The 230686-nt window shown below is 53.5% G+C and carries 196 protein-coding genes, 1 tRNA gene and 17 pseudogenes (2 of these 214 running past the window's edge); 104 read left to right on the forward strand and 110 right to left on the reverse strand.

What is annotated here, in order from left to right:
- From NL510_RS20320 to lafA, 16 genes are all read right to left on the reverse strand, one after another.
- A protein-coding gene (locus NL510_RS20320; RefSeq protein WP_253379782.1) for an aminomethyl transferase family protein crosses the window boundary here: on the reverse strand, positions 1-194 show its start. 967 nt of this gene lie to the left of the window's left edge; the window shows 194 of its 1161 coding nt (coding positions 1-194); its start codon is at positions 192-194; its stop codon lies off the left edge, out of view.
- A gap of 28 nt (positions 195-222) precedes the next feature.
- A complete protein-coding gene (locus tag NL510_RS20325) occupies positions 223-504 on the reverse strand; it encodes an acyl carrier protein (RefSeq protein WP_253379784.1) in 282 nt (93 codons plus the stop codon).
- Between the two features lie 11 nt (positions 505-515).
- On the reverse strand, positions 516-1073 hold the full coding sequence (locus NL510_RS20330) for a 3-hydroxyacyl-ACP dehydratase FabZ family protein (RefSeq protein ID WP_253379786.1): 558 nt from the start codon (positions 1071-1073) through the stop codon (positions 516-518).
- A 3-nt stretch (positions 1074-1076) separates the two neighbouring features.
- On the reverse strand, positions 1077-1832 hold the full coding sequence (locus NL510_RS20335; RefSeq protein WP_253385040.1) for an SDR family NAD(P)-dependent oxidoreductase: 756 nt from the start codon (positions 1830-1832) through the stop codon (positions 1077-1079).
- Between the two features lie 20 nt (positions 1833-1852).
- On the reverse strand, positions 1853-2221 hold the full coding sequence (gene acpS, locus NL510_RS20340) for a holo-ACP synthase (RefSeq protein ID WP_253379807.1): 369 nt from the start codon (positions 2219-2221) through the stop codon (positions 1853-1855).
- Between the two features lie 17 nt (positions 2222-2238).
- Positions 2239-3861 carry a ShlB/FhaC/HecB family hemolysin secretion/activation protein gene (locus NL510_RS20345; protein ID WP_253379809.1) on the reverse strand — a complete coding sequence of 541 codons (1623 nt, stop codon included), beginning with the start codon at positions 3859-3861 and terminating at the stop codon, positions 2239-2241.
- Positions 3862-3947: 86 nt separating this feature from the next.
- Positions 3948-7337 (reverse strand): two-partner secretion domain-containing protein, encoded by a 3390-nt coding sequence (locus NL510_RS20350; RefSeq protein ID WP_253379811.1) that lies wholly within the window; start codon positions 7335-7337, stop codon positions 3948-3950.
- A 732-nt stretch (positions 7338-8069) separates the two neighbouring features.
- On the reverse strand, positions 8070-9062 hold the full coding sequence (lafU, locus tag NL510_RS20355) for a putative lateral flagellar export/assembly protein LafU (RefSeq protein ID WP_253379813.1): 993 nt from the start codon (positions 9060-9062) through the stop codon (positions 8070-8072).
- Between the two features lie 2 nt (positions 9063-9064).
- Positions 9065-9928 (reverse strand): flagellar motor stator protein MotA, encoded by an 864-nt coding sequence (gene motA / locus NL510_RS20360; protein WP_253379815.1) that lies wholly within the window; start codon positions 9926-9928, stop codon positions 9065-9067.
- A 28-nt stretch (positions 9929-9956) separates the two neighbouring features.
- Positions 9957-10673: a FliA/WhiG family RNA polymerase sigma factor gene (locus NL510_RS20365; RefSeq protein ID WP_253379817.1), complete on the reverse strand. Its 717-nt coding sequence runs from the start codon at positions 10671-10673 to the stop codon at positions 9957-9959.
- 20 nt (positions 10674-10693) lie between these two features.
- The gene (locus tag NL510_RS20370; protein WP_253379819.1) at positions 10694-11158 is read right to left on the reverse strand and encodes a flagellar basal body-associated FliL family protein; all 465 of its coding nucleotides are present in this window, start codon (positions 11156-11158) and stop codon (positions 10694-10696) included.
- A 7-nt stretch (positions 11159-11165) separates the two neighbouring features.
- Entirely contained in the window at positions 11166-12305 is a 1140-nt protein-coding gene (locus NL510_RS20375; protein ID WP_253379821.1) for a flagellar hook-length control protein FliK, read from the reverse strand.
- Positions 12302-12616 (reverse strand): flagellar protein FliT, encoded by a 315-nt coding sequence (locus NL510_RS20380; RefSeq protein ID WP_253379823.1) that lies wholly within the window; start codon positions 12614-12616, stop codon positions 12302-12304. The genes NL510_RS20375 and NL510_RS20380 overlap by 4 nt, the downstream gene beginning before the upstream one ends.
- Positions 12617-12620: 4 nt before the next feature.
- Positions 12621-13013, reverse strand: a complete 393-nt coding sequence (fliS, locus tag NL510_RS20385; RefSeq protein ID WP_253379825.1) for a flagellar export chaperone FliS — start codon at positions 13011-13013, stop codon at positions 12621-12623.
- Between the two features lie 32 nt (positions 13014-13045).
- A complete protein-coding gene (gene fliD / locus NL510_RS20390) occupies positions 13046-14365 on the reverse strand; it encodes a flagellar filament capping protein FliD (RefSeq protein ID WP_253379827.1) in 1320 nt (439 codons plus the stop codon).
- Between the two features lie 202 nt (positions 14366-14567).
- Complete coding sequence (lafA, locus tag NL510_RS20395; RefSeq protein WP_253379829.1) at positions 14568-15473, reverse strand: lateral flagellin LafA; 906 nt, start codon at positions 15471-15473, stop codon at positions 14568-14570.
- 594 nt (positions 15474-16067) lie between these two features.
- Between lafA and NL510_RS20400 the strand changes: the two genes are divergently transcribed.
- A complete protein-coding gene (locus tag NL510_RS20400) occupies positions 16068-16772 on the forward strand; it encodes a transcriptional regulator (protein ID WP_436299142.1) in 705 nt (234 codons plus the stop codon).
- A 288-nt stretch (positions 16773-17060) separates the two neighbouring features.
- Here NL510_RS20400 and NL510_RS20405 read toward each other — a convergent pair whose 3' ends face one another.
- The 12 genes from NL510_RS20405 to NL510_RS20460 all read right to left on the reverse strand — a co-directional run bounded on the left by NL510_RS20405 (position 17061) and on the right by NL510_RS20460 (position 27081).
- Positions 17061-18062, reverse strand: a complete 1002-nt coding sequence (locus tag NL510_RS20405; RefSeq protein WP_253379830.1) for a flagellar hook-associated protein — start codon at positions 18060-18062, stop codon at positions 17061-17063.
- A 69-nt stretch (positions 18063-18131) separates the two neighbouring features.
- Complete coding sequence (gene flgL / locus NL510_RS20410; protein ID WP_253379832.1) at positions 18132-19061, reverse strand: flagellar hook-associated protein FlgL; 930 nt, start codon at positions 19059-19061, stop codon at positions 18132-18134.
- Between the two features lie 14 nt (positions 19062-19075).
- Positions 19076-20452, reverse strand: a complete 1377-nt coding sequence (gene flgK / locus NL510_RS20415; protein ID WP_253379834.1) for a flagellar hook-associated protein FlgK — start codon at positions 20450-20452, stop codon at positions 19076-19078.
- 86 nt (positions 20453-20538) lie between these two features.
- Positions 20539-20853, reverse strand: a complete 315-nt coding sequence (locus NL510_RS20420; protein WP_253379836.1) for a rod-binding protein — start codon at positions 20851-20853, stop codon at positions 20539-20541.
- Positions 20853-21974, reverse strand: coding sequence for a flagellar basal body P-ring protein FlgI (locus tag NL510_RS20425; RefSeq protein ID WP_436298650.1), 1122 nt, complete (start codon positions 21972-21974; stop codon positions 20853-20855). Before NL510_RS20425 ends, NL510_RS20420 begins: the two co-directional genes overlap by 1 nt.
- A gap of 14 nt (positions 21975-21988) precedes the next feature.
- Positions 21989-22654 (reverse strand): flagellar basal body L-ring protein FlgH, encoded by a 666-nt coding sequence (gene flgH / locus NL510_RS20430; protein WP_253379838.1) that lies wholly within the window; start codon positions 22652-22654, stop codon positions 21989-21991.
- A gap of 69 nt (positions 22655-22723) precedes the next feature.
- On the reverse strand, positions 22724-23509 hold the full coding sequence (gene flgG, locus NL510_RS20435; RefSeq protein WP_253379840.1) for a flagellar basal-body rod protein FlgG: 786 nt from the start codon (positions 23507-23509) through the stop codon (positions 22724-22726).
- Positions 23510-23539: 30 nt separating this feature from the next.
- The gene (locus tag NL510_RS20440) at positions 23540-24277 is read right to left on the reverse strand and encodes a flagellar basal body rod protein FlgF (protein ID WP_253379842.1); all 738 of its coding nucleotides are present in this window, start codon (positions 24275-24277) and stop codon (positions 23540-23542) included.
- A gap of 11 nt (positions 24278-24288) precedes the next feature.
- Positions 24289-25491 carry a flagellar hook protein FlgE gene (gene flgE, locus NL510_RS20445; RefSeq protein ID WP_253379844.1) on the reverse strand — a complete coding sequence of 401 codons (1203 nt, stop codon included), beginning with the start codon at positions 25489-25491 and terminating at the stop codon, positions 24289-24291.
- A gap of 26 nt (positions 25492-25517) precedes the next feature.
- Positions 25518-26300, reverse strand: a complete 783-nt coding sequence (locus tag NL510_RS20450; RefSeq protein WP_253379846.1) for a flagellar hook capping FlgD N-terminal domain-containing protein — start codon at positions 26298-26300, stop codon at positions 25518-25520.
- Positions 26300-26731 (reverse strand): flagellar basal body rod protein FlgC, encoded by a 432-nt coding sequence (flgC, locus tag NL510_RS20455; protein ID WP_253379848.1) that lies wholly within the window; start codon positions 26729-26731, stop codon positions 26300-26302. Before flgC ends, NL510_RS20450 begins: the two co-directional genes overlap by 1 nt.
- A 2-nt stretch (positions 26732-26733) precedes the next feature.
- A complete protein-coding gene (locus tag NL510_RS20460) occupies positions 26734-27081 on the reverse strand; it encodes a flagellar basal body protein (RefSeq protein ID WP_253379850.1) in 348 nt (115 codons plus the stop codon).
- Between the two features lie 82 nt (positions 27082-27163).
- Between NL510_RS20460 and flgA the strand changes: the two genes are divergently transcribed.
- The 10 genes from flgA (at position 27164) to NL510_RS20510 (ending at position 37884) form a co-directional block, all read left to right on the forward strand.
- Complete coding sequence (gene flgA, locus NL510_RS20465; protein ID WP_253379852.1) at positions 27164-27934, forward strand: flagellar basal body P-ring formation chaperone FlgA; 771 nt, start codon at positions 27164-27166, stop codon at positions 27932-27934.
- A gap of 96 nt (positions 27935-28030) precedes the next feature.
- Entirely contained in the window at positions 28031-28318 is a 288-nt protein-coding gene (flgM, locus tag NL510_RS20470; RefSeq protein WP_253379854.1) for a flagellar biosynthesis anti-sigma factor FlgM, read from the forward strand.
- Between the two features lie 15 nt (positions 28319-28333).
- Entirely contained in the window at positions 28334-28762 is a 429-nt protein-coding gene (gene flgN / locus NL510_RS20475; RefSeq protein WP_253379857.1) for a flagellar protein FlgN, read from the forward strand.
- A 136-nt stretch (positions 28763-28898) separates the two neighbouring features.
- On the forward strand, positions 28899-29843 hold the full coding sequence (locus tag NL510_RS20480) for a lysine-N-methylase (RefSeq protein ID WP_253379859.1): 945 nt from the start codon (positions 28899-28901) through the stop codon (positions 29841-29843).
- 47 nt (positions 29844-29890) lie between these two features.
- On the forward strand, positions 29891-32452 hold the full coding sequence (locus NL510_RS20485; RefSeq protein ID WP_253379861.1) for a glycosyltransferase: 2562 nt from the start codon (positions 29891-29893) through the stop codon (positions 32450-32452).
- Positions 32453-32481: 29 nt separating this feature from the next.
- The gene (locus NL510_RS20490; protein WP_253379863.1) at positions 32482-33558 is read left to right on the forward strand and encodes a glycosyltransferase family 2 protein; all 1077 of its coding nucleotides are present in this window, start codon (positions 32482-32484) and stop codon (positions 33556-33558) included.
- Positions 33555-34670 (forward strand): DegT/DnrJ/EryC1/StrS family aminotransferase, encoded by a 1116-nt coding sequence (locus tag NL510_RS20495; protein ID WP_253379865.1) that lies wholly within the window; start codon positions 33555-33557, stop codon positions 34668-34670. The genes NL510_RS20490 and NL510_RS20495 overlap by 4 nt, the downstream gene beginning before the upstream one ends.
- Complete coding sequence (locus NL510_RS20500; protein ID WP_253379867.1) at positions 34667-35935, forward strand: ATP-grasp domain-containing protein; 1269 nt, start codon at positions 34667-34669, stop codon at positions 35933-35935. Before NL510_RS20495 ends, NL510_RS20500 begins: the two co-directional genes overlap by 4 nt.
- A gap of 2 nt (positions 35936-35937) precedes the next feature.
- Positions 35938-37137 carry a sulfatase-like hydrolase/transferase gene (locus NL510_RS20505; RefSeq protein WP_253379869.1) on the forward strand — a complete coding sequence of 400 codons (1200 nt, stop codon included), beginning with the start codon at positions 35938-35940 and terminating at the stop codon, positions 37135-37137.
- Complete coding sequence (locus NL510_RS20510; RefSeq protein WP_253379871.1) at positions 37138-37884, forward strand: class I SAM-dependent methyltransferase; 747 nt, start codon at positions 37138-37140, stop codon at positions 37882-37884.
- Positions 37885-37903: 19 nt separating this feature from the next.
- On the opposite strand, the gene NL510_RS20515 is transcribed toward NL510_RS20510, so the two are convergent.
- From NL510_RS20515 to NL510_RS20550, 8 genes are read right to left on the reverse strand one after another with little or no spacing between them, the layout of a single operon-like run.
- Positions 37904-38299, reverse strand: a complete 396-nt coding sequence (locus NL510_RS20515) for an FAD synthase family protein (RefSeq protein WP_253379873.1) — start codon at positions 38297-38299, stop codon at positions 37904-37906.
- Positions 38296-38739, reverse strand: coding sequence for a flagellar export protein FliJ (gene fliJ / locus NL510_RS20520; RefSeq protein ID WP_253379875.1), 444 nt, complete (start codon positions 38737-38739; stop codon positions 38296-38298). The genes NL510_RS20515 and fliJ overlap by 4 nt, the downstream gene beginning before the upstream one ends.
- Before the next feature lie 2 nt (positions 38740-38741).
- On the reverse strand, positions 38742-40082 hold the full coding sequence (fliI, locus tag NL510_RS20525) for a flagellar protein export ATPase FliI (protein ID WP_253379877.1): 1341 nt from the start codon (positions 40080-40082) through the stop codon (positions 38742-38744).
- On the reverse strand, positions 40075-40785 hold the full coding sequence (gene fliH, locus NL510_RS20530) for a flagellar assembly protein FliH (RefSeq protein WP_253379879.1): 711 nt from the start codon (positions 40783-40785) through the stop codon (positions 40075-40077). Before fliH ends, fliI begins: the two co-directional genes overlap by 8 nt.
- 3 nt (positions 40786-40788) lie before the next feature.
- Entirely contained in the window at positions 40789-41805 is a 1017-nt protein-coding gene (locus NL510_RS20535) for a flagellar motor switch protein FliG (protein WP_253379881.1), read from the reverse strand.
- The gene (gene fliF / locus NL510_RS20540) at positions 41783-43441 is read right to left on the reverse strand and encodes a flagellar basal-body MS-ring/collar protein FliF (protein WP_253379883.1); all 1659 of its coding nucleotides are present in this window, start codon (positions 43439-43441) and stop codon (positions 41783-41785) included. The genes NL510_RS20535 and fliF overlap by 23 nt, the downstream gene beginning before the upstream one ends.
- Positions 43442-43445: 4 nt before the next feature.
- Positions 43446-43796: a flagellar hook-basal body complex protein FliE gene (fliE, locus tag NL510_RS20545; RefSeq protein ID WP_253379885.1), complete on the reverse strand. Its 351-nt coding sequence runs from the start codon at positions 43794-43796 to the stop codon at positions 43446-43448.
- 36 nt (positions 43797-43832) lie between these two features.
- Positions 43833-44819 carry a sigma-54 interaction domain-containing protein gene (locus NL510_RS20550; protein ID WP_253379887.1) on the reverse strand — a complete coding sequence of 329 codons (987 nt, stop codon included), beginning with the start codon at positions 44817-44819 and terminating at the stop codon, positions 43833-43835.
- 523 nt (positions 44820-45342) lie between these two features.
- Between NL510_RS20550 and NL510_RS20555 the strand changes: the two genes are divergently transcribed.
- The 8 genes from NL510_RS20555 (at position 45343) to NL510_RS20590 (ending at position 51919) form a co-directional block, all read left to right on the forward strand.
- Positions 45343-46209 carry a FliM/FliN family flagellar motor switch protein gene (locus NL510_RS20555; protein WP_253379889.1) on the forward strand — a complete coding sequence of 289 codons (867 nt, stop codon included), beginning with the start codon at positions 45343-45345 and terminating at the stop codon, positions 46207-46209.
- Positions 46202-46573, forward strand: a complete 372-nt coding sequence (locus NL510_RS20560; RefSeq protein WP_253379891.1) for a FliM/FliN family flagellar motor switch protein — start codon at positions 46202-46204, stop codon at positions 46571-46573. The genes NL510_RS20555 and NL510_RS20560 overlap by 8 nt, the downstream gene beginning before the upstream one ends.
- Positions 46570-47328 carry a flagellar type III secretion system pore protein FliP gene (gene fliP / locus NL510_RS20565; RefSeq protein ID WP_253379893.1) on the forward strand — a complete coding sequence of 253 codons (759 nt, stop codon included), beginning with the start codon at positions 46570-46572 and terminating at the stop codon, positions 47326-47328. Before NL510_RS20560 ends, fliP begins: the two co-directional genes overlap by 4 nt.
- Positions 47328-47600 (forward strand): flagellar biosynthetic protein FliQ, encoded by a 273-nt coding sequence (locus NL510_RS20570; RefSeq protein ID WP_253379895.1) that lies wholly within the window; start codon positions 47328-47330, stop codon positions 47598-47600. The genes fliP and NL510_RS20570 overlap by 1 nt, the downstream gene beginning before the upstream one ends.
- Position 47601: 1 nt before the next feature.
- Positions 47602-48384: a flagellar biosynthetic protein FliR gene (gene fliR, locus NL510_RS20575; RefSeq protein WP_253379897.1), complete on the forward strand. Its 783-nt coding sequence runs from the start codon at positions 47602-47604 to the stop codon at positions 48382-48384.
- Positions 48374-49513, forward strand: coding sequence for a flagellar type III secretion system protein FlhB (gene flhB / locus NL510_RS20580; RefSeq protein ID WP_253379899.1), 1140 nt, complete (start codon positions 48374-48376; stop codon positions 49511-49513). The genes fliR and flhB overlap by 11 nt, the downstream gene beginning before the upstream one ends.
- Positions 49497-51590, forward strand: coding sequence for a flagellar biosynthesis protein FlhA (locus NL510_RS20585; RefSeq protein ID WP_253379901.1), 2094 nt, complete (start codon positions 49497-49499; stop codon positions 51588-51590). The genes flhB and NL510_RS20585 overlap by 17 nt, the downstream gene beginning before the upstream one ends.
- 74 nt (positions 51591-51664) lie before the next feature.
- On the forward strand, positions 51665-51919 hold the full coding sequence (locus tag NL510_RS20590; protein ID WP_253379903.1) for a hypothetical protein: 255 nt from the start codon (positions 51665-51667) through the stop codon (positions 51917-51919).
- On the opposite strand, the gene NL510_RS20595 is transcribed toward NL510_RS20590, so the two are convergent.
- From NL510_RS20595 to NL510_RS20610, 4 genes and pseudogenes are all read right to left on the reverse strand, one after another.
- Positions 51916-52677, reverse strand: a complete 762-nt coding sequence (locus tag NL510_RS20595) for a C40 family peptidase (protein ID WP_253379905.1) — start codon at positions 52675-52677, stop codon at positions 51916-51918. The genes NL510_RS20590 and NL510_RS20595 overlap by 4 nt on opposite strands.
- Before the next feature lie 85 nt (positions 52678-52762).
- Positions 52763-54003 (reverse strand): annotated as a pseudogene (locus NL510_RS20600) (IS256 family transposase).
- 348 nt (positions 54004-54351) lie between these two features.
- Positions 54352-55038, reverse strand: a complete 687-nt coding sequence (locus tag NL510_RS20605) for a YrhA family protein (RefSeq protein ID WP_253379907.1) — start codon at positions 55036-55038, stop codon at positions 54352-54354.
- Between the two features lie 9 nt (positions 55039-55047).
- Complete coding sequence (locus NL510_RS20610; RefSeq protein WP_253379909.1) at positions 55048-56163, reverse strand: DUF8093 domain-containing protein; 1116 nt, start codon at positions 56161-56163, stop codon at positions 55048-55050.
- Positions 56164-56758: 595 nt separating this feature from the next.
- Here NL510_RS20610 and NL510_RS20615 point away from each other — a divergent pair.
- From NL510_RS20615 to NL510_RS20660, 10 genes and pseudogenes are all read left to right on the forward strand, one after another.
- Positions 56759-58636 (forward strand): autotransporter outer membrane beta-barrel domain-containing protein, encoded by a 1878-nt coding sequence (locus NL510_RS20615; protein WP_253379911.1) that lies wholly within the window; start codon positions 56759-56761, stop codon positions 58634-58636.
- Positions 58637-59028: 392 nt separating this feature from the next.
- Complete coding sequence (locus tag NL510_RS20620) at positions 59029-60327, forward strand: Fic family protein (protein WP_253379914.1); 1299 nt, start codon at positions 59029-59031, stop codon at positions 60325-60327.
- A 353-nt stretch (positions 60328-60680) separates the two neighbouring features.
- Positions 60681-61166: a helix-turn-helix domain-containing protein gene (locus NL510_RS20625; RefSeq protein ID WP_253379916.1), complete on the forward strand. Its 486-nt coding sequence runs from the start codon at positions 60681-60683 to the stop codon at positions 61164-61166.
- Positions 61167-61168: 2 nt separating this feature from the next.
- A pseudogene (locus tag NL510_RS20630) lies at positions 61169-61708 on the forward strand (hypothetical protein); the annotation flags it as partial.
- Positions 61687-62139 (forward strand): annotated as a pseudogene (locus tag NL510_RS20635) (TIGR03759 family integrating conjugative element protein); the annotation flags it as partial. The pseudogenes NL510_RS20630 and NL510_RS20635, both read left to right, overlap by 22 nt.
- Positions 62115-62648 carry a lysozyme family protein gene (locus tag NL510_RS20640; protein WP_253379920.1) on the forward strand — a complete coding sequence of 178 codons (534 nt, stop codon included), beginning with the start codon at positions 62115-62117 and terminating at the stop codon, positions 62646-62648. The pseudogene NL510_RS20635 and the gene NL510_RS20640, both read left to right, overlap by 25 nt.
- Positions 62645-63052, forward strand: a complete 408-nt coding sequence (locus tag NL510_RS20645) for an integrating conjugative element protein (protein WP_253379923.1) — start codon at positions 62645-62647, stop codon at positions 63050-63052. Before NL510_RS20640 ends, NL510_RS20645 begins: the two co-directional genes overlap by 4 nt.
- Positions 63049-65081: pseudogene (gene traD, locus NL510_RS20650) on the forward strand (type IV conjugative transfer system coupling protein TraD). The gene NL510_RS20645 and the pseudogene traD overlap by 4 nt, the downstream one beginning before the upstream one ends.
- Complete coding sequence (locus NL510_RS20655; RefSeq protein ID WP_253379925.1) at positions 65044-65310, forward strand: hypothetical protein; 267 nt, start codon at positions 65044-65046, stop codon at positions 65308-65310. The pseudogene traD and the gene NL510_RS20655 overlap by 38 nt, the downstream one beginning before the upstream one ends.
- Complete coding sequence (locus tag NL510_RS20660; protein WP_253379927.1) at positions 65310-65993, forward strand: TIGR03747 family integrating conjugative element membrane protein; 684 nt, start codon at positions 65310-65312, stop codon at positions 65991-65993. Before NL510_RS20655 ends, NL510_RS20660 begins: the two co-directional genes overlap by 1 nt.
- A 150-nt stretch (positions 65994-66143) precedes the next feature.
- Here NL510_RS20660 and NL510_RS20665 read toward each other — a convergent pair whose 3' ends face one another.
- A complete protein-coding gene (locus NL510_RS20665) occupies positions 66144-67466 on the reverse strand; it encodes a leucine-rich repeat domain-containing protein (RefSeq protein ID WP_253379929.1) in 1323 nt (440 codons plus the stop codon).
- 252 nt (positions 67467-67718) lie between these two features.
- On the opposite strand from NL510_RS20665, the gene NL510_RS20670 reads away from it, so the two are divergent.
- From NL510_RS20670 to NL510_RS20750, 17 genes and pseudogenes are all read left to right on the forward strand, one after another.
- Complete coding sequence (locus NL510_RS20670) at positions 67719-68030, forward strand: integrative conjugative element protein, RAQPRD family (RefSeq protein ID WP_253379931.1); 312 nt, start codon at positions 67719-67721, stop codon at positions 68028-68030.
- The gene (locus NL510_RS20675; RefSeq protein ID WP_079793123.1) at positions 68027-68260 is read left to right on the forward strand and encodes a TIGR03758 family integrating conjugative element protein; all 234 of its coding nucleotides are present in this window, start codon (positions 68027-68029) and stop codon (positions 68258-68260) included. The genes NL510_RS20670 and NL510_RS20675 overlap by 4 nt, the downstream gene beginning before the upstream one ends.
- An 18-nt stretch (positions 68261-68278) precedes the next feature.
- Positions 68279-68605, forward strand: a complete 327-nt coding sequence (locus tag NL510_RS20680) for a TIGR03745 family integrating conjugative element membrane protein (RefSeq protein ID WP_253379933.1) — start codon at positions 68279-68281, stop codon at positions 68603-68605.
- Positions 68606-68608: 3 nt separating this feature from the next.
- Entirely contained in the window at positions 68609-68962 is a 354-nt protein-coding gene (locus NL510_RS20685; protein WP_253379935.1) for a TIGR03750 family conjugal transfer protein, read from the forward strand.
- Positions 68959-69585 carry a PFL_4703 family integrating conjugative element protein gene (locus NL510_RS20690; protein WP_253379937.1) on the forward strand — a complete coding sequence of 209 codons (627 nt, stop codon included), beginning with the start codon at positions 68959-68961 and terminating at the stop codon, positions 69583-69585. The genes NL510_RS20685 and NL510_RS20690 overlap by 4 nt, the downstream gene beginning before the upstream one ends.
- Complete coding sequence (locus NL510_RS20695) at positions 69582-70370, forward strand: TIGR03749 family integrating conjugative element protein (protein WP_253379939.1); 789 nt, start codon at positions 69582-69584, stop codon at positions 70368-70370. The genes NL510_RS20690 and NL510_RS20695 overlap by 4 nt, the downstream gene beginning before the upstream one ends.
- On the forward strand, positions 70367-71419 hold the full coding sequence (locus NL510_RS20700; RefSeq protein WP_253379941.1) for a TIGR03752 family integrating conjugative element protein: 1053 nt from the start codon (positions 70367-70369) through the stop codon (positions 71417-71419). Before NL510_RS20695 ends, NL510_RS20700 begins: the two co-directional genes overlap by 4 nt.
- Positions 71419-71808 carry a TIGR03751 family conjugal transfer lipoprotein gene (locus NL510_RS20705; RefSeq protein ID WP_253379943.1) on the forward strand — a complete coding sequence of 130 codons (390 nt, stop codon included), beginning with the start codon at positions 71419-71421 and terminating at the stop codon, positions 71806-71808. Before NL510_RS20700 ends, NL510_RS20705 begins: the two co-directional genes overlap by 1 nt.
- Positions 71808-74311, forward strand: a pseudogene (locus NL510_RS20710) (conjugative transfer ATPase). The gene NL510_RS20705 and the pseudogene NL510_RS20710 overlap by 1 nt, the downstream one beginning before the upstream one ends.
- Before the next feature lie 431 nt (positions 74312-74742).
- On the forward strand, positions 74743-75417 hold the full coding sequence (locus tag NL510_RS20715) for a hypothetical protein (RefSeq protein ID WP_253379945.1): 675 nt from the start codon (positions 74743-74745) through the stop codon (positions 75415-75417).
- 1 nt (position 75418) lies between these two features.
- On the forward strand, positions 75419-75766 hold the full coding sequence (locus NL510_RS20720) for a hypothetical protein (RefSeq protein WP_253379946.1): 348 nt from the start codon (positions 75419-75421) through the stop codon (positions 75764-75766).
- Between the two features lie 2 nt (positions 75767-75768).
- Positions 75769-76247, forward strand: a pseudogene (locus NL510_RS20725) (Hcp family type VI secretion system effector).
- Between the two features lie 249 nt (positions 76248-76496).
- Complete coding sequence (locus NL510_RS20730; RefSeq protein ID WP_253379948.1) at positions 76497-76835, forward strand: NIPSNAP family protein; 339 nt, start codon at positions 76497-76499, stop codon at positions 76833-76835.
- Between the two features lie 185 nt (positions 76836-77020).
- Positions 77021-77953 (forward strand): TIGR03756 family integrating conjugative element protein, encoded by a 933-nt coding sequence (locus tag NL510_RS20735; protein ID WP_253379950.1) that lies wholly within the window; start codon positions 77021-77023, stop codon positions 77951-77953.
- A 2-nt stretch (positions 77954-77955) separates the two neighbouring features.
- Positions 77956-79324 (forward strand): annotated as a pseudogene (locus NL510_RS20740) (integrating conjugative element protein).
- The gene (locus tag NL510_RS20745) at positions 79321-79578 is read left to right on the forward strand and encodes a hypothetical protein (RefSeq protein ID WP_253379952.1); all 258 of its coding nucleotides are present in this window, start codon (positions 79321-79323) and stop codon (positions 79576-79578) included. The pseudogene NL510_RS20740 and the gene NL510_RS20745 overlap by 4 nt, the downstream one beginning before the upstream one ends.
- Positions 79575-81056: pseudogene (locus NL510_RS20750) on the forward strand (conjugal transfer protein TraG N-terminal domain-containing protein). Before NL510_RS20745 ends, NL510_RS20750 begins: the two are co-directional and overlap by 4 nt.
- Before the next feature lie 44 nt (positions 81057-81100).
- Here the strand turns inward: NL510_RS20750 and NL510_RS20755 are convergent.
- The gene (locus NL510_RS20755; protein ID WP_253379953.1) at positions 81101-82009 is read right to left on the reverse strand and encodes a hypothetical protein; all 909 of its coding nucleotides are present in this window, start codon (positions 82007-82009) and stop codon (positions 81101-81103) included.
- A gap of 56 nt (positions 82010-82065) precedes the next feature.
- On the reverse strand, positions 82066-83055 hold the full coding sequence (locus tag NL510_RS20760) for a restriction endonuclease (protein ID WP_253385044.1): 990 nt from the start codon (positions 83053-83055) through the stop codon (positions 82066-82068).
- 198 nt (positions 83056-83253) lie between these two features.
- Between NL510_RS20760 and NL510_RS20765 the strand changes: the two genes are divergently transcribed.
- Positions 83254-84087 (forward strand): site-specific DNA-methyltransferase, encoded by an 834-nt coding sequence (locus tag NL510_RS20765; RefSeq protein WP_436298670.1) that lies wholly within the window; start codon positions 83254-83256, stop codon positions 84085-84087.
- On the opposite strand, the gene NL510_RS20770 is transcribed toward NL510_RS20765, so the two are convergent.
- Positions 84076-84920, reverse strand: a protein-coding gene (locus NL510_RS20770; protein ID WP_253376809.1) for an IS5 family transposase whose coding sequence is annotated in 2 segments (ribosomal slippage) — positions 84076-84575 and positions 84575-84920 — 846 coding nt in all. Because the reading frame shifts where the segments join, the coding sequence is not laid out codon by codon here. The genes NL510_RS20765 and NL510_RS20770 overlap by 12 nt on opposite strands.
- A 73-nt stretch (positions 84921-84993) precedes the next feature.
- Between NL510_RS20770 and NL510_RS20775 the strand changes: the two are divergent.
- Positions 84994-85695 (forward strand): annotated as a pseudogene (locus NL510_RS20775) (DNA methyltransferase); the annotation flags it as partial.
- 11 nt (positions 85696-85706) lie between these two features.
- Positions 85707-88415 (forward strand): DEAD/DEAH box helicase, encoded by a 2709-nt coding sequence (locus tag NL510_RS20780; protein WP_253379955.1) that lies wholly within the window; start codon positions 85707-85709, stop codon positions 88413-88415.
- Positions 88416-88562: 147 nt separating this feature from the next.
- Here the strand turns inward: NL510_RS20780 and NL510_RS20785 are convergent, their stop codons facing one another.
- Genes NL510_RS20785 through NL510_RS20795 form a run of 3 tightly spaced genes read right to left on the reverse strand, consistent with a single transcriptional unit; the run spans position 88563 to position 89912 of the window.
- Positions 88563-88841, reverse strand: coding sequence for a DUF1129 domain-containing protein (locus NL510_RS20785; RefSeq protein WP_253379957.1), 279 nt, complete (start codon positions 88839-88841; stop codon positions 88563-88565).
- Positions 88842-88855: 14 nt separating this feature from the next.
- Positions 88856-89158 carry a hypothetical protein gene (locus NL510_RS20790; RefSeq protein ID WP_253379959.1) on the reverse strand — a complete coding sequence of 101 codons (303 nt, stop codon included), beginning with the start codon at positions 89156-89158 and terminating at the stop codon, positions 88856-88858.
- 55 nt (positions 89159-89213) lie between these two features.
- On the reverse strand, positions 89214-89912 hold the full coding sequence (locus tag NL510_RS20795; protein ID WP_253379961.1) for an HNH endonuclease: 699 nt from the start codon (positions 89910-89912) through the stop codon (positions 89214-89216).
- Between the two features lie 619 nt (positions 89913-90531).
- On the opposite strand from NL510_RS20795, the gene NL510_RS20800 reads away from it, so the two are divergent.
- The 4 genes from NL510_RS20800 to NL510_RS20815 all read left to right on the forward strand — a co-directional run bounded on the left by NL510_RS20800 (position 90532) and on the right by NL510_RS20815 (position 94667).
- The gene (locus tag NL510_RS20800; protein ID WP_253379963.1) at positions 90532-90825 is read left to right on the forward strand and encodes a hypothetical protein; all 294 of its coding nucleotides are present in this window, start codon (positions 90532-90534) and stop codon (positions 90823-90825) included.
- A gap of 85 nt (positions 90826-90910) precedes the next feature.
- Entirely contained in the window at positions 90911-91822 is a 912-nt protein-coding gene (locus NL510_RS20805) for an ArdC family protein (protein ID WP_253379965.1), read from the forward strand.
- Positions 91823-92131: 309 nt separating this feature from the next.
- Positions 92132-93751 (forward strand): MobH family relaxase, encoded by a 1620-nt coding sequence (mobH, locus tag NL510_RS20810; RefSeq protein ID WP_253379967.1) that lies wholly within the window; start codon positions 92132-92134, stop codon positions 93749-93751.
- A complete protein-coding gene (locus tag NL510_RS20815; protein WP_253379969.1) occupies positions 93741-94667 on the forward strand; it encodes a tyrosine-type recombinase/integrase in 927 nt (308 codons plus the stop codon). The genes mobH and NL510_RS20815 overlap by 11 nt, the downstream gene beginning before the upstream one ends.
- Before the next feature lie 149 nt (positions 94668-94816).
- Here the strand turns inward: NL510_RS20815 and NL510_RS20820 are convergent.
- The 4 genes from NL510_RS20820 to rraB all read right to left on the reverse strand — a co-directional run bounded on the left by NL510_RS20820 (position 94817) and on the right by rraB (position 97000).
- Positions 94817-94901: transfer RNA gene (locus NL510_RS20820), tRNA-Leu, on the reverse strand.
- Positions 94902-95008: 107 nt separating this feature from the next.
- Positions 95009-95740, reverse strand: a complete 732-nt coding sequence (locus NL510_RS20825) for a topoisomerase II (RefSeq protein WP_253379971.1) — start codon at positions 95738-95740, stop codon at positions 95009-95011.
- 9 nt (positions 95741-95749) lie between these two features.
- Positions 95750-96529 carry a tRNA isopentenyl-2-thiomethyl-A-37 hydroxylase MiaE gene (gene miaE, locus NL510_RS20830; RefSeq protein ID WP_253379973.1) on the reverse strand — a complete coding sequence of 260 codons (780 nt, stop codon included), beginning with the start codon at positions 96527-96529 and terminating at the stop codon, positions 95750-95752.
- Positions 96530-96574: 45 nt separating this feature from the next.
- Entirely contained in the window at positions 96575-97000 is a 426-nt protein-coding gene (rraB, locus tag NL510_RS20835) for a ribonuclease E inhibitor RraB (protein WP_253379975.1), read from the reverse strand.
- Positions 97001-97120: 120 nt separating this feature from the next.
- Between rraB and argL the strand changes: the two genes are divergently transcribed.
- Both argL and argF (NL510_RS20845) read left to right on the forward strand, forming a co-directional pair.
- The gene (gene argL, locus NL510_RS20840) at positions 97121-97195 is read left to right on the forward strand and encodes a putative translational regulatory protein ArgL (RefSeq protein ID WP_253385045.1); all 75 of its coding nucleotides are present in this window, start codon (positions 97121-97123) and stop codon (positions 97193-97195) included.
- On the forward strand, positions 97165-98169 hold the full coding sequence (argF, locus tag NL510_RS20845; protein ID WP_253379977.1) for an ornithine carbamoyltransferase: 1005 nt from the start codon (positions 97165-97167) through the stop codon (positions 98167-98169). The genes argL and argF (NL510_RS20845) overlap by 31 nt, the downstream gene beginning before the upstream one ends.
- A gap of 40 nt (positions 98170-98209) precedes the next feature.
- Here the strand turns inward: argF (NL510_RS20845) and NL510_RS20850 are convergent, their stop codons facing one another.
- A complete protein-coding gene (locus NL510_RS20850; protein WP_253379979.1) occupies positions 98210-98662 on the reverse strand; it encodes a YhcH/YjgK/YiaL family protein in 453 nt (150 codons plus the stop codon).
- Between the two features lie 672 nt (positions 98663-99334).
- Between NL510_RS20850 and arcA the strand changes: the two genes are divergently transcribed.
- From arcA to ridA, 9 genes are all read left to right on the forward strand, one after another.
- Complete coding sequence (arcA, locus tag NL510_RS20855) at positions 99335-100555, forward strand: arginine deiminase (RefSeq protein ID WP_253379981.1); 1221 nt, start codon at positions 99335-99337, stop codon at positions 100553-100555.
- Positions 100556-100565: 10 nt separating this feature from the next.
- Complete coding sequence (arcC, locus tag NL510_RS20860; RefSeq protein ID WP_253379983.1) at positions 100566-101477, forward strand: carbamate kinase; 912 nt, start codon at positions 100566-100568, stop codon at positions 101475-101477.
- 26 nt (positions 101478-101503) lie between these two features.
- Positions 101504-102508 (forward strand): ornithine carbamoyltransferase, encoded by a 1005-nt coding sequence (argF, locus tag NL510_RS20865; RefSeq protein WP_253379985.1) that lies wholly within the window; start codon positions 101504-101506, stop codon positions 102506-102508.
- A 47-nt stretch (positions 102509-102555) separates the two neighbouring features.
- On the forward strand, positions 102556-103959 hold the full coding sequence (locus NL510_RS20870; protein ID WP_253379987.1) for a YfcC family protein: 1404 nt from the start codon (positions 102556-102558) through the stop codon (positions 103957-103959).
- Positions 103960-104021: 62 nt separating this feature from the next.
- A complete protein-coding gene (locus NL510_RS20875; RefSeq protein WP_253379989.1) occupies positions 104022-104501 on the forward strand; it encodes an arginine repressor in 480 nt (159 codons plus the stop codon).
- Between the two features lie 100 nt (positions 104502-104601).
- Entirely contained in the window at positions 104602-104706 is a 105-nt protein-coding gene (locus tag NL510_RS20880) for a pyrBI operon leader peptide (protein WP_253379991.1), read from the forward strand.
- 34 nt (positions 104707-104740) lie between these two features.
- A complete protein-coding gene (gene pyrB / locus NL510_RS20885; protein ID WP_253379993.1) occupies positions 104741-105673 on the forward strand; it encodes an aspartate carbamoyltransferase in 933 nt (310 codons plus the stop codon).
- Between the two features lie 12 nt (positions 105674-105685).
- Positions 105686-106147 carry an aspartate carbamoyltransferase regulatory subunit gene (gene pyrI / locus NL510_RS20890; RefSeq protein WP_253379995.1) on the forward strand — a complete coding sequence of 154 codons (462 nt, stop codon included), beginning with the start codon at positions 105686-105688 and terminating at the stop codon, positions 106145-106147.
- Between the two features lie 73 nt (positions 106148-106220).
- Positions 106221-106607 carry a 2-iminobutanoate/2-iminopropanoate deaminase gene (ridA, locus tag NL510_RS20895; RefSeq protein WP_253379997.1) on the forward strand — a complete coding sequence of 129 codons (387 nt, stop codon included), beginning with the start codon at positions 106221-106223 and terminating at the stop codon, positions 106605-106607.
- Between the two features lie 48 nt (positions 106608-106655).
- Here ridA and NL510_RS20900 read toward each other — a convergent pair whose 3' ends face one another.
- Positions 106656-106871 carry a hypothetical protein gene (locus tag NL510_RS20900; RefSeq protein ID WP_253379999.1) on the reverse strand — a complete coding sequence of 72 codons (216 nt, stop codon included), beginning with the start codon at positions 106869-106871 and terminating at the stop codon, positions 106656-106658.
- Positions 106872-106991: 120 nt separating this feature from the next.
- A complete protein-coding gene (mgtA, locus tag NL510_RS20905) occupies positions 106992-109700 on the reverse strand; it encodes a magnesium-translocating P-type ATPase (RefSeq protein ID WP_253380001.1) in 2709 nt (902 codons plus the stop codon).
- A 383-nt stretch (positions 109701-110083) separates the two neighbouring features.
- Between mgtA and treR the strand changes: the two genes are divergently transcribed.
- From treR to NL510_RS20925, 4 genes are all read left to right on the forward strand, one after another.
- Positions 110084-111031 (forward strand): trehalose operon repressor TreR, encoded by a 948-nt coding sequence (treR, locus tag NL510_RS20910; RefSeq protein WP_253380003.1) that lies wholly within the window; start codon positions 110084-110086, stop codon positions 111029-111031.
- A 125-nt stretch (positions 111032-111156) separates the two neighbouring features.
- Positions 111157-112575, forward strand: coding sequence for a PTS trehalose transporter subunit IIBC (gene treB / locus NL510_RS20915; protein ID WP_253385047.1), 1419 nt, complete (start codon positions 111157-111159; stop codon positions 112573-112575).
- A 50-nt stretch (positions 112576-112625) separates the two neighbouring features.
- Positions 112626-114281, forward strand: a complete 1656-nt coding sequence (treC, locus tag NL510_RS20920; RefSeq protein WP_253380005.1) for an alpha,alpha-phosphotrehalase — start codon at positions 112626-112628, stop codon at positions 114279-114281.
- Positions 114282-114415: 134 nt separating this feature from the next.
- On the forward strand, positions 114416-115162 hold the full coding sequence (locus NL510_RS20925; protein ID WP_253380007.1) for an oligogalacturonate-specific porin KdgM family protein: 747 nt from the start codon (positions 114416-114418) through the stop codon (positions 115160-115162).
- 8 nt (positions 115163-115170) lie between these two features.
- On the opposite strand, the gene NL510_RS20930 is transcribed toward NL510_RS20925, so the two are convergent.
- Positions 115171-115830 (reverse strand): MurR/RpiR family transcriptional regulator, encoded by a 660-nt coding sequence (locus tag NL510_RS20930; protein ID WP_253380009.1) that lies wholly within the window; start codon positions 115828-115830, stop codon positions 115171-115173.
- A 179-nt stretch (positions 115831-116009) separates the two neighbouring features.
- Between NL510_RS20930 and NL510_RS20935 the strand changes: the two genes are divergently transcribed.
- From NL510_RS20935 to nrdG, 5 genes are all read left to right on the forward strand, one after another.
- Positions 116010-117413 (forward strand): PTS fructose transporter subunit IIC, encoded by a 1404-nt coding sequence (locus tag NL510_RS20935; protein ID WP_253380011.1) that lies wholly within the window; start codon positions 116010-116012, stop codon positions 117411-117413.
- A gap of 10 nt (positions 117414-117423) precedes the next feature.
- Complete coding sequence (locus tag NL510_RS20940) at positions 117424-120021, forward strand: glycoside hydrolase family 38 N-terminal domain-containing protein (RefSeq protein ID WP_253380013.1); 2598 nt, start codon at positions 117424-117426, stop codon at positions 120019-120021.
- Between the two features lies 1 nt (position 120022).
- On the forward strand, positions 120023-120595 hold the full coding sequence (locus NL510_RS20945) for a PTS sugar transporter subunit IIA (protein ID WP_253380015.1): 573 nt from the start codon (positions 120023-120025) through the stop codon (positions 120593-120595).
- A gap of 370 nt (positions 120596-120965) precedes the next feature.
- A complete protein-coding gene (nrdD, locus tag NL510_RS20950) occupies positions 120966-123104 on the forward strand; it encodes an anaerobic ribonucleoside-triphosphate reductase (RefSeq protein WP_253380017.1) in 2139 nt (712 codons plus the stop codon).
- Between the two features lie 4 nt (positions 123105-123108).
- Positions 123109-123573: an anaerobic ribonucleoside-triphosphate reductase-activating protein gene (nrdG, locus tag NL510_RS20955; protein WP_253385049.1), complete on the forward strand. Its 465-nt coding sequence runs from the start codon at positions 123109-123111 to the stop codon at positions 123571-123573.
- 32 nt (positions 123574-123605) lie between these two features.
- On the opposite strand, the gene NL510_RS20960 is transcribed toward nrdG, so the two are convergent.
- From NL510_RS20960 to NL510_RS21000, 9 genes are all read right to left on the reverse strand, one after another.
- The gene (locus tag NL510_RS20960; RefSeq protein WP_253380019.1) at positions 123606-125516 is read right to left on the reverse strand and encodes a BglG family transcription antiterminator; all 1911 of its coding nucleotides are present in this window, start codon (positions 125514-125516) and stop codon (positions 123606-123608) included.
- Between the two features lie 95 nt (positions 125517-125611).
- Positions 125612-126352 carry a 2-dehydro-3-deoxy-phosphogluconate aldolase gene (dagF, locus tag NL510_RS20965; RefSeq protein ID WP_253380021.1) on the reverse strand — a complete coding sequence of 247 codons (741 nt, stop codon included), beginning with the start codon at positions 126350-126352 and terminating at the stop codon, positions 125612-125614.
- Positions 126349-127467 carry a DgaE family pyridoxal phosphate-dependent ammonia lyase gene (locus NL510_RS20970; RefSeq protein WP_253380023.1) on the reverse strand — a complete coding sequence of 373 codons (1119 nt, stop codon included), beginning with the start codon at positions 127465-127467 and terminating at the stop codon, positions 126349-126351. Before NL510_RS20970 ends, dagF begins: the two co-directional genes overlap by 4 nt.
- A complete protein-coding gene (locus tag NL510_RS20975) occupies positions 127451-128584 on the reverse strand; it encodes an amidohydrolase/deacetylase family metallohydrolase (RefSeq protein ID WP_253380026.1) in 1134 nt (377 codons plus the stop codon). The genes NL510_RS20970 and NL510_RS20975 overlap by 17 nt, the downstream gene beginning before the upstream one ends.
- A 42-nt stretch (positions 128585-128626) precedes the next feature.
- The gene (locus NL510_RS20980) at positions 128627-129268 is read right to left on the reverse strand and encodes a DUF4310 family protein (protein ID WP_253380028.1); all 642 of its coding nucleotides are present in this window, start codon (positions 129266-129268) and stop codon (positions 128627-128629) included.
- 13 nt (positions 129269-129281) lie between these two features.
- Complete coding sequence (locus NL510_RS20985; RefSeq protein WP_253380030.1) at positions 129282-130058, reverse strand: DUF4311 domain-containing protein; 777 nt, start codon at positions 130056-130058, stop codon at positions 129282-129284.
- A 22-nt stretch (positions 130059-130080) separates the two neighbouring features.
- The gene (locus tag NL510_RS20990; RefSeq protein ID WP_108367487.1) at positions 130081-130380 is read right to left on the reverse strand and encodes a DUF4312 family protein; all 300 of its coding nucleotides are present in this window, start codon (positions 130378-130380) and stop codon (positions 130081-130083) included.
- A gap of 2 nt (positions 130381-130382) precedes the next feature.
- On the reverse strand, positions 130383-130745 hold the full coding sequence (locus tag NL510_RS20995) for an SFCGS family glycine-rich protein (RefSeq protein WP_253380032.1): 363 nt from the start codon (positions 130743-130745) through the stop codon (positions 130383-130385).
- 10 nt (positions 130746-130755) lie between these two features.
- Positions 130756-131094: a glycine dehydrogenase gene (locus NL510_RS21000; RefSeq protein ID WP_253380034.1), complete on the reverse strand. Its 339-nt coding sequence runs from the start codon at positions 131092-131094 to the stop codon at positions 130756-130758.
- A 345-nt stretch (positions 131095-131439) separates the two neighbouring features.
- Here NL510_RS21000 and NL510_RS21005 point away from each other — a divergent pair.
- A pseudogene (locus NL510_RS21005) lies at positions 131440-131592 on the forward strand (Hok/Gef family protein); the annotation flags it as partial.
- A 71-nt stretch (positions 131593-131663) separates the two neighbouring features.
- On the opposite strand, the gene cybC reads toward NL510_RS21005, so the two are convergent.
- Both cybC and pmbA read right to left on the reverse strand, forming a co-directional pair.
- Complete coding sequence (gene cybC / locus NL510_RS21010; protein WP_253380036.1) at positions 131664-132050, reverse strand: cytochrome b562; 387 nt, start codon at positions 132048-132050, stop codon at positions 131664-131666.
- A gap of 40 nt (positions 132051-132090) precedes the next feature.
- Complete coding sequence (pmbA, locus tag NL510_RS21015; protein ID WP_253385051.1) at positions 132091-133443, reverse strand: metalloprotease PmbA; 1353 nt, start codon at positions 133441-133443, stop codon at positions 132091-132093.
- Between the two features lie 95 nt (positions 133444-133538).
- Between pmbA and yjgA the strand changes: the two genes are divergently transcribed.
- Complete coding sequence (gene yjgA, locus NL510_RS21020; RefSeq protein ID WP_253380038.1) at positions 133539-134090, forward strand: ribosome biogenesis factor YjgA; 552 nt, start codon at positions 133539-133541, stop codon at positions 134088-134090.
- A 38-nt stretch (positions 134091-134128) separates the two neighbouring features.
- Here the strand turns inward: yjgA and NL510_RS21025 are convergent, their stop codons facing one another.
- The 8 genes and pseudogenes from NL510_RS21025 to mpl all read right to left on the reverse strand — a co-directional run bounded on the left by NL510_RS21025 (position 134129) and on the right by mpl (position 168082).
- Positions 134129-136249 (reverse strand): peptidase domain-containing ABC transporter, encoded by a 2121-nt coding sequence (locus NL510_RS21025; protein ID WP_301308578.1) that lies wholly within the window; start codon positions 136247-136249, stop codon positions 134129-134131.
- A 48-nt stretch (positions 136250-136297) separates the two neighbouring features.
- Positions 136298-161572 carry an Ig-like domain-containing protein gene (locus NL510_RS21030; RefSeq protein ID WP_253380040.1) on the reverse strand — a complete coding sequence of 8425 codons (25275 nt, stop codon included), beginning with the start codon at positions 161570-161572 and terminating at the stop codon, positions 136298-136300.
- A 9-nt stretch (positions 161573-161581) separates the two neighbouring features.
- On the reverse strand, positions 161582-162853 hold the full coding sequence (locus NL510_RS21035; RefSeq protein WP_253380042.1) for an HlyD family type I secretion periplasmic adaptor subunit: 1272 nt from the start codon (positions 162851-162853) through the stop codon (positions 161582-161584).
- Positions 162850-163455, reverse strand: coding sequence for a TolC family protein (locus NL510_RS21040; RefSeq protein WP_253380044.1), 606 nt, complete (start codon positions 163453-163455; stop codon positions 162850-162852). The genes NL510_RS21035 and NL510_RS21040 overlap by 4 nt, the downstream gene beginning before the upstream one ends.
- Positions 163445-164185, reverse strand: coding sequence for a TolC family protein (locus NL510_RS21045; protein WP_253380046.1), 741 nt, complete (start codon positions 164183-164185; stop codon positions 163445-163447). Before NL510_RS21045 ends, NL510_RS21040 begins: the two co-directional genes overlap by 11 nt.
- Before the next feature lie 2 nt (positions 164186-164187).
- On the reverse strand, positions 164188-165633 hold the full coding sequence (locus NL510_RS21050) for a MotA/TolQ/ExbB proton channel family protein (protein ID WP_253380049.1): 1446 nt from the start codon (positions 165631-165633) through the stop codon (positions 164188-164190).
- Positions 165634-166319: 686 nt separating this feature from the next.
- Positions 166320-166451, reverse strand: a pseudogene (locus tag NL510_RS21055) (hypothetical protein); the annotation flags it as partial.
- Positions 166452-166708: 257 nt separating this feature from the next.
- Positions 166709-168082 (reverse strand): UDP-N-acetylmuramate:L-alanyl-gamma-D-glutamyl-meso-diaminopimelate ligase, encoded by a 1374-nt coding sequence (mpl, locus tag NL510_RS21060; protein WP_253380052.1) that lies wholly within the window; start codon positions 168080-168082, stop codon positions 166709-166711.
- A 196-nt stretch (positions 168083-168278) separates the two neighbouring features.
- Between mpl and fbp the strand changes: the two genes are divergently transcribed.
- Entirely contained in the window at positions 168279-169277 is a 999-nt protein-coding gene (gene fbp, locus NL510_RS21065; protein ID WP_253380054.1) for a class 1 fructose-bisphosphatase, read from the forward strand.
- Between the two features lie 17 nt (positions 169278-169294).
- Here fbp and NL510_RS21070 read toward each other — a convergent pair.
- From NL510_RS21070 to ytfQ, 5 genes and pseudogenes are all read right to left on the reverse strand, one after another.
- Positions 169295-169387: pseudogene (locus NL510_RS21070) on the reverse strand (methyl-accepting chemotaxis protein); the annotation flags it as partial.
- A 187-nt stretch (positions 169388-169574) separates the two neighbouring features.
- Positions 169575-170576 carry a galactofuranose ABC transporter, permease protein YjfF gene (gene yjfF / locus NL510_RS21075; protein ID WP_253380056.1) on the reverse strand — a complete coding sequence of 334 codons (1002 nt, stop codon included), beginning with the start codon at positions 170574-170576 and terminating at the stop codon, positions 169575-169577.
- Positions 170563-171588, reverse strand: coding sequence for a galactofuranose ABC transporter, ATP-binding protein YtfT (ytfT, locus tag NL510_RS21080; RefSeq protein ID WP_253380058.1), 1026 nt, complete (start codon positions 171586-171588; stop codon positions 170563-170565). Before ytfT ends, yjfF begins: the two co-directional genes overlap by 14 nt.
- A gap of 10 nt (positions 171589-171598) precedes the next feature.
- The gene (gene ytfR, locus NL510_RS21085; RefSeq protein ID WP_253385053.1) at positions 171599-173101 is read right to left on the reverse strand and encodes a galactofuranose ABC transporter, ATP-binding protein YtfR; all 1503 of its coding nucleotides are present in this window, start codon (positions 173099-173101) and stop codon (positions 171599-171601) included.
- A 53-nt stretch (positions 173102-173154) separates the two neighbouring features.
- Positions 173155-174111 carry a galactofuranose ABC transporter substrate-binding protein YtfQ gene (ytfQ, locus tag NL510_RS21090; RefSeq protein WP_253380060.1) on the reverse strand — a complete coding sequence of 319 codons (957 nt, stop codon included), beginning with the start codon at positions 174109-174111 and terminating at the stop codon, positions 173155-173157.
- A gap of 309 nt (positions 174112-174420) precedes the next feature.
- Here ytfQ and ppa point away from each other — a divergent pair, with 309 nt between their 5' ends.
- The gene (gene ppa / locus NL510_RS21095) at positions 174421-174951 is read left to right on the forward strand and encodes an inorganic diphosphatase (RefSeq protein WP_253380062.1); all 531 of its coding nucleotides are present in this window, start codon (positions 174421-174423) and stop codon (positions 174949-174951) included.
- A 109-nt stretch (positions 174952-175060) separates the two neighbouring features.
- Here ppa and NL510_RS21100 read toward each other — a convergent pair whose 3' ends face one another.
- From NL510_RS21100 to tamA, 3 genes are read right to left on the reverse strand one after another with little or no spacing between them, the layout of a single operon-like run.
- The gene (locus NL510_RS21100; protein ID WP_253380065.1) at positions 175061-175405 is read right to left on the reverse strand and encodes a gamma-glutamylcyclotransferase family protein; all 345 of its coding nucleotides are present in this window, start codon (positions 175403-175405) and stop codon (positions 175061-175063) included.
- 2 nt (positions 175406-175407) lie between these two features.
- Positions 175408-179184: an autotransporter assembly complex protein TamB gene (gene tamB / locus NL510_RS21105; RefSeq protein ID WP_253380067.1), complete on the reverse strand. Its 3777-nt coding sequence runs from the start codon at positions 179182-179184 to the stop codon at positions 175408-175410.
- Positions 179181-180914, reverse strand: a complete 1734-nt coding sequence (tamA, locus tag NL510_RS21110) for an autotransporter assembly complex protein TamA (protein ID WP_253380069.1) — start codon at positions 180912-180914, stop codon at positions 179181-179183. The genes tamB and tamA overlap by 4 nt, the downstream gene beginning before the upstream one ends.
- 223 nt (positions 180915-181137) lie before the next feature.
- Between tamA and msrA the strand changes: the two genes are divergently transcribed.
- Positions 181138-181779: a peptide-methionine (S)-S-oxide reductase MsrA gene (msrA, locus tag NL510_RS21115; protein ID WP_253380071.1), complete on the forward strand. Its 642-nt coding sequence runs from the start codon at positions 181138-181140 to the stop codon at positions 181777-181779.
- Here msrA and NL510_RS21120 read toward each other — a convergent pair whose 3' ends face one another.
- Positions 181780-182838, reverse strand: coding sequence for a LacI family DNA-binding transcriptional regulator (locus NL510_RS21120; protein WP_253380074.1), 1059 nt, complete (start codon positions 182836-182838; stop codon positions 181780-181782).
- A 191-nt stretch (positions 182839-183029) separates the two neighbouring features.
- On the opposite strand from NL510_RS21120, the gene NL510_RS21125 reads away from it, so the two are divergent.
- The 8 genes and pseudogenes from NL510_RS21125 to NL510_RS21160 all read left to right on the forward strand — a co-directional run.
- A complete protein-coding gene (locus NL510_RS21125; protein WP_253380076.1) occupies positions 183030-184181 on the forward strand; it encodes a Gfo/Idh/MocA family protein in 1152 nt (383 codons plus the stop codon).
- 16 nt (positions 184182-184197) lie between these two features.
- Positions 184198-185376 carry a Gfo/Idh/MocA family protein gene (locus NL510_RS21130; protein ID WP_253380077.1) on the forward strand — a complete coding sequence of 393 codons (1179 nt, stop codon included), beginning with the start codon at positions 184198-184200 and terminating at the stop codon, positions 185374-185376.
- A gap of 2 nt (positions 185377-185378) precedes the next feature.
- Positions 185379-186446 (forward strand): Gfo/Idh/MocA family protein, encoded by a 1068-nt coding sequence (locus NL510_RS21135; protein ID WP_253380079.1) that lies wholly within the window; start codon positions 185379-185381, stop codon positions 186444-186446.
- Between the two features lie 11 nt (positions 186447-186457).
- Entirely contained in the window at positions 186458-187510 is a 1053-nt protein-coding gene (locus NL510_RS21140; protein ID WP_253380082.1) for a Gfo/Idh/MocA family protein, read from the forward strand.
- 48 nt (positions 187511-187558) lie between these two features.
- On the forward strand, positions 187559-189106 hold the full coding sequence (locus tag NL510_RS21145) for an MFS transporter (RefSeq protein WP_253380084.1): 1548 nt from the start codon (positions 187559-187561) through the stop codon (positions 189104-189106).
- Positions 189107-189248: 142 nt separating this feature from the next.
- Positions 189249-189559: pseudogene (locus NL510_RS21150) on the forward strand (hypothetical protein).
- Position 189560: 1 nt separating this feature from the next.
- A complete protein-coding gene (locus NL510_RS21155) occupies positions 189561-189719 on the forward strand; it encodes a hypothetical protein (RefSeq protein ID WP_253380086.1) in 159 nt (52 codons plus the stop codon).
- A gap of 44 nt (positions 189720-189763) precedes the next feature.
- A pseudogene (locus NL510_RS21160) lies at positions 189764-190207 on the forward strand (transposase); the annotation flags it as partial.
- Between the two features lie 316 nt (positions 190208-190523).
- Here NL510_RS21160 and NL510_RS21165 read toward each other — a convergent pair.
- Positions 190524-190661 (reverse strand): hypothetical protein, encoded by a 138-nt coding sequence (locus tag NL510_RS21165; RefSeq protein ID WP_253380089.1) that lies wholly within the window; start codon positions 190659-190661, stop codon positions 190524-190526.
- 174 nt (positions 190662-190835) lie between these two features.
- Here NL510_RS21165 and NL510_RS21170 point away from each other — a divergent pair, with 174 nt between their 5' ends.
- Positions 190836-191234 (forward strand): hypothetical protein, encoded by a 399-nt coding sequence (locus NL510_RS21170; RefSeq protein WP_253380090.1) that lies wholly within the window; start codon positions 190836-190838, stop codon positions 191232-191234.
- A gap of 20 nt (positions 191235-191254) precedes the next feature.
- Here NL510_RS21170 and NL510_RS21175 read toward each other — a convergent pair whose 3' ends face one another.
- On the reverse strand, positions 191255-191608 hold the full coding sequence (locus NL510_RS21175) for a hypothetical protein (RefSeq protein WP_253380092.1): 354 nt from the start codon (positions 191606-191608) through the stop codon (positions 191255-191257).
- Positions 191609-191660: 52 nt separating this feature from the next.
- On the reverse strand, positions 191661-191792 hold the full coding sequence (locus tag NL510_RS22820) for a hypothetical protein (protein WP_301308579.1): 132 nt from the start codon (positions 191790-191792) through the stop codon (positions 191661-191663).
- Positions 191793-191965: 173 nt separating this feature from the next.
- Between NL510_RS22820 and NL510_RS23120 the strand changes: the two are divergent.
- The 5 genes and pseudogenes from NL510_RS23120 to paeA all read left to right on the forward strand — a co-directional run.
- Positions 191966-192064, forward strand: a pseudogene (locus tag NL510_RS23120) (IS6 family transposase); the annotation flags it as partial.
- 203 nt (positions 192065-192267) lie between these two features.
- Positions 192268-192415, forward strand: a pseudogene (locus NL510_RS21180) (ISKra4 family transposase); the annotation flags it as partial.
- Positions 192416-192499: 84 nt separating this feature from the next.
- Positions 192500-195229, forward strand: a complete 2730-nt coding sequence (locus tag NL510_RS21185; protein WP_253380094.1) for an AarF/UbiB family protein — start codon at positions 192500-192502, stop codon at positions 195227-195229.
- A gap of 451 nt (positions 195230-195680) precedes the next feature.
- A pseudogene (locus NL510_RS21195) lies at positions 195681-195752 on the forward strand (hypothetical protein); the annotation flags it as partial.
- Positions 195753-195959: 207 nt separating this feature from the next.
- Positions 195960-197297 (forward strand): polyamine export protein PaeA, encoded by a 1338-nt coding sequence (gene paeA, locus NL510_RS21200; protein ID WP_253380096.1) that lies wholly within the window; start codon positions 195960-195962, stop codon positions 197295-197297.
- A 73-nt stretch (positions 197298-197370) separates the two neighbouring features.
- Here paeA and NL510_RS21205 read toward each other — a convergent pair whose 3' ends face one another.
- A complete protein-coding gene (locus NL510_RS21205; protein ID WP_004387562.1) occupies positions 197371-197577 on the reverse strand; it encodes a DUF1107 domain-containing protein in 207 nt (68 codons plus the stop codon).
- 324 nt (positions 197578-197901) lie between these two features.
- Between NL510_RS21205 and NL510_RS21210 the strand changes: the two genes are divergently transcribed.
- Complete coding sequence (locus tag NL510_RS21210; RefSeq protein ID WP_253380098.1) at positions 197902-198459, forward strand: YtfJ family protein; 558 nt, start codon at positions 197902-197904, stop codon at positions 198457-198459.
- Here NL510_RS21210 and cysQ read toward each other — a convergent pair.
- Positions 198453-199193, reverse strand: coding sequence for a 3'(2'),5'-bisphosphate nucleotidase CysQ (gene cysQ, locus NL510_RS21215; RefSeq protein ID WP_253380100.1), 741 nt, complete (start codon positions 199191-199193; stop codon positions 198453-198455). The two genes, NL510_RS21210 and cysQ, sit on opposite strands and share 7 nt — an antisense overlap.
- Before the next feature lie 190 nt (positions 199194-199383).
- Here cysQ and NL510_RS21220 point away from each other — a divergent pair, with 190 nt between their 5' ends.
- Positions 199384-201327 (forward strand): bifunctional 2',3'-cyclic-nucleotide 2'-phosphodiesterase/3'-nucleotidase, encoded by a 1944-nt coding sequence (locus tag NL510_RS21220; RefSeq protein WP_253380102.1) that lies wholly within the window; start codon positions 199384-199386, stop codon positions 201325-201327.
- Between the two features lie 39 nt (positions 201328-201366).
- On the opposite strand, the gene NL510_RS21225 is transcribed toward NL510_RS21220, so the two are convergent.
- Positions 201367-201747: a winged helix-turn-helix transcriptional regulator gene (locus NL510_RS21225; protein WP_253380104.1), complete on the reverse strand. Its 381-nt coding sequence runs from the start codon at positions 201745-201747 to the stop codon at positions 201367-201369.
- An 84-nt stretch (positions 201748-201831) separates the two neighbouring features.
- On the opposite strand from NL510_RS21225, the gene NL510_RS21230 reads away from it, so the two are divergent.
- The 3 genes from NL510_RS21230 (at position 201832) to NL510_RS21240 (ending at position 204626) form a co-directional block, all read left to right on the forward strand.
- Complete coding sequence (locus NL510_RS21230; protein WP_253380106.1) at positions 201832-202680, forward strand: SDR family oxidoreductase; 849 nt, start codon at positions 201832-201834, stop codon at positions 202678-202680.
- An 80-nt stretch (positions 202681-202760) separates the two neighbouring features.
- Complete coding sequence (locus NL510_RS21235) at positions 202761-203585, forward strand: AraC family transcriptional regulator (RefSeq protein WP_253380109.1); 825 nt, start codon at positions 202761-202763, stop codon at positions 203583-203585.
- 75 nt (positions 203586-203660) lie between these two features.
- Complete coding sequence (locus tag NL510_RS21240; protein WP_253380111.1) at positions 203661-204626, forward strand: DMT family transporter; 966 nt, start codon at positions 203661-203663, stop codon at positions 204624-204626.
- Here NL510_RS21240 and NL510_RS21245 read toward each other — a convergent pair.
- The 3 genes from NL510_RS21245 to bamJ all read right to left on the reverse strand — a co-directional run bounded on the left by NL510_RS21245 (position 204623) and on the right by bamJ (position 208860).
- Positions 204623-206272 (reverse strand): methyl-accepting chemotaxis protein, encoded by a 1650-nt coding sequence (locus NL510_RS21245; RefSeq protein ID WP_253380113.1) that lies wholly within the window; start codon positions 206270-206272, stop codon positions 204623-204625. The genes NL510_RS21240 and NL510_RS21245 overlap by 4 nt on opposite strands.
- Positions 206273-206523: 251 nt before the next feature.
- Positions 206524-207930: a D-serine/D-alanine/glycine transporter gene (gene cycA, locus NL510_RS21250; protein WP_253380115.1), complete on the reverse strand. Its 1407-nt coding sequence runs from the start codon at positions 207928-207930 to the stop codon at positions 206524-206526.
- Between the two features lie 309 nt (positions 207931-208239).
- Positions 208240-208860 (reverse strand): BamJ family beta-barrel-assembly machinery protein, encoded by a 621-nt coding sequence (gene bamJ / locus NL510_RS21255; RefSeq protein WP_253380117.1) that lies wholly within the window; start codon positions 208858-208860, stop codon positions 208240-208242.
- A 231-nt stretch (positions 208861-209091) separates the two neighbouring features.
- Between bamJ and NL510_RS21260 the strand changes: the two genes are divergently transcribed.
- Positions 209092-209706, forward strand: a complete 615-nt coding sequence (locus tag NL510_RS21260) for an OapA family protein (RefSeq protein WP_253380119.1) — start codon at positions 209092-209094, stop codon at positions 209704-209706.
- Between the two features lie 36 nt (positions 209707-209742).
- Here the strand turns inward: NL510_RS21260 and NL510_RS21265 are convergent, their stop codons facing one another.
- The 5 genes from NL510_RS21265 to rpsF all read right to left on the reverse strand — a co-directional run bounded on the left by NL510_RS21265 (position 209743) and on the right by rpsF (position 212267).
- Positions 209743-210678: a DMT family transporter gene (locus NL510_RS21265; protein ID WP_253380121.1), complete on the reverse strand. Its 936-nt coding sequence runs from the start codon at positions 210676-210678 to the stop codon at positions 209743-209745.
- Positions 210679-210829: 151 nt separating this feature from the next.
- Positions 210830-211279 (reverse strand): 50S ribosomal protein L9, encoded by a 450-nt coding sequence (gene rplI, locus NL510_RS21270; protein WP_253380123.1) that lies wholly within the window; start codon positions 211277-211279, stop codon positions 210830-210832.
- Positions 211280-211318: 39 nt separating this feature from the next.
- Complete coding sequence (gene rpsR, locus NL510_RS21275; RefSeq protein WP_002210155.1) at positions 211319-211546, reverse strand: 30S ribosomal protein S18; 228 nt, start codon at positions 211544-211546, stop codon at positions 211319-211321.
- Positions 211547-211550: 4 nt separating this feature from the next.
- A complete protein-coding gene (gene priB / locus NL510_RS21280) occupies positions 211551-211865 on the reverse strand; it encodes a primosomal replication protein N (RefSeq protein WP_253380125.1) in 315 nt (104 codons plus the stop codon).
- 6 nt (positions 211866-211871) lie between these two features.
- A complete protein-coding gene (gene rpsF, locus NL510_RS21285; RefSeq protein ID WP_119935816.1) occupies positions 211872-212267 on the reverse strand; it encodes a 30S ribosomal protein S6 in 396 nt (131 codons plus the stop codon).
- A 343-nt stretch (positions 212268-212610) separates the two neighbouring features.
- Between rpsF and yjfY the strand changes: the two genes are divergently transcribed.
- Positions 212611-212886, forward strand: a complete 276-nt coding sequence (gene yjfY / locus NL510_RS21290; RefSeq protein ID WP_253380127.1) for a DUF1471 family protein YjfY — start codon at positions 212611-212613, stop codon at positions 212884-212886.
- Between the two features lie 227 nt (positions 212887-213113).
- Here the strand turns inward: yjfY and NL510_RS21295 are convergent, their stop codons facing one another.
- The 6 genes from NL510_RS21295 to ulaA are packed head-to-tail and all read right to left on the reverse strand — an operon-like array spanning position 213114 to position 217521.
- On the reverse strand, positions 213114-213800 hold the full coding sequence (locus NL510_RS21295; protein ID WP_253380129.1) for an L-ribulose-5-phosphate 4-epimerase: 687 nt from the start codon (positions 213798-213800) through the stop codon (positions 213114-213116).
- Complete coding sequence (locus NL510_RS21300) at positions 213793-214653, reverse strand: L-ribulose-5-phosphate 3-epimerase (RefSeq protein WP_253380131.1); 861 nt, start codon at positions 214651-214653, stop codon at positions 213793-213795. Before NL510_RS21300 ends, NL510_RS21295 begins: the two co-directional genes overlap by 8 nt.
- Positions 214654-214662: 9 nt before the next feature.
- On the reverse strand, positions 214663-215313 hold the full coding sequence (locus NL510_RS21305; protein ID WP_253380133.1) for a 3-keto-L-gulonate-6-phosphate decarboxylase UlaD: 651 nt from the start codon (positions 215311-215313) through the stop codon (positions 214663-214665).
- Positions 215314-215325: 12 nt separating this feature from the next.
- Positions 215326-215793 carry a PTS ascorbate transporter subunit IIA gene (gene ulaC, locus NL510_RS21310; RefSeq protein ID WP_253380135.1) on the reverse strand — a complete coding sequence of 156 codons (468 nt, stop codon included), beginning with the start codon at positions 215791-215793 and terminating at the stop codon, positions 215326-215328.
- A 9-nt stretch (positions 215794-215802) separates the two neighbouring features.
- Complete coding sequence (gene ulaB, locus NL510_RS21315) at positions 215803-216108, reverse strand: PTS ascorbate transporter subunit IIB (protein WP_253380137.1); 306 nt, start codon at positions 216106-216108, stop codon at positions 215803-215805.
- A gap of 12 nt (positions 216109-216120) precedes the next feature.
- A complete protein-coding gene (gene ulaA / locus NL510_RS21320; RefSeq protein WP_253380139.1) occupies positions 216121-217521 on the reverse strand; it encodes a PTS ascorbate transporter subunit IIC in 1401 nt (466 codons plus the stop codon).
- Between the two features lie 360 nt (positions 217522-217881).
- Here ulaA and ulaG point away from each other — a divergent pair, with 360 nt between their 5' ends.
- Positions 217882-218946 (forward strand): L-ascorbate 6-phosphate lactonase, encoded by a 1065-nt coding sequence (gene ulaG / locus NL510_RS21325; RefSeq protein ID WP_253380141.1) that lies wholly within the window; start codon positions 217882-217884, stop codon positions 218944-218946.
- Positions 218947-219057: 111 nt separating this feature from the next.
- Positions 219058-219813: an HTH-type transcriptional regulator UlaR gene (gene ulaR / locus NL510_RS21330; RefSeq protein ID WP_253380143.1), complete on the forward strand. Its 756-nt coding sequence runs from the start codon at positions 219058-219060 to the stop codon at positions 219811-219813.
- Here the strand turns inward: ulaR and yjfP are convergent.
- Positions 219810-220532: an esterase gene (yjfP, locus tag NL510_RS21335; protein ID WP_253380145.1), complete on the reverse strand. Its 723-nt coding sequence runs from the start codon at positions 220530-220532 to the stop codon at positions 219810-219812. The two genes, ulaR and yjfP, sit on opposite strands and share 4 nt — an antisense overlap.
- A gap of 137 nt (positions 220533-220669) precedes the next feature.
- Here yjfP and bsmA point away from each other — a divergent pair, with 137 nt between their 5' ends.
- The 3 genes from bsmA to NL510_RS21350 all read left to right on the forward strand — a co-directional run bounded on the left by bsmA (position 220670) and on the right by NL510_RS21350 (position 223526).
- Complete coding sequence (gene bsmA / locus NL510_RS21340; protein ID WP_253380147.1) at positions 220670-220999, forward strand: biofilm peroxide resistance protein BsmA; 330 nt, start codon at positions 220670-220672, stop codon at positions 220997-220999.
- Positions 221000-221135: 136 nt separating this feature from the next.
- Positions 221136-221423: a DUF1471 family protease activator YjfN gene (gene yjfN / locus NL510_RS21345; protein ID WP_301308580.1), complete on the forward strand. Its 288-nt coding sequence runs from the start codon at positions 221136-221138 to the stop codon at positions 221421-221423.
- 171 nt (positions 221424-221594) lie between these two features.
- Complete coding sequence (locus tag NL510_RS21350) at positions 221595-223526, forward strand: methyl-accepting chemotaxis protein (RefSeq protein ID WP_253380154.1); 1932 nt, start codon at positions 221595-221597, stop codon at positions 223524-223526.
- Here the strand turns inward: NL510_RS21350 and NL510_RS21355 are convergent.
- The 6 genes from NL510_RS21355 to NL510_RS21380 all read right to left on the reverse strand — a co-directional run.
- On the reverse strand, positions 223523-225145 hold the full coding sequence (locus NL510_RS21355) for an isovaleryl-CoA dehydrogenase (protein ID WP_253380158.1): 1623 nt from the start codon (positions 225143-225145) through the stop codon (positions 223523-223525). The two genes, NL510_RS21350 and NL510_RS21355, sit on opposite strands and share 4 nt — an antisense overlap.
- Positions 225146-225301: 156 nt before the next feature.
- Positions 225302-226033 carry a 23S rRNA (guanosine(2251)-2'-O)-methyltransferase RlmB gene (gene rlmB / locus NL510_RS21360; RefSeq protein WP_253380160.1) on the reverse strand — a complete coding sequence of 244 codons (732 nt, stop codon included), beginning with the start codon at positions 226031-226033 and terminating at the stop codon, positions 225302-225304.
- Positions 226034-226098: 65 nt separating this feature from the next.
- Entirely contained in the window at positions 226099-228540 is a 2442-nt protein-coding gene (gene rnr, locus NL510_RS21365) for a ribonuclease R (protein WP_253380162.1), read from the reverse strand.
- A gap of 38 nt (positions 228541-228578) precedes the next feature.
- Positions 228579-229004 (reverse strand): nitric oxide-sensing transcriptional repressor NsrR, encoded by a 426-nt coding sequence (nsrR, locus tag NL510_RS21370; protein WP_253380165.1) that lies wholly within the window; start codon positions 229002-229004, stop codon positions 228579-228581.
- 179 nt (positions 229005-229183) lie between these two features.
- The gene (locus NL510_RS21375) at positions 229184-230482 is read right to left on the reverse strand and encodes an adenylosuccinate synthase (protein ID WP_042713442.1); all 1299 of its coding nucleotides are present in this window, start codon (positions 230480-230482) and stop codon (positions 229184-229186) included.
- 101 nt (positions 230483-230583) lie between these two features.
- Positions 230584-230686, reverse strand: the 3' portion of a protein-coding gene (locus NL510_RS21380; RefSeq protein ID WP_253380167.1) for a DUF2065 domain-containing protein. 95 nt of this gene lie beyond the right edge of the window; the window shows 103 of its 198 coding nt (coding positions 96-198); its start codon lies off the right edge, out of view; its stop codon occupies positions 230584-230586.

The following is a 230686-nucleotide window of genomic DNA, read 5'->3' on the forward strand; positions in this document are numbered from 1 at the left end:
TAATTCACCAGGGCCCAGGCATCATCACCCATCACGCTAATAATGGACATATGTGAATAATCCACGAGCAGTGCGTTTTCGCGTACGGCTTTATATTCTACCATCGGGTCATGATAGGCTGAGGGTACAGAGTGATTGTTATAAACACGCATCACCGCGTTGTGCTGCAAATGCAGATCGTACAAAGACGTCATAACGTGATCCTGTCAGTGAAATATTTAATTAGGCATTCAGTTTTTGAAGAATAAAGGTGGCAAGGCTGTTGATACTTCTCATATAAGAAGGGTCATCGCTTTCACCGACTTTAATGCCGAACACTTTATCCAACATCACCACAATTTCAGTGGCGTCGACGGAATCGAGTTTTAACCCGTTGCCAAACAGCGCAGTGTCATCGTCAATCTGTGACTCCTCACGCTGGATATTTAAACGCTGGATAATTTCCTGTTTGATGGTACGCAGCACTTCCCTGCGTTGTTGAATCGTTTCTTTCATTGTTGACATGGTTTTTTCTCTCACAGAGGGTGTGTTGTTTCACGGTAATTAATAATGGTGCCGTGGCTTATCAGCCTTTTGCCTACGTGCGCCGATACGGAATAGTGTTTGAAGCCGTTGGCATCAGAAAAGGCTAACTTGCTCGTGACTTCCAGGGAGTCACCAGGGTACGCGATATCCTTAAACTTCAGGTTTTGCGCTGCCAGCACGCCGCGTACCTGGGCACGCCGCGCACGAATAATCGCCAGCATCTCGTCCGTCGCAATATGGGCATGAATGTCGCGCAGCGACGTCAGCGCGTCGTTAAACCGGGCCTGATAGATATCGCAAATATCGGTTAGAAATGAGAGATACTCGCTGGCCTGACCAAATATTTCGGCAATAATGACCCCTGGCATAATCGGGTCGTCAGGGAAATGCCCTTGCAGGTAAGGCTCGTTATAGGCGATGTGTTTCGTCACCTTCACAAAACCATGCTCGCCGTATTTAAAATCGTCAATACGATCGACCATCAACAGAGGCTGACGCCAGCCGCCCATTTCCAGAAAGATCTTTGAGGGAATAACGTATTTGGACATAGATCACCGCATAACCAGGCCGCCATCGATAACGATGGTTTGACCGACGATATAGCTGGAAGCAGAAGAGCTTAAATAAACGATGGCGTTCGCCACTTCCTCGCATTTGCCCAGGCGACGCAGCGGAATGGTGTTAGTGACACTGCGCACCACTGTACGGGACACTTTCTTTACCATTTTTGATTCAATCATTCCCGGCGCAACGGCGTTCACGCGAATACCGTATACGGCGAGTTCTGCAGCCAGCGTGCGGGTAAAACCGAGGAGCGCGCCTTTAGAAGCACTGTAATTCGCCTGTCCTGTGCTCGGAATAAGGGCAGCAATGGAGGCGACATTTATAATCGCCGGGCTTTCGGCTGAGCGAAGCAGCATCAGCGCCTCTTTAGTCAGGCGGAAGGTGCTGAGCATGTTGATATCCATCACCTGGCTAAAATCCGCGAAGGTCATCGAGGCAAACAGGCTATCTTTTACCACTCCGGCGTTATTCACCAGAACGTCGAGCTTTCCGGCTTTTTCTGTCAGATGCGCACAGAGCGCAACAACGTCCTGCGGATCGGCAAGATCGCACGGGATGAGCGAAAGTTTGCCCCCTGCCGGATGGTGCGCTTTTAACTCGGCTAAGGGCGCGGCATTGGATTTGTACAGGGCATAGACATCACACGCCTGCTCCAGAAACGTCGCGCAGATCGCCAGGCCAATATCCCCGCTGGCGCCGGTCACCAGAACCGATTTTTGCTTAAGGTCGTTATATTGATACATATCATTCACAAATAATTTGATTAATAAAGGATGACAATCGCTATCGCATGAGTCTGGCAATGTGAAATAGTCAGCGAGTGGTTAGCGAGCCCTTTTTCCATTAGCAAACCTTTTATCCGTTCGCTGAAATTAAACTGTGGGCAACCGTAATCGTCGTGCGTCACTTCGACATCATGAAAAGTAATACCATGGCGAAAACCACACCCGAGGGCCTTTACCGCCGCCTCTTTTGCCGCCCAGAAACCGGCCGCACGTTCAACGTTTGGGTCATCAAGGTTTATCTTTATCAATTCTTGTCCGCTATAGACCCGGGACAAAAAATCAATTTTTCCGTTATCTATCGCCCGATTAATTCGCGTTACCTCAACGATATCCGTACCGATGCGCATACTGGTTTTCATCCTTGTTATAGCTGATATGAAATATTGAAGTTAACGTTAAGCTTATCGACATCCATGCGGCCCGGATATTTAACGGGTGCGGACAGGGAGGTATCCCAGGTCAGATTTTTTACATTGCCCTGTAACCCCACCGCGGATCCGGCGAGAAACTCATCGCCATATACGCTGTCCTTTTTTATCTGCCCGATGTCGAACCCAACATAATAATTGGCATTAATACTATCCAGCGGATAATAGAGCGTATTTTGCAGGTAATAACCGCTGTTCCCGTTCAGGCCAACGCTATTTTCAAACCCACGCACGTTCCAGCGCTCTCCCAGGGTCATTTGATCCTGTAATGTGAGATCTCGCGGCGCGTATTGAGCATAAAAAGTCGTGCTAAAAATACGCTTTCCAAGCTGGCGCGAATAACTGCTCTCCAGATTAAAAATCTGGCTCACCGGGCTGACATCGCCATACACCATATCCGGTGTTTTTTCAGCACCAAACCAGGTGACAAAACGCTGCCATGACAATGTTGAATCCCAGTAAGCGTTATTCAGTTGCTGTTTATAGTTAACGCCCAGCCTGATGTTATCCATATTGCGTTTTTGCAATACCAGTTCCTGACCGTCAATTTTATACCCGGATTTGCGACGGATGAGCTCAGCATTACTGATCACTTTACGGGTTTTATCCCGGTATAAGGTACGCGCGGCTTTTGCGCTCAAGTAATCACTCTTACCGACATACTCCACGGCGGTATAATTAAGCGGAATGGTCTGGCGTGACGTGCTGCTGCTATAGAAAACCGAATAGTTCCAGTAACCCACAGGAAGCGCGTAGTAACCACTCACACTCTCGTACTGCCCCGTTGTGCTGCGTGTTCCGGCCAGATAAAACAGGTCACTCAGTTGCGCCGTGTTGTATAAATAGCCCACCACCGAGGTCAGGTATCGCCCTGTCTGTTTGTCACCCCAATTACTGTAGCTCGCTCTCAGGTTCCAGTTTTTGCTGCGATCGGTAGAGATGCGCACCGTGCTGTAGCCATGCCGGGTACCGGGTTCGATATTAATTTTTACATTGGCGTTCGGTACCTGCTGCAGGTTCTCCAGCCCCTGTTCAATATCGCGAATATTAAGGATATCCTCTTGCTTAAACGGCAATATCCACGGGTTTACATCATCGGCCTCAACAAGGACTTTTTCGATTCTCCCCGCCTCAACGTTAAGCGTCAGAGTACCAGAAGCGATATTTTGTGATGGCAGAGTAATGCGGGTGGTGATATATCCAGCATTGATATAATAATCCTGCAACGCGGTAGTAATTTTCACTACGCCACTACTCCCGACACAACGCCCCAGGATCTCCTTTTTAACTGCCTGGTCGGTTTTATGCCTCAGAAAATCGTTTTCAAGCTTCAGCGTATTAATCCTAAAGCAGTTTTCCTCTTCTGGCAGGTCGTCCAGTTTGAAAACTTTTCGATCGGTACTGGAATAGACATCCTGGCGTTGCACTTTCTGTTCTTTAAATGCACTTAAATCGGCATTATGTTGCTGCTTGATAAGCTGATTAATATCATCCTCAGCGTAGCTACAGGAACCCACCAACAATAATGACAGCGACAAGATTTTGAATCGTAATTCCATTTACTTTCTCAAAAAAAGGCAGCAGGGTCTCATCCTGACCTGGTGTTAACAGAAGATAGCTACTGCCTTTTGTTACGGCTTAAAAATTAAATACCGACAACTGTCCCGGTATTGGTGACTTTATTGGCGTTTAATTCCATGCCCGTTAACCCACCTAATACCGCGTCTTTGCCGCTATTGGTCACGTTATTCGCCGTGACGGCCGCCACGCCATAGCTGAGCATGTTGAGGTAGTTATAGAGATTGCCGGACGTTTTTGCCGTCAGGGTATAATCACCCACAATATTGCCGCGGTTATTAATGTCTTTAACAGCATTAATCACGATATTCTGCGCAAGAATATTGCTTTTCGTGTTGTTGGTGACATGTTTTTGCGTATCGATGTTAAGGCGTGTTCCCGCAACAATGTCCTGGAAGTTTTCAACCCCATTGAGAGCATTAATTGCCAGCGCATTGTCTGCAGAGAGCGTATTACGGTTATAGAGCACACCTTTCTGAACATTGATATTCAGCGCGTCTTTGCTGCTGATCCAGCCATAGTTGGTGAAGCTGTTATCCACATTCAGCGTCAGGTTCTTATCTGATGCAATTACCCCCGTCGCGGTGTTATTTGCCATGCTCCCATTGCTGGCGTTGTAGAGCGTACCTGCCGTGATGTCCAGGTTACCCGCGCTCCAGGTCGTGGCATAGTTGTTGTAAAACACACCGGCAGCGTTGATGATCGCATTGGCACCGCTGGTCAACATTCCCCAGGTATTATCCAGATTGCCTTTCGCTGAGACAAGGCTGAGATCGCCCGTTACGGCGGTGATATTTCCGCGGTTGTTACTAACGTTTGCGGTCGTCGCCAGCGTCATATCGCCGTTCGCTTTAAGGGTCGCATTATTGTTGTTAATGCTGTTGGCGCTGATGGAGACATCGGCCTCGCCCCTCATGGTGAGGTTATTATTCAGATTACCGTTCGTTTTCACGATCAGGTCTGATTGGCCTACAATATTACCCCGGTTATTAATGTCATTAACCGCAGTGATGGTGACGTTATCCCCCACCATATTACTGTTACTGTTGTTGGTGACATGGCGCTGGGTGGTAATCGTAAGATCGCCTCCGGCCGCAGAGATATCTTTGAAGTTTTCCACGCCATTCAGCGCGCTGAGAGTCAACGATTTTTCGGCAGCCAGCGTATTACGGTTATAGAACACGCCTTTAAGAATGTTAACTGTCGCATCGCCCAGGCTACTGATCCAGCCGTAGTTATTGACGTTGTTATTAACATTCAGAACCAGATCTTTGTCTGTGGCAATAATACCCGTCGCGTTGTTATCAATTAACGTGCCACTGCTATAGTTCTCCAGCGAAACGGAATCAATATTCAGGTTGCCCGCAGCATAGGTTGTCGCGTAGTTATTATAGAACACGCCACCGGATTTGAGGCGAGTATCTGCCCCACTCACCAGTAATGCGCGGGTATTATCAATATTCCCTTTGGCCTGCAGAGTCAGCGGGCCATTCTCGGCAATAATGCGGCTGGTATTGTTATAGATGTGGTTCCCGGTAAGGGAAACCCCCTCTTTACCGATCATTCCCCCCGTCTGCTGAGGCATGCCGAAGTAGAGGCCAAATGCGCTACCGAAGTTATTACCGTTACGGTTATCAATGTTGTTTTTGGCATTGACGGTCAGGGTTTTATTCGCCACGATCATCGCGGTGTTATTATTCACCTCAGCGTTGGCGTTGATATCAATATTCTGCCCCATCATAAAGCCACCGTAATTATTTACGGCATTGGCTCCCAACGCGACGTCACCCTCTTCAGAGCTGAAAACACCAATGTAGTTGGTGATATTGCCCGTCGTCGATACGCTGATACCGCCTTTACCCGAGAGGCCGCCGTTGTCGTTACGCAGGGAACTCCCTTTCGCAATCACTTTGGCAGACGAGTTCAGCTTACCCGCGTAGTTATCAATGGCACCGTTACTTTCCAGGGAGATATCGCCATTCGACGCCATCTGCCCACCGTTGTTATTGATGCTATTCGCCGCAATCTGCACGCCCTTCTCGGCAATAATCCCTAAAGAGTCATTGCTGGACGTATCCGCCGTTTTGGTCGTACCGTTGTTCAGGGTTCCTTTAGCGGAAATTTTGGTGTAACCCCCGGCAGAACGGAGCAAGCCTTTGGTGTTATCGACGTTCCCGGCACTGACGACATCCACATTACCGAGAGAATCAACTAACCCGCTGTTGTTGTTAATGACGCTAGACTCCAGGCCGACATAGCCACCTTTGATTTGACCGTTGCGGTTATTCAGGGTGCCGGTTTTCAACGCCACGATACCCGCTTCGATACCGACGGTGGTCCCTTTTCCTGAGTTGGTCAGAGTAGCGTTATTGGTATCAACCGCCAGCGTGCCAGCAGAGGCCAGTTTACCGTTGGTGTTATCAATAGCACCGCTGTTGATGTATAGATCGCCGGAGGTGGAAATATTGCCCGCGCGGGTATTCACCAGATTATTTTTGTTGGTATCCAGTGCAATAGACCCTGTGGAAGCAATGGCCCCCGTGGTGTTGTTAAGTGCGCCGTTGGTCTTAATATTTATCTGACCAGAGGTTTCAATGCGCGCGTTGCTGTTCAGCAACTGGCCCTTCGAGTCAATGTTCACCCCGTCCACACCAGCCGAAATCAGGCCCAGGTTGCGCACGCCAACGCCGTTTTCAGTACTGACAAGGTTGATTTTTTTCGCGTACATACCGCCAAGGGCGGCCACGTCAATGCTGTTGGTATTGCGTGAACCCGTTGCAGTAACGGTACCCGTCACCTGGCCTGCGGAGTTAACGTAGTTATTGCCCGCCACCACGTTCAGTTCGCCAGCCGTCACCTTGTCGTTGACCACCACGTTACGCGCCAGAATCTCGGTCGGGCTGGTGGTGTTCAATTGGCCCAGCGTGATGCTGCCGCCTTTAACGGAGTAGCCTGCCACTTCGCCGTTTTGAATGTCGGGCGTACCGGTCGTCAGCGTCAGTTTTCCGGCGTTAATCGTCCCTCCGCCGTTCACCGTGATGCCGTTAGGGTTGGCGATAATCAAATCAGCTTTATCGCCTGCAATCTCCATCATCCCGTTGATGGCGGTAGTATTTTTAGAGGTCACTTCGTTAAGAATGACTTTCGCCGTGCCGGAGGCCAGGTTGCTGTTACCTTGAATGTTACCGCCAAGCGTAGTGTTCGCGCCGGTCGCGCTGTTATTAAAGATCAGGCCATTCTTATCAACGTTGAGCTTATCGTAAACGTTATGGGAAAGACCTTTATCGTTGGCGGTATTGATATTAATAACCGGTACGTTGTTCGCGGCGCCGACAACACCATTTTTCATACTGATGTCAGCGGCCTGCGTAACGATGGGCAGCGCTAACAGAACCGCAGCCGCAACCGGATGCCACTTCATTTCGAAGCGCGAAGTGCTATTTTTTTTACTATTCATAATAAGCTACTCTTATAACGGAATAATTATATTCATGTTGAAACGTAACATCACTACTCTAAACCACCCTCTCATTTCCCTTGACGAATAAACCTCCTTTGCTCCCTGTTGTGTCTAATTCAGAATTGTAGAGTTAGTATTGAACATAGTTTTGAACTTGCTGGCACCGCATTATCTGCACCTGAACTGACAGCATTAACGTTATGCCGCGCCAGGTGAATGCATTTTCCGTCCCGGAAAATGTCGCCAGTCATAAATATCCGTCATAAGCATGGGGAATTGCACCGGCATCGACATATAAATACTTACGCCAATGCCTGTTATGCTGCACTTCACCGGAGATGTAGTGAAACCTAATAACTTCCATTTGAAGGTCATTCTAACGGCTTTTTTTCAATTGGCAACATTCGCACGTTGCTATTTTGAGCAAAAATCAAATCGCGAATTTACATTGCGGAGGATAATTCTTATATATATTTCAGAATTAAGTTTATATGGCTAATTAATACCAATAAAATTGCAATATCAAGCAAGAAATACAACAGGAATATACTGAGAAAAATGCCGGATAAAATGTCAGGAAAACGTTTTTTTTATATTGTGCTAAGAAAGGTCAGAACAATCCGATTGGACACAGCAAGCCGCGCACAAAACGCTGCAGGAGCTGACCGCAGGCGCGGGTTTTATACGATGAGGCGCGCGGGTGGCCAGGCCCGCGCAAGCGAAGCGTTTTTACCTGTTAACCAGGCTGTGCCGCTGAGAGATAATCTGTTGCTGCTTATCGATTTTGTCCACCAGCGGCCGGACAACTTTCTCTCCGTGCTGGCCAAAATATTGATATAGCGTGTCAGAGGCGCTCCGGGTCAGGACCATAATCTCAATGCGGCGGTTGCCCGCGCTTTCCGGATGATCGGCATCAAGCAGCATCTGATCCGCCATCGCACTGACCTGCATCACCTTATCCTCCGGCATCCCCGCCAGCTCCAGTACCCGGCGCGCCGACAGCGCCCTGTCACCCGAGAGGTTCCAGTTGTTATAAATATTGTTTTTATACGCCATTGCATCAGTATGGCCGGTAATGATGATTTTGTTGTCCAGCGAATCAAATACCGGCGCGAGCTCATTCAGCAGCGAGCGGAAGAATGGCGTGATCCTGGCGCTGCCGCGCTCAAACATGTTGCGGTTCTGGTCGTCTTTGATCAGCACGCGCAGCCCCTGAGGAACAATCTCCATCTCAAGGTTCGTTTCCATGTGCGCCTTACGGGCAATAGACTCAATGCTGGTCGCCAGCTCGCCGAGTTCGGTCGCCGATTTTTTCTTCAGTTGCGCCGTTTTCTGATTCACGTCCTGGGCCTTTTTCGCCGTCTCCTCGCTGACTTTCGCCACCTCTTTCGGCGTGGCTGCATTCTCAGGCAGAATACGGCCGCCGTTTTTCCCCTTCGCGCCCGGCAGTATCGGATCTTTGCCAATTTTGTTCAGCGATCCCAGCCCGCCGCCTTTGAAAATCGACTGACCATGTAGCGCCGCCACGATGTTTTCGCGATCGGATTTGCTGACGCTGTTCACAATCCACAGCGTCATGAAAAGCGCCATCATCGCCAGCGTAAAGTCAGCGAACGCAACCTTCCACGCGCCGCCGTGATGCCCACCGTGATTCTTTTTGATTTGACGCCGGATAATGGTGGTTTTCGCCCCACGATCGCGACGGTTCGCCGCCTTTCTCATGCTTATTCCTGCTCCAGCATCGCATTTACCCATGCATCAAGGTTGGCGAAGGTTGGCTTAGAGGCAAGATGCAGAAGTTTACGCCCGGCATCTACCGCCAGCAGGGTCGGTTTACCGCCCGCCTGCGCGACCAGCACCGTGCGGACGCACTCCAGCAACGAGTGTTCAGCCCGCGCCTGCTGCTCCATTGAGTTCGCCAGCGGATCCATCAGGCAATAACAGAAAAAAACGCCGAGAAAGGTTCCCACCAGCGCCGCAGCCACCTTCAGGCCGATCAGCGCGATAGAGCCATCGATGGACTGCATGGTGATAATGATCCCCAGCACCGCCGCGCAAATGCCGAACCCCGGCATGGCCTCAGCGGTACGCTGCAGCGAGCGCGAAGGGGCAAGCAGTTCCTCTTCGACCGTATCCAGCTCCTGGTCGAGGATCCCTTCCAGCTCGTGGGCATCGATTTTCCCCATCGCCATCAGACGGAAGTTATCGGCGATAAACGTCACCAGACGCTTTTGGGTCAGCACCAGCGGGTACTTCATAAAGATGGTGCTCTCTTCCGGCTGTTCAATATGCTGATCCAGCATCCGCAAACCACCGTTCTGTACCATCTCCAGCAGTTCGTACAGGCACATTAACAGTTGGCGCTGAAATTCCGGTCCCATCTGCTTTTTGCTGATCACACCCTTTATCTGGTGCGCGATCTCTTTCAAAACATGCTTCGGATTACCGATAATCATGGCGCCAAAACCGGCGCCAAGAATGATAACAATTTCCGCTGGCTGCCAGATGGCAATTAACTGCCCGCCTGCTTCAAAATAACCGCCAAAGACACAGCCTAACACAACCAATAAACCTAAAACCTTTTGCATTTAATCCTCCGCAAAATAATTCGCATTGTTAATCTGGATATAAACAATCACGAATTTTCTGCGTGATTTTTTTATTCATTTGACAAATTCGGGCCTCAGTCAGCCCCAGCACCAACGCGATCTCTTTTAAGTTCATGTCGTGTTGGTAATACATTGAGAGCACCAGCCCCTCTTTTTCATTTAGCTGTCCGAGGGCATAGCGGAGCATCTCCTGGGTGACGAACTGTTCTTCAAGCCCCCTGCCTTCCAGCAGTGAAATATGCCCTTCACCGCTCAGCAACGCATCGAGGCTTGCCAGCGTCTCTGCCCCTTCAAGCTGCTGAAATTCGAGATATTCCTCCGCCGTCAGCCCCGCCTGCGACAGCTCTTTCCACTCCGGCTCCCGCCCGAGTTGTTTGCGCAGATCGCGAATAAGATCTTTGATGTGATGGAACTTTTGCCGCAGTTGCCGGGGTCGCCAGTCGAGGCTGCGCAGTTCATCGAGGATCGCGCCGCGGATCCGTTGCACGGCATAGCCCGCAAAGCCTTCATCCGGCATGCCGTAGCGTCGAATAGCGTTGAGCAACCCGATTAACGCGGTTTGCTCCATATCCTGCCGGTCAATGACGCAGCTACACTGCGGCGCAAGCTGGCGCACCACTTTTCGCACCAGCGGCAGGTAGGCCTGTAAATAGTGGCTCTCCTGCTGCGGCGACAGCACGGGGGTCGCGCTGAATTCTTCTGACTCGTAAGCGTCCTGTAACATGGTTTTATCTGACCTGCCGCTTACTGAAATACAACTTTTTTCACCAGAATATCCTTATAAGGGGCGACGATTTTGCGCACCTTTAACTCTTTTTGCATCGCCTCGGCGAGCTGATTTCTCATTTCGGATATTTTCATTGAACGTATTTCTTCATATTTCATTTCAGAAAGCCGTTCCACCGCGATACTCTGGTACAGGGGTTCCTGCTGCTTAATCTGCTCTGACTCTTGTTCATTGTTCGCCACCATGACAAGTTCCGCCGACAAATAATGATCGGTGCCATCATCGTCATGAAACGTCACAATCGTCTCCTGTAAAGAAACGAAGAGGCTTTTGCTCTGATCCCTGTTGTCATCTGCCTCGTCATGCGCTGCGGCAGCGGTTTTTCCATTTCCCGCGAAGTGATAGACCCCCCAGCCGGTCGCCCCACCGACCATGACGGCCATGAGGGAGCTGATCACACTCGCTATAACAATTTTCTTCATTTTATGTTTACACTTTGATTAGGACGTATTCGTTCTGTAAATGTTGAGATTCATCACTCAGCGATAAGGCTGACATCACCTCCTCCTGTTGATGGCCTGATTGTTGCTGTTGCTGTGATTGCCCGTCAGAGGAGACCTGCACGTTCACCTCCATAAAATTCTGCGCTGTCAGATGCTGGCGTAAGTCGTGGCTAAACTGCTGTAGCGAGCGGCACACGTCGCTCTGGCTGGCGCCGATATGCACCGTCAGCTTGCCGGCATCCAACTGTACGGCGATCTCAAGCTTGCCCAATGACGGTGGATCAAGGCGGATCGTTGAGGTTTGCTGCTGTTGCCCAATCTGAAACTGAATACGATCTTTGAGCAGTGCGGTCAGTTTCTCGCCCAGCTCATCAGGGGACATTTCCGTTAGCGGTGAAACGTGCGCGGAGATCACGCGATGGCTTACTGGCGTGCCGATCGCTGGCGTATTGTGTGGCGCCACGCTGCTCAGATTCTGAACCGCTGGCGCGGCGCGCTCGCTTTTCTTTATTACCTGTGGCCGGGAGGCGATGTGCTCATCCGCCGGTTTAACCCGCCCGGCACTCTGCTGTGAGGGTGACGGTTGCGCGGGGAAAATGGCCCGTACGTTTTGCGTGAAGAGAGAGGCAAGCGCCGCCTGCTGCTCTGGCGTCGCCTGCGCCTGCAGCACCGGCTGATTCAGGGTAACCAGCAGGCCCTGCAGCGCTGGCGGCAGCGATAAAACATCGGCCGGTTGTTGCGCTGCGTCCTGTCCCTTCTGCGCCAGTGCGCTGGCCCACTGACGCAGGCCAGAGGCATTCGCCACGCCGGATTGCGGCTGCGCCGTAGCCAGCATGGCGACCCTTTCGCCACCCGGGCGCGGCGTAAGCGCTGCCGGTTGCGTCTGCAGGGCCGGCGTGGGGAGCAATAACGCCAGCAGCGCCTGCATTACGGCGGGGTCGTTCTCCCGATCGCGGTTTGCGTGCTGCGCCTGCTGTTGGGTGATTTTCGCGCCATACAGCCGTTCGGCCGCCTGCGGCAGTGAAAATGCCCCTGCGGCTGGCGCCGCGTTGAGCGCAGGCACCGCGCCATTTTCCGCTACGATATCGGTTAACGAGCCGGGCGCGGCCAGTAATACAGAGTTCATGCCTTCTCCGAAATGAGATTAACCATCGAGTACGCCAGCACGCCTTCCTGATGCTGCTGGTGTTTATCCATGCGTTCTTTGAGCAGCGCCGCACGCTGGCTGCGCCGCTCAATCAGCGCGGCAAACGCAGCGCGCAGCCTCTCCTTAACCGCACGCAGTTCCGTCTCTGACGTTTCCAGCGCTTCATAGCGCGCAAACTGACGCATCACCTGCTGGTGCAGCGCAGGCAAACGACGCCAGCGCTGCTTGTCGAGGGCTTCGTTCATCGCGTCGATCAACGCATACAGTTGGTGTTGGCTGTGCTTGTCCATCGCCTTAACCCAGCTTTTCTGCCAGACCTTCCCAGCCTTCACGCAGGTTGGTCAGGATGACGATTACTTCATCGATTTTTTCCAACGACAGTTCGCCGCTGGCCTCATACAGACGGTAGACGCAGTGGTCATACAGCCGGGAGAGATTCACCACCAGCTCGCCGCCGGTTTCAAACTCCAGCGAACTGGTCAGGGCATTGAGAATATCGATGCATTTATTAATGCTTTGCGCTTTCTTCTCGAACCGTTTGTATTCAATATGACTTTTGGCGCGCTCCAGCTCGTCCATCAGGCCGGAAAAAAGCACCAGGACCAGCTCCAGGGGCGATGCCGCCGCGGTGCGGGCAGCGAGATCGATCTCTTTGTATTGCGAATAACCGTCCTGCGTGTCGTACATTTTTAGTCTCTTTCTTTATGTCATTCCGTGGCTTACATAAACGCAGCCATGCTCGTTTTCATGGTGTACACCTCGATCAAGGTATTGGTGTACTCCTCCACATAGCGCTCATAGTTGGTGTTGTAGGTCTCGGTTAAGCGATCGGCCTGGTCCTGAATTTTATCCTGCTGATCGTCAATGTTCTGTTGGCGCAGAGTGAGAATGCCGTCGCTGGAATTGAGGTAGCTGTCCATCAGGTCGTCCATTTGCGCGACCATGCTGTCGTCGCCGACGAAGATTGAGGTCAGGCCGTCCGGATTTTCTTCCATTGCCTCATTAAACCGATCGGAGTCGATCTGCAGGTGACCGCTGGTATCAAGGGTGATGCCGTAGTCCACAATCGACACGCCGTTGTACGTCGCGTGGGTCAGGTCGTCGAGCTGGCTGGCGAGCGATTTCAGCCCCGAATCACCGGCGAAAACCCCCGCGCTGGTGCTGTCGCTGCCGTTGGTGGTCAGTGAATCAACGGTATCTACCAGGGTGTTATAAGCATCCACAAAGGTCTGCACTTTCGCTTGGGTGCCGCTGGGATCTTCCGCCACGGTAAAGGTGGTAAGCTCATCATCCGCAGAGGTAACCTCGGTAAAGGTCATGGATACGCCGGGCACCACATCATCAAAGGTATTGCTGCTGTTGGTTATGGCCGGTCCCGTGGCACTGCCGAGATGGACGATCGCATCTTGCGCGTTCGTCATCACGCTGTACGTCGGTGCGGTCGGGTTGGTATCGGTTGAGGGATCGTGATCGGCCACGGACACGGAAAATGCGCTCTGCGCGCCGGTCGTCTCCGAGGTCAACATAATGGTGGTCGTACCATCGGTTTTGACCAGCGCTGCCGACACGCCCGGATTATCATCGGAGTCGTTAATGGCGTTAACCAACTCGCTGGCGTCGATATAACCATCGCCGTCGCCGTTTGCATCGGCGGTGGAGAGGTCGATATCCATGGTGCTGTCGCCCATGGTCAGCTCGAAGGTCCCGGTGGCGGAATAGGCGTCATCGCTCAGATTGAAGGTGGACTGCTGCGCCTGCGCCAGTTGCTCCACGTAAAATGAGTAGGTGCCAGCCTGCGCCTGAGAGTTGGCAGTAATGGTCGCGGAGTCACTATTTGACGTCGCCGAAAACGTCACCGGGCCATCGGTATCGCTGTTCAGCGCATCAATAGCCGTTTGAAAATCGGTCAGGGCGGAATTTAAGGTATCCAGCCCGCTGCTTTCCGCGTCCAGTTCCGACTGCTTCTGCTGCAGACTCGCCGCCTGGGTGGCGACATCGGCATAAGCAATCTCTTGTGCGATAGTTCTTGGGTTAATCATGAATGACTCCGTGCGTCGATAGCGATTAGTTAGCAACAACTATGCCAACTCGTTAAAGCACATTAAATCAACAGGTTAAAAACAAAGCGGAAAGGTAATTTCCGCAAAGAGGAAACGTTTCCTGACGTTCTGCTGCCGCAAAAAGCACAACACCGCCAGACGGCGGTGTTGTGCTGTGCGTGATTTCACCGCGAAGCAGGCATTACTGCAGCAGGCTGGAAACCATGCTGGACATGCTGTTGGACTGTTTGAGCATGGTGATGCCGGTCTGCATCAGAGCCTGCTGTTTAGTCATGTTGGACGCTTCCGTCGCGTAGTCGGTATCCATGATGTTACCGATAGCGACTTCCGTATTGTCCTGCATGCTGGTCAGGTTATTAGCCGTATCGTTCAGACGGTTAATAGATGCACCCAGCTTGGACTGGATTTTGGAAACATCATCCATTGCGGTAGAGATGGTGGTGATCATCGCGTTCGCAGAGCCGGAAGCCGTCAGCTCGGTGCCGCCGGAGATGGTGCTGCCGTCCGTCTGGTCAGACTTAAAGGAGGCGCTCACCGCTTCCAGATCATCAACCAGGGAGCCCAGTTGGCTGGAGATGTCGACGGTCATGGTGTCTGAAGACTCCGCGCCGACCTGGAAAGTAACCGCGCTCTGGAACAGACCATCTTTGCCGGTGTTGCTGGTGCCGGAAACGCCGAACAGGTTGGTGCCGCCGTAGGTGGTGTTCTGCAGCATGTCGGACATCTGCTGGCCCAGTTCGTCGAACTCGTCCTGCATCGCCTGCAGGTCATCGTCGCTGTAGGTGCCGTTCGCTGCCTGAGTAGACAGGTCTTTCATGCGGCCCAGCACGTCAGACATTTCATCAAACATGCTGTCAGCGGTCTGCAGCATGGCAGTCGCATCGTTGATGTTGCTCAGCGCAACGCCCATACCGCTGGACTGTGCGGTCAGGCGGTTAGCAATCTGTTTGCCCGCGGCGTCATCAGCAGAAGAATTAATGCGATTCCCGGTCGCTAAACGTTCCATAGAAGTAGACAGGGAAGAATTACTTTTATTGATGGCATTAACCGCTGCCATTGAAGCGTTATTGGTATTAATAGATAACATGGTACTGCTCCTTGGGATTACTCGTTATTGCTTCGATACCCCCATAAAAACGGCCCACGAATGCGAAAACTTAACGACGGAAAAAAAAATTTTTCGACGCCAGCGTGAAAACCTGTATTGCCTGACAAAAAGTGGCGATGCCACAAATAGCCTGGATTTTTACAGCGCGTAGAAAAACATTTATATCCTATTGATAAAAAAGAGATTTAACATCTAATGGAAAGTCAATTAAGATTAAATTAAAAGATTATTCGTAATATCTATCGTACCTGCACGGGTGGGCGTCTGTCCCCATTAATCACCTGAAATAGCTTAAGATTATCCTTAAGAAAGACGATTTAATATCCAACTCAAGGCTTGGGTTTTACATTCAGTTGCAAATAGTGTGTGCATTTGTATTGTTAGTCTCAGATTGTTTAGCTACATTTCCAATCCATTTTGAATGACCTTAAAAACACAATAAAAATTAATGTCGTGCTTAAGTTTTTGAATAGCACAAAAAGACACGTCGGCTGGCTTAACAATTTTTTAATACACTGGTTTTAGCGGTGTGATATTAAGGATATTATGAATATTACACAGGTAGATAACTCAATGATCATAGTAGTCAATAAATGGCGAATGGTTCCTTCACTCAATGCGTTAATCCATTGTGAAACGGGAGAAACGCGTCGCCTCGGTGAATACCATTTCATTCTTTTAGAAACGTTAGCTAAAAATGCGGACACCGTTTTAGCCCGCTCTTATTTGATGACGGAGGTATGGAAAAACCGCATCGTCGGAGGAAATAGCCTGCCGACCGCCATTCATGCTCTGCGCGTTGCCATTGATGACGACGGAAAGCAGCAAGAAATCATTAAGACTATCCCGAAGAAGGGCTATCTTTTTAATAAAAATTATCTGACGCTGGAATTCCCCGCCGCCCAGGCGGAAACGCTCGATGAAACAACCGCAACAGCTAAAGAAGAGAGTAGCATGCAGGCCCAGGAGGCGCCGGAAACCGCGAGTGCGGCACCACGCCAGGAGGAGAACGTTATCGTTGAGGCGGAGAAAATTAAACGTCGCTACCCCCCATTCCTCCTTCCCGGAATAGCATCTATCTTATTGATAACCATGGCATTAATCTTTTTCGCCATGCCGTTAATCACCTCCCCCTCGCCCGATGCTCCACAGCTGGTGAAAGAAAAGTTCGACAACGTCAGCCACATTGCGGCTTACCATCTTTATACCACCGCGCCAAATAAAAAAACGGCCCGCATTAGGTGCCCGGCATATTCAACCCGTATTGCAGCACATTAATGCATTATTAGTCGCACGTAATGCTAAAATCGAACTGTACTATAAACTGGCGATGAGCTCATTCACCGTCGATATGGTCATCAAAACCCCGTGCAATAGCAGCAGGCAATTAGCCTTGAATTTCGAAAACTGGCAAAACAAAAACAGTGAAATGAATACGGTTATGTATCAGGAAGTAGAAAAATTGTTAAAGGAATTACCTCAGTGCCAATAACAGTGACGCTCCGCTCCGGATAAGAAACAGTCTTATTGTTATTTACTCCTGAATTCATTTCTCAGCGGGAGGGATTAGCGCAATAAACTGCGCACGGTTTGCCCTGATATCCGGGCCTGACCCTTCACCGCCTGCGCCAGGATATGATAGTTATGGTTAGCGTTATCCAGCACGCCGCCCAGTGTCGTCGACGCCTGTATCGCGCTGTCCGCCTGCGGGAAACGGGCCATGTTATCGATCAGCTGGCGGGCTTTCTCCTGCTGAACGGCCATCTGCGCACGCTGTTCGCCAATCGTATCCAGCGCCTTCTGTAGGCTATCGCCTGCGCGGGTTGTACCCTGACGCACGCTTTGCAGCACGTCGTCCGCAAGCGATGGTTCGGGGAAGGTTGTCAACGGCGTAAAAGCTGACGGCCTGGCCCCCTCTTCATGTACGCTCAGCGTCTGCGCGATATGCGGCCACGACGTTTCAGCGCTCGAAAAGGTGACGCTCCCCTGTCGCGCATGCACCTGAATACCGACCCGGCGCAGGGCGTTGCCCATCATCACGTTGTACTGCCCGGCGTCAACCTCGTCCCCCACCGACACCGCCGAAAGCAGCGTGCGACGACCATCGGACACGCTGAACATGCACGCCCCCGATGACGGGTTTTGCATCCGCTCCGCCAGCGCCGGGGCGTGAAACATGACGCGCGCCTCCCCCTGAAGCACCGGTTTGAGCTGCCTGTCGACCGACTGCCCCGCCAGCGCCACGCGTAGCTCCAGCATGCGGGTAATGTCCCTGGCGTTCTGTTGCGCCCCCTGCCCACCGCGATGCGCGACGTGGCGATAGTTCATCAACTGCTGCTCGAGCTGTGCAAGATAGCCATCGGCCTGCTGCAGCGTCGTAATTTGGTCGTTAAGCTGAACGCTGTAACGCTGCGGCCGGGTGGCGATCAGCGGCGAAGCCGGATAATCGCTCGCCACAGCAGAGGGTTTTTGACGAACGGGGGCATTCTTCGCGACGGCGTGCTGCCCAACGGAAGGATTTAGCGCTCCGCCAGCGGAGAGGGAGGTTGTGTTTAAGCCGACCTGCATAGTATTCCTGATGATTGCTTACGCACGAAGGCAGCCGCCCGGCTGGACCGCTGCCCTGGTGTTAATGGGTTAAAGCACGCTAAAGAGGTTGAGTTCACTCACTTTGGAGTAGGTTTTTAGCGTCGCCTCCATGGCCATCTCCAGCCCGGTAAATGTAATGGAGGCCGGGCCGTAATCGAGATCGCTCAGCGAGCCGATGAGTTGATCGTTCGAGGTCGCAATATCGCTCTGCGCGCCGCCCAGCATAGACATGGTGTTCTGCGTCTCGCCGAGAGTGGCAATAGAGGCATTCAGCGCATCCGAGGCCTGATCAACCACATCAACGGCGCTGGAGATATCGCTCTGCACCTGCGGGTCCGATGGATCCAGCGTTGGATCCTGTAGCTCCTGAGAGAGCGAATTAAGGGTGTTGAGTACGTTCAGGTTACTGCCAAAGAAATCACTTACCGCCACGTTGGTATCCACCTCTACGCCGTTTGACACCGTGCTCTGACGATGATCGCTGTTCCCCTGATAGCGATAGCTGTCTGTTACGCCGTCGCCATCATCATCCACTGCGACAATCGGCGGCTGGTCGTTGATCGTACCGCCAAAAACGTAGTGACCATCTTCATCCTGATAATTGAGCGCCGCGACCATAGACTCGGTCAATGATTCAATATCCTGCCCGAGGCTGGAGAGCGAATCGGCGGTATTGGTGCCGTTGGCAGCCTCCAGCAGGTCATCGCGCACGGACAGCAGGGCGTTATTTACCCCGTCGAGGATCGACTCCTGCTGGCTCATCCCCGCCGACGCGGAATCAATATTGCTCTGATACTGCTCAATCGCCGACTGCTGACGGTTGAGCTGGGTAATGCGGGTAGAGGCGATTGGATCGTCCGACGGCAGCAGAATGCTTTTGCCGGTCGCCATCTGGGTCACCACATGGGCCAGATCGCCTGAGAGATCGTTAAAGCTTTGGTTCATTGAAACATAAGTTTGTTGTGCGGTTACACGCATGTTCGCTCTCCCGGTTAGCTACACATTTCCAGGACAGAATCGAAAATCTCTGCCCCTGCGGAAATGACTTTCAGATTGGCCTCATAAATCTGCTGATAGGTAATGAGGTTCACCGCTTCTTCGTCCATGCTGACGCCGCTGACGCTGCTCTGCTGGTTCTGCGCTTCGGAATAGACGTTCGCCGCGGCCTGGGCTTCCGTCTGGTTCTGCTGGCTGTAGATGCCAATATTGCTGATAATCGACGAGCAGGCTTCCCCCACGGTTACTTCGCCGAGGTTAGCTATCTCCAGCGGTTCGGTGGAGATAGCGATCAGCGCCTGCAGGTTATCGCTGTTGCCGCTTTCGTCCGGCGAGCTGGAGAAGGCCAGCTCGTCTGCGGTGATGTCCGGGTTAACCTTCAGCGGCCCCCCGGCGGCGTTCGCGTCATAAATAAACAGCGGCTCGCCCGGATTACCATTCAGATCGTAACCCTGAGCAAGCTGGTCGTTCACCGCGTCGGCAAACTGTGATGCCATGCTATTGATCGTGTCCGTTAACGGCGTCAGAACCTGATTCTGATAGTCAAACAGCGCCCCCAGCGAGCCACCTGTATCGGGGGTCAATGAGGATGTCGTACCGGCAAACGTCAGTGACATGCTTTGGCTGCCGTCAGCGTTGGTGCCAAGCTCAATTGTCGAGGACTGCTGGCCGCTGACTAACGGCTGGCCGTTCTGTAGCGTGACGTTATAGTTGCCTTCATCGTCAATGTTGACCTGCACGTCCATAATGCCACTCAGTTGTTCCACCATCTGGTCGCGGGCGTCATACAGCGCCGAGGCATTGTCGCCATTGGCTTCTGCCTGCGCGATCTGCTGGTTGTAGCTGGCGATGCCGCTGGTAAGCGTATTCACCTGCGCCACCATCGCCTGTTCCTGGCTGACAATCTCATCGCTCTGGGAGGAGATGTAGCCCAGCGTATTGTCGATACGCATCGCCAGCGCGCCGGACTCGCTAAGCACCTGCTCGCGCAACGCGGCGTCGTCCGGGCTGGTGGTCGCTTCGTTCAGCGCCGCGAAGACGTTATCAAAGCCGCCGCTCAGGCTGCTGTTTTCATCGCTCAGCACCGTTTCCAGCTGCGTCAGATACGCCTGCTGGGTGCTGTAGTAGCCATAATCGCTGGCGGCGTACCACACCTGGTTGACCTGGTACTGGTTGGAAACCCGCCGGATGCTGTCAACCTGCACCCCGTTGCCCGCGCTGTTCGGCGAACCGCCGCTGGCGCCAATGCTGCTGATCACCGCAACCTGACGGGTATAGCCGTCGGTCATGGCATTGGCGGTATTTTGCGCCGTGACGTTTAGCTCCACCTGCGCCGTTGAGGCACCGCTGTAGCCAATGTTAATCATGTCCATCAAAAAATCCTTGCCGGTATACCGTTAATAACCTTTTCGCTTAAAAGCGGCAAAAACGGGCGCGTTCTTAAGTCGCCGGGTCGCTATTACCCCTTGCTGTGCTGCCCGGAGAGCTGTTTAACGATCATCGCCGCAATACCAATGCCATGCTGCTGCGCCAGCGTGTTGCATAGCTGGTCGTCGTAGAAGCCCTGCATCATGCGCACCGAATCGCTGTTAAACGGGTTGTCTTTCGAATCGAAAATTTCGTTGGTCTTACGCATCTCTTTAAGCATATTGCGTAAGAAGATCGCCTCGAACTGCTCGGCGGCCTTCTGCATATCGTTACTGTTGATTTTCGGCCCCATCAGCGCATCGCCTCCCGTGGTGGCGCCGCTGTGGCTGACCTTAAGCTGGCTCATCAAATAACCTCCAGGTCGGCGTCCAGCGCCCCGGCTTCATGCAACGCCTGCAGGATAGACATAATGTCGTCCGGGGTAGCGCCGAGGCTGTTCAGCGCGTTAACCAGGGTTTTCAGGCTGCTGGATTCGGGCAGCGTGACCACGCCTGGACGCGGATGATCAACCGCGATATTGCTCTGCGGCGTGGCGGCGGTGCGCCCGCCAGCGAAGGCGTTTGGCTGGCTGACGTTGCTGGTTTCGTTAATGGAAACCGTCAGGCTCCCGTGGGAGACCGCCGCCGCGTGCAGCGCGATGCCATCGCCCATCACCACAGTGCCGGTACGTGAGTTAAAGACCACGCGCGCACGAACCTTCTCGGCCTGCACCTGCACATCATCCAACTGCGACATAAACGCAACCCGTTCGCCTGGACTTGTCGGGGCGCGCACCACAACGTTGGTCGAGCTTTGCGCAGTGGCAATGCTGCCAAAGGCGGCGTTGATCGCCCCCGCGATGTGGTTCGCGTCTTTAAACGAGGGGCGCTTCAGGTTGAGGGTGATGGTGTCGCCCATCTGGAAATCGCTGGGAATTTCCCGCTCCACCGTTGCGCCGTTGGGGATCAGCCCGGCCGTCGGGGTGTTGACGGTAACGCTGGAGCCGCTGGCGCCGGTGGCGTTCATGCCGCCCACCACCACGCTACCCTGCGCGAGGGCATAGACTTCACCATCCGCGCCGTGCAGTTGGGTCAAAAGCAATGTCCCGCCGCGCAGACTTTTGGCATCGCCAATGGACGAGACGGTGACATCAATGGTCTGCCCGCGGGAATACATCGGCGGCAGCACGGCGCTGACCGCCACCGCCGCAACGTTCTTCACCTTCGGGTCGATTTTACTGGGCAACTGGACGCCAAACTGACGCAGCATGTTGGTGATGGTCTGGTTGGTAAATTTAACCTGATTCTTATCTCCGGTACCGTCCAGACCGACCACCAGGCTGTAGCCCACCAGTTGGTTCTCCCTGACACCCTGAACGTTGACCAGCGACTCCAGAGATTGCGCCCGCGTTAGGTCTGGCAGCGCCAGCATCAGGGCGATCGTGACGTCGTACAAGGTTTGCACCCAGCGCCCGCTTGTGTGTTGCATCTCAAACTCCTGCGTTAAATCGGGAACAGCGGATGGTTAAACAGCCGTGTCAGCCAGACCGCCGCGTTGGCGTCGCTCAGCGCGCCGCGACCGGCATATGAAATACGCGCATCGGCGATACGCTGAGAGGAGACAGAGTTGTCGTTTTGAATATCATCGGCGCGGACCAAGCCGCTCAGGCGGATATACTCATCTCCCTGGTTGAGGGTCAGCCACTTCTCGCCGCGGATCTCCAGAATGCCGTTGGTCTGTACCGCGTGTACCGAGACCGTGATCTCCCCGCGCAGGCTGTTCTGCTGCTGCGAGGTGGCACTGCCGTCAAAGTCGCGGTTGGCGTCGATGGAGCCGGAGAGGTTTTTCTTGCTATGGCCGAAGACGGTCGGCACGCCAATATCGACGGTATTATTCTTACCGAAGTTGGTTTTCGCCTGCTTGCTGGACTGGGTGGACTCTTCGAGGATAACCGTCAGAATATCCCCCACCCGGTAGGCGCGGCGATCCGCCGTCAGCGACCAGTTATATCCGGTCTCAAACACCCCCCCGGCGCGCCCCGCTGCCGGTGGCGGCGCTTCGGTTTTCGGGGGGGCAAAGAATTCGTCATTTTTTTTGACTAACAACGTCGGTGATTCACACCCGCTCAGCAGGGGGATCAGCGCCATTAGCCAGAGATAATTTTTCACGTTTTGCCTGTTTACTGATTACGTTTTGCCGGACGACGCAGAACGCCGCCCGGTATTTGCGTGACTGCGTTACAACGTCTGGCTGATGAACTGCAGCATGTCGTCCGCTGCGGAGACCATCTTGGCGTTCATCTCGTAGGCGCGCTGGACGGTGATCATCGCCACCATTTCATTGACGATATCGACGTTAGAGCCTTCCAGCGCGCTGTCCTGCAAGGTGCCTAGCCCGTCTTCACCGGGTACGCCTTCGGTCGGCTGGCCGCTGGCGGCGGTTTCCAGGTACAGGTTGTCGCCTTCGGCGGTTAGCCCTGCCGGGTTGGCGAAATTGACAAGCGTCAGCTGGCCCAGCTCGGTCGGGTCGCTGTCGCCGGGCAGGATCGCCGTCACCGTGCCATCCTCACCAAACGCCACGTTGGTTGCCCCCGCCGGGACGTCAACCTCCGGCTGAAGCGGTAGCCCCTGCGAGTTGGTTAACACCCCATCGGCATTGATCTGCAGATTGCCGTCGCGGGTGTAGGCGGTATCGCCATTGGCCTTCTGCACCTGCAAAAAGCCCTGTCCCATAATGGCGACGTTCATGGCGTTGTCCGTGGTTTCCACATTGCCTTCGGTGAAGGTTTTCTGGGTGCCGACAATGCGCACGCCGCTGCCGAACTGCATGCCGGTCGGCATGATGTTGTTCTGGTCGAGCATCGCACCCGGCGCTTCCTGAGTCTGGTAGAACAGATCCTGGAACATCACGCGGTCGCGCTTAAAACCGGTGGTGTTGACGTTCGCGATATTGTTGGCAATCGCATTCATCTCGGCGTCCTGCGCCGAGAGGCCAGTTTTACTGATCCATAACGCTGCATTCATAATGCTTTATTCCCGATTAAAGGCCGCGGCTCAGGAGCCGCGTAACAGTCGATTACCGGCATCGCTGAGATCCTCAGCGGCTTTCATCATCTTGATTTGCGTTTCGAACTGACGGTTCATGGCAATTGAGGTCATCATTTCGCTTACCGCGGACACGTTGCTTCCCTCGAGGAAGCCGCCGCTCACCTTGATATTCTCGTCGCGCTGCGCGGGCAGGCCGTCGGCCGTCACCAACATTCCCTGCGCGTTTTTCGCCAGGTTATTCACCGGAATATCCACCAGCTTCAGACGGTCGATATCCATGGTGGCGGTGACATCGCCGTCGTCCGGGGTGACGGAGAGCGTGCCATCGCTGCCAAAAGAGGCGATGGCGTTCGGCGGCAGGACAATCGGGCCGTTGTCACCGAGCACGGGATGGCCGTCAATGGTCAGTTGCCCCTGGTCGTCCTGCTGGATATTGCCGTTGCGGGTATAGACCTCGTTGCCCTGCGGGTCTTCAACGGCAATATAGCCGCTGCCCTGGATAGCCACGTCCAGCGGACGTTCGGTTTTTTCCGCCACGCCGGTACTGTCATTAACGCCGCTCGGGCTCTCCTGGGCGAGGAAACGGGTGGCGAATCCGCTCCCCTCAACCTTGTCATTGCTTGCCATCGCCATATCGGCACGAAAGCCGTTGGTGTTGACGTTAGCGAGGTTGTTGGCGCTAATTTGCTGCTGATACAACGTCTGCGTGGCCCCGCTCAGGGCGGTATACATCAAGCGATCCATTCGTCTGCGCCTTACATCGCCTGGAAGAGTGCGTCGTCAAGCTGCGTACTGGTGGAAATCACCTTGGTATTCGCCTGATAGTTACGCTGGGCCGTCATCAGCTCCACCAGCTCGGTAGTGATGTCCACGTTGGAGCTTTCGAGCATGCCGGATGAAAGCGTGCCGCAGGAGCCTGCGCCGGGCACGCCAATCAGCGCGCTACCGGATTCGCCGGTCTGTATCCAGGCCGTACCGCTCACCGCTTCCAGGCCGTTTTCATTCGGGAAGGTCGCCAGCACAATCTGCCCCTGCAGCATACGTTCGCCGTTGCTGTAGGTGGCGTAAACGCTGCCATCGCTATCAACCTGCACGCCGTTCTGTGTTGCAGATGCATAGCCATTCGCCGAGTTGGTGGTGACCGAAAAGTCAGAGCCGTACTGGGTGCAACTGCTGTAATCGAAGGTCAAATCGATCGGGGCGGCCTCGCCCGTGTCGAACTCGACGGAGACGGGAGCCGTAGGCGACGTCAGCTTGCCGGTGTTCGGATCAAAGGATAAGGTCAGGGCATCGGCACCGCTCTGCGGTTGTCCATCAAAGCTGTATTGCACTTCCCAGGTGTTATCACCGGTTTTGGTGAAGTACTGGCTGACGGAGTGCTCATTGCCCAGCGAGTCATAAACAGTGGTGGTGTAACTGTCGGTGTAAGAGGCGCTGTTGGTCGGATCAAACGACACCGTAGAGCGATCGATAGTCTCGTCGCTGGCGTTAAAGTTGGCGGTGAAGGTGAGGTTGTCGGACGCCTGAGCCGGAATATTGCCGGTCTGGATCTGCAGGTTGGTCACTGTCCCGGTTTGCAGCGTGCCGTTGCTGTCAACCGGATAGCCCTGCAGGTAATCGCCGGAGGCATTAACGATATTGCCGTTTTTATCGGTCTCAAACGAACCGGCGCGGGTATAGGTCACGTTACCCGCGCTGTCGCACATCACAAAGAAGCCGCCGTCGTTGATCCCCAGATCAAGCGCATTGCCGGTAGAGACCATCGAGCCGCCACGGGCGATACTCTGGGCGGTTCCCGCCACGCTGACGCCCATTGCCTGGCTGTCCGCGTACATGGAGGAAAAGTCGGTAGTCATCGATTTATAACCGACAGTACCGGCGTTGGCGATGTTGTTACTAATGCCGTCCAACTGCTGATTGACGGCGTTTAGCCCCGTCGCCGCAATTTCATAACTCATTTTTATCTTCCTGTATTGAGAGGTAATCAGATCGTATCGCTGGTGTCGTCCGGTACGCCGAACTGGCTTATCATGGTAAAGGGCACTTCGCCAACGCCTTCAACGTTCAGCACCGGCGTGCTGCCGTCCAGCGGAATGCGCACGTCATTCACTTCCCCGGCCACCTCGACGGGGACGTTTTCTTGTCCGGTATTGGTGACCACCGTGACGTCATAGTCCCCGGGCGGAATGCCGTAATCGGCAGGGTTGATGTCGAAATCCACCTGGCCTGGGCCAACGGAAGTGCCGTCTGGCGGCACCAGCGAAACCGGGTAGTCATCCCCCGCCGCATCGGTAAAGTGCAGTTCGACGGTGGTACAGGCGTCGTCCAGGGTGACGCGACCCGTCATCTCTTCATCACTGACCTGCAGCGTGGTGGTCTGAACCATAATGTCGTCGCCCACCAGGTTGCCGAGCGCCATGACCTGTATGTTGCTCATCAGGACCGCGTTAGTATTGGCCTGCACGCTCATCTCTTGCATCATCGCGACCTGCGCCATGGAAGAGAGCTGATCGATATAGTCAGTGGGATCGGCCGGATCGGTCGGATCCTGGTTCTGGATTTCCGCCACAAACAGGGTCAGAAACGTATCGACGCCGGAACTGTCCGTAGAGGTAGTGGTGGTTGCGGTGCCCGACGTACCGCTGGTATTGGCGGTATCGGGCGTCGACGCTGTGCTACTGGCGCCGACATTGCTGTCGGCGACCGCCGTTGATTCCTGAGACGCGGACAGCGTCCCGGAGCGGGTAGACAAAGCCAGTGCGTTCATTACGCCTCTCCCAGTTTGAGCAAACTTTGCTGCATACTTTTCACGTTATTCAACACGTCCACGTTGGTTTCAAAATCGCGTGAGGCGGACATCATGTCGGCCATTTGCTCGACGACGTTAATGTCCGGATACCAGACGTAGCCGTTGCCATCCGCCAGCGGATGATGCGGCTCATAGCGCTTTACTGCCCCGCCGCTCTGCAGAACGTCCTGCACCTGCACGCTGGCTCCGTCAATGGCATGACGATGGTGAGCGCCGATCAGGCTGTTGTTATACACCGCGGCAAAGACCGGGCTGCGAGCCTTGTAGGCCTGCGCCTCGCTGCTGGCGGGTGCTTGCGCATTCGCCAGGTTACTGGCCACGGTGTTCAGACGGAGGGTTTGCGCCGTCATTGCCGAACCGGAGATCTGATAAATATCAGTAAACGACATCGTTATTTCCCTTCAATGGCCTCTTTAAGCCCGCTAATTTGCAGGTTTAAAAAGGTCAGACTGCTTTGATAATCCATGCTGTTTTGCGAAAACCGGGCCTGCTCGGTATTCAGCTCCACGGTATTTCCATCCTCTGAGGGCTGCATTGGCACGCGGTACTTCACTTCGACGCCGGACATAACATTTGTGCGACTTGCCCGTTGCATCTCAGCGGCAAAATCAATATCTTTAGCCTTGAAATTTGGCGTATCGACGTTTGCCAGATTCGCAGTCAGTAGCTCGGTCCTCTCAAGACGTAACTGCACTGCCTGCGGATGCACTCCCAAAGCCTGCTGAAAACTGATCCCCATTTCTTGCGTCACTCCTGCATTCACGTTGCTCGGTTTAGCAAACTGCATGCCAACTTTTAAGTGACTGATGAGAAATGAATTTATGACCACTCCGATCTGCGGGCGGAAATGCTTTTTCCCTTTTTTGCCCCCAATGCTGCTTGCCCTGACGCTGACTTTTCCTCTTCATGCCGCCCTGCACCCGGTGCAGCACAGCGCCCGGGAACAGATCAATGCCCTCGTGCTTAGCGCCGCCAGCCAGCAGATTGATACCCTGGCCCACCAGCAGCGCTGGCATGATTACCGCTACACCTTCAACGTCTTTATTCCTTCCGCGATCGCCAGCGCCACGCCGTGCCCGACTGCGCCGCGTATAACGGCCACCTCTGCGCCAGAGATGGTGCTCAGCCGCATAACGTTTGCGCTCGACTGCCCGGGGTACAGCGGGTGGAAGGTCAACGTCGCCGTACGTCCGAACGTCTACGTCCCGGTGGTGATGGCAAAATCGGTGATTACCCGCGATACGGTGCTTACCGCCGACGATTTACTGTTAAAGAAATACAACATCAGCGGTCAGCGCGGGGACGCGATCATGGCGATTGACGCCGCCGTCGGCATGACCAGCAAGCGCACCCTGCAGCCGGGAAAACCCATCATCCGGGCGCAACTGGTGGAGCCCGTTCTGGTCAAGCGCGACCAGCCGGTGATCATCGTTTCCCATAGCGGGGGGATCACCGCCTCCATGCCCGGCGTGGCGCTGAAAAATGGCCGTAAAGGCGAGGTGATTAAGGTTCGCAACGCCACCAGCCAGCGGGTGATAAGCGGCGTGATTGACGACACCGGGGTGGTGTCAGTCCTCAGCACCCATGGATAAAACGATTTTTTATCCGCGGATTAAAGTTTTCGCCTGCGATAACCGCTTTATCCTGGTAACAGATGAACAACCAGACGGGACAGGCACGAGGTTGATATGAAAATTACGCCGACATTTTCGGGCAACCGCCCGACGCCAGCGACCTCCGGGTCGGGTAACAGCACTAAAAACAGCACGCCGGCTCGCACCGCCAGCGCGAGCACGTTGTCCGCCGATGATATTACCCAGGCCGGTTTGCAAACCGCTCAGCAAACGCTGAACGAGGAGAGCCAGGACGATGTTGATTATGACAAAGTGGCGCAGATGCAGGCCGCGCTGGCAGAAGGGACGCTCAGCGTCGATAACGACGCGCTTGCCAGCGATATGCTGCGTTTTTTCCGCTAACACGAGGCCAGAAAAGTGAGCACCAGGCTACACCAGGTCAAGAGGCTTCTGCAGGGCGTACGGGAAGATGACACGCTGTATGACGGCTTACGTACCCTGCTTGAGCAGCAGCGCCTGTGCATGATCCGCCGCGCCAGCGATGAGCTACTGGCGGTTAATGACACCATTCAACGCCACTACGATCTGCTGAAAGAGAACAGCCAACTGCGTCGTTCTTTGCTGCTAAAGCTGGGCGTTACCGCCAGCCGGGCCGGAATGGAAGAGGTCTTTAGCTGGCTACCCGCGCCGCAGAAAAGCGCCGCCCAGGGCCGGTGGCAGCACCTTGAACAGAAGGTAGAACGCTGCAAATCCTATAACGAGAAGAATGGCGATCTGCTGATCCGTCAGTACGAATTTATTCAGACGTTTTTAGGCACCGAACCCCATTTTATCTACCAACCCTGAGCTTCCGCGTTTCCCCCTGCCGGAAGCGCTTTTTCCTCAGAACCCGTAACCTGTTGATTATTAACATTGATAAAAACGGCATGCAAATTGCTTAGATTCAGTCAGATGCGTAAACCGGGATCCCAGAGAAAACGAAATGAAGATGATTGAATGCTATGAACCGGACTTTGTCCGCACGTTTTTATCCCACCATCCCGGCTCCCCGCTGCACGTCAGGAGAGCGTGGCAGAGCGAAATTCGTCACAGCCTGACGCTGACGGACGCCGACAGTTGCGAGGCCGCCCTCGGTGCTCCGCACGCCTTCACGCTGCACGTCAGCGAGTGCGCAGCCCTCCCGGACGGCCAGCCTCTCTCCCGACGCGATCGGGCGCTGAACCAGGCGGCGCTGAATGCGGTGACGCTCCCGGGCCTGTCGCCGGAGCTCAGGCTTTACGCGCTGGGCATACTGCTCTCCTATAGCGAAAAAGTGCCGGGCGACAGCGAGGATGTGCTTGCGCATATCGCCTCGCTATCAGACACCCTTGCCAACCTGACCCGGGAAGGGAAATTACAACAACAGTTTGCCCTGCTCCCTGCGGTGCCACAGTTACCTTGCCGGTTGATAACCTTACTCGGCGGTCTGGATTTTGACTGGGGCAAGCTTCCCGACAGCGCGCGCAAAGCGAGCCTGCCGTTACAGGTCAGCCTGCTGATGCTGCAGGACGCGAGCAGCGAAGCGCTGCTGCAACAGCAGTTGCACACGCAGTGGCAAGCCACTCACGAACGTTATTTCGCCGACGAAGCGTGGATCTTTAGCAATTACCTGATTTATCGCCTTTATCACGATATGTTCCCGCAGCACGACGGAGAGGGTGTTACCGGGTGCTATTTTGCGCTGGTGAGTGACGTTTTCCTGATCCGCACGCTGTTCAGCCTCTGGACCCTCGACGGCTCGCCGCTCACCCCTGCGGATACCTCTGCTCTGTTTGCCCTGTTTGAGCGCTGGCGGCACGGCGAAAGCGCCGCCGCCCTGCGCCTGCAGGTACAAAGCCTGCTGCCGGCCGATTACCTGCTGTCTGCGTTTTCACTGCTGATTTCTTAGCCTCCGTTTGCCGGGGCGTGTCCCGGCATTTTTTCGCGAAACATACCATGTCAACATCGTCTACACCCCACATTGCCGCCGGTCGCGTCATCAAAACGCTGGAAACCGGCCGCCAAAAACCCTTTGTCAGCGTCGTCACCCCGACCTGGGAGCGCGGCGCTTTTTTGCCGTGGCTGATCTACATGTTCCGCTACCAGGACTACCCGGCGGATCGCCGGGAGTTGATCATCCTTGATGACTCGGCGCAAAGCCATCTGCCGATTATCGAGCGGCTGACCGAGGGCAACCCTGCGGCGTTTAACATCCGCTATATTCACCATCCGCACAGGCTGGCGCTGGGTAAAAAACGCAACATGCTGAATGCGCTGGCGGTGGGCGAGTACATTCTGTGCATGGACGATGATGACTATTATCCCGCGGATAAAATTTCTTACACTATCGCAATGATGCAGCGGCACAGGGCGCTCATTTCCGGCTCCGATCGGATCCCTATCTGGTATAGCCATATCAACCGTATCTTTAAATCCCGCAGCTTTGGTCCGCAAAACATTCTCAACGGCACCTTCTGCTACCACCGTAACTACCTGAAGAAGCATCGCTATGACGATGACTGCAACCTGAGCGAAGAGGAAGGTTTTACCAATAAGTTCACCGCTAACCCGCTTCAGCTGCCGGGAGAGCGCACTATTCTCTGTATCTCTCACGGCCACAATACCTTTGATAAAGACTTTGTGCTGGGCGCCAGCGAGCCGGTGGATGCCACGCTTGAGCAGATAATCCAGGATCCGCTGCTGCGCAACGGGTACCTCAGCCTGCATAACGCCACCCATCATCAGCCGATCCGCTGGGAAGCGGTGGATCGACTGGTGATCGTCAACCTCGACCGGCGGCCGGATCGTCTGAGCCAGATCCAGCAGGAGTTGGCCCTGCTTAACGTACCCGCAGAGAAAATTGTCCGCCTGGCGGCCTGCGAGGAGGAAAACGGCCAGCTTGGCCGCCGCCAGTCTCACCTGCAGGCGCTGCAAATGGCGCAGGAGCAGGGCTGGCGTAACTACCTGCTGCTGGAAGATGACGCGGTGATCCTCAAGCAGGAAAAACACATCACCATACTGAACGCGCTGCTCGGCGCGCTGGCGAAATTTCCCTGGCAGGTGGTTCTGCTCGGCGGTCAGGTCCACCAGGGCACGGCGCTGAAAAGCCTGAACGGCATCATCCACGCCCGCGACTGCCAAAAAGTGTGCGCCTGTCTGGTGAACAGCAGTTACTACGCGACCCTGGCCCAGCAGATGCAGAGCGATCCTTCCGACACGCCGGAGATGCAGTGGCAACCGCTACTGCGCGAGGGTAAATGGCTGGCCTGCTACCCAAGCCTTTGCTATCAGCGCCCGGGCTACAGCGATATCGAGAAAAAAGAGACCGACAATATTGGTTTTTACTTCAATAAGATCAACACGCCGCCTGCAGGCGTTCAGACAACAGTGCCCTCGCAGCCGTCCTCCGCTCCCGTCGTAAACAACACTATCGCCTTCTTTATGGAAACCTCTTTCCACTACGCGCTCTACCGCCCGGTGATTACGGCGCTGCAAAAACGCGGACACGCCTGCACGCTGCTGATTAACGACCGCGCGTATAAACCGTTTCTGGATGAAATGCTGGCGACGATAAAAACCATTGACGACCCCGCCCTGGGGGGCGCGCGAATATCGGAAGCCGCCGCCCAACGCCAGCGCTACAAATGCCTTGTCAGCCCTTACTATACCCCGGCCCTGAAAGGGCTGGCTGACATCCATGTTCGTGCCATGTACGGGCTGGCAAAAGAAGCCTGGAACCATGCCTGGTGGAATACCTTTTACCATCGCATCCTCTGCTACAGCCACTACAGCCAGCAGGCTCTGGATATCAACGGCAGCGCAAAAGTAGTAGGCAATCCCCGCTTTGATAGCTGGCACCAGGGCAAGATTACTCCCGGCCTGCCTGCGTCGCTTAAGCTGGATGCGAAAAAGCCAACCCTGCTTTACGCCCCGACCTACGGCACATTAAGTTCATTGCCGCACTGGGCGGAGAGACTGGGCAGTTTAAGCCGTGACGTTAACATGCTAACCAGGCTGCATCATGGCACCTGTTTCCGCCCGGAGGAATCCGCCGCGCTGGCACTGGCGAATAAGTATCTGAAAAAACGCATCGATTCCCCCCAGCACGTTCTGGCGTTGCTGGAAAAAGCCGACTACGTGCTAACCGATAACAGCGGATTTATCTTCGATGCTATTCATGCTGGTAAACGGGTGATCCTGCTCGACTGGCCTGGTATGCACTCGTTGTTAACCCCCGAGCAGAGCTATTCCAGCCCCGGGAGTGCGGAACAACGTATTCGCGAAATTTTACCGGTTGCTCATGATATGGGCGATCTCAGGCACTTATTATCAGATGCATTTGACTGGGCTTCCCTTCAGCCGCCGCTGGATGAAATCCGCCAGCATTATTGTGATGCGTTCAGGGATGGTAACGCGGGTGAAAGAGCGGCGCAGGAGATAGAAAACGTCCTGCAACAGCCCGTCCGGTTGCCCATGAACGGTTTACTGCGCAGTCTGCAGAATAAACTCTTCGCCTGATCACTATCCGCATCCACAGGATTAACACGATGCCCACGCCTTTAGTCAGTATTATTGTCACCAGTTACAACCATGACAACTTTCTGGAAGAGACTCTGGAAAGTGTATTTAAGCAAACATGGAAAAACAGTGAAGTCATTATTGTTGATGATGCATCTTCTGACAGCTCGGTAAACATCATCCGCAAATATCAAAAAAAATATCACTGCCGCGTCATTTTACGAACCGAAAACTATTATTCGCAGAAACAAAAAAAGGGCGAAAAGCCGATTATTGAGGCAATGAACCTAGCTCAGGGGAAGTACATCGCCGTTGTCGATTCAGATGATATTATTTCCCCGACAAAAATTGCGCACCAGGTCAATTTGCTGGAGAAAAATCCGCAATGCGCAATGTGTTACAGCGCAATCGAGGTCATTATGCCCGATGGATCTCATATTCCTTACAATGAGACCTTTCTTAACGGTAACGTCTTCGAGCATATGCTTATTACAGGAAACCTGAGCCTTTACATCGGTTCGTTAATTCGTCGTGATGCCTATTTAAAAATTGAACGCTCGCATCCCGATCTGGTTCAGGAAGACTGGGATATGTTTTTGAAACTCGCTAAACAAGGTGACTTTATTTCATCAACGCGCATTGTGGCCTATTACCGCCGCCATGACAATAATACCTGGTACAGAAAAGATAATGCCACGCTGATGTATCGCAACAGGATGAGTATCCTGAACTACTGGCAGCATGAACCTGCCTGGGTGAACGCCATGAACCTGCGCTGGAAACAGTACCTTCATGCGGACCATATGCTGGCAAAATGTGATATTGACGCCCTGCTCAAAGAAAACGCAACGGATCCGTTGCTGCATGCGCAGGCGGCGATAGTCGCCATGCAAAATAAAGATACCCACAAACTAAAACAGCATCTGTTACAGGCCATAATCTACAGTGACCCACGGCTGGAGATATTACCCACACTATATCTTCTGGCGATGAAAAATATCAGTGAAGAGAACATCAGAAGCTCAATTCTGACCAGTCTTAAACAGCGTTTGCCCGACCAGTACCCGCACATTTTAGCCTCACTCTCGCAGGTTCCACAGCAATGACACATTCCAGCCCTACGCCGATTACCGTGACCAAACCCTATCTTCCCTGTCTGGAAGAATTTCTGCCCTATCTGCAGGATATCTGGTCCAGCAGGCAGTTGACCAACAATGGGGTAATGCATCAACGTCTGGAAGAAGCGCTCGCCTCTTACCTTAAGGTGCCTTATGTCTCACTGTTTTGTAATGCCACCATTGCACTCATTGTGGCCATGCAGGCATTGAGGATCAAAGGGGAGGTTATTACTACCCCTTACTCGTTTGTCGCCACTGCGCACAGTATTCTGTGGAACCAGTTAACCCCTGTATTTGTGGATATTGATCCGGATACGTTCAATATCAATCCCGCATTAATTGAACCCGCAATCACAGCCAAAACCGGTTTAATCATGCCCGTCCATGTTTACGGCCAGACGTGCCGCACGGCGGAAATTGAGGAGATTTCGAATAACTATGGGATCCCAACGATATATGACGCGGCCCACGCCTTTGCTGTCGAAGATTGCGGCGGCAGCATCCTTCGCCATGGCGATCTGTCAGTGCTCAGCTTCCACGCGACCAAGGTCTTTAACACCTTTGAAGGTGGGGCAATTATTAGCTATGACAAAAAAATTAAAAAACGTATCGATCTGCTTAAAAATTTTGGTATTGCTGATGAATTAACGGTCGTTGCACCCGGCATCAACGGAAAAATGAATGAGGTACAGGCCGCATTTGGGCTGTTACAATTAAAACATGTCGACAGGGCTATTGCTAAACGCCGAAATATCGATCGTCTCTACCGGGAACATCTCGCTGACGTTAAAGGCATATCCATTCCCCGTAATGACCATAACCTCATCAATAACTATAGTTATTTCCCGGTTCTGGTGACGCCAGAATATAAACGTTCGCGGGATGCGTTGTATAACCATTTCCGCCAACACGATATTATTACCCGTCGTTATTTCTACCCGCTCCTCTCTAATCTCAACATGTATCAAAACATGCCTGGGGCCATAAAAGAGAATCTCCCGGTAGCGAACAGCGTCTCAGAGCAAGTGCTCTGTCTGCCTCTCTATCCTGATATGACAGAAGAAGAGATCAACACCGTCATCGGATGTATCAAAGCATGATGAGGGTATTAATATTTCCGGCAGGGACCGAGATTGGTAAAGAGATTTATCACTCCCTGCGTCATCAAAAAAATGTCGAGCAGGTACTCGCAGGCGCTGATTATGACAACCCTGCCCGTCACTCTGGGTGCGGTTACCATATTCTTCCTGATGTTTCCGCAGACGGCTGGCTCACGTCTTTACAGCAACTGCTGCGTGACGAGGAAATTGACGCGATTTTCCCCGCGCACGATGACGCTTTACTGGCTCTTGCGCAGAATCGCAGTCTTCTCTCAGCTACGGTTCTCTGCCCTTCTCAGGAAACGTGCACAATTACCCGCTATAAAAGCCAAACCTACGCGGCGCTTGAGCATGTGATTCCCGTACCGCGCGTGTTTCAGGACGCCAGCGATATTACGCAGTGGCCGGTTTTCGTTAAGCCCGACCGTGGGCAAGGTGCGCAGGGGGCCGTACGAATTGAGACGCCCGCAGCCTTACGCGCCATTCAGGCCCAACGCCAGGGCCTTATCGTCTGCGAATACCTGGATGGCGAAGAATTTACCGTGGACTGTTTTTCCGATCGCCAGCAGGGTTTACTTTTCTGCCAGCCGCGCTCCCGCACCCGCATTCGCGCGGGTATCGCCATGATCTCAACGCTTGTGGATCTCCCGGAGGTTAAAGCGTATGCGCAGGCGATTTCGGCGCACCTGCAACTCTACGGCGCCTGGTTTTTCCAGTTAAAACGTTCTGCGACGGGGGTGCTCACGTTACTTGAAGTCGCTCCGCGAATTGCGGGAACCATGTGCCTGAACCGTATTAACGGTATCAATTTTGCGATGCTGACGCTGTACGAAAGCATGCGCGTAAACATCGCCATGCATCCTGTTTGTCAGGCGCTTCAGGTAACCCGCAGCTTAACTAATCACTATAAGCACGATATCAGGTTCCAGCACCTGTATATTGATTATGATGACACCGTTGTTATTAAAGGCAGGTTGTGTTTACTCGTCATCACTTTTTTGTACAAATGCTTCAATGAAGGTAAAAAAATACATTTAGTGACGCGTCACGCAGGCGATATTGCCCGGGAGTTAAAGCACCGGCGCATCAGCGATCTCTTCGATAGCGTGTCACATTTAAACCAGGATGACAGAAAAAGCAGCGTGATTAAACACCAGGATGCCATTTTTGTAGACGATAGCTTCTCGGAAAGAGCAGAGGTTTATCACGTTAAACAGATACCGGTCTTTGATATTTCTATGCTTGAACTGTTCATGGGTGAATAATAATGAAAAAGAATATTATATTTCTGCATCTTGAGAGCTTAAATCATACCATCTTCAGCCATCGTCAATGGTTTCCCTTTCTGAACAAACTGTATTCGCAATCAATCAGGCTGAATAATTTTGTGTCCAGCGCCACATCGTCCCTTATGGCCTTCAGCGATCTGCTCCATGGCGACGACGATACTTTGGAACATAATACGCAGCTTGAAACCGACATCACGGTGCGTCGGCCATGCCCGTCTCTGTTTGATTCTTTAAAACAACACGGCTATACCACTGCGGGAATGGGATACCCCAGGAACTGGGCGAATGTAGACGCCCTGTGGAGTGAAAAAGAGACTTTTAACTGGTACGAGACATCCAAAGAGATGTTCGCAGACATGGCCGGCATTATCACCCAGGAACAACCCTTTGCGCTCTATTTATGGAATTTAAGCAGCCATCTCTGCTATTACGATGAGATTAAAAGCGCGGGTGGCAATAGCCTGGAAAGATGGCAACGAGGTTATCAAAGCATGGATTTGATGGTCGGCCAGACCATCAAAATGCTCATCGAGGCGCAAAAACTGCAAGATACAATAATCATCGGGTTTGGCGATCATGGTGATGATTTCTGGGGCCATGGCTTTAACGGTGGATATGCACATGGCATTGAACCCTATACGTCGCTGGTGCATACCCCGGCATTTATCTTCTGTCCGGGAATGAAATCCACCGATTTGAACCATATGGTGAGCATGGTCGATCTGCGCAATACCGCGCTGGCATTATTAAATCTTCCCTCATCACAGGCTGTCGATCGCTTTTTTGCCTTAACCCCTCAACGCCAGGTTTGTTATAGCCGTAATCTGTTTGCGAAACAGAAAAGTCAGGATAAGGGTAGCCCATTAAAAAAAGGCTATGCCATTACATCTGCAGACCTTCATCTACTGAAGGTGGATGATAAATCCCGGCTATTTTTATGGAAAGTGGATCCAGCCAATCAACTGGATATATTACCTTTGATTAAGCATGATAAATCGGGAAAACCCTTTATCGACCTCGAAAAAGCCAACCGGCAACGCACCGGTGGAGCCCATCCGCATATTAAACACTTCTTCTCCTCTGAAATGGCATTACTGCTCAATGAACAGTATCGCGCCATGCATGAGCAGCTCTCAACCTGGATGGATAAAAAGAAAAAGCTAGCCGAAGCAAACTAAATGAACGGGAAAATCATGAATTTATTCACAACAGAAACACCGAAATGCAAAATTTGTCTCACCTCCTCTTTACTCTATGGCGTTACCGACTTTAACACCTCGTGTTATGGCAGCAACGTCCACAGATATAATTATCCCCTGAGCGGGCATGCTATCTATTATTACAGATGCCCGCACTGTGGCTTGATCTACACTCACGCTTTTGATGGATGGTCAAACGACGATTTTTTAACCCATATTTATAATGATGAATATGTCAAATACGATCCCAATTTTGTATCAGGCAGAGCCGAGCACAACTTCAAATTATTATGCTCAGCATTTAAGGATATAAAAAAGATACATGCGCTTGATTTTGGCTGCGGCGACGGGCAACTGGTGAATTTACTTAAGAAGGCGGGGGCGGACATCACGGGCTGGGATCCTTTTAACCACGCTTCCCCCATGCCAGATGATACCTTCGAGTTTATCACCTCGTTTGAGGTCATGGAACATACGACAGATCCCGTCAATACCGTGGCGACGATCGGCGCATTGTTAGATGAACACCGCGGCAAATATTTTTTCTCGACGCTGACAAATGATTTACACCAAAATGAGCTGATGAACTTTTGGTATATCGCCCCACGAAATGGGCATGTCACTCTTTACTCTGAGAAATCGCTGGATATTTTATTTAAGACATTCGGCATGAGAGTCAAACATATCTCTGAACTTTACCATCTCGCATACAAGTGTCGCGAATGAGCATCATCGCTGAACCCTGTTATTTATAGCGCTTCGCCACCTCGATAATCGAGGTGGTGGATATTGAAGGCGTTCTTGGAAAATAGATAACCTCGCAAAGCGAAGCAAAACCATCAAATTTGCCCGCCCAGTCGTCGCCCATCACCAGTATGTCGGCGCTAAAACGGCGAATATACTGCGCTTTTTTCTCCAGCGACTCTTCAAGAAAAACGGCGTCGACACATTTTAATCCTGAGACAATTCCCATGCGATCGTCCTGGGAGTAGATCGGCGCCCGCCCTTTTTTCTTGATGTTAAGGGAATCAGAGGAGACGCCGACCACCAGTTGTTCTCCGAGTAACCTGGCCCGCTCCAGAATCCGTAAATGCCCAATATGGAAAACGTCAAACGTCCCGAAGGTAATAATGGTTTTCATCGCCGATCCTGCCCTCTGTTACGTAGCCAGCACTGGACGGCTATCTCATCCACCGACTTTTGCTCCCGCGTGCTGGCGTCATACTGCAGTTCGTTACGCCTTTCATCCAGCGTCATGGCGACCACCTTTTCCTGACAGGCGGCGGTGGCGAGGTTCTTCTGAATACGCTCCTCTTTGATTTTCGCCAGCGTCTGCTCCTGCTCCTGCCAGGCGATCACCTTGCGCAACGTGCCCTTATAGCCGGTCACGTTTTTTAGCGACTCAACGCAGGGCGCCCCGCCTCCGGAAGAAGTTTTCTGGACCAGATAGCCCAGCGCTTTAATGTTATTTTCGTACCCGACGCACACCTGCTGCTGTTTCGCCAGCTGCGCGGTCATGTCTTTTACCGTTTTGTCACGCAGGCGCTGAAGCTGCGCCAGGGTATCAATGATCTGCCGCATCGTTACTTACCTTCCGTTTTTTTGGCTACCGGGAACAGGGTGTGCAGACGGTTGAGCACCAACTCCAGGGAGGCGGGTTCGTTCACCTCCTGACGCAGGAAACGTTCAATCGCCGGATGAAGTTTGACCGCCTTATCGACCCCCGCATCAGCACCTGCGACATAGCCGCCGAGCGGGATCAACGGCTTGATCTCCATCCAGGTGGCGTAATTTTGCTTTAACAACCGGGCGGCCTGCTGATGTTCGCGGCTGGTCACCTGGGTCATACAGCGGCTGATCGACTGGCCGATATCAATTGCCGGGTAGTGCCCCGCCTCCGCCAGCTTGCGGGTCAGTACGATATGGCCGTCAAGCACCGCGCGCGCGCAGTCGACGATGGGATCTTGCTGATCGTCCCCTTCCGCCAGCACCGTGTAAATAGCGGTCATAGAGCCGTTGCTTTCACTGTTGCCCGCGCTCTCCACCAGCCGCGGGATCATGCCGAACGCTGACGGTGGATAGCCTTTGGTGGCAGGCGGTTCACCCAGCGAAAGCGCAATTTCGCGTTGCGCCATCGCGTAGCGGGTCAGGGAGTCCATCAGGAGCAAAACGTGATGACCGCGATCGCGAAACCAGGCGGCAAGGGAGTGGCATAACTCGGCGGCTTTAAGCCGCATCAACGGCGATTCATCCGCCGGTGCCGCCACGATAATCGACTTTGCCAGCCCCTCCGCCCCCAGCGAATGGTCGATAAACTCTTTCACTTCGCGGCCGCGCTCGCCGATCAGGCCAACGATGACAATGTCGGCTTTGGTCTGGCGGGTTATCATCCCCAGCAGCACGCTTTTACCCACGCCGCTACCGGCCATCAACCCCACGCGCTGCCCTTTGCCAATGGTGAGCAACCCATTAATGGCCTTCACCCCCACGTCCAGCGGCTGCTGCACAGCCTGGCGGGTAAGCGGGTTAATGGATGGCGCCAGGGGGGGCAGAACGTCGCTTCCCGTCAGGCGCCCCTTCCCGTCCAGCGGCTCGCCAAGGCCATTCACCACGCGCCCCAGCCAGCTGTCGCTGACCAGAACCTCCTGGGCTTTCTCTTCCGGGAATACGCGTGCGCCCGCCATCAAACCGACAGGGTGTTTGAAGGGCATCAGGTAGGTGATTTCGCGGTTGAAGCCCACCGCCTGGGCGTCGATCAAGGTGCGATCGGCGCTCTCAATCCGGCACAGCTGGCCGGTCACCAGCGGGCAGCCGATGCTCTCAAGCAGAATGCCGTTAACGCGCACCAGCCGCCCGGCCACCCGGGCCAGCGGGATCGTCTCCAGCGAGCGCAGCGCGTTATCTAAGGGAGAAACGTCACTCACCCTGAGGCTCCGGCGCCAGCGTCTCATTCAGGGCGCTCATGCACTGCTCAAGACGGTGCTCACAGCCGATGTCCAGTTCCGATGTCTCGGTAATGACCCGGCACTCGCCGGCCTGCAGATCAGGCGAGGGGGTCAGCCCCCATTCATTGACCTTTTCCGGCGCCGCATGTTTGAGGCGGTTGAACTCCTCAAGGCTAAGCAGCACCTGCAACGAGGCCGGGGTGGCGGGTAGAGCCGAGAGCGCCTCTTCCACCAGCGAGAGTAGCTGCGTTGGCTGTAATGCCAGTTCGCAGCGAATCACCTGGCGGGTGACCTTCTCAACCAGTTGCAGCAACTCTTCGCGCTGTTTGCGCTGGACGTGCGCCAGATAGTCATTAACCCTGGCGGAAATTGTCTCCAGCGGCCCGGCGGCGAGCGCGAACTGCTTGCGTCCCTCCTGCTGACCGGCCAGGCTGCCTTCGGTGTAGCCCTCGCGACGTCCCTCATCAAAACCTTTTTGCCGCCCTTCCTGAAAACCCTGCTCATGGCCTTCGCTCATCCCCTGCCCAAAGCCTTTTTGCAGCCCTTCCTGGAAGCCGTCCATGAGCTGTCGCTGATAGTCTGCCGGGGAGATACCGGCTGACAGCGGTTCGCTTTGCAGCGCCCGCTGACGCGGCGGGAAGCGGTGTAAACGGTAGCGGCCGCGCATCGTTTCAAGTGCCATGATTTACTCCGCAGTCTGTTCGGCAAAGAGCTGAAGCTGGATGTCACCGGCCTCTTCCAGCTCGCGGGCGATGGCCATGATCTCCCGGCGGATCTGCTCAATACGGCTGACCGGAACCGGCCCCAGCCGGGCGGTGATGGACTCAAGCTGTTGTACCTGACGCTTGGGCATCACGGCGAAAATAGAGCGACGAAGCAGGGCTTCGGTGCCTTTCAGCGCCACGGCCCAGTCCTCCATCGGCACCTCTTCCAGCAGACGTCGGCGCACCTCCTCGCTCTGACGGCTGAGGATAAAGAAGTCGTACATCTCATCCTGCAGTTGCTCAAGAACCTCTTCATCGCGCTCGCGTAGCTGATCGAGGATCACCTGCTGGTTGCCCTGGAAGCGGTTGACGATATCTGCCGCCTGCTTGATCCCTTTCACTTTCGAACCGTGCTCGGAGAGTACCGACAATCCGCGCTCAATCAGGCGATCCAGTTCATCCACCACGTCACGGTTTACGTCGCTCAGTTTCGCGACCCGGTAGAGGATCTCGTTCTGCGCTGCTTCGCTCATGTAAGAGAGCACGGTAGCGGAGATCTCCGGCGTCAGAAACGCCAGAAATACCGCCTGCAGTTGCAGATGCTCTTCTTCGATCAGGATCGCCAACTGACGTGGTTCAACCCACTGCAGGCGCGCCATACGCGAACGGATCTCATCCCCGTAAATGCCGTTGATAACACTGCTGGCGATTTCCGTGCCCAGCGCCTTGTTGAGGATCGCCTGCAGCATCGATCGCGAGGCGCCGTTGATGCCGCTCTGCTCGCGGAACTCATCAAAAAAGTTGTTGATGACTTTGCGCGCCATGCTGGTTTTCACCCCGGACAGGCGCGCCATATTTTCACTCAGGCGTACCACCTCTTCACGGCTGAGCTTTTGCATCACCGTGGCCGCCGCTTCTTCGCCCAGGCACAGCAGCAAAATGGCGGCTTGTTCGAGATAGCTGTTGGTACTGCCGTTACTTGTTGTCAATTCGCTCATTGCTGGTAATCCATTGTCTGAGAACGTCCGCCACGCGATCGGTATCGCTCATCGCCAGTTTTTTCAGGAACTCGAGCTTCACTTCGAGGCCAGAACTTTGGGAAGGCAGGCTTTCATCGCCCGGGAAAGAGGGCAGTTCACTGCTTTTGCGCTCGTCATCCGTCGCGGTGACCGTAGATGCGATGGTCGCAACCGGCTCCAGAACAGGCGTCGGCGCGAGCTGGCGAAGGGCGGTCAGCCGCTTCATCAGCGGACGTACCACAAACAACAACAGCAGTAATGCCAGCACGCCGCAGCCAATCATCCGTACCCACGCCAGCACGCTCTCATCCTTCCACAGCGGGATAACCGGCTCGACAGGAACCTTCTGCGCCACAAAGTTGAGCAAGGATAGCGACAGGTTATCTCCACGCTTCTCGTCAATACCGGCGGCATTATTCAGCAGCCCGGTGAGCTGGCTGGTCTGCTCCGTCTTCCAGTTTTTCAGCGCTGGCGCGCCCTGGTTAAGCACCACCGCCACGTTCAACCGTTTCACCGCAAAGCCGGGATGCTGGATATGCTGAACGCTGCGGTCCCAGGCGTAGTCGCGCTTGTTTTCATTGTGCTGCGACAGCGCCTGCGGCTGGCCGTCGTTTGCCGCCGTCGTGGCGGCATTGCCGGTAGTCTGGTTGGGCGCAATCGGCGGACGGTTGCTTAAGGCGCCGGGAATGCCCATCGCAATCTGGTTGGTGTCGCTGTCCTGGATGGTCTCTTCGCGGTTGACCTTCGGCTCGTCGCCGTAGTGCTCCTGAGTCTCGTCAATGTTGCTCAGATCAAGATCCGGCATCACGCTCACCCGGTAGTTGCCCGTTCCTACCAGCGGATCCAGCACGTTGGCGATGCTGGCGCGGGTTTTATCCTGCACATCTTTGAGGATTTGGTCGTGCTTGCGGGTCGTGGCGGAGACCGCTTCGCCGGAGCCAATGCCGTCCGTCAGCAGGTTTCCAGCCTGGTCGACCACGCTCACCCGTGAGGGCTTCAGCCCCGGAATACTGCCGGAGACCAGATGCACAATGGCGTTCACCTGGTCCATATCCAGCTTCGCGCCGTAATGCAGATGCACCACTACCGAGGCGCTATTCTGCGGCTGATCGCTGACCACGAAGGCGCTGTCTTCATTCAGAGCAAGGTGAACGCGCGCGCTTTCCACCGCATCCAGCGCCATGATGGTTTGCGCCATCTCCCCTTCGAGGCTGCGCTTGTAGCGAATGTTCTGCACGAACTGGCTACTGCCCAGCACTTCGTCTTTATCCATCAGCTCATAGCCGTTGGGCAGAATGGCCTGTACGCCCTTAGCCGCAAGGGTCATGCGCGTTTTCGATAATGTCTCCTCCGGGACCAGGATCTGCCCGCTTTGCGGATCGATGCGGTACGCCAGCTTTTCGCCGTCCAGCACGGTGACGATCTGCGAAACGGGCAGATTTTCCTGGCGTCCATACAGCGAAACGTAGCCCTGATTGCTGTTCCACAGCAGGCTGACAATAATGGCCGTCGCCGCAACTGCGGCGCCTGCCAGCAGCATCCAACGCTTGTTGCCATCCAGCCGCAGAGAGAATGCCGGCAGGGCGTGCGTTAATTTCTTAATCAGTTCATTCATGGCGTTAGATAGACATGCTCATCAGATCGTTAAATCCGGTGGCGATTTTGTTACGCACCTGAACCAGCGCCGAGAACGACAGGCCGGCCTGTTGGCTGGCGATCATTGCGCCCGCCAGATCGTCGCTTTTCCCCATATCCACCGCCGTCTGCTTCTGTTCCGCCACCTGCTGGAACTGGTCGACGTGGCTCAGCGCCCCTTGCATGATGCGGTCAAATGAAACCGACGAAGCGTTGTCGGTTGCCCCCGTCCACGCTGGGAAAACAGGCGCCTCGGCGACGGACTGCATCTGCTGCATTTCCCGCAGCATCTGCGCCTGCATCGTACCGGCTGGGTGTATGTTGGTTATGCTCATGATCGACTCTTAAAATGAAGTGGGTTTCGGGGCGGCTCAGGAGAGAATTTCTATGCCCTGTTTTCGCATGGACGCCAGACGATAACGTAGCGCACGCGGGGTAATGCCTAATAAATCAGCGATCTTACTTTTATTGCCGTGGTATTTGCGCATCAGATCGGCAATGTACTCATACTGCGCGCTGCGGCCGTGCTGGCCCAGATTGTCGCAGTTGCTGACAACCAAACGCGGCGGCGATGACCATTGTTTCTCCACGCCATCGTCGCTGTTAACTGAAGGTAGCCCTAAGGTGTCGGGATAAATCACCCCATCACGGCTGAGGATCATTCCACGCTGGATCGCATTTTCGAGCTGACGGACGTTGCCCGGCCAGCAATAGTTCAGCAACGCGCGGCAGGTAGATTCCGCCAGCCGAATATTCTTCACCAGCACCGGGGAATATTTTTTAATAAATGACTCAGCCAGCGGAATAATATCCTGTGAGCGCTCGCGCAGAGGGGGAATATTGACCGGCACCACGGACAGACGATAATAGAGATCTTCACGAAAACGCCCGGCGGCCACTTCCTGCTCCAGGTTTTTATTGGTACAGGCAATTAAGCGGAAATTGAGCTTAATCTGCCGATTGCTGCCCAGCCGTTCAACCTGCTGCTCCTGCAAGACGCGTAATATTTTCGCCTGCAACACCAGCGGCATATCGCCAATTTCATCCAGTAATAACGTGCCGTTATTGGCAAGTTCCATTTTTCCTGGTACGGCGGTCACCGCGCCGGTAAAGGCCCCTTTCTCGTAACCGAACAGGATGGCTTCGAGCATATTTTCCGGAATGGCGGCGCAGTTCACCCCGATATAGGGCGCATTCTCGCTGTGGCCAAAGGCGGTGGTGTGAATAAACTTTGCAACACACTCTTTACCCGTTCCGGTTTCGCCCTGAATAAGCACAGGAACATTAAAAGCGGCAACGCGCTTCGCCAGCGAAAAGGCATTAATACTGGAAGATGCTTCAGCAATAAGTTCTAACATGATTATTTACACTTAGCGGTGGCAGAATTAACATCCGTTACGGGAAAGAGGCAACATATGTCTGGACACAATGCTTAACCCAGCGTGTTGACGGTGAAACTCAAATAAGGTTTTCCTGTAAAACAGTACCATTAGTACGATTAACAATCCTGAATTAAACCTTTATAAAAACATTATTCATGCAAAAACAGCAAGTTATATGATAATTTATAACAAAAAGGGGAAAGCCCACCAGGCGTAAAACGCGATCTGGCGCACACAAAAAACCGCCTCTGAATAGTTAATTATTTTTTAATTAGATTCTAAAAACATTAATAACTTGCAGAATGCGAGAGTGGATTATTAAATATCGCTCCTGGTTCAAAGATGAGTTCAGGCACGTAACCGTAATCGGATAACAACTTACCAGAGCAATAGCGACAGGGATGAGCAGTTTCTTAAATCTAAATCCATTATTTTTGCTTACCGCGGGGATATTTATTAGTACAACCGCTCAAAAACATCAAAGCAGAGAAAGCGTATCATGCTGAAGTACAGTCAAACACCCGGCATCTTCAAACTGGAAGGTAACAGACTTGGGCGTCCCTACCATCGTCTGCCGACGATGTTTACGGGTAATTTTGACACAATTGAATCACATCTCGGAAACTATTTTCTCAAAAAACATCGCACGAACATTACGCTAAAAAAAATTAACTGTGAGATGGATGTGGTAAATAAAAGTGCGGACCTGATGGTATCCCAGGTGGGGCATCTGGCATTTGATATTGACCGTTCTCTGTTGCTCACGCTGTTAAGTAATTTTTACGGTCTGGAAACGGCGTTGGCGGAAATAAACGTGCACGATGATCTACCGACCAAAACAGAAACGCGGCTGAAAAGCCGGCTGGCGCTGGAGGTGAGTAATCTTATTTTCAATAACAATACGTCCGGGATCCCGCTGACGCTAAAGCTTGACAGCAGTACCGTACAAACGCACTGGGCGTATCAGCTTACTTTTGTGCTGGGCGATAATGACGATTGCAGCTTTCGCATTTTACTCGATGACGCCCACACGGATTACATTCTCAACCTGATCCGCCGCAGCGAACATCCTCAGGGGAAGCCGTCTGCGGATAAGGCAAGCGTCGACATTGAGAAAAAAACGCTCATAAAAGAGATCGTTAATACGCTACCGCTAAAAATGCAGGTGAAAATCGCCGTGCTGTCATTAAGCGTGGCCGATATTACCACCATTACGCCAGGCGATATTTTGCCGTTTACGCTTCCCGACAGTTTCCCGGTATTTATCGGGAAATCCGAATTATTTTCCGCCCTGATCGTAGAGGATAAAGACAAACTGTTTTTATCCGAGCTTACGAGCAAGACATCTGAGAAATCCTATGAGTAAGCAAGAAGATATTTTTGAACAAGGTTTCGAACTCAATACCGATGCCGCTGACGCGCCCGCCCAGTCCGTTGCCGAAACGCGGGAGTCTCGCTCAGAGGATCGTTTTTCCGATTCCATGACCCTGCTAAGGCGCATTCCGGTCACGCTGACGCTGGAGGTCTCGTCGGTGGAAGTGATGCTCGCCGACCTGCTGAACATCAACGACGACACGGTGATTGAGCTGGATAAGCTCGCCGGCGAGCCGCTGGATATCAAGGTTAATAATATCCTGCTGGGCAAAGCCGAAGTGGTGGTGGTCAATGAAAAGTACGGCCTGCGGGTGCTGGAATTTAACGCTCACGACTTCAACGACCTGACGCCATGAAACTCGCGGTAAAACTCACGCTCGCGCTGGGTCTCTCCCTGCTCGTCATCTCGCCCTTCGCCTGCGCGCAGGGCGGCGATATTCCGTTGCTGAACGTGGTCACCCACGGCGCGAATCAGGAATACAGCGTCAAAATTCAGGTCTTGATCCTGATGACCCTCGTCGGACTGTTGCCGACGCTGGTGCTGATGATGACCTGCTTTACCCGGTTCATTATCGTGCTTTCTCTGTTACGCCAGGCGCTGGGCCTGCAGCAGACGCCGCCGAACCGCATCCTGATTGGCATCGCGTTGTCGTTAACCATGCTGGTTATGCGCCCGATCTGGATCAACATTTACGACCACGCCGTCGTGCCGTTTGAAAACGACACCATGAGTCTTTCTGAGGCGCTGAGCACCGCCGCCACGCCGTTAAAACGCTTTATGCTGGCGCAGACCAACAAAAAGGCGATGGCGCAAATCATGACCATCGCCAACGCTAAAGGCGAAGCCACCGACCAGGATCTGTCAATCGTCGTGCCCGCCTACGTACTCAGCGAGCTAAAAACCGCCTTTCAGATTGGCTTTATGATCTATATCCCGTTCCTGGTGATTGACCTGATTGTCGCCAGCGTGCTGATGGCAATGGGGATGATGATGCTGTCGCCGCTGATCGTCTCCCTGCCCTTTAAGCTGATGCTGTTCGTGCTCATCGACGGCTGGTCGCTGACCGTGGGTACGCTCACCGCCAGCATCCGCGGGCTGGGGCTGGGCTAATGTTAACTATCGATGTTGCTGCAGATATCGTCGCCAGCGGGATTAAAGTCGTGATTGTGCTGGTGTGCCTGTTGGTCGTGCCGAGCCTGCTGGTCGGCCTGCTGGTAAGTATTTTCCAGGCGGTGACCCAAATCAACGAACAGACGCTGAGCTTTCTGCCGCGCCTGATTGTCACGCTGGCGGTACTGGGCGTATGCGGAAAATGGATGATTGTTCAACTGGACGATCTCTGTATTCATCTGTTCACCCAGGCTGCGATGCTGGTGCACTGAGATGCGCGTAACCGATATCACCCAGCTTGCCAGCCTGGTGCTGGGACTGTGGTTCCCCTTTGTGCGCATTATGGCGTTTATTCGCTACGTGCCGGTCTTTGATAATGCCGCGCTGACGATGCGCATGCGCGTTATTTTATCGCTGGCGCTGGCCATTGTGATCACCCCGATGATCCCGCATCCCGTCCCCGACAGCCTGCTGTCGCTAAACAGCCTGATCCTGACGGCGGAGCAGATCCTCTGGGGCATGTTGTTCGGCCTGATGTTCCAGTTTCTGTTTCTGGCGTTACAGCTTGCCGGCCAGATCCTCTCCTTCAACATGGGGATGAGCATGGCGGTGATGAACGATCCGGGCAGCGGAGCCTCCACCACGGTACTGGCCGAGCTGATTAACATCTACGCGGTGATCCTCTTTTTCGCGATGGACGGCCATCTGCTGCTGGTGAGCGTGCTGTATAAGAGCTTTACCTACTGGCCCATCGGCAACGCTCTGCATCCCCAGAGCCTGCGCACCATTGCGCTGGCTTTTAGCTGGGTGCTGGGTTCGGCGATGCTGCTGGCGCTCCCCACCACCTTCATCATGCTGATTGTTCAGGGCTGCTTCGGCCTGCTTAACCGCATCGCGCCGCCGCTGAACCTCTATTCGCTGGGCTTTCCGATCAACATGCTGGCCGGGCTTGTCTGCTTCGCCACCCTGCTTTACAGCCTGCCCGGCCATTACCTGCACCTGGCGAACTTCATCTTACGGCAGCTCGACGCGCTGAAGGGACACTATGGCGGATAGCAGCAGCGAAGAAAAAACAGAAAAACCCTCGGCGCAAAAGCGGCGCAAAGCCAGAGAAGAGGGGCAGATCCCACGTTCAAAGGACATGGGACTGGCCGCCACGCTGTTTGCCGCCTTTATGGTTATCTCCAGCAGCTTTCCCTGGTATGAGGATTTCGTGCGCGAAAGTTTTATCAGCGTCCACCAGTACGCGCAGGCCATTAACGATCCGGGCATCATCGGGCAGTTCCTGCGCCACCACCTGCTGATTTTGGCCAAATTTATCCTCACCCTGCTGCCGATCCCCGCCGCCGGGCTGGTGTCATCGTTAATTCCCGGCGGCTGGCTGTTCCTGCCGACGAAAATCTTGCCCGACTTCAGCAAGATAAGTCCGCTGAAGGGTATTGGACGATTGTTCTCGGCGGAACATCTGCTGGAGACCGGCAAGATGGCCGTCAAGGCCGTGATTGTGCTGGTGATGCTGTGGCTGAGCGTGCGCAATAACATTGGCGCATTTCTCGGGCTGCAGACGCTGTGGTTTAAGCAGGCGGTCAGCGACGGCCTGGCGCTCTATAGCAGCGTGATGCGTAACTTCGTCATCCTGTTCATCTTCTTTGCCGTCATCGACGTGCCGCTGGCGAAAACGATGTTCACCAAAGGGCTGAAGATGACCAAACAGGAGGTGAAGGAGGAGTACAAAAATCAGGAAGGGAAACCTGAGGTCAAGGCGCGCGTGCGTCGCCTGCAGCGACAGATGGCAATGGGGCAGATCCGCAAGGTCGTACCGAAAGCCGACGTGGTGATAACCAACCCTACCCACTATGCGGTGGCGCTGCGCTATGACCAGTCCCGCGCCGTCGCGCCGTTTGTGGTTGCGAAAGGCACTGATGAAATCGCCCTGTACATTCGTAAGGTGGCGGCCGAGCACAAGGTTGAAGTGGTGGAATTTCCGAAGCTGACCCGCTCCGTCTACTACACCACGCAAATCAATCAGCAGATCCCGTTTCAGCTTTATCGGGCGATCGCCCATGTGCTGACTTACGTATTGCAGATGAAACACTGGCGTGAGGGCGTGCAGCCCCGTCCGTCACTGAACAGACATATGTCCATTCCAAAAGAGGTTCTTAAACTGGATGCCGAAAACAATTAAGCAATTTTTGACGCTACTGCGTAACGGCAATATCGGCGTGCCGCTGGTCATACTCTCTATTCTGGCAATGGTGATCCTGCCGCTGCCGCCGGCGCTGCTGGACATTCTGTTCACCTTTAATATTGTGCTGGCGGTAATGGTGCTGCTGGTCGCCGTGTCCGCGAAGCGACCTCTTGAGTTCAGCCTGTTCCCGACCATCCTGCTGATCACCACCCTGATGCGCCTGACGCTGAACGTGGCCTCCACGCGCGTGGTGCTCCTGCACGGCCATTTGGGCGCGGGTGCAGCCGGTAAAGTGATCGAGTCCTTCGGCCAGGTGGTGATCGGCGGTAACTTTGTTGTCGGTTTCGTGGTGTTTATCATCCTGATGATCATCAACTTCATCGTTGTCACCAAAGGCGCAGAGCGTATTTCCGAGGTCTCAGCCCGCTTTACCCTTGATGCGATGCCCGGCAAGCAGATGGCGATCGACGCCGACCTTAACGCCGGGTTGATCAACCAACAGCAGGCGCAGACACGGCGTAAAGATGTCGCCAGCGAAGCCGACTTTTATGGCGCCATGGACGACGCGTCGAAGTTTGTGCGCGGGGACGCCATTGCCGGGATGATGATTCTGGCGATCAACCTGATCGGCGGCGTGTGCATCGGGATCTTCAAATACGATTTGAGCGCCGACGCCGCGTTCCAGCAGTACGTGCTGATGACTATCGGCGATGGTCTGGTGGCGCAGATCCCGTCCCTGCTGCTCTCTACCGCCGCCGCGATTATCGTTACCCGCGTCAGTGATAACGGCGATATTGCCTCGGACGTTCGCAGCCAGCTGTTGGCCAGCCCTTCAGTGCTCTATACCGCAACGGCCATCATGTTTGTGCTGGCGGTAGTGCCGGGAATGCCTCACTTTCCGTTCCTCATGTTCACCGGTCTGCTGGGCTTTACCGCGTGGCGGATGAGCAAGCGCCCGGAGGCGGCCGGAGCGGAGGAGAAAAACCTTGAAACGCTGAGCAAAACCATTACCGAGACCAGCGTCCAGCAGGTCAACTGGGAGACGATCCCACTCATCGAACCGATAAGCCTGAGCCTGGGCTATAAGCTGGTTTCACTGGTGGATAAAGCCAAAGGCAACCCGCTTACCCAGCGTATTCGCGGCGTGAGACAGGTGATTTCCGACACCAACGGGGTACTGCTGCCGGAGATCCGCATTCGGGAGAACTTCCGCCTGAAGCCCAGCCAGTATGCGATTTTCATTAACGGCATTAAGGCTGACGAGGCGGATATTCCCGCCGATAAACTGATGGCGCTGCCCTCAAGTGAAACTTACGGTGAGATAGACGGGGTATTAGGCAACGATCCGGCCTATGGCATGCCGGTGACCTGGATCCAGCCCGCGCAGAAGGCGAAAGCGCTGAATATGGGCTACCAGGTGATCGACTGCGCCAGCGTCATTGCTACCCACGTCAACAAAGTGGTGCAGCGCTACATTCCGGACCTTTTTAACTACGATGACATTACGCAGTTGCACAACCGCCTCTCTTCGATGGCGCCACGGCTGGCGGAAGACCTCAGCACCGCGCTCAACTACAGCCAGCTTTTGAAAGTTTACCGGACGCTACTGACCGAGGGGGTTTCGCTCCGCGATATTGTGACCATCGCCACCGTGCTGGTGGCGAGCAGTGCGGTCACGAAAGATCACATTCTGCTCGCCGCAGACGTGCGTCTGGCCTTGCGCCGTAGCATTACCCATCCGTATGTGCGCAAAGGCGAGCTGGCGGTTTATACCCTTGATAACGAGCTGGAGAATTTGCTGTCGAACGTGGTGAACCAGGCGCAGCAGACCGGAAAAGTGATGCTGGACAGCGTGCCGGTCGATCCCAATATGCTCAACCAGTTCCAGAGCAATATGCCGCAGATAAAAGAACAGATGAAAGCGGCGGGCAAGGAGCCAGTGCTGCTGGTGGCGCCGCAGCTACGTCCGCTGCTCGCGCGCTATGCTCGCCTGTTCGCCCCGGGGCTGCACGTTCTTTCTTATAACGAAGTCGCAGATGATCTCGAGCTGAAAATCATGGGGACATTAAGCTAACGCTACGACATGCGGCGGCTTAAGTTTACCTCAGAGCCGCCGCCTTATATCAGTGTTCGGGGCAAGGATCCCGGGTGAAAAACAATGGCTTAAAGGGATGTAATATGGGGATTGAAAAGGAGACGAAAAATCGGGACATTGCCGCCGCCAGCCAGCATTCTGCACATCCTAAACCGCTGACGTTTAAGGAATTTGTACGCCGTCAGGAGAAGAGCAAACGGCAGGATACTGTGACGGTAAAAGTTCCGTTAATCGAGCTGATGGATTTCTTAATGGCAGGCGCATTGCTGTTTATTTTTATCTCGATGCTGCTGTTGTTCGCCTATTAGATGATAGTCTCTTGCGTTAAAATCCGGCGGGCGCCCAGATAGTGCGCCTGCCAGAACGGATCGGCGAGTTCGCTTACCCGTATCGTTTCTCCGCTTCGCGGTGATTCAATAAACTGGCCATTCCCCAGATAAACACCCATATGATCGGCGATTTCCCGGCTGTGAACGTGGAAAAACAGCAGATCGCCCCGGCGCAGATCGCGGTTAGCGACAATGGTCGCCTTGCGATAGTGGAACATTTCGTTGGCGGTGCGGGGTAATTTGGCGGTCAGGATTTTGTTATAGGCGAAGAACACCAGCCCGCTACAGTCGAAGCCCTTTTCAGGCGTGGTGCCTCCCCACAAATAGGGTTTGCCCAACTGCTGCTCCAGGCGGTGGATGGCGACTTCGGTGATGTTATGCAGGTGGTCGCTGCTAAGAAAATGGCGGTTCTCCGCCAGCGCCAGCCAGCGGTTGTCGCTGGCCTTCAGCGGCCCGGGGAACCACTCCGGATGCTGTTCAATAAGCTGCCGGTTACGCTTACGCAGCGCCTTCTTGCTCTGTGCGTTTCCTTCCACAATAGAGTGCGCTTTTTTCTGCATCTGCGCATGATACATGCCGAACAACCGCCGACGATTTTGCATCCGCAGCGTTGCGGCATAGCTTAAATGCGGAGGGTGCGCCGGATGATGTACTACCGCGGCATGACAGGGTGTAAAACCCCCCCATAACGACAGCAGCCCCGGCAGAAGATACCGGGGCGCGAAGCGAGAAAACATAACGCTGCATTACCTGTTTAAACAAAGTGGTCACAGTGTATCGTGATGCTTAAATCGCCGGGCTTAATAATGGCTTATTAAATAATTAATCCTGTGATTTCAGTGCCGGAGCAGGACAGATTCGGCCGAACGGGCTCAACGGGAGCACGACGGCCATTAAACACGTTATCGCCAGACGCCAGTTCTGGATCGGCATACTCCATTTTTTCGACGCATCCTTGATCGCCAGATAAATAACCTTCCGCACCGAGTCATCTCTCGGGAACACTTTACGTTTTTTAATCGCAGCCCGGATCACGCTGTTCAGCGATTCTATCGCGTTCGTGGTGTAGATGGCCTTGCGGATATCCGGCGGGTAGCCGAAGAACGTATTCAGGTTTTCCCAGTGCGCACGCCAGCTTTTGCTGATTTGTGGATACTTATCGTCCCACTCACCCGCGAACGCATCCAGCGCCATCAGCGCTGCCTCTTCGGTCGGAGCCTGATAAACCGCCTTCAGTCCGCTGGTGACGGCTTTGTAGTCCTTCCAGGACACGTATTTCAGGCTGTTACGTACCATATGGATGATACACAGCTGGATATGGGTCTGCGGGTAGACGCTGTTTATCGCATCCGGGAAGCCCTTCAGTCCGTCCACGCAGGCTATCAGGATGTCCTGAAGGCCTCGATTTTCAGTTCCGTCAGCACACTCAGCCAGAACTTTGCGCCTTCATTTTCGGCCAGCCACATACCCAGCAATTCTTTCTGGCCTTCGGTGTTGATACCCAGCGCCAGGAAGACGGCTTTGTTTATCACACTGCCATTCTGGCGAACTTTCACGACAATACAGTCCATATAAACAATGGGATACAGCGCATCCAGTTGTCGGTTTTGCCACTCGGTGACCTGCTCTTTTACGGCGTCGGTGACCTTAGATATCAGCGTGGGCGACACATCGGCATCGTACATCTCTTTGAAGGTGGCGACGATTTCTCGAGTGGTCATGCCTTTGGCGTACAGGGATAAAATCTGGCTGTCCATCTGCGTAATACGCGTCTGGTGCTTCTTAATCAGCTGAGGTTCGAAGGTGTTTTCACGGTCACGCGGCGTGTTCAGTTCGATCTCGCCGTCATCGCAAAGCAGAGTTTTTGATGTGTAGCCATTGCGGGTGTTCGAGCCGGATTTAGGGACATTTTTCTCATGCCCGAGATGGTCAGTCAGCTCAGCATTTAACGCTGTTTCGACGGTTAGCTTCGTCAGCATACGAGAAAACTGGTTAAGATCAGCTTCAGTTTTAATGCCCTTAGCCAGTTCAGCCGCCAGCGCTTTGAGTTTCTTTTCATCCATAATTTACCTGTTTCGTTGTTGAAGTGAACATATCAAAAACAGGCAGATACACAATTTAAATTATAGTCTCATCCTTTGGCTTCGCGCCCTGATACAACTTATCTGCTACGTAGTTTAAAAAATGCCAATACAGGTACCTTTAGTACCGAAAAACGAAAAAAATTTAAACCCGTTAGATATTCAAACCACTTTAAAATAGCTTTATTGTCATTAACTCCTATCAATCTCCCATCAACCAATAGGTAAAAGAGTGATGCCACTGGCATCACATAAATACCTATCAATTACTCACCAATCAATAGGTAATAAAGTGATTCTATTGTATCGTTCCGGTGAACTCACATTTAGCTAAAACTTCACCATATCAATCAGCGCGGACAACAATTCGCTGAAGTTGGTATGTGACTCAATGACATAATCCGTTGATGCTTTATCGCGGATCTCAAAACAGTCATCATTGAAACTGTAGGCAAACACGGACATGCCATCTTCACCAATCAGTACCTTGTCAGAGAGGTTCGGATCGACATAGATATCGTTGTCGCGTGTTTCAAAGTTGCGGATGTAGATATTCGACCATACTGGCTCATCGTTCTCCGCCTGCACCAGGCTGTACAGAGTCAAGCCGTTGTACTCAAGCCCATCCATGATTTCAAACATATCAGAGTAGTCCAGCCGGTGAATCATCAGGCGCTGGATATCCTCAAAAACCTTTCTCTTCTGAGCATCCCACTCAGCAGGGGCTGCTTTGCGCATCAAGTCGGCCATTACATCTGGATCTACTGGGTTGGCTACCGGGTAATTATTGTCAACCAGCAGTGTTTTGAGGATGCCTGGAGTGAAATAACTTTTTAGCTGAGCGGGTAGCAAAGCAGGCATTGCTATTGTTCTTCCTTTCTCGTCGCAAAACTCAACAAGATAGCCCAGTGTCGGGGTATCAAAAACCATAACAATCGTACCTACCGTCCCTTTTGCCAGCCCTTCATCCGGCAAATCCTCGCCTAAAACCACAACGTCTAAGTCGGCTCTTTTCATTTTATTTTCTCATTTAACGAATATGGTTGTCAGGCGAGGAACTAATGCGTCTGTTTCATACATCCAGCCTGTACGCATAATCGCTGTTTCACCGTTGACGCCTAAAATGGGCATATCGACAGCCATTGTTTGACCATAATTATTTGCCTGCAACACTTTTGCTGGGGCCGATAATACGCCTTCCTGAATTCTTGCAGCTAAAACATCTGCATTAGTTGGGTTGTATCCCAGCGCTGACTCAAACACCCGGGCTTTGTGCCCCCCTGTAGGATGTGTTGAATCTAAAGCATAAGCCGCGAGTTTTTTCGGGTCGATAACGGCGTGTTCGGCGTTCACTAATGTACCGCTCTCAGATGTGAAACCTTTTATATATGGGCTTTCAAAAGTTGGTATTTTACTCAGACTCGATATTTCATCTAGTTCACTGAGAGGGTTTAACCTGCCCATTGTCAATCCTGCCGCAACGGAAGCACCCGCAATGATTAGACCTTTGTTATTCATGACTTGATCGTAACCCGCTTGAGCATCCCCACCAAGCTGTTGCGCGGTTTCATGAAACCCTTCAATATTACCGTTATACACACCGCCAGCGGCCAGCAGTCGGCCAACAGCTTTACTGTTTAGCGTTTTCCCCGATGGTGCAGTTGTTGGCCCGTAATAATCGTGGTGTATACGTTGAGTGGGGGCAGGCTTCCTGCCTTGCCGATCGGCAATTGCGTGCCGGTAAGCACTCGTGATTTCGTCCTTATACCATGCATGCCACGATGAGGCTGTAGGGGTAAAAATCAGATCGCCGTTGTCGTCGATGTAAAATGGATTCCTGTCGCTGCTCCAGCGCCTGGAGGTATCCACACCAACAAGCCAACCAATTTGCAGCTCGTGCTCTACCTCATCATAAATGGGATCTGCGTAGCTGCGATGCCTTCGCACATATGGTCGTTGATGTGGGGATATGCTGTATTTTTCTTTGGGAAGGCCAAAAGTGAGACTGTGACCGTTCGCTTCATAAGACAGATCGTAATGTATACACGCCTCTTTCAGCGAACCTGCTGGCGTGAGAATGTATTGAAAATCTTCAGGGTCTAATTGCCGTGTTAAATCATGAGACCGGTAGAGTCGAAACATGTGGAATCCTTATCCTTCCATTTTAGAGGGATTTCCCGCCCCGGCAGATTAATAATCAACCAATGAAATCTCTGAAAATATGACAACTCATTACCGATGATTGGAACCGCATGAACGCAAGACAAAAGCAGGCTGGTTGTTAGCCTGATGCTGGGATATTCGTTATTTCGATGGTTCCAATGCAGACATATGAACCGCTTCTTAGATAATTCTACAACCTATAAGCTGTTTTTAAATAATACACCCTACAGGCTGTAAAAAGACGATTTCAGCTAATGCCCCCAACCCATTCACCGAACTGCAACAGGGAAATAATTAAACCTAGCCTCTTAACTCCCCCCATTTTAGGTTTTTCGCGCGAAAAACTTGAAAAAATGGTGTGAATTAATTCTAACGCCAGATGATTAGGCTAAAAGCGACAAATCAGGGAATTTGTTTATCTCTACACAAAAGACACTTTTACGTGTCCTTTGTGTAGAGATAAACGGTAAAAATACGCATTCAGCCAAAACTTCCCAGCCCCATGTACAAAACAACCTGTTCGCCCTTTCTGGATTTCCCCAGACTTCAGCACAATCGCTACAGGGAGATCCCAATGAAAATCGCGCCTTACCTGATAACACTGACGCTACCGTTTATCTCGTTATCTGCCAGAGCGGATTACCACACCCAAATTAACGCCGGAAATACCGTTTCTGGCGATGTTGTTGATGGCTCAAAGGGTAATCAGCACGTTTATGGCACGCTGACTGACTCCACCATCACTGGCCCCTACACCTATAGCTACGTTGGCGATGGCGGGCAAACCAATCACATCACTGTTACCGATCACGGTGAGCTGTTTCTGGAACCGGGCGGCAGCGCTTATGACACTTCGGTTTACGGCGTGATGCAAAATCAGAGCGGACTCGATGAAAACACCACAGTGCAGTCCGGTGGACAATACACGTTGGGCGGCTATGGTATCTCCCACCAGCTCACCGTAGCACAGGGCGGCAGCGCTCAAATAAATGATGGTGCGCTGGATAGCTTCTGGCTCTATGGGTTGATGGACGTCAACAGCCAGGCAACGCTGACAGGCACAGGTTCAGTGGGTAGCAGCGGCGAACTGGTACTTAACGAGGGCGCAAAAACTTCCGGCCTAACCTTAGCACTGAATGGCGTACTTTCCCTGCAAAACGGCAGTGATGCTGGTCCGCATCATTATCAGATTGCAGGTCTGGAGATGGATGGCGGTACAGTGCTGTTTGACCCAACCTCCTTCGCCACACTGGATATGGAAACGCTCTCTGGCAGCGGCAATTTCTGGATGAATACCAATATCGCCGCACAACAGGGCGATATGATTAACGTCTCCGGGGAAGCTAACGGCGATTTTGGGATCAGGATAAACGACACTGGCGAATCCCCCGCAGATCCACAGTCGCTACAGGTCGTACAAACCGGAGGTGGAGACGCGCAGTTTACGCTGTTGAACCCAAACCAGCAGGTAGATATCGGCACCTGGGAATATGGCCTCACTCCCGACGGTCAGGGCAACTGGTCGCTGACGCCGCAGGCAACCCCCACGCCATCGACTGAAGCCGTACTGGCGATGGCAAACGTAACTCCCACCATTTTTCAGGCCGAAGCCAGTGTGCTGCAAACCCGTCTGGATGTTACTCGCTCCCGTCCGCATCAGGGAGAGCTATGGGTGCAGGCGCTGAGTAATCGCTTTGACGTTAACCGCACAGTTAATGCAGCTTATCACCAGCGGCTCGATGGGATGATGATGGGCTATGACAGAAATCTTCCTCGCCAGACTGGCCTGCTTACACTCGGCATTGCTGGCGGCTACAGCCGTTCCGATCTTGATCTCGCCAACAACAGCGACGGCTCAGTAGACAGCTACAGCGCCGCGTTATACGCCAGCTATTATGATCAAAGTCGTTTCTGGCTGGACGGAATGCTGAAAGGCAATCTGTTTAACCAGCACCTTAATGCCCGCATGAGTTCCGGCGGCCATGCCGACGGCAGTTACACCATCCCCGGTCTGGGTGGCGGCCTGGTTGCCGGGTATGACGCCAGATTCGCCGGGGCCACCCTATCTCCCTTTATCGGTTTCACCGGCTTCATTTCACAAAGTGATAATTACTGGCTATCGAACGGTATGCAGGCACATCCCGGCACGGCTAAATCTGCGCTGGGGCAAGTCGGGTTTCGGCTGCGTCAAAATATGACGACTCGTCATGGAACACAGTTCGTTCCGTGGCTGAAAGTCGCGCTGGAGCAGGAGTTTGTGCATAACAACCCGGTCAGAGTTAATGACGATAATTTCAATAACGATATCGCCGGAACAAGAGGAAGCTACCAGGCTGGCATCAGCGCCGCTCTCACGCCGCACATGCATATTTACGCCAGTATCAATTACGAGAAAGGTGATGGGATGGAATCGCCGTGGACCGGGAATGCAGGTTTTAGCTATAGCTTCTAATAACACCGTAAAGCTATAGCGATAAACACCACGTTGTTCCATAAAAAGGTCTTAGTATTGATATACGCCCTGTTAATGGAACAAATCAGTCCTCCATTATGACAATTTACATCATTAATACGTCTATCGATATCGACCAACCGATAGGTAAAAGGGTGATGCCAGTGGCATCAAAATTTCCATCAAACAATCTTCCCACCTAAGTTCTCACTTTTCCATTGCTTACAACCCCTCACACCGTCACTCTGCGCTGGAGCTAACGCTGAGCTGGAACGTTATGCCAGTCGTCATGTTTTATCTGAGAGCAATCTATCTCAAAAATAATAAACATTGAGATAGTTGTACAAAGCAGTCTATACTATCTCAAATCAATGAAATTTTGAGATAGCCACATGCCAATCAAAAGACCACCGGCACTTGTTCCGTTTTCCCAGCTCACCGGGGCGGATCTCGAAGCCCACCAGCACTACAGCCGCGTGACGGACGATAAAGGTCGCTATCTTCCGTTTGACGAATTTTGCCGCCGCACAGCCCGTGGAGAAAATGTCTCGATTGCCTGGACACTTACGCGCCGGGCGCGTAACTCAGCCATGCAACGGATTAATTATCGCAACGAAGCAGGCGAACAGGCGGGTTTTGTCCTGACGCCTAATATTATGTCAGTGTGTGAGCTGGTAGATAAACACGCCACAAGGCTGGCGCTTAAAGAACTTACCACCAGGCTCAGGGGCGCAGGTAAAGAGTTAACGGTACTAAGCCTGGAAGAACCAATTACCTCATCGCAACTGGAAGGCGCTAACACAACCATGCTTGTGGCGCGGAACATGCTGGAAAGCGGGAGGGCTCCCCGCACCGAAGATGAACACATGATCGCGGGTAATGCGCGGTTGATGGCCGAAATACCGGAACTCATCCAGGAGCCATTAACACCGGACTTAATCCGTCGCTTCCATGCCGTTGGCATGGGTGGAATTAACGACGAAAAATACCGTCCCGGCGAATTCCGCGATACCGATGATGTGGTGATTGCCGACGATGACGGTAACACTGTTCACCAGCCCCCAGCCGCCGCCAACCTGCCGGAACGCCTGCAAATGGTGTGCGATTTCGTAAACGACACTGAACACTACATTCACCCACTGGTAAAGGCTTGTATTCTTCACTTCATGATCGCCCACGAACACCCTTTCAGAGACGGTAACGGGCGTACAAGTCGTGGGCTGTTTTACTGGCACATGCTGAAATCAGGGTATGACGTGTTTAAATATGTGTCGATCAGCCAGCTACTACATGCCGCCCCGGCTAAATACGCCCACAGCTACCAGTACACTGAAACCGATGGCATGGATCTGACATACTACCTTGAATATCAGGCCAGTATTATCCATCGGGCAATGGTAAAACTCTTACAGCATGTAGACGATCTGGTTGCCCGCGCGGCCCGAGTTGATCATTTTTTGTATAAATCAGGGAGCTTATCGCGGCTGAGCGGACGGCAAGTCACACTGCTCAATATCATTCTGGCAGAGCCTGGTAAGACATATTCCGCAGCAGGCGTCGCTGAGGCGCTGGGCGTATCGGATAACACTGCGCGTAATGACCTGCGTACCCTGGTGCGTGAAAATCTCTTAACCGAGATATCAGAAAACGACCAGAAAACAGTTTATCGGGTATCCCAGGATCTGAGCTAAACCCCGGAACAAAAACTACCTCTGATAAATCAGCACAATGTTATGGGGATTGATGCCACTGGTATCAATCCAATGTCAGTCAATCTCAACCAACCGCCAGGTAAAAGGGTGATGCCAGTGGCATCAGAACTCCAGTCCAACAGTCTTCCTGCCTGCGTTTTCGCTTCCCCCTTGCTCCCGCCCTCCATCGCAACAGAAAAAAATGTAAATATTTTAGCTTTTTAACGCCATTATCGCAGTAATAATAGCACTTTCTTCCATGTACTGATTACAAGTAATAACAAAGGCTGAATTGATATGAAAGTGCTAATATTATGGCAATATACAATTTTAAAAGATAAAATATTACCACTATGGCTAAAAAAACCGCTCCATTACTTCCTGATACTAACCAGTTGCTTGCTGAATTCGGTGAGCGGCTCAAGCTGGCGCGCCTGCGGCGTAAACTCACAGCAAAACAGGTTGCGGAACGAGCAGGTATGTCGCCAATGACTCTGCGTTCTCTCGAATCAGGTGGGGCTGGTGTGACGATCGGGGCTTACTTATCAGTTATGCAGATTTTAGGGCTTGAAAACGATCTGAATAAACTTGCTGCCGAGGATGACCTGGGACGCCAGCTTCAGGATTCCCGGCTGATAAGAAAAATGCTCGTTTCTCGTTCCCCTACCTCCAATCGCAAAAACACGCATACCGGGAACGTCATTAAACACGATGCCTCCGGCAAACAAGTTACGACCTCAGCACCTTCAGAACATCCCGAGGTAAAAACACCAACGGCGACGTCTGCATCCCTGGCCGCACTGTTAAAACCAATAAAGAAACCCATAAAAGGTAACTGACGATGGCAATGATCGGCGTATACGCAGACTGGGATGGGCTGTATGGTCCCAAACGAATCGGTTTCCTGCACAGCCGCCGGACCCGTGCGCGTGAACTATTTGAATTTCAGTATGATCCGCAGGCATTAACTCACCCCGCACTTAATTTTCTGCAACTTGACCCAGAAATAATGCTGTTTGAGGGAGCACAGTATCCGACGCCGCCACGAGATAAATTTGGCGTATTTGGCGATTCCAGCCCGGACCGTTGGGGGCGAATGTTGATGAAACGACGTCTGGAACGGGATATTCGCGAAGGACTCCAGGCAGAAGGTACACAATTGTATGAATCTGATTTTCTGCTGGGCGTACATGATCTCTATCGGGTTGGCGCTCTGCGTTACAAACTGGAAGATGCAGGTGAGTTTCTCGATGACCGAATTGATGTTGCCGCACCACCTTTTACCGAAATTGCTGCATTAGAAAGGGCCAGTCGGGCGCTTGAGGACGATCCGGATAACAAAGCCTTGATGGGTCAGGAATGGGCGTGGAAGCTAACAGCGATACCGAACGCCAGCGCTTCGCCGAGCTGCTGGCCCGTAAAGAGCATCAGCGGGTGGAGAAAGAACTGGCATTCCAGCGTGCCTACGACCAGGCATGGAAGCGGATTTACCCGACGCTGACGCCCATCCGCAGCGTCGTCCAGCCGCGTCTGGCGCTGTTCGTCAGCGAAAAATGCCCGGCCTGCGAGACGCTGGCGCAGAAGCTTATCAACGACGACCGTCCGCTGGACATCTGGCTGGTCAACAGCCGTAACGACGATGCCAGCCTGCAACGCTGGGCGCAGCGCCAGCATATTGATATGCGCAAGGTCGAACGCGGGCAGATAACGCTTAATCACGATAACGGGCGCTGGCAACGCCTCGGCGGCGGAAAACTGCCGTTATTGCTGGAGCAACAGGGGGAGCAATGGCGTCCCGTCTCTGCACCCTGACAGTCGGCCTGCTCATCAGCGCTCACGCCTGTGCCGTGCCGCCGCTGTATGCGCAAATCGCCCGCCAGCAACAGGTTCCGGCTGAACTGCTCTACGCGGTGGCCCGTGCTGAAAGCGGTACCCGACTGACGCAGGGAGTACATCCATGGCCGTGGACGCTGAATATTGCCGGAACCGGCTACCGTTACCCCAGCCGTTCTTCAGCCTGCCGGGCATTGCTGGCCTTCGCCCGAACCCGCAACCTGAAACGCATCGACGCCGGGCTGGGACAGATTAATCTCGGCTGGAACGGGCAATGGTTCCCCTCGCTGTGCGCCAGTTTTGATCCGGCTGACAATCTCACCGTCACCGCCCTGCTGCTGCGTCAGCACTACAACGCATCCCCCGGAAGCTGGCTGGACGCCGCCGCCCGCTACCACCATCCCGCCGGAGGCAAGCCCGCCGCCGTCTACCGCCAGAAAATCAGCCAGCAAATCCGGCTACTCTCCGCATCAGGAACGTCGCCATGAAACACCTTATTCCAGCCATGCTGTTGTTTACTGTTGCCGCTATTGCCGGGCCTGCCGTTCCCATGCAGGCACTGGATGAAGCCCGGTTGCTGCCGGTCATCACCCGCGATCTGCATCCTGGTCAGCAACCCCGTCTGGCGCTCAGCCTGCCGGGAATGACGCCACTGTTTTTAATCGGCGACGATCCTCTGTCCACAGAATGGCTGCGCCAGCACCGGGACGCGTTAAAAACCCTGCACGCCACCGGGCTGGTCGTGAACGTCACCACGCTGGCGCGGTTGAATGCCCTACGGGCCATCGCACCGACGTTAACGCTGCTGCCCGTCAGTGCCGACGATATGGCAAAACATCTGCCCATCACCGCGTATCCGGTGCTGATCACCGACAAGGGACTGGAACAGTGAGGCTCGATTTTATCCTGCGCCCGGCGGTGGAGCTTTACAGCGCCAGCGCGGCCCTGCTGGCGGCAGTATGGTGCGTTATCGCACCGCAGTTGTTCCTGCTTACTCCCCTTTCTGGATGGCTGCTGGCGCTGGCATTGCTTTCACTGTCTGCCCTGCGGCTAAAGCAGGGAGTACGCATCCTGTGCTTTCGCCGCCGCGTGCGCCATCTGCCGCTCTGGACGCTCTCTGCTAGCCGTATCCCGCAGTTACCCGACTCGCTGTTTCTCGGGCGCGGCTTTCGGTGGCTACCCACGCATACCCAACGGCTGTATTTGTGTCACCTGCCACAGTGTGAACACTGGCTGCGGACAGACCGTCCTTCCGCCAGCGGCGGCGATCCACTGCTGCACGGCGTGGAGCTGCACGAAGGCCACGTCACGCTGCCACTGCGCGACCGACCGGGACATACGCTGGTACTCGGCACCACCCGCGTCGGCAAAACCCGGCTGGCGGAGCTGCTGATTGCCCAGGATATTCGCCGTGGCGACACGGTGATTGTTTTCGACCCCAAGGGCGACGCCGACCTGCTGCGTCGCGTCTGGGCTGAAGCGCACCGCGCCGGGCGGGAAAGCGTCTTCTGGCTGTTCCATCTTGGCTGGCCAGAGATTTCCGCCCGCTACAACGCCGTCGGACGTTTTGGCCGCATTTCGGAAGTTGCCAGCCGTATCGCCGGACAACTTTCCACCGAGGGCAACTCCGCCGCCTTCCGCGAGTTCGCATGGCGCTTCGTCAACATCATCACCCGCGCCCTGGTGGCGCTGGGCCAGCGACCGGACTACGCCCGCATCGCCCGTCACGTTATCAATATCGACGAACTGTTTATCGACTACGCTCGCGCCTTTCTGCCCGGACACGACCGACAGGCATTGGACAACGTGGTGCGGATTGCCGGTGGCATCACCGAGAAAAACACGCCGCGTAACCTTCAGGGACGGGACAACTACGTCGTCGCACTGGAGCAGTACCTTTCCACCACCCGGCTGCATGACCCGATCCTCGACGGCCTACGTTCTGCCGTGCGCTACGACAAAACCTATTTCTTAAGATCGTCGCCTCGCTGCTGCCGCTGCTGGAAAAACTGACCACAGGGAAAATCGCGCAACTGCTGGCCCCGGACTACGGCGACCTCAACGATCCACGCCCGGTATTCGACTGGCAGCAGGCCATTCGCCAGCGGGCGATTGTCTATGTCGGGCTGGATGCGCTGTCCGATGCAGAGATTGCCGCCGCTGTCGGCAATTCCATGTTCGCCGATCTGGTCAGCGTCGCCGGGCATATCTACAAGCACGGCGTGATGGATGGCCTGCCGCAGACGGAAGAGAAAGCGGCAATCAACCTGCACTGCGATGAGTTCAGCGAACTGATGGGCGATGAATTTATTCCGCTGATCAACAAAGGCGGCGGCGCAGGCGTGCAGGTCACGGCTTACACCCAGACGCTCTCCGATATCGAAGCCCGCATCGGCGACCGCGCCAAAGCGGGACAGGTGGTCGGCAACTTCAACAGTCTGATCATGATGCGGGTGCGGGAGACCGCCACCGCCGAACTACTGACAAAGCAACTGCCGCAGGTGGATGTGCTCAGCAACAGCGTCAGTTCCGGCGTCACCGACAGCGCCGACGCTCAGGGCAATATCGGGTTTTCCAGCAACACCCAGGATCGCGTGAGCAGCGTACAGGTGCCGCTACTGGAACCCGCCTCACTGGTCCAACTCCCCAAAGGCCAGGCATTTGCCCTGCTGGAAGGCGGTCAGCTCTGGAAATTACGTATCCCGTTACCGGACGCGGCGCACGATCTGCTGATGCCGGAAAACATCGCGCAAATCGCCCGTTATATGGAAAAACAGTACGACAGCGCTCCCGTATGGTGGAACCGCCCGGAGACAGTTGTAACGACGAAAAATGACCCTATTTTATGGCTGAACGACAGCGAAACCACGGAGAAACTGACCGATGACACCCCGGACACATCGCCATCTCGTAAGCGTTGAAGTTATATCGCCCGCGCAAACCTTGCCACTTCCCCTGCAACAGGCAGTAGATGCGTTGACGCAGGGAGAAACGCCCGACCAGATTATCGCTCGCATGAATTTGCAGGGCTTTCAGGCATGGCGCGAAGCTACATCACCGCAGGATGAACACGACATTTTTCAGGTACGACTGCATGAGGCGCACGAGGCTCGATTCCTCTGCCACTATATCACCCTGCCACTGCACTGATGCCCGAAGATGCGCCACCAGGACCCGTGCGTCGCCCCGGATTGTTCGGCTGGATAGCATTACTTCCTGGCGTGTTGGTTGGCTTTTGCCTCGGTGCATGGATGCTGGCAATAGCGCTGGAGTGGCTGGGCAATGCGTTTTACTGGCGGAACACCTGCGCCAGCCACAGTGAACAGGTATTGCAGGCAACATGGCAGTGGTGGCGGGACTCCGCTGGCGCGCCTGTGTGGTTAGTAGAAGATCTGGCGCTTGTCAGTGATACGTTGCAAAAAGGAAGCGCGGCGCTAGTTCATTCGCTCAACGGGCAGAGCGGCTTATTCTGGACGGAGACGGTCACGACGGTGATCCGCTGCGCGTTACTGTCTGCGGGTAACGTCACCCTCACCTTTTTACTGCGGCTGGCGATTTTGTTGCAGGCGCTGCCGCTGTTTGCACTCACCATTACCATTGGACTTATTGACGGGCTGGTAAGACGCGACTTACGGCGGTTCGGCGCAGGATATGAGTCCGGGTTTGTGTATCATCATGCTAAGCGTATGATCGGTTCCAGTCTGGCAGCAACGGGGCTGGTCTGGCTGGCGATGCCAGTTTTTATTGAACCGGAGTATATGTTAATACCCGAGGTATTATTTAATCTCATGGCGATAATCGTAACGGTTGGTAACTTCAAAAAATACATTTAATATAGCTTTAAACGTATTTAGTGGTCTAATCATTAAAAACATCAACATATCTAATATATATTACCCCAGAGACAAACCTCAGGCGCATTTAAAAGCCAGCAATTACCTCACTGGCTTTATAGTTTACAAACACTGAAAACATAAAAACCATTAACTATTTATTACATTTATATTTTGTGAATATTCACCATTAATTAATGGTAGTTTCACAGGTGCAGGACTGTCTGCATATGAGAATATAATGCTTAAAGAACTTCCCCCTACGCTGACCCCAGTCAACGTAGCATCGATTGAAGTAATGTCATTAATGTAAGTTGCAACCCCATTTGCAGTTAATACCGAATCATCACTTGAAAAAACGTTGAGACCGCTAAATCCATTTGAATTTGTACTCTGCATCAGTTCATAGCTTGTCCCATCAGCCGTATAATATAATTCAAATTTAACATATTTTTCTTCCCCAACGCCAATAGTATTATCCAGAATAGAGCTAAAAGCTTGCTGAGCAGGAATGTTTATATAGAAATTATATTCAAAAAGAAAATCAATCACACGTCCAGATAAGTACTCGGCCTCAGAGACATCTGTTAAGTAGTTCTCCTGTACATTACAAATCGTTAGATTAGAAAGATTGAATAACGGTGAAAGCGATGTAATGCAATTCTGTTGTAAATATAACCTTGAAAGTTCTCTTAGTTCAGACAATGCGGTCAAATCATTAATGTAATTATCTTGAAGAGCTATGTTTGTCAAATTAGTATTGGTACTTAATGGTGACAGATCCTTAATAAAATTACCGCCCAAATTGATTTCATTAAGATTAGGCATTCCCTTAACAAAATTTATATCCTGCAATTCAGCATACATAAAATCCAGTCTTTCTAAACTGCTAATCTGACTGATATATGTTAAATCTGAAATTTCCAAGCAATAGGATAAATCGAGTATAGCCAGAGAAGGAAGATATGGCAGTGAAGATATATCACTGAGAACAGATGATCTACTTAACAATAGGGAATTAAGCGAACTGGCCCCCTCAACTCCTTTTAAGCTGACGAGGGAAGACAGATATCCACCAGTAATGGATTTTAATTTATTCATCCCCATTGCAAAACTAAATGTAGCAACTTGAGTATAACCAACACCCAATTGTTCAAGATTTATTAGAGATGCAATTTCTTGAATGGCCGAATCTGTCATTGTATAGTTAGAGCTTATATTCAAATAAATTAATGAAACTAGTCCAGTAACAGGCACAAGATCAATCACTTTATTTTCAGAAAAATCAAAATATTGCAAATTAATACAATATTCCATGCCTTCCAGACTTTCGATGCCAAGTCCAGAAACATTAAGTGTTGTCAGTGTAGCTAAGGCATCTGTTGTTAAAGGGCTATCTAAAGGAATCTGACATGCTTTATGAAGCGCTATATTAAGCGCATTATCAGGAACTAATACTGTGTCATTTAACATATGTAACCTCTTATAAATTATTGAGCAATAAGGCTCACAAAGAATTTAAAACATTCCACTCCCTCTGTCTGTGCAATTCTTACCACACTTTGATTATTTTTTGCCCTCAATACATAAATACAAATTGCTGAATCCACCAGAGCTTATCTTGCTAACCTAAACTCAATATTTGTATTTTTAATTTCGAGCTGAAGATCCCCATCGGATTGGTGCATAGTACTCAACAAGCTTGAACAGATGAGAAATCATATTATGCAAGTAACCACCTCATTTTTTATTGGTCTACTTATTACCCCTCACGTTCTCGCCACTCCCCTCACCGAGCGCGAAGAGCTAACCCTGTCCCTCAACCAACTAATCCAAATCGAAGCCTCGCTCCACCGCGCCCAGCAAAGCGCCAGAACCGGCATCAACGAGCGTTACTACTTCGACTATCCACGCATCCACCGCGATATCACTACCCTGCGCAGCGGGATTGAGCATTACCTCACCCCCACCCGAGCCCAACCGCGAGATACGGCGACGCTGGTCGGGCAATTCCGTGAGGAGAAAACCGCGCCATGAGCCCTGAACAAATCAGTGCCTTCCAGGCTGCCAGTCTGGTGAAACCCGATGCCGTTAGTCTGGTGATGCTCGGCCTGTTCAGCGCCTTTCTGCTGCTGTGGGTGGTCTGGGTACTGAATGACGCCTACCGGGGCGTGGCGACCGCGCGGGTGAGCTGGCGAGCGCTGGGCAGCATCGGCGGGCGAACCATCTTACTGCTACTGATCAGCTTCTGGCTGGTACTGAGCTAGCGGATTTCAGGAGGCAAAATGAAAAAACACATCTTCAGATGGCTGCCATGGTTCCCGCCGCTGCCTGCATATGCCGATCTGCCAAAGATGGAAGATCCTTCGCGCGGTCAGGGCGACGGCATCATGGAGACGTTGCAGAACTACGGCTATGACATCGTGATCCTGATGACGCTGGGCATCTGCGCCGTGGGCTTTCTGGTGGTCGCCAACAACTGCATCGCCACCTACTCCGAAATCCAGGGTGGGCGTAAGCAGTGGAAGGACTTGGGGGCAATGGCGGGCGTTGGCGCAATTCTGCTGGTGATCACCATCTGGTTGCTCAACCAGGCCTCGGACATCCTGTAAACCATGAGCACCATCCCCTTTCTCCCTGAGCGGCTGAACCGCGAGCCTGCGGTGTTTCGCGGTCTGACGGTCAGCGAGCTGCTGATAGCGCTGCTGGTCGGGCTGGCTACTGGCGCAATCGCCGGAACCATTCCGGCAGTACTTTGGCACAACTGGAGTCTTATCCCCGGTTGCGCCCTGCCCGGAGGTGCGCTGGCGATCCTCTGCGGCGGGCGCTGGCTGGCGCGGCTGAAGCGGGGGCGTCCGGAGAGCTGGCTGTACCGGGCGCTGGAGCTGAAACTGGCCCGTTTCGGCATTGGCGCTCAGCGTTTTGTTCTGCACGATGGCGTCTGGGCCATTCGCCGGAGCCGACGATGAGCGCCTTTAAGCACGCGCTGGCCGCGCGGGATGCGCATATCCGCACCCTACATATTGCGCTGGTCGCGTTATTCCTGCTGGCATCAGGTATGGGATTCGGCTGGTACAGCGCCCCACGCCAGCTCACCGTTTATTTGCCGCCGGATCTCCGCGCCGCCAGTCAACGTCCGTGGTGGGAAGTGCCGCCCGCCACGGTCTACGCCTTCGCGTTCTCTGTGTTTCAGCAGATCAACCGCTGGCCGACCAACGGCGAGGCCGATTATCCCCGCAACCTCAGCGCCCTGCGGGCTTACCTGACTCCCGGCTGCTACAGCCAGATTGACCGGGAATTTCGCCAGCGTCTGCAAAACGGCGAGCTACGCGACCGGGTGCGCGGCGTGTATGAAATCCCCGGTCGGGGATTCAGCGACAGGCGGGTGCAGATCCTCGACCGCGACAACTGGATTGTGACGCTGGATCTGACCGTTGATGAGTATTTCCACTCCGAACCCGTTAAGAGGGCGATGGTCCGTTACCCCATTAAGGTGCTGCGCTATAACATCGACCAGCAGAAAAATCCGTGGGGGCTGGCGCTGGACTGCTTCTCCTCGCCGCCGCAGAAGCTGGAGGCGGCTAAACCATGAACACCCGCCCACTGCTGATCCTGCTGGTTGCCCTCCCCCTGCACGCCGTCGAACTGGTGAAGTGGGAACGCATCCCTCTGCCGGTGGCGCTGAACATCGGGCAGGAGCGGATCGTCTTTGTCGATCGTAATGTCCGGGTGGGCTATCCCGCCGTGCTGGAGGGCAAGCTGCGCATTCAGAGCAGCAATGGCACGTTGTACCTGCTTGCCAGCCAGCCGTTTGCCGCCACCCGGCTACAGCTTCAGGACACAGAAAACGGCGAGCTGATTTTGCTGGACGTCTCCGCCAGCAAAGGCGAGCACATCCAGGAGCCGATGCGCATTGTCCGCGAAGAGAAGAAAACGCCTGATGCGAAGCCCGATGCAGTTCCAGAATCCTCACCCTCCACGCCGCTTCCGGTCGCGCTCACCCGCTATGCCGCGCAGATGCTGTATGCCCCGCTACGCACCGTGGAAACTTTGCCGGGCGTTCAGCCCGAAGGCGTGCGGCTGGCAAAAACCATCACCACCCTGCTGCCCACGTTACCCATCAACGCCATACCGATCGGCGGCTGGCGGCTCGATCCTTATCATCTGGCGGCGATCCGGCTGCAGAATGAAAGCGTCACCCGGCTGGAACTCGATCCACGCCAGCTTCAGGGGCGGTTTTACTCCGCCTCCTTTCAGCATCGCTGGCTGGGGCCTGCGGGCAGCGCCGAAGACACTACCGTGCTCTATCTCATCACCCGCCATAAGCGTCCTGAACAGGCGATCCTGCCGGAGCCTGCGCCGGAGAAGAAAAAATGAAGCTCCAGGCCAATATCCTGCTGCGGGTTCTGACGCCGCTCATTATGCTGGTAGGCAGCGTCCTGCTGTTTCATGCCTGCCAGGATCGCAAAACCACCCCGTCAAAATCCTCAGCACCTGTAACGCCCCTCAGTCACGACGAACTGAAAGCGCTGGGGATTGAGGAACCGGAAGCAGCCTCCGGAGAACCACTGCGCTGGATAGCCCCCGCTGATACCCTGCCAACCGATAAAAATGGTCGTCCTCTGCAACCTGCACTGGCCTTTCCTTCCGCGATGCAGAACACCGCGCCACAACCAAAAGCACCGCCTCCCGCCGTCGTCAAACCGGTCTACACCCTGCCACAGAACAGCACGTTAATCGGATCGGTGGCGATGACCGCATTGCTGGGGCGCATTCCGCTTAATGGCAGTGTCACTGACCCTTACCCGTTCAAAGTGCTGATTGGCCGCGATAACCTCACCGCCAACGGCATCGAGTTGCCCGATATTGAAGGCGCGGTGATCTCCGGGAGCGCCACCGGCGACTGGACACTCTCCTGCGTGCGCGGCAGCTTGACGTCAATCACCTTTGTTTTCCGCGATGGCACGGTGCGCACGCTCCCCGCTGAAGGAGATAAAAGCGGAAACGGCACGGAAGGCAATATCGGCTGGCTGTCCGACCCTCACGGCCTGCCCTGCATCCCCGGCGAACGTAAATCCAACGCCGCCGAATATATCGGCTCGCAGTTTCTGCTGGCCGGATCGTCCGCCGCCGCGCAGGCGCTGGCGAACAACCAGACCACCTCCACCGTGGAAGATGGATCCATCACTACCGCGCTAACGGGCGACAGCGGGCAGTACGTGCTCGACCAGGCATTGGGCGGCGGCTTGAAGGAGAGTGCCGACTGGTTTAAACAACGCTACAGCCAGATGTTCGATGCCATCTACGTACCGCCCGGCCAGGCCGTCGCCATCCACATTACCCGCCAGTTAGCCATCGACTACGAGCCTGACGGACGGCGGGTTAACTACCGCACGACGGGCGATCGCACTGGAGACCTGGACTAATGCGTACTCTGATTTTGCTGTTGTCGATGCTGCTGACCGCCTGTAGCACCGACCAGAAAACCCTGCTGCCGGTGGATGAAAACACCACCATGCTGAACATCTGGGGCCGACAGAATAACGATGCACAGGCACTGTACGACGCACGCTCAGTCCTGCGTCGCCCGCTGGATGACGCCACGCTGACCGCACAACAGCAGCAGGCCACACGCAGCGACGGCAATGCCGCGCAGGCACTATTCCGGCGACTGCCTAATCCGGATCTGGAGATGTATATTTTTCCCCATCTGGCGGGCAGCGAAGGTGTTCCGGTGCCGGGATACACCACCGTCTTCCCCTTCTATAACCGGGTGCAGTACGCCCTGCCCGGCGAGCGGACCGATCCGCTGTGATGATGCGCAGCGGCACCCTAGCCGAACAGACGGTGGACAGTCTGTACCAGAAAGGCGCGTCATTCGTCGATTTTCTGCCGTGGGTGGAGTATCAGCCGGAAAGCAAAACGCTACTACTGGATGACGGGCGCTCGGTCGGCGCGGTGTATGACATCACGCCGTTCGGCACCGAAGGGCGCTCTCCGGCAAGGCTGGAAGAACTGCGCGATATTCTGAAGGACGCGCTCCAGGACAGCTTCACGGAATACGACCGCCATCCGTGGGTGGTGCAGTTTTACTGTCAGGATGAGGACGACACCGCAAGCTGGCTGGCCGCACTGCATGACTACGCCGTACCGGAAGCACGGAACTCTGATTTTACCCGCGCCTGGCTGAACGAGATGGAGCGCCATCTGCACGCCGTTTCCCGCCCGGAAGGCTACTTCCTGGACGATGCCGTCAGCCATACCCGCTGGCGTGCCCAGCAGCGCCACACCCGCATGGTGATCTACCGCTGGCTACCTGCAAAATACCGCGATCCGCTGGAAAACTCGCCAGAAGAGGCGCTGAACACCGTTTGCGAACGGATGGTCTCCGCGCTGGCGGGCGCGGGTATTCACGTCCGCAGGCTGGAGAGTGAGACCATTCGCCACTGGCTGCTGCGCTGGTTTAATCCCGCCCCGCAGATGACCGATTCACCCCGGCAGTTCTGGCAACAAATGGCGCAGCAGGATGATACGCCGGAACTGTACGACTTTGCCGAGAGCCTGCTGTGCAGTGAACCCCGCTCGCAGGCCGCGCAGGGAACATGGCTGTTCGACCAGCGTCCGCATAAGGTCATTGTGCTGGACAGGCTGCGCAAACCGCCCACCGTCGGCCATATGACCGGAGAATCCGCACGTGGCGACGGCATTAACGCGCTGTTCGACCTGCTGCCGGAAGGGGTGATTATGGCGCTGACTATTGTCGTCTGGCCGCAGGACCGGCTCGAGGAGCATTTAAGCCGCCTCAGCGACCGCGCCATCGGCGAGAACGTCGAATCGGAGTACACCAAAAAAGATTGTCAGGAGGTGCGCCACTGGCTGAAGGACGGCCACAAACTCTACCGCAGCGCACTGGCGTTTTATCTTTCCGCCCCGGATAACGGCGAACTGACCCGACACGTGCGCAGCCTGAACAGTCTGCTGCTGAATGCGGGTATGGTCCCGGTACAGGAGAACGACGAACTCGCTCCGCTCAGTTCGTGGCTGTGCTGGGATCCGCTCAACCGTGAGGACCGCGCCCAGAACGGCCACCTGTTGCTGCTCGGCCCGACCGGTGCAGGCAAATCTGCCACCCTGAACGCCAAAATCGCACAACTGATGGCGCTGCATCGACCGCGCCTTTTTATCGTCGAGGCAGGCAACTCGTTCGGACTGATGGCCGATTACGCCCGCGAGCACGGCCTGACGGTGAATAAAATCAGCCTGAAACCCGGCTCCGGCATCACGCTACCGCTGTTTTCTAACGCATGGAGGCTGGCAGAAAGCGACGTGATTTTGCCAGAACCAGATAACGACAATCCCGAAGATACCGATAACGAGCAGCGCGATCTGCTGGGTGAGATGGAGATCACAGCTCGCCTGATGATCACTGGCGGCGAACTGAAAGAAGACGCCCGTCTGACTCGCTCCGACCGGGCATTAATTCGCGAAGCGATTCTGTACGCGGCCCGGCTCACCGCTCGCGAGAAAAGACAAACGCTGACTCAGGATATCCGCGATGCCCTGTTCACGCTGGCACAGGATGCGGCGCTACCGGAATCCCGCCGTAACCGGCTGTGGGAAATGGGTGAAGCAATGAATATGTTCTGCTCCGGGTTTGAAGGGGAATTGTTTAACCGAGAGGGTGAGGCGTGGCCGGAGGCGGATATCACCCTGGTAGATCTGGCGATGTTTGCCCGCGTAGGGTACGAAGCGCAACTGGCGATTGCCTATATCTCGCTGATTAACCATATCAACAACCTCGGCGAGCGTGACCAGCATCTGGCCCGGCCCATCGTAAATATTACCGACGAAGCGCATATCATCACCGTCAACCCGCTGCTGGCGCGGTTTCTGACCAAGGGTTCGAAAATGTGGCGCAAGCTGGGGATCTGGCTGTGGCTGGCAACGCAGAACCTGAGTGACTTCCCGGATGATGCGAAAAAACTGCTCAATATGATCGAGTGGTGGGAGCTACTGGTGATGCCGCCCGAAGAGGTGGAGCAAGTCAGCCGCTTTAAATCTCTGACGCCGGAACAGCGCCAGCTCCTGCTCAGCGCCACCAAAGCGCCGGGGAAATATACCGAAGGCGTAGTACTTTCGCCAAGAGTGGAAGCGCTGTTCCGGGTGGTCTCCCCTGCCCTGTGGCTGGCGCTGGGAATGACGGAAAACATGAGAAGGCGGAGCGGATGAGGATTATGCAGGAGTTTGGGTGTAGTGAGCTGGAGGCGGCGATGAGGGTGGCTGAAGCTCATGCTATTACCAGCGGCCTCACAATATGATGTTGTCGATGTGTTCACATAAATCGCCTGTTCATGAATCATAAAAATATTATTACCGTGAACAAGACAGGAAAAACAAAATATATTTATTACGTCAATATTTAAATGCTAATGCCTGTATATTTACCCATAAACTAAATATTTACATCATCTGTCTGGCTGACATTTCGCATACTGACAAAGCTGGGAATAATAATACGTCACAACAAAATAAACAATACCTTTTATTGTCTTATAGGAGATACGTAATATAACACATTAGAAACAGTGTATTTCTTTCTTGAAATATAATTCGTAACAATTGCATTATTGTAACACTTTTCAAAACATCTACTATCTTAGTCTATATTGTAGCAGACTCTTTTATTCTGGAAATTGGCTACAGAAGAGAAGAGTGAGACTCAATCCATTATTTTAAATAAGGGATCGTTATGGCAGACATAGAGGGGATAGCACGAAGGATATACGACATCATTGTTTCTCCTGATACAGTTACAGGGCTTATCAATGGTGGGTTATCTGTTCCTTTAGATTATGGTTATCTGATTTACGGTATCTTTGATACGGATACAAGATATGAACGTGAAACAGAAAGAATCCGTATGATGACCGCTATAAGACACGACATCCTTAACTATGAAAATATCGTTAATGCAGTTAAATTAATCTTTCAATTATTCAATAAGTACTTATCAGAATCAGAACAAGATAAAATATACAGAAGTGTAGTTACCTCTATTGTGGGCAGAATCTCCACGAATATTATCGCATCTAACATCGCTAAAGCCGTTATAGAAAAGACTTCATTTACCTATGTAGTATTTAAGGGAAAAGGTAATCCAATAGCCTTTTTAAGTACAATTCTCTTGTTTGGCGGGATGGCAGAGCGTTCCATCAGGACGTCTGATAGACTCAGTAATGAAGCACCTGAGGTATACGAGTTATTAAGACCCCGCGATTACGATCTCCTTTATTTCTTATTTGCTGATGCGGTACAACCTTTTGTTGATGCCATCCACACAGGATACACTGAGGGAAAACCCGTGTTCGACAGGATTATGCAGAGAGTGGAAGAACGTTTAAATACGAATGCGAAGGCTGGGTGATATGAAAAAAATTATCGCTCCAATCGTTAATATAGTTCTCTGTGCCTATATTGTTGCCATATGCTTCATTTGCCTGATTGAATTTAATAACTGGCAAGATAAAATAATCGCAGTTACGATTACAATCGGCAGTGCTTATATCATCGCCATTGTATTAAATAGATTGTTGAGCACAAAGATACGTATATTAGGCGGGGTTTTTGATTTACTATCGGGCCCACTGTTAATTATAGGTGCTATTGCTTGCATAGCCTTACTTGACCCTTGGCCTGTTAAGATTGTTTGTGTGTTTTTATGGGTCGTTATAATGTTTTGCTTACCTTCATTTATAAACAGAGATAAGGAATAACCATGTCAAATCCAGCATATCTTTGGTTAACCGATGCAAATGGTTCTCCTATAATTGGTAGTTCTTTAGTTACAGGGCGTATTGGCGCTATTGAATTAAAAGCGGTAACGCACCACTTATCCATTCCTGTGGATGGAAACACCGGGAGATTAACAGGAACCCGAGTACATACACCTATTACTGTACAGAAAGATTTTGATAAAACAACGCCCCTTTTGTACAAAGCGCTGAGTGAGAACCAGACATTAAAGTCAGCAACCATAAAAATGTATCAGATCCTTGATGCAGGTGTTGAAAGCGAATACTTTAATATTATTTTAGAGAATGTGAAAGTAACTGGAATAACCCCCAATTTATTTCCCGGTTCTGGTACAGGTACACACAGCGAAACTATTCAGTTAAGATATGAGGCCATTACTGGAAACATTGCGATGGCAATATCATTTACAAAGATTCCTGGAATCACAGGGCAACAGCATGAGGTGATTTTTGCTTTATTTATCAGGCCCGATAAACCTCAACATGCAAATTTATCGGGTACAGGATCCCTGTCAGAGTACAGCAAGCCGAGACCAGCGATTGACCTGGGTGGTAGGGATACTCTCTCGATTTTGAACTGGTTTTCCGGTATTTTTCAGTACATCCGGGGCTACGAGCCGCTCGTCAGTAATTGAATTTTGACGGATTCCGACTTATAACCCCATATTTATATTACTGAGAGTGGCAACTCATGAAAACCGTAGAATTCTTACAATACACACTGAATCCTGGAACTGGCAGGGAATTTCACAACATCATGAAGCAGCAAAGCATTCCACTTCATATAGCCTCAGGAATAGATATTGTTGCTTTCGGAAATTCTGAACATGATGAAGATTCCTATTATTTAATCAGAGCCTATGATAACTCTGGGCATTTGAAAAAATCTCAGGAAGAATTTTACAGCAGTGATGGCTGGAAAAATGGCCCACGGACAGCAATAATTGAGCGAATAAAGGTCAGTGTAAAATCAGTCATGACACTCGGTGCCAATACTGTTAATGGGCTGCGAACTGATCTTAATCTTTAACGCTTAGCATAGTGGATATCCTGGCACCGAAAGCTCACTAAAATAAGCAGGCCGGAAATTTCGACGGTTCCGGCTTCCCCTGGCATAAAACAAAATATTCTGTTGGCCATAAAGAGTTCCCCCACGCCATTTTTTCCGCCCTGTGATAAAGCCTGCACTGATGATATCGGCTCAGGAACATCGCCATGAATCTCCACCGGACATTACTTTGCTTACTGATAATGATGCCGTGCGCAGGTAAAGCCATCACTACCCCAGAAATTGCCGCCTCAGCCCTGTCGCCGACGTGCGTAAAATATCAGGTAGTCGGTGTCTGCTACTGGCTGTTCTGCACGCCGTTTGGCTGCTCGGTACGTACATCGGTGAAGGTACGCCATTTCCGCCCGGACCTGGTGGTATCAGCCTACAGCGTAACCGGACAAAATCCTTGGACTGAGATGTCGCCACTCAGCTCTCCGTTGCCCGGTATCGCTGAAACCGGTGGCGATACCAACCCCCGCGCCGTCGGCCAGCACAGTAAAGTCCGCTTCAAGAACGCAGATGCAATAGGCTTTCCTGCCGGTGATGCGTTGGCAAATTTCTTCTCTCAGTTTGGCTATGTCTGCGCTCCGTCGTCACAGCCTTTTCTCCCCTACTTTCTCAGCACCCTGGATGCGCTCGCCTGGCGTAGCGGCGTACCAGAAATGTTCTACCCGGAGGCGTTAACACCTGGGCTGCGCGAGGTGAGTAAAGACGGCGATATGTGGGGCAATATCTACCCGCGAGCCGGGGCGCTTAGCCAGACGCATGACTATAAGGCCGGAGCGGTCATCGCCCAACGCGCTGCCGATCTGGTAACGCGCAATGGTCAGCCGCATGTTTATATTCCGCTGACTGCCAGCTCACACGACGGCTACTGGCCGCCGGATCCAGTTACGGAGGGCGACAGCAGTAACCATCAGTGGCAGATGTTGGTTCCAAAAAAATCCACCTCCTGCGCCATCTTCCCGGATGGCTCCGCCACCGACTCTTACGCCGACAAACTGGCAGAAGACGGCGCATATGTCTGGACGCTGTGGCGGCCCTATAAATGCTGCCCACGCCGTGGGCAGACATTCCTTGGCAGCAGCGGAGGTTAACGATGCGCTCAGCCTGGTGTCTTCTGTTCGTCGCCTTTCTCGCCCCGGCAGACGACAAATATCAATACAAACAACAGGGGGCGATCAGCGACTGGATGTATTACCGCATCGGCGGCGGTGCGGCCATCTCTCCACCGCCAACCCGGCGTAACACCTTCCCGTTGACGGCAGGCGTAAGCTGGAACAGCGACATGATGTGCGGCAATTTCGATATCGATACCACAGTGCGCAACCAACTCAACGGCGTGACGGACGGCTTCCAGCAACTGATGGGCGAGGTTATCGAAAGCGCGACCAGCGCGGTCGCCAGCCTGCCCGCAATGGTGATCCAACGTGCCAATCCCCAGCTCTACGATCTGCTGACCAACGGCGTGCTTCAGGGACGGCTCGACTTCGATAAATCACTGTTAAGCTGCCAGAAAATGGCAGGCAAGATGACCGATTATGCGCTCGGTCCGGCATGGACGCAGAGCGCCCAGGCGGAGAACTATCAGGGAATTGCGGCCAGCGAGAAAGACGCCGTTCGCGCCGACCAGAGAGCGGCTGAAGAAGCGGCAGAGAAAGGCAAACGCTGGGTGGGTGGCGAACATCGCGGCGGTAAAGGCCAACCGCCCATCAAACTGGTACGCGATACAACAGTCGCAGGCTACAACATCCTCAATAACCGTAGCGCGACCAACACCAGTTCGGTATCCAGCAACGACTGTCAGGGTGAACTGTGTCAGGTATGGAGCAAACCCGATGACGCCGCACAATGGCTGACGCGGGTAGTTGGCGAACAAACCATTAACGTCGCCCCGGATAACGATCAGTCCGGCGATACGAGCCAGCAAAGCGGCGCACAATCCGGCGTCGGACTGACGCCGCTGATTCAGGAAGAACAGGATAAGATCCAGCCACTGATTATCGATATGGTGAACCGTAGCCAGCCCATTAACGATGACACGCTGGCGCAGGCCAGCGGTGGCGAGCTGCACCTGACACGCGGCGTGATTGAAGCGCTGCGCGACGATCCTGATGCAGCGGTGCTTATCCAGCGCCTCTCCGGCGAACTGGCGCTCTCCCGCGTGATGGAGCAGGCGCTGATGGCCCGGCGCACGCTGCTTGCAGGAATGCGCGAACCCAATATCTCCGGTGAAAAAGAAGCACAAACCGCATTGACCCAAACCACCGCCCAGCTCGACCAGGAACTGTCACAGCTTAAGCTGGAACTGGATATGCGCCAGGCGCTGGCGGATAACGCCGCACTGACCATCCTTGAACGCCAGACCATGCGGGCGAAGACCAAAGGCCAGGCTGTCGGCGTAGAAGACGATACCGACAAAAGGGGTGGATAATCTCAGCAAACCCACTGGCGGGGATACGCAATGAAACGGTTGATACTGTCCGGCTCCCTGCTGCTGATCTGCATGGCAGTGATGTTTTATCTGGCTGCTGACAATACACCACAAATTAACCGCAGCGACCTGCTGCCCTGGCGCATAATGCTGTACGGCGTGATTTGTGGTGTAGGCTGGCATCTGTATGACCGCTTGCCACCACATCGTTCGGCAATCCGCCGTATCGCGCTAATTTTTATCGTACTGATTGTATTCAACGAAATCGTGCCGGAGGTGTTCCGGTGACAACCAACAGCTATCTGGAATACTTTCTGACGCTGCTCGGCTGGGTGGTCAATAACGGGCTGTGGAATGCGATCAGCGCCACCGGATTATTCGCCCTGCCGCTGCTGATTAAGCTGCTGGCGCTGTGGTTACAGGCCAGAGGTCAGGGAGCAGATGAAGGCAACAAAGCAGCGCTGTCCCTGGTATGGACCGAGCACCTGATGTACACCTCGCTGCTGGTGATTATGTTCACCTGCGTACCAATGTTGAACATCGACCTCGATACCATCAAATATGACACCACGCGCTCGAAGCAATGCGGCATGTCGGTACCGCAACCCGCCGACACCGGCTATCAGCCAATTATTAACTCGCTGGGTGGTAAAACCGCCGCCGTCCCGGTCTGGTGGTATTTTATTCATGTGATCAGCAAAGGCATCACCAGTGCAACAGTTGCTACCCTACCCTGCCAACCGGATCTGCGTCAGATCCGCTTTGAAGTGCAACACACCCGCATTAAAGATCCAGCACTGGCTCAGGAACTACGGGATTTCGTTGAGGAATGTTATGCCCCTTCCCGCGCCCGTCTGAAATTCCGCGCCGGAGAGCTGGACGACGATACCAGTAACGATACCGCCTGGCTGGGATCATCGTATTTTCTCAACACGGCTGGTTACTACGATACCGACCATGCACTTTCGCCGCACAGTGCCTGGCCGTACAGTGCATCACGAGACGCCGGGCTGGCCGATACGGGCGCGGGCGGCTACCCCACCTGTAAACAGTGGTGGGCCGACGATACCGTTGGGCTGAAGGCCCGGCTCCTGCAACTCCCGGCCCCGGATATATGGACAGCGTTTAAAAAGATCGGCTAGCCCCAAGCTGTTTATGAAGAGGCCGTGCTGCGCTCGCTGGTCAGTGAACTAAATATGCAAGTATCACAGAACGGACGCGTTTACCCCGGCTATGGTGGCAATGTCGATGGCACTGTTGCCAATGCCGCCACCCGGCTGGCATCCAGCACCGGAAATATCCTCGGCAGCATAGCCGCGTTCCCGGCGTTCGACAGTGTGCGCCAGGCACTACCGATGGTACAGACGCTGCTGCAAATGGCGCTGGTGATCTGTATTCCGCTGATAACGCTCTGCTCGGCATGGGACGTGAAGGTGGTGATGACGCTGACGTTTGTGCAGTTCGCGCTATTCTTCCTCACCTTCTGGTGGGAACTGGCGCGGTGGCTCGATAGCTGGCTGCTGGATGTACTCTACAACAGCGATACCCACAGTAGCTGGAATCTGGCCGGGATCCAGAATACGCAGGATGACGTGATTATTAATCTGGTGATGGGGGCGATGTTTCTGGTGCTGCCGACGTTCTGGCTGGGGGCGATGACGTGGGCTGGGGTGAGGGTTGGTATGGCGGTGAATGGGGCGCTGGCGGGTGGGGGTAAGGTGGCGCAGGATAGCGGGGGGAAGGCTGGGGGGATGATTGGGAAATGATAATAAAACAATCACTGAACAATTTTATTGGGCAGCTATAATCCTCATTCTAATAATAAGTATCCACATGAAAGATATAAATATATGGAGATTAGATCATCAGAAAGAAAATAATAATCATCTATCATCAAAGGTGCATGAGGATATGCTCCGAACCTTGATTTAGGATGAAATGTTTTTATCCTATCATCATAATATTCACCGAAATATTTTTCAGTTTCTGGAGAATTGAATTTTTTCGAGATGAATACAGCCGCATCTTTTGATGATGGGTTAGATACTCCCTCCTCTTTCAGTTTTTCTAATATCAGATTAAAAGAAGCATCTAACGATATAAACAAAGAGTAAATAGCCTCCTCCATAAAATAAGCATGAGCTGCTAGCATTCTACTTCGCAGTAAAGTTGATAAACCTCTTATCAAAACAAAGTTATTCTCATCAAGAGACTCCATCACTTTTTTCTGAATTTCAACATCGAATCCTTTCTCTCTGAGATCATATTTCTTACCATTATTTGCCACTGGCGGAAGCGGGACACCTCTATCACTTTGATGATTGAATGGATGCCAACCATTTATTCCTGTGGATGCATTTATGGCTTTAATTAACTCCTTTGCGATATCAAACAAATGGTTAGACACACATCCATTAATACTCACATAATGACAAGTTGAAAAAGGATAAATGACTGAATGACTATCTATTCTATTCACACATAACATAACAGAGGAATATAGTTTTATCTCATTAGCAGAAGCCCATTCCATCTCAGAATAATAACCATTATCTTCAAAAGAAATTTCTGACGCTAAAGGAGAGATCGAAAAACACAGCTCCTCGCTAACAAAAAGTGCAGAATTTTCCGTAGCAAAAATGTTGTTTGGGTAGACACCAAGAGGAGATAATAAGCGCACCTGATGAGTGTGACTATCGTTTTTCCGGTAAGTAAACATCAATCCCACTTTAATCTCACTTTTCGAAAATTGACCATTAATTTTTAACAACAACGTCAGACGGGCAAATAGGTTCTTCTTAATGGAACCAACAGCTTGGTCTCAATATCTACCTGCTCGTAGTTTTCTACAAGAGCGCGAACCAAATCGTCAAGTGTCCAGAGAGTCAATGGGATCGTTGATCGATCTGCCTCATAGCGTGCATCTTTGCTAAAACCACCAGTGCTGACATACAGCCCGCGATCGTCTTTATGTCGGCCCCCGATAAAGCTTCGAATCTGCTGGCTTCCCATCTGCTCGCGGCGATGCTTCACTTCAACAATAATACGGGGATTTTCAAAACCAAACCCATCCGGGGAAGCAATAATATCTTTACCGCGATCTGCACCAGCTGGCGAAATCTGAGTTTTATAACCCATGCTACGCAATACGCCTGCGACCAGATTCTGCATCTCATCCCAGTCAAGGCGGTTAATCCGGTCTTTGATACCTTCGAAAGCAATCATTTCCATATCACGCAGGGGATTGGAAACGATCTCTTCTTCATCAAGAGATTCTGTGGGTTGTGTCACAACAGCAATTGTTGTTTTTTTCCCCTGTAACAACTCAGTGACAGCATAATCAGGAAGCTGAAAAACGGTCAGTGTAGAACCCAGTGTATTTTTCGTGGCCGTGCCCAAGTTGTCGCGATCAATCTCCTGCTCATTCCATTTGACTTGTCGGGCAATCCCCATGCCATCATCAAGCCACTCTTGGTGGTATTCAAAATCTGAGGCCACCTTACCTAAAAGATAAGTACGATTAGCTGGCGAATAGGTGATAACCCAATCACCTTTTTGCATTTCATTCACAAATCGCCAGATCTGAGAGGTACCGGATCGCGCTGAACCCAATTTAATCTGGGGTTCCAGCTCCTGATACATGGCAAGCAACTGAGAGCGGGATAGCCCTGGTTTTACGTGTGGCGCAAACTGTGACCAGCCGATCGCGACAACTTGTTTATCACGAAAATCATCATAAAGTTTGCCACCATCACCACGGATCATCCACATTTTATCTTGCATGATTAATCCATCCATTACAAAAATCATTTTTAAATCAATGCATTAAATAATGCCCCACGCATAAAAACCTGAGTCCACATAGTGAGCTAATTATAAACATCCCTACAGGCAACAACCTGAACAAAATCAGGTTTTGAGGTATCATATCCTACAAGTTTAACTGAGAGACAAGATACCATTATGCCATTTCTGGATTGGGTAAATAAAAATCAAGCCAAAGCCGTAAGCACTTCAGTACCTTACCACTTACTGCAAAAAGAAGCAGAATACGGTACACCGTCGAAAGACAATATGATCATACAAGGAGACAACTTATTGGCATTACGTGCCTTAATGCCTCTTTATGCAGGTCAGGTGAAGTGTATTTTTATTGATCCTCCATATAATACTCAATCCGCTTTTGAGCACTATGACGATAAGTTGGAACATAGCCAGTGGCTATCAATGATGTATCCTCGTTTAGTTCTATTGCGGGATCTTCTTTGCGAGAAAGGAAGCATTTGGATCTCGATAGATGACAATGAATCTCATTATCTAAAAGTTTTATGTGATGAAATTTTTGGAAGGAATAATTTTGTCTCAAACATTATCTGGCAGAAAATTTATACGGTAAAAAATTCAGCGAAATATATTTCGGATATGCACGACCATGTTTTGGTATATGCAAAAAGCATTAATGATTGGCAGCGAAACTTACTACCTCGTAGCGAAGAGCTTAACTCTAGTTATACAAATTATGATAATGACCCTCGTGGGCCATGGACAACAAATGCGATACAAGCTAGAAACTATTACAGTTTAGGATCGTATGAAATAGTGAGCCCTTCGGGAAAAATATTTTCCCCTCCTGCAGGCACTTATTGGAGGATCTCGGAAGATAACTTTCATAAACTAAATGCCGATGGCCGTATTTGGTGGGGAAAAGACGGCCAAAATGTTCCCCGTGTGAAAAAATTTTTATCTGAAGCAAAGCAGGGAGTTGTGCCATCTAGGCTGTGTCCCTTAATTATATAGTCGTTGATAAAAGAGCCGGATGCAGCCCAGCTTCACCATCGCCAGATAATTTCTCGCCGTTTTGTCGTAACGCGTCGCTATGCGACGGTATTCTTTCAGGCGACCAAAACATCGCTCAACAACGTTGCGATTGCGGTACGCATTACGATCGAGCTGTGAACGCCCATCCAATGCCATTTTCTCATTTGATTTTCGGGGAATGACTGCTTTTATACCTTTGCTTTTCAGTTCGTTGCGTAACGCATGCCCGGAGTACGCTTTGTCGGCCAGTACCGCATGGCCACGGCGTTTCATGCTGCCGTTCTGGCGCTGAACACCAATACCGTCGAGAAGACGTTGCGCGAACTGGCTTTCGTGAGCCTGTCCGGGACTCAGCACTATGTTTAACGGAAGACCGTTTCCGTCTGTCGCCAGATGGATTTTGGTGCCAAAACCACCGCGAGAGCGACCCAGCCCATTATCTCCGGCGATATCGGGATGTTTTTTTGAGCCCCGGCAGCACATTTCAACGCCCGGATATTGCTGCCATCCAGCGCCGTAGCAGACCAGTCAACAAGATTGCTGGCATCAAGTAGCGAAAGCAACCTGTTGAAAATAATGTTAATAACACCTGATTTTGACCACCGGTTAAAGCGGTTATAAACCGTTTTCCATGGTCCATATCGTTCAGGTAAATCACGCCACGGAGCCCCGGAACACAACACCCAGAACATACCGTTGATAATTTTACGATGCTCAGCCCATGGGCGTCCGGCCCGTGGAGATACGGGTTCAGCAGGCAATAAAGGCTGGATGATAATCCATGCTTCATCAGGAAGGTCGTAGCGAGCCATAGTTCAATATGTTGTGGAAACAGACAGTTACTATAGCTCAAACGATTAAGGGACACAGCCTAGTATGTGGTTCCATACAGAAGTAGGGCAGAATGCGGAGGCTAAGACTGAAGTACGAGAGATATTCAAAGAATCTTCAGAAATTTTTATCACGCCAAAACCTGAGCGTTTAATACAACGAGTTTTGCAACTAGCAACTAATACCGAAGACATTGTATTGGATTCATTTTTAGGTTCAGGTACTACCGCTGCAGCCGCACATAAAATGAACCGCCGTTATATTGGCATTGAGATGGGCGAACATGCCAAAACACATTGTGTCCCGCGCTTACAAAAAGTTATTGAAGGTGAGCAAGGAGGAATATCCAAAAGTGTCAAATGGCAAGGTGGCGGCGGGTTTAGTTTTTATACATTAAACCCAGAGCCTGTTTTCTTGACAAATGGTCAGATTCGTCCTGATATCAAATTTGCGCCTTTAGCTGCATATATCTGGCATCATGAAACGGGCACTGGTTCACTGCAAACAATGGATAAACCGTATCTCGGTAATTATAACGGAACAGCGTATTACTTACTTTATAACGGAGTACTTGGCGATCGTCGTCCAAATAGTGGAAATGTACTAACACGTGCATTGCTTACATGGTTGCTCGAAACGTTCCCCCATGACGGTCCGAAAATAATCTACGGCGAAACTAGCCGGATAGGCCCTGAACGTCTGACACAAGCAAATGTGATATTTAAACAAATTCCTTACGATATTGTCTTGCGCTAACGAGGTGCCGAATGAGCTTCAATCTTAAACATTATCAAAGCCGTGCCCTTAATTCCTTGGCTCAATTTTTCAGCCAGCTAAGTTCACAGGATGATTTACATAAGGTATGGCGAGAACAACCCTTTCAGGAGCAGTACCAAGCTCGTGGCGAACCCTTGCTCCCCTATCAAGATACTGCATTCGGTGAAGTACCATGTGTATGTTTGCGACTTCCTACTGGTGGCGGAAAAACGCTACTCGCCGCTCATGTGATTGGTGAAATTTCTCAACATTATACCTTTACCGATGCTCCTGTCGCTTTGTGGTTAGTCCCTTCTGACGCCATCAGGGAACAAACGCTAAAAGCGCTAATGAATAAACAGCATCCTTATCGTCAATCATTAGATCAACGTTTTAACGATAAAGTCAGGGTGTGTGATCTAGAAAGTCTGGTTACAGTTGGTACACATGAAATTGGTACTCATGCAATTGTCATCGTTGCAACAATACAGGCATTTCGTGTTGCAGATACCACTCAACGTAATGTTTATTCTTTCGATGAGTCACTTGTACATCATTTTGATGACGTTACCGTAGGTAAGTTCCCTACATTAGACATTGTTAAAGAATCAGATCTGTCAGCACAACCTTTCCTGACCCAAGCAGACCTCGGTAAAATTAAAGCCTCACTAGCCAACTGGTTGCACTTGCACAATCCAATCATCATTGTTGATGAAGCCCATAATAGTCGCACACAAAATAGTTTTGAAACCCTCAAGCGCTTTAACCCTTCAGCAATTGTTGAGCTAACAGCAACCCCAGTAAAAGGTTCAAATGTGCTCTACCACGTAAGTGCACAAGAGCTGAAAAACGAAGAAATGATTAAGCTGCCTATTATGCTCATGGAGCATGTTACCGGGTGGCAAGATGCGGTACGTGATGCCATTCTCACCCAGAGAAAATTGGAATTACTCGCTCAGAAAGAGCCAGATTACTTACGGCCCATTGTGTTGTTTCAGGCAGAACCCAAAGGTAAGCAAATCACCGTTGAAATATTAGCTACCCACTTGGAAGAAGTGGAAAAAATCCCTAAAGAACAGATTGCAATTGCTACTGGCTCACAGAAAGAACTGGATGGAGTCAACTTATTCGATCCTGCATGTCCAGTACGCTATGTTGTCACTGTTGAAGCGCTTAAGGAGGGATGGGATTGCTCGTTTGCCTATGTGCTATGTAGTATGCAAGAGTCACGCAGCGCAAAAGATGTGGAACAGTTGCTTGGGCGAGTTTTACGAATGCCTTACGCTAAATCCCGCCAGAATCCAGAACTCAATCAAGCATACGCTCATATTACAGCTCATAGCTTTGGTGAAGCATTACACCGTATCCAAGACAATCTGGTCAACAATATGGGCTTTGATCCCCTGGAAGCAGCAATGGTACTGCAATCAAGAACACCAGCTGTACCAGAGCTCTTTAATCAGGATCAAACAGGAAGTAGTAGGATTCCAACACTTAAACCAACAAGCAGCGTTCCTGTTCCTGTTCTGCCAGACACGCCAGTCCCCGTTTCGCTCCAGCAAAAAATTGAAATTCGCCCGACTCAGGCTGGAGCAACAATATTAGTAGATGGCGAGATAACCCAAGAAATTGAAGATTTCATATTGACGGGTGTGCCCAAAAAGCACCAAGCATTAGTCAAACAAAAAATTGAACAAGAAAAAGCCCGCTTTGATGCTGAAACCAGCCCAAGTGCAAGAGGCATCCCTTTTGGCCAATTACCCCTGTTATGCTGGCGAGATCATGACGATACTTGTATTGTCGATGCTGCTTTGCTTGAAGAAATCAGCCAATTCAGCTTGCTAACTGATGCAATCGAGCTTCCTTACTTCTCGATTAATGAACAAGCAAGATCATGGCTACTTGATATGGAAAAAGGAAAGCTGGCATCGGCGTTTGTAGCTGTTTCGCAAATGGCTCTTGATGGCGTCAATTCAAAAATAACAGAAGCCGATCTGATCGGGTGGTTAGATTCTCAGTTACGCCAACCCAATATTTTTCAGAGAGATATGCAAGCATATTTATCCAAAATGCTGGACTATTTAATTAACACGTCAAAAATATCACTTACGGCGTTAATCCGTGGTAAATATCAGCTTGTTGATGCTTTGTATAATGATATTGTCGCACGTAAAAAACGAGCTGGAGAAAAGGGTTTTCAACAACTTTTACCTGATATGGTTACAGCAGAACATCAGGATGGGATGGATTATTTCTTTACTTTCAAACCAAACTATTATGCTGGCCGACCGCCATTTTATCAGGGTACTTATCGCTTTCAAAAGCACTATTATGGTAGTGCTCAAATCCATGACCTCCGCGAAAAAACAGCCGCTGGTAAACCAACCGAAGAATTTCTTTGTGCTCAGGCTATTGATATTCACCCTAAAATTAAACATTGGGTGCGTAACGTCGAGAAAGAACCTCGTTTGTCGTTTAAATTACCCATCGCAGGGGGCTATTTCTACCCTGACTTTGTTTGTGAACTAGAAGATAACCGGTTACTCGTTGTGGAATATAAAGGACAACATTTGCAGGATAGTGCAGATACCAGAGAGAAAGCTGCCGTCGGGGCACAATGGGAATTAACAAGCCAAGGCAGATGCCTGTTCCTGATGGCAACACTTGATGACAAAGGTGCTGATGTTTCCACTCAGATAGATCGAAAAATAAAACAATAATGACTTACCGCCCCGTCAATATGTTTACTTGACGGGGTATGCTCAACATTATGTATTTCTGTAACTTATTATAATAACAGTAAATTACCTTACAACATGTCCCACAATTACATTGTTAAAAAGATCACACTGTTTGATGTAAATTATTTAATTGAGATCAGTTTTACCATTAGAAAAATTTCGTAAAATTATTGGCGCTGAAGCACCAATATGGATTGCAATGATTTCGTTCAGTTTAAGATTTAATATATTTTCGTAAAAATATACTAATGCAACACCAATAAGTATCATAACCAGTGTACTTATCCAATAGAATCTAGATGTTAGCCAAGCAGGTCTGCTGTTTTTTTCGACACATCTTAAATTATATATTCCTACCATCTCAGGGATAAGACCACCAATAAGGCCATATATAAGTAGTGACATATTATAATTCCTAATTATGCATTATTTTTATCGTGATTTAGTGCTGTGAAAGCAACCCATATGTCGCCAAGAAATGATTTCCTTTTCTTTAACACATAAAGATCAGAGCCATCAGGTGCTGGAATAACTGACTTTCTTACTTTGGGCGAATGTGCCAAGACTTTATTTACATCAGATTCAGATAATTTTGTTTGTTTAGCTATACCTTTAGCACTTCTATATAGCCATTTCGGATTTCCCATTTCTTTGATAACTAACTCTTCGATATCAGAATTTTTATTATGCATTATTGCTAATTTACTTGACGTATCTTTCATATTTATTATCCGTATTCAACTCTGACATTACAGTTCACAAATACCTTTATTATTCTTAACCAAAGTGCTCTTGCCTATGGCAATTAGGACAAACAGCAATAGTGTTTTCAATTGTATCTTCTCCACCTATAGACAATGGAACTATGTGATGAACTTCAAGGTAAGGTGTATTATCACTAGCTCTTTGAAATGGTGCCGGTTTGTGGCACTTCTCGCAATGTCCCATTGCCCGATGAAGCACTTCAGCCACCACATCAGGGCTTCTAACAAATACAATAGATAGGACTTGTCTAGTTACTGGTATAGTACTGTTAATTTCTTTTAGACGTTTTTTGCGTTCTTCTGGAGCTAGATTAAACGACTCTCTAATAGCTTCATCAAATTCTCCCTGAAGTCGTTGTGCTTCATCTTGTACTATTTCCCGTGTAAACCATTTTATTTTCCCATTTATTACTGCTGAATATATTTGCCATATTCCATGTTCCTTTTGATTATATGGCACATAATACTCATTATTTATTTTATAGAGTTTATCGGCTTTATTATTTTCATTAGTTAATCGTTCATTCCAGTTTAAAGAGTAATTAACCCTTCTGTCATGGTTTACTGTCAACTTATCAATAGTTTTGCTGATAGTCTCATTTTTAACATTGGTAACAATTTTGGATACATAATCAACAATTTGTTTTTTCGTACAAACCCCATTCGCTTCAACAAATCTTGAAACTTGAATGTTTGTTTCTTCACTTGCCATTTTAATAACCCTTTTTACGTCGTACTAATATTGTATCTCACAAGATGCACTTATCCCATGGTTCTGTACACAACATTAGATACAGCTACCAGTTAGTAATTGTTGGTTTATTGATTCAGCCCCGAATATGTTCAGAAAGCCCCCCTTAATAGTCCAAGCAAAAATCGAGAATCTCATCCCACCCTAAACCTCTCAGATTCGAACAGTATCTTCACGACAAATCGCTGTGGCCCACTGAACAATACGTTGGCAGGCACCGTAAGCAGATCGTCAGATCCTGCGATCATAAGCTTCCTGATGTGCTCCGCAGGTACTATCGATTAGATTGCCAATATGCTTTATCCCCTAAAGACGATTAATTGCCTTTACCCCCTATAGCGGATAAATAACGCCCCAGATTAGCTCTTGATTATTATTAATCCCGTATTAATCTGTACAAAGTCTGACCCGCAACCGGAGCCTTCAGGTTGCCACCCTCCCCGGTGAGGCTCGCCTTTTCGTCCGCTCCGTATCATCCTCGCGGACAGCGCTTAGCGCCTGATACATCCTCTACCCCACCATGCAGGGAATTCCTCCCTGTCGGGCGGTGTTTCTCTGCTTTCATCACTGGAGAAACACTATGCCTACTTCATCTTGCCCTGAAGCAAAATCCTTATCGCTGTCTGTCTCAACTGAGGCTTGGGAAAAGGTAGTCAGTTTTCCACCCGATCCCTCTCAGGAAAACGACCGTCTCGAAAACCTGATTGTCGCCACTATGCTGACATTCAAAAGCGCAGGCCCGGACCGTAAGAGCATTAATTTCGGTCTGTACTGTTTGCCCTCTGACGGCAGCAGCAATGTACCGCTGATGACGCCGCTGCGCTTAACGCTTGAAGATAACCACCTGTTGGTTACTGCCCTTCATACCAGCTGATTCCCTCAGCATCCTTCACTCCCCGTGCCGGGCGACTCCCGACCGGGAGCGCTGTACCCGGCTTCTTTATCATGAGGTTACGCTTATGAACAGAAGCAACGATCTTTACCAGAAAGTCACCGATGAAATTATCACCGCGCTGGAGAAAGGTGTGATCCCCTGGGTTCGCCCGTGGCGGGAAGGGGAACCGGTGGTGCCGATGAATGCCTTATCCGGGCGGTTGTATCACGGCATCAATATTCCTCTGCTCTGGAACAGCGCTGAGCGACAGGGATATGAAAGCGATCGCTGGCTGACCTTCACTCAGATTCGCAATGCGGGTGGTAACATCCGCAAAGGCGAAAGATCTACACTGGCCGTGTTCTATCTGCCCCAACAGCGTGAGGTTGTGGACAGCAACGGGAACGCGGTTTTTGATGCTGACGGCAACCCCAAAGTGACGTCTTACGCCGTGGTACGCGAGTTCCGGCTGTTCAATATTCAGCAATGTGAAGGACTGCCGGAAGCGTTTTCACAGCCTGTCGTGATGGTCGATGATCCCATCGCCGCCGCTGAACAGGTTGCCCGACAAAGCGCGGTGACTATCACTCACCGACGCCAGAATCGGGCGTATTACTCACCGGGGCGCGACTGCATCATCATGCCGCATCCTGAGCAGTTCGCTGCGCGTGAGGATTATTACGGCACACTACTGCATGAACTGACGCACGCAACCGGACACGCTTCACGGCTGAATCGGGACGGCATCACTGCCGGAAAGCATACCTTCGGCGATCCGATGTACAGTTTTGAAGAGCTGGTCGCCGAAATGGGAGCGGCTTTCCTGTGTGCTCATGTTGGCATTCAGGCGAAGCTACAGCATGACAGCTACATCGCATCGTGGCTGAAGGTGTTGCAGCAGGACAAAAAAGCGATTTTCCGCGCCAGTGGATTAGCGCGTAATGCCTGTGAATATCTGCTTGAACGGGCGCAGCAGCCGTTAGCGCTGAGCGCATGACCTTCATATCAACGGCGGAGCATCCTGCTCTGCCGTTTTCTCCACTCCAATAAATTTGCGCAATCCAATAAACAGTTTCGCCCCAAATCTGACGGCACCAAAAGGCAAAAGGCAAAATGCAAAAGGTTAAGGGGAAGAGAGTGAAGGGGGAACGGGCTTACCCGTAAAAGGGTCTCCCCTTCGTCTTTCGAGTTGCAGGTGCGTTGGCTTTCCTCGCTCACCCCAGTCACTTACTTATGTAAGCTCCTGGGGATTCACTGCGTCACCGCCTTCCTGCACCTCAAAATCCATTGGGAATAAAGGGCCATTATGCGGATATGGCTGACGCGAAAAAAGCAAAACACCACACCATCCACTGGCGAACCAGACGTCGCGGAGGGATGGCTGCATCCTGAATCGGCACAGACGTTACTGGCTGAAACTACCCGCCAACAACTGATCCAGTTTATTCGTCAGAGCACCGCCGTTCCCGCCTCACTGTTTGAACGCTTCTGGCTGATACCAATCCACTGCTTCGCAGAACTGGCGCAGTTGTTCCCGGCCTCGGAAAACCACCACCACTCCCACGCAGGTGGCCTGCTCGATCACTGTCTCGAAGCTGCCTGCTATGCCGCGCGACTGCGGCAGAGTTATCTTTTCCCGCCTGATGCAGCGCCAGAAGATCAGGCGGCGCAGTCCGAACGCTGGACCACAGTTATCATCTACGCCGCGTTGCTGCACGATCTGGGCAAACTTATCACTGATATCGAAGTGGAAGATATTAGTGGGCAACACTGGTTTCCATGGCATGGTCCACTGACCCAGCCTTATCGGTTTCGCTATCTGCCGCAACGTGATTACCTGCGCCATCCGGCTGCGGCAGTTCTTCTGCTTACCCAACTGCTCCCTCCGGAAAGCCTCGACTGGCTCGCCGCTGATTCTGCTGCCTTATCCACCCTGCTGCACTGCCTGAACGGACAGTATCAGTATGCCGGGCTGGCGGGTGAACTGGTGCAGAAAGCCGACCGGGCGTCGGTGGCGTTTAATCTCGGCGGCGATCCGGTCAAGGCTATCCACCGCCCACAAACCTCGCTGCCACAGCAAATCATCGCCGCCCTGCGCGACCTGCTGGCGCATGAGTTCCGACTCAACAACCCGAATGGCGGTTCTGACGGCTGGCTGACGGAAGAGGCGCTGTGGCTGGTCAGCAAGAACGCTGCCGATGCCGTGCGTGGCTGGTTGCTGCGCCAGGGTATTGACGCCGTACCGCAGCATAACGTGCGGCTGTTCGATGAGATGCAGGCACACCAGTTGCTCATTCCCTGTGAGGATAAAGCCATCTGGCATTGCCGGATTGAGGCCAGCGGCGGCTGGAGCAGTGAACTCACGCTGTTACGCTTCTCCCCTTCACTGATTTGGGAAGATCCACAACAGCGACCCGCCACCTTCGGTGGAACCATCACACCGATAGCGGAAATCCGAAATGAGACAGAAGCGGTGATTGCAACGAACATTGAAGTAGAACAACCATCCCCTCTACCCGAACAGGACGATACCCTACTATCAGGCGAAGCCTTCTGGCAGTGGCTGGTTCGTAATGTTCAGGCTCAACATCTGGAAGTCAATGAACCTAACGCCCGGATCCATACCGTCGCCGGGTCGGTGTTTCTGGTGACGCCCGGTATTTTCAAACTCTGGCTTAGCTCCTGCGGTCAGAATGTCACTGAAGAATACTGGCGGGAGGTACAGAAGAAGTTCCAGAACCTGAATCTTCACCGAAAACAAAAAAACGGCCTCAACATCTGGCACTGCGCCGTTGTCGGCCCACGCCATTGTTCACGTCTGAAGGGATATCTGCTTGACGATCCCACGCCGCTTTTTGGAGATGACGTTCCCTTTAATAACCCTCATCTCTTGCTCAATGAAGGAAGTCACTCAAATGACCTTTGAACAGATCCTGGAAGAGTATTTTTTTGCCCGCTTATTGCGACCTGACACCCAGAGCTGTTATCGCACGGCAGTAAACCAGTTCACTCACTGGCGCAACGTGTTACCCGCCGAAGTGACGTCGCATATGGTGCTGGAGTGGCGTCATTACCTGCTAAATGTGCGCGGTATCAAGCCGGTGAGCTGGAACCACTATATGCGCCATATGCGAGCCTTGTATAACTTCGCAATTGAGCAGGGGCTACTGGAGCAGTTCATCAATCCATTCCAGAAAACATCGCTGCGGGAATCTCGTAAGAAAAAGAAAACCCTGACCCGCGAGCAAATCCTCGCTTCCCGAAAAGTGCTGAACCAATTTATCGAACGGGAGAAAATGCAGCGTGGCTATCGTTCGCCTTTATATCCTGCATGGTTTTGGCTGACCGTGGTCGAAACCTTCAACTACACCGCTATCCGGCTGAATCAGCTTATTCACCTGCGGGTCAAGGATATCGATCTGGTCCATGACACGCTGTTTATCCAGAGCGAAGGCAGCAAAAGCCATGATGAACATATCGTTCCCATCGCCTCCCGACTGCGGCCCTGGCTGGAGCATCTGCTTGAAGAAGCGAAAACAAAGGGAATACGGGCTGACGATCAGTTGTTCAACATCAATCGTTTCAGTCGGAGGACGCTGCGCCAGGGGAAACCGATGACAGAAAATCAGGTGAGCTATTTCTTTGCCAAACTCAGCGATGCCTGCCACAGCCGGTTTTCATCGCATCGCTACCGTCATACCGTTGCCACAGAATTGATGCAGAAACCGGAGCAAAATTTGTACGTCACGCAGAAACTGCTCGGCCACCGCGATATTAAGGTGACGCTCAGCTATATTGAACACAATGTCGAGATGCTCAGAAGTTGCGTGGAGAGAGATTGACAAAACAGGGTGTGAGTGAAAAGATCCGGCCCGAGGCTTTATAAACAAAAAAAGCCGGAGATGCGGCTATTTTGTAGTTGCCGTCAACGTCCAGCTTCATTGTACAACGTACTGATTGTCGTAGATTTTCCGATTATCACAATCGCTTATGGTGCCGAAGGCCGGACTCGAACCGGCACGTATTTCTACGGTTGATTTTGAATCAACTGCGTCTACCGATTTCGCCACTTCGGCACTGAAGGGGATGCGGAAACGTTGTGGATTATACCTGTCGCGCGCCGCCATGCAAGCGACGACGCGCTAAACTCACGCTAAGTGTCGAAAAAAACCAGCGCACTCCGTTAATCAAGCTCGGAAACCGCCAGCCGAATCACCGCTGCCGCCTTTGGATCCGGCAGCTTCAGCACTTTTGACCACATCGCCTGCACCATGTCGCAGGAGAGCTTCTCTTTGCCCACCGCGTTCTCCGGCATCTGCAGCAGTTGGATATCCTCGCCGTATTTATCCGCCAGTGATTTCATAATCGGGCGGACGGTCGTCACGGCGGCTTCGCGTTCTTCCGGGGTCACGGTGTGACGGTTTTTGCCGTAGGCCGCGCGCATCATGTCGGCATCGGCCTGCATGCGCCTTGCCATCATCTGTTTATCCAGCACACGCATCGGGTTGACGCCCCCCTTCACCGCCGGGTAGAGAAAGCGGAAACAGGCGTCGTCGCTCACCTTCTGGATGGCGGCGGTCTGCTCCATGTTGGCCTTCATGTAATCCACCACGTTGGCGTCCGGCGCGTGCTGCAGACGCGCCATCTGCAGGGTCAAAATCTGCGGCTGGATCACGTCAATAATATGCTGTTCAGACTCGCCCATCTTCTGCATGGTGAGGATTTGCTCGCGGATGCGTTGCTGGAACGCGGGTTCCTGCTCTTTAATCACCTGCCAGGCAGGCATCGCGTTGAGGGTGGTGTCAAGCTGCTGTTCGGGGGTTCGCTGCATACGTTGCTTGTCGTAATAGACCCAGAACGCCACGGCGGCGGCCAGGACGGTGACAACGACAATACGGATCCACGTTTTATTCATCTCGCATCCTTATCCTTTCGCTATGCCGGATGACACCGGCACACCACTGTGAAATCGAAACTCGGTGTCAGGTGTAGTAATAAGTGTGGCTTCAATTTCACCAAAATGCTGCACCCGCTGCGAGATATCCTTGTCGCTCACCTGTTGGGCAAGCGTCAGATAGTCCTGATAATGCCGCGCTTCGGAGCGTAACAGCGACAGATAAAATTTTTGCAGATCGTCATCGAGGCAGGGTGCCAGCGCAGCGAAACGTTCGCAGGAGCGGGCTTCGATATAGGCGCCGCAGATGAGCTTATCGATAAGCGTTAGCGGTTCGTGAGTGCGTACTTCCTTCAACATCCCTTTGGCATAGCGGCTGGCGGTGATTTTGACGTACGGAATGTTGCGCGTCAGCATCGCCTCGCGTACCTGCCAGAAATGGTGCAGCTCCTCTTTTATCAGCAGCACCATGCTGTCGATAAGCGCCTGACCCCACGGATCGTCGGTTTTAGGCATGACGCTTTTGCTAATCTGCTTGTGCAGAGCGATAAAATCCGGCTCCGGGCCTTCGCGGAAGGTAAAAGCTTCGTAGGGTTTAAGCCAGTCGAGCAGAGCGTCGGCACCGCTCTCGTCGGCGACGTATTTGCGCACCAGCAGCAGCGCGGTCTGCGCGGCTTTAAGCTCGCACACCATGTGGTCGGTGAGCAGCAGAGGCAGGTTGATCGGGTCGCGGGCTTTATCAATCCATGCCTGTGGGGTTGGGCACGGGAGGAAGTCGAGTACAGGGGCGAGTATTTGCGGGTAATCCATGGTTCTGCCTTGAAAAGCGGCAGCAGGAGCTGCCGCCAGGTACGCTTAGTGACGCACGCCGTCGTCATCTTCATCGACGAAGTCTTCGTCGTCGCCTTCTGCGCCGTCTTCACCATTCGGATCTTCGAAATAGGTTCCCCAACCGTCGTATTCCACTTCAAATTTCTCGGCCAGGTTCATCAGTTGTTCTACCTGCGCGTCAATCAGTTCCGCTTTCAGCGCACCTTCGCTCAGGATGTCGCAGCAGATAACGGTATCGCCCTCTTCCACTTCCAGCTCTTCCGGCTCGGTCACTTCGTAGCCCAGCTTGAACGCTTCTACAGCCATTTTTTCCAGCGCTTCAAAATCGTCAGCAGAGAAATGGTGCTCGATGGTATACAGCGCGTCCGGATCGCTGCCGTCGTCCAGCAGTTCTTCAATAATCAGACGCGTCTCTTCGCGTTGTTCTTCCAGGTGTTCCGGGTTTGCCATGGCTCATTCCTCTTTAAAGTGCGGCAGATACTTCTATTTTCACACACGGATGTGTTTGCCTCCACCTTTGTTAGAAAGATTTGTGAAACAGGGTTGCAAATGCATAATTAGACATATAAAGTGAATTTTAATTCAATAAGTGGCGTCTGCCATGCGAGGATAAAATGTCCGATCTGTACAAGAAACACTTTCTGAAATTGCTCGACTTTACCCCTGCCCAGTTCACCTCTCTGCTGACCCTTGCCGCACAACTTAAAGCCGATAAAAAAAAGGGCAAGGAAGTACAGAAGCTTAGCGGTAAAAATATCGCGCTCATCTTCGAAAAAGACTCAACCCGTACCCGATGCTCTTTCGAAGTTGCCGCATTTGACCAGGGCGCGCGCGTCACTTACTTAGGGCCGAGCGGCAGCCAGATTGGGCATAAAGAGTCAATTAAAGATACCGCGCGCGTGTTGGGCCGGATGTACGATGGCATTCAGTATCGCGGTCACGGTCAGGAGGTGGTCGAAACGCTGGCGCAGTATGCGGGCGTGCCAGTGTGGAACGGGCTGACAAATGAGTTCCATCCAACCCAACTGCTGGCCGATCTGCTGACCATGCAGGAGCACCTGCCCGGCAAGCCTTTTAACCAGATGACGCTGGTCTACGCGGGCGATGCGCGCAACAACATGGGCAACTCAATGCTGGAAGCGGCGGCGCTGACCGGGCTGGATCTGCGTCTGGTCGCACCAAAAGCCTGCTGGCCGGAAGAGAGCCTGGTGACAGAGTGCCGCGCCCTGGCCGAGAAGAACGGCGGCAAGGTCACCCTGACGGAAGATGTCGCGGCAGGCGTGAAGGGCGCGGACTTTATTTATACTGACGTCTGGGTGTCGATGGGCGAGGCCAAAGAGAAGTGGGCGGAGCGGATCACACTGCTGCGGGGTTATCAGGTAAATGCGCAGATGATGGCGCAGACCGGCAACCCGGAGGTGAAGTTCCTGCACTGCCTGCCAGCGTTCCATGACGATCGGACCACCCTCGGCAAGCAGATGGCGAAAGCGTTCGATCTGCACGGCGGGATAGAAGTCACGGACGAGGTGTTTGAGTCGGCGGCGAGCATCGTGTTTGACCAGGCGGAAAACCGGATGCATACCATTAAAGCGGTGATGGTGGCAACGCTTGCGGAATAGCTTTTCCTGCCTCTCACCCGGTGGGTGAGAGGACCAGGCTTCAACCAACAAGCATTTTCACCACAACTTTACGAACCTGCGCAGGCGTCCCCACCGCGCACAGCGGCTTGTGCACTTCGCCCGGCCAGAACACCACAAAATCCCCTTCGCTGAGTACTACCGTCTTCTCCTGCTCGCCTTGCGCCAGGAAAGCGATGTCTTTATCCGCCAGCCAGTCGGTGTCCGGTGTGCCCTGCGCCAACGTGCTGAAGGTCATCCCTTCCTGGCCTTTTAACACAATCTGAATGTCGAGATAACGCGCATGGTATTCGGCACGACGCTCGGCAAACGGCTGGGTCATGTCTTCGGAAACCAGATAAAACAGTTCGTTACCCTTGATGTCGTGTTTACCCAGCGGGGTAGTATCGGTAATGTGCGCCTTTACGTGCTCAATTGCCTGGCGCAGCTCTGCTGGCAGCCAGGGCTGAAGATGGTGGATGTTGCCAATAATCATGATTTTACCCTCATTGTAAAACAGCGTTTCATTTTGTCTTTTATACGAGAATGTGGACTTCCGTACCACCTCTTTTTGGGTGAGTTTTGCGTAAGCGCATGTTTATCGGAAATTCTGTTAATTTCCTGTTACGCGTGCACGGGCATTTATGCAGTCATTATGCATAACATCGGTGGATTGTTTTTGCTCTACATCTCCAGTGGGCTGATTTTAAAGCGTTAACAGTAAAAACCATCCCGGCCTCACACTTTATCATTTTGATAATTTGCTATTAAATCCCATAATTATTTATTAATTTCCCGCAAGCCATAAATAGTTAATTGTCTTACATGCATAGTCATTCCCGCGCAGGTAATTAATTATTTAAAATCAATATCATGACAAACTATTGCAAAAAATAAAATTCTACAAAGTAATAACAACAACGAATAATACCAACGAATCCTGCTTAGCTATTCACCCCCCAGAAATATCCAATTGATAATTATCTGATACGAATCATGTATTGCAAAATAAACCCGCAACGTCTTTTTCCCACGTGAGCAATATCACAATATGGATTATTGAAGCGCCTAGTATTGGCCCTGAAATCAATTGAGCTAAGCTGCCATGAAAATAAATATTTCACATGGCCAAGCCCTTTTTATTCTGAAAAAAGTTTAAGGAATAATTATGGAAAAGCATTACGTCGGTTCTGAAATTGGTCAATTGCGTAGCGTTATGCTGCACCGCCCTAATTTAAGTCTGAAACGTTTAACACCGTCGAATTGTCAGGAGCTGTTATTTGATGATGTGCTCTCGGTTGAACGGGCTGGTGAGGAGCATGATATCTTCGCAAATACCCTGCGCGATGAGGGTGTGGAAGTCCTGCTGTTAACCGATCTTCTAACGCAAACGCTTGATATTGCGCAAGCAAAATCCTGGCTACTGGAGACGCAAATCTCCGATTACCGCCTCGGGCCGACATTTGCCAGCGACGTGCGCGGCTGGCTGGCGGATATGTCGCATCGCGAACTGGCGCGTCGCTTAAGCGGTGGTTTAACCTACGGTGAAATTCCGGCAGCGATAACAAATATGGTGGTCGATACCCATACCGCCAATGATTTTATTATGAAGCCGTTGCCTAACCATTTATTTACCCGCGATACCTCCTGCTGGATTTATAACGGCGTCTCCATTAACCCCATGGCAAAAGCCGCGCGTCAACGTGAAACCAACAATCTGCGGGCTATTTATCGCTGGCATCCCGCCTTCGCCGACGGAGATTTTATTAAGTATTTCGGCGATGAAAACATTAATTACGATCACGCGACCCTGGAAGGCGGCGATGTATTAGTGATTGGTCGCGGTGCGGTATTAATTGGCATGTCTGAACGCACTACGCCGCAGGGTGTGGAATTCCTGGCAAACAGCCTATTTAAACACCGCCAGGCAGAGCGGGTGATCGCCGTTGAGCTACCAAAACACCGCTCCTGTATGCACCTTGACACCGTGATGACCCATATCGACATCGACACTTTCTCGGTTTATCCGGAAGTGGTGCGCAAAGACGCTCAGTGCTGGACGCTCACCCCGGACGGACGCGGCGGCCTGCAGCGTACCCAGGAAACCGACCTGCTGCACGCCATAGAGAAAGCCCTCGGCATTGACCAGGTACGCCTTATCACCACCGGGGGCGACGCCTTCGAAGCCGAACGTGAACAGTGGAACGACGCCAATAACGTGCTGACCATTCGCCCGGGAGTAGTGATTGGCTATGAGCGCAACACCTGGACCAACGAGAAATACGACAAAGCGGGTATCACCGTGCTGCCCATCCCCGGTGATGAACTGGGACGCGGTCGCGGCGGCGCACGCTGCATGAGTTGCCCACTGGAACGCGACGGAATTTAAAGGAGCCATTATGCAAAGAAAACCCACTCTGGTTGTGGCGCTCGGTGGAAACGCATTGCTCAAACGCGGCGAATCGCTTGAAGCAGAGACCCAGAGGCAAAACATCGCGTTAGCGGCACGTACGATTGCCGGGCTGACGGAAAAATGGCGCGTGGTGCTGGTGCACGGCAACGGGCCGCAGGTCGGGCTGCTGGCGTTACAAAACAGCGCCTACGACAAGGTCACGCCCTATCCGCTCGACATCCTCGGGGCAGAAAGCCAGGGCATGATCGGCTACATGCTCCAGCAGGCGCTGAAAAACAACCTGCCCCAGCGCGAGGTGAGCGTCCTGCTCACTCAGGTGGAAGTCGATGCTGCCGACCCGGCATTTACCCAACCCACTAAATACATCGGGCCGGTTTACAACGAAGCGCAATCACAAGCTCTGGCGGCTGAAAAAGGCTGGCGGTTCAGGGCCGACGGCCGCTATTTCCGCCGCGTGGTGCCTTCGCCACAGCCGAAACGGATCATCGAGAGTGATGCTATCACCGCGCTTATCCAGCGCGATCACCTGGTGATTTGCAACGGCGGCGGCGGGGTGCCGGTGGTGCAGAGCGCCGGTGGTTACTGCGGCATAGAGGCGGTGATCGACAAAGACCTCTCTGCGGCACTGCTCGCCCGCCAGATAGAAGCCGATGCCCTGCTGATCCTGACCGATGCCGACGCGGTGTACCTCGACTGGGGCAAACCAACGCAGCGTCCGCTGGCGCAGGTAACGCCGGCGCTGCTCAAAGATATGCAGTTCGATGCCGGATCGATGGGTCCAAAAGTGGCCGCCTGCCGCGAGTTTGTCGAAGCCTGCAACGGCATCGCCGGGATCGGCGCGCTGGTAGACGGGGCGGAGATCCTGGCAGGCGATAAAGGCACGTTAATTCGTCAATAACGTATTATTTCAAAAAGGATTTACCCATGACCATCAACCTGAAAAACCGCAACTTCCTCAAACTACTGGACTACACCCCGGCGGAGATCCAGTACCTTATTGACCTCGCCATCGCGCTAAAAGCCGCTAAAAAAGCCGGGCGCGAAAAGCAAACGCTGGTCGGTAAAAACATTGCCCTGATTTTTGAAAAAACCTCCACCCGCACCCGCTGTGCCTTTGAAGTTGGCGCATTTGACCAGGGCGCACAGGTGACTTATCTCGGCCCAAGCGGCTCGCAGATTGGCCATAAGGAGTCGATGAAAGACACCGCACGCGTGCTGGGCCGTATGTATGACGGCATTGAATATCGCGGTTACGGCCAGGCGATTGTCGAAGAGCTGGGCGAGTACGCAGGCGTTCCAGTGTGGAACGGCCTGACCGACGAGTTCCATCCTACCCAAATTCTCGCCGACCTGATGACCATGCTGGAACATGCGCCGGGCAAAACGCTGCCGGAATTGAGCTTTGCCTACCTGGGCGACGCGCGTAACAACATGGGTAACTCGCTGATGGTCGGCGCGGCCAAAATGGGCATGGATATCCGCCTGGTGGCGCCAAAATCCTTCTGGCCAGAAGCCGCGCTGGTTGAACAGTGCCGTTCCATCGCCAAAGAGACCGGGGCGCGCATTACGCTCACCGACGACGTGGCAGAAGGCGTGCACGGCACGGATTTCCTCTACACCGACGTATGGGTCTCTATGGGCGAGCCGAAAGAAGCCTGGGCCGAGCGCGTCAGCCTGATGTGGCCGTACCAAATCAACGCAGAGGTAATGAAAGCGACCGGCAATCCGAACGTGAAGTTCATGCACTGCCTGCCCGCGTTCCATAACGAGCACACCAAAGTGGGCCGCGAAATTGAGATGGCCTACGGTCTGAAAGGGCTGGAAGTAACGGAGGAGGTCTTTGAATCAGCGAACTCAATCGTCTTTGACGAAGCGGAAAACCGCATGCACACCATAAAAGCGGTCATGGTGGCGACACTCGGCGACTAAACACCGCCCGGTGCGCCACAGGGTGCGCCGGGTTCAAGGAGAACATCATGGGCAAGTTCAAGTTTCCCTCCGCTTACACCATCCTCTTTTTTCTGATAATCATTGTCGCGGCCCTCACCTGGATTGTTCCGGCCGGACAATACCATATGGCAATGAATGAAACGCTCGGTAAAGAGGTTCCTGTTGCCGGGACATACGCCCACGTGGCGGCGCATCCGCAGGGCGTGGTGTCCATACTGATGGCGCCGATTGCCGGTCTGTACGATCCGGACACCGGCCAGGCGGGCGCCATTGATGTGTCGCTGTTTGTTTTGATAATCGGCGGTTTTCTTGGGATCGTCACCCGCACCGGGGCGATAGACGCCGGGATCGAGCGTGTTATGTCACGTTTACGCGGTCGGGAGGAGTGGATGATCCCAATCCTGATGGGATTATTTGCCGCAGGCGGTACCATTTACGGCATGGCTGAAGAGTCGCTGCCGTTCTATACCTTACTGGTGCCGGTGATGCTGGCCGCCCGTTTCGACCCGGTAGTAGCCGCCTCTACCGTGCTGCTTGGCGCGGGGATCGGTACGCTGGGTTCCACCATTAACCCGTTCGCCACAGTGATCGCCGCCAATGCGGCGGGGATCCCCTTTACTAACGGGATTATGCTGCGCGTAGCGTTACTGGTTATCGGTTGGCTGATCTGCGTGGGGTGGGTGATGCGCTATGCCCGCAATGTCCGCCGGGATCCGTCCCGCTCTATCGTGGCGGATAAGCAGGAAGAGAACCAGACACATTTCCTCGGCAACAAAAGCGAACAGTGCCTCGAATTTACGCCGGTGCGCAAAATCATTTTGATTATTTTTGCCCTCGCCTTCGCGGTGATGATCTATGGCGTGGCGGTACTGGGCTGGTGGATGGCGGAAATCTCGGCGGTATTTCTTGCTGCTGCCATTATCGTCGGCCTGATCGCGCGGATGAGCGAAGAGGAGTTAACCTCAACCTTTATCAACGGCGCGCGCGATTTGCTGGGTGTCGCGCTGATTATCGGCATTGCGCGCGGTATCGTGGTGGTTATGGATAAGGGCATGATTACCCACACCATTTTGCATAGCGCCGAGGGGCTGGTTAGCGGGTTATCCACGGTAATCTTTATCAACGTCATGTACTGGCTGGAGGTGGTGTTGTCGTTTCTTGTACCTTCTTCATCCGGCCTGGCCGTTCTGACGATGCCGATCATGGCACCGCTTGCAGATTTCGCTAACGTCAACCGCGACCTGGTGGTTACCGCGTATCAGTCGGCTTCCGGCATTGTTAACCTGGTCACTCCCACTTCTGCCGTCGTGATGGGCGGGCTGGCTATCGCCCGCGTGCCTTACGTGCGTTATCTGAAATGGGTGGCGCCGCTGCTGGGAATGTTGACCGTGTTGATTATGGCGGCGTTGAGCCTGGGAGCGTTGTTGTGAATATTTGAAGTTGCAGGCCCGGTCCGCCGGGCATTTTTCAGCCACTTATATGGGAAATTGTTATGACGGAATATGGTGAGTACTCGCCAAAAGAACAGCTGCAGCTAACGGTCTGCCAGCGTCTGATCGCGGAAAGGAGCTATCTCTCCCAGGAGGAAATCCGCCGTGACCTGCAGGAGCATGGATTTGAAACCATCAGCCAGTCTACCGTTTCGCGTCTGCTCAAATTGCTCGGAGTCATAAAAATTCGAAATGCCAAAGGGCTAAAGATTTATTCGCTGAATCCGCAACTGCGCCCCGCTCCCGACGCCGCGCGTACCGTTTCCGAAATGGTGGTCAGCGTGGAGCATAATAGCGAATTTATCCTTATCCATACCGTTGCCGGATATGGCCGCGCGGTGGCGCGAATTCTGGATTATCACCAGTTGCCGGAAATTTTAGGCGTGGTGGCCGGAAGCAGTATCGTCTGGGTTGCGCCCCGGGTCGTGACGCGAACCGCGCTGGTGCATAAACAAATTAATTATTTACTCAGAACGAATTAATATTCATAAAGAACCGTTTGCTTTGAGTAAAGTGTGCATTAAAACGCTTGATCGGATAACCGGGGTGGGTATAATGCCCGACAATTTGCCGGGAGGAAGCATGGTCAAGCGTGTACGACATGACGTTTTACCGCGTCTGAAATCAGACGCTGACCTGCCGTTTTTCTTCCCGTTGATAACCCTATTCCCAGAGCCCCTCATTTGAGGGGCTTTTTTTTGCCCGGCGTCAGGAGATAAACATGAATCCGCTTTATCAAAAACACATCATTTCCATAAACGACCTCAGCCGCGAAGAGCTGGAACGGGTTCTGGATACCGCGGCAAAACTGAAGGCCAATCCGCAACCGGAGCTGCTCAAGCACAAGGTGATTGCGAGCTGCTTCTTCGAAGCCTCGACCCGTACCCGCCTCTCCTTTGAAACCGCCATGCATCGCCTGGGCGCCAGCGTGGTGGGCTTCTCAGACAGCAGTAATACGTCGCTGGGCAAAAAAGGGGAAACGCTGGCGGATACCCTTTCGGTTATCAGCACCTACGTGGATGCAATAGTGATGCGTCACCCCCAGGAGGGCGCCGCGCGTCTGGCGACCGAGTTTTCCGGCGGTATTCCGGTGCTAAATGCCGGCGACGGCGCAAACCAGCATCCGACCCAGACTCTGCTGGATCTCTTCACCATTCAGGAGACGCAGGGCACGCTTGAGAACCTCAACATCGCCATGGTAGGTGACCTGAAGTATGGCCGCACCGTCCACTCGCTGACCCAGGCGCTGGCGAAATTTAACGGCAACCGCTTCTTCTTCATCGCCCCGGACGCGCTGGCGATGCCGCAGTACATCCTCGACATGCTGGATGAGAAAGGCATTCAGTGGAGCCTGCACGCCAGTATCGAAGAGGTGGTGAGCAACGTGGATATTCTGTATATGACCCGCGTTCAGAAAGAGCGTCTGGATCCGTCCGAATACGCTAACGTGAAGGCCCAGTTTATATTGCGCGCCAGCGATCTCGACGGTGCGCGCGGCAACATGAAGGTGCTGCACCCGCTGCCGCGTATCGATGAAATCCATACCGACGTAGATAAAACGCCGCACGCCTGGTACTTCCAGCAGGCCGGAAATGGCATCTTTGCTCGCCAGGCGTTACTGGCTTTGGTTCTGAATCGCGAATTGGCTCTGTAAGGGGAAATGACCATGACACACGATAACAAACTCCAGGTTGAAGCCATTAAACGTGGCACCGTGATTGACCACATCCCTGCGCAGGTGGGCTTTAAGCTGCTGACGCTGTTCAAGCTGACCGAGACCGACCAGCGCATCACCATTGGCCTCAACCTGCCATCGGCCGAGATGGGCCGCAAAGATCTGATCAAAATCGAGAACACCTTCCTGACTGACGAGCAGGTTAACCAGCTGTCGCTGTACGCGCCGGACGCCACCGTTAACCGCATCGACGAGTATGACGTAGTGGGTAAATCGCGTCCGAATCTGCCGGAACGTATCGACAGCGTGCTGGTCTGCCCGAACAGCAACTGTATCAGCCATGCCGAGCCGGTTTCTTCCAGCTTTGCAGTGAAAAAACGCGCCAATGATATCGCGCTCAAATGTAAATACTGTGAAAAGGAGTTTTCTCATTATGTGGTGCTGGCCAACTAATTGAGGTTGGTAATGAAATCCCGGCTGTTATAATGGCCGGGAACATTCTTAACGCTGTTATTCTGGAGAAAACATGAGCAAAGTACTCGCGACGGAAAATGCACCAGCCGCTATCGGTCCCTACGTTCAGGGCGTTGATCTGGGCAGCATGATCATCACGTCAGGTCAGATCCCGGTAAACCCGAAAACCGGCACCGTGCCGGAAGACGTGGCGGCTCAGGCGCGCCAGTCGCTGGAAAACGTGCAGGCTATTGTGGAATCCGCTGGCCTGAAAGTAGGCGACATCGTGAAAACAACCGTTTTCGTGAAAGATCTGAACGATTTTGCGACCGTCAACGCCACTTATGAAGCCTTCTTCAACGAGCACAACGCGACTTTCCCGGCGCGCTCTTGCGTGGAAGTCGCGCGTCTGCCAAAAGACGTGAAAATTGAAATCGAAGCGATTGCGGTTCGTCGCTAATCCGCTTTCAAGTTAACAAGGCAGCCCGGCTGCCTTTTTGGTTGTCCGCTACAGATTTCGCGTCGCTCTGAGCAGCGGATACACCGCCGCAATCACCACCTCATTCTGAACTTTCGCCGCGTTATCCAGCGCTTTTTGAATCAAGGCGATCTCTTTATCGTCCGGAGCGACAAAGGCGGACGCGCCGAGCAGAAGCCCGGCGCTTAGGAGGCTTAACGTAACAAGAATGTTCCTTATTTGACGGGCCGAAAATAAGCAAAACATTCTGTTAACATTCGCTCAATTTGTTGTCAAGCAGATGGCATGACGGCGAACACAGGTTGTTGAATTTGAGCGAAAAACCAGATCCCTCACCCTCCCCAGAGGGGTGAGGATTTGTCATTATCACTGCCACCCATACCGGCGTGCATAGAACCCTTTCACTTTTTGCGTCAGCACCATGTAGCCCACGAGGATCGCTACCAGCCACGGGAAGTAGCTCAGCGGCAGTGCCTGCAACTGCAGGTAGCTGGCCAGCGGCGAGAACGGCAGCGCGATACCCAGCGCCATCACAATCCCGGTCATGATAATCAGCGGCCACGCGGCACGGCTCTGAATAAACGGAATACGACGGGTGCGGATCATGTGCACAATCAACGTTTGCGACAGCAGCCCGACCACGAACCAGCCGGACTGGAACAGCGTCTGGTGCTCCGGCGTGTTGGCGTGGAATACAAACCACATCAGGCAAAAGGTCAGAATGTCAAAAATGGAGCTGATTGGGCCAAAGAACAGCATAAAACGCCCGAGATCGGACGGGTTCCAGCGCTGCGGCTTCTGGATCTGCTCATCATCCACGTTATCAAACGGGATCGCCACCTGAGAGATATCGTACATCAGATTCTGGATCAACAGATGCAGCGGCAGCATCGGCAGGAACGGCAGGAACGCGCTCGCCACCAGCACGCTGAAGACGTTACCGAAGTTGGAGCTGGCGGTCATTTTGATGTACTTCAGCATGTTGGCGAAGGTACGGCGTCCTTCGATCACGCCCTCCTCCAGCACCATCAGGCTTTTTTCCAGCAGGATAATATCCGCCGCTTCCCGGGCGATATCCACCGCGCCGTCAACGGAGATGCCAATATCCGCCGCACGCAGCGCGGGCGCATCGTTGATGCCGTCCCCCATAAAGCCAACCACGTGCCCTTCGCGACGCAGTAAGGTGACGATACGTTCTTTATGCATCGGCGTCAGGCGGGCAAACAGCGTGGTGTGCAGCGCCAGTTTCGCCAGTTCGTCATCAAAGAGGTGCTCTATGTCGCTCCCCACCACCACGTTTCCCGCGTCCAGCCCTACTTCGTGGCACACTTTGGCCGCCACCAGCTCGCTGTCGCCGGTGAGGATTTTGACGGTGATTCCGCTCGCCTTCAGTGCTTTCAACGCGGGTGCGGTGGTCTCTTTCGGCGGATCGAGGAATTCGATGTAACCTTCGAGAATTAAATCGCATTCATCAATACGCTGATAATCTCCGGCGCGTGCCGGCAGAGGTTTACTGGCGACCGCCACCACGCGTAGCCCCTGACGGTTCAGGTTATCAGTGACGCGTTTGATGCGGCGCAGCATAGCGTCATCCAGCGGCACGATACTCCCGTTGTAACGCGCATGGGTCGAGACATTGAGGATCTCCTGCAGCGCCCCTTTGCAGATCAACTGATGCACATCGGGTTGTTCGCTCACCACCACCGACATGCGACGGCGTTCAAAATCGAACGGAATTTCATCCACTTTTTGCCAGCGGCCAGAGAGAGTGTGGGCGGACTCTTCATCTACCCCTTCCAGCACGGCGACGTCGAGCAGGTTTTTCAGCCCGGTCTGGTAGTGGCTGTTAAGCCAGGCGGTGTGCAACACGCGCTCGCTGGTTTTTCCGGCGATATCGGTGTGGTTCTCCAGTACAATTTTATCCTGGGTCAGGGTGCCGGTTTTATCGGTACAGAGGATATCCATCGCGCCAAAGTTCTGAATAGCGTCGAGGTGTTTGACGATCACTTTCTGTTTTGACAGCTTGACCGCCCCGCGTGCCAGCGTGGAGGTGACAATCATCGGCAGCATTTCCGGCGTTAAGCCAACGGCCACGGAGAGCGCGAACAGCGCCGCTTCCCACCAGTCGCCTTTGGTATAGCCATTGATCAGCAGCACAATCGGCGTCATCACCATCATAAAGCGGATCAGCAGCATGCTGACGCGGCCAATGCCTTTCTGGAACGCATTCGGCTCGCTTTCCTGCCCGGTCACGCGTCCGGCAAGCTGCCCAAACCAGGTATTGCCCCCGGTGGCGATGACGATGGCCTGCGCCGTGCCGCTCACCACCGTGGTGCCCATAAAACACAAAGTATCGCACTCAAGCGGGTTCATCTGCTGTGGATTACGGCTGCGCGCCACTTTTTCGACCGGCAGCGATTCCCCGGTCAGCGAAGCCTGCGCGACAAACAGATCGCGTGCCTGAATAATGCGAAGATCCGCCGGGATCATATCCCCGGCGGCAAGCTTAACCAGATCGCCCGGCACCAGCTGGTCGATGGGCAGTTCAACCCAGGCATTTGCACCGAGATCGTTAATCACCCGGGAGACGGTCGCCGTATTGCTGACCATCGCCTTCAGGGCATCCGCCGCTTTGGTTGAGCGTGCTTCCTGGATAAAATTCAGCAGCGTGGAGATCCCCACCATCAGGGCAATCACCCCTGCGGCAAACAGATCTTCGGTGGCATAGGAGATAACGCCGAGCACGGTCAACAGCAGGTTGAACGGGTTGCGGTAGCAGTGCCACAGGTGCACCCACCATGGCGACGGCTTTTGCGCCGGAATGTGGTTATCGCCATGCAGTAAGCGAATTTTTTCCACTTCCCTGGCGTTCAGCCCTTCCGGATGCCCACCGAAAGCGCGCCAGACTTCGTTTTCATCCATCGCCGCCACGTTCAGGCAGCGTTCGGCCAGGGATGACGGAATGGCTGCGCCCGTCACATTTTTGGCGTTGGGCAGCGGGTCGCGCTCAAACAGGCGACGAGGAAGATGGCGGCTGAGCAGCATTTGCAGCTGCCGGGTGATATTTTTTAGCATAGTCATTCCCCCGCATCCGCACAGCGGATGCAGAATTTCTGCAGGCGTGGCAGCGCCTTACCTGGCAGGTACTTAATGTTTCAAGCAGGAACGTCAGAACGCTACTGCCTCACGCCGGTGAGACAGCAAAAGGCTGGCTTACCGGAAAGAACGTGCTCTCTTGTTCAGAAGAGGTGTGGGATCGGGATCCATAAAGCCTCCGGTAAGTTAAAGTGGGTGTCGCCGCGCAGTATACGGATTTTAGCGTACCCTTTATGGCGCTTCGGGCGGTATGATAACCCCTTACAAATAAACCAAACGTAAACCAGACTTTGCCCATAGCGGAATTACGCTAAAGCATTAGGCTCTATTGACCATTTTGTCGTTGTTACAGGGAATATAGCATGCAGAACCGCCTTACGATTAAAGACATTGCGCGTTTAAGCGGTGTGGGGAAATCCACCGTGTCGCGGGTGCTGAATAACGAAAGCGGTGTCAGCGAACGCACGCGGGAGCGCGTCGAGGCGGTGATGAATCAGCACGGTTTTTCCCCTTCCCGCTCCGCGCGAGCCATGCGCGGGCAGAGCGACAAAGTGGTGGCCATTATTGTCTCACGCCTGGATTCGCTCTCAGAGAACCTCGCCGTGCAGACCATGCTGCCCGCCTTCTACGCGCAAGGCTATGATCCGATCATGATGGAGAGCCAGTTCTCAGCGCAAATGGTGGAAGAGCACCTGGGTATGCTCCAGCGCCGCAACATCGACGGTGTGGTGCTGTTTGGTTTTACTGGCATCAAAGAAGAGATGCTCAAACCCTGGCAGCCCTCGCTGGTGCTGCTGGCGCGCGATGCCAGCGGTTTTGCCTCCGTCTGTTACGACGACAAAGGGGCAATTATTATCCTGATGCAACGCCTGTACAATGACGGCCATCGCCACATTAGCTATCTGGGCGTGCCGCACGCCGACGTGACGACCGGCAAGCGACGTCATGAAGCCTACCTGGCGTTTTGTAAACAGCATAACCTGCCTGCCGTCGCCTCGCTGCCGGGCCTGGGGATGAAGCAGGGCTACGAGCAGGTCGCCAGCGTGCTCACCCCGCAGACCACCGCCCTGGTGTGCGCTACCGATACCCTGGCGCTGGGTGCAGGAAAATATCTGCAGGAGCAACGTATCGACGGCTTACAGGTCGCGAGCGTTGGCAACACGCCGCTGATGAAGTTCCTGCATCCGGAAATTATCACCGTCGATCCCGGCTACGCCGAGTCCGGCAGACAGGCTGCCGCTCAGTTGATCGAGCAGATCACCGGACGTGCCGCGCCGCGCCAGATCGTGATCCCCGCCCACCTTTCATAAACTCGTTGAACGGTTTAATGTGATCTTCGCCCGATTTCGGGAACGTTCCCATTTCCGCTGTCACGCTGAAAGGGTAGGCTTACTGTCAGGTCATAACCCTATCAATCCAGTCATGAGGTTTCATGATGAAAAAAGTCAAACAAGCTGATATCGATCGGTTGATCGTCCTGGTGGGCGGACGCGAAAATATCGCCACCGTCAGCCATTGCATCACTCGCCTGCGCTTTGTGCTTAACGATCCGGCCAAAGCCGACCCGAAAGCCATTGAAGAACTGAAAATGGTGAAAGGCTGCTTCACTAACGCCGGCCAGTTCCAGGTTGTTATTGGTCCCGAAGTGGGCGATTACTATCAGGCTCTGCTGGCGACGACCGGGCACTCTTCTGCCGATAAAGAACAGGCGAAGAAAGCCGCGCGCCAGAACATGAAATGGCATGAGCAGTTGATCTCCCACTTTGCCGAGATCTTCTTCCCGCTGCTGCCCGCGCTGATAAGCGGCGGCCTGATCTTAGGCTTCCGTAACGTCATCGGTGATGTGCCGATGAGCGACGGTGAAACGCTGGCGCAGATGTATCCCGCCCTGCAAAGCATTTACGATTTCCTGTGGCTGATTGGCGAAGCGATCTTCTTCTATCTGCCGGTCGGAATTTGCTGGTCGGCGGTACGCAAAATGGGCGGTACGCCGATTCTGGGTATTGTACTGGGCATCACGCTGGTCTCTCCGCAGTTAATGAACGCTTACTTACTGGGTCAACAGGTCCCGGACGTATGGAACTTTGGCCTGTTTACCATCGCTAAGGTGGGCTATCAGGCGCAGGTTATCCCCGCGCTGCTGGCCGGTCTGGCGCTGGGCTTTATTGAGACTCGCCTCAAACGCATCGTGCCGGATTACCTTTATCTGGTGGTCGTACCGGTCTGCTCGCTGATCCTTGCCGTCTTCCTTGCCCATGCGTTGATCGGCCCGTTTGGCCGCATGATCGGCGACGGCGTGGCCTTTGCGGTGCGTCACCTGATGACCGGCAGCTTCGCACCGGTTGGCGCTGCCCTGTTTGGCTTCCTGTATGCACCGCTGGTCATTACCGGCGTACACCAGACCACCCTGGCGATAGATATGCAGATGATTCAAAGCCTCGGCGGTACGCCGGTGTGGCCCGTCATCGCGCTGTCTAACATCGCCCAGGCGTCTGCGGTGACCGGGATAATCCTGGTTAGCCGCAAGCATAACGAGCGTGAAATTTCCGTTCCGGCGGCCATCTCCGCCTACCTTGGCGTCACCGAACCGGCGATGTACGGCATCAACCTGAAATACCGCTTCCCGATGCTCTGCGCGATGGTTGGCTCCGGCCTGGCGGGCCTGGTCTGCGGTCTGTACGGGGTGATGGCGAACGGCATCGGCGTTGGCGGCTTGCCGGGGATCCTCTCCATTCAGCCCGCGTTCTGGCAGGTGTTTTCCCTGGCGATGGCCATCGCGATTATCGTGCCGATGGCGCTCACCACCGTGGTGTACCAGCGTAAGTTTCGTCAGGGCACGCTGCAGATTGTTTAACTTCTCCTTTGGGGCGCAATTGCGCCCCTTCGCATTTGCAGGAACACACTATGAATAACCTTCCTCACTGGTGGCAAAACGGCGTTATTTATCAGATTTACCCGAAGAGTTTCCAGGACACGACCGGGCGTGGTACCGGCGATTTACGCGGCGTGACGCAGCGCCTGGATTATCTCCACACCCTCGGCATTGACGCCATCTGGCTGACGCCGTTTTACATCTCCCCGCAGGTCGATAACGGTTACGACGTGGCGAATTACACCGCCATCGATCCGGCCTACGGCACGCTGGATGATTTTGACGAGCTGGTCGCCGAAGCGCATGCCCGGGGCATCCGCATTGTGCTGGATATGGTCCTCAACCATACCTCGACCCAGCATGCCTGGTTCCGCGAATCCCTGAATAAAGAGAGTCCGTACCGTCAGTTTTACATCTGGCGCGACGGCACGCCTGAGCAATTGCCTAACAACTGGCGCTCTAAATTTGGCGGCAACGCCTGGCGCTGGCACGCCGAGAGCGAGCAGTATTATCTGCATCTGTTCGCTCCGGAGCAGGCCGATCTCAACTGGGAGAACCCGCAGGTGCGTGCCGAGCTAAAAAAGGTATGCGAGTTTTGGGCCGATCGTGGCGTCGACGGGTTACGTCTTGATGTGATTAACCTGATTTCGAAAGATCAGGATTTCCCGGATGACTTCGTGGGCGATGGCCGCCGCTTCTACACCGACGGGCCGCGGGTTCATGAATATCTCCAGGAGATGAGCCGCGACGTCTTCACCCCGCGCAAGCTGATGACGGTGGGCGAAATGTCCTCAACGTCGCTGGAAAACTGCCAGCAATACGCTTCGCTGGACGGCAATGAACTGTCGATGACCTTTAACTTCCACCACCTGAAGGTGGATTATCCTGGCGGCGAAAAATGGACGCAGGCAAAGCCAGACTATGTGGCGCTGAAAACCCTCTTCAGCCACTGGCAGCAGGGAATGCACAACAAAGCGTGGAATGCGCTGTTCTGGTGTAACCACGACCAGCCGCGCATCGTCTCCCGCTTTGGCGACGAAGGAGAACATCGTGTGCCAGCGGCGAAGATGCTTGGCATGGTGCTGCACGGGATGCAGGGCACGCCGTACATTTATCAGGGTGAAGAGATTGGCATGACCAACCCGCACTTCAGCCGTATCACCGATTACCGCGACGTAGAGAGCCTGAATATGTTCGCCGAACTGCGGGCCAACGGCCGCGATCCGGATGAATTACTGGCGATCCTGGCGAGTAAATCGCGCGATAACAGCCGTACGCCGATGCAGTGGGATGCTTCACATAATGCAGGCTTTAGCGGGGGAGAGCCCTGGATTGGCGTCTGCGACAACTACGAATCGGTCAACGCCCGGGCGGCTCTGGAGGATGCGGATTCGGTGTTCTACACCTATCAATCATTGATTCGGCTGCGTAAAACCCTGCCAGTGCTGACGTGGGGGGACTATGAAGATTTGCTTCCGAAACACCCGTATCTATGGTGCTACCGTCGCCGGTGGCAAGGGCAGACGCTGGTTGTGGTGGCGAACCTCAGCCGCGAGCGCCAGCAGTGGCAACCGGACCCGGTACAGGGAACATGGCGGGTAGCCCTTAGCAACTATGAGGATGTTCCCTCTCGCCCGGTTACGCGGCAATTGCGTCCTTTTGAAGCCATCTGGTGGACGCAGGAATAAACATCAGGAGATACAGCATGCTGTATCTCTTTTTTTATGTTTAGCGATACGCTAAATGTACGACGATAAGTTTTACATCATAACGTGCCAAAATAAAAATAGTCCTGCCAATTAAATAACCTCGACAGGACATTATGAAAAAGAAAATTATTAAAGCAACGTGTATCAGCGCAATATTATTAAGCACACAGGGATGGTGCGGAAAATCGTCCGTCGACCTGCGCTTTGGTCACAATACGCGCTCAGACGTCAATGATTCACGTATTAAAGTCATGCATCAGGCGGATAACGGTTTTTACTTCTCCGTTGAAGCCGCACAAAACCACAACGATACCTTTTTTGGTGATACCGATCGCTATAATTCTGACGACAAGGGGTTAACTGAGGCGGCGCAGGAAATCGAAACACGCTGGCGCTTCGCTCTGGGCAATGGGTTCGCCATTGCGCCGGGCATGGTGACGGTATTCACCGCCAGTAATACCCATTATCGCCCCTTCATTCAGGGCTGGAAAGCGTTTGATAACGGTCTGAACCTCTCCGCACGTTATCGTTATAATACCGTCAATGATGCGCACAGCGACAAAGAATTAGACGACAGCGGGTATACCCGCCGCCAGTCACACCAGTTCGACATTTGGTTCGCTTATAACATTGGCAAATTCGGTATGTCCTACAACCCACGCTTTCGCTGGCAGGATAATGTCGATCAGGGAACCGGGGATGACACCTACTGGGAGCATACCGTCGCGTTCAATTACAGCCTCGACGACGGCTGGACGCCTTACGTTGAACTGGTTTCACTGGACAAAACCTATATCAATAATGCCGGCAACCATGAAAATGATTATGCCGTACGCCTGGGGATAGTGAAGCAACTTTGACGGCCTGACTACACCGTATCGTGCTGCAGTAGCCTGCAGCCGATACGGTCCACGGCGCTTAACAGTTCAAGCTGCCCCTCCCGCTGATACAATGATACTGCGTTAATGTCGATCAATAACGGCCAGCATAGCGTTGAGATCGCAGCCAGCGTCGATCCCTCACGGGTAATCGCAATAATCTTTAACCCTTTGCACAGCGCGTTACGCGCCATTTCAATCAGCGACTGCGTCTCCCCGGATTTACTGATCAACACCAACGTCCCTTTCGTTACCCGTGTCAACTGGTGCATATCATTCAGAACAAGATGCGGCAGGCTCGCCAGGGATAAAAAACGCGACAGATAGTTGAGGCTGGTAAGCGAGGCGCCCCGTGCGTAAAGGAAGATATGGCTGGAATGGGTTAGCAGCCTGGACACCTCCGCCACAATAGCGTCCGCCTGCGGCACAACGCCAGGCTCTGCAAGCGCAGAGGTAGAATGATCGAGCAAAAAACGATACCGAAGCTCGGTATAACTTTTATAGCCCATTTTTTTACACACACGGTTAACAGATGTTGTCCTCGTAAAGGTATCACGAGCAATCTCTTTTGCCGATATATTAGAAATATTAGGCGCATGATGCTGAATGTATTCAAATATCAAACGCTCACTTCCCTGAAATGAGTTCATATATTACGCCCCGAGTAATCCAGAGATGATATTAACACCGAAGAAAAATAGTCTCTGGAAGGCGCTTCACAAATTGCATTTCCGCGTATCGCAATACGTAATTAGTATTAGCAAACATTAAAAACGATGTTGGTTTCTCTTTATACTTTCCCTGTTTTCACATTCAGGGAATTATTACAATGACGAAACAAAAAATTGTCGCGGTTACGGCCTGCCCGACGGGCATCGCCCACACCTTTATGGCGGCGAATAAAATTATTGCATGGGCTAAAGCGCATAACATTGAGGTCAAGGTCGAAACGCAGGGCAGCGACGGCGTTAAAAACCGCTTAACGAAACAGGATATCGCCTCCGCCACGGCCGTTATTCTGGCAACCGATGTTCCCATTCAGGATGCTGAGCGTTTCGAAAAAATTCCCCACCTGCAGACCCGCACGCAGGAGCTGATCAAGTATACCGATCGCTATCTGTGTCAGGCGCTGGCAATGGAAAAAAACGTCACCTCCCTTGCACGAGCAGACGAAGACGATCTCCAGCGTTCTGCTTACCAGATTTTTATCGGCCATATCATGGCGGCCATTAGCTATATGTTACCGGTCGTGGTTATGGGTGGGCTGATGATGGCGACGGCCAAAATTACCGGGCAGTTTATTAACATCGAACATTCGCCATTCAGCGTGCTGGATAAAGTAGGCTTGATGACCATCAAGTTCATGTATCCGATTTTCGCTATGTATCTGGCGTTTTCCATTGCCGGTAAACCGGCGCTGATCCCCGGGCTTATCGGCGGCATCATGTCTGACGAAGTCTACAAACGCTTCTTTGATATCGAAGGCTTTATGCCGTCCGGCTTTTTCGGCGCCATTGGCATTGGCTTTTTTGTGGGCTATCTGGTGCGCTGGCTCAATGATTCTTTGCATGTCCGCCAGCAGCTCACCACCATTAAAACGATGCTGGTTGTGCCGCTTATCACCGGCATTACGCTGGTGATGGTCATGGAATATTTGATTAACCCAATTTTTGGCTCGCTTAACCAGCTGATGGTGGTCTTTTTTACCTCGGCAGGTGACACCGGCCGCGGATTCTATTCAGCGATGATTGCTGCAGGCACCGCCTTCGACTTGGGCGGTCCGGTCAACAAGGCGGCAGGCTCTGTCGCGCTCGGCCTGAATGGCATTAGCGAGACCTTCGACTTAACCGCCCGTGAACTCTCCATCGTGATCCCCTCCATTGGCGTCGGCTTTGCCGCATTCCTCAACGGACGCTTCGGTCTACCGGACGTCTTCAGCCGGGAAGAGAAAACCGTGGGCAGCACCTCGTTATTGCTGGGCGTTATCGGGATCTCTGAAGGCGCTATCCCGTTTATCCTGAAAAACCCACGCCTGATCCCGGTGTTTATGACCGGCGCCGTCGTCGGCTCGCTGGTCGCCATTGCGCTTGATGTAAAACAAACGTTGCCTCTGCCAGCCATCTGGGGCTGGCCCCTGGCCACCAATGTCGCTGGCTACCTGGCGAGCGTCTTTATGGGCGCGCTGATATGTGCCCTGGGCATGCTCTATGTCAGCACCAAAAACGCCAGATGAGGGAAGCAGCATGAGTCAGATCCACGTTATTGCCCATACGCACTGGGATCAAGAGTGGTACTTCACCCGTCAGGACAGCATGGTGCTGGCGTCATATAACTTCGCGGACGTCATCGACACGCTGGAGCAGGACCCGGCTTATTACTGCTATCACCTTGACGGTCAGATGGCGGTGGTGGATGACTTTCTCGCCATCAATCCCGGTTATCGCTTCAGGGTTGAAAAACTGGTCAGAGAGAAAAGGCTCTTCGTGGGGCCGTGGTATACCCAGACGGATACCTACAACGTGCATGGCGAATCCATTATCCGCAACCTCAAATACGGTATCTTCGCCGCCCGAACGCTGGGACATGCTATGCAGGTCGGGTATCTGCCGGATACCTTCGGCCACAATGCGCAGATGCCCACGATTTTGCAGGGCTGCAATATCGACAATTTCGTCTTCTGGCGGGGTATCGATCACGACAGGCAAGCTAAAAACAGCCAGTTTCTCTGGCGCGCACCGTCAGGTGCGACCGTCATCGCCTGCGCAATGGCGCTCGGTTATGGGGCGGCTAAAAACATGCGTGCAGACGCCAGCCATCTGCACGGCAAGATCTATCCGATGGTCGATTTGCTACGTTCACGTGCGGGTATAAATGACCTGCTGCTGCCCTGCGGGGGCGACCAGGTGAGTATCGACCCGGCGCTACCAAATATCCTGCAGATTGCCAGCGCATACTCTCCTGGCAAGGACCAGTATGTTATCAGTTCGCTAGAGCGCTACGTCGACATCCTGCGCACGCAGCGTGAACAATTTGAACTCTGGGAAGGTGAGCTGAAATCGCCGCGCTACACCCGCATTCATAAAACGATCGGCTCCGTGCGCTATGACATCAAAAAGAAAAATGATGAAATTGAGCAGTTCATCCTGCGACAGCTTGAGCCGACCATCGCACTGTCGCGTCACCAGGGAATTCCGGTCAACCTGTCTGTGGTCGACACCCTTTGGAAGACGCTTTTGCGATGCCACGCCCACGACTCCATCGGCGGCTGTAATAGCGATGCCACCAACCGCGATATTCTCCATCGACTCGAGCAAACCGAGCAACTGTGTCACAGCCTGTGGAATCTGGTAGTAAAAACGCTGGCCGCCGCTTGCGCAGAGGAAGGTGAACTACTGATTTTCAACCCGCTGGCCACCCCAGCGCGGCGCGTGGTTAAAACCACACTCTATAGCCGCACCGAAAATATTGCTCTGGCATATCAGGGGCGGACAATCCCCTTCGACGTCCTGAAAAGAGACATGCTACCTGGCGGAACGGCGATCGCCCTCACGGCCAAAGGCGAGTGTGAAACGCCCCTTCCCCCTTATTACCGCTGGTACGTTGCTGTGCAGACGCCGGTTTTGCCGCCTGTTGGCTACCTTAGGATTAACGTTGAAGATAACCCTGCGCCTTTCCGGCAGCCTGAACAGATAAAGGGCAACAAGATAGAAAATGCGCATTATCGGCTCACGCTGGATGCCGGTACGCTCACCTTTGAAGACAAACGCAGCGGCAGATGTATTTCCTCTTTCTTTACCTTCGAAGACTGCGCGGATGCGGGCGACAGCTACGATTTCTCGCCGCTTGCGGGCGATACGCCGACGCGCTGTTCCCATTTCACCCTTATTGACTGCCTGAAAGCATCACTGGTCGAAAAGCTGATCATTGAGGCCACCTTACTTCTTGCGCAGGATCTTGCCGGACACCAGGATACTGCCCGAAAACCGTTATTTATTCGTCTGGCGTGCGAATTGCGCCATGACGATCCGAATCTTTATGTCGAGAGTTCGCTGGAAAACCGCCACTGCGATCATCGGTTACGTTTACTGATCAATAGCGATATTCACACCCGTCACGCTATCGCCTCGCAGCCCTTTGCGATAATCCAACGCGAAACAGGCGCTGACGATGAAAATTGGCGGGAACGCTATCGCGAGATGCCCGTGGACATCGAAACCAGCGACGGGATTATCGCGGTCGCTGAAGCGGGCAAAGCGCTGGTGGTGAATAGCCGCGGCATGAAGGAGTTTCAGATTATCGGCAGCAAACCGGCGGCTATTGCCCTTACCTTATTCAAATCGACGGGTGTGCTGGGACGCAGCGATATTCACTGGCGACCGGGTCGGGCGTCGGGCATTAATAATACGGTGGTCGAGACTCCTGATGCCCAGTTGCTCAAACCGTTGCATTTTTCATTCACCGTTGCGCTGGCCGACAACGCTGACCATCTCACGCTTCGCCAGCTCGAGAATCAGGCGGCTGGACAACCTTTCACCTACCAGCGGCAAACATTGCACACGCTCGACCACCGCCTTGAGCGCTTTTCGTTGCGTCTGTCCGAATGCGAGCTTCCGGCACAGTTCTCGTTATTGACCCTACCGGAGCCGCTTATTCTCTCTGCCCTGCCCCATGCGCAGCAGTCGCATGGCACCGTCGTCCGGGTGTTTAACGCTGGCAGGCGGCCGGTTCCCGTCCCGGCACATCTAACGGGACTACGTCAGATCAACTATCTGGAAGAGCCTGTGCAACCGGTAACGGCAATTCCCCCTTTCGCGACCTGCGATTTTTTGTTGGAGGCTTAATATGAACTTGCTTGCATTGACGCACCCCGATCTGGTTTTTATCAACCCGCCACACCGTACGCCTGAAGAGCTTATCCGCTGGCTCACCGAACCGCTCGTCAGGCGAAATGTTATCAGCGATCAAGACGCGTTTATCCGAAGCGTATTACAACGCGAAAGTGAAGGTCCTACCGCACTGGGTGAAGCGCTCGCCGTTCCGCACGGTAAAACGGAGGCGGTGCATCATGCGGCATTTTGTCTGGCGCTCTTTGACGACCCAATACGCTGGCCCGGGCTGGAAGGCGATGAAGAGGTCAGAATGGTTTTTCTCCTCGCCATTCCACCCGCAGAAGCAGGCAGTACGCATATGCAACTGCTGACGTCGCTCACCAGCCTGTTGACGGAAGGTCGCGTGCGTGAGCAGCTTTTGGCAGCGCGCACCCGGGAAGAGGCACTGTCCGTCCTGAGTGGAGAAGAACCGCAAGAACAGGAGGATAGCCCCGCTCGCGCCTTTCTCATCCCCGTGGTGCTAGGCTGTATCGCTACTGTAGCGTTTTTACAGGCAGGGTTGAGCTGGGTCTGCACGGTGAGTTAATCGAACAGCGCTCAGTACGTGCGGTGTTGAGCGCTTGTTTTTGTTGAATAATTAATCATACTTTTCCTGCGCGTATTTACAATTGCTCCAGCGCCCGCCGTTTGTACTCTCGTCTTTTTACTTTGTTCTGAATCAAAAAAAGCGTAAACATGTTTGATGCAAATCACTATATGTAGCACTTAAAATGGCATCTCAACCCAACATATTGTATTTATCGTCTACAATTCCAACAACAAGACGGCGCTTACGCTGGCCGCAATTGTGGATAACACACGCTGGGAACGCGGGAAGTCTTTGCCGCGGCGGGGAATACGCCAGGTGAATACTTCTCCACCTCTGTGGATAACCTGTTTCTTAAAATGGAGTGATCATGACACCGCATGTGATGAAACGTGATGGCTGTAAAGTGCCTTTTAAATCAGAGCGCATCAAAGAAGCCATTCTGCGTGCAGCTAAAGCAGCGGGAGTCGATGACGCAGATTACTGCGCCACCGTCGCAGAAGTCGTTAGTCGCCAGATGAATGAACGCAGCCAGGTGGATATCAACGATATCCAGACTGCGGTTGAGAACCAGCTAATGGCTGGCCCGTACAAACAGCTGGCGCGCGCCTACATTGAGTATCGCCACGATCGTGACGTCCAGCGTGAGAAGCGCGGTCGTCTGAACCAGGAGATCCGTGGCCTGGTAGAGCAAACCAATTCCACTTTGCTCAATGAAAACGCCAATAAAGACAGCAAAGTGATCCCGACCCAGCGCGACCTGCTGGCCGGTATCGTCGCTAAGCACTATGCGCGCCAGCACCTGCTACCCCGCGACGTGGTGTCGGCGCACGAGCGCGGTGAGATCCACTATCACGATCTCGACTACTCACCATTCTTCCCGATGTTCAACTGCATGCTGATCGACCTCAAAGGCATGCTGACCCACGGTTTCAAAATGGGTAACGCCGAGATTGAGCCGCCAAAATCCATTTCAACGGCCACGGCGGTCACCGCGCAGATTATCGCCCAGGTGGCGAGCCACATTTATGGCGGCACCACCATTAATCGTATTGATGAAGTGCTAGCGCCGTTCGTGACAGAGAGCTTTAACAAACATCGCAAAACGGCTGAGGAGTGGCAGATCCCCGACGCCGACGGCTACGCGCACTCCCGTACCGAAAAAGAGTGCTACGACGCTTTCCAGTCGCTGGAATATGAAGTGAATACGCTGCACACCGCCAACGGTCAGACGCCGTTTGTCACCTTTGGTTTTGGCCTGGGCACCTGCCGGGAATCGCGCCTTATCCAGCAGTCTATTCTGCGTAACCGTATTTCGGGTCTGGGCAAAAACCGCAAAACGGCGGTGTTCCCAAAACTGGTGTTCGCCATTCGCGATGGTCTGAATCATAAATTTGGCGATCCGAACTACGACATCAAACAGCTGGCGCTGGAGTGTGCGAGCAAGCGCATGTATCCGGACATTCTGAACTACGATCAGGTAGTCAAAGTGACCGGCTTGTTTAAGACCCCAATGGGCTGTCGCAGCTTCCTCGGCGTGTACGAGGACGAAAACGGGGAGCAGATCCACGACGGGCGCAACAATCTGGGAGTGATCAGCCTTAATCTTCCGCGCATCGCGCTGGAGGCCAAAGGTCACGAAGACACCTTCTGGACGCTGCTCGACGATCGTCTGCAACTGGCGCGTAAAGCGCTGATGACCCGCATCGCCCGTCTGGAAGGGGTGAAAGCTCGCGTGGCGCCAATCCTGTATATGGAAGGGGCCTGCGGCGTGCGTCTGAAAGCAGATGATGAGGTGTCAGAGATCTTTAAAAACGGTCGGGCGTCTATTTCGCTGGGCTATATCGGCATTCATGAAACCATTAACGCGCTGTGTGGCGATAAGCATATGTATGACAGCGAAGCCCTGCGCCAGAAAGGGATCGCGATTGTGCGGCGTCTACGCGAGGCGGTTGACCTGTGGAAGGATGAAACCGGTTATGGCTTTAGCCTGTACAGCACGCCAAGCGAGAACCTGTGCGACCGCTTCTGCCGTCTGGACACCGCAGAGTTTGGCATTGTTGAAGGGGTGACCGACAAAGGTTATTACACCAACAGCTTCCACCTCGATGTTGAGAAGAAAGTGGATCCTTACGACAAGATTGACTTTGAAGCGGCCTATCCGCCGATCGCCAGCGGCGGCTTCATCTGCTACGGCGAGTACCCGAACATTCAGCACAACCTGAAGGCGCTGGAAGACGTATGGGATTACAGCTACCAGCATGTGCCCTATTACGGCACCAACACGCCAATCGACGAGTGCTACGTGTGCGGCTTTACCGGTGAGTTTGAGTGCACCAGCAAAGGCTTTACCTGCCCGAAATGCGGCAACCACGATGCGGCTCGCGTTTCCGTGACCCGCCGCGTGTGCGGTTATCTCGGTAGCCCGGACGCGCGTCCGTTCAACGCGGGCAAGCAGGAAGAGGTAAAACGCCGCGTGAAGCATTTAGGGAATGGGCAGATCGGTTAACGCGATGAACTACCATCAGTACTATCCCGTCGACATCGTTAACGGCCCCGGTACCCGCTGCACCCTGTTTGTCGCAGGGTGCGTGCACCAATGTCCCGGCTGCTACAACAAAAGCACCTGGCGCTTGAATTCAGGTTCGCCCTTTACCGCCGAGATAGCAGACCGGATCATCAGCGATCTGAACGATACGCGTATTCATCGCCAGGGGATTTCACTCTCCGGCGGCGATCCGCTGCACCCGCAAAATGTGCCGGAGATCCTGACGCTGGTAAAACGAATTCGCCGCGAGTGTGCAGGAAAGGATATCTGGGTGTGGACGGGCTACAGGCTGGATGAGCTGAACGCGCAGCAAAGGGAAGTGGTGGATCTGATTAACGTGCTGGTCGACGGAAAATTTGTGCAGGATTTAAAAGACCCGGCGTTAATCTGGCGCGGCAGCAGTAACCAGGTTGTGCATCATTTGCGGTGATTCACGGTGGATATCTCCTGTCCACACTTAGCTCAAAATCGACTCACACACTCCATCGCCACGGCCTTAAACGCCGCAAAATCGCCGCAGCTACAGAGCCGCGTCACCGCGCGTTCGCGCAGGAAGGTGACAAAGATGTCGTAGATGGCCATTGCCTCTTCGTATTCGCTTTTGCTGATGGCGAGCAGAAAAATGACGTGCGCGGTTTCGTCTCCCCACGCAATGCCGTGTGGGGCCAAAACGGTATAGACCACCGTTTTCTGTGCCAGCAGGCCGAGGGCGTGCGGGAGCGCGATGCCGTCCCCAAGCAACGTGCTGACGATGGCTTCACGCTCGACGACCGAATCCAGAAACGCTGCGCCGACAAAGCCTTCGCGCTCAAGCTGTTCGCACAGCTCGCGGAATAGCGTTTGCTGGTCAATGGGTTGGTCAACGATGCGGAAGTGGGCGGCGTCGAAGTATTTATCCAGCATCCACGGGCGGGTACGGTCTACCAGTACTAGCTTGCCGATCTGCTCCAGCTGGTAATCCGTCGGGAACGGCGCGATCGTCACCACCGGCTTTGACTTCTCGCTCACGCGGGCGGTGGCGATAACAAAGTCCTCGCCGATCGTCTCCGTCAGCTCGTACTCGCGCAGGGTGAGCGTTCGCGTCACCTCAATTTGCGGATATTTGCGCTGCAGTACTGCCTCAATCATGCGCACCATCGCATTACCGGCATCGCACACCAGCAGCACGCGCGGCTGGCGCTGGTAACCAATGTTGTAGTGACGCTCCAGCCCGACGCCGATATGCAATACCAGAAAACCCATCTCGTTTTCGCTGATGACATACGGCGTGTATTTACCCCAGCTTGAGACCGCCGCCAGCGTCATATCCCATGCCATCGGATAGTGCTGCTTGATGTTATCCAGCAGCGGATTGGGGATCATGATTTGATAGCGCACGCGGGTGATCATGGTCTTTATGTGGGTCAGCAAATCCGCGTGCAGTTGTTCATCGCTGAGCAGATTGTAGTTATAGTGAGTGTTGATATAGCGCAGGATATAGTTAACAAGAGCTTCGTCATCGTCGGCATTAATGGCGCTGGGGGCGATCTCCTGGATCTGCCGCGCCGCGATGTGCACGCACAGCCAGCTCTCTTCCGAAGGCGCAAGCATTTTTCCCGCCAGTTGCTGAAGGGTGACGGCGATATCTTTTGCCGCCTCGCGAACGTTCTCTTCAACATCCTCCGCGTGGAATTCTGGCAATGGGTAGCCTTCGCTGATGCGACGTACCGACACCGCGCAGTACAGGCGCAGAAACAGCTCGCCTTCATCGGTCAGGCGAATGTGATGGCGGGTTAGCGCCTCGTGCAGCACGGTGACCATCTGCTCCGGCACTCCGGCGTTCAGCGCAACGTCGGTTATCAGCGGGTTCAGGCTATCCTGTTGCGCCAGTTCCCAAAGCAGATCGGTCAGACAGGCGCGGGTCGACATCTCGCTGCCAAACAGCTTCATGCCGTGTCGCGGGCGGGTTTCCAGCGTCAGGTTATAGCGGTGGAACCACTCACGCACCTCCACCATGTCACTTTGCAGCGTGGCCCGACTGACAAACCACTCATCGGCCAGATCTTCCAGCTTGAGGGAGAAGGCTGAGGTGAGGAAACGCACCACCAGATAGTGCACGCGCTCTGGCCCCGTGCGGGGAATGCGCAGCGCGCGTGGGTGTGATGCCCGGAGTTGCTGGTAGCGCTCAGCATCGTCAATTTTGAGCTGATAGCCGTTGCCGCGGCTCAAAATAAACTGCGCGCCGTGGCTCGCCAGCAGCGCGTTCAGGGCGGTAATATCGGCGCGGACGGTGCGCGTGGAGACCGACAGCCGCTGCGCCAGTTCGTCCTGCGGCAGCGTCTCGTTTTGCAACAGATCGAACAGTTGCGCTAAACGTTGGTTCGGAAATCGCACGTCGTTGTCCTCTTACTGCTTAGGGTGAAATAACCATCCAGGATGGACTGCCGACCGGGGATGGCATACTGCCATCCGCCGTTGGCGAGTGGTAGTTATTTCACGAGTTTCTTCGTCATCGCCAGCAGGGTACGCACATCTTCAGGCCGCGTATCGCCGCTGGCATTATCGATAATCGAGCTATAAATATGCGGAATGATTTTGCTGACCCCCGCATCCAGCGCGATCTGCAGGATCGTTTCAAAATTGTCCAGATCGATACCGCCGGTCGGCTCCAGCCAAAAATCGAGATGCGCACAGGCTTGCGCCACCGCGCGGTACTCTTCGCGGCAGGTAAGGCCGCCCATCGGGAAATATTTGATGGAACTGCCGCCGAAATCTTTCAGCAGGGCTATTGCGGTCTCTACCGGAACAATACCGTCCGGTGCCGCGCTGCTTAGCGGGCCGGTGGAAATTTTGACCTTTCCGACAGTGCCGGTCGGGGAGACCAGACCGTTGACCACCGAGTCGTTTTGCCCCAGCAGCGCACGGCTGGTGGCCACGCCGGTGAAGACCTGGTTAACGTGCTGCGGCTGTACCTGGCGGGAGATCTCACTTACCATCGCCGACTGGTTCGGATCGCCCGCGCCCAGCCCTACCGAGAGCGCGTTATCAATCAGCCCCGCGTACTCACGCATATCAGCGACCGCGCTCGCCACGTTCGGATAATTTTTGGAGAGCACGCCCACCAGAACATGGCCTTCTGCTGCCGCGTAAATGGCGCTGGCGTTGGCTTTGGAGCCTGCCAGCACGTTCAGGCAGACGCGGTCACGGTAAAAGTTGGGGGTCAGTTTCATGCGTTTTTCTCCTGGCCGACTACTTCGCTAATACGGTGATAGACAATGTTCAGTTGATCGGCGTTTACGCTGCGCACATCCGCTTCGATAATCCCTTCGTTGGCCTTGTAGCCACGGAAATAAATGGCATATTCGCCCTGCTTCAACGCGTTCACCAGCTCGCCGGTGCCGACGCCGGTGGTCGCTTCATCAAATTTAATTTCGGTGCGGGCAATATCGCGCCCGGCGCTGTCCCAGATCACGCGGGCAGTGACGCCGTTCAGGGTATTGAGCGCATTAATAAACGGCGTCATTTTTGCCACCATCTCAGCCCCGCTCTCTTTGGTCGCCGTCAGGTAATGTTCGATAGCGCAGGTCAGGCCCAGAATGCCCTCTTTACCGACCTTCATCGCGCGGCCAATCCCTGCCGTCTGGCGCTTCACCCACTCAACGTACTGGGTTCTGCCGATCACCAGCCCGCTGGTGGGCCCTTCTATAGCCTTCGCGCCGCTGTAGATCACCAGATCGGCACCGGATCGATAGTACGCGTGCAGATCCTCTTCCGCCGCCGCATCGACGATCAGCGGTAAACTATATTTACGCGCCACAACCACCGCCTGCTCGACGCTGAGCATGCTTTTCTGCACGCAGTGGTGAGACTTAATATAGAGGATCGCCGCCGTACGCGGCGTGATCGCCGCCGCCAGCTGTTCGGCGGAACATTCGTTGGCGTAACCCGCTTCCACCAGCCTGCCGCCACCCAGCGCCACCATGGTCCCCACCGGTGCGCCAAAGTTGACGTTGTGGCCTTTCGGCAGGACAATTTCGTTGTTCTCAATCGGCGTCACGTGCAGGTTTTCCAGCAGCCAGTCGCTGTCTTTGACCAGCACCGCCGCCACGGATTGAGCAATGCCCGCAGAGGCGCAAGAGACCACGGTCGCCCCTTCGACATCCAGCAGCTTAGCAATATATTCCCCGGTTTTGTTGACCAGATCCTTCATCTCAAAATAGTGATTCATGCCGTCCATCGCCGCCTGTACCACTTCCGGGCGCGGCGTGGAGACCCCCAGCGCCGTCATGCGGCCAGAGGTGTTAATAACCTGCTTTAAATTGTACTTTTCATAAATCGAAGGCATGTTCCGTGCTCCCCAGTTCGGTCATGTAGCCCTTGCCCGCGCGGATCGCGGCCAGCGGCACCAGAATGTATTCAGCCTGCAGGCTGTCGTTTTCGGCATCCACCAGCAGCGTCGGTTGGCGTTTAACGGTGAATAGCGTTAGATCGGCGTCAAGGCCGGGCGCAATACGCCCTTTGCGCGTCAGACGCAGCCCGTCAGCGGCGTTCGCGGTCACGCAATCAATCACCTGCGCCAGCGACATGCCGATGGCAAGAAATTTCGACATCACGCTCGCCAGGCTGCCCACCGGGCCGTTGATGCGGTTGCGGCAGTAGATATCCGAGCTGATGGTGTGCGGCAGGATGCCCATCGCGATGGCGCGTTTCGCCACCTCGAAGCTGAAGCTCGCCGTGCCGTGACCGACGTCCAGACGCACGCCGCGCTTCAGGGCCGAGGTAATGGAGGCACGCAGCTCACCGGAAGGGGTCAGGATGCGGTTTGGCTTGCCGTTGTAGCAGTGGGTAATGATGTCGCCGGAACTCAGCAGCCCGGCGATCTCATCGAGGTTCGGCGGGTTATTGCCAATGTGCACCATCAGCGGCAGGTCACCGTTCTCTTTCTGGATGGCTTTCGCGCGCACCAGCGGGGTAATACCGTTCGCACCGACCACGCTGCTGCTCATCCGCGCCTTCAGGCCGACGATAAAATCCGGGTGGCGCTTTACCGCCTGCTTGACCGCGTCGGCATCGACGTTGGTCATGTTGGCCAGTTCGTTCTGGGCAATCAGCCCCACGCGGGAGATGTTTAACAGGGCAAATACCTCGGTCGAGGCCTTGCGGGTAATCGCGTAGAAATCATCCACGTCGTCGGCGCCGGTACTGCCTGCGTCCACCACGGAGGTCACGCCGGTGGCAATGCCCACGCTGTCCGGCTGGTCGTGGTAAATCGGCGAGTTCGGGTAACAGTGAACATGGGAGTCAATCCAGCCTGCGCTGACGAACACTTCACCGTTTAGCTCAACCGTTTTCTGTGCGGCAGCAGTAATCTCGCCCAGCGCCGCGATCTTCCCGTCCTGAATGGCGATATCGATCAGGGTATCGTCGGTAAGGCGCGCACGGCGCAGGAGTAAATCAAACATGAGGATCTCCTGATAAGGCGGGCACCTGAGCGCCCGCGGGTATTAAAGGGCGATCGGGAACAGCCAGCCTAACAGCATAGCGCCAAGGATCGCGCCCCCGGTAATCGGCTTCTGCCAGATGTAGAACAACAGTGCGCCCAACAAGGAACCGATGCCAATTGGAATGGAGGCGGTCATGGCGCTGAGGATAATCAACGGCCCGAGGAAGCGCCCGGAAGCATTGCCTGCGCCCATCATCACGTCTGCGCCGTAGGTGGAGTTGCTCTGATTAATGGTGAACTTACGCGCCAGGATGATGACGTAACCAATCGCCAGACCAATCACCAGGCCGGTAATCAGCGAGGCGATAAAGTTGGTCACCGGGAACATGATGCCCGCCCCCAGCAGCAGCGCCGGCACGCCGAGGCCCACGCCGGTCTGGATCGCACCGCCGATATCGAGAATACCGACCAGGGATCCTTCAATGATCCGGGCGAACAGGAAGCTCGCACCGAACGCGGCCACCGCGCCGTAAACGCCGGTATCTATTCCCGCTTTCAGCATCGCCACAAAGGCCACTTCGTTAAACGCGCCGATGCCGTAGAGATAGTACATGTGCGTCCCGGCAAAGACGCCGGAGGAGAGCAGGCCAACGAAGATCGGGAATGACCAGTCGGCATACCAAAAACCTTTATTCTGTTCCATTCAGAGGCTCCTGTTATTTACCGCTGAGCGAGTTGTGGATCATCTCGAGCCAGTTCGGCACGGTCAGATGGAAGGATTCGATCATCTTCATGTCGAAGCCGCGGAAGAAGCCGCTCAGCACAAACAGCGCCACGATGGCGATCATCATGACTTTGGTAACGTGGTTCCAGCCGCTCTCTTCAACGCCTTTACCGATCAGGATACCCAGTACCAGACCCGGTACAGCGTTCCCCATAATCAGCTGTGCTGCGCCGCCAAACACCGTGGCCCAGAAGCCGGATTTTTTCCCCGCATCGATAGCGGCCAGCCAGAAGATCACCGGCATGACAATGTTGACCAGCAGGTTAGCCGCGGGCACCAGCACCTTCACGGCGGTGACCTGAAGCGCAGCCGGAACCGACGAGGCGGTAAGGTTAAGGAAGGTGACAACGATCATGCCGATGACGCCGCAGGCAATCGCCATTTTGCGTGGGTCATGCAGCGTTTCGCCGACGTTACGGTTTTTGATCATCAATGCCGCCGCGCCCCAGTTGGGGATAATACGGTGGTCAACGTCCTGGGTGAAAGCACCTGCGGCCACGGAAGAGGCCCAGGCGTTAAAGAAGAAGCCTAATCCAAAGGAAAAGTGAGAAGCCGGGTCCCCTTCACAGGAGTTCAGTTCCCCCAATGTACGGAACGCGCCCATACCCTGAGTTCCAGGCGCATGAAACATGCGTGCTGCCCCGGCCCCCACACCGACGCCAACCAGGCCGCCGATGATGAGTGACTTTATTAATATAATTAAGAACATCAGTCTGCCCTTTTATGAATATTCAACGTTGCGTGACGAAATCCACCTGGTCGAGATTGATGGCGGTCACGTTGACGGTCACATCCAGCTCCACGCTGTAGGTGCGTCTTTCCCGGCGCAAAAAGAAGAACAGAAAAGCTTCTTTACGCACCGCTTCTTGCGCCTGAACGACCTGCACATCCTGTGGCTCAATACGCAGTAAGATATGCGGCGAGGCTTTCATCACCGCGGCCTGAACGTGGTTGAGCGCATCGGCAAAGGCGCGCGCTTTGGCGTCGCCTTTTCCCTTCACTCGCACCGTGGTCGTGAAATGTTCTTTCATACTTATGCGCCGTACTTCTTCTGCCACGCCTGCATCAGACGCTCGCCCAGCTCTTCTTTATCCATAAAGCCGAAGCCCAGCACGTTGCAGCCTTCATTGATGGCCGTGACGCCCTCTTCCACTGAACGCATACCGTATTTGGCTTTGTAGCCGTATTTGGTTTGGGCGGTGATGGCGCCCGCGCCGCCACTACCGCAGAAAGAGATGCCGAAAGTGGCATTTTCCGCTTTCATAACATCACCCAGTTTCATATCTGCCGCCATGCCCGGCACAACAACCGCGCGTCCACCAGCTTTTTCCACACCGGCAGCCACTTTCTGACCTTTACCCAGGCGATCGCCAATCACGACTGTAATCTGTTCCATGTGTTGCTCCTTAAAGGTTGTCTTTCGCGACTTCGAAGTGAACGGAGAGCAGCCAGGCTTCTTCATCAGGAAGGTTGCCAAACTGCGCCACCACTTCGCGGGCGAGTTGCATTGAATCGGGTGAAATTTCGTCAAACAGATCTGCTTCGACCTCCGGCAACGGCTCGCCGGTCACGGACCGGTGCGCCATCGCGCGGACGTGAGAGGTCAGCATCTGCTCCTGTACCGCATTGGGGATGATATTGTGCCGGGCCAGCAGGGCATACACCTGCGACAGCATAGTGGTGGCGAGCTGCTCTGTATGTATCGCCTGATCCCCAACGTCGTTCATTACCGCTCCGTTAATCACTGGTCTTACCCCGTTAATGGCTCTGAAAGTAAACTAACGTTGAGGGGACATTGTTTGTAGCGAGTTATTTTCCACTTCGAAGTGGAAAGAGGAGCAGCAGCAGTGATCTGTTCCACATAAATGCGTTGAATATGGATAAAACACTATATTTGCGTGATGAATATCACGCTATTAAGCGGTCATACACGTCCAGGCGGAGTGGAAAAGATTACGAGCGGACTCGTAGAAATGTGATGTGGATAAGGTTTTCTTATGGGTAACCGCTAGAGTGGCGGCGGGTGCTTGAAACGACACGTCGGACCGTGGAGTTCGCTACCTCGCCCGCTTCAAAGCAAGGAAGCATCCATGAAACGCCAATCCCCAACTATCCGGGTTTTAATGATTGTTGCTTTGACAATAATCATCTTAACGCTGGTGACGAGGAAAACACTGTGCGAGATCCGTTTTCGTAACGGCTCGCCTGAAGTGACAGCGCGGATGGATTATCGCTCCGGAAAGTCAGGAGCAACGATGCGGGGGCGCGTAATGCGCCTCCGCATACGGAGAGGACGTACAGCTCAGGCACCCAATTAACGGTACTTTTTGTGATAGGTATTGCGCGTAGCGACAAACTGGTCGGCTGCCGCCCGGGCTTCCTTCACTTTGCCTTCGTTAGCCAGCTTCAGCGCACCGTCAATCTGCCCGACCAGCTCGTCAAAGCCGTGGCGGTAGTCTTTCATCTCAGCACTGTCAGCAGGTTTGCTTTCCAGCTTCGGCGGCGTGGCTTTCTGGGCGTCCAGCGCGGCTTCACGCATTTTGGTTAGTGCGTCTTTCATCTCCGCCGCATTGTCCGTTTTCTGCACGACCTTCAGATTTTCGCTAAGGATATCCATGTTGTCTTCGAGATCGGCAGCAAACGTAGCTGAGCCAAGAACCAGCGTTGAAGCCGCGACGATCGCTAACAGGTGTTTACGCATTGCTCACTTCCTTTTTTTTATTATTAACAAAACGCTATCTCTATTGACCCGCAATTTTCATTTCGGGCAGAAGAACAGAACCACACTGTATATTGCTGCGTCTTTCAATATCGTTCCCGACCGTAACGATGTTGCGCCACATCTCTTTCAGGTTACCGGCGATGGTAATTTCGCTCACCGGATACTGAATTTCGCCGTTTTCGACCCAGAAGCCCGCTGCGCCGCGCGAATAGTCCCCGGTGATGCCGCTCACGCCCTGGCCCATCAGTTCGGTAACGACCAGACCGGTGCCCATCTCTTTCAGCATCTGCTCAAAGCTCAGCCCCTGGCCTTCGATACGCCAGTTATGAATGCCACCCGCATGGCCGGTGCTTTTCAGCCCCAGCTTACGTGCGGAGTAGTTGGTCAGCAGCCATTGGGTCAGAATGCCGTCTTTAATGATATCGCGACGTTCAGTGCGCACGCCTTCACTGTCGAACGGCGTAGAAGCCAGCCCTTTCAGCAGATGAGGGTGTTCTTCAATAGTCAGCCACGCCGGCAGGATCTGCTTGCCGAGCGAGTCGAGCAGGAAGGTCGATTTACGGTAAACCGAGCCACCCGCAATAGCCCCCACCAGGTGACCAAACAGGCCAGTTGCCACTTCATTGGCGAAAATGACCGGGGCCTTCATGGTAGATAACTTACGCGGAGACAAACGTGAAAGAGTACGCCGGGCGCATTCGGCGCCAACCCATTCCGGAGACTGCAAGTCGCCCATTGCCCGGCCGATGGTGTAGGCATAGTCACGCTCCATGTCACCGTTTTCTTCCGCTATCACACAGCTGGAGAGCGAGTGACGGGTTGAGCAGTAGCCCTGCAGCATACCGTGGCTGTTGCCGAAAACTTTGATGCCGTAGTGGCTATTAAAACTGCCGCCTTCGGTATTGGTGATACGATTATCGGCTTGCAAAGAGGCCTGCTCGGCACGCGCGGCCATTTCGATCGCCTCGTCTGGGGTGACTTCAGCCGGGTGGAAGAGATCGAGATCCGGGGCATCGAACGCCAGCAGCTCTTTATCGGCAACGCCCGCGTAAGGATCGGGGGAGGTATACCGCGCGATATCCAACGCGGCCTGCACCGTACGGGCAATGGCATCCGGGCTGAGATCGGTTGATGACGCGCTTCCCTTGCGGTTCTGATGATAAACCGTAATCCCCAGGGCGCCATCGCTGTTGAATTCCACATTCTCCACTTCGCCATAGCGGGTACTCACGCTAATCCCGGTGGTTTTGCTAACCGCCACTTCCGCGCCATCTGATTTCCCTGAAGCGAGGTTCAGCGCGGTGGAGACGGCTTCTTCCAGAATCTTACGCTGCGCTTCAACTTGTGAGGTTACTTTCATCGCTAATGCCATACTGTAAGAGAGAGTTAACTGAAGTCTAACAGAGAACCGTTTTTCAGTGCGCGTCTTAACTGGTAACATTAGCCTCTTTTTTTAAGGAGCCTGACATGACTAAGCAGCCCGAAGACTGGCTCGACGACGTTCCCGGTGATGACATCGAAGACGAAGATGATGAGATCATCTGGGTCAGTAAAAGTGAAATTAAACGTGACGCCGAAGAGTTAAAACATCTTGGTGCGGAACTGATAGAACTGGGTAAAAATGCGCTGGATAAGATCCCGCTTGACCAGGATCTGCGTGATGCCATTGAACTGGCACAGAAAATCAAGAAAGAAGGCCGTCGTCGCCAGCTTCAGCTTATCGGTAAAATGCTGCGTCAACGTGACGTCGACCCAATCCGCCAGGCGCTGGACAAGCTGAAAAACCGTCACAACCAGCAGGTTGCCCTGTTCCATAAACTGGAGCAGATCCGCGATCGTCTGATTGAGCAGGGTGATGACGCCATACCTGAGGTGCTAAATCTGTGGCCAGACGCAGACCGCCAGCAGTTGCGCTCTTTGATTCGCAATGCGAAAAAAGAGAAAGAAGGGAACAAGCCGCCGAAGTCTGCGCGTCTGATTTTTCAGTATCTGCGCGAGCTGGCTGAAAACGAGGAGTAAGGAACGCGCCCCGCACTGCGGCGCGTCCTGGAGACAACTTAACGCGTCGCCGTAGCCACCTTCACCTGAACAGCCTTTGCGGGCTGTTCGCTCTTCGCCATACCCGGTAATTTGTCTGGCGCGCAATCGCGGATGATTTTGCCCCCCTTCATCACCAGCACGCGGTCGAAATATTTCAGCAAATAGCGACGATGGGTCACCATTACCAGCGTCTTATTGTGTATAAAATGGTCGAGGTGCTCAAATATGCGCTGCTCGGTGACTTCATCCATGCTTGAGGTCGGTTCATCCCAGAGATAGATTTCCGCTTCACTGCTCAGGCTTCTGGCCAGCAGGAGCTGCTGATTTTGTCCTGAAGAGAGATTTCGCGCCATAAAGCTTACCGGGTAGCGCAGCCCCATAGGGTGCTGCAGCACAAAACCACAGTGGGTGACCTGGAGCGCTTCTATCACCCGCTTACGGTTATTACACGTCTTAAGCGAAAAATTGCTCTCAATGCTGCCGGTAAATAAGGTGTCCTGATTGGTGACCATGCTAATGAAACGGCTAAAAAAGTTTTGTGCCAGATGGCGGGAGTTATAACCGTCATACATGATACTGCCTTCGGTGGGCGGGCAATAACCGGACAGCAAAGAAACCAGCGAACTTTTTCCCGAACCGCATTCGCCAATGATGGCCACCCGCTGTCCTTTAGGGATATCCAGGGTGATGTTGTCGAGTGCTTTAGGCAACTGAGGATCGTACTGATAATTCACCGCCCGCAGTGCAATATCTCCCTGCAGGCTGACCACAGACTGCAGTAACTTTTGTTCCTGCTCCTGTGACACAAACATCTTCATTAAATCGGTGATGGTTTTATTGGTGGTGAATATGGTTGAAAGGGTTGAGGAAAGCCCGGAAATAATGCCAGACATTCGCCCGGAGACGATCACCGATGAAACGATGGCGCCGGTGGTGATTTCACCTTTAATGACCAGGAAGAAGGCAAAAACCATCAGCAAAATTTGATTCAAATTCGACATCGCGCTGAGCGCAGATTGATAATAAACTCCCGCCTTGCGAATTTTCAGACTGAGCCACGACTGATTATTACTGCTGTTCACCCAATCCAGCATAAGGTTTTTATTGTTCAGCGTATGAATTGTACGCAAAGAATAGAGCAGTTCGGTAATAAAAACGTTGCGATTAGACTGACTCTCCTTCATTTTATCCATCAGCACTTCTGTATATTTATAGTTTACCCACGCCAGCACCAGCGATAAAATCATCAGCGTCACCGGTATAAAGACCAGCAGACCGAGGTTCACATAGATAATAATGCTAAAAATAATAAAAATGGGAATGTCAGACATACGCTGAAAAACGGAGTTCAACAGCACCGGCTTTATTTTTTGAAATTCGGTCCACAAAATAAAAACGGAGGACATCGAGCTGGTTTTGGTGGTGTTATAGATTAGTGATTCAACAAAGGAGACATCGACATTGACGTCTTCCTGTCGTGAAACGATAGACTGGTAAATATCTTTCGACGATCGTAATAAGAACTCAAAGATAACAAATACCAGTACAATCGCGGTGACGCCAAACAGAGAGGCGACAGAAGAGCTGGGAACCAGCTTGTCGTAATAGAGGTTACTGAATACGGGGATCGTCAGCGCAAAGAGTGCCATAAACAGCGCAGAAAAAAAGTATTTACTGTAAAATACTTTATTATTACGCAGCCCCGTCTTCAGTATTTCGCTGATACGGATAGAATCACTCATACCACTCAGCGGCTGAATAAGAAACACCGACAGTTCATTCAGTTGGTTCCGTTCGCACTCTATTACGCCAAACTCATTGTTGCGTGAAACCAGCTGCAATCCGCCTTCCTGACAGCCGACGCATACCATCCACTGCATAGAAGAAGTTAAGATGATTAACGGCATATGCTCGTTTAGGAGGTCTTCCGGGCGGGAAAATTTTACCTCATGGATGACCAACCCTAACGATAAAAAATAATTTTTGATCTGCACTTCATGCGCCGGATCGTTTTTATCATAGTGCGAGAGAGTAACCGGGATACTTTTCTCGTCTATCTCAATACGTGAGTCGTGATTTTTTGCAATATATTGCATCACGCCCGCGAGACCTAAATCATATAACGTAAAGTCGTTCATTGAATTTATACTCAACCCCCCGATCGTTACCGACCGGGGGGACGTTGATTAATGATGGTGTGAGTGCTCGTCGTGATGCTCTTCGACACTCGGGGTCATGCTCATCACCTCTGCCACGAAGCTGGCGGCCTGATGCGAGGTGCTGGTGTCGGCAGCGGAGTGTGGCGAGTCGCCGTCATGTTGACTGTGCTGATCCATGCTGACAACAACGCTGCGGGAACTGGTATCCACGGTAAACGGTACCTCCTGACGCTCGCTATTCCCCGCGCTATCTTTGGTTTGCAGCACCAGGCTGTGCTGTCCATCCTGCAGGGCGACAGGCACTTCAAACACCGTTGGGCCGGACTCAGCCGGAGACAGCGAATATTCCTTACCGTCCACTTCTACGCTGGCGTGCTTCACGTCCCCATCAAAGTTGAATTCAAATACCGGATGCGAAGAGTCCACCTCGACCGGGTCCGGGACAGAGGGACCGCTCTGCAACAGCGCAGGTCCGGCTGGTTCAACATCCACTTCGTGAGTATAGGATTCGGTATTGCCAGCCCGGTCGGTAATGGTGAAGGTCAACTCATGCGAACCCTGTGGAACATCATCTATCTCAAGGCTCCAGTTGCCATTCTGATCCACACGGGTTGTCAGGGCATCACCGTTGTCCAGCGTAATGGAAATATCCGCGCCCGCCTCACCGTGGCCGGTGAAAGATAATGTGGAATCATCGCTAAGCCAACTATCATCCTGACCACTATTATTGTCGAAAGCGACATCGAAATTATCGACATGCGTATCAACGGTAAAATCAACCGACTGATGGACTGTATTGCCCGCCGTATCGGTGACCATGATGTCCAGCGTCCAGGTGCCATCACCGAGCGCCGTATCCGGGGTAAAGGTCCACTGACCCGATTCGTCTTTCACCGCATCATGCGTTTCACCGTTCAGGGTGACCTGTACGCGGGCGGCGTCGGCATCAATATTGCTGAGCACAAATTCCGGCTGCGTGTTGGCGGTGATGTTATCCCCCGCCGTACCGGTGTCGCTTGCCGCATCCATCGTCACCACCGGCGTGCTGAGGGTGGTGTCAACGGTGAAGTCCAGCGAGGATTCGGCGGTGTTGCCTGCGGTGTCGGTGACCTTCACTTCCAGCGTCCACTGGCCGTCCGGCAGCGCCGTATCCGGGGTAAAGGTCCACTGACCCGATTCGTCTTTCACCGCATCATGCGTTTCACCGTTCAGGGTCACCTGCACGCGGGTGGCGTCGGCATCAATGTTGCTGAGCACAAATTCCGGCTGCGCGTTGGCGGTGATGTTATCTCCCGCCGTACCGGTGTCGCTTGCCGCATCCATCGTCACCACCGGCGTGCTGAGGGTGGTGTCAACGGTGAAGTCCAGCGAGGATTCGGCGGTGTTGCCCGCAGTGTCGGTGACCTTCACTTCCAGCGTCCACTGGCCGTCCGGCAGCGCCGTATCCGGGGTAAAGGTCCACTGACCCGATTCGTCTTTCACCGCATCATGCGTTTTACCGTTCAGGGTCACCTGCACGCGGGTGGCGTCGGCATCAATGTTGCTGAGCACAAATTCCGGCTGCGCGTTGGCGGTGATGTTATCTCCCGCCGTACCGGTGTCGCTTGCCGCATCCATCGTCACCACCGGCGTGCTGAGGGTGGTGTCAACGGTGAAGTCCAGCGAGGATTCGGCGGTGTTGCCCGCGGCGTCGGTGACCTTCACCTCCAGCGTCCACTGGCCGTCCGGCAGCGCGGTGTCGGGGGTAAACACCCAGTTGCCCGAGGCATCTTTGACCACGGTTGACGTGACGCCATTGACAGTCACTTCTACCTGCGTCACGTCAGCGTCAATGTTGCTCAGGGTGAAGACCGGCGTATGGCTTTGCGTGATGTTATCACCCACCGTGCCGGTATCGCTGTCCGCATCGAGGGTTATCGTTGCCGCACTGAGGGTCGTATCCACGGTAAAGCTGTAGGTCTGGCTGGCGGTATTACCGGCCCCATCGGTTGCCACGATCTGAACATTAGCCAGACCATCAGCCAGCGGCTCTGTCCAGGTGACGGACCAGATCCCCGCAGATACCAGCGTCGCCTGCACCACGGTGCCATTGATGGTCACACTGAGCGAAACCACATCTTTCTCTACGTTGTTCAGAATAAAGGTCGGTGTTGAATCATTGGTCAGATTATCACCCACCGTGCCGCCATCTGAGGCCGTATCCAGGGTAATCACTGGCGTGGTAAACATCACATCCAGCGCAACGGGCTCGCTCATGTTGGTGGCGCTATCCTCCACCTGAATGGTGATTTTGCCGCCGTCAGGATAGTTTATCGCCGTACTCCAGCTACCGGAGCTGTTTACGGTAACCGTGTTGAGGACATTCCCGGCATCATCCTTGATGATGACCGTCGTCCCGGCCTCCGCCTTGCCTGACAGGATCCACAGACTCCCCTCTTCGTTCCACGAAGAGATGTCCACCGTCGGGGCGGCAGGTGCAGTGCTGTCGACCAGGATGTCATGGTTGATCGTCTCGCTATTTCCGGCCTTATCTTCGATGGTAAAAGATAAGGCGTTTGTCCCTTCAGGCAGTGGCGCATCGGTCTTAATGGTCCAGGTGCCATCGGCGGCAACTGTGGTGGTCGCCACCACCATGCCTGCCACCATCAGGGTGACCGTGGCCCCGGCCTCACCGACGCCGGTAAAGGTTGGGGTACGGCTGTTGACTATCCATTTATCGGCAGAGGCGTCTTTGTCGTCCTGCACGTTGGCGGTGAACTGGCTGATCGCGGTGTCAACGACAATGGTATAGGTCGACGAGTTGGTGTTGCCCGCCTTATCCTGCGAGTTCACGGTTACATTCCAGGTACCGTCGGAGAGCAGGAGCGAATTTACATTGACGCTCCACGCCCCCTGACCGTTTGCCCAGACCTCGCCAACCTTCATCCCGTTGATGGTGACGGTGACCAGGCTGTTGGCTTCAACTGTCCCGTTCAGTTTAACGCCCGCAGAGAGATCGTTAATATAGATAGTTCCGTCTACGGTATGGTCAGCAACGCTGTCTCCGTTAATACCATCGAGGGTAACAGGGGTATCGTTGACCGTATCGACAATGAAACTCTGATCGCCGGTGGTACTGGTATTACCCGCCGCGTCGGTAATATCAAAGCGGATGGTATGGCTACCGTCGTTGAGCGCCTCTGGAACGGTATAGAGATAGTTGCGCCCGGTAATGGTGATGGTTTCAACATACTTACCATCAATATAAACGTTTACAGGCTGCCCCGTTTCACCGTTGAGCTGGAACGTCGGCTTCGTGCTGGACGTATTGTAATCATAATTATAGAACCCCGTGTCATTGGTCATTTTATCCAGCTCAATCCAGGTGCTGGTATCGACCGTCACCAGGATACGCGCAGACTCGGCGGTATTGCCCGCTGCATCTTCCGCTATCACGCGGATAGAGTATTCGCCATCGGCCAGCGCAGTTGGATATTGCCACGTCCAGTTGCCCTGGGCATCTGTGGTAACCGTCGCCACCACTTTTTCATCGACCATGATCGAGACCGTCGACCCCGCTTCCGCCGTGCCGTGGAAGGCGGGCTTCGTGTCACTGGTTATCAGATCATCCAGCGACCCAGAGTTGGAGGCATCATCAAGGTTGATGGTGGGGTAATCGGTCTGGCTGTCTAAGGTAAAGACCACGGGATCGCTGGTCTGGCTGTTTCCGGCCACGTCAGTGATCTGCACCGTCAGGGTGTACTGCCCGTCCTCTTTGAGGATCAGCGGTAGCGTCCAACTGCCATCAGCCGATACCGTAACCTGGCCCGCCGCGACGCCGTTCAGATAAACGGTGATCGAGGCGCCGCTTTCACCCGTACCCGTGACGTTCAGCGCTTTGCTATTGGTCAGTTCCGGCAGCGTATCGACGCTAAAATTGTCGACCACGGTATCAATAACAACGGTAGTGGTGGCACTGGTTGCGGTATTGCCTGCCGCATCGGTTGACACCATTTTTATGTCATAGGCGCCGTCGGCGCTTTCCGGCATCGTCCAGCTTACTGTCCCCGCCGCGTCAGCGGTCACCGTGGCAACTTTTACGCCATTGACATACACATCCACCGTGGCATTAGGATCGGTCACTGCCGTCAGAGTTGGCGTTGTCACTTTGGTGATAGAGTCCATGGTGTCTGCACTGTTCGAATCCCGGCTCAGTACCACATCAGTAATGCTGTTTTGCGTGTCGCAGGTGATATCGATATTTTTGGAGACACTATTGCCGGCATCATCGGTGGAGGTTATCACAAAGGTTTGTGTTCCCTCGGTCAGCGTAATTTCCGTACTCCAGGAGCCTTTATCATCTACGGTAACGGTGGCCAGAATGTCACCCTGCGTATTCGCAATAGTGATGATTGAACCAGCTTCTGCGGTGCCGTCCAGGTGAACGGTGGTTTTTTGGGTGATGTTGTCGGTACTGCTCGCGCCGGTATCATCCGCATCGCGTAAATCAACGGTGAGCGGCGCAATATAGGTATCAAGAACAAAATCCTGCGGGCCGAAGGTTTCTGTGTTACCCGCCACATCGGTTACCGAGAAGCTAATCTCATGTTTTCCGTCGCTACCAATGTTCGGTATCGACACCAGCCATTTGCCGTCGCTGGCGGCGACCGTTTCCACCACCACGCGACCGTCGATCATCACCTTAATGTGCGCACCGGCTTCAGAGGTTCCGCTCACCACCGGGGTATTGGTGTTCAGATAGCCTTCATCATTTAAGCCGGAAATATCCCAGTCCAGCGGCGCCACATGGGTGTCAATAACCAGGCTCGCAGGATCTGATTTGACCTCTTCACCGTTGTTCGGGTTAATGACGCTGACCTCAACGCTGTAGGTGCCTTCCGCCATTTCTGGCAACGTAAAGTTGTATCGCCCGGTTGAGTCCGTTGTCGCCGTGCCCACCACTTCTCCGTTGACGTAAATCGTCACGGTGTTGCCCGGCAGCGACGTCCCGGTGATCGATGGCGTGGTATCGTTAGTGATAAAATCACCGATAGAACCGCTATCCGATCCGGTTTGCAGCTGCAATGTCGGCGGATCGACGTCAACCAGCGGAATAATAAAGCTAAAATCAGTGGCTTCAGAGACGTTACCCGCTTTATCGGTCGCAACGACGGTGATGATATGGTCGCCTGAGTTAATGGCGCTCGGCGGCGTCCAAGACCAGGTGCCGTTGCTGTCCACCACAACACTGGCGACAGTGACGCCATCAATACTGATTGCCAGCGTCGAACCCGCTTCCGCGTTACCACTGAATTCTGGCGTCAGGTTCAAGGCTTCATGGTTGTTACCCGGGTCGGATTCGCTCAATGCGACGCCCGGCGCGTTAACCTCTGTATCGATGACAAAATCGGTGCTGGATGCCTGAGCGTTTCCGGCCTTATCGGTCGCTGTCACCGAGAGGGTATAATTACCATCAGCCAGATCGTCGAGCGTAATAGACCAGGTCCCGTCAGAGGCAGGATGGATGGTTTGGGTCTGGACCACATTACCGCTCTCATCAAGCACGGTCACAACCAGCGTCGCGTCTTTGTCCGTCAGCCCGCCGAACGTCGGTGAGGTATCTTTAGTGATTTTATCCGTCTGCGAAGAACCGGTATCGGAAGAGGCCAGCATCTCCACCGACAGCGCAACGTGCGTGTCTATGGTAAAATTCATACTGCTTTCAGAGGTATTACCGGCTTTATCCGTCACGGTGACCTCTGCCGTGTAGTCACCATCCGCCAGTTTTGCTGGCGTAACCGTCCACTCCCCCGCTTCGTTTTGCGTCGCCGTGTATTTCGCGCCGTTTATCACTACAGAGACGGTGTCCACATCCTCCGGCACGCCAGAAATGATAAAGACGGGTTGAGGATCGTTGGTTAACGCATCACTGGCGCTGTCGCCCGTGTCGGTGGCGCTGTCCATGGCGATCCCCGCCTGCGGAATTTGGGTATCAACCGTAAAGGTCAGGGGCACCGTAGTATGGTTACCTGCAACGTCCACCATCTCGACGGTGGCGGTGTACGTCCCATCCGCCAGCGTATCCGCGGTATAAATCCATTCACCCTGGGCATTTTTCTCCAGCGTTTGCGTGTTGCCATCAAGCGTGACGGTAACGGATGCGAGATCCTCCGCCGCGCTAATCTGGATACGCGGTACCGAGACGTTGGTCAGGTTATCGGTGGTATCGCGTCCGGTATCATCAAGCAGGACCACGGTAGGCGAGGCAACAGCAGTATCGATAATAAAATTGTAGGGCATCGAATTGCTGTTACCGGCGTTATCTGTAAAGGTGACCACGACGGTATAGGCGCCATCGGCCAGACCTTGCGGTACCTGCCAACTGGTCGCCGACGGGTCCAGGGACCAGGTATTCTCACCGAGCGTGACGCTAATGGTGGCAATATCAGACGGCGCGCCGCTGATGTTGATGACCGGCGTTGTCACATTGGTGATGTTGTCATCGGTGCTGCCGCTGTTGCTGCCATTATCGAGCGTAACAACCGGCGCAGAGCAGACGGTGTCGATGGTAATGTCGACGGAGGCCGATTTTGTATTTCCGGCGTCATCGACCACCTTCACCGTCGCGGTGTAAGTTCCGTCAGAAAGCGCATCCGCGTCAGGTAACTGGAAGCTCCATTCGCCATTTTTCTGCGTCGCGTTATAGGTTTTATTGTTGATCGTGACGGTAACGCTATGCGCGTCGGCATCAATATTATCCAGCGTAAAGGCGGGCGTAGTGTCTTTGGTTAAGTGGTCATTCGACAAGGTGCCCGTATCGCTGTCAGCCGCTAAATTAATCGTTGGGATACTGAGCGTGGTATCCACCTCAAATTTGAGTTCGGTACTGGCGGTGTTACCCGCTTTATCCACCACCGAGACGTCCAGGGTGTAGTTACCGTCTGCCAGCGCTGGCGCCTGGAAGAGCCAGCGGCCAGACTCATCTTTGGTCAGCGGTATCGCGGTTCCGCCGTTCAGGCTGACGGTCACGGACTCTACGTCCGCCGGCACGCTGATTTCAAATTCCGGGGCATTGGTATTGGTAATGTTATCGCTATCGGAATAGCCAGTATCGTTACCGACAACGAAATCCACCGATACCGACGTTTGCGTATCAATCGTGAATGTTATCGGGGACTCTTTGGTATTGCCGGCGTTATCCGTCACCGTGGCGATTAAGGTATAAGTGCCGTCCGCCAGCGCTTCATCCGGCGTGAAACTCACCGGCTGGCTGGTCAAATCCACCGGAATATCTTTGCCATTGAGGTTTACCGTCAGGCTATAGACATCTTTATCCAGCGAACCGAACTCGAAGGTTGGCTGGGTATTGTTGGTGTAATTATCGGCGGAGCTGCTGCCGCTATCGTCCTCGTCTTTAAGATCCACCGTCACAGGCGTAAGCGATGTATCAATGGTAAAAGTGAAGGTTTCCTGAGTCGTGTTACCCGCTTTATCCACTACGTTGACAACAAGAGAATGTTCGCCGTCGGTCAAAGCCGAGTCGACGGTGTAGGTCCATTTTCCGTTGTTTTTTACTAAATCGACGGATTTGCCTCCATCAAGCGCGACCGAAACATGAGAAACGTCGTCTGCGACGCTAATGTCAAAGCTCGGGATGGTATCGTTGGTTAAATGGTCATCCGGGGAGAAACCGGTATCATCGGACATGGTGATGTTATCTATAGCCACCGTCGTATCGACCGTGAAGTCCAGATCGGATGAACGCTCGTTCCCCGCTTTATCCGTTGCCGTAACCGTTATCGTATAGTCCCCATCGGCCAGTTTAGGGGCCTGGAATGACCACTCACCGTCGGCATTTTTGGTGGCGTTATAGTCAACACCGTTCAGGGTGACGACAACTGAATAGATATCCCCATCAACATTGTTGATAACAAATTCGGGCTGCGTCTTCGACGTCAGATTATCGTCGTCGCTATCACCGGTGTCGGATGAGGTGCTGAGAACGATGGTCGGCGTCGATAATGTGGTATCTACCGTAAAGGAGAAGGTCTGCGTTGAGGTATTCCCCGCCCTGTCTTGTACCTGCACGGTCATTTCATGCGTACCATCGGAGAGCGCGGAAGAAGGGGTAAAGATCCAGTTACCGCTTCCGTCCTGTTTGAGCGTGGTAGGGACGCCATCAAGCGTAATAACGGCATGCGTCACGTCGCTGTCGACATTACCGATCGTAAACGACGGCGTGTTGTTGGCCGTCAAATGATCCCCGTTGTCATAGCCCGTATCATCACCCGCCTCGAATGCGATGGTCGGAACAGAAAGCTGGTTATCAAACGTGATTGTCTTCGTGTCGGTGGTGGTATTTCCCGCCGCATCTTCAACGGTGACGGTCAATGTATAATCACCCGCAGTAGAGAGGATCGGAGAGGTGACGGTCCATTCACCGTCCGCATTTTTGACGACCGTACAGGCAAGACCGTTAATGGTTGCCGTCAGGCTGATAACATCCTCTGAGGTGGTGACATTAAAGACCGGCTGAGCGGCATTGGTGATGCCATCCGAAGAGGAATCGCCGGTATCTGTCGTCAGCGTGATGGTATTGATGTCCACCGAGGTATCAATAGTGAAATCGTATGTGGACGATCGCTGGTTCCCGGCCTCATCGGTGACACGCACGTTCAGCGTATAATCCCCTTCGGCAAGGGCGGTGTCCGGCGTATAGGTCCAACTGCCATCCGCTTGTTTCTTGACGGTTGTCGTCGCACCATTGAGGGTGACCTCAATGCTGTAAACATCTTCCGGCACATTGCTCAGCTCAAACGTAGGTTTGGTGATATTTGTCACGTTATCACCCACCACGCCCGTATCATCTGCGGTCAGCATCTTGACAGTAAGCGGCTCCAGAGTCGTGTCAATGGTGAACGACTGGCTGCGTTGAGCGGTATTGCCCGCATTATCGGTGACGACCACCATCAGCGTGTACTCACCATCAGCCAGCTCAGTCGGCAGGGTAACCACCCACTTCCCATCCTGGAAAATGGCATCCTGGGTGGTGTTTCCGACACTTACCGACACGGAATGCGCATCAGCAGGCGCGGTAATCGCAAACGTTGGAGTGGCGTCGTTGGTTAACCAGTCGTTTTGCACCCCGGTATCGCTTTGCAGGGTGATTTCGTCCACGCTGGTCGTCGTATCGATGGTGACATTGAGCGAGGTCGTTTTTTCATTACCTGCGTCATCAACGACCTTCAGCTGTGCCTGCCATACGCCATCAGGCAGATCGGCTGGAACCGTGAAGACTGCACTCCCATCAACAACGGTGACAGGCCATGTCTGACCGTTAATGGTCAATGTAATAGTGACCGCGTCGCTGTCGATATTGCCGATCACAAAGGTTGGGCGCACATCCTGCGTAATATTATCGGAATCGCTGTATCCGCTATCGCTTTCGCCTGCAAGCTGCAGCGTCGGGAGAGAGAGGGTTGTGTCGACCGTAAAGTTGAGATCCTGATGGCTACTATTTCCCGCAGCGTCCGTTACGGTAACAGTGATGGTGTGCGCTCCGTCGGCCAGTTCGGCGGTAGAGAAGTGCCACGTTCCGTCGGCCTGTTTCGAGGCCTCTCCTGCCGCTTTGCCATCAATCATAATGCTGACGTGGGTAACGTCGTCCGGCACGTTGATTGCGAACTCAGGCGTGTTCACATTGGTCTGATTATCGGTGGTGTTTGAGCCTGTATCATCCAGCAGTTGAATGCTTTCGATGCTTGTCACGGTGTCGATTTCGAATGCAACAGCATCAGAAGTACTCTTGTTCCCCGCCATGTCTTCAACCGTGACGGCAATGGTATATTGCCCGTCGTCGAGCTTGACCGGACAGGTCCAGGCGCCGCTGCCGTAAGTTTCAGCATCCAGCGTCCAGCTCCCTTTGTAGCTGCCGTCACTGCTCACAATGGCTATCGTCACCGTGTTAAGGTCATCGGTATCCACACCGCTGAGCTGGAACTGCGGCTTCGTGTCGTTGGTCAGCCCGTCTGTCTGGCTATCGCCGGAATCCGCGGCGGCAACAAGTTCTACTGCCGGTTTGTCGACGGTGGTATCGACGGTGAACTCAATATGGCTATCAGCACTGTTACCTGCGACATCCGTCACCGTCACGGTGGCAGTGTAAGTGCCATCTTTTAGCTCAGTCGGCAGGGTAAATGTGGATCCTTTGCTCAGATCAATCGTGTATTGCTGTCCGGTGTTCAACGTCAGCGTGATGGTGGCGACATCGTCAGGCACATTGGTGAATGCAAAGGTGGGCGTGGCGTCCGCCGTATAGTTATCATCTGCATTTGCCCCGGTGTCTGAGGCTTTATCCAGCACAATGTTGACAGGCAGCACCTCGGTATCCACCGTAATATTGAGCGCCGCTGACGTCGCGGTGTTACCCGCATCATCGGTTACATTGACGCTGATACTGTAGTCGCCATCGGCCAGTTCCGGTGCGGTAAAGGTCCACTTGCCATCAACCTGCTCGGCGCTATAGGCGGTGCCGTTAATCAGCACCTGCACGCTGGTGACATCCGCGTCGATATTGCCCAGCGTAAAGGTCGGCGTGCTGTCTTTGGTGATGTTATCCGTTGCGCTACTGCCGGTATCGGAGGCATCCGCCAGATCCAGAGTGGGCACCGAGAGCGTGGTATCGACGGTAAAGGTCATCGTGTCTGAATCAATGGTATTGCCCGCCACGTCGGTGACGGTCGCCACGATGGTGTGCTCGCCGTCCGCCAGCGCTTTGCTGTCGATATGCCATTGTCCCGCACTGTCCTGCGTGGCCGCTACCGGCGTGCCGCCGTCGATGCTCACCATCACGCTCACCACATCGGTGTCGGTGGTAATGGCAAAGCCCGGGGTGGTGTCGTTGGTCTGGTTGTCGCCTGCCGCGCCGGTGTCGTCGCTGAGGGTAATGACCGGTACCGTGACGGTGGTATCGACCGTCACGTTCAGCGCGGTGGACGTCTGGGTATTTCCGGCGTCGTCGGTGACCAGCACGGTCACGCTGTAGTCGCCGTCCGCCAGTTCCGGCGCGGTGAACTGCCACTTGCCGGCTACCTGCTCTGCGCTGTAGGCGGTGCCGTTGATCAGTACCTGCACGTCCGTGACGTCGGCGTCGATATTCCCCAGCGTGAAGGTCGGGGTGCTGTCATGGGTGATGTTATCCGTTGCGCTGCTGCCGGTATCGGAGGCATCCGCCAGATCCAGAGTGGGCACCGAGAGCGTGGTATCGACGGTAAAGGACATGGTGTCCGAATCAACGGTGTTGCCCGCGGCGTCGGTGACGGTCGCCACGATGGTGTGCTCGCCGTCCGCCAGCGCTTTGCTGTCGATATGCCACTGTCCCGCACTGTCCTGCGTCGCCGCCACCGGCTCGCCGCCGTCGATGCTCACCATCACGCTCACCACATCGGTGTCGGTGGTAATGGCAAAGCCCGGGGTGGAATCGTTGGTCTGGTTGTCGCCTGCCGTGCCGGTGTCGTCGCTCAGGGTAATGACCGGTACCGTGACGGTGGTATCGACCGTCACGTTCAGCGCGGTGGAGGTCTGGGTATTTCCGGCGTCGTCGGTGACCTGCACGGTTACGCTGTAGTCGCCGTCTGCCAGCGCTGGCGCCGTGAAGGTCCACTTGCCGTCAACCAGCGCTGCGCTATAGGCGGTGCCGTTAATCAGCACCTGTACGTCCGTTACGTCGGCGTCGATATTCCCCAGCGTGAAGGTCGGGGTGGCATCATGGGTTATGTTGTCGGAATCACTGCTGCCGCTGTCGGAATCAGTCGCCAGATCCAGGGTCGGTACGGAAAGCGTGGTGTCGACGGTAAAGGTCATGGTGTCCGAATCAGCGGTATTGCCCGCCGCGTCGGTGACGGTCGCCACGATACTGTGCTCCCCGTCAGCCAGTTCACCGCTGTTAATATGCCACTTCCCGTTCGCATCCTTCGTTGCCGCCACCGGCTCGCCGCCGTCGATGCTCACCCTCACGCTCACCACATCGGTGTCGGTGGTAATGGCAAAGCCCGGGGTGGAATCGTTAGTCTGGTTGTCACCTGCCGTACCGGTGTCGTCACTGAGGGTAATCACCGGCGCTGCTACCACCGTATCGACGGTGACATCCAGCGCCGCCGAGGTTTGAACGTTCCCGGCCTCGTCCGTTACCTTCACGGTCACGGTATAGGTCCCGTCCGCCAGTTCCGGGGCGGTGAAGGTCCATTTGCCGTCAACCTGCTCGACGTCATAGGCCATGCCGTTGATCATGACCTGAACCGCAGTGACGTCTTTATCGATATTGCCCAGCGTAAAGGTCGGAGTGGTGTCGCGTGTGATGTTATCCGTTGCGCTGCTGCCGGTGTCGGAATCAGCCGCCAGGTCCAGGGTTGGCACGGAGAGCGTGGTGTCCACCGTAAAGGTCATCGTGTCCGAATTAGCAGTGTTGCCCGCGGCGTCGGTGACGGTCGCCACGATGGTGTGCTGTCCGTCCGCCAGCGTATTGCTGTCGATATGCCACTGTCCTGCGCTGTCCTGCGTCGCCGCCACCAGCGCGCCGCCGTCGATGCTCACCATCACGCTCACCACATCGGTGTCGGTAGTAATGGCAAAGCCCGGCGTGGTGTCGTTGGTCTGGTTATCGCCTGCCGTACCGGTGTCGTCGCTCAGGGTAATGATCGGTACCGTGAGGGTGGTATCGACCGTCACGTTCAGTGCGGTGGAAGCCTGGGTATTCCCCGCGTCGTCGGTGACCTGCACGGTCACGGTATAGTCGCCGTCCGCCAGTTCCGGCGCGGTGAAGGTCCATTTACCATCCACCTGCTGTGCGTCATACGCCGTGCCGTTGATCAGCACCTGCACCGCCGTGACGTCCGCGTCGATGTTGCCGAGCGTAAAGGTCGGGGTGCTGTCATGAGTAATATTATCGGTACTGCTGCTGCCAGTGTCGGAGGCATCTGCCAGATCCACCGTCGGAATGGAGAGCGAGGTATCAATGGTGAAGTTAAGCGTGGAGGTCCCGGTGTTGCCCGCCACGTCCGTTACGGTCACGCTGATGCTGTGATCGCCCTCAGCCAGTTCATCACTGGTGATATGCCATTTTCCGGCGCTGTCCTGAATAGCCGCGACCGCCGACCCGCCGTCAATGCTCACCATCACGGTGACCGCGTCGGTATCGGTGGTAATGGCAAAGCCCGGTGCGGTGCTGTGAGTCTGGTTGTCGCCCTGAACGCCGGTGTCGTCGCTGAGGGTGATCACCGGCTCGCGCGTTACCGTGTCGACGGTAATATCCAGCGCGGCAGAGGTCTGTACGTTACCCGCATCATCGGTGACCTGCACCGTCACACTGTAGTCGCCGTCCGCCAGTTCTGGCGCGGTGAAGGTCCATTTACCGTCCACTTGCTGCGCGCTGTACGCCGTGCCGTTGATCAGCACCTGCACGTCGGTTACATCCGCGTCGATATTACCCAGCGTGAAGGTCGGGGTGGTGAGATTGGTGATATTGTCGGTACTGTTGCTGCCGCTGTCGGAGGCATCCGCCAGATCCACGGTCGGTACAGAGAGCGTGGTATCAATGATAAAATCCAGCGAGGAGGTCGCGGTGTTGCCCGCCACGTCCGTGACCGTCACGCTGATGCTGTGCTCGCCATCGGTTAGCGTGTCACAGGTGATATGCCATTTCCCGGCCTCGTCCATCATTGCCGCCACCGCCGCCCCGCCGTCGATGCTGACCATCACGCTCACTGCGTCGGTGTCGGTGGTGATGGCAAAGCCCGGCGTCGAATGATTCGTTTGCTCGTCACCCTGCGTACCGGTGTCATCGCTGAGCGTGATAACCGGGGCGGTTGTTACCGTGTCCACGGCGATCATGAGATCGGCAGAAGATTGCGTATTACCCGCATCATCGGTGACCTTCAGGGTAATCGTGTAGTCGCCGTCCGCCAGTTCTGGCGCGGTGAAGGTCCATTTACCGTCCACCTGCTCTGCGCTGTAGGCGATGCCGTTAATCAGCACCTGCACGTCGGTTACGTCAGCGTCGATATTGCCGAGCGTAAAAGTCGGCGTACTGTCATGGGTAATATTATCGGTGCTGATGTCGCCGCTGTCGCTGGCGTCAACCAGGTCCAGGGTCGGAATGGACAGGGTGGTGTCGACGGTGAAGTTAAGCGTGGAGGTTTCGGCGTTGCCCGCCACGTCCGTCACCGTCACGCTGATGCTGTGCTCGCCGTCAGCCAGCGCATCGCTGATGAAGTGCCATTGCCCGGCGGCGTCTTTCGTCGCGGCTACCGCCGTATTACCATCGATACTGACCATCACGGTCACGACGTCGGTATCCGTCGCAATTGTGAAGCCCGGCGTGGCCTTATTGGTCTGGTTGTCGTCCTGAACGCCGGTGTCGTCGCTAAGGACGATCACCGGGGCCGTGGTAACCGTATCCACAGTGATATCGAGTGCGGCAGAAGTCTGTACGTTACCCGCGTCGTCAGTGACCTGCACCGTCACGCTGTAGTCGCCGTCCGCCAGTTCCGGCGCGGTGAAGGTCCACTTGCCGTCTACCTGCTCGGCATCATACGCCGTGCCGTTGATCAGCACCTGCACCGCCGTGACGTCCGCGTCGATGTTGCCGAGCGTAAAGGTCGGCGTAGCATCCTGAGTGATATTATCGGTACTGCTGCTGCCGCTGTCGGAGGCATCGACCAGATCCAGGGTTGGGATCGAAAGCGCGGTATCGACGGTGAAGTCCAGCGAGGAGGTCGCGGTGTTGCCCGCCACGTCCGTGACCGTCACGCTGATGCTGTGCTCACCCTCGGGCAGTTCACCGCTGGTGATATGCCATTTTCCGGCGCTGTCCTGGGTAGCCGCGACCGCCGTCCCGCCGTCGATGCTGACCATTACCGTAACCGCGTCGGTATCGGTGGTAATGGCAAAGCCCGGCGTGGTGTCGTTGGTCTTGTTGTCTCCCGACGCGCCGGTATCATCGCTGAGCGTAATAACCGGGGCCGTGGTGACGGTATCGACGGTGATAGCCAGCGCGGCAGAGGTCTGCGTATTGCCTGCGTCGTCGGTGACCTGCACCGTCACGCTGTAGTCGCCGTCCGCCAGCGCCGGGGCGGTGAAGGTCCATTTGCCATCTACCTGCTCTGCATCATACGCGGTGCCGTTGATCAGCACCTGCACCGTCGTGACGTCGGCGTCGATATTGCCCAGCGTAAAGCTCGGGGTGGTGTCATGAGTAATATTGTCGGTACTGCTGCTGCCGCTGTCACTGGCCTCAACCAGGTCCAGGGTCGGAATGGACAGCGTAGTATCAACGTTAAAGTCCAGCGAGGAGGTCGCGGTGTTGCCCGCCACGTCCGTGACCGTCACGCTGATACTGTGGTCGCCCTCAGTAAGTTCGCCGCTGGTAATGTGCCACTGTCCGGCGCTGTCCTGAATAGCCGCGACCGCCGCCCCGCCGTCGATGCTCACCATCACGCTCACCGCATCAGAGTCGGTGGTAATGGCAAAGCCCGGCGTAACGTCATTGGTCTGGTTGTCGCCCTGAACGCCGGTATCGTCGCTGAGGGTAATCACCGGCTCACTCGTTGCCGTGTCGACGGTGATAGCCAGCGCGGCAGAGGTCTGTACATTGCCCGCGTCATCGGTAACCTGCACGGTTACGCTGTAGTCGCCGTCTGCCAGCTCTGGCGCGGTGAAGGTCCACTTGCCGTCTATCTGCTCTGCGCTGTAGGCGGTGCCGTTGATCAGCACCTGCACGTCGGTTACATCCGCGTCAATATTGCCGAGTGTGAAGGTCGGAGTGGAGAGGTTGGTGATATTGTCGGTACTGCTACTGCCGCTGTCGGAAGCCTCCGCCAGGTCCACGGTCGGCGTGGACAGCGTGGTATCAATGGTAAAATCCAGCGAGGAGGTCGCGGTGTTGCCCGCCACGTCCGTGACCGTCACGCTGATGCTGTGGTCGCCATCGGTTAGCGTGTCACAGGTGATATGCCATTTCCCGGCGCTGTCCTGAATAGCCGCGACCGCCGCCCCGCCGTCGATGCTCACCATTACCGTTACCGCGTCGGTATCGGTGGTAATGGCAAAGCCCGGCGCGGTGTCGCGGGTCTGGTTGTCGCCCTGCGCGCCGGTATCGTCGCTGAGGGTGATAACCGGGGCCGTGGTGACGGTATCGACGGTGATAGTGAGTTCTGCAGAGGTCTTGACGTTACCCGCGTCGTCGGTGACCTGCAGCGTCACGCTGTAGTCGCCGTCCGCCAGTTCCGGCGCGGTGAAGGTCCACTTGCCGTCTACCTGCTCTGCGCTGTAGACAGTGCCGTTGATCAGCACCTGCACCGTCGTGACATCCGGGTCGATATTGCCGAGTGTGAAGGTCGGAGTGGAGAGGTTGGTGATATTGTCGGTACTGCTGCTGCCGCTGTCGGAAGCCTCCGCCAGGTCCACGGTCGGCGTGGACAGCGTGGTATCAATGGTAAAATCCAGTGAGGAGGTCGCGGTATTGCCCGCCACGTCCGTTACCGTCACGCTAATAGTATGTTCGCCGTCAGCCAGCGCATCGCAGGCGATATGCCATTTGCCCGCTTGATCCATCGTCGCCGCGACCGCCGCCCCGCCGTCGATGCTCACCATTACCGTTACCGCATCGGCATCGGTGGTAATCGCAAAGTCCGGGGTGGAATCGTTAGTCTGGTTATCGCCCTGCGCGCCGGTATCGTCGCTGAGGGTGATAACCGGGGCCGTGGTGACGGTATCGACGGTGATAGTGAGTTCTGCAGAGGTCTTGACGTTACCCGCGTCGTCGGTGACCTGCACCGTCACGCTGTAGTCGCCGTCCGCCAGTTCCGGCGCTGTGAAGGTCCATTTACCATCTACCTGCTCTGCGCTGTACGCCGTGCCGTTGATCAGCACCAGCACGTCTGTGACGTCCGCGTCGATATTGCCCAGCGTAAAGCTCGGAGTGGCATCATGGGTGATATTGTCGGTGCTGCTGCTGCCGCTGTCGGAGGCATCGGCCAAATCCAGCGTTGGGATGGAGAGCGTGGTATCCACCGTAAAGTCCAGCGAAGCGTGCGCGGTGTTGCCCGCCTCGTCCGTTACCGTCACGCTGATGCTGTGTTCGCCATCGGCCACTTCACCGCTGGTGATAAACCACTGTCCCGCACTGCCACGAACGGCAGGAACGGCCGCCCCGCCGTCAATGCTGACCATCACACTCACCACATCAGTATCAGTCGAGATAGTAAAGCCCGGGGTGGTATCAGTCGTCTGATTGTCACCCTGAATGCCGGTATCGTCGCTGAGCGTAATCACCGGCTCGCGCGTTACCGTGTCGACGGTGAAAGTGAGTTCGGCAGAAGTCTGGGTGTTACCCGCATCGTCGGTGATCTGCACCGTCACGCTGTAGTCGCCGTCCGCCAGATCTGGCGCGGTGAAGGTCCACTTGCCGTCTACCTGCTCCGCACTGTAGGCGGTGCCGTTGATCAGCACCTGCACGTCGGTTACATCCGCGTCGATATTCCCCAGCGTAAAGGTCGGGGTGGTGTCACGGGTGATATTGTCGGTACTGCTGCTGCCGCTGTCGGAGGCATCCGCCAGATCCACGGTCGGAATGGAGAGCGTGGTATCAATAGTGAAGTTAAGCGAGGAGGTCGCGGTGTTTCCCGCCACGTCCGTGACCGTCACGCTGATGCTGTGGTCGCCCTCAGTAAGTTCGCCGCTGGTAATGTGCCATTTACCGGCTTCGTCCATCGCCGCCGCCACCGCCGCGCCGCCGTCAATACTCACCATCACGCTCGCCACGTCGGAATCGGTGGTAATCGCGAAGCCCGGCGCGATGTCGCGGGTCTGGTTGTCGCCCTGAACGCCGGTATCGTCGCTGAGGGTAATAACCGGGGCCGTGGTGACGGTATCGACGGTGATAGCCAGCGCGGCAGAGGTCTGCGTGTTGCCTGCGTCGTCGGTGACCTGCACGGTTACGCTGTAGTCACCGTCCGCCAGGTCTGGCGCGGTGAAGGTCCACGTGCCGTCTACCTGCTCCGCACTGTAGGCGGTGCCGTTGATCAGCACCTGCACGTCGGTTACATCCGCGTCGATGTTGCCGAGCGTAAAGGTCGGGGTGGTGTCACGGGTGATATTGTCGGTACTGTTGCTGCCGCTGTCGGAGGCATCCGCCAGATCCACGGTCGGTACAGAGAGCGTGGTATCAATGATAAAATCCAGCGAGGAGGTCGCGGTGTTGCCCGCCACGTCCGTGACCGTCACGCTGATACTGTGGTCGCCCTCAGTAAGTTCGCCGCTGGTAATGTGCCACTGTCCGGCGCTGTCCTGAATAGCCGCGACCGCCGCCCCGCCGTCGATGCTCACCATCACGCTCACTGCATCAGAGTCGGTGGTAATGGCAAAGCCCGGCGCGGTGTCATTGGTCTGATTGTCGCCCGCCGTGCCGGTATCGTCGCTGAGGGTAATCACCGGCTCGCGCGTTACCGTATCGACGGTGATAGCCAGCGCGGCAGAGGTCTGCGTGTTGCCTGCGTCGTCGGTGACCTGCACGGTTACGCTGTAGTCACCGTCCGCCAGGTCTGGCGCGGTGAAGGTCCACTTGCCGTCTACCTGCTCTGCGCTGTAGGCGGTGCCGTTGATCAGCACCTGCACGTCGGTTACATCCGCGTCGATATTACCCAGCGTGAAGGTCGGGGTGGTGAGATTGGTGATATTGTCGGTACTGTTGCTGCCGCTGTCGGAGGCATCCGCCAGATCCACGGTCGGTACAGAGAGCGTGGTATCAATGATAAAATCCAGCGAGGAGGTCGCGGTGTTGCCCGCCACGTCCGTGACCGTCACGCTGATGCTGTGGTCGCCATCGGTTAGCGTGTCACAGGTGATATGCCATTTCCCGGCCTCGTCCATCATTGCCGCCACCGCCGCCCCGCCGTCGATGCTCACCATCACCGCCACCGCGTCGGTATCGGTGGCAATGGCAAAGCCCGGCGCGGTGTCATTGGTCTGGTTGTCGCCCTGAACGCCGGTATCGTCGCTGAGGGTGATAACCGGGGCCGTGGTGACGGTATCGACGGTGATAGTGAGTTCTGCAGAGGTCTTGACGTTACCCGCGTCGTCGGTGACCTGCAGCGTCACGCTGTAGTCACCGTCCGCCAGGTCTGGCGCGGTGAAGGTCCACGTGCCGTCTACCTGCTCTGCGCTGTAGGCGGTGCCGTTGATCAGCACCTGCACGTCGGTTACATCCGCGTCGATATTACCCAGCGTGAAGGTCGGGGTGGTGAGATTGGTGATATTGTCGGTACTGTTGCTGCCGCTGTCGGAGGCCTCCGCCAGATCCACGGTCGGTACAGAGAGCGTGGTATCAATGGTAAAATCCAGCGAGGAGGTCGCGGTGTTGCCCGCCACGTCCGTGACCGTCACGCTGATGCTGTGCTCACCGTCAGCCAGCGCATCGCTGGTGATATGCCATTTCCCGGCGCTGTCCTGAATAGCCGCGACCGCCGCCCCGCCGTCGATGCTCACCATCACCGCCACCGCATCGGTATCGGTGGCAATGGCAAAGCCCGGCGCGGTGTCGTTGGTCTGGTTGTCGCCCGCCGTGCCGGTATCGTCGCTGAGGGTGATCACCGGCTCATTCGTTGCCGTGTCGACAGTGATAGCCAGCGCGGCAGAGGTCTGCGTATTGCCTGCGTCGTCGGTGACCTGCACCGTCACGCTGTAGTCACCGTCCGCCAGCTCTGGCGCGGTGAAGGTCCACGTGCCGTCTACCTGCTCTGCGCTGTAGGCGGTGCCGTTGATCAGCACCTGCACGTCGGTTACATCCGCGTCAATATTGCCGAGTGTAAAGGCGGGGGTGCTGTCACGGGTGATATTGTCGGTACTGCTGCTGCCGCTGTCGGAGGCCTCCGCCAGATCCACGGTCGGTACAGAGAGCGTGGTATCAATGGTAAAATCCAGCGAGGAGGTTGCGGTGTTGCCCGCCATGTCCGTGACCGTCACGCTGATGCTGTGGTCGCCCTCAGTAAGTTCGCCGCTGGTAATGTGCCACTGTCCAGCGCTGTCCTGAATAGCCGCGACCGCCGCCCTGCCGTCGATGCTCACCATCACCGCCACCGTATCGGTATCGGTGGCAATGGCAAAGCCCGGCGCGGTGTCGTTGGTCTGGTTGTCGCCCGCCGTGCCGGTATCGTCGCTGAGGGTGATAACTGGCGCAGTTGTTACCGTGTCGACGGTGATAGCCAGCGCGGCAGAGGTCTGTACATTGCCCGCGTCATCGGTAACCTGCACGGTTACGCTGTAGTCGCCGTCTGCCAGCTCTGGCGCGGTGAAGGTCCACGTGCCGTCTACCTGCTCTGCGCTGTAGGCGGTGCCGTTGATCAGCACCTGCACGTCGGTTACATCCGCGTCGATATTATCCAGCGTGAAGGTCGGGGTAGTGTCACGGGTGATATTGTCGGTACTGTTGCTGCCGCTGTCGGAGGCATCGACCAGATCCAGGGTTGGGATCGAAAGCGCGGTATCGACGGTGAAGTCCAGCGAGGAGGTCGCGGTGTTGCCCGCCACGTCCGTGACCGTCACGCTGATACTGTGGTCGCCCTCAGTAAGTTCGCCGCTGGTAATGTGCCACTGTCCGGCGCTGTCCTGAATAGCCGCGACCGCCGCCCCGCCGTCGATGCTCACCATCACGCTCACCGCATCAGAGTCGGTGGTAATGGCAAAGCCCGGCGTAACGTCATTGGTCTGGTTGTCGCCCTGAACGCCGGTATCGTCGCTGAGGGTAATCACCGGCTCACTCGTTGCCGTGTCGACAGTGATAGCCAGCGCGGCAGAGGTCTGCACGTTACCTGCGTCGTCGGTGACCTGCACCGTCACGCTGTAGTCGCCGTCCGCCAGCTCTGGCGCGGTGAAGGTCCACGTGCCGTCTACCTGCTCCGCACTGTAGGCGGTGCCGTTGATCAGCACCTGCACGTCGGTTACATCCGCGTCGATATTATCCAGCGTGAAGGTCGGGGTGGTGTCATGAGTAATATTGTCGGTACTGCTGCTGCCGCTGTCGGAAGCCTCCGCCAGGTCCAGGGTCGGAATGGACAGCGTAGTATCAACGTTAAAGTCCAGCGAGGAGGTCGCGGTGTTGCCCGCCACGTCCGTGACCGTCACGCTGATGCTGTGGTCGCCATCGGTTAGCGTGTCACAGGTGATATGCCATTTCCCGGCCTCGTCCATCGTTGCCGCCACCGCCGTGCCGCCGTCGATGCTCACCATCACCGCCACCGCGTCGGTATCGGTGGTAATGGCAAAGCCCGGCGTAACGTCATGGGTCTGGTTGTCGCCCTGAACGCCGGTATCGTCGCTGAGGGTAATCACCGGCTCACTCGTTGCCGTGTCGACAGTGATAGCCAGCGCGGCAGAGGTCTGCACGTTACCCGCATCATCGGTGACCTGCACCGTCACGCTGTAGTCGCCGTCCGCCAGTTCCGGCGCGGTGAAGGTCCACGTGCCGTCTACCTGCTCTGCGCTGTAGACAGTGCCGTTGATCAGCACCTGCACGTCGGTTACATCCGCGTCAATATTGCCGAGTGTGAAGGTCGGAGTGGAGAGGTTGGTGATATTGTCGGTACTGTTGCTGCCGCTGTCGGAGGCCTCCGCCAGATCCAGCGTCGGTACAGAGAGCGTGGTATCAATGGTAAAATCCAGCGAGGAGGTCGCGGTGTTGCCCGCCACGTCCGTGACCGTCACGCTGATGCTGTGGTCGCCATCGGTTAGCGTGTCACAGGTGATATGCCATTTCCCGGCCTCGTCCATCGTTGCCGCCACCGCCGTGCCGCCGTCGATGCTCACCATCACGCTCACCGCATCAGAGTCGGTGGTAATGGCAAAGCCCGGCGTAACGTCATTGGTCTGATTGTCGCCCGCCGTGCCGGTATCGTCGCTGAGCGTAACCACTGGCGCTGCGGTCACCGTATCAACCGTCATCGACAGCGCCTCAGAAGATTTACTGTTCCCTGCATTGTCCGTCACGGTAACAATAATGCTGTACGTCCCGTCGGCCAGATCAGGCGCGGTAAACTGCCAAACGCCCCCCACCTGGGTCGCGTCATAGGTGGTGCCGTTAATCGTCACCTTCGCATCGACCACATCACTATCGACATTGCCCAGCGTAAAGGTTGGCGTCGTATCGCGGGTGATGTTATCTGATGAACTGCTGCCTGTGTCAGACGCATCCGCCAGATCCACCGTCGGCACGGAGACCCAGGTATCGATCTGCACCTGGATTTTGTCTGAAGTGGCTGAGTTACCGGCAACATCCGTGGCGGTGACATAAAATATGTAACTGCCATCCTGCAGCGGTTCAGAAGAGGTATAGCTATAGCTCCAGTGCCCGCTGGCATCCGCAGTGGCTTTACCAATCGCTTTCCCGTCCTGATAGATAACCACGCTGGAATAAACTTCTGCGGTACCAGAAAACTCGGGGGAGGTGTTGTTGGTGATGCAATCCGAATTGCTGTCGCCGCTATCGCTCTCAAGCTTAATCGTTGGGGTGTCAATGACGCTGTCGACGGTGATCGTCATTGAGGTCGAGCTTGCGCTGTTGCCCGCAATATCCGTCGCTTTGACCACCACCGTATGATCGCCGTCAGACAAGGTTTGATCGTCTGGCAGACGGTAATTCCATACGCCATTTTTGTCAGCAACCACCTCACCAACCGATTTGCCATCAATATAAATTTCGACGGTGGCATTGGCCTCTGCCGTCCCGGTCAATAGCGGGTGCGTGTCTTTAGTAATGCCATCATCGTTGGAAGAACCCGTATCTGACCCGGCATCCAGACGCAATGACGGCGTCACGGTCATGGTGTCGATAACCAGTTCATAGGTGCTGCTCGCCGTATTCCCCACCTCATCACGCGCTTCGATGGAAAGGGTAAATTCGCCGTCAGACAACGCGGGATTTGGATCATAGTCAAACTGCCAGTGGCCGTTTTCATCGGCCTGCGTGGTGCCAATGGTTTTCCCGTCCACTTTCAGCGTAATGGTCGAGTATTTTTCGGCCGTACCGACAAACGTAAGATTGTCGTTCTGGCGGGTGATCCAGTCTGACTGGCTGCTACCGGTATCATCTTCTGCAAGCAGAGTAGCCGCAGGAGCGACGGTTCCGGTATCGACATTGAAGGTATAATCGGCGGAGGCTGGAGAGAGGTTCCCTGCCAGATCCTGGGCATACGCCACCGCAGTGTGGCTGCCATCGGCGAGATCCGAAGGCATGTTAAAGGACCAGGTTCCCTCGCTGTTGGCGGTAACCGTGCCATATTGCTTACCGTCGATATACAGGATAACGGTGCTACCGGCTTCCGCCGTGCCGGTGAAGAGGGGCGTGGCATCGTTAGTTAAAATGTCACCGGAAAGAGAGGTAACATACGAATCCAGTTCCAGAGCGGGGGCAACAGGGGCGACGGTATCAATGGTGTATTCATAGTTAAACGTCTGCTCGTTACCCGCATAATCAGTGACCGAGATCGACAGTTCGTTAATCCCTTCCGTTGAGGCCATGCTCAGAGTAAAGCTGAAGTTTCCGCTTTGCGAAGCATCAAGCTCAATGACCTCCCCGGTCGTCAGGTTGGTGACCACAATGTGGCTGGAGGGATCGGTTTTACCGGTAAATGACGGGTAGATGTTATTGGTGTAGTTATCCCCGGCAATACCGCTATCTGAACTGCTGTTCATCGACATCGAAAACGCGTCGATATTGGTATCAATAGTGATATCCATACTGGCCGAAGAGGTATTTCCTGCGCGGTCGGAGGCGACAACGTCAACGGTATAAACACCATCCGCGGTGATTTTATTATCTGGCAGGGTGTATTCCCAGTTGCCTGCTGAATCCACCTGAATATCGGCGACTTTATAGCCATTGAGATAGAGTTCAAGGGTTGAATCAGGTTCGGCATTACCGTGCAAAGAGGGCGTTTTGTCATTGGTCAGGTGGTCGTCCTGCGCCATGCCGGTATCGCTGGCCTCATCAAGAATGATGACCGGGGTTTCAGGAGGGATGGTATCAAGCGTAATGGTGCCGGTTGTCGAGGCGCTGTTGCCTGCTTTATCCGTCGCGGTAATTTCAATATTGTTGATCCCTTCACTCAGCTCAGACCCGCTGAACTGATAAGACCAACTCCCGTTTGCATCGACAGTGACCGTGGTCAGCAAAACACCGTTCGCGTAAATAGCTACCTGGGAACCGGCTTCCGCCGTACCGTCAATTTTGGCGTCGCTAAAGCGCGTTAAATTCTCACCCTCAATCCTGTCGTCTTGCGCAATGGCATACTGTTCATCAAGCACAAAGGTGGGCGCTTCGATAACGGTATCAATAGTGACCTGTATTTTTGCGCTGCCGCTACCGCCTGAGCCATCGGTAACATCGACCTGCACGCTGTGCTGACCATCCGCAAGGGCCGACGAGGTGAATGAGAAATTCCCCATCGCATCGGACGTGGTGACGGCGACAACGATGCCATCAACGCGCAGCGTAACCGTCAGGCCAGGCCCCGTTGAACCAATAAAATCCGGGGTAGTAACATTGGTGATGTTGTCGTTTTTGGTACCTGAATCGCTCACCTCATCAAGCTTCAACGAAATATCGATTGGCTTTTCATCAACGGGCGTCGAGTCTGACGATTTCGAACTTGATGAGCTGGAAGAACTGGATGAGTAATCGGAAAAAATTAAGCGATTTGCCTCGGCAACGGATTCATCAGAGTATTTCTTTTTATAAAGATTTCCCCCGTCCATGCCGTCAATGTCAGACTGGGGTTCCGCCCCATTCTGCGTTTTACTCTGCGCTTTTTCATTCAGAAACTCCTGAAGCTGCTTTTCCACATCTTCAGACGCTTTGCGCGCCTCTTCTGCTTCGGCACGCATTTTTTCCGCTTCATGCTTGAGCTGCTCCGCCTCTTTTTTGGCTTCATCGAGGCTTTTCGCGTCAATATCGCTCAGCTTGCCGATATTATCTTTAAGCACGTGCTCCTGGCGCTGGTCTGATAATGCAGAGTCGAGTCTTTCCAGTTGCAAATTACTCAGGTCAACCTTTTTTAGCAGGTCCTGCCCGGAGATGCTTTCCCCCTGAAACTTGAACATGACGGTATTCTTTTCAAGACTCGAAAAGAGTGCGCCGTTAACCACGTTAATTTCAGTATGGTCCGGGAAGATGAATTTGAAGTCGGTCCCACTAATGACAACTTTGGCATTTTGCATGTTTCCGTACTGCTGTAAATCAACAACGGAATCATTGTTCACAAAGATAGTTTTGCTCATATTATTATCCTATTTATGAGTAACTTTGATATCAGTAAGGACCGGCTCACTGAAGACTTGTTGTGCGCCACGCATCAGCGGCGAGGCAAGGTATTTTAAAATGCTATGATTACCTGTAATAACATAGGCGTCGACGGCCATGCCAGGTTTAATATCGTCACGATCTGCTTCGGATATATCAAATCCCACGATGGCCTTATAATACCTGACCATATTCCCGTTAATAGTCTCTTCATAGGAATCCGGGCTAATCTGTACAACCTCACCTTTATAGGGCTTAGCACCAGAAAGTATGAAAGATAATATTTTTACATTTACCTCACCGCCAACGAATATTTGATCGCGATCTTTCGGCTGTATCTTAACCTCAGCAATCATTTTGGTGGACAAGGGTTTTATTTCGAAAAGTGAATCGGCGGACTGAATAACACCACCTTTTGTAAAAGCATTCTTATTAATCTTATAAATAACGCCATCAACCGGTGAATGAACGCTTGAATCACTCATCTGTTTAGACAGTACCGTCATTGCAGAGTTATTCAGCGATGCTTCACGCTGCGCATCCACCAGGTTTTTTGATAACGTATTTCGGATAGCAAAATAATCGTCATTAATCTCCCCCCGGGTGACCTTAACTTCCTCCTTCTTTGCCACCATCTGACTTTCAAGCTCGATGATCTCAGTCTTCAGGCGCACGGCAGCCTGCTTCTTTGCCAGAAAGGTGGTGTAAGAGCTGATCCCTTTTTTGACTAACGGGGAGAGAATATTAACTTCTTCCTGTACCAGTGAAAGCTCGCTATTCTTACTGATTCGGGCAATACCAAGCTGTACGACATCAGACTCTAAGCTCTCTATTTTGCTCTCTTTCGTGCGTTCCTGACTGATAAGCAACTGAATGTTGCCGATGAGATCCTGATTCTTCAGCGCCGCTGTATCGAACTTGCGAAAATCGCCTTTCCAGGCCAACACCGCATCCAGCTCTTTAATATAGAGGGCTAAATATTCGCTTTGCGCCCGGGCACGTTCATACTCTTTCTGAATATCAAAGTTTGACGTTTCAGCAAGTATTTGTCCTTTCTTAACAAAATCGCCTTCCGCAACATGAATGGAATCAACCGTTCCTCCTTTCGGAAGAGAAACGACCTGGGTGTTATCCTTGGTAATGATGACACCGTTACCATGAACCACTGCGTTAATTCTGATAAACGAAAACATCGTCAAAATCACCAGCGTCATGACTATGATGACCATCATAAGATGGTCACTTTGTTTTCTGTTCATTGTGCTACGGAACCGCTACTGGGCTGTATCTCCTCTGGCGTGAGATACAGCTTCTGGAGTAACCCTCCCAACTGCGTAAGCTGATCCAACTTAGCCTGATAAACCGCGAATTGAGATTCAATCATCGTTAAATTAGCCTGGTAATGTTCATTTCGACTTGATATGAAATCAAGCAATGACTTTTGTCCAAGCTTAAATTCCTCTTTATACAGCTCTATAAATTTACCGGCATTATCATACGATCGTGTTGAAATCACTAAGGAATCAGCCCCGGTTTGATATTTAGAAACGGAGGCATCAACGCTATTACGAGTTTTAATTAAAAAATCATCGAGGCCGAGTTTTGCCTGAGTATATTTAGCGCTAAACTTTGCCGACTCAGATTGATTTTTAAAGCCATTAAAGAGGTTAAGGCCAACCTTAACACCAACCTTAAATTCATCCTGATAATCATCTTCCTGGGCATCTTTTGAGGGTGAGTTATCCGTATAGCCAGCATTAAAATCAACAACCGGGTAATTTGCGGACTTTGCCGCCGCGTAGTCAGCCGATGCCGCCGAAACCGCCTTATTCAGTGAAAGGTAGGTGGGGTTATCTTTCATGATTTGGTCGATAACCTGATCCTTGTGAGTGTTGAAAATGTATTTTTTGAAAAAAAACGGGCAGCTTACCCAGGTTGTCGGCGGTCACATAATCGCCGGTCATGTTCCGCAGCATCATTAATTGTGTGTCCAATTGCGCCCGATAGTTCAGCTCCTGGGTACTGAGGGAATCAATGGAAACCTGGACCTTGCGGATATCAGACTGCATTGCGGCACCGGCGCTGATAAGCTCTGAGAAATCATTGAGCATTTGCTTATAAAACAGTTTCTCACCATCGATAACGGCCAGAATTTGTCGTGTCTTTTCCACTGCCAGATAAGCATCTGATGTCTTCTGCGCAACCGTCAGCAGCTCCTGCTGAAAGTCGAACTGGCTGGCGGCTTCCTGGTGCTCGGCTTTTTCAATATTGCTGCTTCTGACGCCAAAATCGGCGATGCGATAGCTCAGCGTAAGCTTGTTTTCAACGTTTTGTTCATTGTCATGCTCATCCGTCTTTTTACGTGCCGCCTCGGAGGAGGCATCCAGGGTTGGGTACAACGACGCCTTACTCATGTTGGTCTCCTGGTGGCGCATTTCTGTTTCCCAGGAGGCAATGGCGACGGATGGCTGCGAATTTAACGCATGGATAATCAGCGTACGAAGCGGCAGCGACCCAGCGGCCACTTCTGCGGCTGCGTGAAGTGAAATGGGCAACAGCCCTGCCGTTAACAGCAATGCCACGATGCGCATATTCATTTGTTTTCCTGCCCCTTGATGACATTGATATCCTTTTGCAAACTTCTGTGCATCCCTGCGATTTGCCCGAGCAGAGGTTCAAATGTCTGAGACTGGCTTTCGATAGTGGCAATGGTTTCAACATGGCGCTGTGCTCCGGCCTGTTCCATTCCGCTTAGGGTATCCCCCACGCTTTTGATCTCAGCGGATTGCGCGGCAAAATGGCACGCGGCCTCGGCGGACATCTCTCCTACCGTCGCCTCAACGTGACTGATGTTTTCACCCGCGCTCTGTACGGTTTCCTGCAGCGTTTCCTGATGAGCAATAACGGTACCTAAAGCTTCGCCCTGCCCGGCCAGCTGTGCGTGTATTTTTTGCTGCCCTGAATAAAGCGCATCCTGATTCAGACCAATGGTTTCCAGTTGCTCACGCTGTTCTTTGAGGGCGTGATGGCTCTGCTGAATGCCTTGCTCAATAGCGCCAAGGGTGGCGTGGCTCAGCGAAATACCGCGATCGATTTTTTGCAGGTTTTCGGCCTGGTCTCTGGCGACGCTCTCCATGCGTTCGTTAAAGGCCGCGCTATTACGGGAAGCCTCAGCACTGTTGGCAAGGAGCGATTTCAGGCTGTCGTTACTTTCGTTAAAGGCGGTGGCAAGGCGTTCCTGCCAGGCGAACATCCCGTCCTTAAACTCCTTAACCACCTCATCCAGGTCGGTTATCACGCGCAGCGTTTTGGTTTTTTCAGCGACAGGCGTTTTGCGGCCACGGCATTCGCGGACAAAGTCCAGACGTGCGTTACGAAGATCTATTGATAAACGAACAAATTCCCCACGCAGAAATGAACACACCACGTTAAGCAAAATGGCGCTCACGACCCCATAAATAGAGGAGACAAAGGCGGTATTCATCCCTTTGAGAGGTTCAGACAGCGAGGAGACCACATTGACGATGATGCTTAACGTATCGGCCTCGTTGCCGCCGGTAATTTGCGATTTTTCAAGAAGGGTAATGACAGAGGCGATCGTCATCGACAGGCCAGCAAAGGTTCCCAGCAAACCGATCATCGTCGACAGGTTAGCGCAGGTCATTACCCCTGCCAGGCTTTGGTTCTGCTTGCGGTTTACGCTGTTATCCATGCTCTCGTAAAGCGAGGCGATAGTGTCGTCATCAAGTCCGTGGCTCGGTGAGAACACAATTTTGTTCGCATCGCCGAGCAAATAGGAGTGCTTATCTGCATTCTTCTTACGCAGTACGCTCACGCATTTCGCAATCTCAATAAATGAGAAAATAACGACAAAGCAACCTGTTAAATAAAGAACGATAATAATTGAGCTGTAAAAGGCGGCAACATGCCAGGTATCAACGACGTAGTCAAAGATGGCGGGTATACACAACGTGGCGAGCGGTAAAAATACAAAAATCAGCGCCAGAATAAAAGAATGGTATCTTTTTAAAAAATTCATAACAATCACTCACTCCGTGTGACAACAGCACTGTTATTCAAGGCTGCCGCGTCATTAACAACAGATATAGATATTTCATCATTTGGGTGTTTTTCTTTGATGATTTTCAAAAGAATGACCCCACGCTCATACGCCAGGCGCATAGCATCTGAAACGGCAATAGATTCGGTTGGACGAGCATATACGGTAATGCTGAGAGGCTTATTTTTCCCGATCCACTTATTCAATTCTTGAATCACATCCGCCGGATACCCCTGCTCCACACCTTTAAAGTTAACCAGGAACTGATTGCCCTTTATTTCCCACGCTGGCGGTGTGTTTGGCGAATCAAATCGCCCGCTATTTTGCCCCTTAATCGAAGCGGCAGTCTCATTATCGGCAAGCCTAATAACCTGGCCTTTATTGCTCTCATCAACGTTGCCCTGCAGCATCTTGTCGCCACCCAATTCCCCCCCTTCAGCATTTGCCTGAGCGGTCTGCGTAGAAGAGGATGCGGCTGATTTTTTCATTTCAGCGCCTGCTGTTGCCTGCTGTTGCTCAGCCTCAGCCATCATTGATTGACGCGTGCCAGACGTTGTAGCAACAGTGGAATCATGCTGATTTTGTTTATCGGGCGCTGCCCCGCCGTCATCGGCGTGTGCAGAAGATGCCGCTTTAGCCACTTGCTCCATATGCGCAGCGGCGGCGTAGGTTTTTTTTGAACTTTCATACATAATCAACATACTATTAAGCACGAAGACCAGCATCAGGAAAATAAATATACACAATACCGTTGAGAAGGCATCAACGAACGTTGGCCACGGATTGCTTTCTTCCATAAAAACTAACCTCATCATCAACATTTGAGAGAAAGTTATTATTTATTGATGCGCATGATATATACAACAATACGCGGTATAATTTTCCACTTTTAGGAATCTAACAATATCAGATGATAATCGACAATGAGAATTTATTGATTGCAATTATGAATGAACGCGTTTGAAATAAATAAAATTAAGTCAAATTAGAAAAATGAAATATAAAATTAAATAATACTTACGCACTATATATCCTTATATAGTGCGTAACACGTTTACGCTTGCTGTTGCGCTTTTTTCGTCAGCCCCTCCAGCAGCTTTTGATGGATGCTACCAAAACCGCCGTTGCTCATAACCAGAATATGGTCGCCAGGCTGCGCGGTTTTTATCACCATATCCGCCAGCGCATCTACGTCCGCACTCCAGTGCGCGGGCTGAATACAGGCATCAGCCACTTCTGACACCTGCCACGGAATATGCTGCGGTTGCAGCAGGAAAACTTCGTCGGCACGCCCTAGCGACGGTGCAAGATCGTCTTTGCAGATCCCCATCTTCATGGTATTGGAGCGCGGTTCCAGTACCGCCAGGATGCGCGCCGTGCCGCCGACTTTACCGCGCAGGGCGGCAAGGGTCGCCAGAATGGCCGTTGGGTGGTGGGCGAAATCATCATACACCGTGACGCCATGGGCCTCTCCGCGTAGCTCCAGGCGGCGACGGGCGTTGATAAACGAGCCCAGCGCATTGGCGGCATCGGCTGGCAGAACACCTACATGGCGCGCCGCGGCAATCGCCATCAGGCCGTTGTGCATATTGTGCTCGCCCACCAGGCCCCACTTCACCTCACCTACTTTTTCACCGTCGAGCAACACTTCCCACTCGGAGGCATCAGCGTTGCGTTTTTTCGCCTGCCAGTGCCCCTGCTCACCCACCAGTTCCTGCTCGCTCCAGCACCCCATCGCCATCGTCTGCTTCAGGTTGATGTCGTTCTCCGGCAGGATGATACGACCCTGACCTGGAACGATACGCACCAGATGGTGGAACTGTTTCTGGATGGCCTTCAGGTCGTCAAAAATATCGGCATGATCGAACTCAAGGTTGTTGAGGATCAGCGTGCGCGGGCAGTAATGGACAAACTTAGACCGTTTGTCGAAGAAGGCGCAGTCGTATTCGTCGGCTTCGATGACAAAAAACGGGCTGTCACCCAGACGCGCAGAGACCTCGAAATTCCCCGGCACGCCGCCGATAACGAAGCCCGGCTTGTAACCACAGGCCTCCAGGATCCACGTCGCCATTCCGGCGGTGGTGGTTTTGCCATGCGTACCGGCTACGGCGACAACCCAGCGGTCGCGCAGCACGAAATCATGCAGCCACTGAGGGCCAGACATGAACGGAATGTTACGTTCCAGCACCGCTTCCACACACGGATTTCCACGGGTCATGGCATTGCCGATGATAACCAAATCCGGCTGTGGCTCTAGCTGGCTGGCATCGTAGCCCTGAATAAGAGAGATGCCCTGCTTTTCCAGAAGTGTGCTCATCGGCGGATACACATTGGCGTCCGAACCTGTCACTTCATGACCCAACGAGCGTGCCAGCATTGCCAGTCCGCCCATAAAAGTGCCACAAATCCCCAATATATGAATGCGCATACGTCACTATCCTTCTTCAATGTGGCGCACATTTTACTCACATGTCCGCAGCAGCGAAACGCATTTCAGGAAAATCCGTATTTTGCTGGCGCGATTCACCTCTGCGCTAATTTTTGAATGTTTGTTAAGATTGTTGGGCTTTAGTCGTTTTAGTGAACATACGATCGCTCTACTCACAAGATGCAGGGAAAGTGTTATGAAAACGTTAGGTGAATTTATTGTCGAAAAGCAGCACGAGTTTTCTCATGCTACCGGTGAGCTCACTGCTTTGCTGTCGGCAATAAAGCTGGGCGCTAAGATCATCCACCGTGATATCAACAAGGCCGGTCTGGTCGATATCCTGGGTGCCAGCGGTGCCGAAAACGTTCAGGGTGAGGTTCAGCAGAAACTCGACCTGTTCGCCAATGAAAAACTGAAAGCAGCCCTGCGCGCACGCGACATCGTTGCGGGTATCGCCTCTGAAGAAGAAGATGAAATCGTCGTTTTCGAAGGGTGTGAACATGCGAAGTACGTTGTTCTGATGGATCCGCTGGACGGCTCCTCCAACATCGACGTTAACGTTTCTGTCGGTACTATTTTCTCAATCTATCGCCGCGTCACGCCTGTTGGCACACCGGTGACTGAAGAAGATTTTCTGCAGCCGGGCAGCCGGCAGGTCGCCGCCGGTTACGTGGTTTATGGCTCTTCAACCATGCTGGTCTACACCACCGGCTGCGGCGTTCATGCCTTTACTTACGATCCGTCGCTGGGTGTGTTCTGTTTGAGCCAGGAACGTATGCGCTTCCCCGAGAGGGGGAACACCTACTCCATTAACGAAGGCAACTACATCAGATTCCCGACTGGCGTGAAGAAGTACATCAAATTCTGTCAGGAAGAGGACCACGCCACCCAACGCCCTTACACCTCCCGCTATATTGGCTCTCTGGTGGCGGATTTCCACCGTAACCTGCTGAAAGGTGGAATTTATCTCTACCCAAGCACCGCCAGCCATCCGGACGGAAAACTGCGTCTGCTGTACGAATGTAACCCAATGGCATTCCTGGCCGAACAGGCTGGCGGCAAGGCGAGCGATGGTAAAGAGCGTATTCTGGATATCGTGCCAGAAAGCCTGCACCAGCGTCGTTCGTTCTTCGTCGGCAACAACCATATGGTTGAAGACGTTGAACGTTTGATCCGCGAATACCCGGACGCGTAACGTCCTCTTCAGGGGAGCCGGACAGGCTCCCCTGCCCGCGCCGCTTCGACAGAGGCGTTCAGCGCCAGAATGTTGGTCTGGAACGCAATACCATCAATGACGCTCAGAATACCGATCTCCATCAAGCGGAACGCCGCGCGCGCAGAAGGGTCATAACGGCCAGTAAAGAGAGCAAGCCGGTACGAATCGATAGCGTTTTAAGCATGATGTTATTTCCGGTAGCGAGATATGTCTGGGTACAAAAAGAAGTATCGGCCGCTAGCGGAAAATGTTGAGACTTTGAGCAAATTCAGCATGTTATGATTCTGTTGTTGAGGCACTCACGCGCGTCACCGGCGAACTCTGGCGGTTCTCCCACAGCACCGTCAGGCCACGTTGCAGCGCGATAAAAATAAACAGCAGAATGCCGATGGCTATCTTCGTCCACCAGGAGCTGAGCGTGCCGTCAAAGTTGATGTAGGTTTGAATCAGCCCCTGAATCGCCACGCCGAACAAGGTGCCCAGCACCGTCCCGACTCCGCCGCTCAGCAGCGTGCCGCCAATCACCACCGAGGCAATCGCATCCAGTTCAACCCCGACACCCGCCAGCGCGTATCCTGCCTGCGTATAGATTGAGAAGACAATACCCGCCAGCGTCGCCAGGCCGGTAGAGAGCATGTAAATGCGAATGGTCGTGCTGCGGGTTGAGATCCCCATCAGGTTCGCCGAGCTGGCGCTGCCGCCAATGGCGTATACCTGATTACCAAACCGGGTGCGGTGCGCCAGAAAGATACCGATCACCACCACGCCCAGCATTAACAAGCCCATTGCGCTCAGTCGACCGCCGCCGGGAATTTTCCACGCCAGGCTTGAGAGGGTGTCGTAGATAGGGTGGTTAATCGGAATTGACTCTTCCGACACCAGATAGCTCACCCCGCGCAGGAAGAACATTCCGGCGAGCGTAATAATAAAGGCCGGGATTTTCAGCGCGTCGATCAATAGGCCCATAAAGGCGCCAAACGCACAGCCCATCACCAGCACCAGCGGGAAAGCCAGCAGCGGTGAGATACCCCAGAAGCCAATCGCTTTCGCCAGAAATACGCCAGTAAACGCGATCACCGAACCCACAGAGAGATCAATCCCGCCGGAGAGGATCACAAAGGTCATGCCGACGGCAATAATGCCCAAAAACGCATTATCGGTCAGGATGTTGCAGATAACGCGCGTCGAAGCAAAGCCGGGAAACTGAGTCAGGCAGTAGAGATACCCCAGCACGAACACGCCGAGCGTTATCATTAACGGTAAATTACGTTTTATCATGACCACGGATCCCCTTAATGATGCTAACAAAGCGCGGTGACTGGACGATCAGCACGCAGAGCACGACCACCGCTTTCACCACCTGATTAAGCTCCGGCTGGAAACCCGAGAGCAGGATGCCGGTATTCATTCCCTGTATGATCAGGGCGCCAATCACCGAGAGCAGCAGATTAAAACGCCCGCCCATCAGCGACCCGCCGCCGATCACTACCGCCAGGATCGCATCCAGCTCCAGCCATAATCCGGCGTTGTTGGCATCGGCCCCACGGATATCGGCCGCGACAATCACCCCGGCAATGGCGGCACAGACGCCGCTTAGCACATAGGTCAGCATTACCATCAGCCGCGTATTCACCCCGGCATTTCGCGCGGCACGAATGTTGATCCCCACCGCTTCAATAAACATGCCGAGCGCCGTTTTACGGGTGAGGATCCAGAACGCCATTAATGTTAGCAGCGCAATAATGACCGGCGTCGGGAAGAAGAGCAGCCTGCCGCTGCCAAGCCACGCCAGACCCGGTGAATCAAAGGTAACGATCTGACCGGAGGTAATAAGTTGCGCAACCCCACGTCCAGCCACCATCAAAATCAAAGTGGCGACAAACGGCTGGATCTTAAGAACGGCGACCAGAATGCCGTTCCATAGCCCGGCTAATACCCCCGACCCAAGTGCAGCAAGTAGCACCACCGGCAGACTATGCCCGGCAACGGTCATTGAAGCGGCAGTGGCGCCAGCAATCGCCATCACCGCCCCCACGGAAAGATCGATTCCGCCTGTGGCAATGACCAGCGTCATACCAATCGCCAGCAGCGCCACCGGCGCGGCGCGGTTAAGAATATCTATCGGGCTACCAAACAGGCGGCCATCCTGAACAATAATCTGGAAGAAATGCGGTGCGACCAGGCTATCAACCAACAGGACCAGCAGCAGCGCGACGATTTGCGGCATGCCGGTCGGCCATGTAAAGCGGCGCTTAGATTCTCCGGATTGCGAAAGCGAACGGGGCATCACGCGTTACTCCTTATGCCGCGATGGCATTCATGATTGCCGGAACAGACAGTTCATCCAGCAAGATCTCAGCCACCTGTTTGCGATCGCGCATGATGATGACGCGATCGGCGTACCCCACCAGCTCTTCCAGCTCGGACGAAATCACCAGCAGCGCCAGACCATCCGCGCACAGCGTTTCGATAAGGCGGATGATTTCGGCGTGAGCGCCCACGTCGATACCGCGCGTTGGCTCGTCGAGGATCAGGAACTGAGGTTTGGTTAGCAGCCAGCGTGACAGCAACACCTTCTGTTGGTTACCGCCGGAGAGAAATTCAATCGGCTGCTCTGCGCTCGGGGTGCGGATACCGAGCTGGCGGATGAAGCGCTCCGCAATGGCGTTTTGCTCTTTACGCGGGATCGGCCGCAGCCAGCCGCGCTGCGCCTGCAGGGCAAGAATGATATTTTCCCGTACCGAGGCGGCGGCAATGATGCCGTCCGTTTTCCTGTCTTCCGGGCAGAAACCGACGCCGAGGCACGAGGCCTGGTGCGGGGAACGTAACGTTTGCGGTTTGCCTTTGATAAACGCCCTGCCGCTGTCTGCAGGTTTGATCCCGAAGATCACCTCTGCGGTTTCGGTACGTCCTGATCCTAACAATCCTGCCAGCCCGACAATTTCTCCAGGACGCACCTCTAGGTTAAACGGCGAAATAACCCCTTTTTTACCAAAGTCGCTGAAGGCGGCGACCGGTTTATCGCTAAGCAACGTGCGGCCTGCGCGCTGAAGCGCGTTGGTCTCCAGTTCACGGCCCAGCATCATTTTGACCAGCTCAATCTGCGGTAATTCGTGGGTTTCACGGCAGCTCACAAAGCTGCCGTTACGCAGCACCGTGATGCGGTCGCTTACCTCGTAGACCTGGTCGAGGAAGTGGGTAACGAAGATCAGGCTCACCCCCCGATCGCGCAGCTGGCGCATCAGGGTGAAGAGCATCTCTACTTCCTGGGTATCAAGACTGGCGGTGGGTTCATCAAGGATAAGCACTTTTGCCGAGAGATCGATAGCGCGGCAAATGGCAACAATCTGCTGCATCGCCACGGAAAAACGGTTCAGCGGTTCACGGACATCGAGCGAGAAGCCGTAAGACTCCATCAGCCGTGTTGCCCGCACCTCCATCTCTTTGCGACACAGCAGACCAAAACGTCTCGGTTCACGGCCAATAAACAGATTATCCGCCACCGACATATTCGGCAGCAGGTTCACTTCCTGATATACCGTTCCGATACCCAGTTGCTGGGCATGAGCGGTATTTTTCGGCGAAATGGCAGAGCCTTCCAGCCAGATAGTTCCGCGATCGGCATGATAAACACCGGTCAGGGCCTTGAGCAGCGTCGATTTACCGGCGCCGTTTTCACCCAGCAACGCCATAATCTCACCGCGCCACAGGCTAAAATCGACGTTATCCAATGCTTTTACGCCGGGGAAAAATTTGCTTAATCCTTCCGTACGGAGGATTTCCTGGTGTTTTTCAGTGGTCATCATTCTTCCCCTCACCCTCTCCCCGACGGGAAGAGGGTCAAACAGAAAAGGCATCAGTAGCCCATATTTTTCTTCTTCTCTAACTCTTCTTTCGCGGTATCAGGCAGGTAGAGCGTTGATTTGGTGATAGTCACTTTCTCAGGCAGGGTGCCGTCTTTCTTGAATTTCTCCAGCGCATCGAATGCCGGGCCCGCCATGTTTGGCGTCAGTTCAACGCTGGCGTTCGCATCACCGTCCATCATCGCTTTGTAGATGTCAGGCACGCCGTCGATAGAACCGGTGAGGATATCTTTGCCCGGCTTCAGACCCGCTTCTTTAATGGCCTGAATGGCACCGATCGCCATATCGTCGTTATGGGCATACACCATGCAGATGTTCTTGCCGTTGTTTTCCGCTTTGATAAAGCTCTCCATAACCTCTTTACCTTTGCTGCGGGTAAAGTCGCCGGACTGAGAACGGATAATCTTGATGTTTGGCGCTTTAGCGATAGCCTCTGCAAAGCCTTTCTTACGGTCAATGGCTACGCTCGCCCCGACCGTGCCCTGCAGTTCAACCACGTTGCACGGTTTGCCATTCACCTGTTTTACCAGCCAGTCACCAATTAATTGCCCTTCAAGCACGTTGTTGGCGGTGACGGTGGTCATATAGAGAGATTTGTCTTTTACATCGATGGAACGATCGAGCAGGATGACCGGAATTTCAGCGTCTTTGGCTTCCTTCAGCACCGGTTCCCAGCCGGTCGCAACGACAGGTGCAATGAAGATGGCATCCACACCCTGCGCAATAAAGGAACGTACGGCTTTAATCTGATTCTCTTGTTTTTGCTGAGCATCGGCGATTTTCAGCGTGATTCCGCGTTTTTCAGCCTCGCTTTTGGCAACGTTGGTTTCAGCCGCACGCCAGCCGGATTCAGACCCGACCTGCGAGAATCCTACGGTTAAAGGTGCGGCCATCGCCATAGACGACATGGCTGCCGAAACTGCTGTGACAAGAAGTAAGCGCTTCCACATATGAACGTCCTCGTAGGGGTGTTTTTTGTTGGTTAAAAGGTGTTCTGCGGAAAAACTATAGCCAATCGAATATGTAACAGATTGCGTTACATCACACTTCAGAAAAGTGAATGAAACGTTAATCACAAGTTTGTAATCGCTTTCATTTGTGCATTTAAAATGCACCTGAGTTTATGGATTTTCCTGTCATGGAAACGGTCTGAAAAGGGAGTTGAATAAGGCGATGAGGCGAAAACAGGTCAAGACATTCCGCACCAGTTGGCTATAATACCTGCCACTTGTTTACCATCCATTTTAAAGGACACAGACATGAGCTTACTCAACGTCCCTGCGGGTAAAGAACTGCCAGAAGACATCTACGTTGTTATCGAAATCCCGGCTAACGCAGATCCTATCAAATACGAAGTGGACAAAGAGAGCGGCGCCCTGTTCGTAGACCGTTTCATGTCTACCGCGATGTTCTATCCATGTAACTACGGTTACATCAACCACACGCTGTCTCTGGACGGTGATCCGGTCGACGTGCTGGTCCCAACGCCATACCCACTGCAGCCTGGCTCTGTGGTTCGCTGCCGTCCAGTTGGCGTGCTGAAAATGACCGATGAAGCGGGCGAAGATGCGAAACTGGTTGCAGTACCGCACACGAAACTGAGCAAAGAGTACGATCACATTAAAGATGTGAACGACCTGCCAGAACTGCTGAAAGCACAGATCACTCACTTCTTCGAGCACTACAAAGACCTCGAAAAAGGCAAGTGGGTTAAAGTTGACGGCTGGGACAACGCTGAAGCGGCAAAAGCAGAAATCGTCGCGTCCTTCGAGCGCGCTGCGAAGAAGTAATGCTTACTGATGCGCATTAAGGCCCCGCATGTCGGGGCTTTTTTGTGTCCTTTTTACGTTGGTTCAGGACGCAAAAAACAACGCCACCTTACGGTGGCGTTGTCGTTTATCAGTACTGGTCTCTGTCTAACCAGTTACCGCTTTCAATCCGCGTTAACCCTTTGACCGAACGCTGGTAGACATACATCCACGCGCTTCCGTACGGCGTCTGAATCAACTGGCGCGCGTATTCACCGCCCCTGGTGCGCAAGGCATCAAGTTCGGTAAGCGTCGCATTATCAATACGATAAACTTCACCCTGTACTGTTCCTTCACCCGGAACCGCGCCTGGATAGTGGCCCAGACTGTACAGCTGGAAGTTCTCAATATTGTAATTACCCATCAACTGGGCATTGGTCATCCAGTGACTGTTGCCCTGCTTAGTGCGTAAACTACCGTAGACAAATATTCGCATTGCTAGAACTCAAACTGATAGAGCACATCAAGCGCCTGATCTATGCCAGACACCGCTTCCAGATATAGCTTAGGCATCAGGCGGTAGCGTAACGTGAGTGTTGCCAGTGAGTCAAAGATCCCCACGCCATATTTTACCTGCAGACCCGGCAGTACATAGCCGCTGACCACCACCTGCGAAGAGTCACCCACGCCCTGGGTGTCCAGCGCCAGATTGCTTACGCCGAACGTCTCGCCGATTTTACCCACAACCTGACCACTTTGTGCAACCCCCAGGCCCACTAACATCGACGTCATTGCCGCACTGTCGCTTTGACCGCTCTCCAGACCTTGCCCACGAAGCAGGTAAGAGAGAGCCTCCTGCTGCGACATCGCCGGGTCAGAGAAGATTTCCGCTTTCGGTTCATCGGCGGAACCGGTCACACGCACCCCCGCAATCACATCGTTTTCGGTGGCGTCAGGGTTTCGGATGGCTTCGATATTCAGTATTGGCTGGTCCGGTGGGCCAGAGAACAGCAGCTCCCCTTTACGTACAATCAGATCCTGACCATAAGCATGGAAACGTCCTTCAGGAATATTGATCTGCCCGTTCAGGCCCAACCCCTGTTTATCCTGCGCGACTTTCAGGTCGCCCGTGAGTCTTGCCTTCAGCCCAAACGCATCCAGACGAACGTTATTCCCCACGTGGACGATGAGATTGCTGTTGATCGGGATCCCGGCGCTCTGCTGTTCAATCGGCTGCAGATTGTCATCGAGCATCACCTCATCGCTGGAGACGCCGACCGCGCTCTCCGGAACGTCGTGCACCAGGATACGCGCCCACGGCACATCTACGCGCCCGTCCAGCGTGAAGAGGCTCGGCGTCGCTTCAAAGACCACGTCAGGCGAGACGTCCAGACGCACCATCGGCGGAACCGTGATCCGCACCCGGGTGCCCTTCGCCGATATCCGCGCGCGCCAGTTATCAAGCTGACTCCAGTCGGCATTGCCGCTAAGGTTAATTTGCCCCTGCTGGGTAAGCACCGAGCCGGTAAGCGTCGAACTCATGCCGTTAAAGTTCATCGCAATCTGGCTTGGCAACATATCAAACGGCATAAAGTTCCCGTCGATATCCACCCCGTTTAGCTGCATCTGACCAAACAGCTGCGGGCTTTGCGCATTGCCTGCCAGACGCAGGTTGGCGCTGAGCATCCCCTCCGCTTTTTCCCCGCGCGAGAAGATCGGGTTCACCATCGCCAGGTTGAAGTTGCGAATGTTGACGTTGCCGCCAAGATTACGTCTCCCCTGGGGATCGGCTATCTGGATCTGACCGTCAAATTGACCGTTATTGGTCAGGCGGATCACCCACTCCAGCTGTGCGCGGTTGTTATGCAAATCAGCGCTCAGGTTCAGGGTATCGAAGGCCACCGGCAGCGGCGCATCGTTTATCTCCTGAGTGACTTTCACATTACGGCCAGAGAGCGTCACGCTACCCTGTGGCAGCCCCTCCTGCGTGGTGTCCCATGCAACATCCGCTTTACCGCTAAAGACGCCGCTGGCCTGGGTGGTTGCCGGTATAAAGGGCTTCAGCATCGCCAGGTCAAAGCGGTTGAGAGTAATTTGCGCGCGCCCTTTTGCACCCGCATCGATGGTCTGCGGCACGCACAGCTCCGCATTCGGGTTCGTCCAGCAGTGCGGCCCAATGCTGATTTTTTGCTCGGTATTGCGGTAGTCCAGCGCAATGGCGCGTGAGAGCACCAGCGGCCCAACCGCGGTGCTGAAGCGGGTGTTATCAAGCTGACCTCTCCAGCGCTGTTCTTTGCGATCAAAGCTCCCCGTTAAATGCACCTGCCCGGACACCGGCTCCCCCTGCACTCGAAGCTGGAGATCGTGCTGCTTCTCAGTGCCTTTGGCCGCAAGCGTCACCAGATTGATATTAAGATCAGGCTGAGAAATACGCTCCACGCGCAGGTTGAGGTTGCCGCCGATCTGTTCGGTGGATTTCACATCCCCCTGAACGCGCACGCGCGCAATGGACAGTTCCTGCCAGCGCAGGTTATTGGCGGTGATATCCGCCAGCAGTTGCGGCGCATCCACCGTACCGCGAACCTTCACCAGCCCTTTCGCCGTCCCGCCAAGCCCAGGCAGAGCGTTATCGAGATTCGGCGCATCGATGGTGGCATCCAGATTAAGATCCCGTACCCCCAGCTCGCCTTTGATATCTGCCGTATTGCGCCCCAGGGCTACGTGCAGGCCCGGAATAACCCACTGCAGATAGCTGTTGCCCTGAACGGAACCCTCAACGCTAACCTTGTTCTGCTTCACGTTACCGGCGAGCTTGATTTCCGGCACGTCCATCTGCCATGTCCCGCCATACAGGCTGCCGCGCGTTTTGATCAGACCATCAAGCTTCGACGGCCACTCCGGCATCTCTTTGGCCGTGTTAATACCGGTCAGCTTCAGTTCGCCGCGCCAGCTGATCGCCTGCTGCCAGTCGAGCAGTGCGGTCAGCTCGGTTTTTCCTTCCAGCGCGGCAACGGTCAGTTTGTCGAGATTAATCTGCTGTTCGTTACCTTTGGCGTCCAGCGCGATCGTCGCTGGCGGGACGCCCTGACCTTTCACCGCGGTGCTAAATGACAGCGCGTAGTCGGTCATTTTGCCGCTCAGTTTCAGCTTAAGGTTATCGGCCTGGAACTGCTTTTCGCCGGTAAACGGCCAGTAAAGCTGCTGGCTGATAATCTCTACATTCAGCGGCAGCCCCGCTTGCGCCAGCTGCGTTTGCGCCCGCAGGGTTATGTCCACCGGGCCTGAAAGGTTCACGCCGATATCGAGTTTGTCGCGCAACGCACCGCCGACTTTCACCTTCACCTTTTCGCCTTTTAGCGGGTCAATATTGAGGGCGCTGTTCAGCGTGATATCCACTGGCCAGTCGTCGCGCAGCAACGCATTGCCTGACGCGTTAACCGAGCCCTGGTTGGTGTCGATATCCAGCGCGTCGAGCTTCATGCTGCCGTCAATGCTGCTAACCTTAAGTAGCATGTTATAGACCGTGAGATCGGTATCGCCGGTCAAACGCAACTGCTCGCCTTTAAACGCTTCGATATTGAGATTTAGCGGCAGATGAACGTCCGTCATCTCAGGTAGTACCGGTTGAGAGAAGAGATCCTTTAGCGTTTCGCCCAGCGGTTTTTCTTCCGGCTGCGGATTGTGGATCTTAGGCTCGACGATCTCTTCCTGCGCCACTTTTGCCGCTTTTGGCAGCGCAATCAGCAATCCCTGTAGTGAGGTTGGCGTCAGGGTAAGGTTTTTCTCCTGCCAGCGCAGGCCAGAGGTGAAATCCATCACAGACACCGTGGTGTCGTCGATTTTGACAGTAATATTGTTCAGCGCCACCCGATACAGCGCAACCGGGTAAGGAGTTGAGAGATTCAGCGGGCCGCTATCTTCCTCCTCAACCGGCGCAGATTTTGGCATTTTCGTGGAATCTATCCCCACATTGACGTCTTTTAGCGACAGATCGTTTACGCACAGCTTACTGTCCCGCAGGCAGCCCAGCTTCACCGCAAGATGGAACTCCCCGGCATTGACCGCGATCCCCGGCTGTTGATAGCGAATATTTTTCAACCGCAGATCGCGCCAGCCGCCCGTCACCTGGCCAATCTCTAGCCCCGGAACCCAGCGGTTGGCCGCGTTAAACAGCAGATGCAGACCCGTGGTTGTACCCACCAGAAACGCCACTGTACCGAGCAGTAGCATGATAAAAATCAGCACCCCGAGGCTTATCTTCTTCCATAAACTCATAATTCAGGCCCCAGACCGATGTAAAACTGTAATCCGTGTACGTCTTTGTCCCCCACCGGGACGGCGAAGTCGAGCTTAATTGGCCCGACCGGCGACTGCCAGCGCACGCCGACGCCCGCGCCGGTTTTAAAATCGCTGCGGCGGATGTCGTTCACCGCTTCACCGCCGTCGACGAACATTGCCCCCCACCACTTCCCGCTCACGTTGTACTGGTACTCCAGCGAGCCGGTCGCCAGCCTGGAGGCTCCGGTCAGTTGGCCTTTTTCGTTTTCGGGAGAGATGGATTTGAATTTATAGCCACGGATACTGCGATCGCCCCCGGCGAAGAAACGCAGATCCGGCGGAACGCGGTCGAAATCGCCGGTTTCAATCCAGCCGAGGTTGCCGCGCATCACGAAGCGGTGCTTGTCGAGCAGCGTGCGGATCCAGACGTTTTGCGCCTGTACCACCGTGAAGTCCACGTCGGACCCCCACATAGTGTCGGAATAATCAATGGAGTAACGCTGGGAATCGCCCCACACGGGCATCAGGCCGCCGCGGGAACGGGTACGGCTTATCATCACTCCCGGATAGAGCAGCATGGTGGTGTTGGTGACGTTTGCCTGGGTAAAGTGGTCAAGACTCCAGCGCAGGTTGATGGCGCGCTGCCAGCCGCTGGAAAGGTCCCAGAATCGCGACACAGCGAGGGTGGTGGAGTCCTGCTCGGTATCGTTCAAATCGGTACGCTTAAAGCCGCCTTGCACCAGGTAATATTGTTCGAGCGGATTCTTCAGCAGTGGGATTTTGTAGCTAAAATCCAGCTGTTGTTCAGGCGCGGAGATACTGGCGCTGGTGGTCAGGCTGTGGCCGTAGGAGTTCATCCACGGCTTTCGCCACGCCGCCCTGACGCGCGGCCCCACGTCCGTTGAGAAGCCGCCCCCCATCTCAATGGTGTTCTCCGTGCGCGGCGAAACCACGCCGTGCAGCGGTAGCACTTTGCTTTCACGGGCATCGGTAAAATCAGGGGCAACAACCACCGAGTTAAACCAGCCGGTGGCAGATAAACGGCGGTTCAGTTCGCCGAGATCGCTCGACTGGAAATAGTCACCCTTTTTGAACGGCACGAGGTTTTGCAGAAACGCTTCGCGGATTTGCGAACCTTCGAACGTCACATCGCCAAAGCGATAACGCTCGCCGCTGTCGAAATCGATATCCCAGAACGCCTGACGTCTGTCGAGGGCAACACCCAACTGGCTTTTGTTAAACTGGCTGTCGAAATAGCCTTTACGCAGCGACACGTTGGTTAATGCGCTTTTAAAGCGATCGTAGTCACCGTGATTCAGCACGGTCCCCACTTTTGGACGCGTGCCAAGCAGGTTTAGATAATCCCTGTCGGTACGGGCTCCCCCGCGTAGCACCACGTTGGTGCCGCCAATCAATACTGGCTCGCCCGGCGAGACGCGGGCAATGAGCACCTGTCGTCCTTTGGCCGGAGGCGGACGTAAATCAAAGTCGATGGTGGGTTCGTAATATCCCAGCGCTTTTAACCCGTCGCGGATCGCGTCATCCACGCGGGCGCGAAAGCGCCGGTCCGGCGTCACTTCATCACTCTGGATTGTCGACAGCCGTGCCCGGACGTTTTTTTCCAGCGTCCCGGATAACCCTTCAACCTGCAAACGGACATTCGCCGCGCTGGCAATCCCGCTTGTCAGCAGTATACTGACTAAACATAACTGGCGGATTTTTGTCACGTTTTCTCCTGAATATCCCTGTTTCCACCCTGGAAGCAAATGCAATGCCGCTCCGCGGCTCAATACGGCTGTTAGCCAAAAACCCAATTTGCGGGTTGAAAAAGGGTGTAACACCCAAATATTTCTTATGATTAAATCTACACTCATTCATCGCATTTATTGTGTTCAATTAAACGCTTCGTGACAACCTTAACCGAAACATCGCTCCCCGGGAGGCCCCACCGTGAGTTTATTCGATAAAAAGCATCTGATTTCACAAGCCGATGCATTACCGGGACGCAATACCCCTATGCCGGTGGCGACGCTACACGCCGTCAACAACCACTCAATGTCCAACGTTCCAGATGGAATGGCGATCGCCCTGTTCGCCATGGGCTGTTTCTGGGGCGTTGAACGCCTTTACTGGCAATTGCCCGGCGTTTACAGCACCGCTGCGGGTTACACCGGCGGTTACACGCCAAACCCAACCTACCGTGAAGTCTGCTCCGGTGATACCGGCCATGCCGAAGCGGTGCGGGTGGTGTATGACCCGTCCGTCATCAGCTACGAGCAACTGCTGCAGGTCTTCTGGGAAAACCACGACCCGGCGCAGGGGATGCGTCAGGGCAACGACCACGGCACCCAGTATCGCTCTGCCGTTTATCCGCTCACACCGGAGCAGGAAAAAGCCGCTCGCGCCAGCCTGGAACGCTTCCAGAGCGCCATGCGCGACGCTGGAGATACGCGCGAAGTGACGACGGAAATCGCCGCCGCGAAGCCGTTTTACTATGCCGAAGACGACCACCAGCAGTATCTGCATAAAAATCCGTACGGCTACTGCGGTATCGGCGGTATCGGCGTGTGCCTGCCGCCACTGCTGGCCTGATTATTGCCCCAGCGCCACGCGCGCGGCGTGGCGCGTCGCATTACTCACCGAACCGTTATCTATCGCTTTCCCCTGCAACAGGAGGTTATAAACCGGCGCCTGCGGTCTGTTGAGCCGGGTTTGCAGGAGATGTACGGCCTCAATGCCAAGATCGCGACAAGGCACCGTGACCCCCGTTACCGGTTGTTCCAGCCGGTGCTCCAGATTCCAGGCAAAATCCGTGGTGATAAGCGAAATATCGTCCGGAATGCGCAGACCGTGGCGTTCCAGCGCTCTGATCACCCCTTCGGCCATGCTGGTGCAGTTCGGGAAAATGGCCTCAGGCCACTGCGCTCTGTCATGCCCCCTTAACCACGCATCCAGCGCACTTTCGGCCTCTTCTGCGGTAAACCACTCGGTTACCAGCAAATCACGCTGCGGCTCAAAGGCGACGTGAAAATGGCGATACGCCTCTTTAATGCCGTCCAGACGCGCATAGAGCGTATCCCGGCGCAGACAGGTGAGGGTTAGCACCCGGCGGTGCCCCTGCTCAAAAAGATATTGCATGGCGGTAAAACCTATGGCGCGGTGGTCGGGAGAGACTGAATCCAGCATCCGGTCCCGATCGACGGAGTTAATTAATACACAGGGTTTATTCAGGGTGCTGGCCAGTTTAAAAATAGTGGAATCATCAGTTCCAATGATAATTATCGCATTGATATTTTTATGACCAGCCTTTTCCATAAATACTTTTACATCCGCATGCTGTTCTTCCAGTCCGCAACAGCTAACCCACACATCGTGCCGGGCGCAGGCTTCGGTAATGCCTTTGGTCACTTCCAGGTAAAAAATATCGCCCCGTCCCTGGAATGTTCTTTCCGGGGCAAAAACGGCGATACCGTTAATTAAGAGCCGCCCGCTCACCATCGACTCAAGCACGCCAAGCTCCTGCGCGGTGCGGACTATCGCGTCGCGGGCTTTTTCACTGGTATAAGATTTGCCGCTTAATACCCTGGAAACCGTACTGACGGAATACCCCGTCAGGGAGGCGATCTCCTCCATTTTTAACCTGCCCGGCATAGTGTGACCTCGCTCTCATTCAGTCTTTGCAAATATTTGCAGAAACAGCGTCTTGATTTTAAAACTAAATTTCAAAGACATTGGAGTTTACTTAACCGCCTTGCGAGTATTCTCACAAAAACACATTGTCGCTACGGCTCACCTTTCCTATTTTCCGGTCATCACTCTTTCGACTGAAAATAAGGTGTGTCATGGAGAAAGTACGTTTTGGCATTATTGGTATAGGGAATATCGGAACCGTTCACGCGCGCTATTTACTGGCGGGAACCGTTGGCGAGGCCTGCCTGACGGCGGTTTGCGATAATGCACCGGAAAAACATCCCACCATTCGCCAACGGGTAGGTTCCATTCCGCTTTTCAGCGACGCGCAAGAGATGCTGAATAGCGGGCTTATCGATGCGGTCATCGTGGCAACCCCACATTACGACCACCCGCGCCTGTCGATGCTGGCCATGCGCAATGGCATTCATACCCTGTGTGAAAAGCCGGCAGGCGTCTATACCGCGCAGGTTCAGGAGATGAACGCCTGCGCGCACGAGTGCGACGTGGTGTTTAGCATGATGTACAACCAGCGTCCAAACCCGCTGTATCAGAAAGTGAAAGATCTCATCGACAGCGGTGAGCTTGGCGACATCCGTCGCTCGAACTGGATAATCACCAACTGGTATCGCTCGCAAAGTTATTACAACTCCGGCGGCTGGCGCGCCACCTGGAAAGGCGAAGGCGGCGGCGTGCTGCTTAATCAGGACCCGCATCAGCTCGATCTCTGGCAGTGGCTGGTAGGTATGCCGGTACGTTTGCGCGCCTTTTGTCAGTTTGGCAAGTATCGCGACATCGAAGTGGAAGACGAGGTCACCGCCTACGCGGAATATGCCAACGGTGCCACCGGCGTGTTTATCACCACGGTCGCAGAAACCCCGGGAACCAATCGCCTTGAGATTACGGGAACTCGCGGCAAAGTCGTCGTTGAAGAGGGGAAACTACGTTACTGGCGGCTGCGCGAATCGGAAACTGCGTTCAACGCCCGCTGGCAAAACGGTTTTGGAGAACCCGAATGCTGGGAAGTTACCGTACCCGTCGCGCCGGAATGCAGTGAGCACTACGTCATTACCGCCAATTTCTGCGCCGCTATTCTGCGCGGCGAACCGCTGATTGCGCCGGGCCTGGAAGGGATCCGCGGGCTAACCCTCTCCAACGCCATGCATCTGTCCACCTGGACCGACGACTGGGTCGAGCTACCGCTTAATGAAAAACAGTACCTGCGCCTGCTTCAGCAGCGGATAACCACCTCGGTAGAGAAAGAGACGATAAGCCGAACGCTGGATGCCTCTGGTAGCTGGTAACCCAGGAGAAAAAACGATGTTAAATGTCGCTATCGTGGGAACAGGGAATATCTCGCATAACCATATTCAGGGCTATTTGCAGTTTGGTGAGCGCTGCCGGATTGTCGCGCTGGTCGATATCTTTTTAGAAAAAGCGCACGAGAAAAAAGCGCGTTACGGCCTGACCGACGCCCGGGTTTATGCAAGCCACCAGCAAATGCTGGCGTGCGAACCGGGTGTCGACATCGTCGACGTGTGTACCCCGCCCTACGTACATGCAGAGATCGCCATTGATGCTCTGCACGCCGGTTGTCACGTGCTGTGTGAAAAACCCATGGCCGCCTCGCTTGAGGAGTGCGACGCGATGATCGCCGCTCAGCAGGCCAGCGGCAAAACGCTCGCCATCATTGCGCAGAATCGCTTTACCGATGCGTTCTGGCGTTTAAAAGCGGCGCTGGACTCCGGCCTTGCGGGCAAAATATGCCATGCGCAGGTCGATTCATTCTGGTGGCGCGGGCACTGCTATTACGATCTGTGGTGGCGAGGAACATGGGAAAAAGAGGGCGGCGGCTGCACGCTTAACCATGCGGTACACCACATTGATGCCATCCAGTGGATGCTCGGCTTCCCGTGCGAAGTCGTGGCGATGATGACGAACGTCGCGCATGACAATGCCGAAGTGGAAGACCTGAGCGCCGCGATTTTCAAATACCCCAGTGGCGCCCTCACGCAGCTTACCGCCTCGGTGGTGCACCACGGTGAAGATCAAAAAATCATCATTCAGGGCGATAAAGCACGGATCTCCGCGCCGTGGCAGGCCATTGCCAGCCTGAGCGCTGATAACGGCTTTCCGCAAGAGAGCCACGATAGCGAGCGCGAAGCGCAACTCAACGCCGTTTTCCACGAAATGCCAAAACTCACGTGGACGCTGCACGACGGGCAGATTAACGACCTGCTCACTGCCGTTGAGCAGGGTGTCCCCCCCCTGGTGGATGGCGTGCAGGGCAAGCGGTCGCTGGAGCTGATTACCGCGATTTACAAGTCGGCGATTACCCGGGCCGTCGTCTCTCTGCCGATTAAACATCACGATCCCTTCTACCGTACCGGTGGGACGAACGTCCTCGCCCCCCATTTTTATGAAAAATCCGCAAGCGTAGCCAACTTCAGCGAAGTGGGCGCTATCCCTCTGGGTAAAGATCTGGATCGAGGAATGTAACCATGAATAAAAATGATGGAATGCACTACGCGCCCGTCGGCAAACCGCACCCCGTGGTGCGGGAGGGCGAATTTATCTTTGCCGCCGCCGCGCTGGACCACGGCCACATCTACGGGATGTGCAACGGGCTGATTGAAGCGGGCGCCACGCTGAAGTGGGTTTACGATCCTGACCCGCAGAAAGTGGATAAGTTTGTCCAACAGTACCCACAGGTACAGGTGGCGGTTTCACTGGAAACGATATTCACCGACAGCGAGGTGCGTTTGGTCGCGGGAGCAGCCATACCGTCCGAACGCTGCGCGCTGGGCCTCAAATCGATGGCGGCGGGTAAAGATTACTTCACCGACAAAGCGCCGCTCACCACCCTTGAACAACTGGCTGATGCCAAAGCGATGGTGGAAAAAACCGGCAAGAAATACGCGGTTTACTACAGCGAACGTCTGCACGTAGAGAGCGCGGTGTTCGCCGGCCAACTGGTGCAGCAAGGTGCCATTGGGCGCGTGGTGCAAACGCTCGGCACCGGCCCGCATCGTGAAGGACACGGGCGTCCGGACTGGTTTTACGAGCGCCGCTATTTCGGCGGCATCTTGTGTGATATCGGTAGCCACCAGATAGAGCAATTCCTGTTTTACACCGGCAACCAAAATGCCGTCGTCGTCGCCAGCCAGACGCGTAACGTTAACCATCCACAGTATCCGGCCTTTGAGGATTTCGGCGACGCGATGCTTAAGGGCGAAAATGGCGCCAGCGGCTATTTCCGCTGCGACTGGTTCACCCCTGACGGACTCTCGACCTGGGGCGATGGTCGCTTAACGCTGCTCGGCACCGACGGATATATCGAAATTCGCAAATACGTTGATTTAACCCACGGCGAGCAAGATGTGGTTTATCTCGTCAATAAAGAGGGTGAGTTCCGCTATCCGGTGGCGGGACAAGTTGGATTCCCGTTCTTCGGCGAACTGATCCTCGACTGTCTGCATCGTAGCGAAAACGCCATGACGCAGGCGCATGCCTTTAAGGCGGCGGAGCTGTGCGTGAAGGCGCAAATGCTGGCGAACGCAGCGGATTAACAGGAGGCAAAATGACTATCCTGAACACGGCAATTATCGGCGCTGGCGCTATTCATAATTGCCATGTGAATGCTCTGCGCCAGCTTCCAGACGTAGTACTGCGCGCGCTGGTGGATATCGACAGTGTTAAAGGCTTAAAGCTGGCGATGGGCTACCAGTGCCGCTTTTATCAGGATTACCGGGAGATGTTGCTGGATGAGGCTATCGACGTGGTGCACATCTGCACCCCCCACTTTGAGCATAAAAGCATGATCCTGGCGGCGCTCGCCGCCGGTAAGCATGTTTTCTGTGAAAAGCCGGTGGGGATGAACGGCAGTGAAATCATTGATATCACCAACGCTGCCGATCGCGCTTCAACGCTGTTTGGCGTTTGCTATCAGAACCGCCTCAACCCGTCGAGCCTGCGCATACGCCGCGAGCTTGATGAGGGCAGCCTCGGCAAAATGTTAAGCATCCGGGCAGTACTCACGTGGTCTCGCTCGGGCGCTTATTACACCGAAAGTCCCTGGCGCGGACGGCTGGCGACGGAAGGAGGAAGCCTGCTGATCAATCAGGCAATCCATACGCTTGACCTGATGCAATGGTTTGCCGGTGGCGTGACGCGGCTGAAAGGCGTCGTCGACAGCGGTGAACTTTCAGATATTACCGAAGGAGAAGACAGCGCGATGGCTACGCTGCACTTCGTTAATGGCGCGCGCGGTCTGTTTTACGCCAGCAACTGTCACACCACGGATTCGCCGCTAATGATGGAAATACGCTGTGAACATGGCTCGCTGATGCTCGATGACAGTACGCTCTGGCGCGTGACGCCGGGAGAGCGTTTCAAACTGGCAAGCGATAACGTCCCGGACGGATCAATTAAACGTTATTGGGGACGTGGACACCAGCAGGCAATCCGCCGTTTTTATCATGCTATTACTACGCCGGGCAATACGGACTACACCGATATCCGTGAAGCCGGGAAGTCACTCACGCTTGTGGAGGCTATTTATCGGTCATCTCAATTACGACAATGGATAGATATCCATAATGAGAACGTAATGTGTATTCCAGCAGTTAAATAAAAAACGGCCCATAAGTGGGTTAATAGCTACCCTATACTGGACATTATTATGGTCAAACCAACTGAACGTAGAGTTGGTTATGGCGTGGCGCTTGGCTACGGCATAACCGATCTGTTTGGCGGAGGCGCTTTCGCCATTATCGGCACCTGGCTGTTATTTTTTTATACCACCTATTGCGGTCTCTCAGTAATTGAAGCTGGCTCAATATTTGCCATCGCCCGCGTCATTGACGCGTTATTAAGCCCGATTATGGGCTATATCACCGATAATTTTGGAAATACCTGGCTGGGGCGAAAATTTGGTCGCCGTCGCTTCTTTTTATTACTCAGTTCACCGCTAATGTTTCTGTATGCCCTGCTGTGGATAACCGATATGGGGTACGGGTATTACCTGGGAACCTATCTCTCTATCGAACTGTTGTCGGCGATGGTGCTGGTGCCGTGGGAAACGCTGGCGGCGGAGATGACGAACCGCTACGAAGAACGTAGCCGACTTTCCGGCGTGCGCATGATTTGCTCGCAGTTGGGCGGCTTCCTGGCCGTTTCCGTCCCCGGGGTGATTATGCAATTCACCGGGAAAGATAACGCTTTCACCTATACCCTGACCGGGCTGATATTTTCCTGCGTGTTCTGCATTGCAGTATTTACCACCTGGTACAGTACATGGGAAGCGAAAGATGTGCATCCGGAGTCTGACTTTAAGGTTGATAAACAACGCAGCAGCGGAATGGGCAACCATCTTAAATATCTGGTGCTGGATCTCTTTTCCGCTTTCCGCATTCGCGCATTCCGCCTGCATATCCTGATTTACATCTTCTCGTTTACGGCGATGGACGTGTTCGGCTCGGTGTTTACCTATTACGTGGTCTATTGCCTGAGCCAGGATGCGGCTGCGGTGTCGGGCTGGCTGAGCATTGCAGCCTTTGCTTCAGTGCCGGGAACCTACGGCTTTATGCTGCTGTTGAACCGGCTGAATATGACGCCCTCCGCCGCGCTACGTCTCTCATATGGCTGTATTTTTTGCGTACTGGCGTTTTTGTTTACGGTCTATCTCACTAAAACACACGTGCCCACACTGTTGTTCTCGGCGGTCTTTATCCTGCTGGGGGCCGCGCGGTCCGGTCTGTATTATATACCGTGGAATATCTACAGTTTTATTCCTGATATCGACGAGATAGTGACGCAACAGCGTCGGGAGGGGATTTTTGCCGGCGTAATGGTATTGACCCGTAAAAGCACCGTCGCGATTGCGATTATGCTTATCGGCCTGGTGCTGCAAGAGTCCGGCTTCGTGAAAGGCAGCGGGGCACAGCCTGAAACCGCACTCGCCGCCATCATCGGCCTGATGATTTTCGCGACGGCGGCCCTGCTGGCCGTCAGTTTCTTCGCGACCTATAAATTCAGACTGACTCGCGAGACCCACAAGTTGCTGCTCAAGGAAATCGCCCGCCGCAAGCTGGGCGGAGATTACCGGGACTGCGACGACACGACCCGCGTGGTGATCAAGCAGCTGACCGGCTATGAATATGACCAGGTGTGGGGCGGCGATGCCACGCGCCGTGCGGTCAAAAGCGCCAGTTTATCGACGGTGGAATAGCCACTCAGGCCGGGCTGGCTCCCCCGCCAGTCTGGCCTGTTGAATTCGCTTTCTGTACCGACATTGTCCCTGATCTCGAATAAATTAGTTTTCGTATCATAGGTAAAAAATGAAATACTATCTTGCCCAATAAGGAAAGTTTATGTTGAACGGTGCTGATTATGCTCCATTCAATTTGTACGGTGCTGGCGTTTTCATGGCGCGGCATTTAGCTGTGATGAATGGTTTGCTTTGTATACAGATGACTGGAGCATTGATGATGGTACCTGGTTTGAAGGAGTTCCCCCTGGCACGTTATCAAAAGGGTGTATAACGTTTGCTCACAACTCAGATTTTGCCACCATCCACAATGCCCTGTTAAACACATCCCCTATGCAAGTGCCGTGTATGCGTTCGCTTACAGATCGTGGTTGGGTTGAGGTAATAGCCATTGGCTCGAACACGTGCCCGTAGAATGGCCAAAATAGCTTTTTTCGGGCTGGTAATGTTTGCCGTTGCTCGCACTCTTGGCAATCCTGAGATCTTCATCAATCACGATTTAGCAAGTAAATTAGCCCAACTGATCAGCGATGATGTCAATGCTGAATCTATGTATGACGTTTTTTTATCTTGATGTTGTTTTGTAGTGGCACAGTAAGTTAGGCCACCTGATTAAAGATAATATTCTCACCTCAACACAACACAGGTGGCTTAATGAATAAGAAAACCAAGCGTACTTTCACCCCTGAGTTCAGGCTGGATGTGCACAGCTGATCGCTGATAAGGGCTACGCATATCGACAAGCCAGTGAAGCGATGAATATCGGTTCTACCACACTTGGAAGCTGGGTGCGCCAGCTCAGGCGATAGCGACCAGACTGAGTGACAGCCACACGGTTGTCAGTCTTTGTAATCCACCGTAGCAGTTACTGGTACTGGCGGAAACGGCGCAATACTGTTAACCCGGCGCGAGTCAGGTTGTGTAGCGAAATACGACGAGCATGGATCCAGAGTCGGAGCTTTGCAGGCGCATACCTGCCTGCCGAATTTGCTCAAGCGTCAGTTCGCTGTACCGGAGCCAGACCGGGTAGGGTATGGAGATATTACGTACAGTATGCCCGGAGTTCAGGGCGGGCATGGATGCTCAAATGATGCACGAGTCTGTCTGGAATATTGAACCGGTAACTCATGACGGGAAGCCCAACAATCCCACCGGGGGTGTCGATGGAGAGAAATCAGAGATAATTCGACAGGCCTGGTAATTTAGAATGTCAGTAGAGCACCCTATATACAACTATGATGTATTGTTGCCATCATTAATGAAAAGAGAAATCTTTAAACTGCTGTTAAATACATAAAGCTCCAATTAACATTGGATTGGACCTTGCTGCTCAATAAATATTATTTGAATATCAACATGAATATTTCTTCTCAACAAGTTAGTTACAGCTTACCCATTCAGGCAGGATACCCTCAAGATAGTGTTCGACAAAGCCTATGCGTTCAGCCAGTTTCAGGGCTTCGTGACGAAATTCAGGCGTGCGATGGTTGATGCTGGTTTTGTCATTGTGAGTCACCTCTGGTTGAGCGTTTACCCATTTCGTCGCGTGTCCACTATTGCTGGGTTAGTGCTGCTCACTCCGTAGGCGTACTACTGTTCTTCCATCTAACATGACCGAGCATAGCACTTACTATCTGAGCTGACGAATCAAATTTATAATTTATAAAACAACATGAGGTAAATTCATATAATGAAAAATTATTCATTTACAGTATATTTTCATATATTTAAAAAGGTTATTGTTGTCTTTTCCCTTTTTTTCTGTGCTCCTTTTGGCTTTGCCATAGATTTGTCATTTAAAGAAAAATCACCCGTCGATCGCCTATATCATGAAAACAACCAAGAAATGGACTCATTGCGGGAAGAGCAGAAGTTCAAATTTGACCCTAATTTAAAAATTGCCCAACAAGAACGTAGCTACCAATCGCTACTCGATCAACGGGATGAAGTTGAAAAATCCCTGCATAATCCCATACGCCCTTGTTATAATAACCCAACGGAGCCAGGCTGTACGGGGCATTCAGCGTGGATGAACAATCCACCCAAGAATCAATCCATGTTAGAGCAAAAATATCATAATGACTTTTAGATACTAACCTCTTTCAAATATTAAACCTTGCGAGATTTGTTGGTTGCCTGAAATTTAGATTCTCTTACTTTTGTCTTAAATTCCGGCCCTGCTTTACTTGTTACCATCCAGCAAGCCTGGTCAGTAAAAACACTCAAATTTCCGTCTAATATATTATAACGCCTGTTCCAAACTGCATTGGTAAGTGTATTTTGGATGATGATAATTTTTGCGTTAAATGCATTCATTTTTTCTATAATATTAGATATGGAGTGTCTGCTGCCTACCAGACCATACAAAACATCACCGGACTCAAATTTTATAGCTGAATTAAAAATAATACTTGATGTGTAAATACTAAAACCCTGCGGTAAGCCCATCAGTGAAATACCCAATTTTTTGCTTGTCGGAAATTATATGATTATTTTAGAAAGAATTTAAGGTTAATTATTTTTTACCTCCTAAGCGGTGCTGTAGCCGCTTGAGAATGTTTTCCTGACTGTATTGTTCATTCAGCGCCTCAAAGGCAGCTTCATTGCCGGTTTCTTTTATTTTGGCCGTCTTTTCGTCCAGATCCACATTAACAGCCCGTGATTCTTACAGCATGTTGGCCATACCAGACATTGCGTGGTTCATGGACTCTTCCCGGCGGCGGGTGCGCTGTTGATCCACTCGTTTTCCGCCTGGATCAGGTCAACGATGGCTTTCTTTTGCTCATTTAGTATCTGGAAACCGACCAAACCAGACTCCCAGTGATTGAGGTGATGCGAGCACTCCGTAAAAGACAAGCAGAAAACGTCGTCTTAGGTCATTCTCTGGGCGAGATGCATCTGGTAAGCAAAGACCTTTAAAAATATCACTTTTCAATAACATCAAAGGCTACCTCATTGCTAACTTTACAACAATGCCCTGTTTTTAATAAAGAGCTTACTGATGAGTGGTAAATATCAGGCTTTAGGTGGGTTACATGAAAGTGATTACTTTGTATTATTCCTATAACCTTACAAACATCTGAAGGCAAATAAATAATCGTCTGTGCCGTATCTAACTAACCGAAAAATATTCTCATTTTGAAATTATTGCCGATAAATATTTTTCCGTCGGGTCGTCAACAGACACGCGTCGTTTCGGTTTTGCCCAGTAAAGATTACTGCTATCCGGAACGCAGGCTCATGGCTCACCTGTCTGCTCAGGGAGTGCAGACCATAGTGTGATCTCAGGGTCAAACCTGTATTGCTTGGTCGAAAAACGTTGACGATCACGCCCTGCTAAACCAAAGGAGAAAAATGATTTCGATAAATACATTGCAACGCGTTTTTTCTGCAGATGAAAACATGGCTATTAAGGCCGCAGATTACAAGCGCTCAACAGCAGGTGTTGTACTGGAAGTAATCGTTGGGCTGCTGACAGGGGGGTTAGGATTTGTTGGTGTAGAGCTGTATCATTCGTTCAATAGAGCAAGTAAAAATAATGAATTTCTTGCGCTGACTGATGCTCTGCTTAATGCAATGAAAAATATGGCACCTGATGATAATAGATTCAGTTTTTCGTATCAAGGATCAGATGTTCACGTTCAGCAGGATGGGTTAAATGTAAAAATAAGCTATGCTGGTGAAGAGAAAATAATATATTACAAAACAATAGCGCAGTTGAGGGAAAATGTAAAAAGTGAGATTCTCATGCATAGCGATAAATGTTCTGTTGCAACGTCAGTAATGGCTTTACAGGATGAAACTGCCAATCAACGTGCTTTAGCATTAAATTTCCTGCAGGAAAAAACAGGTGTGCAAGAGTTTGATCATGTGGATACCCCTCAGTTGGTACAAATCGCTGTAGATTTTGTTAATGACCGCAAAAATATGGCAGAGACCATAGAAAGTCTCGACAAATCTGACATATCGGCAAGAATGGTTCTTGATGCAGAAAGTAAGGAGCTGCTGGAAAAGTGGCATGCGGCGAAGTTAAATACAGTTACTGATATTATTGATGTCAATAATGTGCCATCAGTCGATAATAACAGGGCAGTGCAGACAGAAGATGAGAAAAAAGTACGTAAATTCCTGGCGGAGATATTTTTTCCTGAAAATGAGTGGGAAATAGACACCCTGCAACCAGGGAAAAGGCTTAAAAATGTATTGCTGAACAATAAAGAAGTACTGGCTGAAGTAATTGACAAACCAGAAATGCTTGATGCTGCAGGTCTGCCAGGTGGATTGAAGGAGGTAGCAAAAGATACGCTGAAAAAATTGAAGCAAATTCTTGGTGTATACGGTACTGAAATAAACCCGAACATGGTCGAAATTTTACTACAAAAAATAACAGATGATGATTTCACCAGCCTTTCTGAAGCTATTGATGTCCAGTTTGTCAACTTTAAATTCAGCTCGCTTGATGGCGTGGGTATGTTGGCCAATATTGGGAATGTAGGCGAAGGTAACTTGCAGTCTTTTGTCAAAAATGTACTGGGTAATTATTTTGATAAGCAAGCGGTGGTGGATAAACGCGCAATGATTGCATCATTTCTCAATGATGCCAGGTCAGGAGATTCTGCCGAGCGGAAATTGGTAGGATTGTTAAAGGGGGGGGGGCCGTATCTGCAGAAGATGCTGCAGTTGCTGGGTGATAATGCACCTCCTAAGTTAAAAAATGCGCTGGACGAGATGAAGGCTTCTTTGAGTCCGATTAATGGGGAAATCATTAAATCAACACTCAGTGGAATTGTCGAAAAATCGGCCGGTAAAATAGAAAGTATAGAAGTCGGTAAAAATCTTGGTGCAGCATCGGTCGGTCAAACAGTGCTGGCAAGAATAAAATGGGTAGGCAAGGATGAGCCACAGGAAGTGGTGATAAAGTTGCTGCGCCCAGGTATCCGCTTGCGTGCAGAAAGGGAACTGGTTTTCATGCGGGAGGAAGCAGACAAAATCCCTGGCATGAGAAAGACATTTGATGGTATCTCGGCGCAAGTTAAGGTAGAAATGGATTTGTCAAAAGAAGCCCATAATGTTCGCCTGGCGCAAGTGTATAACGCTGGCCAACCAAATTTAACGGTGATGAAGTTAGTCGATAAAATACCGCCATCACAGGGATATATGGTACTTGAGAAGGCCCCCGGTACGACAGTAAAGTCAGCATTCAACGTCCTTAATGATCTTTTGAAGCAACAGCGGTTGAAAGCTGAAACAGTGGATTTTGGGGCTAAACTGGCATCTGCAATTAAGGCATTAACATTTAAATGGGTTGAAGAGAGCTTGTTTGGTACCGGCTTTTATCATGGTGATTTACATTCCGGAAACATCATGTTTGATGAAACCAATGGCCTGCTTACCGTGATCGATATGGGTAACGCAACCACACTGTCGGTTGGGCAACGGCAGGCTATTTTCAAGATGGTTATGGCAGCAGGGCTACATAACCCGGAGGTGTTTGTAAGAAATTATGAAAAAGTTCTATCTGACGATGGTAAGCGCAGTATGGAAAATCCGGAGATTCGTGAGGCATTGTTGAGCGACACCAGAAATATAATGAATACGACCCGTGATCCTGGTAAAAAAATATTCAAAATACTTGACGCGGCTAATAAGCGTGGATTGGAAATACCATCGTCAGTATCTAATTTTTCTCGATCACAAATTATGCTGCAAAATGCTATTAATAATATTAACGGAATAAACAAGAAAATCAGAACAAAATTGCTGAATGACATAAATGCAGGTACACATATTTATTTTAAAAATTTCGGTGATGTTAGCGTCACAAAAATTAAGGGGATGCTTAATGAGAAACTTACTGCACTGGATCGCAGTACTGATGAACCGAATTTGTTTAATACAGACAAATTAAATTTGAATAAGATATTGGGTAACTGTAATGCCTTGATATCCGGTGATCTGGAATCAATCAATTTCTCAAATATTATTGAAACGGTTGGTTTGAACCACAAGGTGGATAGCTTGGGACTTGCCTATGGTGACATCATGGCTATTGGTACTTCGATGATGCGTCCGGCTGTCCGCTAAATAGCTGCGCCGAATACCGCTACACTTTTGCAAGTCCATGTTTACTGTATGAACGCCTCCCCGTTTGCAAGGCTTCCGTTGTTCTGACATTGACGAGTAGTTACAGCTCTGTATCCGGCCTCATTGCAGTCCGAGCTGCAGGCCACTCTGAGATTCGCTGACCTGAGCCTTATTCTCGGGGCGGGCTTTATGCCCAGGTAAACTGAACCGCCCCCGTAATCCTGGAGAATACACTCTTTGAGAGGTAACCTGGATGACAAAACATAACCGATTTCCCCCTGAAGTTCTGTTCACATGGTTCTGGAAAACCAGGACACCTACAACACACAATGGGCCGCAATCTGCTCCATTGCCCCTAAGCCCCCCCGCTGATGATGAGCCGAATGCGCTGACTACCAACGAACGCCAGCGTCTGAAAGAGCTGGAACGGGAAGTCCGGGCGCTGCGCCGCAGTATTGCTGACTGGCCGATAAACCGGGTCAGCGAACTGTTGCCATGGCGCATTGAGCTGCCAACTGAATAGCCTTCGTTCGTCAATACGGTTCTCACTGTACGCTTCCACTCATCCGGGCATATACACCAAAATGTGACCTCTGGTAGATTTACACGCCTTTACGCTATACTACCCGCTGAAATAATCGGCTCAACGCTACGCGCTGACGTTCAATGTGTTTCCACACAAATGGTATCAACTTCCCTTCCGAGGATCTGGCGAGAAGCCGGATAAACTATGTTAAACAGCATCTTAGTCATACTTTGTCTGATTGCCGTCAGCGCGTTTTTTTCGATATCGGAGATATCGCTGGCCGCGTCGCGTAAAATCAAACTCAAGCTGCTTGCCGATGAAGGCAACATCAACGCATCACGTATTCTGAAGATGCAGGAAAACCCCGGCATGTTCTTTACCGTGGTGCAGATTGGCCTGAACGCGGTCGCCATTCTGGGGGGGATTGTCGGTGATGCAGCCTTTTCTCCGGCTTTCTACAGCGTCTTTGTTCAATACATGTCCGCCGAGCTGGCAGAACAGGTGAGCTTTATTCTCTCCTTCACGCTGGTAACCAGCTTATTCATCTTGTTCGCCGACCTGACCCCGAAACGCATCGGTATGATTGCGCCAGAAGCCGTGGCTTTGCGCATCATCAACCCGATGCGCTTCTGCCTGTATGTGTTTCGCCCGCTGGTATGGTTCTTTAACGGCCTGGCGAACGTGATTTTCCGCACCTTTAAGCTGCCAATGGTGCGTAAAGATGACATTACCTCGGATGATATTTACGCCGTGGTAGAAGCCGGTGCCCTCGCGGGTGTCCTGCGTAAGCAGGAACATGAACTGATTGAGAACGTGTTTGAACTGGAATCCCGTACGGTTCCGTCTTCCATGACCGGTCGTGAAAGCGTGGTTTGGTTCGATCTGCATGAAGACGAGCAGAGCCTGAAGAACAAAGTGGCAGAACATCCGCACTCCAAGTTTCTGGTCTGTAATGAAGATATCGATCACATCATCGGTTATGTGGATTCCAAAGATCTGCTGAACCGCGTGCTGGCCAACCAGAGCCTGGCGTTAAATAGCGGTGTGATGATCCGCAATACTTTGATTGTGCCAGATACCCTGACACTCTCTGAAGCGCTGGAAAGTTTCAAAACGGCGGGTGAAGACTTTGCGGTTATCATGAACGAGTACGCGCTGGTGGTCGGTATTATCACCCTGAACGACGTAATGACCACGCTCATGGGCGACCTGGTCGGCCAGGGCATGGAAGAGCAAATTGTGCAGCGTGACGAGAACTCATGGCTAATAGATGGCGGCACGCCAATTGAAGACGTGATGCGCGTGCTGGACATCGACGCGTTCCCGCAGTCGGGCAACTACGAGACCATTGGCGGGTTTATGATGTTTATGCTGCGTAAAATCCCGAAGCGTACCGACTCCGTTAAGTTCTCCGGCTTCAAGTTTGAAGTAGTGGATATTGATAACTACCGCATCGACCAGCTGCTGGTGACGCGTATCGATAATAAACCGACCGTGCTGGTACCAAAGTTGCCAGACGCGGAAGAGAAAGCGTCAGCGTAAGGCACGCCATACCCCACATACATCAACGGCTCCTATCAGGAGCCGTTTCTTTAAGTACTGCATAGCACGTTGGTTAAGCCATCTCAGTTTGCAAACGCATAACCTGACGGTTGACTTCAGACATCACAGAATAGTGCTGTTTGTCCTTTACTTTTGGGACAAGGATTTTGCCCTTATCGAACTCAAAAGCGCCAACATCCTTGATATACAACCGTCCACGGAACAGGATCTTCACGTACTTAGCCACCTGAAGGGGGTTGTAGCGTTGGAAAATTTTCATTCTTGTATCTCCTGCGAATCATACGCTCTTGCGGTGCCACAATCGGCCCGACTGTCTTGAGCGCAAATTTTATTGCCCAATGACTATAGACCAGAACAACCTTGATACCCAGCATGCATAAGTTTATTTACCGTTTGATTACAATTATTCAGAATAATCTTTGCAAAGCCTGAAGCGGGGCAGTATAAGCCGTCGTTTTTTCGTGGATATGTGCGTTCGCCCGCAAACTGGCACCAGGCTTACGGGAAAACCACCGGGATCGCACTTATGATTAAAAGCGTATAACCAAGTGGTCGGATCACCTGCTCAAAATAAGGAAACACCATGACCCTACGTAACATCCTGGCAGCAGCATGCCTGCTTCTGCCGTTGTGGGCTTGCGCGCACAATATTGAAAAAGGACAACGTGTACCGCCAGTCGGTATTGTAGACAGAGGAGAATTGATTCTCGACAATGATAAGTTTAGCTACAAACCGTGGAATAGCGCGCAGCTCGCAGGCAAAGTGAGAGTTGTACAACATATTGCGGGGCGTACATCCGCGAAAGAAAAAAACGCCACCCTGGTAGAAGCAATCAAGACCGGGAAATTCCCGCACGATCGCTATCAAACCACGACGATTGTTAACACCGACGATGCCATTCCCGGCTCGGGAATATTTGTCCGTTCAAGCCTTGAGAGCAATAAAAAGCTCTATCCGTGGTCGCAGTTTATTGTCGACAGCGACGGCGTAACGCGCAAGGCGTGGCAGCTGGAAGAAGAGAGCTCGGCGGTTATCGTGCTGGACAAAGCGGGCCGCGTGCAGTGGGCCAAAGACGGAGCATTGACCCAGGAAGAGGTGCAGCAGGTCGTTGCGCTGCTGCACAGTCTGCTGGCTCAGTAAAGAGACACCCGGAAGCCGGGGTTGAGGAATGACTCGCGGGGGGTATAGTCCAGCGGCTTCCCCTGCCAGTCATGAACATGCGCACCTGCAGCGGCGGCAACGGCATGGCCTGCTGCCGTATCCCAGACGTTAGTCGGCCCGAATCGCGGATAGAGCTGCGCCTGCCCTTCCGCCACCAGGCAGAACTTTAGCGACGAACCGATCGAGGTGGTCTGGTGTTCACCCAACTGTTGCAGGTACTCCTGCAGCTCGCTATCGCTGTGGGAACGGCTAATAACCACCAGCGGCGGACGTGCATCCCGCACCTGAATCTGCTTACGTACGCCGCACTCTTCCTTCCAGGCTTTCCCTTCCGCGGCGCTGTACATCACCTTCATGACCGGAGCGTAAACCACGCCCAGCACTGCTTTTCCGTTTTCAATCAGGGCGATATTCACGGTAAACTCACCGTTACGCTTGATGAACTCCTTAGTGCCGTCCAGCGGATCCACCAGCCAGTATCGCTGCCAGTGCTGACGTTCATCCCAGCTCTGCGGCGCCTCTTCTGACAGCACGGGGATATCCGGCGTCAGTGCCTGCAACCCTGTCAGGATCACGCCATGGGCCGCGATATCCGCCGCGGTGACCGGGGAGTCGTCCGCCTTGCTGGCAACATCTATCGGTTTAGCGCCATCATACACCTGCATGATGGCATCACCCGCATCCCGTGCGAGCTGACAAATTTTATCTAACATTCTCCACCTCTTCGTTAACGCAGTGGGCATAACTCGTTGTTTTATTTATATCGTAATGTGAACAATTCCGCTATCTGTGAAGCAATTATGATTTCAGTGCATTTTTTTCTGGCAGGATCCACACTTCTGCAAGCAACAAAATTTACATACATACTCTTTTGTGGCGTGGATCAAAAAAAGGACTCCTCTGATGATTAAGTTTAGCGCAACGCTCCTGGCGACGCTGATTGCCGCGAGCGTTCAGGCGGCAACGGTAGATATTCGTATTCTGGAAACCACCGACCTGCACAGCAATATGATGGACTTCGATTACTACAAAGATACTCCTACTAACAAATTCGGACTGGTACGTACGGCAAGTTTAATCAACGCCGCCCGCGATGAAGTTAAAAACAGCATACTGGTCGACAACGGCGATGTCATTCAGGGTAGTCCGCTTGGCGACTACATAGCGGCGAAGGGCCTGAAAAAAGGCGAGATCCACCCGGTGTATAAGGCGATGAATACGCTGGATTACACCGTCGGCAACCTGGGTAATCACGAGTTTAATTACGGCCTGAAGTACCTTCACAATGCGCTTGCAGGCGCAAAATTCCCGTACGTTAACGCCAATATCATTGACGTTAAGTCCCAAAAGCCGCTTTTCACCCCGTATCTGATTAAAGAGACCGGGGTGGTCGATCAGGAAGGTAAAAAGCAGACGCTCAAAATTGGCTATATCGGTTTTGTCCCCCCGCAGATTATGACGTGGGACAAAGCCAATCTCCGCGGCAAAGTGACCGTCAATGACATTACCGAAACGGCGCGCAAATATATCCCTGAGATGCGCGAGAAAGGGGCCGATCTGGTGGTCGTTGTCGCCCACTCGGGTCTTTCAGCCGACCCGTATCAGGCGATGGCAGAAAATTCTGTCTACTACCTGAGTCAAGTCCCGGGCGTGGATGCCATTCTGTTTGGCCATGCTCATGCGGTCTTCCCGGGCAAAGATTTTGCTGGCATCAAAGGCGCAGACATAGAAAAAGGCACGCTCAACGGCGTGCCGTCGGTGATGCCGGGCATGTGGGGCGACCATCTTGGCGTCGTGGATCTGGAGCTCAATAACGAAGGCGGCAGCTGGAGGGTCACGCAGGCGAAAGCGCAAGCCCGCCCGATTTACGACGCGGCGGCCAAAAAATCGCTGGCCGCTGAAGATCAAAAACTGGTTGATGTGCTGAAGCACGACCACGATGCGACGCGCGAATTCGTCAGCAAGCCCATCGGTAAGTCAGCGGACAATATGTACAGCTTCCTCGCGCTGGTGCAGGATGATCCGACCGTCCAGGTGGTCAATATGGCGCAGAAAGCCTATGCCACGCACTTTATTCAGGGCGATCCGGATCTGGCAACATTGCCGGTGCTCTCTGCCGCTGCGCCGTTTAAGGTGGGCGGACGTAAGAACGACCCGGCAAGCTACGTTGAGGTTGAAAAAGGCCAACTTACGTTCCGTAACGCCGCCGATCTCTACCTCTACCCGAACACGCTGGTGGTGGTAAAAGCGACGGGCAAAGAGGTGAAAGAGTGGCTCGAGTGTTCTGCCGGACAGTTTAACCAGATAGACCCTAACAGCAGCAAGCCGCAGTCACTGATTAACTGGGACGGTTTTCGTACCTATAACTTCGATGTGATCGACGGCGTGGAGTATCAAATTGATGTTACCCAACCCGCGAAATACGACGGCGAATGCCAGGCCATCCATCCGCGGGCGGAACGCATTAAAAATCTGACCTTCAACGGCAAGGCAATTGACCCGAATGCCAACTTCCTGGTGGTGACCAATAACTACCGCGCCTACGGCGGCAAGTTTGCCGGCACGGGCGATAGCCATATCGCTTTTGCCTCACCGGATGAGAACCGCTCGGTACTGGCCGCGTGGATCGGCGCAGAGTCGAAAATGAGAGGTGAAATTCACCCGGCGGTGGATAACAACTGGCGTCTGGCCCCGATCTACAGCGATACGAAGCTGGTTATCCGTTTTGAAACCTCGCCTTCCGCTGAAGCTGCCGCATTTATCAAGGACAAGGCGCAGTATCCAATGAAAAAAGTCGCGACGGACGATATGGGGTTCGCGATTTATCAGGTGGATTTGAGCAAGTAACCGCGAGCCTTCCGGGTAAGCGAAACGCTGCCCGGCTTTTTACGCCGCACGTTCATCCCGGTTCGCCAGCACCTGCGGCGTGTGGATTTCAATCCAGTCCGCCAGGGCGGCCACTTTCTCGCTGACCTCAATGCCTAACGGAGTGAGGCTATACTCTACGTGCGGCGGCACAACCGGATACGAAACGCGATCGACAAAGCCGTCCCGCTCAAGCGCCTGAAGCGACTGAGCCAGCATTTTCTCACTCACGCCCCCCATCTTGCGGCGCAGGTCGCTAAAGCGGTGAGTGCCCTGGCGTAATGCCACCAGAATCAGTACGCCCCAGCGGCTGGTCACATGCTTAAGCACCTCCCTCGACGGGCATTGCTCCGCAAAGAGGTTGCCATCACGCAGTTGTTCACTGAGCGTCTGCTTTTTCATACTTACCTTTTTGTGCGTACTTACTAAAAGTTAGTCTTGATGCTAGTGTGCCATAACACCAGACAAACACGAAGGAGATCGATCATGATCGCGATTACCGGCGCTACCGGCCAGCTTGGCCAACATGTTATCGAAGAACTGCTGAAAACCGTCCCGGCAGAGCAGATTGTGGCTATCGTGCGTAATCCAGGCAAAGCCGAAGCCTTAAGCCAACAGGGGATTGTGGTTCGCCAGGGGGATTACGCTGACGAGGCGGTCTTTACCACCGCGTTAAATGGCGTGGATAAGCTGCTGCTGATCTCCTCCAGCGAAGTGGGCCAGCGTGCCACCCAGCACCAGAACGTGATTAACGCCGCCAAAGCGGCTGGCGTACAATTTATCGCTTACACCAGCCTGCTGCATGCCGATAACTCCCCGCTGGGGCTGCACGCTGAACACGTCGAAACCGAGAAAGCGCTGGCCGCATCCGGCGTGCCTTATGCTCTGCTGCGCAACGGTTGGTATACCGAGAACTATCTGGCAAGCGCACCGCCTGCCCTGCAACACGGCGTATTTATGGGGGCGGCAGGCGAAGGTAAAATTGCCTCGGCTACCCGCGCGGACTATGCCGCCGCGGCGGCAAAAGTCATCTCTGAAGAGGGGCACGCAGGCAAGGTCTACGAGCTGGCTGGGGACAGCGCGTGGACGTTACGCGAGCTGGCCGCAGAGCTGAGCAAACAGAGCGGGAAACCCGTGGTCTATCAAAACCTGAGCGAAGCCGATTTTTCGGCGGCTCTGAAGCGCGTTGGCCTGCCTGCCGGGCTGGCGGAGATGCTGGCAGATTCCGATACGGGCGCGTCCAAAGGAGGTCTGTTTGACGACAGCCAAACGCTCGGCAAACTGATTGGCCGTCCGACCACGCCGCTGGCCGAGAGCATCAAAACCATCCTGTAGTTGTTACAAATTAGTTAATTTTTGTGGCATCTCCTCGGAACTTCTCTGATAATGAGACGATGACCCCGAGGAGACGTAGCGTGCAAGGCGTACCGGAACAGTTCACTGATGAAAGAGACAGCGCCCGCTTTCGCCATCTGGCGCATCTGCCCGGCCTCGAACTTTATCACGCGCATATCGCAGACTACGCCTTCGAGCCTCATACGCACGAAGCCTTCGGTATCGGCACAATTGAAACCGGGGCTGAGCGTTTTCGCTATCGTGGAACTCAACATCTGGCGCCAGAAAAATCGGTCGTTACCATGAACCCGGACGAGATCCACACCGGAGAATCAGCAACGAATGACGGCTGGCGCTACCGGATGGCCTATATCGAACCCCATCTGCTTGAAGAGGTGACCGGCGTGCGCCACTGGTGGTTTAGTGACGTCACCCGTTTTGATCCCTTACGTTCGCTGCAAATTGGCCAGCTAATATATGGCCTGTGGTATACGGACGATCCGCTGGCGCAAAAAGGATTATTCCTTGATTTGATTGAGACCTTCCAGCCGCTGGCACATCACGCACCGGTGATTCAGGAAGGCGCGCATCGTTTTTGGCGCGTGCGCGAGTATCTACACGACAATTTTATGCATTCACTGACGCTGGATGAGCTGGCTAATGTGGTCTCACTCAGCCCGTACCATTTTCAGCGCCAGTTCAAAGCCCATTTCCATGTCACGCCGCACCAGATGTTGATGGCTATCCGCTTGTGGCGCGCCAAAGCGTTCCTCACCCAGGGTATGCCCGCCGCCGAAGTGGCTGCCGCAACCGGGCTGACCGATCAGTCCCATTTAACCCGCGCCTTTACCCGCCGCTACGGTATCACCCCTGTGCGTTATCAAAAGCAGGTTGCTCAGCGCTAATGCGCAATCTCATACAATACTCGCCTGTTTCACCCTCCTACACTGAGTGCAGAGTAAATCAATGTGGGTGGAAAAATGATTAGCGGCATAGTCTATGCCCTGCTTGCAGGTCTGCTGTGGGGGTTGATTTTTGTCGGCCCGTTGATAGTGCCGGAGTATCCGGCGGTACTGCAATCCGCCGGGCGTTATCTCGCGCTGGGATTGATTGCGCTGCCGCTGGCCTGGCTGGGACGCGCACGTCTTCGACAGCTCAGCCGTCAGGACTGGCTAACCGCGCTGGCGCTGACCATGATGGGTAACCTCATCTATTACGTCTGTCTGGCGAGTGCCATTCAACGCACCGGCGCGCCGGTGTCGACCATGATCATCGGTACCTTGCCGGTGGTGATCCCGGTCTTTGCAAACCTGCTTTACAGCCACCGCGATGGCAAACTGGCATGGCCGAAAATGGCACCCGCCCTGGTCTGCATCGCCGTAGGGCTGGTGTGCGTGAACATTGCCGAGCTGCGTCACGGCGTGGCGGATGTTGACCTGTGGCGTTACGGTTCTGGCGTTATGCTGGCGTGTATTTCCGTGGTGTGCTGGGCGTGGTATGCCCTGCGCAACGCGCGCTGGCTGCGGGAAAACCCGGACAAACATCCCATGATGTGGGCGACGGCGCAGGCGCTGGTCACGCTGCCAGTGTCTTTGCTGGGATACGCGGGGGCGACACTCTGGTTAAGCCATCAGCAACCGGCATTTGCGCTACCCTTTGGCCCGCGTCCCTGGGTCTTTGTCGGGCTAATGGTCGCTATCGCGGTGCTCTGCTCCTGGGTAGGCGCGCTGTGCTGGAATATTGCCAGCCAGAAATTGCCGACAGTAATTTTAGGACCGCTGATCGTATTTGAAACTCTTGCCGGGCTGCTTTACACCTTCCTGATGCGCCAGAGCGTACCGCCACTGTTAACGGCCTGTGGCATAGCGTTGCTGGTCGTGGGCGTGGTGATTGCGGTGAGGGCGAAGCCGGAAAAACCGATGGTCTTTCCGGCGTCGAAAAGTTAGAACGTTTCCCAGTTGGCTTCAGACGCAGTCGCTACGGGCTGCGCCTTTGGGATATAGGTTTTCACCGGCGCCGCTTTCACTGCCTGGTTACGCGTAATTTTAAACACTGCCACGGCTTCGTTCAGACGAGCAGCCTGATCCTCCAGCGCGGCCGCTGCTGCGGCAGACTCTTCCACCAGCGAGGCGTTCTGCTGGGTGACGCGATCCATCTCTGCTACCGCCTGGCCAACCTGATCGATACCGCGACTTTGCTCGTCAGAGGCAGAGGCAATTTCACCCATGATGTCGGTTACTCGAGTCACCGCATTCACTATCTCGGCCATCGTCTCCCCGGCTTCGTTCACCAGTTGCGAACCCGCACTGACGCGCTCGCCAGAATCGTCGATCAGCGCTTTAATCTCTTTTGCCGCCTGGGCACTGCGCTGGGCAAGCGTTCGGACTTCACCTGCGACCACTGCAAAGCCACGGCCTTGTTCACCGGCACGGGCAGCTTCAACCGCCGCATTCAGCGCCAGAATATTGGTCTGGAAGGCAATACCGTCGATGACGTTGGTAATTTGCGCGATTTTGCTGGAACTGGTTGCGATGTCGTCCATGGTACGCACTACGCCTTCCACCACGTTACCGCCCTTCTTCGCCGTTGAAGACGCATCAAGTGCCAGACGAGAAGCCTGACGCGCATTGTCGGCGTTTTGTTTTACCGTCGCGGTAAGCTGTTCCATGCTGGCCGCGGTCTCTTCCAGAGAAGCGGCTTGCTGCTCGGTACGGGATGAAAGATCGTTGCTGCCTGCAGAGATTTCACCCGCCCCCGTATAAATGGTATCTGCGCCTTCACGCACCACGCCCACGGTATTCGCCAGAGCGGTTTGCATCTCCTGAACGTTACGCGCCAGAATAGCCATTTCGTTTTTACCCTGCGCCTGGATAGGCTGAGTTAAATCCCCGGCGGCGATGGCGCGAATATGGTTAATCACCTCTTCCAGCGGCAGCAACAGCACACGGCGCATCGCAACCCAGCTGGAGATAATCACCGCAATCACCAGCAGCATGACCGCAGAGAGGATCCACAGAATGCGCTTATAGTCGCTTTCATTATCTCTTATACCTTTATCGGTCAATGCGGCCTGAGCTTGACGCCACTCACGATACACTTTATGCATCGCGGTCTGTTTCTGTTCGGCATTCTGCTTGAACATCTCTTCCAGATTGCCCTGGCCCAGCAGAAGGTTCATCTGAGTCAGCGTCGCGGAGTAGATCCGGTATTGCTCTTCAAGCTGGTTCGCCAGCTTCTCATCAAGACCCGGCGTTTCCGGCAGAGCATAGTATTTATCAAAATGCGCCTGCGCATCTGCCAGCAGTTTTTTCGCGGTGTTAACGAGCTCATTCAACTGGCCGCCATTTATCTGGCTCGCCATGCTGCTTTGCAGACGTAACATGCCGCGGTTCAGGGTTACGCGCGCCTGGTTCAGGCTAATCCATGCGTCGGTAAACTCCGCCACGTTCTGGCTGGAAAGTTGAGAAACCGTAAAGTTCTTTTTATCGTTATTGAGCGCATTTATGAAAATGCCAGCGGAAATCATTTGCATGATGCCGAGCACGAGCAGCACCGAAATGAGGAGGGTAATAACTTTTATACGTTTAAACATGCGTTGCCTTTTTATATGCAGGTATTGTCTGACGTGTATCTATCGGCAGGCGCGGCAGGTTGTTTACTGTTTCTCCACCTTTAAAAACTTTCTAAAGCCATTTTTTAAATTCATCAGCATCTTAAATCACCTTTTTTTGTGATCGATACTGCATTTTCACCCTGAACACCTAAGTGTTCTCGCATCGCCCTGCGGATAAAAAAAGCCCGGTGGCGCTTGCGCTCACCGGGCCTTCTGCATTTTCACTTCTGTTAACGCATACCCGCCATCCGTTTTTTACCGATCAACAACCAGCCCAGCCCCAGCGCGATGAACCACAGCGGCGTGACGATTAATGCCTGACGCGTATCTTCTTCCAGCGTCAGCAGAACCAGTACGAACACGAAGAACGCCATGCACACCCAGCACATCAGCTTGCCCAGCGGCATCTTGTAGATCGATTTTTCATGCAGATATGGACGCTGTTTGCGGTACACAAGGTACGAGCACAGGATGATGGTCCAGACACACATGAACAGGATCGCCGAGACCGTGGTGATCATGGTGAACGCACCGATCACGCTCGGGTTAACGTAGAGCATAACCACCCCACCCAACAGACAGATACAGGAGAAGGTCAGTCCTTTCGCCGGTACTGCACGCTTAGACAGTTTGGCAAACGCCCTCGGCGCCACGCCATCCTGCGCCAGACCAAACAGCATGCGGCTGGTTGAAAATACCCCGCTGTTTGCAGAAGAGGCGGCAGACGTCAGCACCACAAAGTTAATCAGGCTTGCTGCGGCAGGCAGACCCACCAGGACAAACAGCTCAACGAACGGGCTCCTGGTAGGGACGACCGAGCTCCATGGTGTCACCGACATAATAATGATCAGCGCGAAGACGTAGAACATGATGATACGCAATGGAATAGAGTTAATGGCGCGCGGCAGGGATTTCTCCGGATCTTTGGTTTCCGCCGCCGTGGTCCCCACCAGCTCAATCCCTACAAACGCAAACACGGCTATCTGGAAGCCCGCAAAGAAGCCGCTGATGCCTTTCGGGAACCAGCCCCCCTCATTCCACAGATGAGTAAACGAAGCCTGAACGCCCGTGGGCGACTGGAAGTGGGTGAGAACCATGACCAGCCCGACCACAATAAGCCCGACAATTGCCACGATTTTGATCATCGCGAACCAGAACTCCATTTCACCAAACATTTTCACGGTGGCGAGGTTCAGGCTCAGCAGCAGCACAATGACCGCCAGCGAAGCCACCCAGTCCGACAGGCCGGGGAACCAGAACTGCGCGTACGCCGTGATGGCGACGACATCCGCCATACCGGTCACCACCCAGCAGAACCAGTAGGTCCAGCCGGTAAAATAGCCCGCCCAGGGGCCGAGCAGGTCGGAAGCGAAATCGCTGAAAGATTTGTATTCGAGGTTCGAGAGCAGCAATTCACCCATTGCACGCATCACGAAAAAGAGCATAAAACCGATAATCATATAAACGAAAATGATCGACGGACCGGCAAGGCTGATGGTTTTGCCTGACCCCATAAATAGCCCGGTGCCAATTGCACCGCCAATGGCGATAAGCTGAATGTGACGGTTTGTGAGATTTCGCCGCAGCGATTGTTCAGACGACGCGTCTTCAGCGACGACTTTGACCTGATCTACCATGTGATGTTTTCCTGTTTATGCCTGTCTGTGTTGTTAAGGCTCTTCTGGCCTTTAAATACGTCATAAGATGACGGCCCCGATAAGGGCTTATCGATAGTAGGTAAGAATCGGCGGGATGAATACTATGATTTGGATATTATGTTAATAATATGTTGAAAGTGAGTGTCATATCACTCATACAGCGCGAAACAGCTCACAAAAATACACGCAATAGTTTCGTTTGCAAGATAAAATGTCGATTACGTCATAACTAAAGGTTTTAACACTATTTTCCTCTCTCCCCGCGGAGAGAGGAAATGCGTCATCCGATTACAGGATTTCCAGCAGCTCGACTTCAAACACCAGGGTGCTGAAGGGTGGGATGGACGCGCCTGCGCCACGCTCGCCATAGGCCAGGTTTTGCGGGATGGTCAGTTCCCATTTGGAACCGACTGGCATCAATGTCAGCGCTTCGATCCAGCCCGGAATAACGCCGTTGACCGGGAATTCAGCCGGTTCGCCGCGTGCCACTGAGCTGTCGAACACGCTACCGTCGATAAGCTTACCGGTGTAGTGTACGCGAACGTGGTCGGTACGGGCCGGGATGGCGCCATCGCCCTGGTTGATGACGCGGAACTGCAGACCAGACTCGGTGCTATTCACGCCTTCACGCTCGCGGTTTTCGTCCAGATATTTCACACCTTCTGCCGCCATCTCTTCAAAGCGCGAACGACGTACTGTGTCTGCGCGTTCGTGGATCTCACGCAGCGCGCGGTGTACTACATCAACCGGAACAGCCGGTTGCTTGCCTTCCAGCGCGTCAGCGATACCCGCCACCAGCGCTTCCGGTAACAGACCTTCCAGGCCGGATTCGCTAAGCTGCTGTCCTACCTGCAAGCCGATGCCGTAGCTTGCCTGCGCTTCGATAGTGTCAAAAGTCGGGGTGGTCATGGGTTTTCCTTCCATCACATTAAAGTAGCGGGCAGCATATCAGCCATGCCCTTATGGGTAAAACTTTGTCTTAAGTAAAGGTGACAAACAGCGACGAAACAGAAACAATAGAGCCAGTCAGGATTTTCCCAATTATGTGTCACGAAAGCAGGCTTTGTTACGCCCATCAGGCAGTTAGCAAACTACACTTCTCAGGACAGGATAAAAAAGACGCGGAGCAGGAGGAAAGCCATGCCCGGGCGATTTGAACTGAAACCTACCCTGGCGAAAATCTGGCAGGCGCCGGACAATTTTCGCATCATGGACCCGCTGCCTTCTCTGCACCGCAGAGGCATTATTATTGGCGCGCTGCTAATGATCGTTGGCTTCCTGCTTCCTTCTGGCGGCGATGATGCCGACACGGCACCGGCCACCCGCGATGCACAGCTGGATATCCGGTCGCAAACGCAGCCTGATTCACAGCCGATGCAAACTCAACTGGTCACCCCCTCTAACGATCCGGGTCAAGTCGCCCCGGTTGAACCTGAGCCTGTCCAGGAAGATCAGCCCCAGGATCAGCTTCAACAGCCCACCGGTATCGAGCAGCAATGGCGCTCTTACCGCGTAGAGCCCGGAAAAACCCTTGCACAGCTCTTTCGCGACCACAGTCTGCCAGCGACCGATGTCTATGCCATGGCGCAGGTTGAAGGTGCGGGCAAACCGCTCAGTAACCTGCAGAATGGTCAGATGGTGCAGATCCGTCAGAACGCCAGCGGCGTAGTCACCGGGCTGACGATTGATACCAGCAATGGCCAGCAGGTGCTGTTTACCCGCCAGCCTGACGGCAGTTTTATCAGAGCACGTTAAGCTGCAGGCCGGGCCAGCGTCACTGCTGCCCGGCAATTAACCTTTGACGCTCCGCTTATTCACCCACCAGATCCCCGAACAGACCAGCACCAGCGCAATCGCATACTTGATATCCAGAATGTTTTCGCCAAGGAAAATGGCGGAGAGCACGGTGCCCGCCACCGGCACCACGAAGTTGAACGGGGCAATCATGCTGACGCGGTTCACTTTCAGCAGCATGCTCCAGAGCGCGAAAGCGACCGATGAAAGCAGCGTCAGATACCCCAATACGGCGACCGCCGTCGCGCTGTGCACTTCCAGCGTGCCGCCTGTTAGATATCCTCCCACCACCAGTACCAGGCCGCCGATAGCCAGTTGCCAGCCGGTCATCACCGTCGGATCTACCGTCTGGGAGATACGTTTGCCGTAAAGCGTAGCGGTGGAAAGGATAAAGGCGGCGAGCACCACAAACCCGTCGCCGTACCAAACAAAGCTGAACTCGCTTAACCCGCTGTGAAAATTCACCAGCATCACCCCGGCAAACCCCAGGATACAGCCAAGGGTTTTGTTGTAGCTGAGCTTGTCGTTGTGGTAGATAAAGTGCGCCAGCAGTACGCTGAAGAAGGTCCCGGTGGCATTCATGATCGAGCCGTTCACGCCGGTGGTGTAAGCCAGGCCGATATAAAAGAACGTGTATTGAATCGACGTTTGCGTCAGCCCCAGAATCGTCAGTTGACCAAACTGTGCGGGCGTTAGCCTCGCAATCGGCTTGCGCTGCGCTAATGCAAACAACAGGAGCAGTGCGCCGGCAAACAGAAAACGGTATCCGGCAAACACCACTTTCGACGGGATATCATCGGTCGCGATCTGAAAGAGTTCATAGCCGCTTTTAATGGCCGGGTAGGAACTCCCCCAAAGCAAACAGCAGAGCGTGGCGCAGGCATAGGCTACATTTCGACGGGCAAAGACAGGCGTAGGCAGTGCAGTATCCATGACAAATCTCATAAATAAAATTGCGTTTCAATTTATTATTAGAGAATGCGCCCGGAATAGCGACCCGACAACAACAAAAGACTATTTTGCCGGGCATAAAACGCAAAACGCCGGCACAAGGCCGGCGCGTTGACGCGAGCAGAGTAAAAAATTACTCAGCTACAACGTTAACAACCAGTTTAGCGAACACTTCGCTGTGAACCTGGAAGTCAACTTCGTGCTCACCTGTGGTACGCAGAACGCCGTTCGGCATGCGAACTTCGCTCTTAGCCACGTTAACGCCAGCTGCAGTAACTGCATCAGCGATATCGCGGGTACCGATGGAACCGAACAGTTTACCTTCGTCGCCAGATTTAGACGCGATGGTAACAGTGCCCAGTGCGTTGATTGACTCAGCGCGAGCGTTAGCAGCCGCCAGAACGTCAGCCAGTTTGGCTTCCAGTTCAGCGCGACGTGCTTCGAAAAACTCTACGTTTTTCTTGGTAGCTGGAACAGCTTTACCCTGTGGTACCAGGAAGTTACGAGCGTAACCCGCTTTAACGTTTACCTGATCACCCAGGCTACCCAGGTTTGCTACTTTATCAAGCAGAATAACTTGCATTACCTTATCCTCTTAAAGTCGTTAATAGACGGCGGCCGATTACTGATGACGATCGGTATACGGCAGCAGGGACAGGTAGCGAGCGCGCTTGATGCAGCGAGCCAGCTGACGCTGGTATTTTGCACGAGTACCGGTGATGCGGCTCGGGACAATTTTACCGCTTTCGGTAATGTAGTTTTTCAACGTTGCGATGTCTTTGTAATCAATCTCAACAACGCCTTCCGCGGTGAAACGGCAGAACTTGCGACGACGGAAATAACGTGCCATATGGCTAGTCTCCAGAATCTATCAAATCAATCTGCTCGGCATGCAGAACCATTTTGCTCAGGCCGTTCTTTGCCTTGTGGCAAGAGATGAACCCCTGAACCGTTATGCGGCTGCCGACCGTTATACTGTGAGTAATGGCCTGGTTTTCGTGTCCGCTAATAATAACGGGCATTTGGCACCACGCCTGCCGGTGAAACCCGGCTTCCTCCTGCACAGAACGATGCTCAAGCACGAACTGGCAATGAGGAATTCCTGAGGGGCTGACCTTTCGAAGGGGAGGCCTGCACACAGTGCCAGACAACGCCAGACGGTTGGTCATCAGAAATTACTCTTCAGAATCCCCAGCATCAGAATCATCTGCGGTTTCGTTTGCGAAATCATCGCGACGCTCACGGCGCTCGTCTTTCGCTTTAACCATCGGAGATGCTTCGGTAACTGCGTGCTTAGTACGCATAACCATGCTGCGGATAACGGCATCGTTGAAGCGGAAGTTAGTTTCCAGCTCATCGATCGCTTCCTGCGGCGCTTCAACGTTCAGCAAAACGTAGTGAGCTTTGTGCAGTTTGTTGATCGGATAAGCCAGCTGACGGCGGCCCCAGTCTTCCAGACGATGGATCGTGCCTTCTGCTGCAGTGATTGCACCAGTGTAGCGCTCGATCATACCCGGAACCTGTTCGCTCTGGTCAGGATGGACCATAAAAACGATTTCGTAATGACGCATCGAATTGCTCCTTACGGATTATTCAGCCTCCTGTCTGGGTCAGCCGAGGCCCGGGGAGGCAAGGAACGTGTTAAAGGTCGGCTGAAAAATTGACGCGTCATAATACTTGCGCGCCCCGGGAAACTCAAGCTGATTGCGCAAATAATTCGCACACCGCGCGAAGCGGGGCTAAGTAAGTGATTTACCCTCACTCCCGGCATGAAGCGTCGTTTTTTTTGAACAACTGCATCAGAAATGGTCATCAATGCCCGTCAGATAAACGATTAAACTTTAATCAGAGAACTTACAGGACCAAAGGAGAAGCGTTAACCGTCACACAGCATGCAGTCGTGGAGCGTATATCATGAAAAAAATCGCAATCGCCGTAATAGCTGCGCTTTTGCTTAGTGCAAACGCGATAGCAGCCATCAAGATAGACGGCCGGCAGGCCAGAAACATGGATGATGTACAAAGCTTAGGCGTAATCTACATCAATCATAATTTCGCCACCGAGAGTGAGGCAGATCAGGCACTTAATGAAGAAACCGATGCGAAGGGCGCAAAATACTATCACGTGATACTGATGCGTGAGCCTGGCAGCAACGGAAATATGCACGTCAGTGCAGATATTTACCGATAACGCTTTAATGCCAGCACCAGGAATGCCAACGAAGAGAATATTGCCATAGTTTGCCTTGCCCCCTGCCCGTGGCGGCCTCAGTCCGTAACAGTTTGAAAACCAGACCTTCGCTTAGTGCTGTGTCCACATTACGTGGTTAGGATCAGTTTAAGCAGGACGAAAGAGTGTTATGAATGACTCTGAAATACCAGCAGTATCACCTGTTTTCGGTATTCCAGAGCAGTTGATCATTTCTGCCCGTAATAGGCATTCGGGCCATGCTTGCGCATGAAATGCTTGTTCATCAGGTAATCATCAATCCCGTGGAGATGCGGGTTAATTCCGCGGGCAATCCACGCCATTCGCGCCACCTCTTCCATGACTACCGCGTTATGTACGGCGTCGTGAGCGTCTTTTCCCCAAGCGAACGGACCGTGCTGATACACCACGATACCTGGCGTATGCAACGGCTCACGCTCGCCCAGCGTGTCGATTATCACCTTACCGGTGTTGAGTTCGTATTCGCCCTCCACTTCCGCCTGGGTGTGCGCACGCGTGCAGGGAATATTACCAAAGAAGTAATCCGCATGCGTGGTGCCCAGTGCCGGGATCGCCAGCCCCGCCTGTGCCCAGGCGGTGGCATGCGTCGAGTGGGTATGCACCACGCCGCCCAGAGAAGGATAACGCCGGTACAGCGCCAGATGCGTGGCGGTATCGGAAGAGGGCCGCCATTTGCCGTCCACGACGTTTCCTTCAAGATCGACCGTCACCATATCGTCAACGGTCATGGTGTCATACGCCACGCCGCTGGGCTTAATTACCACGAATCCCTGTTTACGATCGATAGCGCTGACGTTGCCCCAGGTGAAGGTCACCAGACCGTAACGCGGCAGATCCAGGTTGGCGTCGAAGACCTGCCGTTTGAGCTCAAGCATGTTCAGCCTCCAGCAGCCCTGCCCGCGCCATACGCTCGCGCACCCAATCCCGCGCTTTTGCCACTTCGCCAGCCGGATCATCTGACGTTTCGCTCCACATCTCAATCAGATACGGCCCGCAATAACCGGTCTGTTTAAGCGTCTGGAAGCAGCGTTCAAACTCCACCACTCCGGTACCGAACGGCACATTCTTGAACACGCCCGGGCGCGTATCTTTGACATGTACCGCCACGATATGGCCGACACCCGCCTGCAACTCCATTTGTACGTCATTATCCCAGGCCGACAAATTACCGATATCGGGATAGAGCTGGAACCACGGGTTATTCAGGTAGTGCGCATAGCCCAGCGCCTTGCTGATAGAGTTCATTAACGGGTAATCCATGATCTCCATCGCCAGCGTCACCTGCGCGCGGCTTGCCATCTCAACGCTCTCCTTCAGGCCGTCGCGAAAGCGTCGGCGAGTTTCATCGTTGGCTTCCTGGTAATAAACGTCATAACCCGCCAGCTGAATTACGCGGATGCCCACGTCCTGCGCAAAGCGTATGGCTTTGCGCATAATCTCCAGCCCCTGCGCACGCACGCTATCATCCTCGCTACCGAGCGGAAAGCGACGGTGAGCACTCAGGCACATAGAAGGTACACGCACGCCCGTATCAGCGACCGCACTTACCAGTGCCAGGCGCTGTTCACGGCTCCAGTTGAGTCTGGAGAGGCGTTCGTCCGTCTCATCTACTGACATTTCGACAAAATCGAAACCCAACTGCTTCGCCAGCTGTAACCGCTCCAGCCAGCACTCCCCAGCAGGAAGTGCCTTTTCATAGATACCAAGCGGAACCTGTTTAGACAGCATACCCGCTCCTTAGCCCCAAAGCTGAGCGATTGAACGTTTGAACTGACGTGCCGCTTCCACCGGTGACGCGGCATCACGAATGCTACGACCGGCTATAAATACGTGAATGGGAATACCCTTAAACAGCGGCAGATCGTCCAGCGCCAGCCCACCGGTGACGGTGACTTTGAAACCCATATCCGCCAGGCGTTTGATGGCGCTGATATCCGCCTCTCCCCACGACACCCCTGCGGCCTGAGCGTCACGGCTGCGATGATAAACCACCTGCTGGATACCGGCGTCACGCCACGATTGCGCCTGCTCCCAGGTCCAGAAGCCGGTCAGTTCAATCTGTATGTCTCCGTTGAACTCTTTTGCCACCTCCAGCGCACCTTTGGCGGTATTGATATCGGCACAGCAGATCACCGTGACCCAGTCCGCATGCGCTTCAAAACACATCCGGGAGAGGATTTTGCCTGCGTCAGCGATTTTGGCATCCGCCAGCACGATTTTATGCGGGTAGAGCGCCTTCAGGTCGCGAACGGCACGAACGCCTTCGCCTACGCACAGGATGGTACCGACTTCAATGATATCCACCTCTTCCGCAATCAGACGGGTGGTTTCGTAAGCGTGAGACAGCGTCTGGTTATCCAGCGCGACCTGCAACATGGGTAATGACATTTTCAACTCCTCTTAAACGGCCGCCGCCGTTGTTTCATCAATCAAATCAATAACATCCTGCTCAGTACGGCAGGCGCGTAAACGGTCAAAATTGGCGTCGTCTTCAAACAGATTGACGATCTGCATGATGCCCACCTCCTGATGGGTATTGGCATCAACAGCAGCCATGGTGATGAGAATATCGACCGGATCGTTATCTTCATGGTTGAACACCAGAGGCGTTTTCAGCGTCACCAGCGCAAAACCAGTCCTTTTGACCCCCTCTTCCGGGCGGCCATGCGGCATTGCCAGACCCGGCGCAATCACAAAGTAGGGCCCATGCTGCGCCACGCCATCGAGAATGGCCTGGTAGTAACGTGGCTCCACCACGTCAGCCTTCACCAGCAGATCCACGCTCAGTTTTACCGCTTCCTGCCAGGTACTGGCCTCGGCCTGTAACAGGATGGAATGATTGTCGGCCAGCGAATCGCGTAGTTTCATACAGCCTCCTTACTTCACGTCTTGCGGGAAATGCTCTTTGATCACTCCCAGCAGTTTTGGGCCGAAATCCGCAGGCGACAGCATGTTGCGCACGCCCACCACGTATTTATTACCCGTCACGGTAATTTCGCCGGCGATATGGGTAGAGGCGATGATGATGTCCGCACCGCTCAGCTCACTTTTGTATTCTCCTACCGCGCAGCTATTTACCGTGTGGTCTATGTTCGACTGGGTTAAAAATTGATCCACTTTCATTTTCATAATCATGGAGCTACCTTGCCCATTGCCACACACGGCCAGGATACGTACGGTCATAATCGAAACTCCTTAATGAGCAGACACGTCTGCTGTTTGTTTTTCCGCATCTTCTTCAGCCCGCAGCGAGCGGCCAGCGAAGAACATATAAACCAGTGCAATCAGGATGATGACGGTCATAAAGACCAGGCCGACGGAGGCGAAACCCTGCATTATCGGCGGAGCCAGAATTGACCAGTCCGCCATGCCCATCCAGGCGCTCATCCCGGTAAGTTTGACTGCCCACACGCAGCCGAAGATCTCAATCATGCCCATCACCAGGCAGATCTTGAGCGCCGCGCGCCAGCCGCCAAAGTGGTTAGCGAAAACGCCAATGGTGGCGTTGGAGAAGAACATCGGGATAAAGCCGGGGATAATCAGAATTGCGGAGCCGCAGCCCACCAGAATACCGACCGCAATCAACTGACCGATGGTGCCCCACATAAAGCCCCAAACCACGGCGTTGGGTGCAAAGCTGTAGATTGCCGCACAGTCAATGGCCAGCACGGCACCGGGGATCAGGCGCTGGGAGATACCGTTGAAGGCTTCAGACAGTTCGGCGACGAACATGCGCACGCCCTGGGTAATGATGAAAATCGCCACGGCAAAGGAGAAACCGGTTTGCAGGATGTAAATTGTCCAGTGCGTTTTATCCGCCATGGCCTGCACAACGTCAGTACCAAAGGAGAGCAGAATGGCACCGAAGAAGATGGTCATCACAATTGCCGTCGAGACGATGTTGTCATGGAAAATATTCAGCCAGCCCGGCAATTTGAGATCTTCAACGCTCTCTTCTTTTTTGCCCAGATACGGCGCAACTTTCCAGGCAATCCACGAGGCGAACTGCTGCTGATGGCCGATAGAGAAGCCGCAGCCGTCGGTCACGTCCTGCGTGGGCTTGTACATCATGTTGGAGGTGATACCCCAGTAAAGCGATACCAGCACTGCGGTGCAGATAATGGTGGTCCACATGGGGTAGTCGAAAATATAGAAAGAGACCGCAATCAGCCCCGCCTGCTGGAACATGATGTGTCCCGTCAGCATGATGGTGCGAATCCCGGTAATGCGGCGCAGCAGAACATAAATGATATTCAGCGCCAGTGCCAACAGTACGGCGTATCCCACCCAACTGTAGGCCTCTCCCATGCGATCGATGGTAGCCATCATTGAGGCGTAGGTGTCTGAGATTGCGCCATTAATGCCATACACCTCCGACATTTTGGCGACCACCGGCTTAAAGGTGCTGGTCAGAATGCCTGAACCCGCCTGCAACAACATAAAACCGATGATGGTTTTGATGGTGCCCTTGATGATAACGCTGACGCTTTTACGCAGCAGGATGTAGCCCAGACACGTCACGATACCCAGCAACAAGGGGGCGTTAGTCATTACCTGATTGAAGAATACGGTAAAGACGTTGTAGAGGATCTCCATAACTCTCTCCAGAAATGAGAACACGGCGGGCTAATCCCAGCGTGGTTGGTGCCATCACTCTATTAATCACAAATAATCACCACAAGATTGAATTTGATTATTTGTGAGCTATCACGCAAATTATTTCCCTGCCGGTAGTAATGATTTTCAATCCCGCCTGATAAAAACATAAAAACACTTACAATTCATGCAATTGATTCACATAAAATGCTATTGTAAACTTCTGGAAGTGGGTACACCTTCAGGATTTGCGAGCTAAATCGCGTAATTTAGCCGTTGCAAAGCGCATCGAATGGTGCCAGCATTAATCATAACAAGTCACCACATGATTATTTTTGATTAATACCAGGAGTCAAAACGATGAGTAAAGTGAACACTATCACCCGTGAGTCATGGATTTTGAGCACTTTCCCGGAATGGGGTAGCTGGCTGAATGAAGAGATTGAGCAGGAACAGGTTGCGCCTGGGACCTTTGCGATGTGGTGGCTGGGTTGCACGGGCATCTGGTTGAAATCAGAAGGTGGCAGCAATATTTGCGTCGATTTCTGGTGCGGCACGGGCAAGCAGAGCCACGGTAACCCACTGATGAAAAAAGGCCATCAGATGCAGCGTATGGCAGGGGTTGAAAAACTGCAGCCTAATCTGCGTACTACGCCGTTTGTGCTGGATCCCTTCGCCATTCGCCAGATCGACGCCGTGCTCTCTACACACGATCATAACGATCATATCGACGTGAACGTGGCGGCAGCGGTCATGCAAAACTGCGCAGACGATGTGCCGTTCATCGGGCCGCAGACCTGCGTGGATTTATGGGTCGGCTGGGGAGTACCGAAAGAGCGCTGCATCGTAATGAAGCCTGGCGATGTGGTAAAAATCAAAGACGTTGAAATCCACGCGCTGGATGCCTTTGATCGTACCGCCCTGATTACCCTGCCCGCCGACCAGAAAGCGGCTGGCGTGCTGCCAGACGGTATGGATGAACGCGCGGTAAACTATTTGTTCAAAACCCCCGGTGGTTCGCTGTATCACAGCGGTGACTCACATTACTCCAACTACTACGCGAAACACGGCAACGCGCATCACATCGACGTAGCGCTAGGTTCTTACGGCGAGAACCCGCGCGGTATCACCGACAAAATGACCAGCGCCGATATGCTGCGAATGGCGGAAGCGCTGAATGCCAAAGTGGTTATCCCGTTCCACCATGATATCTGGTCTAACTTCCAGGCCGACCCTCAGGAAATTCGCGTGCTGTGGGAGATGAAAAAAGATCGCCTGAAATACAGCTTCAAGCCGTTCATCTGGCAGGTAGGAGGCAAGTTCACCTGGCCACTGGATAAAGACAATTTCGAGTACCACTACCCGCGCGGCTTTGATGATTGTTTTAGCCTTGAGCCCGACCTGCCGTTCAAATCATTCCTCTGACAGTCAAGCCAGATCGCCAGACCCCAGCGTCTGGCAATTTCATTTTTATTTTAGTAATTTCACGCTATTTCAAATATCATCTTTTAAAATCAATTTTTTTCGGAATAGCTCATGACGGAAGCGCAACGGCATCAAATTTTACTGGATCTCCTGGCGCAATCCGGGTTTGTCACCGTCGAGAAAGTGATCGATCGTCTGGGAATTTCCCCGGCGACGGCGCGTCGGGATATCAACAAGCTGGATGAAAGCGGTAAGCTAAAAAAAGTGCGTAACGGTGCGGAAGCCATCAGCCAGCAGCGTCCCCGCTGGACGCCGATGAACATCCATCAGGCGCAAAATCACGACGAAAAAGTACGGATTGCCAGAGCGGCCTCTCAGTTGGTAAACCCTGGAGAGAGCGTCGTGATCAACTGCGGCTCCACGGCGTTTCTTCTGGGCCAGGAGATGTGCGGGAAACCGGTGCAGATCATCACCAACTATTTGCCGCTCGCTAACTATCTCATCGACAAAGAGCATGAAAGCGTGGTGATCATGGGCGGCCAGTACAATAAAAGCCAGTCCATTACCCTCAGCCCCCAGGACCACGAAAACCACCTCTATGCCGGACACTGGATGTTTACCAGCGGTAAAGGCCTTACCGCTGATGGACTGTATAAAACCGATATGCTGACCGCGATGGCGGAACAAAACATGCTTAACGTGGTTGGCAAGCTGGTGGTGCTGGTCGATAGCAGCAAAGTCGGCGAGCGCGCGGGCATGCTGTTCAGCCGTGCAGAGCAGATCAACATGGTGATCACCGGCAAAACCGCTAGCCCGAAGGTTCTCCAGAAGCTGGAAGATCAGGGCGTGAAAATTCTGCTCGTTTAAAGATGCTGGCTGAAAAAAGCGACCGTGGCATCCAGCGCCATCGGCGTGATGCGATGACGAACGCCCGCTTCCCACAGGCAGGTCAGATTGTTGTCCAGCCCTTCACGCTGCAGAGCCTGCTGCAGGCGAAAGGTTTCGGCTGCGGGAACGACATCGTCCGCATCGCCATGCCATAACAACAGCGGGCGGTCGGCCAGACGCGGCAAGGCCCGGGAGACCTCCCATTGTGCCAGTAACCCTTCAATTTTCATGAAGTCCTGCGGTGGAAATAGCGTTTGTGAAAGCGTGGTGAAATAGCCGGAACCCATCAGACAGGCAACGGACTTCACTTCAGGATACTGCGTCATGATCCCCAGTGCTGTCATGCCTCCCATGGATGCCCCGGCTACCGCCAGACGTTCGCCCTCCACCCATCCAGCCTGATAAAGCGCATCGCGCAGCCCGGAAAATTCGTCCAGACTAGCGTGCAGTATTTGCCAGAACTGACCAAGCCGCGCCTGTTCGTCACCGCTAAACCGTGCGCCGTGGTCGGGCGCATCTGGCATAACGACACGGAACCCGGCCCGGGCCAGCGCCACGGCAAAATAGCTGTAGACCAGCTTTGATGAGGTAAATCCATGATAAAAAACCACCACAGGCAGGGGATGATCGCCTTTTCCTGCGGGGATGGCATGTAATATTTCATGGCCGCCGAGACGGCATGTTTCAAGTTCAATCATTGTCGCTCCTGTGCTTATGAATGATTCATAATGTTGAGAACTGGGTTACGCTTTCACGCTATTTTCATTCGAATTTCACGGCCCAGATAACACTTCGGGAACATTCCCCCCCAACTAAACTTATAGACAACTACACTATGGCTATCAGGAAAAGAGATAAGGTTATGCGCAGTTTAACTGCTTTATTGCTGGTCTCTCTGCTCAGCGGCTGTAACGCCCTACAGGGGACACCGCAGCCCGCTCCGCCGGTTGCCGATCATCCGCAGGAAATTCGACGTAATCAGACAGAAGGATTACAGCGAATGGGAACGATCTCCGCGCTGGTTCGCGGTTCCCCGGATGACGCGGAAGAAGCAATAAAAGCACAGGCCGTTGCCGCCAAAGCGGATTACTATGTCGTCATTATGATCGATGAAACTATCGTTACGGGACAGTGGTATTCACAGGCTATTTTGTATCGTAAGTAGAGGTCATTATTTGAACGGCATTTACACGGCTTTGCGTCTATAGACATTTTCCTGTCCACAATAAACTCCATGCCCGCACCAATGGAAGTGAGTTTATTCGCGAAGGATTGCCCGGCGGATACCGGAGACATGTGAAATGGAGCTTACGATGAACCGAACTCTTGCTTTGACCACGCTGTTGCTTTCCGCAGGTCTGTTGAGCACGACCGCGCAGTCAGCTGAATTTGCGAGCGCTGATTGCGTAACGGGCCTGAATGAAATTGGCCAGATCTGCGTAAATAACATTACAGGGAGCCCGTATGATGTTGAACGTGTCGTTGCATTAAAGGCCGATGAACAGGGCGCCTCCTGGTATCGGATCATTGAGATGCAGGAAGATAGCCATGTCGATCGCTGGCGGGTTCAAGCCATTCTGTATGCCTGATTCTCTCCCGGATAAAAGCCACTTATTTTTAGTGGCTTTTCGTTTATGCAAATTTTTTACCCGCCAAACATTTCTTTAAAAATAAGTAATTAACAAATTGTTACATTAATTGAATAAATGTTATCGTGTCTTTGCCGTTGAAGAGCCATACCTTTTCAATGATGAGCAATTATGATCAATTTTTTCCGCCGTGCAGGTCTGGGCACTAAGCTATCGCTGCTAACTGGCGTGAGTGTCGCCATTCTGTTTCTGCTTTTTACGTTTCTGCTCAGCCATAAAGCCAGCCAGCAGCTTGAAGCTCTCGCCGTAGAAGATCTGCATAATCAATCTACCGGCATGGTCGATATGGTTCAGATGTTTAACACCAGCCTGAGCGAAGAGGTTGAAAGTTATACCCGGCTGTTCACGACCTTCCTGCCTCAGCCGTTTAACGTCGATAATAGCGAGCCGCGGACGATTAATGGTCTTAGCATGCCCCTGCTAAAAGGTGGCGATGTTGAACTCCATGAAAATAACACCTTTTCTGACGACTTCCTGAAGCGTACGGGAGCGATCTCCACGCTCTTCGTGCGCTGCGGTAACGATTTTGTCCGCGTCGCCACCTCCCTGCGCAAAGAAAATGGCGATCGCGCTATGGGTACGGTTCTGGACTCGTCCAGTCCGGCTTTCGCAGCCGTCACTAAGGGAGACGTCTACCGGGGTCTGGCGCTGCTGTTCGGTAAACGCTACATCACCCAGTATCAGCCGATCAAAAATGCGGAGGGTCAGGTCATTGGGATCATCTTTGTCGGGGTGAACATTACCCACTCCTGGAACGTTATGCGCGAGAAAATCCTCAACCGACGCCTGGGCGAGAGCGGACATTTCTTTGTTCTGGATCGCAGTAGCGGCAAGAACCACGGCCACTTTCTCTTCCACCCGAGCGCGGAAGGGCAAACGCCAGCGTGGGACAGCGCCACTCAGCAACGGCTGCTGAGCGATAAATCCGGCACCCTGGAACGGGTCAGTGCTGATGGTCGCACGCTTAAAATGGCCTTTACCCCGCTACCCGGCTGGAACTGGACCATTGTGGGTGAAGTGGATAAATCCGCCCTGCTATTAAGTGTAACCACCATGCGCGACCGTTTCCTGCTGGCAGGCGTGCTACTTTCGGCCCTCTTCGCTGGTCTGTTTGTGGTGATTATCCGTCGGCTTCTGACGCGTCCCCTGCGCGATGTCATTCACCTGGCTCGCCAGTATGCGGCAGGTGACCTGCGGGCCAACCTGCCCGTAACGCGCCAGGACGAAGTGGGTCAACTTATTTTCGCCATCAATGGAATTGGTGAAGGACTGCAAAAAATTGTCCTCCAGGTTCGCGACGCCGCAGGCGAGATCCATTTGGGGACAAACGCGCTGGCAGCCGACACCGGAGAGATCTCCGGACAAATTAACAAGCAGGCCAGCAGCGTAGAAGAGACGTCCGCCAGTATGGAAGAGCTGGCGGCGACCGTGCAGCAAAATGCGGCGAATATGGAGCAAACGCAGCAACTGGTCAGTGAAACCTCGCGCGCGGTGCATCAGGGCGGCGAGACGGTGACGCGCGCGGTTACCACCATGGATGATATTCGCGACGCATCGAAACGTATCGAAGACATTACGCGGGTGATTGAATCTATCGCTTTCCAGACCAACATTCTGGCGCTAAATGCCGCTGTAGAAGCCGCACGCGCAGGTGAGCACGGTAAAGGCTTTGCCGTGGTGGCGCAGGAAGTTCGCGCCCTGGCGGCACGCAGCGCCAACGCGGTGAAGGAGATTGAGCAACTGATTGGCGATACGCTGAATAAAGTGAGCGAAGGCCACGCGCTGTCTGAGCAGACGCGCATGGCGATGGATTCCATCATTGCGCACATTGATAACATCAGCCAGTTGGTCACGGAAATTAACCACGCCTCCCGCGAGCAATCCGCCGGGATTGGACAGGTGAATCTGGCCATGACCCATATCGGTGAAGCGTCGCACATTAATGCCGACCGCGTATCACGTAGCGAACAGACGGCACAAACGCTGCGCGAGAAAGGTTCACACCTCACACACCTGGTCAGTCTGTTCCAGCTTAAAGGCTAACCGACCCTGCCCGTGGCGCGCAACAGCAGGTCATTCTGTACCGGTTTGCTCAGCAACGTTCCGCCACGGGTATCCAGCATCATGCGGCACCACGCCTGCGCCACGGGCGGTGATGCGTGCCGCAGCATCTGGCTGCCAGCGCCCAGTAAAAAGAGCTGTTGTGCGATCTCCCTGCCCTGCGCCTCCTGCGGTTTACGCACGTTTTGCTGCAGTTGACGCCAGGCGCGATCGAAGTGCCGGTCTTGCCCTTTCACCTGCGCAAAATCGTCGCTGAGCAGGCCAAGAATACCGGGCTGCTTCGCCAGCACGCGCAGGACATCCAGACACATGATATTGCCCGAACCTTCCCAGATGCTGTTGACCGGGATTTCACGATAAAGCCGTGGCAGTTCACTCTCTTCGCAATACCCGGCCCCGCCCAGCACCTCCATGGCCTCTGCCACGAAGGGAATACCTGCTTTGCAGATGCTGAACTTCGCCGCAGGTGTGAAAAGCCGCGCCCAGGCCGCCTCTTGCGGGTCGGCGCGTTTATCCCACGCGCGGGCAAGGCGGAATAACAGCGCGGTTTGCCCCTCCAGCATCAACGCCATGCGGCTTAATACCTCACGCATCAAAGGCTGTTCAATCAAATTTTTGCCGAAGGTCTGGCGCTGATGAGCATGATAGAGCGCGACGGATAACGCCCGACGCATCAGCCCGTGGCTACCAAGCGCGCAGTCAAAACGCGTCAGCCCGCCCATCTTCAGGATATGCCGCACGCCTTCGCCCTCTTCACCCAGAAGCCAGCCTGAGGCATCGAAAAACTCCGCTTCGCTGCTGGCGTTGGCGCGGTTGCCCAGCTTATCTTTCAGGCGCTCCAGGTGCACGGCATTGCGATGCCCGTCAGGCAGAAAGCGCGGCACAAAAAAGCAGGACAAACCCCCCTTAGCCTGGGCCAGCACCAGGTGGGCATCGCTTTGTGGTACAGAGAAAAACCATTTGTGACCCATCAGCCGATAACTGCCGTCACTGCATTTTTCCGCTCTGGTGGTATTGCTGAGGACGTCCGATCCGCCCTGCTTTTCCGTCATCCCCATGCCGATCAATAGACCGCGTTTTTGCCCACCGGGAACGAAATGCGGATCATAACGATCGCTCAGTAAGGGATCTATCCAGCCCTGGAAGAGTTTAGGTAGCGACTGTTGCAGCAGCGGCGTGGCGGCAAAGGTCATGGTGATGGGACACAGCGTTCCCGCTTCCACCTGGGCATGCAGAACAAAGCGAGCCGCCCGGGCGACGAAGGATCCTTTACGGGCCTCCTCTTCCCACGCCAGATTGTGTACCCGGTTGGCGCACAACCCCTGCATCAGCAAATGCCATGCCGGGTGGAAACGAACGTCATCAAGCCGCGCTCCCGTAGCATCAAAACGTAACAGCTCCGGCGGGTTAACATTGGCGAGCCTGCCAAGTTCCAGCGATTCCGCCGTGCCTAACTGTTGTCCAATACTGGCGAGTAGCTCGCTATCCCACCCGGCCCCTTCGCGAGTAATGGCATCGCGCAGGGCACAATCAGAGAGGAAAAGATTGCTGTTAGAGAGCGGGGCGGGTTGATTAAAAACGGTATGCGTCTGCCAGTGCATGCTGTGTCCCTCCTTCAGTGGCAATGGAGATAAGTATGGACAGGCTGCAGGCTTACTGCATGGGAGGAAGATCACAGGATGGCGATCGCGGTGCGCTGAGGGCCATTGGTGAAATGAATTTTGCCCGGTGGCGCTGCGCTTACCGGGCGAAACAGGCTACCCGCGCTGGCGCACCGCTTCAAACAGACAGATACCCGTTGCAACAGAAACGTTCAGAGACGATACGCTACCGGCCATCGGAATGCTAATCAGCTCATCGCAGTGCTCGCGCGTCAGACGCCGCATCCCTTCGCCTTCCGCACCCATCACCAGCGCCAGACGACCGGTCATTTTGCTCTGGTACAGGGTGTGATCCGCTTCGCCAGCCGTACCGACGATCCAGATATTCTCCTCCTGCAGCAGACGCATGGTGCGCGCCAGGTTAGTGACGCGGATCAGCGGGACATTTTCCGCCGCGCCACAGGCCACTTTTTTGGCCGTCGCGTTGAGCTGCGCGGAGCGATCTTTCGGTACGATCACCGCATGCACGCCAGCGGCATCGGCGCTACGCAAGCATGCACCGAGGTTGTGCGGATCGGTCACGCCGTCAAGGATCAGGAAGAACGGTTTATCCAGTTCGGCTATCAGATCCGGCAGATCGTTTTCCTGATACTGACGGCCCGGCTTCACGCGGGCAATAATGCCCTGGTGAACCGCGCCCTCACTTTTCTCATCCAGGAACTGGCGGTTCGCCAGTTGGATAACCACGCCCTGAGCTTCCAGCGCATGGATCAGCGGCATCAGACGTTTATCTTCCCGCCCTTTCAGAATAAACACTTCCTGAAAGCGCTCTGGTGCGCGCTCCAGCAGGGCCTGCACCGCGTGGATGCCGTAAATCATTTCACTCATTGATAGTTCTCGTTATGACTTTTCTTTTCCCTCTCCCACCGGGAGAGGGTCAGGGTGAGGAGGAATTACTCCGCCTGCTGTTTTTTCGCGGCGCGCTTCGCTTTGGTCGCCGCCGCTATTTTCTGCGTCTTTGTGGACGGCTTTTTCGCTTTCCGGGCGTCTTTCTTCGCCGCCTTAGGCTTCTGTTTTTGCTCGCCACGGAACGCGCTGTCAGGCTCAAAGTTTACCTTTTTACCGGCCTGTCGACGTCGACCGCCTGCATTACCGTTTCCGCCTTTTTTCGCTTTCTCGCGCTCAGTTTTGCCCACGTTACGCGGGGCGCGCTCGCTGGAGATGAGGCTAAAGTCGATTTTACGGTCGTCCATATTCACGGCTTCAACCTTCACCTCCACGCGGTCACCCAGGCGATAGGTCTGGCCGCCTGATTCGCCAATCAAGCGCTGGCCAACCTGGTCGTAACGGTAATAGTCGTTATCCAGGCTGGAAACGTGCACTAGACCGTCGATAAACAGCTCATCGAGGCGGACGAAAAAGCCAAAGCCGGTCACGCTGGCAATCACGCCTTTGAAGACGTTACCGACCTGATCGAGCATAAAGTCACACTTCAGCCAGTCAGCCACGTCGCGGGTCGCTTCATCGGCACGGCGTTCAGCCATGGAGCAGTGCTGGCCCAATTGCAGCACTTCTTCCATTGAGTAGTGATAGCCGCCGGTTTCAGTTGTGTTCCCTTTATGACCCTGCTCCTGCGCCAGAAGATATTTGATCGCCCGGTGCAAAGAGAGGTCCGGATAACGGCGGATCGGCGAGGTAAAGTGGGCATAGGATTGCAGCGCCAGACCAAAGTGGCCGCGGTTTTCCGGATCGTAAATCGCCTGTTTCATAGAGCGCAGCAGCATTGTCTGCAGCATTTCTGCGTCAGGACGATCGCTGATGGACGTCAGCAGTTCAGCGTAATCGCGTGGCTCTGGCTTGTTGCCGCCAGGCAGCTCCAGACCCAGTTCAGAAAGCACGGAACGGAACGAGGTGATGGCTTCCGTCGTGGGCTTATCGTGAATACGGAACAGCGCCGGCTCTTTGGCTTTCTCAACGAAGCGTGCCGCTGAGATGTTCGCCAGGATCATGCACTCTTCAATCAGCTTGTGCGCATCGTTACGCTGGGTCTGCTCGATACGCTCAATACGCCGTTCGGCGTTGAAGATGAACTTCGCCTCTTCGCTCTCAAAGGAGATCCCGCCGCGCTCTTCACGAGCTTGCTCCAGCGTTTTGTAGAGGTTATGTAACTCTTCGATGTGTTTCACCAGCGGCGCGTACTGTTCACGCAGATCCCGGTCGCCCTGCAGCATATGCCAGACCTTAGTGTAGGTCAGACGCGCATGAGAGCTCATCACCGCTTCATAGAATTTATAGCCGGTCAGACGACCTTTGGTCGAGATGGTCATCTCACAGACCATACAGAGGCGGTCAACCTGCGGATTCAGGGAGCACAGCCCATTGGAGAGCACTTCCGGAAGCATAGGTACCACCTGAGACGGGAAGTACACCGATGTGCCACGGCTGCGCGCTTCGTTATCCAGCGGCGTATTTGAACGTACGTAATAGCTGACGTCCGCAATCGCTACCCATAAGCGCCAGCCGCCGCCGCGTTTTTTCTCACAGTAGACGGCATCATCGAAGTCACGGGCATCTTCACCATCGATGGTAACTAACGGGAGATCGCGCAGATCCACGCGGCCTGCTTTAGCCTCTTCCGGTACCTGTTCTTGAAGATCTTTGATCTGTTCTTCAACGGCTGTCGGCCAGACGTAGGGGATCTCATGGGTGCGCAGCGCCATATCGACCGCCATGCTGGTGCCCATATTATCGCCCAGTACCTCAACAATTTTGCCTACCGCTTTGGTGCGCCGGGTTGGACGCTGGGTGAGTTCAACCACCACCACAAAGCCCATGCGTGCGCCCATTACCTCTTCAGGCGGGATCAGGATGTCGAAGCTCAGACGGCTGTCGTCCGGCACCACAAAGCCCACGCCCGCATCGGTGAAATAGCGGCCCACAATCTGGCTGGTTTTTGGTACCAGTACGCGTACCACGCGCGCTTCCCGACGGCCTTTACGATCGGCACCCAGCGGCTGGGCCAGGATCTGGTCACCGTGGATACACATCTTCATCTGTTCAGATGAGAGATAGAGATCGTCCTTGAGGCCTTCCACGCGCAGGAAACCGAAGCCATCGCGGTGACCAATGACGATGCCCTTCAGCAGGTCGAGGCGTTCTGGTAGCGCGTAGCACTGGCGGCGGGTAAAGACCAGTTGCCCGTCACGCTCCATGGCGCGCAGGCGACGGCGAAGGCCTTCAAGTTGCTCTTCACCTTCAATGTTTAATTCAACGGCAAGTTCTTCACGATTGGCGGGTTTTTCGCGTTTTGTTAAGTGTTCGATGATGAACTCGCGGCTGGGGATAGGATTCGCGTATTTTTCAGCTTCGCGCTCCTGGAAAGGATCATGTGACATGTCGGTTCCTCCGTTGTCAGCTCCGGTGGAAATTTTCTTCATTCCACCAGCAATAATTTATAAAGCGGTTGATTCTCTTCAACCAAATCGGCCAGCGTGTAGTTATCCAGTTCCTTGAGAAAACTTTGCACGGCCTTATAAAGTGCCTTTTTCAGGCGGCAAGCGGGGGTAATGTGGCAGAACTCGCTGCTGCAGTTCACCAGAGACAATGGCTCCAGTTCACGGACCACATCCCCGACACAAATACTCTGTGCCGGTCTACCAAGGCGAATTCCCCCATTCTTCCCGCGAACGGCAGCAACGTATCCGGCACGACTAAGTTGATTGATTATTTTGACCATATGATTACGGGACACACCGTAGACCTCTGTCACTTCAGAGATACTGGTCATCCTCCCATCGGGTAACGACGCCATGTAAATCAGCGCACGTAAGCCGTAATCGGTGAAACTTGTTAACTGCACATCAACCTCAGGAAAAGGGAAAACGCGGTCAAACCGCTGAGATATTCATTAATGATGATAAACCAGCCAGATAGTTGGCGGCTAATTTATTTGACAGGCGGGACTAAAAAGTGGGGGATCCGGGTGGCGCTAAGCTTATCTGGCCTACGGGTCTCCCCGCAGGCCAGCGGTAACGAAGATTAGGCGTCGAACGGGTCGCGCAGGATCATCGTTTCAGTACGATCCGGGCCGGTAGAGATAATATCGATCGGCACTTCCGTCAGTTCTTCAATACGCTTGATGTAATCCAGCGCCGCCTGCGGCAGGCCGCTACGCTCTTTCACGCCGAAGGTCGTTTCAGACCAGCCCGGCATGGTTTCGTAGATTGGTTCAATGCCTTCCCAGTCGTCAGCGGCCAGCGGAGTGGTCGTCACTTCGCGGCCATCTGGCATCCGGTAGCCCACGCAGATTTTCACCTCTTTCAGGCCATCCAGCACGTCCAGCTTGGTCAGGCAGAAGCCAGACAGGGAGTTGATCTGCACCGCACGACGCACGGCAACAGCATCCAGCCAGCCGGTACGACGACGACGACCGGTGGTCGCGCCAAACTCGTTACCCTGCTTGCACAGGAACTCGCCGGTTTCATCAAACAGTTCGGTCGGGAATGGACCTGCACCCACGCGAGTGGAATAAGCTTTGATAATACCCAGAACGTAATCCACATAACGTGGGCCCAGGCCAGAGCCGGTCGCCACACCACCGGCGGTGGTGTTAGAAGAGGTGACGTACGGATAGGTACCGTGGTCGATGTCCAGCAGGGTACCCTGTGCACCTTCAAACATAACGAAATCGCCACGCTTGCGCGCCTGGTCCAGCAGATCGGACACATCCACCACCATACCGGTCAGAATGTCGGCCACCGCCATGACATCGTCCAGGACTTTCTGGTAGTCAACGGCGTCAGCTTTGTAAAAGTTCACCAGCTGGAAGTTGTGATATTCCATCACTTCTTTGAGTTTTTCAGCGAAGGTGGCTTTGTCGAAGAGATCGCCCACGCGCAGACCGCGACGAGCGACTTTATCTTCGTAAGCCGGGCCGATACCACGACCGGTAGTACCAATCGCTTTCGCGCCACGTGCTTTTTCGCGCGCAACGTCCAGCGCAACATGATAGTCAAGGATCAGCGGACAGGCTTCTGAGAGCAGCAGACGCTCACGAACCGGGATACCACGGTCTTCCAGACCTTTCATCTCTTTCATCAGCGCTGCAGGAGACAGCACAACGCCGTTACCGATGATGCTGGTGACGTTTTCGCGAAGAATACCTGATGGAATAAGATGGAGGACGGTTTTTTCACCGTTGATTACGAGAGTATGGCCAGCGTTATGACCACCCTGATAGCGTACAACATATTTAGCACGTTCAGTCAGAAGATCGACGATCTTCCCTTTACCTTCGTCACCCCATTGGGTGCCCAGTACGACAACGTTGTTACCCATTTTCAAAATCACCGATTGCTTAAAAATGGATTCTACCATCGCTTTTTCAGATATACAGCACTTTTTGACCCTAAAATACGCCACATTCGTCTACTTTTCGTTCAGCCAATCGTTTTCCTCAACATGTAGTAGATCACGATGCCAGCCACCACAAGACCACCGCCAAAGCGGCGTAAAATCGTGTCCGGCAGTTGGCTCAGGGTA

This window comes from unidentified bacterial endosymbiont (assembly GCF_918797525.1).
In the GTDB taxonomy this organism is placed as follows: Bacteria; Pseudomonadota; Gammaproteobacteria; order Enterobacterales; family Enterobacteriaceae; genus Enterobacter.

Bases quoted from the DNA above. Each gene is read 5' to 3' on its own strand.
- ytfR (WP_253385053.1), bottom strand. From the start codon at position 173,101: ATGACCACTGAAAAACACCAGGAAATCCTCCGTACGGAAGGATTAAGC.
- NL510_RS21135 (WP_253380079.1), top strand. From the start codon at position 185,379: ATGAATAAAAATGATGGAATGCACTACGCGCCCGTCGGCAAACCGCAC.
- NL510_RS20620 (WP_253379914.1), top strand. From the start codon at position 59,029: ATGCCAATCAAAAGACCACCGGCACTTGTTCCGTTTTCCCAGCTCACC.
- NL510_RS20675 (WP_079793123.1), top strand. From the start codon at position 68,027: ATGAGCCCTGAACAAATCAGTGCCTTCCAGGCTGCCAGTCTGGTGAAA.
- flgM (WP_253379854.1), top strand. From the start codon at position 28,031: ATGAAAATTACGCCGACATTTTCGGGCAACCGCCCGACGCCAGCGACC.
- fliF (WP_253379883.1), bottom strand. From the start codon at position 43,441: ATGAATGAACTGATTAAGAAATTAACGCACGCCCTGCCGGCATTCTCT.
- fliD (WP_253379827.1), bottom strand. From the start codon at position 14,365: ATGATTAACCCAAGAACTATCGCACAAGAGATTGCTTATGCCGATGTC.
- NL510_RS21220 (WP_253380102.1), top strand. From the start codon at position 199,384: ATGATTAAGTTTAGCGCAACGCTCCTGGCGACGCTGATTGCCGCGAGC.
- nrdG (WP_253385049.1), top strand. From the start codon at position 123,109: ATGAACTACCATCAGTACTATCCCGTCGACATCGTTAACGGCCCCGGT.
- arcC (WP_253379983.1), top strand. From the start codon at position 100,566: ATGCAAAGAAAACCCACTCTGGTTGTGGCGCTCGGTGGAAACGCATTG.
- NL510_RS20490 (WP_253379863.1), top strand. From the start codon at position 32,482: ATGCCCACGCCTTTAGTCAGTATTATTGTCACCAGTTACAACCATGAC.
- fliS (WP_253379825.1), bottom strand. From the start codon at position 13,013: ATGTACGACACGCAGGACGGTTATTCGCAATACAAAGAGATCGATCTC.
- NL510_RS20480 (WP_253379859.1), top strand. From the start codon at position 28,899: ATGAAGATGATTGAATGCTATGAACCGGACTTTGTCCGCACGTTTTTA.
- NL510_RS21375 (WP_042713442.1), bottom strand. From the start codon at position 230,482: ATGGGTAACAACGTTGTCGTACTGGGCACCCAATGGGGTGACGAAGGT.
- NL510_RS20685 (WP_253379935.1), top strand. From the start codon at position 68,609: ATGAGCACCATCCCCTTTCTCCCTGAGCGGCTGAACCGCGAGCCTGCG.
- yjfY (WP_253380127.1), top strand. From the start codon at position 212,611: ATGAAAAAAATCGCAATCGCCGTAATAGCTGCGCTTTTGCTTAGTGCA.
- mgtA (WP_253380001.1), bottom strand. From the start codon at position 109,700: ATGCTAAAAAATATCACCCGGCAGCTGCAAATGCTGCTCAGCCGCCAT.
- NL510_RS21300 (WP_253380131.1), bottom strand. From the start codon at position 214,653: ATGCTGTCTAAACAGGTTCCGCTTGGTATCTATGAAAAGGCACTTCCT.
- NL510_RS21205 (WP_004387562.1), bottom strand. From the start codon at position 197,577: ATGAAAATTTTCCAACGCTACAACCCCCTTCAGGTGGCTAAGTACGTG.
- lafA (WP_253379829.1), bottom strand. From the start codon at position 15,473: ATGTTATCTATTAATACCAATAACGCTTCAATGGCAGCGGTTAATGCC.
- NL510_RS21130 (WP_253380077.1), top strand. From the start codon at position 184,198: ATGTTAAATGTCGCTATCGTGGGAACAGGGAATATCTCGCATAACCAT.
- mpl (WP_253380052.1), bottom strand. From the start codon at position 168,082: ATGCGCATTCATATATTGGGGATTTGTGGCACTTTTATGGGCGGACTG.
- NL510_RS21045 (WP_253380046.1), bottom strand. From the start codon at position 164,185: ATGCGCATCGTGGCATTGCTGTTAACGGCAGGGCTGTTGCCCATTTCA.
- NL510_RS21125 (WP_253380076.1), top strand. From the start codon at position 183,030: ATGGAGAAAGTACGTTTTGGCATTATTGGTATAGGGAATATCGGAACC.
- yjgA (WP_253380038.1), top strand. From the start codon at position 133,539: ATGACTAAGCAGCCCGAAGACTGGCTCGACGACGTTCCCGGTGATGAC.
- argF (WP_253379977.1), top strand. From the start codon at position 97,165: ATGTCCGATCTGTACAAGAAACACTTTCTGAAATTGCTCGACTTTACC.
- NL510_RS20570 (WP_253379895.1), top strand. From the start codon at position 47,328: ATGTTAACTATCGATGTTGCTGCAGATATCGTCGCCAGCGGGATTAAA.
- NL510_RS20440 (WP_253379842.1), bottom strand. From the start codon at position 24,277: ATGGATCGCTTGATGTATACCGCCCTGAGCGGGGCCACGCAGACGTTG.
- NL510_RS20790 (WP_253379959.1), bottom strand. From the start codon at position 89,158: ATGAAAGATACGTCAAGTAAATTAGCAATAATGCATAATAAAAATTCT.
- NL510_RS20980 (WP_253380028.1), bottom strand. From the start codon at position 129,268: ATGGAACAGAATAAAGGTTTTTGGTATGCCGACTGGTCATTCCCGATC.
- fliJ (WP_253379875.1), bottom strand. From the start codon at position 38,739: ATGCGGCAGATCATTGATACCCTGGCGCAGCTTCAGCGCCTGCGTGAC.
- NL510_RS20985 (WP_253380030.1), bottom strand. From the start codon at position 130,058: ATGTTCTTAATTATATTAATAAAGTCACTCATCATCGGCGGCCTGGTT.
- NL510_RS21265 (WP_253380121.1), bottom strand. From the start codon at position 210,678: ATGGATACTGCACTGCCTACGCCTGTCTTTGCCCGTCGAAATGTAGCC.
- miaE (WP_253379973.1), bottom strand. From the start codon at position 96,529: ATGGATTACCCGCAAATACTCGCCCCTGTACTCGACTTCCTCCCGTGC.
- NL510_RS20335 (WP_253385040.1), bottom strand. From the start codon at position 1,832: ATGTATCAATATAACGACCTTAAGCAAAAATCGGTTCTGGTGACCGGC.
- NL510_RS20585 (WP_253379901.1), top strand. From the start codon at position 49,497: ATGCCGAAAACAATTAAGCAATTTTTGACGCTACTGCGTAACGGCAAT.
- NL510_RS21050 (WP_253380049.1), bottom strand. From the start codon at position 165,633: ATGAATTTTTTAAAAAGATACCATTCTTTTATTCTGGCGCTGATTTTT.
- NL510_RS20780 (WP_253379955.1), top strand. From the start codon at position 85,707: ATGAGCTTCAATCTTAAACATTATCAAAGCCGTGCCCTTAATTCCTTG.
- NL510_RS20670 (WP_253379931.1), top strand. From the start codon at position 67,719: ATGCAAGTAACCACCTCATTTTTTATTGGTCTACTTATTACCCCTCAC.
- ulaA (WP_253380139.1), bottom strand. From the start codon at position 217,521: ATGGAGATCCTCTACAACGTCTTTACCGTATTCTTCAATCAGGTAATG.
- NL510_RS20660 (WP_253379927.1), top strand. From the start codon at position 65,310: ATGCCCGAAGATGCGCCACCAGGACCCGTGCGTCGCCCCGGATTGTTC.
- NL510_RS20555 (WP_253379889.1), top strand. From the start codon at position 45,343: ATGCTGAAGTACAGTCAAACACCCGGCATCTTCAAACTGGAAGGTAAC.
- NL510_RS21120 (WP_253380074.1), bottom strand. From the start codon at position 182,838: ATGCCGGGCAGGTTAAAAATGGAGGAGATCGCCTCCCTGACGGGGTAT.
- NL510_RS20760 (WP_253385044.1), bottom strand. From the start codon at position 83,055: ATGATCCGTGGTGATGGTGGCAAACTTTATGATGATTTTCGTGATAAA.
- ulaR (WP_253380143.1), top strand. From the start codon at position 219,058: ATGACGGAAGCGCAACGGCATCAAATTTTACTGGATCTCCTGGCGCAA.
- NL510_RS20880 (WP_253379991.1), top strand. From the start codon at position 104,602: ATGGTCAAGCGTGTACGACATGACGTTTTACCGCGTCTGAAATCAGAC.
- NL510_RS20405 (WP_253379830.1), bottom strand. From the start codon at position 18,062: ATGCAGGTCGGCTTAAACACAACCTCCCTCTCCGCTGGCGGAGCGCTA.
- NL510_RS20785 (WP_253379957.1), bottom strand. From the start codon at position 88,841: ATGTCACTACTTATATATGGCCTTATTGGTGGTCTTATCCCTGAGATG.
- ulaG (WP_253380141.1), top strand. From the start codon at position 217,882: ATGAGTAAAGTGAACACTATCACCCGTGAGTCATGGATTTTGAGCACT.
- pyrI (WP_253379995.1), top strand. From the start codon at position 105,686: ATGACACACGATAACAAACTCCAGGTTGAAGCCATTAAACGTGGCACC.
- NL510_RS20420 (WP_253379836.1), bottom strand. From the start codon at position 20,853: ATGAGCCAGCTTAAGGTCAGCCACAGCGGCGCCACCACGGGAGGCGAT.
- NL510_RS20610 (WP_253379909.1), bottom strand. From the start codon at position 56,163: ATGTTTCGACTCTACCGGTCTCATGATTTAACACGGCAATTAGACCCT.
- NL510_RS20875 (WP_253379989.1), top strand. From the start codon at position 104,022: ATGACGGAATATGGTGAGTACTCGCCAAAAGAACAGCTGCAGCTAACG.
- flgA (WP_253379852.1), top strand. From the start codon at position 27,164: ATGACCACTCCGATCTGCGGGCGGAAATGCTTTTTCCCTTTTTTGCCC.
- NL510_RS20645 (WP_253379923.1), top strand. From the start codon at position 62,645: ATGAAACACCTTATTCCAGCCATGCTGTTGTTTACTGTTGCCGCTATT.
- motA (WP_253379815.1), bottom strand. From the start codon at position 9,928: ATGCAAAAGGTTTTAGGTTTATTGGTTGTGTTAGGCTGTGTCTTTGGC.
- NL510_RS20460 (WP_253379850.1), bottom strand. From the start codon at position 27,081: ATGGGGATCAGTTTTCAGCAGGCTTTGGGAGTGCATCCGCAGGCAGTG.
- NL510_RS20595 (WP_253379905.1), bottom strand. From the start codon at position 52,677: ATGTTTTCTCGCTTCGCGCCCCGGTATCTTCTGCCGGGGCTGCTGTCG.
- flgC (WP_253379848.1), bottom strand. From the start codon at position 26,731: ATGTCGTTTACTGATATTTATCAGATCTCCGGTTCGGCAATGACGGCG.
- NL510_RS20805 (WP_253379965.1), top strand. From the start codon at position 90,911: ATGAACAGAAGCAACGATCTTTACCAGAAAGTCACCGATGAAATTATC.
- NL510_RS20695 (WP_253379939.1), top strand. From the start codon at position 69,582: ATGAACACCCGCCCACTGCTGATCCTGCTGGTTGCCCTCCCCCTGCAC.
- ppa (WP_253380062.1), top strand. From the start codon at position 174,421: ATGAGCTTACTCAACGTCCCTGCGGGTAAAGAACTGCCAGAAGACATC.
- NL510_RS20450 (WP_253379846.1), bottom strand. From the start codon at position 26,300: ATGAACGCACTGGCTTTGTCTACCCGCTCCGGGACGCTGTCCGCGTCT.
- lafU (WP_253379813.1), bottom strand. From the start codon at position 9,062: ATGAGAAAGGCGGCGAACCGTCGCGATCGTGGGGCGAAAACCACCATT.
- NL510_RS20730 (WP_253379948.1), top strand. From the start codon at position 76,497: ATGAAAACCGTAGAATTCTTACAATACACACTGAATCCTGGAACTGGC.
- argF (WP_253379985.1), top strand. From the start codon at position 101,504: ATGACCATCAACCTGAAAAACCGCAACTTCCTCAAACTACTGGACTAC.
- rpsF (WP_119935816.1), bottom strand. From the start codon at position 212,267: ATGCGTCATTACGAAATCGTTTTTATGGTCCATCCTGACCAGAGCGAA.
- rplI (WP_253380123.1), bottom strand. From the start codon at position 211,279: ATGCAAGTTATTCTGCTTGATAAAGTAGCAAACCTGGGTAGCCTGGGT.
- NL510_RS20500 (WP_253379867.1), top strand. From the start codon at position 34,667: ATGATGAGGGTATTAATATTTCCGGCAGGGACCGAGATTGGTAAAGAG.
- NL510_RS20370 (WP_253379819.1), bottom strand. From the start codon at position 11,158: ATGAAGAAAATTGTTATAGCGAGTGTGATCAGCTCCCTCATGGCCGTC.
- fliE (WP_253379885.1), bottom strand. From the start codon at position 43,796: ATGAGCATAACCAACATACACCCAGCCGGTACGATGCAGGCGCAGATG.
- NL510_RS20485 (WP_253379861.1), top strand. From the start codon at position 29,891: ATGTCAACATCGTCTACACCCCACATTGCCGCCGGTCGCGTCATCAAA.
- mobH (WP_253379967.1), top strand. From the start codon at position 92,132: ATGCGGATATGGCTGACGCGAAAAAAGCAAAACACCACACCATCCACT.
- NL510_RS21355 (WP_253380158.1), bottom strand. From the start codon at position 225,145: ATGCACTGGCAGACGCATACCGTTTTTAATCAACCCGCCCCGCTCTCT.
- ulaB (WP_253380137.1), bottom strand. From the start codon at position 216,108: ATGACCGTACGTATCCTGGCCGTGTGTGGCAATGGGCAAGGTAGCTCC.
- NL510_RS20325 (WP_253379784.1), bottom strand. From the start codon at position 504: ATGTCAACAATGAAAGAAACGATTCAACAACGCAGGGAAGTGCTGCGT.
- bsmA (WP_253380147.1), top strand. From the start codon at position 220,670: ATGGCTATCAGGAAAAGAGATAAGGTTATGCGCAGTTTAACTGCTTTA.
- tamB (WP_253380067.1), bottom strand. From the start codon at position 179,184: ATGAGTTTATGGAAGAAGATAAGCCTCGGGGTGCTGATTTTTATCATG.
- NL510_RS20925 (WP_253380007.1), top strand. From the start codon at position 114,416: ATGAAAAAGAAAATTATTAAAGCAACGTGTATCAGCGCAATATTATTA.
- fbp (WP_253380054.1), top strand. From the start codon at position 168,279: ATGAAAACGTTAGGTGAATTTATTGTCGAAAAGCAGCACGAGTTTTCT.
- ridA (WP_253379997.1), top strand. From the start codon at position 106,221: ATGAGCAAAGTACTCGCGACGGAAAATGCACCAGCCGCTATCGGTCCC.
- NL510_RS20505 (WP_253379869.1), top strand. From the start codon at position 35,938: ATGAAAAAGAATATTATATTTCTGCATCTTGAGAGCTTAAATCATACC.
- NL510_RS20365 (WP_253379817.1), bottom strand. From the start codon at position 10,673: ATGTTACAGGACGCTTACGAGTCAGAAGAATTCAGCGCGACCCCCGTG.
- NL510_RS20665 (WP_253379929.1), bottom strand. From the start codon at position 67,466: ATGTTAAATGACACAGTATTAGTTCCTGATAATGCGCTTAATATAGCG.
- NL510_RS20655 (WP_253379925.1), top strand. From the start codon at position 65,044: ATGACACCCCGGACACATCGCCATCTCGTAAGCGTTGAAGTTATATCG.
- treC (WP_253380005.1), top strand. From the start codon at position 112,626: ATGAATAACCTTCCTCACTGGTGGCAAAACGGCGTTATTTATCAGATT.
- NL510_RS20680 (WP_253379933.1), top strand. From the start codon at position 68,279: ATGAAAAAACACATCTTCAGATGGCTGCCATGGTTCCCGCCGCTGCCT.
- NL510_RS20350 (WP_253379811.1), bottom strand. From the start codon at position 7,337: ATGAATAGTAAAAAAAATAGCACTTCGCGCTTCGAAATGAAGTGGCAT.
- NL510_RS20700 (WP_253379941.1), top strand. From the start codon at position 70,367: ATGAAGCTCCAGGCCAATATCCTGCTGCGGGTTCTGACGCCGCTCATT.
- yjfN (WP_301308580.1), top strand. From the start codon at position 221,136: ATGGAGCTTACGATGAACCGAACTCTTGCTTTGACCACGCTGTTGCTT.
- NL510_RS20380 (WP_253379823.1), bottom strand. From the start codon at position 12,616: ATGGACAAGCACAGCCAACACCAACTGTATGCGTTGATCGACGCGATG.
- cybC (WP_253380036.1), bottom strand. From the start codon at position 132,050: ATGCGTAAACACCTGTTAGCGATCGTCGCGGCTTCAACGCTGGTTCTT.
- NL510_RS20795 (WP_253379961.1), bottom strand. From the start codon at position 89,912: ATGGCAAGTGAAGAAACAAACATTCAAGTTTCAAGATTTGTTGAAGCG.
- NL510_RS21230 (WP_253380106.1), top strand. From the start codon at position 201,832: ATGATCGCGATTACCGGCGCTACCGGCCAGCTTGGCCAACATGTTATC.
- NL510_RS21350 (WP_253380154.1), top strand. From the start codon at position 221,595: ATGATCAATTTTTTCCGCCGTGCAGGTCTGGGCACTAAGCTATCGCTG.
- NL510_RS21225 (WP_253380104.1), bottom strand. From the start codon at position 201,747: ATGAAAAAGCAGACGCTCAGTGAACAACTGCGTGATGGCAACCTCTTT.
- NL510_RS20755 (WP_253379953.1), bottom strand. From the start codon at position 82,009: ATGTTTACTTACCGGAAAAACGATAGTCACACTCATCAGGTGCGCTTA.
- rpsR (WP_002210155.1), bottom strand. From the start codon at position 211,546: ATGGCACGTTATTTCCGTCGTCGCAAGTTCTGCCGTTTCACCGCGGAA.
- flgK (WP_253379834.1), bottom strand. From the start codon at position 20,452: ATGGACATGATTAACATTGGCTACAGCGGTGCCTCAACGGCGCAGGTG.
- NL510_RS20705 (WP_253379943.1), top strand. From the start codon at position 71,419: ATGCGTACTCTGATTTTGCTGTTGTCGATGCTGCTGACCGCCTGTAGC.
- NL510_RS20625 (WP_253379916.1), top strand. From the start codon at position 60,681: ATGGCTAAAAAAACCGCTCCATTACTTCCTGATACTAACCAGTTGCTT.
- NL510_RS20975 (WP_253380026.1), bottom strand. From the start codon at position 128,584: ATGTTTGATTTACTCCTGCGCCGTGCGCGCCTTACCGACGATACCCTG.
- bamJ (WP_253380117.1), bottom strand. From the start codon at position 208,860: ATGACCACCCCGACTTTTGACACTATCGAAGCGCAGGCAAGCTACGGC.
- NL510_RS20535 (WP_253379881.1), bottom strand. From the start codon at position 41,805: ATGAGCGAATTGACAACAAGTAACGGCAGTACCAACAGCTATCTCGAA.
- NL510_RS20765 (WP_436298670.1), top strand. From the start codon at position 83,254: ATGCCATTTCTGGATTGGGTAAATAAAAATCAAGCCAAAGCCGTAAGC.
- NL510_RS20825 (WP_253379971.1), bottom strand. From the start codon at position 95,740: ATGAATAAAACGTGGATCCGTATTGTCGTTGTCACCGTCCTGGCCGCC.
- dagF (WP_253380021.1), bottom strand. From the start codon at position 126,352: ATGAAACTGACCCCCAACTTTTACCGTGACCGCGTCTGCCTGAACGTG.
- NL510_RS20425 (WP_436298650.1), bottom strand. From the start codon at position 21,974: ATGCAACACACAAGCGGGCGCTGGGTGCAAACCTTGTACGACGTCACG.
- NL510_RS21210 (WP_253380098.1), top strand. From the start codon at position 197,902: ATGACCCTACGTAACATCCTGGCAGCAGCATGCCTGCTTCTGCCGTTG.
- NL510_RS21140 (WP_253380082.1), top strand. From the start codon at position 186,458: ATGACTATCCTGAACACGGCAATTATCGGCGCTGGCGCTATTCATAAT.
- NL510_RS20330 (WP_253379786.1), bottom strand. From the start codon at position 1,073: ATGTCCAAATACGTTATTCCCTCAAAGATCTTTCTGGAAATGGGCGGC.
- pyrB (WP_253379993.1), top strand. From the start codon at position 104,741: ATGAATCCGCTTTATCAAAAACACATCATTTCCATAAACGACCTCAGC.
- rraB (WP_253379975.1), bottom strand. From the start codon at position 97,000: ATGGCAAACCCGGAACACCTGGAAGAACAACGCGAAGAGACGCGTCTG.
- NL510_RS20375 (WP_253379821.1), bottom strand. From the start codon at position 12,305: ATGAACTCTGTATTACTGGCCGCGCCCGGCTCGTTAACCGATATCGTA.
- NL510_RS21185 (WP_253380094.1), top strand. From the start codon at position 192,500: ATGATTTCGATAAATACATTGCAACGCGTTTTTTCTGCAGATGAAAAC.
- NL510_RS21305 (WP_253380133.1), bottom strand. From the start codon at position 215,313: ATGTCATTACCCATGTTGCAGGTCGCGCTGGATAACCAGACGCTGTCT.
- NL510_RS20940 (WP_253380013.1), top strand. From the start codon at position 117,424: ATGAGTCAGATCCACGTTATTGCCCATACGCACTGGGATCAAGAGTGG.
- rnr (WP_253380162.1), bottom strand. From the start codon at position 228,540: ATGTCACATGATCCTTTCCAGGAGCGCGAAGCTGAAAAATACGCGAAT.
- NL510_RS20560 (WP_253379891.1), top strand. From the start codon at position 46,202: ATGAGTAAGCAAGAAGATATTTTTGAACAAGGTTTCGAACTCAATACC.
- flgE (WP_253379844.1), bottom strand. From the start codon at position 25,491: ATGAGTTATGAAATTGCGGCGACGGGGCTAAACGCCGTCAATCAGCAG.
- flgG (WP_253379840.1), bottom strand. From the start codon at position 23,509: ATGAATGCAGCGTTATGGATCAGTAAAACTGGCCTCTCGGCGCAGGAC.
- NL510_RS21030 (WP_253380040.1), bottom strand. From the start codon at position 161,572: ATGAGCAAAACTATCTTTGTGAACAATGATTCCGTTGTTGATTTACAG.
- NL510_RS21260 (WP_253380119.1), top strand. From the start codon at position 209,092: ATGCCCGGGCGATTTGAACTGAAACCTACCCTGGCGAAAATCTGGCAG.
- NL510_RS20870 (WP_253379987.1), top strand. From the start codon at position 102,556: ATGGGCAAGTTCAAGTTTCCCTCCGCTTACACCATCCTCTTTTTTCTG.
- NL510_RS20510 (WP_253379871.1), top strand. From the start codon at position 37,138: ATGAACGGGAAAATCATGAATTTATTCACAACAGAAACACCGAAATGC.
- NL510_RS20800 (WP_253379963.1), top strand. From the start codon at position 90,532: ATGCCTACTTCATCTTGCCCTGAAGCAAAATCCTTATCGCTGTCTGTC.
- NL510_RS20900 (WP_253379999.1), bottom strand. From the start codon at position 106,871: ATGTTTTGCTTATTTTCGGCCCGTCAAATAAGGAACATTCTTGTTACG.
- fliR (WP_253379897.1), top strand. From the start codon at position 47,602: ATGCGCGTAACCGATATCACCCAGCTTGCCAGCCTGGTGCTGGGACTG.
- cycA (WP_253380115.1), bottom strand. From the start codon at position 207,930: ATGGTAGATCAGGTCAAAGTCGTCGCTGAAGACGCGTCGTCTGAACAA.
- fliH (WP_253379879.1), bottom strand. From the start codon at position 40,785: ATGGCACTTGAAACGATGCGCGGCCGCTACCGTTTACACCGCTTCCCG.
- NL510_RS20930 (WP_253380009.1), bottom strand. From the start codon at position 115,830: ATGAACTCATTTCAGGGAAGTGAGCGTTTGATATTTGAATACATTCAG.
- NL510_RS21240 (WP_253380111.1), top strand. From the start codon at position 203,661: ATGATTAGCGGCATAGTCTATGCCCTGCTTGCAGGTCTGCTGTGGGGG.
- acpS (WP_253379807.1), bottom strand. From the start codon at position 2,221: ATGCGCATCGGTACGGATATCGTTGAGGTAACGCGAATTAATCGGGCG.
- nrdD (WP_253380017.1), top strand. From the start codon at position 120,966: ATGACACCGCATGTGATGAAACGTGATGGCTGTAAAGTGCCTTTTAAA.
- fliP (WP_253379893.1), top strand. From the start codon at position 46,570: ATGAAACTCGCGGTAAAACTCACGCTCGCGCTGGGTCTCTCCCTGCTC.
- NL510_RS20720 (WP_253379946.1), top strand. From the start codon at position 75,419: ATGAAAAAAATTATCGCTCCAATCGTTAATATAGTTCTCTGTGCCTAT.
- rlmB (WP_253380160.1), bottom strand. From the start codon at position 226,033: ATGAGTGAAATGATTTACGGCATCCACGCGGTGCAGGCCCTGCTGGAG.
- NL510_RS21170 (WP_253380090.1), top strand. From the start codon at position 190,836: ATGAAAAATTATTCATTTACAGTATATTTTCATATATTTAAAAAGGTT.
- ytfQ (WP_253380060.1), bottom strand. From the start codon at position 174,111: ATGTGGAAGCGCTTACTTCTTGTCACAGCAGTTTCGGCAGCCATGTCG.
- NL510_RS21155 (WP_253380086.1), top strand. From the start codon at position 189,561: ATGGCCAAAATAGCTTTTTTCGGGCTGGTAATGTTTGCCGTTGCTCGC.
- NL510_RS20935 (WP_253380011.1), top strand. From the start codon at position 116,010: ATGACGAAACAAAAAATTGTCGCGGTTACGGCCTGCCCGACGGGCATC.
- NL510_RS21295 (WP_253380129.1), bottom strand. From the start codon at position 213,800: ATGCTTGAGCTCAAACGGCAGGTCTTCGACGCCAACCTGGATCTGCCG.
- priB (WP_253380125.1), bottom strand. From the start codon at position 211,865: ATGACCAACCGTCTGGCGTTGTCTGGCACTGTGTGCAGGCCTCCCCTT.
- yjfF (WP_253380056.1), bottom strand. From the start codon at position 170,576: ATGATAAAACGTAATTTACCGTTAATGATAACGCTCGGCGTGTTCGTG.
- yjfP (WP_253380145.1), bottom strand. From the start codon at position 220,532: ATGATTGAACTTGAAACATGCCGTCTCGGCGGCCATGAAATATTACAT.
- NL510_RS20495 (WP_253379865.1), top strand. From the start codon at position 33,555: ATGACACATTCCAGCCCTACGCCGATTACCGTGACCAAACCCTATCTT.
- NL510_RS20550 (WP_253379887.1), bottom strand. From the start codon at position 44,819: ATGTTAGAACTTATTGCTGAAGCATCTTCCAGTATTAATGCCTTTTCG.
- NL510_RS20715 (WP_253379945.1), top strand. From the start codon at position 74,743: ATGGCAGACATAGAGGGGATAGCACGAAGGATATACGACATCATTGTT.
- NL510_RS20995 (WP_253380032.1), bottom strand. From the start codon at position 130,745: ATGGAACAGATTACAGTCGTGATTGGCGATCGCCTGGGTAAAGGTCAG.
- NL510_RS20815 (WP_253379969.1), top strand. From the start codon at position 93,741: ATGACCTTTGAACAGATCCTGGAAGAGTATTTTTTTGCCCGCTTATTG.
- NL510_RS20515 (WP_253379873.1), bottom strand. From the start codon at position 38,299: ATGAAAACCATTATTACCTTCGGGACGTTTGACGTTTTCCATATTGGG.
- flgL (WP_253379832.1), bottom strand. From the start codon at position 19,061: ATGCGTGTAACCGCACAACAAACTTATGTTTCAATGAACCAAAGCTTT.
- NL510_RS20605 (WP_253379907.1), bottom strand. From the start codon at position 55,038: ATGAAAAGAGCCGACTTAGACGTTGTGGTTTTAGGCGAGGATTTGCCG.
- NL510_RS20345 (WP_253379809.1), bottom strand. From the start codon at position 3,861: ATGGAATTACGATTCAAAATCTTGTCGCTGTCATTATTGTTGGTGGGT.
- NL510_RS20945 (WP_253380015.1), top strand. From the start codon at position 120,023: ATGAACTTGCTTGCATTGACGCACCCCGATCTGGTTTTTATCAACCCG.
- NL510_RS20990 (WP_108367487.1), bottom strand. From the start codon at position 130,380: ATGAAAGAACATTTCACGACCACGGTGCGAGTGAAGGGAAAAGGCGAC.
- NL510_RS20735 (WP_253379950.1), top strand. From the start codon at position 77,021: ATGAATCTCCACCGGACATTACTTTGCTTACTGATAATGATGCCGTGC.
- NL510_RS20850 (WP_253379979.1), bottom strand. From the start codon at position 98,662: ATGATTATTGGCAACATCCACCATCTTCAGCCCTGGCTGCCAGCAGAG.
- NL510_RS21035 (WP_253380042.1), bottom strand. From the start codon at position 162,853: ATGAACAGAAAACAAAGTGACCATCTTATGATGGTCATCATAGTCATG.
- NL510_RS21145 (WP_253380084.1), top strand. From the start codon at position 187,559: ATGGTCAAACCAACTGAACGTAGAGTTGGTTATGGCGTGGCGCTTGGC.
- flhB (WP_253379899.1), top strand. From the start codon at position 48,374: ATGGCGGATAGCAGCAGCGAAGAAAAAACAGAAAAACCCTCGGCGCAA.
- NL510_RS21040 (WP_253380044.1), bottom strand. From the start codon at position 163,455: ATGAAAGATAACCCCACCTACCTTTCACTGAATAAGGCGGTTTCGGCG.
- NL510_RS20970 (WP_253380023.1), bottom strand. From the start codon at position 127,467: ATGCCTTCGATTTATGAAAAGTACAATTTAAAGCAGGTTATTAACACC.
- NL510_RS20400 (WP_436299142.1), top strand. From the start codon at position 16,068: ATGATCATAGTAGTCAATAAATGGCGAATGGTTCCTTCACTCAATGCG.
- NL510_RS21100 (WP_253380065.1), bottom strand. From the start codon at position 175,405: ATGCGAATATTTGTCTACGGTAGTTTACGCACTAAGCAGGGCAACAGT.
- ulaC (WP_253380135.1), bottom strand. From the start codon at position 215,793: ATGAAACTACGCGATTCGCTGGCCGACAATCATTCCATCCTGTTACAG.
- NL510_RS20615 (WP_253379911.1), top strand. From the start codon at position 56,759: ATGAAAATCGCGCCTTACCTGATAACACTGACGCTACCGTTTATCTCG.
- cysQ (WP_253380100.1), bottom strand. From the start codon at position 199,193: ATGTTAGATAAAATTTGTCAGCTCGCACGGGATGCGGGTGATGCCATC.
- NL510_RS21025 (WP_301308578.1), bottom strand. From the start codon at position 136,249: ATGAACGACTTTACGTTATATGATTTAGGTCTCGCGGGCGTGATGCAA.
- NL510_RS20745 (WP_253379952.1), top strand. From the start codon at position 79,321: ATGAAACGGTTGATACTGTCCGGCTCCCTGCTGCTGATCTGCATGGCA.
- treR (WP_253380003.1), top strand. From the start codon at position 110,084: ATGCAGAACCGCCTTACGATTAAAGACATTGCGCGTTTAAGCGGTGTG.
- treB (WP_253385047.1), top strand. From the start codon at position 111,157: ATGAAAAAAGTCAAACAAGCTGATATCGATCGGTTGATCGTCCTGGTG.
- NL510_RS20640 (WP_253379920.1), top strand. From the start codon at position 62,115: ATGGCGTCCCGTCTCTGCACCCTGACAGTCGGCCTGCTCATCAGCGCT.
- NL510_RS21245 (WP_253380113.1), bottom strand. From the start codon at position 206,272: ATGTTTAAACGTATAAAAGTTATTACCCTCCTCATTTCGGTGCTGCTC.
- arcA (WP_253379981.1), top strand. From the start codon at position 99,335: ATGGAAAAGCATTACGTCGGTTCTGAAATTGGTCAATTGCGTAGCGTT.
- paeA (WP_253380096.1), top strand. From the start codon at position 195,960: ATGTTAAACAGCATCTTAGTCATACTTTGTCTGATTGCCGTCAGCGCG.
- NL510_RS20690 (WP_253379937.1), top strand. From the start codon at position 68,959: ATGAGCGCCTTTAAGCACGCGCTGGCCGCGCGGGATGCGCATATCCGC.
- pmbA (WP_253385051.1), bottom strand. From the start codon at position 133,443: ATGGCATTAGCGATGAAAGTAACCTCACAAGTTGAAGCGCAGCGTAAG.